We start from the raw sequence: 230,686 nt of genomic DNA on the forward strand, positions 1-230,686 counted from the left end.
ATTGCAATTGCTGAATACGAAGGTCCTGTTTACTTACGTTTTGGTAGACCAGTAGTTCCAATTTACATGCCTAAATATACTGATACTGCTCACGAAAATAAATTCGAAATTGGTAAAGGTATTCAAATGACAGAAGGAACTGATGTAACCATCATTGCTACAGGTCACTTGGTATGGGAATCTTTACAAGCTGCTGAAGAATTAGAAGCTAAAGGAATTAGTGCTGAAGTAATCAACATTCACACTATTAAACCATTAGACGAAGAAATTATCTTAAAATCTGTTGCTAAAACAGGATGTGTAGTTACTGCAGAAGAGCATAATTTCTTAGGAGGTTTAGGAGAAAGTGTTGCTAGAACATTGGCATTAAACACTCCTGCACCACAAGAGTTTGTTGCTACTAATGATACTTTTGGAGAATCTGGTACACCTGCTCAATTAATGGACAAATACGGATTAAACGCTGCTGCTGTTGTAGAAGCTGCTCAAAAAGCAATTCAGAGAAAAGGGTAACAAAACCTATTTACTCTTAGTTATAATATATCAAAGCTGTGATTTTTATCACAGCTTTTTTTATGACATAGAAAATAGTACACCATAAAAAAACCTCGCTAATTGCGAGGTTTCTTATTTTATATAAAATTTACTCTATCTAAACGATTGCTCGTCTAAACACATAAACTTATTATTAATATCTGTAATACTCTGGCTTAAATGGACCTTCTACAGTAACACCAATATATTTAGCCTGGTCTTCTGATAAAACATCTAATTCTACACCAATTTTAGCCAAGTGTAAACGAGCCACTTTTTCATCTAAATGCTTAGGCAATGTATAAACATCATTTCCATAAGCCTCAGAATTATTCCATAATTCTAACTGAGCCAAAGTTTGGTTTGTAAACGAGTTAGACATTACAAAACTTGGATGTCCTGTTGCACATCCTAAGTTTACCAAACGTCCTTCTGCCAACACTAAAAACTCTTTCCCATCAATTGTGTATTGATCTACTTGTGGTTTAATTTCAACTTTGGTATCTCCATAGTTTTCATTTAACCATGCCATATCAATCTCATTATCAAAGTGACCAATATTACAAACAATTGCCTTGTCTTTTAACGATTTAAAATGACGATCTACAATAATATCTTTATTACCAGTTGTTGTAATAACAATATCTGCACGCTTAATAGCATCGTCCATTTTCTTAACCTCAAAACCGTCCATTGCAGCTTGTAAAGCACAAATTGGATCTATTTCGGTAACAATAACTCTAGCTCCAGCTCCTTGTAAAGATGCAGCAGAACCTTTACCTACATCACCATAACCAGCAACAACAGCTACTTTACCTGCCATCATTACATCTGTTGCTCTACGAATTGCATCTACTGCAGATTCTTTACAACCATATTTGTTATCAAACTTAGATTTTGTAACAGAATCGTTCACATTAATCGCAGGCATTGGTAAAGTTCCAGCTTTAACACGTTCTATTAAACGGTGAACTCCAGTAGTCGTTTCTTCAGACAAACCTTTAATTCCAGCAACTAACTCAGGATATTTATCCAACACCATATTTGTTAAATCTCCACCATCATCTAAGATTAAGTTCAATGGTTTTCTATCCTCTCCAAAAAAGATAGTTTGCTCTATACACCAATCAAACTCTTCTTCGTTTAATCCTTTCCATGCATACACAGGAATACCAGCAGCAGCAATTGCAGCAGCAGCCTGATCTTGTGTAGAAAAAATATTACAAGAAGACCAAGTAACCTCAGCTCCTAAATCCACTAAAGTCTCTATTAAAACAGCTGTCTGAATTGTCATGTGTAAACACCCTGCAATTCTAGCACCTGCTAAAGGCTTTTGCCCTTTGTACTCTTCTCTAATACTCATTAACCCTGGCATTTCAGCCTCAGCTAAATGGATTTCTTTTCTACCCCATTCTGCCAAAGAAATATCTTTTACTTTGTAAGGAACGTATGTTGTCTCTAAACTCATATTATTAGTATCTTTGTGTATTGTAACTATTAGACTGCAAATTTACGAAATCCTTACTATTATAAATGCCTTTATTTAAAACAATAGAAATCACTCAAAACACCACCATTTTTGTGTGGAAAATAACCGAGAGTCTAGATTTCTTAAAGGATGTTTACTTATCTAAAAACAGTCTAGATAGATTAAACTCGATGAAATCTATCCCACATCAAAAAGGTTTCTTGAGTATTCGTCATCTTTTAAAGCAAATCAACCTAACAGACAATGATCTTTATTACAACGAGTGTGGAAAACCCTTGCTAAAAAACAACCAGAATATTTCTATTACCCACTCTTTTGATTTTTCTGCAATTGTAATTTCTAACTGTCAAGTAGGAATTGATATTGAAAAAAACAGACCTAAAATAAATGTCATAAAACATCGGTTTACTGATTTTATTCAAAAAGACTTGGCCGAAAAAGAGTTCATTCAACAATTAACACATATTTGGGCAGCCAAGGAATCCATGTTTAAAATTCACCCTTGTGGCGGAATGAGCTTTAAAAATGACTTAAAAATTCTGTCTAGAAATCCGAATATAGGAAAAGGTAGAATTGAGACTCCGGAATTAAAATTAGATTGCAATTTGTTCTTTTTTCAGCTAGAAGACTACTCTATGTCTATAGCCACTGAATAAACACCAACATTTGTTTATTCTTTTTTACCTACCAGTAGTTAACATTTTCTTATCATTACATGTTAAAAGTTTTACAAAAACATAGTTTTTAACAGGTGGTTATTCCTCTAAGAATGATTAATATTGTTGTTGTGTTTGTTTATTCGATCCCCAAATAAGCATAACATTAGAAAAAATGTTATTAACAAATATTAAAAAAAGGATGAGGTTAGAACCAAAACTGAGAGAAGAAATTGACAAAAGAGGAATTACTAAGGAGATGTTAGCTCAACAAATGTTGGCTTTTGTTAAAGGTACCCCTACAATAGAGTTAGACAGAATAGCAACCGTTGGTGATGGGATTGTAGAAATCAACAGCTATGACAGAAGTAAGTTTATGAATATCTATAACTTAAAACAATCTGAAATAGAAATTCACAAGTTTACACCAGCCTCAGGATTAGCTTCTAGAATGTTTAAAGGTTTGGCAGAGTTTTACCACACTAAAACTTTAAACCCAATGGCCAAGTACTTTTTTAATAACTTACACAAGTTTCCTTTTTACAAAGACATTATCATTGAGTTCAATCAAGCTCATCCAGAAATAAAAAAACTTGACAACTTAACAAACAAGTTAACTTTCTTGTATTTTATTTTAAGTGAAAAGGGATTAAACTTTCAGAAAACTCCTAAAGGATTAATTAAATTTCACCAATACGACATAGATAATAAGTCTGCTTTAGAAGAACAAATAGACGAAGGGTATTACTATGCTATCAGCAAAAATCAAAGTGTAAATATTCACTTTACAGTTAGTCCAGATTTTCTTGAAAAATTTAAAAAAGATGCAGAAGACTATGTAGCTTCTAACTACGCAGATTCTGGAATTACTTTTAACTTAACATATTCTATTCAAAAGCCAAGTACAGATACTATTGCCTTAAACTACGACAATACTCCATTTAAAGACGAAGATGGTAACTATTTGTTTAGAGCCGGAGGACATGGTGCTTTAATAGAAAACTTAAATGAGATTGATGCTGATTTGATCTTTGTAAAAAACATAGACAATGTTAGTCATCAAAATCATATGGAGGAAACCATTAAGTACAAACAAGTATTAGGTGGTAAGTTGTTATTCTTACAAGAAAAAATATTTGGATACTTAAAGAGTTTAAAAGAAACTCCAGAAGAAGCAGACTTGCAAGAAATACGTTTCTTTTTAATGGAGAACTTCTTTATTGATTTAAACGAAGAATGCGGAATTGACTGCTTAATAACTTTCTTAAATAGACCTTTACGTGTTTGTGGAATGATTAAAAACCAAGGGGATGCCGGAGGTGGTCCTTTCTGGATTCAGACAAACGAAGAAGGAGCAATTGCTAAAACTTCTCTGCAAATTATAGAGAGTGCACAGATAGATAAAGAAGATCCTAAACAAAAAGAGATTATGTACAATGCTACACACTTTAACCCTGTAGATATTGTATGCTCTGTTAGAGACTTTGAAGGAAATAAATTTGATCTAACACAATATGTAAACCACGATGCGGTATTTATTACCGACAAGACCGTGAAAGGTGTAGGTGTTAAAGGGTTAGAATTACCTGGTTTATGGAACGGTGCTATGCACGATTGGTTGTCTGTTTTTGTAGAAGTACCTATCGAAACTTTTAACCCTGTAAAATCTGTTACGGATTTATTATCTCCAATGCACCAAGCTTAAGCATTGGTTTGACCAATATAATTAGACAGGTCTTGTTGCCTGTCTAGTTTACCTGTTTTAAAATAGGTAACACCATCATGATTGTTGATAAAGAACTTTTCAAAGCCAACTTTATCAACAATTTTGCTTTTAGAAAGCATATCTCTCACAGGCCCTTTTACATTCGAAAAGAACACATCTATTTCTTTGTCTTCATAAAAATCGGTAACAGACTCTAACATTTGAATTGCGGTACTATCCACACCATTTACACATTCAAAATCTAAGAGAATCAATTTTAACGTTTCTCCTTTCTTTTGAGCCTCTGTCTGAACCACATCCCTAAAATAATCAGAATTCGCAAAATATATTCGCGCATCAAATCGTAAGATTAAAATCTCATCATCTACCTCTACTGCATCAAACCTATCTATATTCCTAAATATTTTAGTAGCTGGAATTCTACCTAAAACTGCTACATGAGGTCTCGATGTTCTAGCAATCAACATCACCAATGAAAGCACGACTCCGATAACAATTCCTTCTTTAATTCCTAAAAACAAAGTTCCAGAGAAAGTAGCTACTAGCATCCAGAAATCACTTTTATTTAATTTCCACAATCGGATAGCTTCTTTATAATTAACCAACTTAATTACCGAAACAATAATGATTCCTGCCAATACAGCCTTAGGCAAATAATAAAAATAAGGAGTTAAAAAAAGTAGCACTAATACCAAAACCAACATAGAAAATAATGCTGCCAAACCGGTTCTAGATCCTGCATCATCATTTACTGCAGATCTTGAAAAACTGGCAGTTGTTGGGTACGATTTAAATAGAGCTCCAAACATATTCATCATCCCTAAAGCAATTAATTCTTTGTTGGGAGATATCAAGACATCGTCTGTGTTTTTCTCCAATGCTTTTCCAATAGAGATTGTCTCTAAAAAACCTATAATTGCCAAAGTCAATGCAATAGGAAATAAATCCGATATAGTCTTTAGTGTAATAACAGGAAACTGAAAAGAAGGCAAACCAGAGGGAATGTCTTGTAACACTTCAACATTTGGCAAAAAAGCATGAAAAAAGTGCAAACCTAAAATTCCGACAACTACAACAAATAAAGGCCCTGGTAATTTAGATTTTGTGAGTTTAATTGCAAACAGAATAGCCACTGTCACCAATCCAATACACAAAGTTTGAAACTCTACTTTGTCTATTTGCTGTACCAACGAAAAGAGAATTTCTTGCAAACGATTGCTCCTTGGAATTGGAATTCCAGACAAATTTTTAAACTGGTTGATTCCGATTACAATAGCCGCGGCAGAACTAAATCCGCTAATTACTGGTTTGGATAAAAAATTGACGATAAAACCTAGCTTACCTACTCCCAATAAAAACTGAATAATCCCTACACAAAAGGCCAACAAAATGGCCAAAGTTACATAAGCATCTGTTCCTCCTAAAGCCAAGGTAGACACACCAGCAGCTACAATTAAAGAATCCATTGCTACAGGCCCTACTGCTACTCTCTGCGAAGTACCAAACAGCAAATACATAAACTGTGGTAACAATGCACTATACAACCCATATATTGGTGGCAATCCAGCAATTAACGCATAGGCAATTCCTTGAGGTATTAGAACAACTCCCACTGTAATTCCTCCTACAATATCCGCTTTTAAGTTCTGCTTAACATTGTACTTAGGCAACCATTCTAAAATAGGAATCCATGTTTTCATAGGCTAAAATAATTCTCCTTGACTGGTAGGTTTTGAAATATCTAAATGTTTATATGCCAACTCTGTTACTTCCCTACCTCTTGGAGTTCTAATAATAAAACCTTGTTGAATTAAAAAAGGTTCATAAACCTCCTCTATCGTCTCAGCATTCTCGCTAACAGCTGTAGCCAAAGTACTAATTCCAACAGGTCCTCCTTTAAATTTTTCTATAATAGTAGTTAGAATTTTATTATCCATCTCATCCAAACCAAAAGCATCTACATTTAATGCTTTTAATCCAAACCTGGCTATTTCTACGGTAATGCTACCATTTCCTTTTATCTGAGCAAAATCTCTTACCCTTCTTAATAAGGCATTGGCAATACGAGGAGTACCACGACTACGTCCTGCAATTTCTATTGCAGCTTCCATAGTAATAGGTGTATTTAAAATTTTAGCACTTCGTTGTACAATAGTACTTAGCAACTCTGTGTCATAATATTGTAATCTACTAGAGATACCAAAACGAGCACGCATTGGTGCCGTTAATAAACCTGAACGTGTAGTTGCTCCAATTAAAGTAAACGGCTCTAAGTTGATTTGAACCGTACGTGCATTAGGTCCCGACTCGATCATGATATCAATCTTAAAATCTTCCATAGCAGAGTACAAGTACTCTTCTACAATAGGACTTAGTCTATGAATTTCATCAATAAACAAAACATCACGCTCGTCTAACCCTGTTAACAAACCTGCCAAATCTCCTGGCTTATCTAACACAGGCCCCGAAGTAACTTTAATACCTGCATTTAACTCATTTGCTAAAATATGAGCCAACGTTGTTTTTCCTAATCCGGGAGGTCCATGGAACAAGGTATGATCCAAAGCTTCTCCTCTTAAATTAGCAGCCTCTACAAATATTTTTAAATTTTCTATGGCTTGTTCCTGACCTGTAAAATCATCAAAAGATAGTGGACGTAGTTTTTTTTCTACATCTATCTCATCATTAGAAAAATTAGTGTTATCTGGGTTTAAGTTTTCGTTCATCGGTAAGTCGTTCTACCTACAAATATAAGCTATATACATAAAAAAAGAGGAGCTAAATTAGCCCCTCTTTATCTTTTATATTTTGATTAAAACTGGAATTTATACCCTACATCTGGGAAAAAACCGATTTGATTCACCTGATTCACCTCATTTGTGATTCGATTGTAACGTCTGGCAAAAATATTCTCGTTAGCAGTTACGTTTTGCAAATCGAAATAAAACTGATGCGATTGTTTCTTTGTTTTGCTATTTAATTTCATACCAAATTTTAAATCCCAACGAAAGTAATCTTTGTTTTGCAAACTAAAAGCCTCATCATCTATGGTTTGTTCAAAACCAGCGGCTTGCGATGCTGCTAAATCAATAGGGGTATAAAATCTACCTCCTGCGTACGTTACTTTTGTATCTGCAAACAATATTTTTCTTCCATCTTTTCCTATTTTAAACTCTTTCCCTCCTAATAAATTTAGGACTCGTTGATTGTTAAAAGGTGTATTCCTTTCAATTCCATCGCTCCCTTTATACTTACTTTCAAAGAACGAAGCTGTAAACAAAGCATAATACCCTTTGGTGAAAAACTTCTCAACTGTGATTTCAACTCCCTTGTTGGTTCCTGTTCCTTCACTTACTAAAGAAGTTCTATCGCCTGAGAAACCAAAGCCTGTCCCTTCTGTTAAAGTAGAATAACTCGATGAATTTTGCTCTACACCTGCTTTTTGTATACTTTGATAATATAATTCTAATTTTGCTCTCCAACTATTTCTCAATCGCACATCGTACCCCAATACATAATGATGGCTACGTACAAAATCTAAATCCTTATTCGTTTGTACTAACTCCCCATCAACATCTTCGTTTACTAATAAAAGAGGTAAAGCTATGGGTTGGTGATGCAGTCCGTACCCCGCACTAAACTGATGTCTTCCTAATTTATAATTCGCTCCTACTCTAGGCTCCACAACAAACTGATTGCTTAAGCTACTATGTTGTGCATGAATTCCAGTATTTAGAGTCAAGTGCTCCGTTAATCTTATCCTTGACTGGATAAAAGGTTGCGTTATATAAACATCTTCATCTGTATCTCTATACGTAAATAAATCAGGATTTCCATCTCCGTTAGTATCATCCTGCTCATACCTATCTTTATTTACTAATCTTATTTTGTAATTTTCTACAACCACACCAGCTCTTAGAGTCACTTTTTTACTCAACTTAGAATTCACCAAAGTAGACAGCGTATATCTTGTTTCCTTATCGTTAAAATCTGAGTATCGAATTTTGTTATCCAAATCACTCATATCAACTGCTCTGTCTGCGATGAATGTATTTTTATTGTAAGTGTTCGCCACAATAGTTCTTAAGAAAGTAGACTCAGTTAAATTAATTTGATGTTTGATTCCTATAACCCCAAAACCAGAAGTCACAAATGAATCTTCATCAGTAGCAGCAAATAAATCATCTTCATTTATTTCATCTCCTAAAAAGGTAATGTCTGAGTCTGCCAAAATTCCAAACAACTGGAAATTTCCAAATTTGCTCTTACCAAAATCAATATTAAAAGAAAGATCTTTATAATTAGGTGTTGCAGAAGTTCCTCCTGCTCCTACTCCCAACAAGCCAACTAAAGAATACCTAGCTGCAACTAAAAACGAGCCCTTATTTTTCCCAAACGGTCCTTCTGCCATGGCTTCAAGTCCTGTAAAAGCTCCTATCTGACCTGTAAACTCATACTTGTCCTTATTTCCTTTTCTCAATCCTAAATCGAAAACACCTCCCAACGCATTCCCATATTCCGATGGAAAAGCAGAAGTTAAAAAGTCTGAACTTCGTAACATATTTGAATTCAGTGCAGAAACGGGACCTCCTGTTGTTCCTGTAGTAGAATAATGATTAGGGCTTGGAATTGGAATTCCTTCTAATCGCCACAAAAGTCCTGTAGGAGAATTTCCTCTTACTACAATATCGTTTCTACTATCGTCTGGAGAGGAAACTCCGGCAAAGTTAGCTGCCAAACGCCCCACATCGCTTCTACCTCCAGAAAAACGAGTTACCTCATCTACACTAAATTGTCTTGCAGAAATAGAAGCCATCTGGTTCAATGCTTTTGCTTTGTTCTTTTTAGCCACTAAAACAACTCCTTCTAAACTTTCAAAGGCTTCTTGTAAATGTATATTTAAGGAAACATCTTTACCCGATGTAACCTCTATCGTTGGCAAAGTAAAACTTTCGTAACCTATAAACGAAATTTTTAACGCATGTCTTCCCACAGGTATGTTCTCTAGGGCAAAAAAACCATCCTCGTCTGTTAAAGTTCCTTTTGTAGCATCATCTAACAACTGGACAGAAGCTCCCATTAAAGACATTTCAGATTGTTTGTCTTTTACAACACCTCTTATAGTTCCTGTTTGTGCCAACACACTAAAACCCATCAATAGAAACAGGAACTTAACTGTTTTTTTCATTTTAAATTATTTTTTTAATTCACAGCAAAAATGCGCATATGCCCTTTTTGTTTCTAACGCAAAATGCTAGAACGTCGTTTTACCATCTCTAATGTCATATCTTACAACTCTAACAAAAGACCCCACGCACCAAAACTAAAAAACAATTCAGACTCTGTTTTATACAATTGACAAATTAGTTTTACATTTCAATATTTTCTAATGGAACGCCCCAATACTTTTTACTAATTTTAAATTTCTCAATGGCTTTATCATGAAAAAAAGCACTTCATATCTAAAAAAATTCCTACTACGACTTACGGTTGTAGTTTTTGTTTTTTACATGGTTAAATTCACCATGGATCCAGATGGAGAACCTCTTGCTATAAATAGAATTTCTATGTTCTATTTTATCAGTGCTTTTTTCCTTTTTATGTTTACTTGGGAATCTAATGATTGGTTTATTAGGAAGTCCTTTAAGAACAATTGCGAGGAACTAAACATAAATACTGCTCTAAAAACTTTAGGCTTAAACATGCTTCTTTTAGTTCCAGTAGCCGCAACTGTATACTATATTTCTCTTTTTGTTTTTGACCTACATTGCCTAGGAAAAGATGCAGATCTATGGTTACAATTTAGAAAAGACTTTTTTAGAGCAATCTTACTCGGGTTTTGTGTAATTGTCTTTAATCTTTTATATTTTTTCTTAAATCAGAAAAAGGAGTTGGATCTTAAAATGGCTCAATTAAAAAAAGAATTAATGGCCTCTCAATACCAATCCCTAAAAGACCAGATAAGTCCTCACTTTTTGTTTAACAGTCTAAACACATTGACTTCTCTTATGTATCAAGACAGAGATTTGGCAGCAGATTTTGTAAGTAGGCTAGCCTCTTGTTATCGATATATTTTGGACCATCAAGAAAAAGATGTAATAGCCCTGGCACAAGAACTTTCTTTCTTAGATTCTTTTATTTTTATGATGACCATTAGACATTCCGAAGCGCTTAGAATAAACATAAACATTGATCCAAAAAATCATCATTATAAAATACCTACACTAAGTCTACAAATGTTATTAGAAAACGCATTAAAACACAATGTGTATTCGCCACAAAAACCTTTACATATAGAGATTACCTCTAATGATAACAAAACGATAAGCATAAAAAACAACATTCAGCTTAGAGAACATAAAGAAAAAACTACCTGCATGGGCATAGAAAATATTAAGAAGCGATACTCCTTTCATACCAGTGAACAAGTTATTGTAGCTGTTGATGAAAATTTCTACTCCATACAAATCCCTTTAATACATTAAAAATGAATGCTATTATAATAGAAGATGAAAAAATTGCAGCCGAGAGATTGGCTAGCCTTATTTCTCAACTAGCTCCTGAGATTCATATTTTAGCGCATCTAAATTCGGTTGAACAAGGAAAAGAATGGTTCTCTAAAAATAAAATGCCTGACTTAATATTCCTAGACATTCAGCTAAACGATGGTTATGGCTTTGACATCATTGACGATTTTGAGGAACATTGCCCTATTATATTTACCACAGCTTATAACGAATATGCCATTAGAGGATTTAAATACAATGGTGTTGATTATTTACTAAAACCTATTGACAAAAGCGATTTGCAAAAAGCTTTAAAAAAGTTTCAAAAAAACGTCGCTCAACCTCAAACCACATCAGAAAATGTAAAGTCTTTATTTAAAAAAGAATACAAACGTAGGTTTATGATTAAAATTGGAAATCAATATTCTGTTTTAAAAATTGACGACATTGCCTATTTTGAATCTAACGAAGGAAGTATTTTTTTGGTTACCAACGAAAACAAAAAGTACCCTATTGAATACACCCTAGATCAATTAGATGAAATTTTAGACCCTATTGATTTTTATCGAATCAATAGAAAATTTATAGTGAGTGTAAGAGCTGTAAAAGAAATTCATAGTTATTTTAACAGTAGACTTTTATTAAAACTGGTTCCAAAAACTGAAGAACAAGTTATTGTGGCTAGAGAAAGAACTACAAAATTTAAAAAATGGTTGGATTTGTAACCTACTGTATTTTTAGTTTATACCCTTTTTTCAAAGCTTTTGTTTGATATTTTGATAGTTTCTTTTGATATATTTTTTCCCACAAAGATTTCGCTTTTTTATAGGAACCAATTCCTATTTTTTTAACCGACTGCCCCCAAAGAAGAATAGCATAACTTTCAACACTATAAGCCACTCCATCAAATGCTATTAATGTATTTGCCTTGCCATCAGCCTCTAAAACCTTTTTAAAATCTAATTTCCCTCCTATCGATTCTTCAATTATGTATTTTTCAACAGAACTAACCTCTTGAGCCAATAAAGTTCCTGATACTGAGACTAATAAAATCAACACTAAAATTATTTTTCTCATCATTTCAATTTTATAAAGTAGATTATTACAATAGTAAATAACCTACATATGCTATGGTTAATATATACTTAAACAACTCTAATTTTAACACTGGTTGCTTCTCCATCATTCTACCCAACGTTACTAATGTCGTTAAAATAAAAATGGTTGTAATTTCTAGGCCAAACGTGGTAAAAGAAGTAATGTATGCAGACATAAAACCAAGGACTACAATCGTTAAAATTAAACTACCTACAATGTAGTATTTCTCTGGCTTAGTATACTCTTTATATTGATAAGTTCCTTTATCTACATATAACGGCAAGTGCTCTAACTCTCCTGTTACTGGCACCCAATCGGGTCCTTTAAACAAGACATTCATCTTCCCTGTAAAAGTTGGCATTTGCTTCATTAAGTAAATCAAGTTCCCATAATAATGAAACACTCCTGTTAAAAAACCTCTTGAGTTGATGTCTTTTGTGATTCCATAGCTAACAGCCTCGTCTTCTCTCTGAAAAGTTCCAAACAAACGATCCCAAATAATTAAAACCCCTCCGTAATTTTTATCTAAATATTTTTCGTTACTACCATGATGCACTCTATGATGAGAAGGTGTAACCATAAATTCTTCTAATACCCCTAGCTTAGGAATTAAAGGGCTATGTAACAAAAACTGATACAGTCCTATTACTAAATGTGTTTTTAGAACCGTCTCTGCACTAAACCCTAAAATTGGCATTACAGACCAGAACATGACACGCACAAAAACCTGAAACGGAGTTAGATTAAAAGCTACTGTGTAATTGTAATCTTCACTTTGATGATGTATAATATGAGCTCCCCAAAACAAATTTATCCTATGCCCCGATTTATGATAGAAATACCAAGTAAAATCGGAACAAAGTACGGCTACCAAAAACCAAGAAGTTGTTTCTGGAATCGAGAAAACAGCAAAATTCTCATATAGAAAATGGAAATAATAGAAGATAATTGGCACCATAAAGACTCCTGCTATTCTATCAAAAATCCCCATAGAAATATTAGCTATGGTATTTTCAAACCTAAAAATCTTCTTTCCTTTTCTTCTGGCTGCCATATACTCCAACCCCAACACAAACATAACAATCGATATTGCAATAAATAATCCTGCATTATCATCTTTAGGCATTAAAGAAATTTCTTCCTTCATCGTCTTAAAATTTTATTGAACAAAGTTAACAAATACTATACCACCTTAAATGACGTAAATCATAAGTTTACATTGCATTATTGTTACACTTAAACACCCAACACAAAACTAAAACACTAATATACAAACAACTAAAAACAAAAAAACCTGCAAGATTTCTCCTACAGGTTACACAATTCATGTTAAACTTAAAATAAACTAAACACTTACATAAACATGATTGTCAGTTAACAACGAAATAAACTATTCAAACTCTTTATCGTAATACGTTTTTGCATCAGCAAGCAGCATATCAATCACCTCTCTTTCACGAGCAATTCTACGCTCATCCCAATCCAAATACTTTATAAAATCTCTTAATGCTATTTCTAAAAACTCTTCTACACTAGGAATGTTAAAATACATACGTCCGGTTCTTCTTACAAAGAAGTCTGCCAATCCATTTGCCATTTCAAAATTTACTGCATACCAAAGCTCAGCTCTTATTAAATTCTCTACAGGATTCTTTCCAATAAAGAAATCCATTTTTTCTATGATATCATTCGCTTTCTTACCATAGGTAGTACACAAATACCAAGCATGGTAATCATTCTCTATGCCCTTACTCTTTAAATCCTCTGTTAATTTTTGCTGATAGGCTTCTACTTCTTCAGACGAACTTAACATTGGAGTTACCAAAGGAATTTTATCAGTAAAAGAAGATTGCAATTGTTCCTTTGTGCTTTCTGATACATTCTTTAAAACAGCATCTATTACTCGATGAGCCATTCTTCTATACCCTGTTAATTTACCTCCTGCTATAGAAATTAAACCAGAGTCGGAAATAAACAACTCGTCTTTTCTAGACAATTCTGATGGATCTTTTTCCTCTTCGTGAATTAACGGTCTTAGACCTGCCCAGTTAGATTCTATATCGTCTATAGTTAAATCTACTCCTGGGAACGTATGATTGGTTGCTTTTAACAAATACTCTGCATCCTCTTGTGTTGCCACTACTCTATCTAAACTTCCATAATAATTGGTATCTGTTGTTCCTACGTACGTGCACCTTCCTCTCGGAATCGCAAAGACCATTCTTCCATCCTCTACATCAAAATATACTGACTGATTAATCGGTAATTTTTCGTAAGGAAAAACAATATGAACCCCTTTGGTTAAATGCAAATGTTTGTTATTCATAGATTCGTCTTTTCTACGAAGTACATCTACCCAAGGTCCAGTAGCCGAAACATAATTCCTGGCACAAATATTAATTTTCTTTCCTGTGTTATGATCTACACAGTTTAAACTTTCAATTTTTCCATCGCTACCATATAAGAACGATTCCATCTCGCAATAATTCAGAATAGTAGCTCCGTATTCAGCCGCTCTTTTAATAATTTCAATCGTTAAACGAGCATCATCGGTTCTATACTCTGCATAGTATCCACTTCCTAAAACCGTACTTTCATCTAACATAGGTTCTTTTTCCATGGTAGACTCCTTATCTAACATTCTACGTCTATCATCTCCATCCACATTGGCCAACATATCGTAGACTTTTAACCCAATAGAAGTCATCATTTTACCATAGGTTCCCCCTTCAATTAAAGGCAATAACATTTTTTCTGGTAAAACCAAATGCGGGGCTAGCTTGTGCACAATGGCTCTTTCTGATCCTGATTCTCTTACCAAACCAATCTCTAGTTGTTTTAGATACCTTAGTCCTCCATGAATCAACTTGGTAGACTTATTACTTGTTCCCGATGCAAAATCATTTTTCTCTATCAAACACACATCCAAACCTCTAGAAGCAGCATCTAGTACAATACCAGCCCCTGTAACTCCACCTCCAATAACAATTAAATCGAACCTTTTATTTACAGCCTTTTTTAATTGCTTTTTTCTATCTAACACCGAAAAACGGACTGTTTTGTCTTTGTTTTTCTTCTTCTTTTGTGTCATGGTTTTTTCTACTGCTTTTACCCAGCCCGCGTACTTTACCTTTCTTAAACCTGTCTCCATCTTAGGTTTAAATACAGTATCTACTTCGCGTATAATATCTACATCTCTTCTGTCCCAAACTCCTGCTTTTATTCCCGCTAAATAAGCTGCTCCAAAAGCAGTTACTTCAATATTTTTTGGACGATCCACCTCAACATCTAAAATATCCGACTGAAATTGCATTAAGTAATTATTCGCACTCGCACCTCCATCTACTTTTAACGTAATAATTTCTTTACCACTATCTTCAATCATGGCATCTATCACATCTTTTGTTTGATAAGCCAAGGCATCTACAGTTGCTTTTATCAATTCTTTCCTTCCTGTATCTAAGGTCATTCCATAAATACTTCCTTTGGCCTTTCCATCCCAATAAGGAGCTCCCAAACCAGCAAAGGCAGGAACAACATAAATATCTTTTAATGGTGGAATGCTATTGCATATTTCCTCGGTTTCTTGAGCACTGTTAATTAACTTCATTTGATCTCTTAACCACTGAACCGAAGCTCCTCCCACAAAAATACTTCCTTCTAAAGCATAGTTTACAGGCTCTGAATCTAAAGAACAAGTTAATGTGGTTAACAATCCTTTTTTAGAGACCACCTGATTTTCTCCAATATTCAACAACATAAAACATCCTGTTCCATAGGTATTTTTAGCAATTCCAGATTTAAAACCTCCTTGCCCAAACAATGCAGCTTGCTGATCTCCTGCTACTCCATAAATTGGAATTTCAGTTCCATTAAATTCAATATTTCCAAAATCCGAAGAAGAACTTTGTACACTTGGCAACATAGATTTTGGAATCCCTAATTGCTCCAGCATAATATCGTCCCACTCCAATCTGTTGATATTATAGATTAAGGTTCTAGATGCATTGGTATAATCTGTTACATGTTTTTTACCGTTGGTTAATTTGTAAATCAACCAAGAATCTATGGTTCCAAAACACAAATCTCCATTCTTAGCCTTCTCTTTTGCTCCTTCTACATTGTCTAAAATCCATTTAATTTTAGTTCCAGAAAAATAAGCATCCAACACCAAACCTGTATTTTCCTTTACATAATCGGACAAGCCCATTAGCTTGAATTCTTCACAGATATCTGCTGTACGTTTATCTAACCAAACAATGGCATTGTAAATAGGCTCTCCAGTAGCTCTATCCCAAACAACGGTAGTTTCTCTCTGGTTGGTAATCCCTACAGAAATAATCTCTTCTGGCTGAATTCCCAAATCATTCATTGCTTGCTCAAAAGTTTCCAACTGATCCCTATAAATATCCATTGGATTGTGCTCTACCCATCCAGATTGCGGATAGTGTTGCGTTAATTCCTTTTGCGCTATTGCTTGTATTTTTCCTTGCAAATCAAAAACCACAGTTCTTGTACTGGTTGTTCCTTGATCGAAGGCTAGTATATATTTTTTTTCCATTTCCTTAAACTTTTAAATGTTTAACGTTGTATGAATTCTATTTCTTAAAAAATCAAATAAGTACTTAGTACTAAAATTGTGATTACTAAACCGACTACTTTAGCATATTTCCAAGGGATGATTTCTATTTCATCTGTAACCTTTGGCTGATACATCTTTTTATTAGGATATAGTTTTCCCATTACCAACATAAAGCCTACATTTAAAACAAATAGAATTCCCATAACATGTAAAAAGTGTGGATACGCTTTTGCTTTTATAATGCTCAACTCTTTAGCGTTTGTAATTCCATTTACTGCAGCTTCAGATAGTGCTGTTTCTATAAAGTAAGGACTCAATACAAACTGACTCACCAAATACAATAACACCCCTATAGTTAATACTAATTTTGCTGCTAAAGCAGGCACTTTTTTGGTGGCCATACCCACGGTTACTACAGCCAAAATTGGCACACTTAAACTTCCTAAAGACTCTTGAATGTAGGAAAACAATCCATCTGGAGCATTGGCAATAAAGGGTGCAATACTCATAGATACAATGGCTAAAAACATTCCAAATACTTTACCCGCTTTTACCATTTGTAGTTCAGAGGCGTTCTTGTTAAAGTATTGTCTGTATAAATCCACACCAAATAATGTAGAACTACTGTTTAACAAACTATTAAAAGAACTCAATACCGCTCCAAACAATACGGCTGCAAAAAAACCTAGAAAGGCTGCCGGTAATACTTTTTTAACCAAAGCAGGATAGGCTTGATCTGGATTTGCCAAATCATTTCCGAAAATATGCCAAGCTATTACTCCTGGAAGTACGACTATAATTGGTATTAAAAACTTTACAAACCCGGCTAAAATCATCCCCTTTTGTCCTTCGGCTAAACTTTTTGCACCAAAGACACGTTGTAAAATGGATTGATTGGTTCCCCAATAATACATTTGGGCAATCATCATACCTGTAAAGATGGTACCAAAAGGTATAAAAGAATCAACCTCTCCTTTGGCATTGAACTTTTCTGGGTTTGCTGTCCATAGTTCATCCAATCCGTTAGAAACACTTCCGTCTCCAATAAGCATTAATCCAAATATTGGAATTAATAATCCTCCTATTAACAAACCAATAGCATTTACTAAATCTGATACTGCTACTGCTTTTAATCCTCCAAAAATGGCATATATAGAACCAATGGTACCTATAGATAACACACAAATCCATATAACTGAAGATTGTGACATTCCTAAAGCTTCAGGCAAATCGAACATGGTACTAAATGCTAAAGAACCAGAATATAAAATGGTTGGTAATAGCACGACTCCAAAAGCTACTAAAAACAAAATCGATAAAATAGATTTTGAAGTAGCATCAAAACGTTCATGAATAAATTGAGGTATGGTTGTAATACCCGATCGCATGTATTTGGGTAACAAATAAATTGCCGTTACTATCATAGAAATAGCCGCTAAAGTCTCCCAGGCCATTACCAAAATACCTTGCGCAAAAGATTGACCGTTTAACCCCACTATTTGCTCTGCAGATAAGTTGGTTAGTAACAATGACCCTGCAATAGTAATTGCCCCTAAACTTCTTCCTCCTAGATAATAACCATCGGCAGATTTTTCATCTGTTTTTCTTGTAGCATACCACGCTATAAAAGCTACTAATGCAGTAAACCCTACAAACGATACGATAGATAATACATCCATAATTTTATTATTTTTTAGTTAATCTAATCAAACCACAAGCAGGAACATCAATACTACATACTCCTTGTGCTAATTTGTAATCGTCCTCTTTAACTATCCTTCCTTCACAATCGTAAACGATACCTGAATACGTTCCAAAATCCTCACCAAGTTCTAAAATCAACTTGTTCGTTAATTTTCCGTTTAATATATCTAATGAGTCTACTTTGTGTTTTACAGGTGCTAATGAATCATCAAAAACTCCTAACAACATTTTGTTAGACTTTACAACTTGCTTAATTGGGTAATTCGCTAATGGATTAAAAGCGGTTAGATTTCCTGTAGTAATCAACGCTCTATTCTCGTTCCAATACTGTGTATAAAAACGTACCATATTGATATGATCCTGAGGATAATCTTTTAACAAGATAGAGATTTGAGGCACTCCAAACAAGGTATTTACCATTTGCAATGCTGCTACTTCAACCGTCTCTTCTTTATGCCAAGTAATCATATCTGAATGTACTGCTGTGTTTCCTGCTAACATCTTAATATCTGCAATACGAATTCGATTCATAACTGCATCTCCTGGACAATCAAAAGCACGAAACATGTTTCCATACTTTCGCATGGCTGGCCCCGTATACTTTTGCCTAAACTCTATAAACACATCTGGATTGATGGCTCTTAACGTAGTAATTACATCCGTTAATAAACGATCAACAGCTTCGTTAATGGATTCATAATCCATTTCATCTGATTTTTCTGCTTTGGTTTGTGGGTAAAACCTGAAATCATCAATAAAATCTAGCTTAAAACCATCTAAACCCCATTCCACCAAAGCAGATTTATAGATATCAATCAAATATTGTCTTACTTCTGGATATCGTGGATCAAAAACAGGAGCCCATCTGTGGTCGTCTGTTAAGAGTTTATCTTTAAACTTAGGATAAGCTTCTGATTTTTTTCCACAAAAAGGTACCGAGTACCAAAAACCTACTTTCATTCCCGTTGCATGCACGGCATCAACGAATTCTTTGGTTTTGTTTAGTCTTTCGGGTTTCCAGTCACCAGTAAAATCATATCCACGGTTGTCATCTTTTGTCTGCCAACCATCGTCTATAATAATAGCTCTGTACCCTAAGTCATAAGCCAATTTGCACTCTTCTATCAATGATTCTTCATCTAAATTCTGATGAAAATTATACCAAGTAGAATACAATGGCATTGTTGCAATTTCGGGAACTGGAGTAGGTTTTAGTTCCTCAAATGTTTCCCACCAAGAGGCTACTTCTTTTATAGACTCTGAAAAGTGGATATCTCTAGTATCTATGCGCAATTGCATAGAAAAATCTTTCTCTAACTCTGTTGGTTCCGTAAACAAGGTTACAAAACAATAGTACATATCATTCTCCTCACGAATTCTTGCATTTAACTCCAACTTATTAATAGCATTAGAACAAGCAAAAGTCATTCTATTACTATCATCATGCCCAAACAAACTAACAACAGGAGCATCAATAGAAATTCTAGACTCCATATGGTCCAACTCCCAATCGGCCATAATTCTCTTGGCAAAATCCGTAGTTGGTTTCCAAGTTCCTTTTACGTTGTATGCTGGTACCTTCCACTGTAAAGTCAATGGTTTTACTTCTTGTGACTTTATATGAATATCAAAAACAGAAACCGATTCTACTTGAAAAAGGGGGGTAATTGTAACCTTTTTTCCTTCTCCTCCACCAATGATTTCTATATCGTTCTCTAAAATATGTATGGTATCTTTAATCATTCTCTTCTCTTTTAAATTCTAAAAAATGGTTGCTTATTGATTATTTCTTAATGCTTTTATTTCTTAATTGATTTGTTACTGATTATACGACTCTTTTAGCAAGAGTAATGGCCACCTAATACAACAGAAGTAATTCTGTGGTTTTTGTATTTTTTAGTGTTTTGGTTTAAAATGATCTTTGTAAGGAAAGATCTGAATGATGTTGATTAGCGTTTTAAAATACCAAGGCCAAGTTCTTATACCTGACCTTGGTAAAACATTTATGAAACTAACTCAAATTAATATCCTGGGTTCTGATCTAAATTTGGATTTGCATCTCTTTCCGAATTCGGAATCCAAATAAGCTCGTCTCTGTTAGAAGTAAAAGCACCTCCACTTAAAGATTTTGGATGATTTGTTTGTGCTCCTCCACTAACGTGTAATGATGTTGCTCCCAAGTAGTCATCTGCTAACCCCCAACGAACCAAATCAAAGAAACGATGTCCTTCTCCTGCCAACTCCATAGCACGCTCCTCAATAATTGCCTGTCTTACATCTGTCTGAGAAGTTGCTGTTGTAGCCGCTATTCCTGCTCTTGTTCTCACTTGGTTGATATACGGAATTGCATTTCCTGTTTGGTTGTCTTCATTTAAAGCTTCTGCCAACATTAACAACACATCTGCGTAACGAATAATTCGCCAATTGTTCCCAACATTTTCTCCTAGTAAAGCTACATTTGACCTTGTTCCAATATCCATTCCTGAATATTTTTTAGAGAAAATTGGCTCTACACCAGCATCGGTAGCAGCAGTAATATCTCCTGCAAAATCTGTTGTATAATTTGTTCCTCCATACCCTGTAGAACCTACATAATCATATGCCAATGTTGCATTTCTTCTAAACACATCTCCGTTATCCTCAAACAACTTCTTTAACCAAGGATTAACAACATGACTCTTATCAGGTGACTTTGTTGGTGGAGCATAATCAATATGGTAGTTCCCCATAGTTCCTGCTAAAGGAATATCAGTTCCCCATACAAAAGTTGACTGTCCTAAGAATTGTAATTCAAAAACGGACTCACTGTTGTTCTCATTTGTAATTCCAAAGTTCTGTCCGTAATCAGCTCCAGACAACAAAGTATACTTACCAACTAGTGTAGCCAAAGCTTCGTGTGCTTCTTTCCATTTTTGTTGGTACAAATAACTCTTCCCTTTTAACGCTGTTGCAGCTCCACTTGTTACCCTACCAACGTCTTCTCCAGACCAAGATTCTGGTAACATGGTTTCTGCTTTCTCTAAATCGCTTATAACTTGGTTCCACACATCCTCTTTAGCTGCTTGATCTACCAATAAATTATTTAAATCTGGCATCTCTGTTACCAAGGGCACATTTCCATATAAGTTTAATAAATACCAATAATCAAAAGCTCTTAAGAAGTATGCTTGTCCTACCAACTTATTATAATCGTCTGTAGACAATGCTGTTTCTGATGTATTGATAATAATGTTGTTACATCTAAAAATAGACTTGTATAATTCTTGCCAAGGCTCTGTTGCCCATCTGTCTCCAGGAGCTCCCAAGAAAGTAGACATTGCCGTGTTACTACCAAATGGAAACACATTAAACTCGTCCGATCTTAACAAAGCACCTGTGTGAATAATTCTACCCCAGAAAAAAGTTCCTGTAATTGGGTGAAAAGCTCCACTTACTGCCTCTTTAACTTGCGCAGCAGAAGTTCCAAAGTTTGCAGTAGACACTGCATTATTATTTACCTGATCTAAAGCATCTTCTGAACATCCGGTAGATAATGTTAGCACCGAAAGTAAGGCAATACCTATAGATTTTATGTTTTTATATTTTCTCATGACTTTACTTTTTAAAAGGTTGCTTTAATTCCTAAACTAAACGTACGTGCATTTGGATATGCTCTTAAATCTAACCCTCTTGTTAATAATGGGTTTACTGCACCTCTAATACCAGGAACTCCCGAGTTTACATTAGAACGTCCTCCACTTGCAGAAGCCACATCAGGATCATAACCACTGTAATCTGTTAAAACAAATACGTTTTGCACGTTTACAGAAACTCTTAAATCATCTATCCAGTTTAACTTTTCAATTTGATCTTTAAAGTTGTATCCTAATTCAATATTCTTTAATCTTAAGTAAGAACCATCTTCTACAAAGAATGATGACGGAGCTCTATTCCCTCCTGCATCTGTAATGGTTGCTTTTGGAATATTGGTATTTGTGTTGGTTGGTGTCCAAGAATTTAATACATCAGACAACTTACCTCCATCTTGCCAGAAAATGTTGTAGTAACGTCCTACATTGTAAATTTCATTTCCGTAAACCCCATTAAAGTTTAAGGCTAAATCAAAGTTTTTGTATTCTCCTTTTAAGTTTAAACCGTAAGTAAAATCTGGTGTAGGATCTCCAATCATAGTAATGTCATTCTCATCAACATTTCCATCTCCGTTTGTATCTACTCTTACAAAATCTCCCGTTGCAGGATCTACTCTATCCTCTACTACGTATCCGTAGAATGCACCTACTGGAGCGTTTGCTTCTGTTCTGTTTACTACACGTAAATCTTCGTCAATACCAGGTCCTAAGATGGTTGCTGGAATATCTCCTGCTTCCATTTTTAAGTTGAATGAGAAGTTTGTCCCAATAGAGTATTTAAAATCACCTTCTGATTTTTTATAACTCAATTCAAATTCAAAACCGTTATTTACAATCGTACCTGCGTTTCTTACTACTGGTAAACTCACCCCAGATGTAGATGGCAAATTAATTGGTACAATGGCATCATCAATATTCTTAGTATAGTAATCTGCTGTAAATTTTAATGCATTGTCAAACATGGCAATGTCTACCCCTACATCAAACGTCTTTGTAGTTTCCCAAACCAAATTAGGATCTGCTAAAGCCAACTGAGCAATACCTCTTGAGTTTATTCCTCCAAAACTTGTTGCTGATTGATTTCCAAAAACTCCTTGCGTTGGATAGAACGTTGTAGGATAAGATCCTAATTCTCCATAAGAAACTCTTAACTTTAAGAAATCTACTACTTCAGAATCAAAAAACTCTTCGCTAGAAATGTTCCAAGCTCCAGAAACTGCTGGGAAATACCCCACTCTGTTTTCTTTCGCAAATCTTGATGAAGCATCACGTCTTACGGTTGCAGAGAATAAATACTTTTCATCATAAGAATAGTTCAATCTAGTAAAGTACGACATTAATACTGCTGTATTATCTACACCCAATGCACGTACAACCTCTCTAATGTTGTTTGCAACTTTTACATCGTTAGAAGGAGTTCCTTCTCCGTACAATCCACTTCCGTTTTGTGTTTCTACAAATCGGGTATGTCCTAATACTGCGGATATCTGATGCTTCTCTGCAAATGTTTTGTCATACGAAATTGTAGGCTCGAATAATAAGTTGATATTCTCTTGCGTATAATTTGTTAAATCATTGGCCACATTTAAGTTTCTAATAGGGTCAATGGCATTGTCTGGATCTGTTAACTGAAATGTAGGTGTAAACTGAAATACGTTTACATTTCTATAATCCACACCAAAATTACCAGACACCTTTAAATTCTCGTTTACCTCGTAATCTAATTTTAAAGTAGAAAATGCAGTTCTAGTAGTTTGCAAATTCTCCTCCATAGTTGCCAGTGCATATTGGTTTAAACCTCCTGGTCCATGAATAGGATCTACAATACTTCCAAATCCTGCTGCATTATTAGGATCGTTAAAAGCAACTGTTGGAGCAGTAACGGCATCGAAACCAAACCAATTATTGTTTTGCAACTTCCCTTCTGCCAACCCTAATGAGTGGGTAATTTTTACTTTATCTATTTGATGTTGAGAATTAAATCTTGCATTTAATCTTCTAAATCCAGAACCTATTAAGATACCATCTTGGTTAAAGTAATTAAAAGATCCATAGTAAGATGAATTTTCTCCTCCACCTGAAATAGACAATCCGTAATCTTCTACAATTCCGTTTTGTAACGATTTGTCTTGCCAGTCTGTGTTAACACCATTCCAAGTAACACTCTCCGTAGAACCATCGTTTACAAAACGCTGGTTTAAATAACTCGTATATTGTTCTCCATTGATAAAATCTAAACGATTACTTGGAGTATCAATACCAATTCTTGAGTTAAAAGTTACTTTTAAATCTTTGTTTTTAGTTCCGTGATTTGTTGTAATTAAAACCACCCCATTTGCGGCTCTAGATCCATAAATTGCGGCTGCAGCTGCATCTTTTAATACAGAAATATCTTTAATATCCTTAGGGTTTACGTAATCCATATTGTCTACGAATAAACCATCTACTACATACAACGGATTGGCATTACTTAAAGAACTAATACCACGAATAAATACGTTTGGAGATCCTCCTGGTTGTCCTCCCGGTGCCTCTACCTGAATACCTGACAACTTTCCTTGTAATGCATTTGTAGGGTTTGCTGCAATGGTATTCACAACATCCGATCCTTTAACAGTTGCTACCGCACTAGTTGCTGTTTTTTTACTAGTAGTACCATATCCCACTAACACTACAGCATCTAAAGCTTCTGCATCAGCCTCTAACTGTACGACTAATTTTTTTTGATTATTGAATGTAATCTCTTTCTTTTTAAAACCGATGTAATCAAAAACAATTACATCTCCTTTTTTTACTGAAGGAAGCTCAAAATTCCCATCGAAATCTGTGGTAACTCCTTGTGTAGTCCCTTTGATAATTACACTTACCCCTGGTAAAGGAAAATCAGTATCACTAACAGTACCTGTTACAGTAGTTTGTGCACTAACCCCAAATCCTACCAACAGTATAACTGCAAAAAGGAGTTGCTTGAGTATCTTGTTATCCATTTTAGTTAATTTTTAGTTAATAATTAGTTTTTTTTTGATAGCTGCTTCAAAATCGCAAACTGTGATACAGTGTGCTACTTTTACAAATATACACATAAATGTTATATTTTCAATACATTAGACATATATTGAATAAAACAAAATATAAACCTTGTAAAAAAACAGATATAATAATTAAAACAAACCTAGGAAAACACTACAATTGTAGCACACTGTATCACAGTTTGTTTTTTTCAAAAAAAAATAAAAAAAGGAGATTTTAGATCTAAAAAAAGGGATTTTACCGATCTAAATTGAGGTAAAAAAGAGGTGAAAAAATCTTAATTTGGAATAACACAAAGGATTTTGCTTTAAAGCGAGCTTCTTCTTTTAATTTCAGAAGGAATAATTTTTTGAATAATCTTACGATCCTTTACAAACTGAGCTGATTCAACTGCCATTTTTCTAAAATCTGCAGAAAAAGTAGTAATTCCACCAAAAATAACCTCTTTTAAGTCGTTATCATTGTGTGTTAGTACACCAATATCTTCGCCTATTTTGTAAGTAGCGTTGGTAGCATCTTTTAATAGCTGCCCCAGTCCAGTATCACTTATAAAGAAATACATTGCTCCTTTTTCTAAAATAGGAGTAGTATACTTTGTTGCAACAGAACCTACCAACCCCGTTTCTTTTATAAACTTATCAAAAGCTAATTTAATACCTAAAGGATAATCCTGATCTTCCCTGTAAAACAGTACTGTTTTCTTGTACTTTTTAATCTCTGGTAATAAGTTTTTTAAATGCTTATAAGTAGACTGTTCAAACTCTTGTGAAATATAAGAATACGCTACAGGTACATCAATAAATCTATCTACAATTAAAAGCTTATCAGCAGGTATTTTTTTAAGAATATCCGTAATCTCTTCATTTGGAATTGGAGCAATTACATACATACCATATTTGCCCTCTATAGTTTCTAAAGTACTTTTAAATACTTCTGTATTGTGGTGATGAAAGAAAATATCTATTTGATAATCCTCTCCTAATTCTTCTCTAAAAGTATTGTAGAAATCCTCCTGGAATGCTCGAAAAGAATACATTAACAAAGCTACCTTTAGTTTAGATTGTGTATTGGTACTTGCTATGTAAAATCCTTTAAAATTCTCGGATTCTACAATTCCTCTACTTTTTAGCTCGTCGTAAGCTCGTACAATTGTTTTTCTAGCAAAACCAACTCCGTTTACCATATTGTTAATGGAAGGTAATCGATCTCCTCTTTTTAACTTTCCATCATTAATGCAATTGATAACACCATTGACCAATTGATCTCTTTTTGATCTAACCCCTCTCTGTTGTAACTCCAATATCTCTTTGAACAAAAACTCCATAAAACTGCATTAATACTTCTAAAGTAGGGCTAAAATAGGATAAAATCAATAGACTTATGATAAAACCAAAACACCAGCCTTAACTAGCTGATGTTTTTAAAGTTATATTTGTCTACTCTTGAGTGTATAAAAACAACTCTTCTATAGATACTTGAAAAAGTTGAGACATTTTAAATGCCGTTGGCAAACTAGGATCAAATTTTTCCTTTTCTATCGCATTGATTGTTTGTCTAGAAACCCCAATAATTTCTGCCAAATCTTCTTGGGTAAGTTTACGAAGTTTTCTTAACTCTTGCACTCTATTCTTCATTAACTATATCTTCTTGTGTTCAAAAATACAGATATTGCGTAAGTTAATCCCATAAACATTACCAAGAATCCTATTTGAGCATCATGCTTAATTAAATTTACTTGATCCAAAAGGGAATACGTTAATCCCACAATTACTGTTAATCCCATTGTAAGTGCCATAGCTTCTAAAAAAATTTTCTTTTCTAATTCGTCATAATGATTTACTAAATTTCTGTTAGCCACAATCATCCAAACTCCGTTTGAAAAATTTACTAACACTGCAAATACCGTTAATACCGTATGATTGTCCCATATAAACTTTGGGCCAAAAGTAGCAATAGCTAGAGTAGCTACCCAACTCCATGTCCATAGCGCTAATTTTCTCAATAATTTTTTTCTTTGTTGTTTCATATCTTAAAATGTAAAGTTTACTTTACAAATATATAACTATTTTTAAAATGTAAACAAGACTTTACATTTTAATTTTTAAGTATAAAAAAGGCTCAATAATTTATCGTTATTAAGCCTAGTTGTTTACTTGCCTTAATTGACACAAATAAACTGGGGAGAATCATTATTTTTTATCACCAGTAAATACTGTTTATTCTTAATTGTAACAGAAGACATGTCTTTTACGTCTCCATCAATCATCAACCCTGAAGAAGTATTTGAAACTTCTTTAAAGCCACCTTTATCATCACCTTTTAAGAAAACTCCCATTCCAGCATCATTCCTAGGAGTCTCTATTTCTGAAGAAAACAAATTCCCTGTTAACACCAAATCTTTTACTCCGTCTTTATCTACATCTTTTGCAATAACCCTGTTTACCATAGAAAACTGAGCCACATTTGGTAACTTCCTTTTTCTAAACTTACCACCACCCAAATTCTCTATATATACCGATGCAAAATTTTTGGCTTTGTAATGGATCTCCGCTTTGTCCAGTTTTTCTTTACCATAAACTCCAGCTACATCAGAAGCTGCAAACGTGGTATAACTCTCAAATTTCTTTTTTAAGGATGGAATTTGCTGAGTAGAACAAGATTTTCCTCGCACCGGAAATAGTTTTCCAAAGTTGTAATAACTCAACACAATATCTTTCCGTTGGTTATTATCAAAGTCGTCTGCAAAAACCTCGAACGGCTCTGCTACAGAAGCCTGATATTTGTAATTTAATCCCAGATTACCCACTACATAATCTAAATCTCCATCATTATCAAAATCATCTGCTACAATGCTAGACCACCAGCCAGAGTTATCTACCAATCCCGTAGCTTCTGTAACATTTACAAATCCGTTTTCTGTATTGCTATAAAACTGTACCTCTGTCCATTCTCCAACAAGAATTAAATCTAAGCTTCCATTATTGTCAAAATCACTCCAAACAGCATCGGTAATCATCCCTATGTTTGTAAAATCGGGAGCTATTTTTTCTGTTACATCTGTAAAAACTCCACCATTGTTATTCAATACATAACTTTTACTAGGCCAAGGATACTGACCAGGAACCAATCTTCCTCCCACAAACAAATCTAAATCTCCATCCTTATCATAATCTCCTGCTACAACCCTAGAACCGCTTGAGGTAATTTTAGGCAAGCCCTTTTCACTTTTATTAAAATTCCCTGCTCCATCATTTACATACAATCGATCTTGAAAAATTTCGATCCCTTTTGTTTTATCATTTCCACCACTAACCACATACAAATCTTTATCTCCATCTCCGTCAACATCAAAAAACAAAGCCCCCATATCTTCTTTTTCCTTGTCTTTAGAAAACACCTCAACATTACTTTTATAGAATTTTCCTGATGTATTTTGAATGTATAACACTCCAGATTGACCAGAAGCACCACCTACATAAAAATCATCTAATGTATCGCTATTAACATCGGCAACCGTTACACCAGAACCTAGCATAGATGTTGAGTGTGGCAGCAAAGGCTCATGGTAATAATCGTTATAATCATCTTCTTGATGCACAAAATCAACTCCTAAAGAATCAGGGCTAACCGTTTTAAAAGTTTTATTTGCAATCCTACTGCTTGACTTACCTTGGACAGCTGTTTTATAGAAAATCTCTAAACTCTGATTCGTTTTTACCTCCTTCAACTGGGATACTTTTCCATCTGGCCAAAGAACTTTTACCTCATCGACTATTTTTTCTTTACCTGTTCCAAAATGAATTTTAGGACTTACAGACGACTGGAATCCTCTAGTTAATGTTAACTCTTGATATTGAGACAAACCATTAGTAGAAATATAAATTTTTGCTCCTAACCCGTTTCTGTTTTCTTTTGTCCCTTTTAACTCAATCTGTAAAAAGTTATTCTTAGCCGCATTGTTGTTCTCATAAACACTTACCTGCTGATCTATATTATTAATCACAAAATCTAAATCACCATCGTTGTCTAAGTCCGCATAAGCAGCTCCATTAGAAAAGGTTTTCTCTTCCCATCCCCAGTCTTTTACCTTGTTTTGAAATGTATAATCCCCATTATTCCTATACACATAATTTGATACTTTTTCTGATGGAATTTTATTCACCTCTTCGGCTGTTAATTTTACACTTCCAAAATGATTACGTTCTTTAAAACTTAAGAAATAATCTCTGTTATTGATGTCTCTTCGCGTTCCATTAGAAATGGTAATATCTTTCCATCCATCGTTATCTAGATCTGAAAATAAAATAGACCAACTCCAATCTGTAGTAGCAATTCCAGCAATTCTAGAAACCTCACTAAAAGCAGGATTCCCATTTGGTTGTACTCCTCTATTCAGCTGCAAACAATTTTGCATGTATTGGTAATGCAAACCTGCATCTACCATACTTGTAAAACTGTACGGATTCATACTCCCCATGTTCGCTTTAGAACGCATGTTATCTTCTGGAGTCATATCTACCTGCCCTATATCTAGCAAAGCATCGTTATTAAAATCGGCTATATCTACCCCCATTCCGTACTGAGCAGTATGCTTTATAGTCTCTTTTAAGACTTGCCTAAAAGTCCCATTACCATTATTTATATACACAAAGTCCGATGATTCAAAATCATTAGAAATATAAACATCTTTAAAACCATCATTATTAATATCTGCAACCGTAGCGCTTAAAGAAAGTCCAAAGTTTAGAACACCAGCTTCTACCGTGACATCACTAAAAGTACCATCTCCATTGTTTCTGTATAGAATATCAGAATCTTCCAGTACAGGATTATTCATTTTTTGTTGATATGTAGATACATGTGTATTGAAAGGAGTTGGGGGATAATTTGCCAAATACAAATCTAAGTCCCCATCGTTGTCATAATCAAAAAAAGTACTTTGTGTGGTATGCCCATTGTGGTTAATTCCATAGGCTGCTCCCTGTTCAGAAAAAGAAACATTTCCATTATCATCCAAACCTTTATTTACGTAGAGCAAATTATTTCTCTTTTCCCCTTTCCCAGAAACACTTACATAAATATCTAAAAATCCATCGTTATTGATATCTACCATGGTAGCACCTGTAAACCATCCTTCATCACCTTCTACATTCGCTTTTTTAGTAATATCTTCGAATCTTAAATCTCCTTTATTTAAATACAATGCATTGGGTTTCATATTTGCTGTAAAGAACAAATCTTCCAATCCATCATTATTTACATCTCCTACAGAAACCCCTCCTCCCATATACATATAAGGGTAGGTAAAATAGTTTAATTTATCGTTCTCTGTAATATCGTTAGAAAAAGTAATTCCTGTTTTATCCGAAGAAAGTAATGTAAACTGCTTTTTGTTTTCCTTTTTACAGGAAGCTAACAAACACACTACGACAAAAGAAAAACCTAAAATTCTCATCACACATCTCTTTTAAATTAAAAACACGCATAAAAAAGACTCTTTTTTTACACTTATCACAAATATAAACAAAAAAGAAAACAAAAGTAGCACACTGTATCATAGTTTTTTTCAAGAGTAATTATATATCTCGAAAACAGCTTCTATGTTAGCAATAAATTTAATTCGATCTATATTTTGTAATCAAAGTAAAAAAAATGATATTTATCTGTAAATACAGGTTATGAAATTGATCAACACTTTAGTCTTATATTTTAAAGACCAAAAATCTGATAAAGTTTACGAAGTAGATCTCTGCGAAGTTGATGACGATCTTTTTGTAGTAAACTTTAGGTATGGAAGACGAGGAAACAAATTAAGAGAAGGAACTAAAACTGTTTTTCCTGTAACCTCTGAAGAGGCTCAAAAAATATTTGATAAGTTAGTTTCAGAAAAAAAGAAAAAAGGCTATTCCGAAACAGAAGTAGAAACAATAGCTGAAACTGGTTCTTCTCAAAATCGTTCTATACGTGACGAAACCATATTAAAATATCTAGAAGAGGCTAAAAAAGGTATTTACAGTAGAGATTGGAAAGTATCTAAGATTATCTTAAGAGCTGGAGTCTTAAATTTAAGAGAAGCAGCCGATATTATTGCCTACTTTTTAAACTCCAAAAACGACTTTGAAGCATATGCTGCTGTAAAAGCACTTGCACAATTCGAAAACTATACTTATTCAAAAGAGATATACAATCTATTTAAAGAAAAAGGATTCCAGGATAAAACAGGTAGAATTGCCATCTCATATCTACTTAAAAATAAGGATTTAAAAGATGCTAACATTCCTAAGATTTTTCAAGAAGTACAGAATTTAATTCCTACCGTGTTAACACAATACTTGAATGATGTAGAGAAACTAAAATCTAAAATTTTTGAACTACACCTCTCTGGAAAAAAGTTAGCTCCCACGAGTCTATACTACCTATATCTTTATTCTTTTTATAATGAACACTTAAGAGTTCCAATATACGAAGTGTTGAAATCAATTCCATTGAAAGTAAATACTTTTAAATCTGTTCGCTATATCTATAGAACAGCCGAGGTTGTAGAAGACTATTCTTTTTTAGCGTTGTTATCAAAACAAATTTCTATTAAAGCTCCAGGATATCAAGGAGAGTACCAATATATTAATGGAGAATATATTCTTGCATCTCAAGCCATGAAAAAGGCCAATCCAGGTATAGCTTTTTCTAAAAAAACAAAGCGTTATTTCAATAATCAGACATACAAATCTATCCTTGATTTAAGCACCAAAAACGAGAAGTATTACATCAATTTTGCTAGTGAGATTTTATGCTCTTTGGATGATGACATCGATCAAGAAAAGGAAATAAACGAAGGAACTTACGTATACGACTATGATTCGGATAACTACAGTTTTATCAACCGTTTTTTCCCTCCTTACGCTAGTTTCTCCAGCTTAATGTTTATTTTGTATGGAAACTCAGAAAGATTTTCACGAACTCAGACAAAGTGGTACTATGAACAACCTTTAGATAGTAATAAAGAACTATACCAAGAAGCTACGTTATCCGAAGCTTGGAGTAAGTATCCTGAATCTATTATAAAAATCCTTATCAGGTCAAAAAGTAAAATTGGGTTGGATTTTGCTTTAAGTATAGTAAATGCAAATCCTGAATTACTAGAACATTTTTCATCAGAAAATTTACTAGACTTACTGCACCAAAAGGACAACCGTGTTATCAATCTTGCACTAACATGTTTAAAAGAACGATACTCTAATAAAACACCAGAAAAGAAAATTATACTGGCTTTATTAACAACCAATCATATAGAGGCAAGTACAATAGGATTAGATTGGCTAACAACTTACCAAGACGATTTATTAGATGACAAATCTTTTTTCATATCGCTAATAAACACAAAAAACAATGAGGTAATTTATTTCTTAAAAGAAATATTTAACGACTCTATAAAATACAAACATACACTAGAAATAGATGACCTTGAGAGAGTATTAAATTCAAAAAAACAGACCTCAGAAGAGTTTCTCATCATTTTTGCAGATTTAATAACGCAATCTAAATTTGGAGAATTATTTAAATCAATTGATCCTAAAAAGCTACAAGAGTTAATTCAACAACCTCTTTTTTCAAACAAGCTTATTGGAGCAGCCTTGAGTAAAGTTAATAAGACCTCTACAATTGAGATTATTGGAGACTTTATTTTAGAATACTTAAATTCTGAAAATAGTCATTTAAGAAAAATAGGAATAGACCTTTTAGAAACATTCCCCGAGAGTTATTTAATCGCTCATCAAAAAAACATTTTAGATTACTGTTTTTCATCTTTTGCAGAAGTAAGAACCGCTATACAACCTACCATTAAAAAACTTATTGAGAAGGATGAACTTTTTGGGAGAGGATTATTAAGTAAACTTTTACAAAATATATTAAATGAAGAGGAGTATGAAGGAATTCATGAAACTAGTTATCAAAATTTGATTATTAACTATAAAGAAGAACTTTCCTCATTAGCAGTAGAAGATATACTGCAATTAGTCCTTTCTAAATATGAGTTTGCTCAAAAACTAGGAACATCCTTATTCAAAGAAAAAATCACGCTAAAAGAACTAAGCATAGTTCAATTAATATCACTCTTAGATTCAGATGTTAAAGAAATTCGTGATCTTATTAAAATCTATTTCGAAAGTGACACCAAAAGAGCAAATTATGAAACTGAAGAATTCCTAAAAGTTTTTAATACTCAGTGGATAGATACGAAATCGTGGGCTTTTGATTTTATTGAAAAACACATTACGGCTAATAATTGGAGCTTAGATCTAATGCTCTTTTTATGCGACCATGTTGACGAAGAGGTTCAGTCTTTTGGAAGAAAAATTTTAGTAAAACATTTTAATTCTGAAGAGGGTGTAGACGTGTTACTAAAACTGCAAGAACACCCTTCTAAAACAATGCACTTTTTTGTAACCAATTACTTGGATACTTACGCAAAAAACAATCCTACAATTATTTTAGAATTAAAGCATTTCTTTAAAACGGTATTGTTTAGTTTAAACACCAATCGAGTAGCCAAATCTAGAGTTTATAATTTCTTAGAAGCAGAAGCCATCAAAGATACTCAAGTAGCAGAAATGACAATTGATCTGATGGATAGCATAATAGGTTCTAAAAGTATTACATACACAAGTAAATGTATTGATATCCTCTTGATAATAGGAGAAAAATATCCACACTTAGAAATTCCAATCACTATAAATCAAATTTCTCAACATGAGGTTCAATCATAAATATAAAGGTAGTAGCTCGGTGAGAAATGGCATTTCATCGACTTCGGTAGATTTTGTTCCAGATGTACTAAGAGACCCTACCTATTTTACAGGTACACTGCATAAAAAAATCCCATTTCGTGAAGCAATATCTGCACTTCATGATGTGGTTGTAGCAGACTATAATTTTCAGCCTAAGGACAATACAGAATATTTGGAATGGCTAAAAAACCAAGAAGAAATTTGGTTAGCAGAAGCTAATACCAGAAAACAAGGATTAAATTCAACTATTTCCAACTTACAAAATCAGTTAGTAGCACTTAGAAAAGAAAGAGATACTATTACCAAACCTTTTTACAAAGCACAAAGAGAGTATTTTAATTACTTATACAAAAGAGATTATGCTGCTTGGTTTGTTTTAGACCCTGTAATTACCGTGCATCCAGATCAGGTTTTCTTTGAATGTTTTAGCAAAGATGAATCTGTATATGGTAAACTCTCCTGTGGTTATGAGGTGTTTACAAACATTGAAGATTTTAAATGTGGTACTACAAATATTGATTATTCTGAAAAGCTATACAATGAATTTCAGAAAATTAGAACGTATAAGGAAACTGATTTTAAAATAGACCCCAAAGGATTTGATGTACAAACCACAGGTGAAGAAAATTACAAAGAATTAAAAATTGATCTTCCAGACAGTTGGGTTCGTGGCTTTTTACAAGTAAGCACTGCAATGACTTCTGAAAAAGTTTCTTTTGAGCTGGAGCCGGTTGATATCGCAAATTTTATTACAGTATTAAAAAGAAATAAGGAACGAAAAAGTCCAAGATCTATTCGATACATATTAAAACCTGGAGAACCAATTATAGCAATTTTCGAACCATGGAATATTGAAATCACATGTAAAAGATCTATCTATAAAGGAAATCAACCAGAAGAAATAAGAGTATGGGGAAGACGAAGAATCACTTTACTGGAAAGATTATTACCCATTACTCAAAAATTCACTGTTCACCTTTTAGGTAATGGGATGCCTTCTTTTTATACAGCACATTTATCTAACGAAATGTATTTTACACTTGGCCTTTCTGGTTGGACATCTAACGATTGGACACAAGCTAGTCAATTAGATTTATTAGCTCCTAAATCCAATTTAGACGGCAGTACTTTACAAACCATTTATTTAGAACTAAGAAAAGGATGGTATGCTAGTAAAGATCAGTTAGCCTCTAAGTTAAATATCGATCAGTCAGAAATTAGCAAGGCTATGCAACTATTTTCACAAGCTGGTAAAGTAATTTATGATCTAAAAAATAACGTTTATCGTGCCAGAGAATTAAAAAAGGAGGGTATAGATATTGAAAGCTTGCGTTTTTCTAGTGATATAGACCGAGAAGCTTACGAACTAGCTAATACACCTGATGGTGTAACTAAAATAACACACTCTGAAAAAGGAGACCATATCTATATTAAAGGATATATAAAATCTACTAAAAAAGTGGAAATTGTTTTAGATAAAGATTTAAGAATTATATCAGGAAAATGTTTTTCTGACGATTATAACAATAACAACATAACAAAAGGGCCTTCTAAATATATGTTAGCATTAAGGCTTGCTTTTGATAAGAAATAAATTATATTTATAACGGGTAGTTTAAAGATGAAAAAACCTTGCATTTTGATTGGTGGATCGCCAATCCTGCATACAGATACCAAACTCGTCACTGACTTGAACTTAACTTGTGAAATAGGTACTATATCGCCATTTCCGGTTATACTTCTACGAAGTGAAATAGCGATATAGTACCTATTTCACTGGAGTTGTTCAATCCAGTCTTTAGAAACGTACGAAGGGAATACCAAACATCTTTAACTACCCATTTTTTTTTAGTTTTTCATGCAAGACTCTCAATCAAGAAGACAAGAAATTTACGATAAAATTAAAGGTTCCTCTAAACAAGAGTACATCTTAAAAGAGATGATTCGCCTAGGTTTTTGGAACGATGGAAATGTAGACTTCGAAAAGGTAAACACTTATTTTAAGGAGGAAAGAGAACTCTCTAAAGAACTCAACGACCTTTTAAAAGAAAAACAGATTTTAGAAAATCCCGAGGCTTTTTTAGCAGCAAAACATAAGGAACGTAAACAAGCATCAAAGCAAAAACAAAAGGAAACCAAAGAGAAAAACGAAAAGCTTCGACAAGAAAAAGCTGAAAAGTGGAAACAGACCAAAGCTTCAGATATCATTTATCTGGGAGAAGGGTTTTCTCATCAACTAAATCAGAAAACTTCTGATGAAGCAAGATTACAAAAAAATGGATTTCCTATTATTCATAATGCAGAGCAATTAGCTGCTAAAATGAATATTTCTGTCAACGAACTTCGTTTTTTATCCTTTTCAAGAAAAAACTCTAAAGTTACTCATTATAATAGATTTCATATCGCTAAGAAATCAGGAGGAGTACGATTAATTTCGGCACCTAAGCCAAAATTAAAAAAAGCACAACATTGGATTTTAGAAGAAGTTTTAGACAAAGCCGATATTCACAATAAAGCACACGGTTGTATTAAAGGAAAATCTATAAAAACCAATGCAGCACCTCACGTTTCAAAAGCTATTGTAATTAATCAAGATCTCAAGAATTTTTTCCCAAGCATATCTTACAAACGTATAAAAGGAGTTTTTTCAAGCTTTGGATATTCAGATCAAGTAGCTACTATTTTAGCTCTACTTTGTTCTGAACCTAAAATATTAGACATTTCTGTTTTGGGAGAAAACTACTTTGCTCAACGAGGAGAACGTTTTTTACCACAAGGTTCTCCCTGTAGTCCTGCCATTTCAAATATTCTATGTAAGAGATTAGACTATAGATTAGAAGGAATAGCAAAGAAATATGGATTTGAATACACACGTTATGTAGATGATTTAACGTTTTCTACAAATGACAAAAAAACAACCGCTATTCCCAGTATTCTAAAGTATAGTAAAAAAATCGTTCAAGAAGAAAATCTAAACTTACACCCTGATAAGCTACGAATAATGCATACAGGTGTTCGACAAGAAGTTACAGGAGTTGTAGTGAATGAAAAATTGAATATTAACAAAGCAGCTTTAAAGAGGTTTAGAGCTCTATTGTTTCAAATTGAAAAAGATGGCATACAAGGTAAAGCATGGAATGGACGAGGGAATGTACTGGCACAAATCCATGGATATGCTAACTTTATCTATCAAATAGATCCCGAAAAAGGAACAAAATATAAAGAGCAAGTAAATCGTATCTTAGACAAATACGAATACAAAGAAAATCACTCAAAAAAATATAGAAAATCCAAACCTAAGAAAAAAGGGATTTTCAACTATATAGCATCACTATTTAAAAAGAAAAAGTAATAATGTTAACTACATTTTTAGACGGACTTTTTACCACTGGTCAACTCAAAGTAGAAAAGGAAATCCTAGTGTTTACAGATGAAGATATCAACAAAACACAAGAACTACTTCTAGCATATTTTGAAAGTTATCGTTTTACATTCCCCAACAGTAATACTATACATTTTGACACTAATGCTGGCATTTGGGCCACCCAATATTTATATAGACTATGTCAATCACTGCTGCTAAGAGAATTAAGTGAAGAAGAAGCAGTATCCATATTACCAAAATACAACGGAACTAAAACTAAAAATGAAATACTTTCTGTAGACCTTATTTTTAGATTTATCCCACAAATATTTAACATCTCAAAATCGCTAACTCCATCAGATATTTTAGTCAAAGAACTTCAAAATTTAGCTACAAATTGGAGTCTATCTCTTTTTGAAATAGCAGAAAATATCAAAACGGAAAGTATTGAAGCTAACAACACACTCCTTGAAATTTATTGTAATCGATTGATTGAACATAATTTCACAAAAGGAATAACATCTGAGATTATAAAACAACAAATTCTCATACAGTTAGGAGACTATCAAAATCATTTTTGGAAAAAATTAAAAGAACATGAGCTATGACTGAAAACTTTGACAAAATAAACCAATTACAGCAGGTTTTAAATCATGTAAAAGAAACCTTTGTAGGAAAAGACCATATAATTGATTTATTAGGTATTTGTCTAATTGCACAAGAAAATCTATTCCTATATGGACCTCCTGGAACAGCAAAAAGTGCCATTGTAAAGGAACTTTCTAAAACATTAAAAGGAAAAACTTTTGAATACCTATTGACAAAATTCACAGAGCCAAACGAGTTATTTGGTCCTTTTGATATCCGAAAACTAAAAGAAGGAGATTTGGTAACAAATACAGACGGAATGTTACCCGAAGCAACCTTAATATTTTTAGATGAATTATTTAACGCCAATAGTGCCATATTAAATAGTTTATTAATGGTGTTGAATGAAAAAGTATTCAAAAGAGGAAAAGAAGTAAAAAACATACCTGCGTTAATTTCGATTGGAGCAAGTAATAATCTCCCAGAAGACGAAGCTTTACAAGCCTTATTTGATCGTTTTTTAATTAGAGTAAAATGTGATAATGTAGCTCCTGATTACTTAAAAGAGGTATTAAATGCTGGATGGAAATTGCAACAAAACAAAGACAAAAAATTACCAACTATCGATGTTTCCATAATTAAAGAACTTCAATCAGATTTGTTATCCATAGATGTAGCTCCTATTCAAAAGGAATACATTGAAATGATTTCTAGGCTTAGAAATGCCGGTATTCAGGTATCAGATAGACGAGCTGTAAAACTACAAAAACTAGTAGCAGCAAGTGCATTGATTTGCAAACGTGACAAAGCAATTCTATCCGATCTTTGGGTATTTAGATATACTTGGGAAAACAATGAACAAAGAGAAATCCTAAACAATATAGTCGAATCTATAATAAAAGGAGATGTAGAAGAACAACAACATCCTAGAGCACTAGAAAATAATCTTCCTGATCCCGATGAAATATATAATGATGTTATGGATTTATTGAGTAAATGGAAAGATACCTCTATTTCCAAAACCGAAAAAGCCACTATTAAAGACAAACTACGAAATTTGACTGGAAGATGTGAGTGGATAAGTAATACCGATCAAAAAGAATATGTATTAAAACCTATAAACGAATTATGGGATTTAATTTTAAACAAAAGGGAAGCTGTTAATTAGTTATGTTGATTAAAACAGAAGTCATCTTAAGTATTGATAAAAAGTTTAAAAATTCGTTAGCGGATATTAGAAACTTAACATCCATAAAAGTAGCAGAACACGATGATCTACTTTGGATAAGGGTTCTCATTGAAAATGAAGAAACACTCAATAAACTATATAACGTACGATTTAAAGAGTTTTATTTTATTAAGGATAATTATTTATTTAAAAGAAATAAAATAACACCTGAAATGCTACTTTTTAACACAGATTGGACTCCTATAAATGAATATTTTACAGTCTCAATGCCAACGGTTGCATTTGGTGGCAAGATTGGCCAACTGGAAGTACATCCAAAATTAAGGGCACATTATCTAAAAGAAAAAACATTTGGAATTTTAGTAAATACTACTGATTTAGAGGAGTATCTTATACAAGCTCCTAGTTTTAGATTCAAGGTTCTACAATATGCTAAAAATGATAAACACCAAATATTTGTTTTTGGAACTCCTTTACTTCCCATTAAAGGAAAGTCGTATTGGAAGTATAAAGAGTTTTTACTTCCTAATGGATATATCTTAGACTCTAAAAGTCAACTAGACATATTAGCAAGAAAGATAGACAATAGCAACTATGTACTTATAAATGAAGACAACACCTATCAAATCATCCCTAAAGAAGCTATAAAACCTCTAACTAGAAAAGCAATTGTAGATTGAAACATAGCATTGAACATACAGCCGTAGATTACTTTACATCACATGTCAAGTATTTTTGGCAATGGGAAGATCAAGGAGAAATAATTACCTCATCATTTTCCAAAAAAACAATTACCTATAGAAAAGACCTTTTACTTCTTCTAAAGGATATATCTCCTACTATTTCACCAAGACTAGCTCAGGTGTTATTAATACTCTTAGCCTGTAACGATGATTATGAAACAAAAGAAATTTCATATGATAATACAACTCGACTCATATCCAATGCTCAAGATGATGAAACTGTTACAAAAGAAATTTTAGAGTATCATATTTTTAAGGCTTTTAAGCTTCTTAAACGTATTCATAGGCTTCCTAAAGAATTTAGAACAGGACAAAAGAGAGTTTTATTACTAACTACCATACTAGAGAAAAATGATATTTCGATTCCTAATTTTTCAGAAATTTTAAATGATTTTGAGTCCGGTAATTTTGATGACACCATTTTTTCCAACTCCGAAGCGAATACTTATGCACAGGTTCTTGCAGATTTCCATGTAATATCAAAAGCAGAAAATCTATATCCAAATGTAGAAATACTACAGGAAAAGCTAGAAACTAGCATAGTTGACTTAAAAGAAGTAGCCTTACCTCTTGAAGAAAAAGATGTTTTAAAGGAGTTATTACAACATAGAGATACCGCACCTTTAAGTGAATTGGCAACACACCTTATGGCAGGCTTAAAAATTCCCGTTTCTAATGACGAGCAAGGAGAGTTTTCTTTAGGAGGAATGAGTGATGTTACCAATAAAGGAGATTTTGACAAACTCCTTTTAAGTGAATTGGCCTATTCAGATGATGTATTTCTGTCAAGGTTAATCAATAATGAAGCTTTGTATATCAACAAGGAAATTGTAGCAGAAAATGTAGTAAAAAATAGAATTCTTCTCATGGATGCCACCATTAAAACTTGGGGTACTCCAAGAATTCTATCCTTAGCGTCAGCATTGGCATTTCGTTTTCACCCAAAATCAAAAAAGAAAACAAAGTTGATGTTGTTAGATGGACAATCTTATTCAGAACAAAATGTTGATGAAGAAAACCAAATAAAAGAAGCTTTAAAATTTTTATCACCTTATTTAGACTGTGCAGAGAGTTTGTTTGCCATATGTGGCTCTAATGAAATAGACAAAAAAGACGAGGTAATATTACTAATAGAAGAGTCCAATTTTAATAACGAGAAGGTTCAAAACATATTTAATGCTCATCGTCAACAATTCAATTTTTTAGTAACTGTAAATAGAAATGGTGAAATTAATTATTTCAGTAGTGTAAAAGGAGTTATCAAAAACTTAGGACACACTATTGTAGATCTAGAAAAAGTTGTAAACGCGAAAAGGACTTTTGGAAAAGAGGAAACGTTTAACAACGAATCTTCATCACTCCCTTTCCTTCCCGCTTTTTTTAAGAATGCTCCCAAATACCCTATTCTATGTACACTAACAAAACATGTAAAAGATGAAGAATTAGTCCATTTACCAAAAGGTGGTGTTATCGTTAAAAATAGATTCAATGAATTGGTTTATTATCCAAAAGGAAGTTCGCCTACCCGCAGAAAAGCAGGATATATCATTAAAAACAACATTGGAAATTATCGCTTTAAATTTGCACTTTGCCCATCACAGAATTATGTTTTTTTACTAACCTTCACAACTAAAAAGTTAGCAGGTTTTTCCATAATTCACTTAATAGATTTTTCTATTGAGTATTTTGATTTAAAAAGTACCGTATCACAGAACCTAAAAAACATAAACGAGGTATGTCCTTATCAAGGTAATTTTTACATTAAAAGCTCTAGTAACAAGGCATATCTTTTTAATCGAAAATCTTGTGATATCGAAGAAGTAAATCAAATAAAATCAGATGAAATAAAAGATTCTAAAAATACACTATCTTATAATTACATATACGTAGAATCTCCATTTGTAAACATTAACACAGTAAAAATAACCAGTGATTGTTTTATTCTTTTCAATGATAAATTACTCGAAAAACATAGCAATTTTAAAAGTAGTAACTTCTATTTAAGGGCTAATCCTAGAGTCTCAGAGAGCAAAACATCAACCTTAAATTATCCAGTTATAGAAAATGTAAAATTTCTTAAAAACCAACATCTTTTCGAGAACCCTAAGCTTAAGTTTAGACATGTAACTTTTAAAGATGGCAGCGAAATCATTTTTGATAACAAAGGTTTTGCTCACCTAATAAGCTCAAATGAAAACATTCCTGAATTAACCATAAAGATTCAATTAAATGGACCTGTTAGTTTTTTTGCTGCTGATAGAAATATTTGTGCTGAACCTTATTTAATTAATAATGAAATGATGTTAAATGAAATCAACACCAATGATATAGAAAATAATTACCTCAATCCGTTTATCGAAACTATTTTAGAAGCTTATCAATAATGGAACTTACACTTAAATATCATATAGAAACGAACCAAGAAATAGCTGCTTTTTACATTCCTTTGGCTACTCCTGAAGACTGGTTAGCTTTATTCGACAAAGTAAATATTTCTATTGATGATGTAACTTGTTATTTGGTTCCTACTTCTGTTTCAGACATCAAAGCATCAGGCTTATTCGTAGTACTAAAAGATAAATTAGAAGAAAATTTAGAAGACATTAAATACCCTTACTATAAAATAGCAAAAAGGATGTTTTTGCCTTTTAATTCTATAGTACACCCTCCTTTAACATCAGAAGAGTTTAATACAAAATTCTTGTATCATATTCAATGCTATCATCCCACAATTGGAATCATTGGCTGGGAAGAAAATGATTTCTTAGATTGGAGTCATATCAATTTTAAACTACCTAAAGAAATTGTCAACTGGAATTTAGCTACTTACGAACCTTTAATTTTCCCTGAAATCATCAATCTCTCTTTAATTGCTCCAGACAATGAAACTGAAGTAATAGAAAGTTTAGAAGAAGAAATTGAACAAAAAGATTTAGCAGACATCCCTATAGATGAGGAAGAAAATAACTCTAGTATTAAAAACGCTTTAGATAAAATAACAAAAGGTTTACTAAAAGTAAGCCTAACCATTACAGGTGTTTTTTTAGGAATAGGCATGCTTATAGGAAATCTAATAGGAGGACTGATTGGAGGTATAGGGGGAGCTAATTTTGAAAACACCTTAAAAGGTAAAAACACATCTAAAAAGTATAGTTCAGGAATGCTAAAGCAATTTCAAGAATGGTTAAAAAACAACCTAGACAAACTTGAAAAGCAACAAAACAAAGAACTAAACAAGCTTCTAAAAATGATGGATGACAATTTATCAGAAGCACTTAAATATGCAATACCACTAGGTGGAGGTGAATTGGGACGATCTTCTAATGACATACCATCTTTTAAACTAATGAAAGGAAGTACCTTATTTAATCTAAACAATTTAAATACTAGGGTATCTTCATATGGTTGGGATGTAAGTCATCATTATTTCGAATTAAGACAAAAATATATAAAAGCTGCTGAAGTTGAGATCCAAAACAAAAACTATAGAAAAGCTGCTTATATATATGCACACCTCTTAAAAGATTACAGTAATGCAGCCAATGTCTTGGAGCAAGGAGGTTTTTATGAGGAAGCTGCAATGTTGCATTTAGAAAAGCAAAAAAACAAAACTGCTGCGGCTGATTGTTATGAGAAGGGGATGTTGTATGAAAAAGCATTAAAAATTCATCAAGAATTAAAACACACAGAGAAAGTAGCAGACCTATACAGTCTACTAAAAAAAGAAGATTTATCTAAACAATACTTTAAAGAAGCTGTAGATGAGTGTGTAGACAGGAATGATTTTGTTAATGCAGCTCGAATTGAAAAAGATAAATTGCTTGATAAAGAATCCTCTAAAACGCTATTATTAAATGGATGGAAAAAATCCACAAAATCAGAAATATGTTTATCAAAATATTTAGAAGAAACTTTTGAAGTAACTCCTAAAGAAATGAGCACAGTTGTTCACACCATCTATAAAAAACACACATTAAATCATAAAAAAGGTCAACTTTTAAATGTTTTAAAAAACGTTTCTAATAAGGAAGAATACGGTATTAAAAAAGTATGCTCTAATATAGCTTACGAAATTATAAGTGAAGATCTCATAAAAAATGAAAGAAGTAATATTCATCGATTAAATGATTTTGTAGATGACCAATTATTATCAAAAGACATCAATCGTTTTGTAGGTAACAAACCAAGAGAGAAAGTATCTACCGCTAATCTTGAAATAAAATTGGATGATACTATTGAATGGACGAATGCTTTTAAACACAAGAGAGATATTCTTGTTACTGGAAATAATGCTACGCACTGGTTTATTGCCAGAGTAAATCAATATGATAATAAAGAATACTACACGTTAAAAAACCCCTTTAAAAAAGGGATAAACATTACATACCATAACAACTCATCTTACAGCAATGAAATATTGATTCAAATACTTAATGGAAGTAACTACACACCAATTAATGAAGAAGTTGTTATGTATAAAAACAAACACTTTGATACTGAACTAAAATTAAATCTCTTCAACCAATTTCAAGATTACAATACAAGTATAACGTTAAATCATGAACAATACTTTAAACTAGAAACTTCTGGAGAACCTCCAGAACTAGTAATTTTTGATAAGGATAGGAAATTAAAAAAGTCAATCTTGATCAAGCTTGATAAACAATTTTCATTGAGAGTTAATAATAAAACAATCTATTTACTAAGTTTTATCTTTACATTCTGTGATTCTATTTTCTATGCTATAGATACAGATACTGGAAAAACCTATATTCTAAATTTGGATACTGGCATCACTGGTTTTGATGCTCCGAGTGCAGGTAATATTCTTATCAAAACCTATAGTGGTCTTACCATTTATAGCTTTAAATACAATGGTTTTGTTTGTAAAACACCTTTTTTCTCCCAAGACTTTTTTGGCAGTAAAGCTTTCTTACTAGGAACAAGTAAAGTAATAGTCTATTCAGAAAATACGATTAAAGTTTTCGGCTTTAAAAATAACTTAGCAGAGGAACATATGACAGTTGAATATTCCGATAGTGATATTATTAGCTGCCTACCAGTTTCAAGAGATAAATATGCTGTATTAACAAAATCTAATACCATCCAATTTATCCATATCTAATTCTCTTTAAATAACGAATCTATTTTCACTAAGTAATCTCGATAAAAACATAAAATCAAAGCATAAAAAAAGCCATCACAAGTTGTGATGGCTTTTGCTCCCCCTCTAGCCCCGAAGCTTCGGGGGAACCTAGGACTTTCTGATTCAGCATAAACTAAAATTGCATGCATAAAAAAAGCGTCACTATTTCTAGTAACGCTTTTGCTCCCCCTCTAGGACTCGAACCTAGGACCCTCTGATTAACAGTCAGATGCTCTAACCAACTGAGCTAAGGAGGAGTTTGCTTCGAGAAATCTCGTTTAGCGAGTGCAAATATAGAGATAATTTTAAGTTAAACAACCAATCTTTTTTGATTTTTTTTCATAAAAATTAGTTCCGATCCGTAAATCAAAATCAATCAAGCAATTAGACAAAACAACTTTTTTTAACTTTTTTATTTATATCGAATATAAGCAAGTTGAAATCAATAATTCTACCTATTACCACTCCCTTTTTTACCTATATTTGTGGCACTTTTTTTGAGCCAAAAAGATAATTCTTATCCAAAACAATAATGAAACAGTTTTTATACGCTTTATTTGTATTACTTCTTATTAGCTGTAGTAAATCTTACGAAGAACCTGTAGTTGATTTGTCTTCTTATAAAGTTGAAAAAGGCTTTAAGTTAAAAGCCGTAGCTTCTGAACCTTTTATAGAAGCACCTGTTACCTTAAGTTTTGATGAGAAAGGACGAGCTTGGGTGGTAGAAATGAGAGGTTATATGCAAAACTTAGAAGGTACTGGCGAACATATGCCTAATGGTAGAATTGTAATACTGGAAGATTTAGACGACGACTCCGTTTGCGATAACGCAAAAGTATTCTTAGATAGTTTAATATTACCACGTGCCATTGCTCATGTATATGGTGGACTGCTATATGCCGAACCACCAAATTTATGGTTTGTAGAGATTGAAAATGACAAGCCTGTTAATAAAGTATTGGTAGACAACAAATATGTTACAGGAGGAAATGTAGAACATCAACCAAACGGATTGATGATGAATATAGACAACTGGATTTACAATGCTAAATCTAGCTTTCGTTACCAAAGAAAAAACGGAAAATGGATTAAAGAGCGAACGTATTTTAGAGGTCAATGGGGAATTACCCACGATAATTTTGGAAGACTCTATCACAATAACAACTCAGTCATCATAAAAGGAGATTTTGTACTTCCCAATACGTATACTAAAAACAAAAACTTTAAGAGTAAGGCTGCATTGGGAAGAAACCTTACTTCCAATCAAAGAGTATATCCTTTGCACGCTACATCGGTAAACCGAGGTTATATTAAAGGAAGATTAGACAAAGACAGTATATTGGTAAATGTAACTGCTAGTTGTGCACCCTTAATCTACAGAGGTGACCAGTTTCCAGATCCTTACCAACAAAATGCATTTATTTGTGCTCCAGAGGCAAATGTGGTTAAAAGAAATGTTCTAACATTTCATCCCAATAACATTAAAGCCACCCACCCTATCCCTAGAAAAGAATTTTTAGCTTCTACCGACGAGGGTTTTAGACCCGTAAATTTATTCAACAGTCCAGAGGGTAGCATTTATATAGTAGATATGCATCGTGGAATTCTTCAAGACAAAGCATTCCTTACTCCTTATTTAAAGAAACACTACCAAGACAAACAGTTAGATACTATTATTGGAATGGGAAGAATTTTAAAAGTAACCCGTTCAGATTATCAACCCAAAGAAATTATAGATTTAACAAAATGTAGATCTTCTAAATTAATATCTTATTTGCAGCACCCAAATGGATGGTATAGAGACAAAGCACAACAACTGTTAGTAAAAAGACAAGATTTTACAGTCTTACAAGATGTAAAAGATTTGATTTTTAAGAGTAACAAAGCAAGAACACAAATACACGCATTACATACCCTTAACGGTTACGACGCTCTGACCTTTACGTTTCTTTCCACACTTATTAACACGAATAATACTCCTACAGAAACGCTATGTCATGCAATTGTATTATTAGAACAAATTGCACATAAAAACCACATTTTAAAAGCCGAAAGCTTATTAAAAAAAATGGTTGCTAAAAAAGACATTGAACTAGATATTTATCTAGCATGCTCATTAGGAAAGTGGATCAATTTAGCTCCTGATAAATTTTATCCTTTGCTATTACAAATTTCAAATCAGCATAAAAACAATCAACTTATTCAGGAAGGAATTCTAAACAGTATCCCAAATAAAGAAGATCGTTTCTTAGCTTTTGCAAAACACTACAAAAACAACAGTCCTTTATTAATTGCTAATTTAAATGAATCCATTGCTAGCAAAAAACTACAATCAATTAGAAAGAATAAAAAAATAAAAGACAATCAAAGAGCAGCTATTAAAGCAGGTAAAAAGATTTTTAACAATATATGTGCTACTTGTCACGGAAATAAAGGACAAGGAATCGCAAGCTTAGCTCCTCCTTTTATCAATTCAGAATACATCTCAGAATCGTCAGAAAGACTTGCTGCAATTATACTCCATGGTCTTTCAGGACCATTACAAGTAAACGGAAAGTCTTACAATTTAAGCGCTACTATGCCTGGATTGGGCAACAATCCAGAATACAAAGATCAAGACATAAAAAACATAATTAGCTACTTACAGTACACTTTTGCGGATGATTCTAAACCAATATCTGTAAAAAAAATAAAGCAACTTAGGCTCTTAAAACCCAAAAAAGGAGTTTTTAATCAAGAGGAAATTTTAAAAATTAAATAAACCTTCCTAAAAGCGGCACACTTACATAAGACACTGAAATAAGAACACTTAAACTATAGAATTAACCGTTACTATTATCGGTTAATTTTCGGTTTCTAATCTTTCCTACGCTATCTCTCGGCTTGTAGTTATCTATATTTGACCGTTTTCAAATTATTTTTTGAAAGAATTTTAACATCTATGTGAATTTCTTATGATAATTTCGAAAACGAACCTTAAATAGCTAATTATACACAACAACACATGAAACGTATTCTACATCTTATAATGATGTTTGTATTTTGTTTAATTACTTCTTGTTCAGAAGAAAAAAAAGAAGTTGTACAAACAAAAAAGGAAAAAACAGTAAAAAAGAACCTCTTAAATCCATTTATAAAATTAGATTTAAAAGACTTATCTACTTTTAAACCAACTGGAGCAAACTGGAAAATAGTTGGAGACGTTGTTGTTGACAGAAACAAAAAGAAAACCATCAATTCAGAAGCAGGTTCTGGTATTTTATTAAACACAAATGACCAGAAAAGCAATAAAAACTTAGTTACTGCTTTTGATCATAAGGATATTGAATTGGAACTGGATGTAATGGTTCCTGTTAGATCTAATTCTGGAATTTACTTCCAAAGTCGCTATGAAGTACAAATATTTGATAGCTGGAATGTAAAAAAATTAAGACCTAAAGACATGGGGGCTATCTATGAAAGATGGGATAAAAATGCTCCAAAAGGAAAACAAGGTTACGAGGGACATCCACCTCGTATAAATGCTGCCAAAGCTCCTGGGCTATGGCAACATTTAAAAGTTATTTTCCACGCTCCTAGATTTGATGCTAAAGGAAACAAAATAAAAAACGCTTGGTTTGAAGAAGTGTGGCTAAATGGTGTCTTAGTTCAACAAAATGTAGAAGTAACAGGACCTACTCGAAGTAGATTTGAGGACGAAAAACCAAGAGCTCCATTATTAATTCAAGGAGATCATGGACCTGTAGCTTTTAAAAACATTCAATACAGGTTGTTCAACGGAAAAAGAATTAAACTAACGAACTTAATACGAAAAGAATACTCTGCTCAGGAAACTGTTAAAAACATTCACCAACAGAAGCCTCTAAAAGAAGAAAGCACACAAACCTTTTCTTTAATTGATGTTGCCACACAAAAAGCAAAAAAAACAGTTGCTTACTCTGGAACTTTAAATGTTTCTGAAGCCGGAAATTATCTGTTTGAAATTAGACCCGGAAAAGGAACCGTGGAGTTACACATAGATGGTCAGAAACCATATAAGCTAAAAACATCTCAAGCTTATCGTAACAAGTCTTTCAAATTAAAGAAAGGAACAACAAACTTTAAATTAATTTACAATCATACAAGGCCTAGAGTAAAATGGTTAAACAATTTTGGATTTTTAATTGAAGCTCCAAAGATGCAAAAGTATACCATTCAGGATGGAGTAGATAAAAATGTAGATAAGTTTGATCCCCTAAAAGGAATTATTATTGAGCCTGAAAACGGAATTAGAACGCAGCGTAGTTTTGTAACTCATAACGGAATTGCAAGAACACACTGTATTTCTGTAGGAAGTCCAGACGGCACACATTACTCGTACGATTTAGCTACTGGTTCTTTATTAAAAGTATGGGATGGCTCTTTTCTTAACACAACTCACATGTGGTTAACAAGAGGGTTAAAGCAATTAGGAGCACCTATAGGATTTAATATAGAAATGCATGGTGATTTGGAATTTGCAAGTCTTGAAAATGAACATGCAGCTTGGCCTAGCCCCGATCCAGAGAACAAAGGATTACAACAATTAGGGTATGAATTTAACGAAAAAAGAATCCCTACATTTTCATACAAAATAGGAAACACTACCATTTCTAATACTTTTTTAACCAACAAAAATAAACGAGAGATTAAAAAAGTAATTAATGTAAATGCAGACAAAGAAATATGGCACAAGTTAGCCAACGGAAAAGATATTAAAGAATTATCAAACCACACATACATTGTAAATAATGAAAGTTATTATATAGATTTTTCGGGCAATACATCTTTTAATCCTATTATAAGAACTAATAATGGAAAGCAAGAGTTACTGGTTAAAGTACCTGTTGGTGTGAATAAGATTGTCTACAAAATCATTTGGTAATAAAAAAATGCATAAAAAATAAACTAAACAACATCACATATGGATTTCAGCTCGTTATTAAAACGCTCTTAAACCTTAGTAAAACAGCTGTTTTTCAACAAAATAAGAATATATTACAAACACATAAGCATTAAAAAAACCAACAAAATTCACTTAGATTTGTTTTTAAACTACTAAAAAAACAATTAATTAAACCAATATTTAAAATAATATGAAACGTTTTTTTCATCTCTTTTTATTGCTTGCCCTCTATTTAGTTTCATCTTGTTCCAAAGAGAAACAAGTAGCGCAACAAACTAAAAAGAAACAAACCAAACAAGAACTCATCTACCCATTTACAAGGATAAATCTTAAAGATTTGTCTGCCTTTAAACCTACAGGGGCAAATTGGAAAACTGTTGGAGACGTTGTGGTAAATAGAAATAAAAAAAGAACCATTTCTAGCAAAGAGGGGGGTGGAATTTTAGTAAACACAAACGACCAAAAAAAGAACCAAAACCTTTTTACTGCATTTGAACACAAAGACATTGAACTAGAGTTAGATGTAATGATGCCTGTACAATCTAATTCTGGAATTTATTTCCAGAGTCGTTACGAAATTCAACTACTAGATAGCTGGAACGTAAAACAGCCTAAATCTGGAGACATTGGTGGAATTTACCAACGATGGGACAAAACAGCCGAAAAAGGAAAACAAGGTTATGAAGGTCATGCTCCAAGAATTAATGCTGCTAAGGCACCAGGATTATGGCAACATTTAAGAGTTATTTTCCATGCTCCTAGATTCGATGCAAATGGTAAAAAAATTAAAAACGCGTGGTTTGAAGAAGTATACTTAAACGGAGTACTGTTGCATAAAAATGTAGAAGTAACAGGACCTACAAGAGCTGGATTAAGCGGAGAAAAAGCCACTGCTCCTATTATGATTCAAGGCGATCATGGACCTGTAGCTTTTAAAAATATTAAATACAGATTGTTTAACGGCGGAAAAATAACCTTTTCGAATCTTGTTAGAAGAGAGTATACTGCTGTTAAAAACTTGGAGGAATTAAAATCTAAAACTCCAGTTTTAGAAGAGAAAACAGCTGTTTTTTATGTTGATAAAAATCCTAAAGAAAAAGTAAACAAAGTTATTACCTACACAGGAACCATTCATATTCCAGAAACAGGAAAATACCTTTTTGAAACGAAACCTGGAAAAGGGATTGTAGAAATACACATTGAAGGGCAAAAAACGTACAAACTGAATAAAAGCGGTAAAAGATATTTTAAGAAAGTATTCAACTTAAAGAAAGGAGCCAAAAAGTTTAAATTCATTTACAATCAAAACCAAGGTAAAAGAAACTGGCTAGGTTCTTTTAACGCCTATGTAGAAGGAACTAAAGTTCAGAGACAAGCATTACAAGACGGTGTAGATCCAAATGCAGAGAAATTCGATCCTTTAAAAGGAATTATTATACAACCAAAGGAACATGCCCTTACACAACGTAGTTTTATAACTCATAAAGGAATTGCCAGAACACATTGTATATCTGTTGGTACTACAGAAGGAACTCATTTTTCTTACGATTTAGCTACAGGTTCTTTATTAAAAGTTTGGAATGGTGATTTCTTAAACACAACTCACATGTGGTTAAGTAGAGGTACTAAACAACTAGGAGAACCTATTGGGTTTAGTGTTACAATGCACGGAGATTTAGAATTTGCAGCTCTAGAAAACGAAAACACTGCATGGCCTTTGCCTTTACCCGAAAACCAAAGCGTTAAACAATTAGGATATGAATTTGACATACATAGAATGCCAACTTTCACATATGAAACCGAAGGAGCTATTATCTCTAATTCTTTTGCAACTTCTAAAGTAAAAAGAGAAGTAAAAAGAAACATTGACATAGAAACCCCAAAAGAATTATGGCATAAAATAGCAGATGGAGAGAACATCAAAGAGCTCTCAAATCAAACATACATTATCAACACAGAAAGTTATTACATAGACTTTTCGGGTAATAAAGAGAACTTAAAACCAATTATTAGAACCAGTAACGGTAAACAAGAATTGTTGGTAAAAGTTCCAGTAGGTCAAAATAACATTAACTACACTATTATTTGGTAACCCTTAAATACAGAAAATGAAAAATAGTAATAAAACCATATTAGCATTAGGAGTCCTTTTATTTAGTCAAATAGGGTTTGGACAAAATGCAAAAAAAATATCTGAGTATTATAAAATAGTAGACGTTCCTATTCCTAATGAAGTAAAGTTAGAAGTAGGAGGTTTAGCACTAACAGACGATGATAAATTAGGAGTTTCCACAAGACGTGGAGAGGTTTGGTTAATCGACCAACCTTATAGCCCAAAACCTACTTACAAGTTATTTGCCCAAGGAATGCACGAGGCTTTAGGACTTGGATACAGAAACAATGGTTTTTATTTATCGCAACGTGGTGAATTAACAAGGTTAATTGATAAAAATGGTGACGATGTAGCTGATGTATATAAAACCGTATTCTCTTGGCCATTAAATGCAAACTACCACGGATACTCTTACGGACCAAAGTTTTTTGATAATGGAGACATGCTACTTACCTTAAACCTTACTTGGGAAGGTGGAGGAAAGAGTCCTGTTCGTTGGAGAGGATGGATGATAAAAGTACACCCAAACGGAGAAATGACACCTATTGCCACAGGATTAAGATCGCCGGCTGGTTATGCCATTAGTCCAGAAGGAGATATTTTTTACTCAGAAAACCAAGGAGACTGGGTAGGTTCTGGTAACGTAACACATATTGAAGTTGGTGATTTTGTAGGACACCCAGAAGGATTAAAATGGACCGATGATCCTAAATCGCCTTTAAAGTTAAAACCCGAAGATATTAAGGACAAATCTGGTTTAAGTATTTACGAATATGCTAAAAAAGTTCCTGAATTAAAGGCTCCTGCTGTGTGGTTACCACACACTGTATTAGGGGTTTCTACCTCTGATATTTTATACGATACTACAGGAGGAAAATTTGGACCTTTTGAAGGGCAACAATTTGTAGGAGACCAAGGACACAGTAAAATTTTCCGTGTAGCTATGGAAAAAGTAAACGGAGTATACCAAGGAGCTGTATTCCCTTTTGTCGATGGATTTTCTTCTGGAATTTTACGTATGATTTGGGGAAGCGACAACAGTATGTTTGTTGGTATGACTAGTCGTGGATGGGCTTCTACAGGTAAAAAGCCATACGGTCTACAACGTTTGGTATGGACAGGAAAAACTCCTTTCGAAATAAAGACAATGAAAGCTTTAGATGATGGTTTTGAATTAGAATTCACCAAACCAATTAACAAAGAACAAGCAGCAGATTTGTCTAAATACAAAGTAACTACTTTTACATACTTGTACCATAAAACATACGGAAGTCCTATTACAGACAAACAAAACGCAATGGTTCATAACGTAGTTGTTTCAGAAGATGGGTTAAAAGCAAAGTTAATAGTACACGGAATGCGTTTAGGATACATTCACCAATTGGTCATCTCTGGGTTAAATGCAGACAATGGTGAAAAGCTACTACACAATAAAGCATATTATACTTTAAACGAAGTTCCTTGTGGTTACATTAAAACTCCTAAAATGGAGATGAAAATGCCAACCAAAAAAATAGAGCAGCCTAAAAGAGTTACTATGATGCCACATGACTGGGGAGAAGAAGGTGCTGATGAAAAAATATCTATTGGAACCGTACCAGGTTTAAAGTACGACACTAAAGAAATTAGAATTAAAAGAAACAGCAAGGTTGAACTAACACTTAACAACAACGACGATATGATTCACAACGTTGTTGTAACCAAGCCAGGAGCCAATACACCATTAAAGGTTGGAGAAATGGCATTAAAACTAGGATTAGACGGACCAGACTTAAATTATGTTCCTTTTACAGGAATGGTTATTGCACACACAGGAGCTGTAGGGCCAGAAAGTTCTGAAACCGTATACTTTAACGCTCCTAACGAAACAGGAACATATTGGTTGGTTTGTACTTTCCCAGGACACTCTAACACCATGAGAGCAAAATTAATTGTAGAGTAGTTAAAACCTATGCTTTTATAGGAAGTCTAAACAAAAGACAATCGCTATTTTATATATTTATAAGTAACTTGTAAACTAAAATTTTAAGGTTCTAGAGTTTAATAATTCTAAGTCTTAAAATTTTAGTTTTTATATCATATCAGCCATAAAAAATGAGTAACACAATTTCTAAAACAAAAAAAATAGTCAACAGTATTTTAGGTATTATTTTTGTGCTTTTTGCTGTGGTTCAATTAAACGACCCTGATGGGGTTTTATGGTTTTCTATTTACTTGGCTGTAGCAATTATTTGCTCTATTAGTATTTTTAAGGAAATCCCAAAAATCATTCTTTGGATAACTATTGGTGGTTTGGTTAGTTACTCTATATTTCATTTTTCACTATTCTTAGATTATTTACAAACAGATCACAAAGAGGAAATATTTGGGAAAATGGTGTATGAAAAACCTTATTTAGAAGGAAGTAGAGAATTTATGGGATTACTGATAGCTGCTCTAGGGGTAGCTTATCAACTAAAGAAAAGTAACAAATAATGTTAAAAGAAATCATCTATAAAAAACTTTCTAACGATGAGGTTCATTGGCTAGATCAAAAAATAGCAGCCATTAAAGAGGACCAATCGGGGAAACAATTTATTTTAACCTATAGTTTGATATTTCGTTTTATCACAAACGAAGTACTTACTTGGAACGATGACGAAATAGACTATATACAAAGTATATATCCATCTTTTGATAAAGAAACTTGGAACAAGCATGGATTGTGTCGTGTTTTAATTATGCAACAACTTTCTACAACAAGTAACAATAGTATTTTACAACTATTAATTACAACAGCTAGCTTTAAAGAACAAATAGACCTATATAAAAGTTTGTTCTTTTTAGAAAACGCTAAAGAACTTACTTTTTTAATGGAAGATGGTATTAGAACAAACGCTACAGATGTATTGGAAGCGATTGCCTTAAACAATCCTTTTGGAGCTACGTTTTTAACAGAGGATGCATGGAATCAATTAGTCTTAAAAGCCATTTTTACAGAAAGGCCTTTGTACAAAATATACGGGCTAAACGAAAGAAAAAATGAGAAGCTGGCTTTAATTTTAAATGATTTCATTCACGAAAGATGGTCGGCAGGAAGAGACATTTCTCCCGAAGTTTGGCAATTATTACGAGGATACAATAATAAATTGATTTTAGGTACTGCCCAAAAAGCCTTATCAACAGCTACAGAATTAGAAAAAAAAGCAGTAAAAACAATCACAGAAGAAACATCTCTAAATGAAGAAGAAAGTAAAACTTTCTGGATGGAAATTGGGATGGAGTTCAACAAATAAAAAACAAATGCATTATATAGACCCACATATACATATGGTTGCCAGAACAACCGACGATTACGAAGCAATGAGAGCCGCAGGAATTGTAGCTATTATTGAACCTGCATTCTGGATGGGGCAACCAAGATCTTCAGTAGGTTCTTTTCAGGATTACTTTAGTACTTTGATAAACTGGGAAAGATTCCGAGCATCGCAATTCGGAATTAAACACTACTGTACCATAGGCCTAAACTCAAAAGAAGCGAACAACGAAGCTTTATCAGAGCAAGTAATGGAAATTTTACCTCTATATGCTTCTAAAGAAGGAGTAGTTGCTATTGGTGAAATAGGTTACGACGATCAAACTGCATTAGAAGACAAATACTTTAGAGCACAGATAGAATTGGCCAAAGAACTAAAGTTGCCAATTATGGTACACACACCTCATCGTGATAAGAAGAACGGTACTATTAAAAGTATGGATGTAATAGAAGAACACGGTGTAGATCCATCTATGGTTGTTATTGACCATAACAACGAAGAAACTGTAAAAGATGTACTAGATCGCGGTTACTGGGCTGCCTTTACCATTTATCCAAATACAAAAATGGGGAACGAAAGAATGGTAGAAGTTGTAAGACAATACGGTCCAGAAAGAATTATTGTTGATAGTTCTGCAGACTGGGGAGTTAGTGATCCGTTGGCAGTACCTAAAACAGGTTCTCTAATGTTAGAAAGAGGACTTTCTAAAGAAGACGTACATCTTACATGCTATAAAAATGCTTTAGATATTTATAGCAAGAGTGGACAATTTAACGAGTCGGATTGGATGACGGAATTAAAAATTGAAGAACACGAATTACTAAATGGAAATTCAGTTTTAAGAGGACAAGAATTCCAAAAGAAAACCTACTCTAATATTATAAAAAACTAATAGAATGATTGGTGCTTTGCTAAGACTGGCAAGACCTGCAAACATACTAACCGCTATTTCGGATATTATTGCTGGAATGGCTATAACAGGTGCTTTAGCTTCTCTTTTTTCAGACAACAACGTTGCCCCATTATTGCTTATTGTATCAACAATTGGCTTGTATGGAGGTGGAATTGTTTTTAACGATATTTTTGATTTTGAGGATGATAAAATCAATAGACCTGAAAGGGTTTTACCCTCTGGAAAGGTATCTCTAAAGACAGCTATTTTGTTTGGCTCTTTTTTATTCCTAACCGGAATTGTAGCAGCTTTCACTGTTTCAATAATCAGTGGACTCATAGCTATTGCCATTACTGCACTTGCTTTATCATACGACAAGTTTGCCAAACATCATGCTTTTTTAGGCCCTATTAATATGGGACTCTGCAGATCTGGAAATTTGTTATTAGGAATGAGCATTATTCCTGCAACCATTCAACAATTTTGGTTTACAGGTTTTGTGCCTTTGGCTTTTATTGGAGCCATTACCTTAGTAGGTCAGAAAGAAGCACATGGAAATAACCAAAGTTCAGTATTAAAAGCTATACTTTTAGATATTTTGGTATTTCTATTTTTTCCTTTTTTAATGTTTAAAGGATACATAACAACCATAGCTGTATTTCCTTTTTTGGCTTTTTGGTTTGGAATTAACTTTGCGGCAAAAACAAAAGCTTTTGTAAAGAACGAACCTAAAAACATTATGAAAGCAGTAAAAACAGGAGTATTATCTTTAATTCCCCTAAATGCTATTTATGTTGCCGGTTTTTCGGAATGGTACTACGCATTGTTGCTTATATGTTTGTTACCTTTATCTATAGCCATTGCTAAATATTACGCAGTAACTTAATCATGAATAAAAACATACAACAGAACTTTCAAGTTCAGTTCAACTATAATATTTCATTCACGGAGCATGTGTTTGGTCTAAACAATCACCTTTTGGCTGATTTGTTAACCACCACACATAAAAACATGACTCCTAAAATTGCTGTGGTCATTGACAAAGGTATGTTCTTACATCATCCTAATTTAATTGATGAGATTAAGGCTTACTTTACAAAACATTGTCTAAAAGCAGAACTACAAGGAGACCCCCTATTGGTTAAAAGTGGAGAAGCAATTAAAAACGACTGGAATTCGGTAGACCAAATCTTAAATTTGCTAAACGAACAAAAAATAGATCGTCATTCCTACACCTTGGCAATTGGCGGAGGTGCTGTTTTAGACACAGTTGGCTTTGCTTGTGCAATTGCACACAGAGGAGTACGCTTAATTCGAATTCCAACCACAGTTTTATCTCAAAACGATTCTGGTGTAGGTGTAAAAAACTCGGTAAATTATTTCGATAAGAAAAATTTCCTAGGAACCTTTCAACCACCCTTTGCCGTAATTAATGATCTTACTTTTTTAGAAACATTATCCAATCGTGATTATCGTTCTGGAATTTCAGAGGCCATTAAAGTTGCCTTAATTAAAGATCCTGTTTTTTTTAATTGGATAGAAACCAACTTAAATGCATTAAACAACAGGGAAGCAAAAGCAATGGAGCATTTAATCTTTAGATGTGCCGAATTGCATACAGACCACATAGCAAGTGGAGATCCTTTTGAAATGGGTTCTTCAAGACCTTTGGATTTTGGACACTGGGCCGCTCATAAACTAGAATACCTTACACAGTATAAAGTAACACACGGAGAAGCTGTTGCCATCGGAATTGTGTTAGATGCTTGTTATTCCTATAAAATTGGTTATTTGTCAGAAAATGAATTGTTAAGAATTTTAAATTGTTTTAAAATATTAGGATTCGATTTGACACACCCCCTACTCTACAACATCGCTAAGAAAGAAATGAATCCTGAATTAATTCGTGGATTGGAAGAATTCAGAGAGCATTTAGGAGGGGTTCTAACCATTATGCTGCTAACCAAAATTGGAAAAGGAGAAGAAGTTCACGAAATAAATGTTGCTTTATTAAATGAAGCTGCTCAATATACCATCGATTTTTTAAACACATAGGAAAATGAGAATTGGAACCTCTGGTCATCTAAGCTATTGTACCAATATTCACGCTGGTGAATCTTGGGAAGCTACTTTTAAAAACATACAAAAATATGTACTGGGCGTAAAACAAAACATTGTTCCAGAAGAAGCTTTTGGAATTGGATTGCGTTTGTCTAATGAAGCTTCTATAGAATTAAATCAAGCAGAAAAGATTGAGGAGTTTAAAGAATGGCTGTTGGAAAACAATATGTACGTGTTTACCATGAATGGATTTCCATACGGGAATTTTCATCAAGAGGAAATTAAAGACCAAGTTCATGCTCCTGATTGGACTACCCAAGATAGAAAAAACTATACCATTCGTTTGTTTGATATATTAGCAGAGGTAATCCCCGTTAATGTTACTGGAGGAATTTCTACCTCTCCTATTTCTTACAAGTTTTGGCATCTAACAGATGAGAAATTAGAAGAAACAAAAAACAAGGCTTGTGAATATTTAATTAACGTGGTAGCACACCTCATCGATATTAAAAAAGAGACTGGAAAGAGTTTACATTTAGATATTGAACCAGAACCTGATGGAGTAATTGAAGATACAGAAGAATTTATAGCCTACTACAACAACTACTTAATTGCAAAAGGTGTTGATATTCTAGCTCAGAAAAATAAAATCACAAAAAAAGAAGCAGAACAAGCCATTAGAGAGCACATTCAGTTATGCTTTGACATTTGCCATTCTGCTGTGGAATATGAGAATATTGCTGAGGTAGTCACTACAGTAAAAGCACAAAACATTCAAATTGGAAAAATTCAATTAAGTGCAGCTTTAAAATGTCAATTGAATAAAAATGAAAGTATAGAGGTTCTAAAAAACAATCTGAAACCATTCCACGAACCTAGTTATTTACATCAGGCAGTGATTAAAAGCAAAGATGGAAAATTAACCAAATATGCTGATTTAGATGTTGCCATAGACGATATAACTACTGACGAATTCGAGGAAATCAGAACGCATTTTCATGTGCCAATTTTCCTAGCAGCATATCAAAATTTACAATCTACACAAGACGATTTAATAAGCTCTCTGCAGTTGTGGAAAGAGAACGAATATTCTGAGCATTTGGAAATAGAAACCTATACATGGGATGTATTACCCAACCAAATGCAAACCAATATTACCGATGCAGTAACAAGAGAAGTAAACTGGGTGTTAGAACAAATTAAATAATTCCAAAATGCAACAAACAGTAGTCATAAACGTAGTAGGATTAACATCTAAAATACTAGAAAATCAGAGTTTATTTATCTCTAAGTGGTGTAGAGAGAACAAACAATTAGCGACTATTGAACCGGTTTTACCCGCAGTTACTTGTAGTGCGCAAACTACCTACTTAACCGGAAAATGGCCATCAGAACATGGAATTATAGGAAATGGTTGGTACAATAAAGAACAATCGGAAGTACAGTTTTGGAAACAGTCGAATAAACTAGTACAAGCTCTTAATATTTGGGATGAAGCTAAAAAACATAATCCCGATTTTACCTGTGCGAATATGTTTTGGTGGTATAATATGTATTCAACTGCGGATTATTCGGTAACACCAAGACCGCAATATTGGGCCAATGGATTAAAAAAACCTGATTGTTATAGCAACCCTAGTGAACTACGTGATGAATTACAAAATACATTAGGAATATTTCCTTTGTTCGATTTTTGGGGTCCTAAAACAACGATCAAATCGAGTCAATGGATTGCCGATGCTTCTAAATATGTATCGGATAAACACGAACCTACCTTACAGCTTATATATATTCCACATTTAGATTATTGTTTTCAAAAGTTCGATGCAGATTCTGAAGAAGTTAAAAAAGACATTCAAGACTTAGATGTATTACTACAAGATTTAATTCAGTTCTACGAACAAAAAAACATCACTCCTATTGTATTGTCTGAATATGGAATTTCAAAAGTTTCTAAACCAATACACCTAAACAGAATTCTTAGAACACACAACCTTCTAAATATTAGGATAGAAAATAATCGAGAGTTATTAGATGCAGGAGCAAGTGATGCTTTTGCAGTTGCAGATCATCAAGTAGCACATGTATATTGCAAGCCTGAATTGGAAGAAAAAGTACAATCTATTCTAGAGAATACAGAGGGCATTGAAGAGGTTTTAGATGTTGCCTCTCAAAAAGAAAGAAATGTCTGGCACGAACGCTCTGGAAACTTTATGGTAATTGCCAAAGAAGAAGCTTGGTTTACCTACTATTACTGGTTAGACAATAACAAAGCTCCTGATTTTGCAAGAACAGTAGACATTCACAAAAAGCCAGGTTACGACCCTGTAGAAATGTTCTTAAACAAAAAGAAAAAAGGAATCATGTTGCGATTGGTAGGAAAATTATTGCTGAAAAAATTAGGCTTTAGAGTCCTTTTCAATTTTATCCCTTTAGATGCCAATCTTATCAAAGGTTCTCATGGAAGAACAAACGTAGACACTATGGAAAAACCTGTAATTATTGCAGCCAGTAATACTAAAAAAGAAATCACAGGAGTAGAAGTAAAGGATATTATTATGAAAAATATTTTTCAATAAAATCCTATTTTGTTCTTAACCAGTATTGAGTTCTGCCTAATAAACTAAAACCAATATAACCTCTAACTTTAAGCTTGTTATTACTTTCTAATTCTAAATAACACTTATATACTTTTCCAGATTCTGGATCTGTAATAGTACCACCTGTATACAGTCCATCTTCCAGGCTTAAATTTTCTATAATCTCTAAACCTATTAGAGGTTTGTTACGCTTTGCCCCTTCACATTTAGTGCATATGGTATTATTAGAATTCGTTAATTTCTTTACAATCTTACCATAAATCTTTCCTCCTCTAGAAAATATTTCTACAATAGACTTTTTCTCTCCTGTCTTATCATCGTAAGTAGTCCACTTTCCTTCTACAGACTGAGAAAACACTGATATACCATATAAAAAAACAATCCCAAAAAACACTTTTTTCATTGTAATTACCATTTAAAACATAGGTGTAATTTAATCAAAAAAAATACAGCAACTTATTTAAGCTACTGTATTCCTTCTCTTTTCTGCAATTTTTTCTTTTTCTTTCTTAACTCTTTTTTCTTACTTTTTTTCGATTAATACTTTTCTAAAATATAAAAACAACTTAAACTTTCAATATTATTAATGATTGGTCAAATTAACATGTATGGTACTTACTAGAAGGTCATCTAATTTGGTAAATAACTTTGCAAAATACGTTGGCTGTTCAACCATATCCAATTGCCCCTCCATTTCTCTTTCTTTGGCTGCTGCTTTTTCCGCAACTACGCTAGGTAAATAATCTAATTGTGTAGCTAAAATAATTCTAGCTTTGTTATAATTACACTTATCTACATATAGTTGAAATACTCCTTCTACCCTAACCATCTCTACTCCTAAAAAAGTAACTCTCTGAATCACATTCTTAAGGAAACAGGCATCATGCCTCGTAACACAAGTAAATAGGGTAGTAGGATTTTTCATAGCAATTTTGGGTATACCTAAAATTACAAAACTTGTATAATGAAACAAAAAAATATTACCTGTGTAATCACGTAGTTTTTAGTTTTTTACAGAAATCAATTGCTAAATAAAAGTCAAAAAACAAGCTATCCCCTAGATCAATTAAAAGATTCAAAGTCTTTTTCTTCATTTTTAGTATTGCTTTTTTAAGTATCAATTTTAGTAATGATGGTGGAATTGATAAAACATTACAAATGCTTTTTTTCTCGGAATAAAAGTAACTTACAAACAAAAACACTCCATAGATATATCGATCAACTTAGATCCTATAGATTACAATCTAAAAGGAACACACCATACCTCATAGTAAAGAAAACGTAGCATATAATACCTATTCTAATTTTTATAAAAGTGATGAATACAAAACCTTGTACCCTCCCAATATTAAGGAAGGAACAGAAACCAATAGAAAGTTTATTATTAAAGAAGTTCTTGATACAAGAATAACTGGTAATTTTCATTTCATTGCTTACACGCAAGATGAATCTTAATCCATTAAATTAGTTGGAACTTTTAACAATATTTAGGCAATACTATCTTTTAATTAAAAAAAGCCTAAATACAATTGTACTAGGCTTTGTCATGAATTAAAAAGTAACATTTTTACTAATTAAGTAAATCGTAATACTTGTTCTTTTTTATCACCAAATCAAGCTTTTGTAACATTTTGCCTAAATTAGATCTAAAAATAAAATCTCCTCCGTTTTCTTCTTTCATCATACCAGATAACCTAGTTAATTTGTTTTTTTTGGACAAAACACTAGGCAAATATTTTTGCTGGGTAGCAATTATAATTTTGGCTTTGTAATAATTACTTTCACTTGTTACCAAATGTAAAAGATCATTCTCTTTTACTATTTCTACTGGAATAACAGAAGTACGTTGAATCGCGTTTTTTAAATAGCAGGCATCATGTCTAGATACACAACTATACAGGGTAGTGGGTTTAATCATAGGGGTACTTTTTCTTAGCACTCCTAAGATAGAATAATTAAATGGCTACTGCAACAGCTATAAAACTTTTTTTAAACTTTTATTTACACAACCCCCTTGTTTCCAAGACCTTTATTTCTAAAACACGCCATTTCTGTGTATAAAAAAGTATGTTTTTTGACTAAATCAATAAAACACTAGTGCTATCTCCTCTTACATTTTATTATTTTAAAAGTAAGCACAAAAAAAAATACAGAAGCGAAGCCTCTGTATTTTTTCTTTTTTCTTTTTCAGCAATTTTACTTTTTCTTTTTCCGTTTTTTCTTTTAATCAAAATTAAGGAACATGTATGATATGTCAAAAAAAAACTACCTGTGTAATTACGCAGTTTTCTATTTTAACACTATAAATCAGCATTTTATTTTTCTAAAACTCAGCTTTTGTTGTAGCTCCACTTCCCTTTACCTAAGATTTCCTGCAAAACAGAAGTATTGGTAACAACCACACTTCACAAATTTGGTTTTACCCATAAATATATCTTAATACTCTATGATGAAATAAAATGTAAAATTAAGGCATAAAAAAAGCGTCACTATTTCTAGTAACGCTTTTGCTCCCCCTCTAGCCCCGAAGCTTCGGGGGAACCTAGGACTTTCTGATTCAGCACGAACTAAAATTGCATGCATAAAAAAAGCGTCACTATTTCTAGTAACGCTTTTGCTCCCCCTCTAGGACTCGAACCTAGGACCCTCTGATTAACAGTCAGATGCTCTAACCAACTGAGCTAAGGAGGAGTTTGCTTCGAGAAATCTCGTTTAGCGAGTGCAAATATATATCTTTTTTGAAATGCAACATAATTTTTTTCAAAAAAAACAAAAAAAATCAATCTGTTATAAATTATAGAAATTCATAGAATATGGAGTACAAACAGGTTGTTAGTACGATAAATACACTAATTTTGGAGATTATACACAGAACAACAATATAAAAGTCAATATATTATAATGGATAAATTTTCATTCTTGAATGCTGTTCATGCTGGTTTTATAGATACCATGTACGAGCAATATCAGATAAATCCAGACAGCGTTGAACCTAGTTGGAAAAGTTTTTTTCAAGGGTACGATTTAGCTATTGAATCATACGGAGAAGAAGATGCTGCTAACGTTGAAGTACCTCAGGAAGTTAAGAAAGAATTCTTAGTTCTTGATTTGATTAACGGATACAGAACTAGAGGGCATTTATTTACAAAAACCAATCCTGTTAGAGATCGTAGAACGTATCACCCTAACTTAGATATTCAAAACTTTGGTTTAAATCAAGCTGATTTACAAACAGTTTTTAATGCTGGAGATATTATTGGAATTGGTGCTGCTACTTTGCAAACAATTATTGACAGATTAAAACAAATTTACTGTGACTCTATTGGGGTTGAGTATATGTACATCCGTCAACCTGATGAAATTAAATGGTGGCAAAGTAAGCTAAATGCAAATGGAAATCATCCTACCTACGCACCAGAGCAAAAGAAATATATTCTTAAAAAGTTAACGCAAGCTGTAGGTTTCGAAAACTTTTTACAAACCAAATATGTAGGACAAAAGCGTTTCTCTGTAGAAGGAGGTGAAACTTTAATTCCTGCATTGGCAACTGCTTTAAAAACAGCTTCTGAAAAACATGGAGTTAAAGAATCTGTAATAGGTATGGCTCACCGTGGTCGTTTAAATACCTTAACAAATATCTTTAAAAAACCTGTTAGAGACTTGTTCTCTGAATTTGAAGGAAAAGATTTTGAAGAAGAAAACATAGATGGAGACGTTAAGTACCACATGGGATTAACGCGTAGCAAGACCTACCAAGGTGGTTCAGAAATGAAAATGAACTTGTTACCAAACCCATCGCACTTAGAAACTGTTGGACCGGTTGCACAAGGAGTTGCTAGAGCAAAAATTGACAACGATTACGGCGGTAACGAAGAAGCTATCTTACCTATTATTATTCACGGAGATGCTGCTGTAGCAGGTCAGGGAGTAGTATACGAGGTAATTCAGATGAGTAAGTTAAATGGTTACAAAACTGGAGGTACATTACACTTGGTAGTAAACAACCAGGTAGGATTTACCACAAACTATTTAGATGCGCGTTCTTCTACTTACTGTACAGATGTTGCCAAAGTAACTTTATCGCCAGTATTACACGTAAATGCAGACGACGTAGAAGCGGTTTGTCATGCTATTGAATTGGCTTTAGAATTTAGAATGAAATTTAAGCGTGATATCTTTATTGACTTGTTAGGTTACCGTAAGTACGGACACAACGAAGGAGATGAACCAAGATTTACGCAACCTCAATTGTACAAAAACATCTCTAAGCACAAGAACCCTAGAGATATTTATATTGATAAATTAACTGCTGAAAACAATATTACTGCTGATGAGGCGAAAGCTTTACAAGTAGAATACAAAAACTTGTTAGAAGACAAATTCCAGCAGGCTAAAACCGACGAAACTTCTAGAGTAATTCCTTTTATGGAAGAAATCTGGAAAGACTTTGTTCGCGAGGGATTAGAAGAAATGTTAGCTCCTGTAGATACAACTTATCCGCAAGAGAAATTAGAAGATATTACCAAAGTAATCTCTCAAAACCCTGAAGGAGTTAAATTTGTTCGTAAAGCACAAAGAATCATAGAAGCAAGAGCTAAAATGGTCTTTGAAGACAACAAATTAGACTGGGGTACTGCAGAAATTTTAGCTTACGGATCTTTAATGGAAGAAGGATTTAATGTTCGTATTTCTGGACAAGATGTGGAGCGTGGAACGTTTAGCCACCGTCATGCTATTTTAAGAGACGAAATTTCAGAAGAACGTATCAACTTGTTGAATACAAATCCGAATAAGAAAGGTGAAATGACCATTTATAACTCTTTATTATCAGAATACGGAGTAATAGGTTTTGACTACGGATATGCAATGGCTCATCCAAATACCTTAACAATTTGGGAAGCACAGTTTGGAGACTTTGGTAACGGAGCTCAAATTATGTTTGACCAATACATCTCTTCTGCAGAAGATAAGTGGAAATTACAAAACGGTATAGTAGTCTTATTACCTCACGGATACGAAGGACAAGGACCTGAGCATTCATCTGCAAGAATTGAAAGATACTTACAGCTGTGTGGTAACGACAACATGACTGTTGCCAACTGTTCTAATCCGGCAAACATGTATCACTTGTTACGTCGTCACATGAAACGTAACCACCGTAAACCATTAATTGTATTTACACCTAAGAGTTTATTACGTCACCCTAAAGCGGTAAATACCATTCAGGAATTGGCAGGTGGAACTTTCCAAGAAGTAATAGACGATGTTACTGTTGACAAGAGTAAAGTAAAAAAGATTGTTTTCTGTATGGGTAAATTCTACTACGATTTACTAGAAGAAAAAGAAAAACTACAAAACGAAACTGTTGCTTTGGTACGTATAGAACAATTGTTCCCATTACACAAAGAAAAGATACAAGCAATTATAGATTCGTATCCATCGGATGCAGAATGTGTATGGGCACAAGAAGAACCAGAAAACATGGGAGCTTGGTCTTACATGTTACAACGTTTCCAAGTAGCACCATTAAGCGTAGCTTCTCGTAAATTCTATTCAAGTCCTGCTGCTGGTTCTAGCGCAAGATTTAAGAAGAGACATCAAGCAGTAATAGATAAAGTATTTCAAGAATAGTACTCTTTACTAAAAAAACGAACACACTAAATAAACAAAATAACATAATATTATTATATCATGGTTTTAGAAATGAAAGTCCCGTCTCCGGGGGAATCAATCACAGAAGTAGAAATCGCAACTTGGTTAGTTGAAGATGGTGACTACGTAGAAAAAGACCAACCTATTGCAGAAGTAGATTCAGACAAAGCAACATTAGAATTACCTGCAGAAGAAAGTGGAATTATTACATTAAAAGCAGAAGAAGGTGATGCTGTAGAAGTAGGTGCTGTAGTATGTCTTATAGACATGGGTGCTGCAAAACCAGACGGAGCTAGTGCTCCTGCTCCAGCAACCGAGGAGAAAAAAGAAGAAGCTGCACCAGTACAAGCAGCAGCTCCTGTGACTGCACCAGTAGCAGATGCTACTTATGCAACAGGATCTGCATCGCCAGCAGCTAAGAAAATATTAGACGAAAAGGGAATTGATGCAGGTAGCATTCAAGGAACTGGGAAAGACGGACGTGTAACCAAAGAAGATGCTATTAATGCAGTACCTGCAATGGGATCTACTACAGGAAGCCGTGCTACAGAAAAGAAAAAAATGTCTATGTTACGTAGAAAAGTAGCACAGCGTTTGGTTTCTGTTAAGAACGAAACAGCAATGTTAACTACGTTTAACGAAGTAAACATGCAACCTGTTTTCGACTTACGTAAGCAGTACAAAGAAGAATTTAAAGCAAAACACGGAGTAGGATTAGGATTTATGTCTTTCTTTACTTTAGCAGTTACTAGAGCTTTAGAATTGTACCCAGATGTAAACTCTATGATTGATGGAGATTACCAAATTAAAAATGAATTTGCTGATATTTCTATCGCAGTATCAGGACCAAAAGGATTAATGGTACCAGTTATCCGTAACGCAGAAAACTTAACATTTAGAGGTGTAGAAGCTGAAGTTAAGCGTTTGGCTTTAAGAGCTCGTGACGGTCAAATTACTGTAGATGAAATGACTGGAGGAACATTTACAATCACAAACGGAGGAGTATTTGGTTCTATGTTATCTACACCAATTATCAACCCACCTCAATCTGCTATTTTAGGAATGCACAACATTGTTGAGAGACCAATGGCAGTAAACGGACAAGTGGTTATTCAACCAATTATGTACGTTGCTTTGTCTTACGATCACAGAATTGTAGATGGTCGTGAGTCTGTAGGATTCTTAGTTGCTATTAAAGAAGCTATTGAAAACCCAATTGAATTGTTAATGAACAACAACCCTAAGAAAGCTTTAGAACTTTAATAGGACAGTCACTTCGAGTGCAAAGCATATCGAGAAGTAAACAACAAATAAACATTAAAAAAAGGATGATTACTTTATAGTAGTCATCCTTTTTTGTTTTGTTCCATCCAAACAAGAAGCTGTTCGAGCAGCCTGTGCAGAGTGAAAATCAAATAAAGTCGAAAACTTAATAATCTTACTATAACTAGAGTTAATCAAGTATAGTACATCTCTCAAAGTTGGGAAACTTGACGAGCGATTTTGATAAGTTTTAAATGAAAATAAAAAGGTGTTAAAATTACAATCTAGAATTAAAAATTCTTTAGGTTAATTACCTCTTGGGCAGTTAAATTTCTATAGTGACCTCTAGGTAAATCTTTCTTAGTAAGTCCTGCAAAAATAACTCTGTCTAATTTTACCACTTTGTAACCAAAGTGTGCAAAAATTTTACGAACAATTCTATTCCTTCCAGAGTGAATTTCTATACCTACTTCGTTTTTAGATTGACCTTGTACATAAGCAACATCGTCTACCCAAACTTTCTTTCCTTCAATTTCTGGACTTTCGGCAATAGACTGTAAATCTTTTAGAGTTACTTTTTTATCTAAAGTTGCATGATATAACTTTCTCTTATTGTGTTTTGGATGTGTTAATTGTTTTGCCAATTCACCATCATTTGTAAACAATAACAAACCTGTTGTATCTCTATCCAATCTTCCAACCGGATAAATTCTTTCTTTACAAGCACTAGAAACAATATCCATTACCGTTTTTCTACCACGCTCATCCTCCATGGTTGTAATGTAGTTCTTTGGCTTATTTAACAATACATAACGTTTTGTTTCAGGATTGATTAACACCCCATCAAATCGCACTTCATCATTAGGCTGTACTCTATAGCCCATTTCTGTAACTATCTTACCATTTACAGAAGCACTTCCTGTTTCTATATACATATCTGCATCTCTACGAGAACAAATTCCCGCATTAGAAATATATTTATTTAAACGTATACCAGACTGACTAGAAGTTGCCGGACTTTTAGGCTTGCTAGCTTTTTTTACTGGATTCGTGTTTGTAAAGGTTTTCTTTTTAGAAAATTGCTTTTCTCCATTTGCCGAAGTAGGTTTCTTCTTTCCTCCGTTTTGTGGTCGTCTTCCCGACGAGTTTTGATTTCTATTCATCTTTATGATTTTGGAAATGCAAATTTACGAAAGAATATCAAATAAAATCACAATCCAATGCCTTTTAGTAGATTGATTTTCAACACAGAAGTATCTATTAAACACAAGCTAAAAACTCCTATTACTAAAACAACTCTTATTAGATTATGAATTAGTAAGTAATCTTTATTCTTTTTAGCTCTCTTTAATAAAAATATCACCACCGGAATCCAGAGGAAACTAAAGTAAAAATAGTATTTCATCTTCCCTATTTCTGGAAAACTTAGCAATTTATAAGCTGGTAAAATAAGCATACACAAAAACAAATACATACTCCCTTTAACCAACTGTTCTCCGTGTTTTAAAACCAAGGTCTGTCTATTCAGCAAAATTGCCCCTTTGGCTCTTTCAAAATCTTTGATTAACTCTTTTATAACGATTATAATATACAAATACAAACCGTGTGTAAGAATCAACCAGGACATGTTTTCATAAAAAACAAAAACAACAAAAAAGGGTAAAATATCTAAAATGGTCACAAAAAAAACTCTTACATCGGGGTGTTTTTGGAGCTTGTGCGAATACAACCAAATTAAAAAAATATAGGATGAAAAGAACAACGCTGCTTTCCAGGATATAAAACTACTCAATAAAAAAGCAATCAGGTTTAAAGCAAAATAACCTTGTAATTTAATTTTCTGACTGAGCCAATTCCCCATTTTTGTTTTAACAGGTCTGTTAACTGCATCTATTTTAGCATCGTAAAAGTCGTTAATTATATAACCTGCAGAAACCACACAAACAGTAGAAAGCACCACCAAATGCAGATGCCAATTAAAAAAGGTTTCCATTAAGGTAGCTCCTACATCAAAAACAAAAATAGCAGATAGGTATTGCGCAAAGGTTAACATTATAATGTTATTTCCTCTTACCACAGAAAAGAGCCCTACTATTTTTCGTTTCTTATTTTTTACCATCGATAGATTTAGAATCTGTAAACCAACTCTAAATCGTGCCCAGCTAAAGATGTTTTGGCTTTTTCAAAATCTGGAGCAAAACCTAAAATATAACCTCCACCACCAGAACCACAAAGTTTTAAATAATATTCATTAGAATCGATTCCTTTTTTCCAAAGTGTGTGAAACTGATTTGGAATCATTGGCTTAAAGTTCTCTAACACTACTTTAGACAACTCTTTTACATTCCCAAACAAAGATTTAGCATCTCCTTTTAGAAAATTTTCTATACAAGCATCTGTATGGGTTACAAACTCATTACTAAGCATTTTACGGAAACCTTCGTTCTTCATTTTTTCCATAAAAATATTCACCATCGGTTGTGTTTCCCCAATCATTTTAGAATCTAACAAGAAAACAGCTCCTTTACCATTTTGTTGATAAGGAATTCCTACAGACTCCACATCATTTTTAGACTGTATTAATATTGGCAGACTTAAATAACTATTTAGAGGATCTAAACCAGAACTGGTTCCGTGGAAGTAAGATTCCATCAATCCAAAAACAGCTTTTAATTTTAATAGTTTCTCTTTTGTTAAATTCTCAAGTACCGTAATTTTATCAAAAGCATATTTATCATACACAGCTGCAACAATAGCTCCTGAACTTCCTACTCCGTATCCTTGTGGAATACTAGAGTCAAAATACATTCCGTTAGCAATGTCGCTTTCTAATTGCTCCAAATCAAAACGAACAATAGTTGTATCTAATGACTGTAAGTAGTTAAAGTAGTCTTTTAAATATCCGTTAGATTTTAAAGCTTCTCCTTCTAAAACATCTGCTTGTTTAAAAGCACCTTTGTAAGAATTGTATGGTATTGCGAGTCCTTTGGAATCTTTAATAATTCCATATTCCCCAAACAGTAAAATTTTAGCGTAAAATAAAGGTCCTTTCATGTGTTGGTTATCTTGAGACACAGCAAATATAAAAATATTAAAGGTTGTTATCTAATAATTTAGCTCCCATTCCCACCTTATCGTGGATAAACTCACCATTTTTACAAAAAACAGCCAATTGGCTAGAAATAAACTCCTGAACTGCTTCTTTTTCTTGTTCCGGATACAACAAATGCACATTAGCTCCTGCATCTAAAGTAAAACACAATTTACTACCTGTTTCCTTTCTATACTCCCAAATTTTATTGATAACCTCTAACGTATTAGGCTTCATTAAAATAAAATAAGGATTGCTAGTCATCATCATGGCATGCAGCGTTAATGCTTCGCTCTCCACCAAACTGATAAATGCATCTATATCTCCTTTGGCAAAAACTTCTTTTATCTTAGAGATATTTTCCTGTGCTTGGGCAAAACGTTGTATAGCAAATGGGTGTCCGTGCATTAACCCATGCCCAACGGTACTACTCACTTGCTTTTCTCCTTTGTCTACCAACAAAATGGTATCTTGATAATTCTTGAAAATTGGAGCGACAGCATCGGCAAACTCAACTCCGTACAAATCGGAACTACCTGCTATATCTGAATGTGCTCCCCAAACTACCATTTCTCCTTTTACACTTCTACAGGCACTTCCAGATCCTAAACGAGCTAAAAAAGAGGCTTTTTTATAAAACACCTCATCTGTTAGATTTGGATTTAGCTCTTTTTCCAAACTCATTAAACACAAAGCAATGGCACTCATACCACTTGCAGAAGAAGCAATTCCACTACTATGCGGAAAAGAATTGGAAGATTCAATTACAAACTCATAGTCTTTTAAGAAAGGTAAATACGTTGCTACTCTTTTGAAAAAAGTTTCAATTTTTGGCTTAAAGGCTTCTTTCTTTTCTCCTTCAAAAATTACGTCAAAAACATAATGATCGTTTGGAGTTGCTTTCTTAGTATAGCTTAACGACGTAGTGGTGTGGCAATTAGACAAGGTAAAACTAACAGACGTATTCTCTGGCAATTGAGGATCTCTTTTCCCCCAATATTTTACCAATGCAATATTACTTGGGGTTTGCCAAGTAACTTTTCCTGATGTCACAGAAGTTTTAATTTTTGTACTCATAAAATTATCTACCTACAATTTTTAAATTAGGGGATAAAGATAAGGTTTCGACTTAAGGTTTTATGTATTGTTATTAAGAAATAATTACCATACAAAATGTTATGTTTTCGTTATTTATTAAACAATAGTACTTTAGTACTACTAAATAAAACATTAATTATATACTTTAGTAAATTGAAATATTTTTAATAGCTATGAAAAATATACTTATTGCATTCTTATGCATGTTTTCTTTATCATTTTACTCTCAGATTAACCCTTGGAGCTCTAGTAGTTTTAACAATGCTAGCCTACAACACTCCAAAGATTACAATCAAATAAAGACATACGAGCTAAATAAAAACTTGTTACAAAACATAGGCTCCCTCGAAATAATTTCTTTTCCTGATGACAAGGGAAATATTAAAACATTTAGAGTCTTAAAAAAATCCGTTTTTTCCGAAGAACTTGCACAGAAATATCCTGAGATTAAGACCTATTATGGTACTAATATTAATAATCAAAAAGAAACTATAAGATTTAATTATAATAAAAGTATTGGAATTTCAGGAATAATACATAGACCCAATAAAGAGTCTCTTATTATTAAGCCTGAAAAAAATGCGACAACTCACCATTTTTACAAATTCAGCAACGAATCTTATCAAGATAAATTAGAATGTGAAACCATCCAAGAAGTAAAAACGAAATCTTTTAAGCAAAATAGTACTGCCTCTACAAGTTTTTCTAATGGATTAAGAAAATATAGATTAGCTGTTGCTGCCTCTGGAGAGTACTCTAATTTCTTTTTAGATGGAACAGAAACAACTGATCATGAAAGAAAAATAAAAGTTTTAACAGCAATTACAAACTCCCTTATTCGATTAAACGAAATTTTTGAAAGAGATTTTGGAATAACTATGGAGTTAGTTGGTAATAACGATGACATTATCTACTTAGACTCAAATTCAGACCCTTTTATTAAAGGTACACAAAGCTACAACAGTCAGTTACAAACCGTACTTGACTCTAAAATTAAAAATCCTAATTATGATATAGGACATTTATTTCATCACGAAAATAGTAGGTATGGAAACGCAGGTTGTATTGCATGTACTTGTACAACTGGAAAAAAAGGAAGTGGTTTCTCAGTTCATCAAGACCCAGCAAGTGATGACATGAACCTACTAATTGCCCATGAAATGGGGCATCAATTTGGAAGCTATCATGTTCAGGGTAGTAGGGTATGTAGAAGTGGTTTAAATAGTGAGGTTGAACCCGGAAGTGGAAGCACAATAATGAGTTATGCGGGGATTTGCTCTGATAATGTACAAGATCATTGGGATGATTATTTTAATTATGTTGATATTCGAGATGTAAAAGAATGGATAATAAACGGAAGTAGTTGTGCTACTATTGAAAGCACAAATAACCAACGACCAACAGTAGATGCAGGAAAAGATTATTTTATACCCAAGTCCACTCCTTTTGTTTTAGAAGCTATAGCTAATGATACAGATTCCTCTAACCTAACTTATTGTTGGGAGCAAAATGATCCTGAGAACCCTAATAGTTCTGCCCCATATTCTAGTCAAACAGTAGGACCTTTATTTAGGTCTTTTTTACCAACACAGTCTTCTAGTAGATATTTTCCAGAATTAAACAGTATAGTAAACAACATAAACTCTAAATGGGAAGTTTTACCTAGTGTAGCAAGGGAAATGGAATTTGTAATTACAGTTAGAGATAATAATCTAGCCGGTGGAGAAACAGCAAGTGATGCTGTAAGTTTAACTGTTGCTAACAATTCAAGTTCTTTCTTCGTAAAATCTCTAAACACTAACCAAAAAATTAAAACTGGATCTCCTTTTAAACTAGAATGGAATGTTGGAAATACAGATCAATTACCAATTAATGTTTCAGAGGTAGAAGTATATATCTCAACTGATGGTGGAATTAGCTTTCCTCATTTTATTACTAAAGTTCCTAATACAGGTTCTGCAACTATTAGCTTACCATTTATACCAGAGACAAGTAATGCTCGTTTAATGATTAAAGCAGTAGATAATATCTTTTTTAACATAAATAAATCCAACTTTACAATTGAAACAGGTGAGATAGCTTTATTCTCACAACAAAACAATTATGAAGTATGTGCAGGAGATCAAATCGAAATCCCTTTCACATACCAAACATTTGCTGCCTATTCTGGAAACACTGAGCTTAGTATTGTAAATAAATCTAATTTCTTAGATATTCAATTATCTCAAAACAGTATTTCAGGTATTTATACAAACGGGATTAAATTAAATGCCATTGTAAACACTAGTAATAATACTCAAACAAATTTCTACAACTTTACCATTAAAGCTAAAACTGATTTAACCGAAGTTTTGTTTCCTGTAAAAGTTTTAGTAAAAGCAACAAAACCTGCTAAAACAACACTTACAACACCTAATAATAATATAGAAATACCAACAATAGGCTACAACTTTACCTGGTCTAAAGACCTTTTTCTAGACTATTACAGTATTGAAATTGCTTTGGATAGTAGTTTTAATAATATTATTGAATCAAATAAAAGTCATACCTCTTCGTACTCTCCTAAGAAACTGAATTACAACAGCACCTACTATTGGAGAGTTGGGAAGAAGAATAGCTGCTCCAATATTGTATACTCAGACACTAGAAGTTTTACAACCTCTAGTTGTTATAATATTACTAATATCAAATATCAAGACCATGCACATAATTTTATCAAGTTCAACTGGGATGATCCTGTTTCTTATGCTTGGGAAATTAAATATGCTCCTGTTGGATATTTAACATCTAACAAAATTACTGTAAAAGAACCATCAGCTTTAATTAAAAATTTAAAACCGGGTACAAATTATAATTTTAGCGTAGCTCCTTTATGTAATAATAGTAAAGCAACGCAACAAGTTTTCTCTACTGACCATTGTACTACCATTAATTACTTAAACGGTCACAGTATAACAAACAATAGCATCTCCTTACAATGGATTTCTTCAGATATTAAAACTGATTGGATTATAGAATATGGACCTTCAGGTTTTAGTATAGGAAAAGGTACAAAAATCAAAACCTCAGATAGAAAAGTACAAATAGATGAGCTAGAAGAAAACACTTCTTATGATTTTTATATAACACCAACTTGTGACCCAACAAAAATCAGTAGAAAATTCACTTATAAAACAGAATATTGTGAAACTGTTAGTTATCCTTATTTTTCAGATGTTAAAACCAATAGTTTAAAATTATCATGGGGCTCAAATAATGCAATATCTTGGACTATTGAATACGGTAAAAGTGGCTTCAAGTTAGGAGATGGTAACATTCTAAATTCAAAAAACAACACTATAGCTTTAAATGGTCTTGAAGAAGACACAACTTATGATTTTTATATTACTAGTCACTGTAATTTATACGGAACTAGCAATACAAGTAAAAAGTACAGTACAAAAACAAGAAAATGTGGATCAATTACTACAATAAGATCCAGTAACTTAACAAAAAATAGTGTAGACCTATCTTGGTCCACAAGTTCTTTAGGAACATCATGGACTATAGAATATGGAGTGAGCGGTTTTAAAATAGGTTATGGAATAATCATTGAGACAAACAACACGAGTCAACCTATTAGTAATTTAGAAGAAGACACAAATTACGATTTCTACATCACTAGCCATTGTAGCCCATATTCAAATAGTGAAACAATTAAGCACGTAATTAAAACATTGAAAGACTACAAATGTGGAGACTATTTTTACGACACAGGAGGTGAAAAAGGCAACTACTTAAACAATGAAAGTTATGTTATTACTATTTATCCTAGTGAAGAAGGAAAAATGGTAAGCTTAGATTTTGACCTTTTTGACCTTACTGGTTCTGATTATTTTGAAGTATTTGATGGTACTTCTACTAATGGCTATAGAAAAGGTTATTACTCTAATTATTATAAACCACAAAAAATCACATCTTCTCATAATGAGTCTGGAGCACTAACCATAAAGTTTTACTCCTACTCTTACAGTACACCTGGTAAAGGTTGGAAAGCCCTTGTAAGTTGTGTAGAATCTTTAAGTTGTGGAGACTATTTTTACGACACAGGAGGTGAAAAAGAAGACTACTTTAACAGTGAAAGTTATGTTACTACTATTTATCCTAGTGAAGAAGGGAAAATGGTTAGTGTAAATTTTGAAGAACTTGAATTAAATACTTATGATTATTTGGATGTATTTGATGGTGATTCAGTTAATGGAAATTTAAAAGCAGGTTTAAATAGTGCATCATCAAAAAAAACAATAACATCAACCAACAATAAAACAGGAGCTCTAACTTTTAGATTTAGATCTAACTATTCTGGACAAGCAAGCGGTTGGAAGGGTTTAATAAGCTGTGTTGACCCTATTGGCTGTGGTGATTATTTTTACGATACAGGTGGAGCATCTGAAAACTATCAACAAAACGAAAATTACACAATTACTATTCACCCAAGTGAAAAAGGCAAAAGGGTAAGTCTTGATTTTGAAGACTTTGACTTAGGCAACAATTCATATTTTTATATCTACAATGGAACCTCAACTTCAGGGTCTAGTGTTAGATATTCAAACAGCAACATACCAACTGAAAAGATTGTTTCTACTGATAGTGACTCTGGTGCATTAACCGTAAGATTCTATTCGTACTCCTACAGTACAACTGGAAAAGGATGGAAAGCACTCGTTGGTTGTGAAGACCCAATTACATATACTTGCGGGGAATACTTCTATGACACTGGTGGAGAAAATGGTAACTATTCAAATAATGAAAACTACACTGTAACCGTATACCCTAACACTCCAGGAAAAATGGTAAGTGTAAACTTTGAAGATTTTAATTTAGGTTCTTATGCTTACTTGTATGTGTACGATGGAACATCTGCTAATGGAAACTCTAAAGGTATATATAACAATTATACAAAGCCAACTAAAATTACATCCTCAGACAACACTACGGGAGCACTTACATTTAAGTTTATCTCTAACTCTTACAGTTCCCCTTTAAGTGGTTGGAAAGCTTTAATTAGTTGCGTAGAGCCTATTGGTTGTGGAGACTATTTCTACGATACTGGCGGAGAAAACGGGGATTATCAATACAATGAAGATTATACTATTACTATTTTCCCAGAGCAGAAAGACAAAATGGTAAATCTAAACTTTGAAAGTTTTGATTTAGGCTCAAATGATTACTTGTACATATACAATGGAACCTCTACTTCTAATTTAATTGGATCATACAACCGCTCCTCTAAACCTAGTCAAATTACTTCTTCCGATCTAGATTCAGGAGCACTTACTATAAGATTTGACTCTAATTCCTATAGTACAGCTACTGGATGGAAAGCACTAATTAGCTGCGTAGCTCCCCTAAAATGTGGGAATTACTTTTATGACACTGGTGGAGAAAACAACAACTATTCTAAGAATGAAAACTACACTGTCACCATTTACCCAGACTCTCAGGATAAAATGGTAAATGTAGACTTTGAAGAATTTGATTTAGAAGATTATGCTTACTTATATGTATATGACGGAACAAGTACTAGTGGAAATTATAAAGATATATACACTAAATTTAACAAACCCACTACAATTACATCGTCAGATTCGACAACTGGAGCACTTACATTTAGGTTTATCTCTAGCTCTTATTACTCTCCATCAAAAGGATGGAAAGCATTAATTAATTGTGTAGAGCCTATTAAATGTGGGGATTATTTTTATGACACTGGAGGAGAAACAGGAAATTACGACAATGATGAAAATTACAAAATTACACTGTTCCCTGAAACTTTAGGAAGTAAGGTTACCTTAGATTTTGAATCTTTAGACTTGGGCGTTAATGACTATCTTCACATTTATAACGGGAAAAGCACTTCTACTTACAATAAAATTGCTTCATTCACAAACGGTAGCTCCAACCCTGGAATTATAACTCCTACAGATTATTCCGGTGCTATAACTATACAATTTATATCTAATTCAGATGAAAATCATAAGGGTTGGAAAGCCCTGGTAGGTTGTATTGATCCTTCAACTTTACCAAAACCCAAAAATAAGTATCAATGTGGCGACTACTTCTATGACACAGGAGGAAACACTAATAATTATTACAACAATGAAAGTTACACAGTAACCTTCTATCCAGATACTCCAGGAGACATGGCTAGCTTAGATTTTGAATCTTTTGAGCTACAAGGTACTGATGTACTTTCTATTTATAATGGTTCTTCTACTCAGAGTACTCTTATAGGAAGTTACAAAGAAAATAATTCTCCAAAAAAAGTAACATCTAATGATCCAACGGGAGCATTAACAGTAAGATTTAAATCTAATTCTTTTACAACAAGTAAAGGTTGGAAAGCATTATTTTCTTGTATAACTCCTTCAACTTGTACACCAATAAACATAGACGAAATAACAACTACTAATGGGAATAATACTTTACAAATAAAATGGCCTAGCGAAAACGGAATTTCTTGGCAAATTGAATATGGAATTTCAGGATTTACATTTGGAGAGGGAACTATTGTAAACACAAATGTGCCTAATTACAATTTTAATGATTTAAAAAACAATACTGTTTACGATTTCTACTTCACCAATAAGTGTAGATTCTCTAATAGTACCGTTAGTAATAAAATAACCATAAATTCAGATGGGATAATTAACCCTATTGACTTAGAATGTGGAGAATACTTCTACGATACCGGTGGAGAAAACGGCATGTATAAAACCTCTGAAAACTATATCCAAACATTTTACCCTCAGGATGAAGACAAAGCTGTTAAACTTAACTTTGAATCTTTTAAACTAGGTCGTTATAGTTTCTTACAAATATACAATGGAGATTCTACATCATCTGAACTTATTGAAGTTTATGAGCAGTCGAAAGTTCCTTCAAGTGTTATTTCTACAGATGATTCAGGTGCATTAACTATTAAATTCTTAAGTTACTCATTCTCAACAGTAGATGATGGTTGGAAAGCTTTAATTGAATGCGTAGAAAAACCATGTAAAATATTTTACACTATTGATGATATAGTAACAACAAACCTATCACCTACTAAGATAAAGTTAGAGTGGAACAACAGTAATGAAATAGATTATTGGAAAATTGAATATGGAAAAAAAGGCTTTGTCCCAGCACAAGGGAATGGTACCGTTTTTAACACTAGAGAAAACAGTTTTACAGCAAACAATCTATTAGAAAACACTGAATATGATTTCTATATAACCCCGTATTGTCATTCGAATAATTCTGGAGAAATAAAAAAACATGAAGTAAGTACAACCTATAACTTCTGTAATCAATCTATTTATGACACAGGAGGTGAAAACGGGAATTATAGTAACAATGAGAATTATAAAATAACAATTCTTCCGCTAAATGAAAATGAAAAAGCCTCTATTACTTTTGAAGAATTTGATTTAGAAACTAATTTTGACTTTTTATATGTCTACAATGGAAAAGCAATACCTAATAATTTAATAGAAGCATACACTGGTAATACAATACCAAAAACTATTGTATCTAGTCATCAACACGGTGTATTAACGCTTGTGTTTACTTCAGATGAGTTTAATACTTCAACAGGATGGAAAGCAAATATAAATTGTAATGCAGAAATTATTGGTTGCGTTATTGAAAAGACTGAAAACTACATTCAAAACGGAAGTTTTGAATGTAATACAGAAGATACTATTGATAATTGGACTACAAATGAGGATGGAATATTTAAACCACACTTTAACTCATCTACATTAGAGAGTAATACATTTATAAAAAATCTTTACCCCACAGACTTAAACAAAGGTTTATTCTTATCGTTTGATAGTAAAAGAGATAATACAAACTATACTATAGAGCAAAAGCTTAAGATACCTGAAGCACATAGAATAATCTCTTCTTCTTTTGAATTTGATTTTAATGTAAATTATGACATGTCTGTATACGGAGCTACTAAAAACCGATCTTTAGAAGTTAATTTGTATAATCTAAATGGAGATTTTATTACCAATATCGAAAAGATTGATTTCGGATTAGAAAAAAAGAGTAATAAGCTAAAAAACCATTCAATCAAAGACATAACAAATAGTTTAAGAGATCTTAAAAATATTGATGTTATCCTTAAAATTGAAGCTATTATCCCAGAAGAAAGTACTGGACCTGCCAAAGCAATGATTGACAATGTAAAACTTAACATTACTTCTGTAAGTGAAAACTCATCTAGTAATATTTACATCACCCCAAATCCAGCAGTTAATATGATTAAGATAATGTCTTTACAACAAAATGAAACTATTTCTGATTTCTTCATTTATCATCTTAATGGAAGTATAGTAAAAAACGAAAAATTTCTAAATAATAGTTTAACCGAACAAGTTATTAATCTTGAGTTACTTTCAAATGGAGTATATTATTTAAAAGTAATTACCAATAAGAACAGCTATGTAAAACAATTAATTATTAGTAAATAATAATTAAAATATTCTGTTACGTCCTAAAAAACCGTTACAGTTTTATAAAAGATTAAATTTATTAAATATCATCACAAATCATGATTTGTGATGATATTTTTCTTTTTATAGGACTTTATCTTTATTGTGTCCTGTTTATGCATTTGTTCAGGAGTCTTCATCAAACAGGATAAATGAGGTCTTTGACATTAACCTAATATTCAGTTTTGAAGTATTAATTAGGAACTCTTGTTTTAAAATACCATTCACTCTTTCTGCTATTGCATTTTGATAAGGATCATAGGACTCAGTCATACTACATTTGATTTTTGCTTTCTTAAGTATTTCTTGATACCTATTGCTGCAATATTGCAGCCCTCTATCGGAATGATGAATTAATTGATTTTTGGGGTATACTCTATTTTTGACAGCCTTTTTCAATGCTTTAATACTAGCATTTACTTCAAGGGTATTATCGAGAGAATAGCCCATGATCTTCTTGGAATAAGCATCTGTTGTTAGTGATAAATACATCGGATTTTGTCTATTTCCCACATAAGTAATATCAGATACCCATACCTGCTCTGGTCTTGTAATACTCAGATGCTCAATCAAATTCTTGTGCTGTCTAAATCGATGATGAGAGTTAGTGGTTATATGATAACTTCGTTTGGGTTTGATTAATAGATGATTTGCTTTGAGAATCTTAAACAACCTATCTCTACCCACTCCTAATTCCCGTAAAGGCTGTTGTAAAATATGATACAATTTCCTTGTGCCAATACGAGGTTGATTCCCACGAATAGAAACAACTAAATCAACTACTTGTTGAGCTATTTCTTTCTTTTTTTTCTTTGATTGTACCGCTCTATAATATACCTGTCTGCTCACCCCAAGTAACTCACAGGTAGCGGAGATACTTTGCTGATAATCTATTCTAAACATATCGATTACTTGGGTTTGGAGTTTTTTCTGATAGGAATATTATACTCCTTTTCAGCCAGATCAATCATCATATCAAATAAGATAGATTTCTTATCGGATTGCTCTAATTGTTTTTCTAAATGTGCCTTTTGTTTTTCTAATAATCGAACCTTTTGTTCAAGTTCCATTAATTTTTGTTCGGGAGTCTTGGGCATATTGGAAGGAGTTTGATTTTCCCAATCAAAGTTACCATATTTTCGTAACCAACTTACAACAGTACTTCTTGCTTGGATACCATATTTACGTTGAGCAGCGGTTGTGGAGAGTTCACCTCGCTCAATCTCTGATACTACTTGAAGTTTAAAGGACATAGTGTAGTCCTTTTGAGTACGCTTTACATAATTTTTATTCATTGCTGAAAAATTAGTGTAACGCTATTTCAGGACGGGACAACAATGTATAATTAAAAAGAGCTTTGTAAACACTCACAAAGCTCTTTTTTTACTTTTTATTAGTTAAGATCTCCTAGTTTGTAGTAATCCCAAAACTTCCTGTATGAATTTTTCCATTGGCCAAAGTTACATACCAACCAAAAGCAGGAACGTTTAACCCTTCTTTAGTTTTTTGAGCTACAGGTCCCATATTAACTATTACTTCTGTTCCCGAAGCAAATGTAGACTTCTGTAACTTAAAGTCGGCACTTAAATATGTGTGGCTTGTTAACTCAGCAAAGAATGTTTCTCTGTTTACCGGACTAACAACCTTGTTTGCTACTTTAATCATCTCCTTCATTCCATCAAACTCATAAGGAGAAAAGAAAATAGTAGTTCCTAATCCGTACAACATATTTCTTAAGGACTTTACTCTAAAGTCTCCATTGCTAGAAATTTGGTTGTCTGGATCTTGAATTTTACCAAAAATTGCAATTGCATCATGGTACACTAAGTTGAATAAAGGTGCTCTATGAGAAAATTGTCCTAATGGATGTGTTGGCAAATAAGTCAATCCTTCAAACATATCAAAATATGGAATAAACTGTTGCTGACCATGCTCTGTACCGTTCACCAAATTCAGAGAATCTATATATTTTGCCAAGTTGTACAATCCTATGTTCTTTTCTGGCTTATCAGATAATCTAGCAAAAGAAATATCTGTAATATCTGCTTCTAGACCTAGTGCTGCAATTTCTTTGTGTAAGCTCTTCTTAGCCAACCCTAACTGTTTATCAGGATCTATGTTAGCCCATCTACTTCCAGTGTTTATTAACTTTCCGTCTTTAGTAGTATCAAATAACCCTGTATTAAATTCAGGATCGTTTTCCAAAGTTGCAGAGTATGCATGGTAAGAAGAATATAAATACCCATACTTCTTAGTTAAATCTACCGCTTCTTTTAAGCCTTTAACACCTCCTAAATTTTCGTTAATTGGCCAACAATTAGGAACAAAGTTTGAGAAAACTCCCCAAGCATGGAAAAAAGCATTGTCTACCCCTAAGTCATCGTGTGTTGTTTTAATAATGTTGGTTAAATCTTTAAAAGTAAAGGCCATTCCTGGCATTTCTACATAATGAGGGTAACCTCCATATACTCCCATATAAATAGCTCCTTGTAACTTATTTACGTCTGGGTCTCTTTTTGCTTTGTCTTTTAAAGAGACAAAATATCCATCTTTAATAGCTTCATTTCTATAAGCTTTGGCCATTTCTACATGTGTACCTCCTGGAATAAACTCGTAGGTAATTAATTTAGTTTCGTTGTTTCTATTTAAATTCCAAGCCGGATCTAAAAACTCAATTCTCTTATAAGGAGACATTTTACCTACACTGTTAAACAAATACTGTCCGTTATTGTTAATGTTGTAAAACATTTTTGGCAAAGCAGACTTGTGAACAATTCCTACAACCGCAGATTTTTCGTTATGAGTTCCCCACCAAGGCATGGTTAAACCAGTACCATTGTTAAAGAAAGGTAGTTTACCACTTGTCTTAGAGTAGTAAGTTGCATCGTCCCACATACAAAAAGAACCTCCATTCATTGGGAATATATATGATGGGCAAATAACTCCTTGTTTTTGTGGAATTACAGCTGCTCCTTTATCTACATCTGTTTCTAAGCTAAAAGCCCTAGAAGGGTATCTTAACTCTATTAAATTATAACCTGCTTTTTTAACAGACACCACTTCTACCTCTAATTTAGCTGCTGCCTTTTTTAATCGTAACTCAGTTTGTATTGCGACTCCTGTAGCGACTTTACCATTGCTAAAAACTGGATTTTTAAAAGAAATAGCTACACTATAATTTCCTTTTTTAGTAACAGTAATATTTTTACTTAGCGATATGTTTAAATCTTCTGCTTTTCCTTTATTCCTTACCGTTAACAAACCTGCAGCATTTACCCAAGGATCCGATTTCCATAATTGTTTGGTTTTCTTTTCTAACACTGTAAAAGTTCCATTTTGCTTGTCAACAGTTACCTTTACAAAACTGTTTTCTAATATTGCACTTTCCGCAGGTGGGTTGAATGCAAATGATACAAATACTACTAAAACAGCAATTACTGCTTTGGTAATTTTTAAAAATTGATTCGATTTTTCGAACCTTAAGAATCTTTTCATAAGATGATTTAATTATAAAAAATGTATGATGTTAAGTAACATTACAAATTCCCATTTTTTTTAAAACAAAACAAACCCTATTTTGACTTTAAACAGCATTATACACTACTCTATTTTTAAGAATTCTTGGACAATTCATCCTCATAATCTCTACAATAACTTCTCACATAGCCTTCATAAAGGATCCCTATAAACATGAAAAAGCATTCGTAGTTAAACGAATGCTTTTTTTAATCGCCGTTAAAAACGACTTACAAACCAAAATTAAATATAACTCCTTATTTAGCAATCAACTTTTTACTTTCTTCCGATAATTCCAGACGTATTGCATCTATCATATGGTGTTTAGATCGTCCACTTATTTGTAATGTAAACTCTCCTGGCTCATCAAATTCTACAAAAACAGCATGCGCATCATTATCACTGGTAGCACATCCCCATGTCCAATCTAAGGTGTTAGAACTATACACTTTAAACCATCCTTTTTTTCCTGCTCCTTCAGGATTCGGTAATTTTCCGGTTTCTTTAGGATACACCCTATGCAATTTATTCCCCACCTCTTTTTCTCCATAAAAATTTGCGGCATTGGGAAAACGCAACCAAGTATCATTACACTCTGTTGGGTTGTCTCCCTCTCCTACTTTACTTCTCCATTTAAATTGATATTTTCCCTCTTGCTCAATCTTCAACGTAATTTCTGTTAGACCAAAACCAGGATCCTGAAACTGGTTTTCTCCCGTCCAAGTAATATATCCCTTTCCAGTAAATTCTCTATCTTTAGTTTCTACAGACCATCCTTTTCCAAGTGGTACATCTTCTATCTGAATCTCTATAACACCATTCATCTCTTCAAATAAAATTCTATTTTCAGTAGCATTATCCTTTTTACGAATGTATACAATCCAGTCTGCAGCTGGATCTCCAGGAGGTCTACCTATAGATTGATTTCCTATTCCCGACAAAATCTTTTTTGTACCATTCTGTAAAGCCCCTCCACTTACAGGATCAAACCATTTAATTTCATAGGTTTGTTCCTCTTCTAAGTAAATATTTGCAAAAGTTGCCCCATCTAACTGAACAACATACACTTCATTTTCTTTTGCCAAACAACGTCCGTTGTCTACCAAATCATTTCTGTTTTCCATTTCCCAAAACGGAATGTGGTTGTCATGAAAAAAATCTATAGCTGTCTTGGTAATCTTAAATAATTTCTCTCTCAAAGTAAAATCTTCGCAGTACAAATCATTCTGACGATGTTTGTAACCATAGTACCAAGAAACACCACCTCCTCCGGCCATTAACGTTCCCCATATTCCTTCTCTTCTAGGCAATACATGTGTTGGATCGTCTTTATCTGTTTTTGCTCCATATTGTGCAGAAACACATTCATCAAAAAAGACTCCCCACGGATGCCCTCTTCTTTTAGCTTCATTCAATCGATACAAAACTTTTGAATGTACCTGAGACCAATTATCTGCACTTGCATGCAATGCAAAATAAGTATACTCTGGAACGTCTTTATAATCTAATCCATTAATAACTCCGTTATGCAAACCTGTGGAATGTTTATAAGGGTCTATACCGTTTAAATATTGAATTCTTTGTGCATTGTACGCTGGTGGAAACTTATGATACAAACGTGTTTCTTCACTAATTACCCAATTTATTCCCAACAGATGAGAAAAACGAGCAATCATTTCTCTGTAATACAACTTACGCTCTAAACCAACTGCGGCTCCATTGTCTAACATTTGCTCATTTTCAGACTCAAACAAGAATGCACTCAACAACAACCCTTTCTGATTCATATAAGTAAACACTTTATTCCATTGCTCTAATTTAGAACAGTCAAAACGTGTATAATCATTAGGATTAGCCCACGGCCATGAATCCCAACCATCACCTTTTAAAGTAGTTAAAATCACATATTGACTATTAACTCCTTGTTCAGATAAATAATTGATCGCACCCAGTATATTTTTCCCTTTTCCATTTTGCCAGGTAAACTCCTTTCCATCTTCATTAAAATGTGCTCCATGGACTTGGTATTGATGTAAAAATTTTCCTTTTAAATCCTTTACATCGTCAAACTCATAATATCCCAAAAAGTTTTCTGGAGATCCTTGCCCCGCTTTTAAATAATGTTTGTTACTCCCTTGAAATTTTAAATACCTGTTTCCATCGAACAATAACATACCATTTTCTGGGCTACGGAAATCAATTCCTGTTTTAGTAGAAGCAACTATGGTAAAACTACCTGTACGACCATCTACTTTAGAAGCTTTTTTACCCGCTTTGGAATTTTCTTGGTAAGATATTGCAGCTATATTCTCTCCTTTTCTAAAAGACACTTTATACGTCCATTTACCAATTTCTGTAGGTGTAAATAATACTCGCCATTTATTTCCAGAAGTAGCTCTTGTATTAGCAGCATTTCCATCTGCAGCAAAATATCCTGGAACTATATATTTGGTTCCTTTTTCACTTTTAAAAACAATGTCTAAACGATAATCTGTAAAAGGATTTACTGCTGCATTTTCACTTGTTTTGGGTCCTTTTATGGTAAAAGCAACTTTATGCCATTGTTGTAACTCTCCATCAACTTTAACAATTTGTCCGTTTGCAAATAACAATGAACAACACCAAAAACTGAATACAATTCTAAAACTCATTTAATCTTCTTTCAATCAATTATAAATCAATCCTAAATATATAATTAATGAAAAAGAAACTTCTAAATAACGACTTTACAATAGCTATACTACAGACTTAAACTACTGATACAATGAAAGATAAAAACAGCTAAAACAATTTACCAATATTAGAGGTAAACAATTTAACCGCAATAGCTAATAATATAATCCCAAAAACTTTTCTTAACACATTTAGTCCAACACCACCTAAAGCACGTTCTATTTTCTTAGATGCCTTTAAAACAACATAGACAAATATGCTATTGATTAAAATAGCTACAATAATATTCTCTACATGGTATTCTGCACGTAACGACAATAAACTTGTCATAGAACCTGCACCTGCAATTAAAGGAAACGCTAAAGGGACTATAGAGGTAGACTGAGTAACTTCCTCTTTAAATAATGTAATTCCGAGAATCATCTCCATAGCCAAAAACAAAATAATAAAAGACCCTGCAACGGCAAACGAATTAACATCAATACCTATCAAACTTAAAATTTCATCTCCCAAGAATAAAAAAAGAATCATAATTACTCCAGCCACAATCGTAGCTTTTTCAGATTCTATATGTCCCGTTTTTTTTCTTAAATCTACTATAATAGGAATACTCCCTAGTATATCTATAACCGCAAATAAAACCATAGTTGCGGTTACAATTTCTTTTACATCAAAAGATAAATTCATAGTAACTAGCTTTGTAACAAAGGTAGCAATTCAAAGATTTTTACAATTGCTTTACAGTAGTAATAAAACCTTATTAACAGCGGATTATGAATAAACAAAATCGCCCCACACTACCCCTAATGCGGAACGATTTCTAAGATAAAACCTACCCCTTAGTTTTACCTCTTCTTTTTATTCTTACGAACCTGAAAAGCTCTGGAAATATTAAATCCTAAATGAATATCTCCGTCAAAAAAACGATCTGTGTTTTCGGTTATAAATCCTTTTTCTACCATGGTAATAGAATTGGATAGTATGATTTGAAACACATGTCCCCCCGTTTCAATATCTACCCCAAAAGCAAGAGAATTGGTAGCGTTTATAGACTCCAAAGGGTTAAAAGTATGATGATACTCTACATTTACAGACATTCTTTTTGTTAATTTCACCCTACTTCCAAAACCTAGCGCATAAATATCGTGCGGATCGTTTAAGTGTTGTACTGTATTATTATGTATATAACTAGGCATAATTTGCAGAGAAAAACCTGAACTAAATTTCCTAGCCAGTAATAACTGAGCTACGTAGGTTAATTTTTGATTGTTGCTAAGTTCCTTTCCTGGCTCAAAATCTTTTAAAGTTCTATAAGCAGCACTACCAAAAGCCGACACAGTAATAGGCATTCCCTGTTCTTTTTGTTTTAACAGTTTGTATTTAAAGAAACCATCGTAGGTTTTCTCAAAACTACTCCTACCAACTCCCAACATCAAATCGTCCGTTACTCCATATTCAAAAGCAAAACGAATGTTAGATTGATCCAAGCCATACAACTCATCCAATCCTAGATTTACACGCCCAAAACGATGTGCTATTACAAACTCTAACACTCCTTTTTTTCTATTCTCTACAGAATGCCCGTTTAAAATTCGGGTTCCCTTAAATGTAGCTGTAGTATAAGTATCTTCCTTAGGCATTTCTTGCTCTAAAAGTGTATCTATATCCTGAGCCCATGTTGTTAAACAAACAAAGATAAAGCAGCTATTAATTAATACTTTTTTCATTTTTTTGTTTTGAAAGGTTCATGATTCAGTTCAAAAGAAACAACAACTTCCTTGGCGATGTTATTTTGTACTACCGATGGAATTTTAATGTTAAAATCTGCTGGTTTTACCGCAAAATTTCCTTTTAACAAAATACCCTTAGTGTCTTTTGTTATATAAGCAGATGTTACAGTAATTGGTTTAGTTACCCCATGCAGGTTTAAACTTCCTTTAATAATAGCCTCTTTTGCTCCTGTTAAAACAGCGTTTAAATTGGTAATATCTCCTTTAAAAATAGCTTTAGGGTACTTATCAGATTCCACATAATTCTCATTAAAATGTTCTTGCATTAAAGACTTATCAAACAAAAAAGATTTCATTAAAATAGCAATGGCTACTTTCCCATTAGTAGTGTCTACAATACTTAATACTTGCTTATTATCTGCTTGAATATCTTCTACAGGTGTGCTGGAGAAAAAAGAGATATGTCCGCTTTTAGTTATATATTTTTCTTGGCTATAGCCACACATTATACCTGTAAACAATAACAGGCCTGTAAGTAGTTTTTTAAATTTCATAATCGTTTATTTTTAGTTCATTATAAAACACTTAATTAGTACTACATCCATTAGATAACCTGTACATACTCCCTTAATAGATAAGCCTGCTCCTCTTTTAATTTCTTTCAGTTTTAAAAGTTCCTCTTCTGCTAAATGACATGTAATTCCAAACATTGCTCCTTCTTCTCCTAAGGTGATAATACCTTCCTCTTCATTTAAAAGAATTACAGTTCCTTTTACCTCCAAAATTTCTTCTAAATAATTGGTATTGGCTTTTGCTTCATCTTCCTCAAACTGATTCATTAATTGTACTGCAGTTACTAAAAACGCTGGTTTTGTTGCAAATACATCTAAAGCAGGTTTGTTGTATAAGTACAATGCAAAACTTATTGCTATAGTCATCAATATGGCTAATAAGTAACCTAATTTTCGTGTGTTATTTTTCATGATATTAGAGTTTAGTTATCCTGAGCTCCATTGTCTACCCAACAACGAATTGCATCTATTTGCTCTGTAGTTAAAGAACCTCCCAAAGGCATTCTTCTAGACACTACTGCTGCTTTTATACTTGCTGCGTTGATCTGAATTCTACTACTAGAAGTTAAATTTGGAGGTTGTGAACCATTATGACAACTAACACATCTTGTTTGTATAATAGGTGTAATATCTGTAGCTAATGAAACAGCTGGATTGCAATCTACAACTACGAGTGTTGTGGTATCATCATTAATTACATGTTCTTCACAAGCGGCAAACAACAATAAGAATACACAGCTCAGGGAAAATAGTTTTATTGGGTGCTTTTTATAATTCATAAGTGTAGAGTTTTTTTAAAAGAGAAAGCAAACAACCATTCACTTTCTCTTTTAACAGAAATGCTTAATAAGTATAAGTATCGTCGTCAGAAGAAGTGTCATCATCAGAAGATGTATCGTCTGTAGTTGTATCTGTAGTTGTAATTAAACTTGTAGTTTCTGCGTTAGCAATTGGCCAAACACCACTTACCCCTTTTGCATCACCTCTGTTGGTATCATTTCCAAAGTAGTACAACGGTCTTCCTTTGTAAGTTACTTGTGCATTTCCAAAAACAGTAATAGTTCCAAAATCATTAATGTCTAATATACTTGGTACCTTAGTTACATCTAAAGTAATAATTGGCCATGCTGCATTGTTAGCAAGTCCTGCTTGTGTATAATTGTTTGTATTTTCGGTATCATTTGCAAAAAGATAAATGGTTCTTCCAGTAGCATTCGTTATATAAAAGCTAGCAGTATCAGATCCTGATAAGTTGGCTTGTGCATACATTAACGAATAGTCTGGCTTGGCTACAAACCAATTATTTCCTGCTCCGTCTCCATTCACATCTCCTGCCTTGGTATCATTTGCAAAATAATACAGAGGCCATCCTTTGTAAGTTGTTTGTTTTTTACCATCTGCTCTTGTAATTTCTCCAAAGTAGGCTGCTTCTAAACCAGTTCCTAAAGAAATATTTTCTTTATAAAATAAAGGCCAAGCTGCCAAACATCCATCCTTACACTCAGATACTCCTTTTACATCTTTAGAGAAAAAATACAAGGTGTTTCCATCTGCATCGGTTAAAATAGAACCAAACCCTGTTGTACTGGTTAATTTAATATCTACATTTTCTACTACTGGATTTTCACTCCCTGTGTCCGTAATTGAATCGTCGTTACTACAGCTAAAGCATAAGATTGTTGTTGCTAACATTAATAAAGCTAATTTTTTCATCGTTTAATTGTTTTTAAATTATTACTGCTGCAAAGATGCGTAACAACCTTATTTCCAAACTAAAACAACTACGTAAGAGGGAAAAACTAACCTTAAAAGGGAAAAATAAAGGGGTGAAAAATCTACGACTTGGTACAAAAAGGAAAAATGAGGCTTCTAGAAGGTCATGAAACAATCAACCAGACAAAAAAAGATTTGGAATGAATTAACTATGCTATATTGACTACAAATTTGATAACAAATTCCTTAGATCAACAATTAAACGCATCTACAGATCAACACTAAATATTTAACCACTGTCTAAATTCTGATGCTTTATTTTTACTAATAATAATTTCAGCATCAGCATCCGTTACCAAAATTTTAAGCTGACTGTTTCCGTACTTAATAATTTTCTGAATAGACGTAATACTAATAATAAACTGTCTATTGGCTCTAAAAAACAAAGAAGTATCTAAACTAGCATACAAATCGTCCAAACTTGCATTTGTCGTAGATTTTTTTCCATCAAACGTCACCACATAGGTAATGGTATTTTCTGTATAAATAAACGAAATTTTATGAATTGGAATAGGAACCAACTCATTTCTAATATAGGTTAGAATTCTCTTTTTACTTTGATCATTCTTAGCTTCTTTACGAGAATCTTCTTCCTCTTGGCTTTTTTCTACTTTTTGTTGATAGGCTACTAAATCTGTATTTAGTTTAGACAAATTCAATATTTCTGACTCTAAACTACTGTTCTTTTGTTCCAATCGTTTTTCGTAAAAGCTACCTATAATTCTAACCACTAAAAAAGAAGATAAAATAATCAAACCTCCCATCAACATAAAAATAGTGTAGAAACTCTTTTTTAATTTTCCAATCTCTAAACGCACCTGGCTAAGATTCATATGCGCTGCTACAATTAAATCCGAATTGCTTACTGCTGCTATATGTACAATCTCCACACTTCCCTTTGGATTATTTTTAGATACTTCTTTTACCCCCATTAACAAATCATATAACTTATCAGAAGCATCTTCTTCCTTTAACGAATTTAAAAGAGACTGGTTAGAGCTTACTGCTTGTCCTACTTTTGTTATATTAGGATGACATACCTGTTTTCCAGACCAATCAAAAGCACTTAAAAACGAAATTTCTTCTTTAGAATTTTGTATGGTTTGTTGCATAGAAGCCACTGCTTTTTCTTTAGAAATACCTTGTTCTAACTGATAATATAACAGCTTAGAAACTTCATTACATTCTCTTACACTAGAACTTAATTGAAGTTCTATTAACTGATTGGCACTTTCTTTTATAAAGTATTTAACGGCAAAAGAGGCTATTACTAAAAAAACCAAAGCAATAGAAATAAACGTTAAAAAATACAACCTATCTTTCTTCATAATGTAAGCAAGCTACTTTTCGCAAGCTAAAATTAGACAATATGTACCATTAGTAAGGAACATTTCACACCCATATTTTCCTTTTTAACTATTTTTTTTCACTTTCGCTCCTTTTTATTTTACAGAAAAAACTATTTCTTGTTTATTTGTTCGTATCATGAGTCGGTTTAAACTATTAATATTCATTTCAATATCTATCATTGCCATAGTGCTATTTGTATTATGGATAAACAAACCGTATCCTAACATGCAAATGGCAAAAACAGAGGCTACGGTAAGTGCTAAAATAGTTACCAACGAATACCTAAAGAACGAGAACATTGCTAATGCCAAGTACAGAAATAAAGTAATAGAAGTAGTCGGTGTTGTTAAAAACATCAATCTGCTAAACAATAGAAATACCATTATTTTAAAAGGCATAAACAAAGACATTAATATTCTGTGCGACATGCAAAAACAAACAAAGTTGTCTCTTAAAACAAACGATCAAATAAAAGTAAAAGGGCTTTGCAAAGGCTTTCTAAAAGATATTGTGCTTTTAAACTGTATACTTATTAACACCAATAACCATGAAGAAAATTAGTACCCTAATTTTTCTGTTTATTTGTTTGGTTTCCTTTAACTCAGAACCCAAACAAATTATTACTAGGCAAGGACAAGTTTCATTCTTTTCTTACACAACTGTAGAAAATATAGAAGCCAAAAACAACCAAGTACTTAGCATTATAGATTTATCTACCAACGAAATTGCTGTTAGCATGCTAATGAATGCCTTTGTTTTTAAAAAATCCTTAATGCACGAACATTTTAATGAGAGTTATATAGAATCAGATCTATATCCCAAAGCTACCTTCCAGGGCAAAATATTAGATTTCAATTCCAACAAGAAAGCTTCACAAACAAGAATTGTAAAAGGAGACTTAACCATTAGAGACATTACCAAACCCGTAGAAATAAAAACCACCATTAACTACTTTAACGGTAAGTATACACTTAATGGAGAGTTTCAAGTAGCAGTTAAAGATTTTGATATTAAGATACCCGCAATTGTAGAACCAAACATTGCTAAAATAATTACGGTAAAATTTAGATTTGAATACGAGCCTTATGAAAAATAACATCACACTTTTCTTGATCGCTTTCATAAGCATCAACCAACTACAGTCGCAAAGTCTATTAGACAAACTAAACAAAGAATACAAAAACACACCACAGCACCAAACTGCTACTTTTAAAGGAACACGTTTAGCTATAGGTCACTCTATCGAGAATAGAAAACAAGGTGTTTTACAACTCCAATTTATCAATAGGTATTGGAATCTTCCTAACAACGAAACAGCTCAAAGTTTTATTGCAGATAGATGGACTGCTCGTTTAGGTGCAGACTATGCTATTACAGATAACTTAACACTAGGTGCTGGTTGGTCTACATTAGAAAACATATACGATGGTTATGCCAAATACAACCTATTAAGACAAAGCATAAACAATAAAAGTAAATTCTTAAGCCTTACGCTGGTACAAGGTTTTGCATACAACCACAAAGACCTGCCCATCTTAAACAATTTTTCTAACAGATGGACATATAATTCGCAGCTATTAATCGCGCGTAAATTCACACCAGAATTCTCTTTGCAAATTGCACCAACATACATACACAGCACCTATGCAAATCAACAAGATCCCAAAAATTACTTTGCATTGGGTTTTGGAGGGCGATATAAAGTAAAAAAACACGTATCTCTTGTTGCAGAGTACTACCACAATAGCAACAAGCTTAGATCTAAAGATACTTACGGAGCATTTGCATTAGGAGTTAATTGGGATGTGCGCTATCTCTTACTACAATTCCAAATGACCAATGCCAGAACTTATTCAGAACACAGCTATATCGTAAATACACCTAAAAACTTCAATTCACAAGATGGTAATTTTGTGTTTGGTTTCAATGCCATTTTTACCATACACACAAAAGATGAACTAAAGTAACTGTTCCATTTTATCTATTTGGGCATTTCTCCAGTACCAACTGGAGCCGTGCTTTCGTTACTCGCTTTTTGTTTTTTTAGAATTAAGAACAAAGAATATAGTATATAAGAATAAGTATGCCTAAATACTAAGGTTTTTGAATTCTAAAAACAAAAGAGCTCAAACATGCCACTCAATCACTAATGCATATAGTCTTTATATACAAGCTTCATCAAATCATTATCTAATAATATAATAACCAATAAAAAGTTTTAACCCAGTATCAAGTCTTTTTTAAAAGCATCAAGCTCTTAATCGTGTTCAATCGGAATCGAGAATCCCAAACCAAAAAGCCTGATTCTTACTTCTTAACTCCTTTACCCCTCAATTCCTCAACTTCTTCACTCCTTTACTCCTCAACTCCCCAACTCCTCAACTCCCCAACTCCCCAACTCCTAATTATATCCAGTAAAAAAGTATCTAAAACAAAAAATCCTTCACTACTAATGTAATGAAGGATTGTTATAAAATAAAAAACCCTGAACTAGGTTCAGGGTTTACAAATCCTGAATTTATTTCAGGATAAAAAAAAGGCGATGACATACTCTCCCACCAGTGGTAGTACCATCTGCGCTAATAGGCTTAACTTCTCTGTTCGGGATGGGAAGAGGTGAGCCCTATTGCAATAATCACCTTAAGGTTGTCAATTACGAATTACGATTTAGTAAATTACGAATTATAGAATGCATTCGTAATTCCTAATTAATCATTTCGTAATTAATTATGTTGTACATATTGATAACTAATATCTAAGATTTTATGTCTATTTTTTCTTGAGTTTCTTTGTACTATGTACTTAATACTTTGTACTAAAATTTAAATCATAATTATTAAAGCCCGCAAGGTACATAAGCCTATGGGTTATTAGTAATACTCGGCTATGATGTTACCACCTTTACACCTGTATCCTATCAAGGTCGTGATCTACAACCACCCTTTAAAGAAATCTCATCTTGTGGTGGGTTTCGCGCTTATATGCTTTCAGCGCTTATCCCTTCCCAACGTAGCTACTCAGCAATGCTCCTGGCGGAACAACTGATACACCAGAGGTTAGTTCAACTCGGTCCTCTCGTACTAGAGTCAAATCCACGCAAATTTCTAACGCCCGCTACAGATAGAGACCGAACTGTCTCACGACGTTCTGAACCCAGCTCGCGTGCCACTTTAATGGGCGAACAGCCCAACCCTTGGGACCTTCTCCAGCCCCAGGATGTGACGAGCCGACATCGAGGTGCCAAACCCCCCCGTCGATGTGAGCTCTTGGGGGAGATCAGCCTGTTATCCCCGGAGTACCTTTTATCCTTTGAGCGATGGCCCTTCCATGCGGAACCACCGGATCACTATGCTCTTGTTTCCAACCTGATCGACTTGTAAGTCTCGCAGTCAAGCACCCTTATGCCATTGCACTCTACGTACGGTTACCAAGCGTACTGAGGGTACCTTTAGAAGCCTCCGTTACTCTTTTGGAGGCGACCACCCCAGTCAAACTACCCACCAAGCACTGTCCCCATCGCTGGGTTAGACTCTAGATAAGCAAAGGGTGGTATTTCAACAATGACTCACACACGCCTAGCGACGCATGATCGAAGTCTCCCACCTATCCTACACATTACTTATCCAAAGCCAATACTAAGCTATAGTAAAGGTTCACGGGGTCTTTTCGTCCCGTAGCGGGTAATCGGCATCTTCACCGATACTACAATTTCACCGAGCTCATGGCTGAGACAGTGTCCAGATCGTTGCACCATTCGTGCAGGTCGGAACTTACCCGACAAGGAATTTCGCTACCTTAGGACCGTTATAGTTACGGCCGCCGTTTACTGGGGCTTCATTTCAGATCGTCGCCGAAGCTAAACCCTCCACTTAACCTTCCAGCACCGGGCAGGTGTCAGGCCCTATACATCAACTTTCGTTTTAGCAGAGCCCTGTGTTTTTGATAAACAGTCGCCTGGACCTTTTAACTGCGGCCCATCCGAAGATGGGCGACCCTTCTCCCGAAGTTACGGGTCGATTTTGCCTAGTTCCTTAGCCATGAATCACTCGAGCTCCTTAGAATACTCATCCCAACTACCTGTGTCGGTTTACGGTACAGGCTGCATCCCTCGCTTTTCTTGGAACCTCTTACTTACTTTCGCTTCGACCGAAGTCTAGGCTCAGCGTACATTTCCGTCAGTACGCAAGCATCTGGGAGATCCGTCACTTTTAACGGGTGCAGGTACAGGAATATTAACCTGTTGTCCATCGACTACCCCATTCGGGTTCGCCTTAGGCCCTGACTAACCCTCAGCTGATTAGCATCGCTGAGGAAACCTTAGTTTTTCGGAGGGCGGGTTTCTCACCCGCCTTATCGTTACTTATGCCTACATTTTCTTTTCTAGCCGTTCCAGCATACCTTACGATACACCTTCAACACAACTAGAATGCTCCCCTACCACTTTCGTCCATAGCTTCGGTAATATACTTATGCCCGATTATTATCCATGCTCGACCGCTCGACTAGTGAGCTGTTACGCACTCTTTAAATGAATGGCTGCTTCCAAGCCAACATCCTAGCTGTCTGGGCAGTCAAACCTCGTTTATTCAACTTAGTATATATTTGGGGACCTTAGCTGATGGTCTGGGTTCTTTCCCTCTCGGACATGGACCTTAGCACCCATGCCCTCACTGCTGTGTATATTATATAGCATTCGGAGTTTGTCAGGAATTGGTAGGCGGTGAAGCCCCCGCATCCAATCAGTAGCTCTACCTCTATATAACTAACCACAACGCTGCACCTAAATGCATTTCGGGGAGTACGAGCTATTTCCTGGTTTGATTGGCCTTTCACCCCTACCCACAGGTCATCCCAAGACTTTTCAACGTCAACGGGTTCGGTCCTCCACTCTGTGTTACCAGAGCTTCAACCTGCCCATGGGTAGATCACCAGGTTTCGCGTCTACTCAACCTAACTAAAACGCCCTATTAAGACTCGCTTTCGCTACGGCTCCTGTACTGAATACATTAACCTTGCTAGATAAAGTAACTCGTAGGCTCATTATGCAAAAGGCACGCCGTCACCCCATAGGGCTCCGACCGCTTGTAGGTGTACGGTTTCAGGATCTATTTCACTCCCTTACTTAGGGTTCTTTTCACCTTTCCCTCACGGTACTAGTTCACTATCGGTCTCTCAGGAGTATTTAGCCTTACCGGATGGTCCCGGCAGATTCAGACAGGGTTCCACGTGCCCCGCCCTACTCAGGAATCTGATACAATAACTTCTCTTACCTATACGGGGCTATCACCCTTATCGCTCCACTTTCCAGAGGATTCTAGTTCAATTGTGTCTTGATGACTCAGTCCTACAACCCCTATTTTGCCGTAACAAAATAGGTTTGGGCTAATTCGCGTTCGCTCGCCACTACTAACGAAATCATTATTATTTTCTCTTCCTATGGTTACTTAGATGTTTCAGTTCACCACGTTTGCTCCTCTCGGTAGTATATCTTCAATATACTGGGTTGCCCCATTCGGAAATCTTCGGGTAAAGTTATGTGCACCTAACCGAAGCTTATCGCAGCTTATCACGTCCTTCATCGCCTCTGAGAGCCTAGGCATCCGCCATACACCCTTAATTAGCTTATTGTACCTATTTGCGTCTTTAATTTATTACAGTTAAACTGTAATTATTTTATAATTCTTGTAATTAATACTTTGTACTATGTACTCTATACTAATTACTAAATTTGTATGTCTACTCAAGTAAAATATTTTTCTCTTAAATATTTTTTATCAATATGTCAATGAACTTTAATCGCTGTAAGCTTTATGCTATACGCATTAGGCTTGGCAGCTTATAGCATAAGGCATAGAGCCTATAGCTATTATTGTGGAGAATATCGGAGTCGAACCGATGACCTCTTGCGTGCAAGGCAAGCGCTCTAGCCAGCTGAGCTAATCCCCCTTATACTAGTGTTAGTAATTAGTAGTTAGTCATTAGTAATTACTAATTCGTAATTTGTAATTATCTGCTTCTAGAATTTCCTTTTTTAATATAATCTAACAACTAAGTTGTCTTTTTTTATCTCTACCTGTCTTACTAGACAAGCTTCGCTTGTTGTAGTCTCGGGCAGACTCGAACTGCCGACCTCTACATTATCAGTGTAGCGCTCTAACCAGCTGAGCTACGAGACTCTATGTGATTGTATTATATATCATTAAAAATTAACAGCAATTAAAAAGTAAACCTAACTTCTTTAAACACCTTTTTTTCTCTAGAAAGGAGGTGTTCCAGCCGCACCTTCCGGTACGGCTACCTTGTTACGACTTAGCCCTAGTTACCAGTTTTACCCTAGGCGGCTCCTTGCGGTGACCGACTTCAGGCACTCCCAGCTTCCATGGCTTGACGGGCGGTGTGTACAAGGCCCGGGAACGTATTCACCGCATCATGGCTGATATGCGATTACTAGCGATTCCAGCTTCATGGAGTCGAGTTGCAGACTCCAATCCGAACTGTGACAATGTTTATAGATTCGCTCCTCATCGCTGAGTGGCTGCTCGCTGTCATTGCCATTGTAGCACGTGTGTAGCCCAGGACGTAAGGGCCGTGATGATTTGACGTCATCCCCACCTTCCTCGCGGTTTGCACCGGCAGTCTCACTAGAGTCCACAGCTTTACCTGTTTGCAACTAACGATAGGGGTTGCGCTCGTTATAGGACTTAACCTGACACCTCACGGCACGAGCTGACGACAACCATGCAGCACCTTGTAAGAAGTCCGAAGAAATATCTATCTCTAAATAATGCATCCTACATTTAAGCCCTGGTAAGGTTCCTCGCGTATCATCGAATTAAACCACATGCTCCACCGCTTGTGCGGGCCCCCGTCAATTCCTTTGAGTTTCAATCTTGCGACCGTACTCCCCAGGTGGGACACTTATCACTTTCGCTTAGTCACTGAAGAATTCCAACAACTAGTGTCCAACGTTTACGGCGTGGACTACCGGGGTATCTAATCCCGTTCGCTCCCCACGCTTTCGTTCATCAGCGTCAGTACATACGTAGTGGACTGCCTTCGCAATCGGTATTCTATGTAATATCTATGCATTTCACCGCTACACTACATATTCTATCCACTTCCATATGACTCAAGACTAACAGTATCAAAGGCAGTGCCATAGTTGAGCTATGGGATTTCACCTCTGACTGATCAGCCCGCCTACGAACCCTTTAAACCCAATGATTCCGGATAACGCTTGCACCCTCCGTATTACCGCGGCTGCTGGCACGGAGTTAGCCGGTGCTTATTCGTAGAGTACCGTCAAACAAATACACGTATCTGCGTTTCTTCCTCTATAAAAGAAGTTTACAACCCATAGGGCAGTCATCCTTCACGCGGCATGGCTGGTTCAGAGTTGCCTCCATTGACCAATATTCCTCACTGCTGCCTCCCGTAGGAGTCTGGTCCGTGTCTCAGTACCAGTGTGGGGGATCTCCCTCTCAGGACCCCTACTTATCGTTGCCATGGTAAGCCGTTACCTTACCATCTAGCTAATAAGACGCATAGCCATCTTAAACCAATAAATCTTTAATTATCAAATTATGCAATTCAATAACACTATGGAGTATTAATCTTCGTTTCCAAAGGGTATTCTCCAGTTTAAGGTAGGTTCTATACGCGTTACGCACCCGTGCGCCGGTCGTCAGCAAATAGCAAGCTATCCCTGTTACCCCTCGACTTGCATGTGTTAAGCCTGCCGCTAGCGTTCATCCTGAGCCAGGATCAAACTCTTCATCGTTATATTTTTATATTTCGATGCTCAAAAAAATCTATGGTGACACTGAAACAAGTTCAGCAATCTTCCATGCGATCTACTCTTTAATTCGCGCTGTCAATTTCAAATTTCTCAATGAACTTAACCACTTAGTGGTTTTTGTTACTCCGCCGAAGCGGGCTGCAAATGTAAGAATCTTTTCTTTCTTAAAACAAACTTTTTTCAAGTTTTTTTTAAGAAAATTTTAAGCCTTAATTAACACCTTAATCAAACAACTAAAACCAGTTATTCTAATGATAATCTGTAACTTAAAAACTCCTACACTGCTAATGAACTTTGCTAACTCAGCTCGTTTGCCTTACTGCGTTTGCGGGTGCAAAGATACACAACTATTTCCCTTAAACAAGCAAAAAACTGTAAAAAATCAGAAAAAATGTTTAAAGAACTTAAAACAAGACTTTTACACTATTAAATAAAAACACCATTTAACATTCTATGGTAAGGAACCAACAAAACCGTTACCTATTTTGAAGAAACGGAACGGTAATGCGATCTACAAAGTAATTTATAGATCTGAACCTAATTTATTCGTTCTACTTAGAAGCACTACCTTGTATTGCTCGTACGGATTTAGATATTTTTGAAACATTACTCAAATTGATATCCCCCGTAATATGAATTAGCATATTGTCTTCTCCTCCACCCAACATTAAAAACTCAACTATCTTTCCATTCTTTTTCTTAACCATCATCTTTAATTGTTGGTCTTTTTCTTTAATCGACATTAACGTAGTATATCCTTCAAAAGAAAACTGGCCTTCTATCTCTTTAAAAAAGTTTAATGACTTATTCAATTTTTCATCCTCTACCGTTAAAATTCTAATTGACTTTAATCCGTCTAAAGCTTTTTTTACATCTTTATCTCCGTCCTCTTTATTATCCTTATCCATAAATAGCGTAAGCATATCCTGAGAAATTAAAACTGTAGAAAAACCATCCTTGTCTGCATACTTATTAAACAGTTTATCTAAGCTTTCCTGTTGGGCTGAAGCTGTACTTATAGTAAAGAGTGCTATTATTACTAATAATATTGTTTTCATTATTTATTCTTTTAAATGAGTATCTATTCTATCTAAATAACTTAATGGGGTTAAATGTTGTTCCATTTTATCTAAGCTTGAAACTTTTTCTAGTTGTGAATTCATCACTTTAGAAACATAAAATAAAGTTTCTTTGGTAGTATTGTAAGCCTCTTGTTCTTTATTAAAGATTTCAGCAAACAGTAAAGTTTCTTTCTCGGGTTGTTTATAAAACATTATAAATAACAACCAACTTGCTGCTATTGCTGTTGGAATCCATAATAGTTTTCTTATTTTGACTTTTTTATCAGGTTGTTCGTTAATTGCATTTAGAATATCTGTTTCTAAAGAAGATGGTATCATTAACTCTTCCTTCTGCTGATTGTATGAAGAAAACATTTCTTTTTCTAGTTCGAATTTAGAACCTTTAGGTAAGGTCAACAAAAGCTCTTTCAGCTTTTTCTCTTCCTCTAAAGAAGTTTCTCCTAGATAATACTTTTCTAGTAAAGACTCTATTTGTTCATTATAATCCATAACTATAAATTTTCTTTAATTCTTCTCTTACTTTCTTTCTAGCAATAGATAGTGACACTCTTATAGTATTCTGAGGCAAATCTAAGGCTTTAGATATTTCATCAAAACTAAAACCATCGACATCTCTTAGCTGTATTACCTTTCTTTGTTTGTCTGGTAATGTTGCTATCACTTTTTTAACCAACATTACTTTTTCTGAAGACTCGTGATACTGCTCTGTAACTTTATGATGCTGTTGTACTTCTGTCTGAGTTTTTTTTAATCTTATCTTATCCAAACAAGCATTCTTAGTTATTCTTATAACGTAAGCTTCTTTATTAAGAATTTTTTTCAGCTTATCCTTATCCTCCCATAACTTACAGTATACAGTTTGAACTATATCTTTAGCCAAATCCACATCATTTAACAACCTATAAGAAAGCCTGTACATCTTTTCGTTTAAAGGAAGTAACTCTTTTATAAATTGTTTTTTTGTCATTTGATCTATTTGCTAGTAGCTACAGAACTGCTGTTTATCTTTAAACCTTCTAGAACTTTCCCAAAATTTCCAAAGTTTAAATCTCCTTCAATATAAACCATTGTATTCTCATCTCCTCCGGTAATAATTAAAAACTCTGGTTTTCCTTTATTCTTTTTCTTTTTAGCTATCAACACCTGCGTATCTTCTCCTTCTACATTTATTAGTTTATCATACTTTTTAAGACTCAGCTTAGATACTACTTCTTTGTAAAAATTCACACCGTTATTTAGTTTATCATCCTCTACAGTTAAAACTTTTATATTCCCAATGTTTAAATCCTTTATATCCTTATCATCAGAGAAAGCCTGAATCATATCTCCGGAAACATTCACCGTGGTAAATCCATCTTGGTCTGCATATTTTTCGAAAATCTTATCAAAACTTTTATTTTGAGCAAATCCAATAGTTGTAAATAAAATAAAGATTGAAATGTTTAATACGTTTTTCATGATTACTAATTTTTAATGGTTGTTATTTGTTTATATCTAGAAGACGAACAACTATTCATTTTGTTAAATCAGAAAGTCACTTTTTTTTAAAAAAAAGAAGGAATCCTTATAAACACAGAGAATTTAAGGCATAAAAAAACAGAGTTTATATAATTATAAACTCTGTTAGGAAATATTTCAGCTCTATTTAGCTACAATTTTATTCTTGTTTAATAATCTTGACAACCTTAGGTTCACCATAGTTTATTTTCACAAAATAAACTCCGATGGCAAATTGAGACAGATTTATATTGATTTGATTTCTATTGTACATTTTTCTAAGCAACAATGTAGATTGCATATTGTACAGCTCTACTCCAACTTGATCTAAACTAGAATCTGGTAAAGAAATCGTAATATTTCCTTTGGTTATGGTTGGGTAAACAACTACATTATCTGTTAACAATACTCTTTTATTTAGCTCTCCTTCACAATCTTTATCTGAAACAACTTCTACTTGATCTCCGTGATTGGCACTGACAACAAACGAAGAAGCTTCTGTTTGAAGTACTTCTTTATTATTAACTAATACATGATAAGGTGTTGTCCCACCATCAACATTAACTTCAATAAGTCCATTAGCAGCTATTCTTGTACTACCAGAAATAGCTATACTTTCTGGTACTGCAACTTCAAAACAACTATCATCAGCTAATTCTGGTGCTGTTATACAAAAGGTATATGTTTTGGGTTCTAAATCTGAAATCTCCAATTCGTTGCTAAAAGAATAACTTTCTCCGTTTATTAGTACACTGTAAGATAAAGGCTCTTTGGCTGTTATTTTAATTTTTCCATTATTTGTATTTGGACAAGTTTCTCCAACTGTCTGAATAGAAATATTATCGTTTCCATAATCTAGCTTGTCTAAACCAAAGAATGAATTGGTTGTTAAATTAGACCCTGCATTTAAAACCCTATTCTTAGCTTCGTCTGTATTTCCCTCCCATGCTCCTATAGCCGGGCTTGTTTCTGATGTAATACCATCTACTACTGTTCCCCCACTATTAAAAGTAGAACTAGGCTGTAATCTAAAATTGTTATTATCTATATCTTGAAAATGAACACTTGGACTTGATATAGACTTATTTGTAGTATCTGTAATCTCGTAATTAAAAGGAGCCAATGCTGCTTTTTGAACAAAAGTTGTCAAATTACCTTCATCTATATTGTTACCTCCAAAAGAGGTTGTGTTAATTTTACCAGACATATAAACATTATTTATCATCTCTAGGTTTTTAACTACCGTTGTTGCTGTTTTATGCCAAAAGGTTAAAAATTTATCGTAATTCCAAAAAGTATTATTGTAATACCCCATTGTTTTATCAATTGTTTTTCCTCTTGGCCCTAGGTATAATATTTTACCATCGCTTTGTGCATTAAAGGAAGCTCCTCTTTTACTTGTATATGTATTCCCCTTAATATTATATACCAAATTGTGATGTACTTTGTAATTATGCACGTCTTCTAGATAAAAAGCAGTAACTGTTTGTCTTTTATATATAGGAGTAGTATCAAAAGCAGGAATTCCATGAAGGTCGTGCAATTTGTTGTAGGCAATTTCTGTTTCTTGCATATCCATTGCGCTACTCCTACCTGTACTTGTAAACATAATTGCTCCTGCATCTTCTCCCATAGCCATAGCTTCTCCAAAATCATTATCGGTTATTTTGGCATAGACTTCTTCTGTAGTTCTAATATGAAAACGTGATGCTCTTCCAAAAGTATTATTGGTAATAGTGGTATTCTTACCATTGTTCCATGCAGAGACCATAAACTGTCCCATCCAACCAATTTGCTCTATGGTACAATTATTAATTACTGTATTTTCACAATTATCATCAATAATAATTCCTCCCGTCCAAGTATGTCCAACATAGCAACTCTCAAAAGTAGCATTGTCTGCATTGTCTAAAACAATTCCTTCCTTTAGCACTCCATAAGTTCTTCTGTAATGATATGGATATAAATAAGTAAACGTACAGTTTTGTGCTTTAAAATTTCTTGCGTTCTTTACATCCATTGCAGCTGCTTGAACATGTATATTTTCTAACGTTACATTATTTGCTCTAATCTCTAAACCTAATTCTCTTTTTTTAACCTCAAATGTTTTACCGTCTATAGTTCCACCTTGTGGTTTGTAGTACAAGGTATTTTCTGTCCTTTTAAAAAACCATTCTCCTTCGGCATCTAACACAGACAAGTCCATTATATAACCAAAACCTTCTGGCTGTGAATAAGCTGCATCTTTACCCCATGAGTTTCCTTGCGTGTTTAAAGATTTAAAAGTTACCAATCTGCTTCCGGCTCTAGTAACTTGTCCTCCATCCTGAGAATATGAAAATATATTATTCCTTAATTTCCCTATAAAACCTCTAATAATTGCTTCGTTTGTAAAAGTTACATTTGGTATTTCTGGAATTCCTTCGTGAGATGAGAACGTAACATTCCCTGTTTGATTAGCCCCTTCTGGTTTACTGGCATTTAATAAAATGGCAAATCCACTTTTTGGATTTATGGGATCCATCATTTCTTTGTGTTGCCCTATTAAATAACTTTTTACGGGTGTGGTGTTATTTGGATATCTTGCTATTTGCTGATGAATTCCATTTACAAACAACTGAGTAAAATCTGTCTCTACTTGATTTCTATTTAAAAAAGTTTTAAAAACACCTGGTCTACTAGCATCAGCTTGCCAGTTAGAACTAGCAATAAGATCTGTTCCTGAAATAACTACCTTTTCTTCTGCAAAAGGTTTTATTGTAATATTAGCTACATTTACGGTTACTGTTTCTCTATATACACCTTCGTGAACCACTATTACATCTCCAGAATCTACTAAGTTTTGATCGAATATATATTTAATAGATTGATAAGGGCTTGTGACACTACCTCTTCCTGACAAAGCATTTACTCCGTCTTTTGCTACGTGAATTTCTGCTGAGAAAACAGTATTAGCCAAGAGTAGTAAAAGAAAACAAAAACACTTTTTAAATAAACAATTCATTATTGATAGAATTAGAACTTGGGTTAGTTGAATAAAATTACATAAAGACAACAAACTATTACGTTTCATATGTTTAATTCATTAAAACAGAACAAACCTGCATATTCACTAAGAAAACAATCGGTTTCTTATTTATTGTCCAGTCCAAATCTATAATAAAAAAGTCCAATAGCAGAACTATTGGACTTTACAATAACTAGTGATTTTATAGAATTACTTGATTATTTTCTTAACAATTCTACCTCCATCATAAATAATCTCTAATAAATAAACTCCAGAGCCAAGAGAACTTGTATTTATAGTCGTTTGTTTTTTGGCTATAAATTGATTTAAAACTCTTACACCATTAACACTATAAATACTAACATTGGTAGCTCCTGTAATGTCGTCACCTAAAGAAATATTTAACTGGTTGCTAAAAGGATTAGGAAATACATATGTGCTTTCAACTAGGTTTTCAAATTCATCAATACTTAAATCATCAATAGAATTGGTTGCGCTATTAAATGAAGAACTTACTAAATCTGATCCTGCATTAAAAACTCTTTCTTTCCACCAATTGCTATCTCCTTCCCATGCTCCAACTGCCGGATCTGTAGCGCTTGTAATTCCCGTAAGTACCAAACCACCTGTATTGTACGAAGAACTAGATATCAATCGTAAGTCTCCATTGGCTGCATCTACAAAATGATCCGATGCTGTGGTAACAAACTTGTTTCTTGCTGTAATAATGTTATAACCATAAGTAGCTGCTGCAGCCTGTGTGAAGTTAAATAGATTAGAATCAGATATAGTTCCCACTAAACTCGGTTTTCCTGTCATAAAAAGATTGTTTTTTAATTTCAAATCATTCACATCTCCATCCTCTGTTCTTTGCCAGAAGGTTAACAAGTAATCATAATTCCAACAAGTATTATTGTAGTAATCCATCTTTCTAGTTAAGTTCCTGTCTCTAGGTCCTAAGTACATAATATCACCCTTTCCTTCTGTTTCTACTGGAGTAACACCATCACTTTGAAGCCTTTTACTTGTATATGTATCTCCTTTAATATTGTAAATTAAATTATGATGTACTGTATAATTATCTACATCTTCCAAGTACAAGGCAACCACCTTCTGTCTGCTGTATACTGGAGTGGTATCGTAAGCTGGAATACCATTAATATCATGAATTTTATTCCAAGCGATTAGAGTTCCACTCATATTTAACTGCTCTGTTTTACCTGTACTTGTAAACATAATAGAACCTGCATCTTCTCCCATTGACATTGCTCCATAAAAATCGTTATCTACAATTTTAGCGTATACGGATTCCGTAGTTCTGATATGGAAACGAGAAGCGCTACCAAAATTATTTTTGGTTATTTGTGTATTGTTCCCATTGTTTTCAACAGAAACAGTAAACTGTCCCATCCAACCAATGTCTTCTATGTAACAATTATTGATCTTAGTATTATCAGAACCTGTTAAAATAATAACACCACTTCCCCAAGTATGAGCAATGTAACAACTTTCGAAAGTAGTATTGTCTGCATTTGTTAATAGGATACCTTGTCTAAATACACCATAAGTCCTTCTGTATTGATAAGGAGATAAATAAGTAAAAGTACATTTTGTAAAGGTTGTGGTATTCGCATTTGTTAGTTCTACTTCTCCTACCTTAAAGTCAATACCTTCAACAGTAACATTATTAGCTTGTACTTTTAATACATGTTTTCTTCTTTGAATTTCGAAGTTCTTACCTGTAACAGTTCCTCCTACTGGTTTGTAGTACATTTTATTTTCTGTTTTTTTCCAAAACCATTCTCCTTCATAATCTAACACCGATAAATCCATAACATATCCAAAACCTTCTGGCTGAGAATAAGCATCTGTTTTTCCCCATGAATTTCCTTGTTCGTTAAAAGACTTAAACGTTACCATTCTATCATTATTCCCACTCGCTCTTGTTACCTCTCCACCATCTTGAGAATATGAAAAAATATTATTTCTCAGTTTACCTATAAAACCTCTCATGATAGCTTCGTCTGTAAAAGTTACATTGGGTAACTTTGGGGTTCCTCCATGCCAAGAAAAAGTTACTTGCCCTGTTTGATTTGTACCCGCTGGTTTACTTGCATTTAATAGAACTGCAAAACCTGTGCTTTGATTTGTAGGATCCATCATTTCTCTATTACTCCCAGAAATATAGCTTTGGTAAGCAGAGGTATTGTCTGGAAACCTAGCGATTTGTTTGTGTTGACCATTTACCAGTAGCTGTGTAAAGTCTGTCTCCACTTGACTTGTATTTAAAGCCAACTCGTAAATTCCATCACCATCGGTATCACTCCAACTATTAGCTCCGTACCAATTGGCACCAGAAATAGTAACATCATCTCCTGTCTTGGGCCTAATAGTAATGTTATTAACATTTACTACCACCGTTTCTCTATAGACTCCAGCATGTAACACCAACTGATCTCCTGAACTAATAAGTCCATTATTAAATACATAAGTAATGGTTTGGTATGGTGCAGATGAAGTACCTCTTCCTGTTAATGCATTTGTTCCGTCTTTAGCTACATGAATTTCTGCTGCCAAAATTGATGCAGTACTTAAAAGTAAAATTGAGGATAACCCCAACCTTAACTTTCTCATTAAATTTACTTTTTTCATTTTTAAAAGTGTAGTTTTTAGTTAGTGGACTAAAATTATTACACATCATACTAAAGTATTAGATACATATGATTCAAATATAAAGTACAATAGTTACTTTTTTACAAACTCAGTAAAAACAAGGTATTTATAAGTATCTAATCAAGTCATTTTTATGGTATGTTCAGTATAAATCACAAATTCAAAAACACTTTGTATTAAAAACACATTTTCATTTGTTAATAACTAATCTTTTACTAGAAACATTGTATAATTAACATATTTACTTATAAAGTTTTATCGATTCTTTATTTACCAAAACAATATTTTGTTTTAAAAAAAACGCGAACCAAATTTGGTTCGCGTTTACATTAATAGCTATGGTAAAACTATACTTACTTTATAATCTTTTTAACAACTTTTCCTTCTGTATGTTGTATCTCTAGATAATAAATTCCAGGTGTTAAATTAGCTGTGTTTAGTGATATTTCTTTTTTATTAGCTAATTGATAAAAAACTCTAACTCCGCCAATAGTATAAATACTAATCATTGTATTCCCTGTAATTTCCTTCCCTAGAGAAATATTTAATTCAGAGCCAAACGGGTTTGGATACACCCTTGTAGCATTTAAATCCTCATAAATTAAATCTGCATCTAAACTCACTTCATTTGCAACACTATTAAATGTAGAACTCGTAATATTTGCTCCAGCATTAAACACTCTTTCTTTTTGCCAATTAGCAGCTCCTTCCCAAGCCCCAATAGCAGGGTTTGTTTCTGTGGTTACACCAGAAATTACCAACCCTCCTGTATTAAATGAAGAGCTCGATTTTAATCTAAGATCTCCACTAGTAGCATTCACAAAATGATCAGATGCTGTTGTAACAAACTTATTGGTTGATGAAACAATGTTATAATCATAAGTAGCAGCAGCAGATTGAGTGAAGTTGTATAAGTTTGCATCGGATATAGTACCCACCAAACTTGGCTTTCCTGTCATGAAAAGATTATTTTTCAACTTCATATCGTTTACATCTCCATCTACTGTTCTTTGCCAAAAGGTTAATAAGTAGTCATAATTCCAACAGGTATTGTTATAATAATCTATCTTTCTATCTAAACTCCTATTCCTTGGTCCTAAATACATAATATCTCCTTTACCCTCTGTTGCTACAGGTGTAACTCCATCACTTTGTAGTCTTTTACTTGTATATGTATCGCCTTTTATGTTGTAAATTAAATTATGATGAACGGTATAGTTGTCTACATCTTCTAAATATAAGGCTACTACTTTTTGTCTGCTATATATTGGAGTAGTATCGTAAGCAGGAATTCCATAAATATCGTGAATTTTATTCCAAGCAATTAATGTATTATTCATATTTAGTTCGGCAGTTTTACCTGTACTTGTAAACATTATAGAACCTGCATCTTCTCCCATAGACATTGCTCCGTAAAAATCATTATCAACTATTTTAGCATATACAGACTCTGTTGTTCTGATATGAAAACGAGATGCTTTTCCAAAGGTATTATTTGAAATAATGGTATTATTTCCATTATTTTCCACAGAAACCGTAAACTGCCCCATCCAACCAATATCTTCTATAAGACAATTATTAATTTTAGTATTATCGGACCCTTTTAAGATAATAATACCACTTCCCCAAGTATGTCCTAGGTAACAACTTTCAAATGTTGTATTGTCTGCATTTGTTAGTAGTACTCCTTGTCTAAACACCCCGTAAGTCCTTCTATATTGATATGGGGATAAATTAGTAAAAGTACATCTGGTAAAATTAGTTGTATTTGCATTTGTAAGATCAACTTCTCCAACTTTAAAATTAATATCTTCAACAGTAACATTGTTTGCTTGTACTTTCAGCACATGTTTTCTTCTTTGAATTTCGAAATTTTTACCTGCAACAGTTCCCCCTACTGGCTTATAGTACATTTTATTCTCTGTTTTTTTCCAAAACCATTCCCCTTCGTAATCTAATACTGATAAATCCATTACATAACCAAACCCTTCTGGTTGAGAATAGGCATCTGTTTTTCCCCATGAACTCCCTTGTGTATTAAATGACTTAAAAGTTACCAAACGATTACCTGCTCTTGTTACCTGACCACCATCTTGAGAATATGAAAAGATATTATTTCTTAATTTCCCTATAAAACCTCTTACAATAGCTTCGTTAGAAAAAGGAGTTGTAGGCAATTGAGGGGTTCCATCATGCCATGAAAATGTTACTTGCCCTGTTTGATTTGTCCCAGCTGGTTTACTTGCATTTAATAAAACAGCAAAACCTGTAGTTTGATCTGTAGGGTTCATCATTTCTCTATTGCTTCCCGAAATATAACTCTCATAAGCAGAAGTATTATTAGGGAATCTTGCGATTTGCTTGTGTTGACCATTTACAAATAATTGAGTAAAATCCGTTTCAACCTGACTTGTATTTAGGGTTAGTTCAAAAATCCCATCACTATTAGTATCGTTCCAGCTATTCGCTCCATACCAATTTGCTCCAGAGATTGTAACATTATCTCCGGTTTGGGGTCTTATGGTAACATTATTTACATTTACAACTACAGTCTCTCTATAGACACCTGCATGTAATACTAAATGATCTCCCGGACTTATTAAGCCATTAGTCAAGACATAACTAATAGTTTGGTAAGGAGCTGAAGATGTCCCCCTACCTGTTAATGCATTTACACCACTTTTTGCGACATGTATGTTTGCAGCGAAAACATAAATAGTACTAAAAAGTAAAATTGATAGGAACATCAATTTCTGAAATGATTGAGATAAATAATTTTTCATAACAATGATAGATTTTAATTAGTCCTTTAAAACTAATACCTAAAAAACACATACTTAGCAAGATATGTTTAACCCTTCAACAAAATAACATTTATCAAGTAGACTAGCGTTAAATACAAAAGGGTTTCATTGAAATAGTAAAGTCATTTTTTTTATCAGTAAATGTAAAGTTCAGGAATATACTTTAACAGGAAAAGTCTTGATTTTATTGTTAAATACAAAAATAAACTGGACATAAAAAAATCAACACCCCATACACACTACCGTTACAAACAAAAAAAAGCGTTAACAATACTGTTAACGCTTTTTTATTTGTTTTTTTATTTTATTCGTATTTACACAAATATGAAGTTTGTCCTACAGCTTTAACTTTAAAACTTGAATCTCCTGGTACATCAAAAGATTGACCTGCCTTAAAAGAAATCCACTCTGTAGCTCCTGGTAATAATGCTATTAATTCTCCTTCTATTACAGTCATTACTTCTGCTGCTCCTGTTCCAAATTCGTAGTCTCCTGGTTCCATAACACCTACGGTAGATTTTCCGTCGTTTTCATATCCTAAAGACTTCACGGTAGCATCAAAATATTCATTTGCTGATATCATCTTGTTATTGTTTTAATTAAGCTGCAAAAATAAAAAAAGAATACTATTTCTTTTGCCAAATACTTAGTTAATCTATAAAGGCACTAAAATTTATAAAAATATCATTCTTATGTATCTTTAAATATTACATGATTAGCAATCTACGAGATGTTACTTAATCTACCTTTTTAAGACATAAAAATCTTTATGTAATTTATCTTAAAGCCGATAATGAAGTGACATTCTTATTCTAATGAAAAACAAAAAACTCGGTTCCGTAAGTAACGAAACCGAGTTTTTTGTTTTATGGTGAGAGTTCTTAAGACTCTTGTTCTCCTTCTTTTAAAGGTACAGTTTGTAAGATATAATCTTCTCCAAAAATGTACTCTCCATTTTCATCAACTTTACTGTAGTCGTATGGCCAACGGTGTACTTCTGGAATTTCTCCAGGCCAGTTTCCGTGTACATGTTCTACTGGTGTAGTCCACTCTAAAGTTGTAGCTCTCCATGGGTTTTGTGAAGCAACTTTTCCTTTGTAAATACTCATAAAGAAGTTTACTAAGAAAACAATTTGTGCAACCCCTCCAATTAAAGCAAAGATTGTCATTACTTGGTTTACATTAGCTAAATCATCAAATAATGGGAAGTTCGTGTTTGTATAGTATCTACGTGGTAAACCAGCCAATCCAATAAAGTGCATTGGGAAGAATACTCCGTAAGCAGCTATAGCAGTAATCCAGAAGTGAACATATCCTAAAGTCTTGTTCATCATTCTTCCGTACATCTTAGGGAACCAGTGGTAAATACCAGCATACATTCCGTAGATAGCAGATACACCCATTACTAAGTGGAAGTGAGCTACTACAAAGTACGTATCGTGAACGTTGATATCTAATGCAGAATCTCCTAATACAATACCTGTTAAACCTCCTGTAATAAAAGTAGAAACTAATCCAATAGAGAATAACATTGCAGGGTTAAACTGTAAGTTACCTTTCCATAAAGTAGTGATATAGTTAAATGCTTTTACAGCAGATGGTATTGCAATTAATAATGTTGTGAATGTAAACACAGATCCTAAGAATGGGTTCATTCCAGAAATAAACATGTGGTGTCCCCAAACAATTGTAGATAAGAATGCAATTGCCATGATAGATCCGATCATTGCACGGTATCCAAAAATTGGTTTACGTGAGTTTGTAGAAATAATCTCAGAAGTTAAACCTAAAGCTGGTAATAATACAATGTATACCTCAGGGTGACCTAAGAACCAGAATAAGTGCTCAAATAATACTGGAGAACCTCCTTGGTAATTTAATACCTCTCCTCCAATAAAAATATCTGATAAGTAGAACGATGTTCCAAAACTTCTATCAAAAATTAATAACAATGCTGCAGATAATAAAACTGGGAAAGATACAACCCCAATAATTGCAGTAATTAAGAAAGCCCACATAGTTAAAGGCAATCTTGTCATTTTCATTCCTTTTGTTCTTAAGTTGAATACAGTAACAATATAGTTTAATGATCCAATTAAAGAAGAAGCAACGAAAATAGCCATAGAAACTAACCATAATGTCATTCCTAATCCAGAACCAGGAATAGCCTGTGGTAAAGCAGATAATGGTGGGTAAATTGTCCATCCAGCAGAAGCAGGTCCTGCTTGTACAAACAATGAAACTACCATAATAACACTAGAGATAAAGAACAACCAGTAAGATACACAGTTCATGAATCCTGATGCCATATCACGTGCTCCAATTTGTAATGGAATTAACAAGTTAGAAAAAGTACCACTTAATCCTGCTGTTAATACAAAGAATACCATAATGGTACCGTGAATTGTAACTAAAGCTAAATAAATATCTGGCTTCATTACTCCAGCCTCAGACTGGAAACGTTCTGGTAAAAATGCTTCTATAATTGAGAAAGAGTGCTCTGGCCATGCTATTTGTAATCTAAATAACAAAGACATTAATACTCCAATAACTCCCATGATCATACCAGTTACTAAAAACTGTTTAGAGATCATTTTGTGGTCAAAACTAAATATATATTTAGTTACGAAAGTTTCTTTATGATGATGTTCTGCTGACATAATAAATTTCTTTTTTTGATTCTAAAACAGTTTAAAATAATTCTTTAGCTGTCTTTTGTTGATTCAACCAAGTTAAATAGTCCTTTTCTGATTCAACAATAATTTTCATTTGCATATTGTAGTGAGAAGGTCCACAAATTTTGTTACATAATAATAAGTAATCAAATTCGTATGGCTCATCACCATTTTCTGCACGTACAGCGTTTACACTTGCTACTTTTTTCATTACATCCTTACGTTGTCTCATTTCCTCGGTAGTATACTTTGGCGTAAATCCAAATTCTGTAACCATACCAGGAACACAGTTCATTTGAGCTGTAAAGTGAGGCATGTAAGCTGAGTGTAATACATCTTGAGAACGGAATTTAAAAACTACTTTTTTACCTACTGGTAAGTGTAATTCTCTTACTGGTATATCATCTCCTGCATGTGCATCTGACATATCAATACCCATACTGTTAGCTCCACCAATAAAACGAACATTTCCACGTCCTAATTCATTGTCTCTACCAGCGTATCTTGCTTCCCAAGCAAACTGCTTAGCATAAACTTCAATTAATACTACATCTTCCTCATCGCTTAAATCTGTTACATCGTTCCAAATAGATAATCCGTATAAGATTAACACTGCTAATACAACAGTTGGAATAGTTGTCCAGATTAACTCTAATTTATGAGAGTCTGCAAAGAAAGTTGCCTTTCTTCCTTTAATACCTCTGTACTTGTAAGAGAAGAAGTATAATAAGGCCTGAGTAATAAATTGTACAATACCAATTAATACAAAAGATATAGTGTATAAGTTATCGTAATCTTCACCTTCTACAGATGCAGATCCTGGTAACATAATATCATGTAAGAAAATTAAACAGTAAGCCATTAATAAGTAGAAACCTACTAAGAATGCTAAAAATAATTTTCCTTGAATATCGTTGTCTTTCTCTGTTGCTAGAGGATTGTCATACTCGTCTAAATTACTTACTGTTTTTCCCGCTTTGATATCTTTAATTAAAGCAGTGTAAGAAAGTAGTTTGTTTACTTGCCAAATTCCAATGGCAAAAGCAACAGCTACGAAAAAATAAAATAAAGCTAACATAATTGTGTTTTAAATATTTTGCAAATGTAACGATTAATGATATTCGAAATGTTCACTCTCGTGTAAGAATGGATTTCCTTTAGCTATTAATGGAGCTTTACTTAAAGTAGTAAATACTGCATAAATAAATAATCCTAAGAAGAATAAAATACTTCCAATCTCAGTCCATCCGAATCCCCATTGGTCTCCAACTGTAGCTGGCATAACTAATACGAATACATCAATGTAATGACCAATTAAGATAACTGTTCCAGCACCTAATACAATCTGAGGAATACGCTTTAAATTACTGTTTACTAAGAACAATACAGGTAAAATAAAGTTGATTGGAATCATTCCTAAGAATAAGTACTTATAGTCTTCAAAACGTTGAATATAGTAAACTGTTTCTTCTGGCATATCTGCATACCAGATTAACATAAACTGAGCGAACCATAAATACGTCCAGAAAATAGAGAATCCAAACATAAATTTCCCTAAATCGTGTAAGTGACTATCGTTAACAATTTCTAAGTGTCCTTTAGACTTTAAGTATAAAGTAACCATTGCAATTAAAGTAATTGCAGCTGCTAAGAAAGTAGCAAATACATACCATCCAAATAAAGTAGAGAACCAGTGTGGATCTAATCCCATAATCCAGTCCCAAACAGACATAGAAGAAGTAAAAATGAAGAAAGCTAAGAAACCAACTCCTAATTTATAGTTCTTGTTGTAGTTTACTAAATCTGAAGCATTGTCTTGTGCTAAAGAGAATTTTCTATTAAAGAATCTAAATAAGTTCCATCCTACTAAGTAGATTAAACTAAAGATTAACCATCTTGGTACGTTTAACCACCCAGATTTGTTTGCGATCAACTGATCGAAGTTTGCTGATTCAGGATCAGTAACTCCTTCTCCCATCCACATAAATAAGTGGTTACCGTGGAAAGCTGTAATAATAATAAATACTACAAAAATTGCTGAAACATATGGTAAGAATCCTGAAATTCCTTCCATTACTCTAAACAATACAATTGACCAACCTGCTTGTGCTACTCTGTTTATGTTTAAGAAAGCAAAAACAACTACAGTAATAAAAGTAAAGAAGAATAATGCTACAAAAAATGCTGCCCAAGGTCTGTTTTGCAACTGGTGTAAAACGTGTGTCAAGTGGTGATCGTGACCGTGTTCTTCAGCATGTGCTTCGTGACCGTGTGCTTCTTTGTGAGCCTCTTCTTTATGAGCTGCATGTGCATCGTGTGCGTGAGCTTCTTCTTTGTGTGCATGTCCATGAGCATCTTCGTGCTTAGCCTCAACTTTGTGAGTATCGTGAGCATGTGCTTCTTCTGTATGTGCAGCAGCATGTTCTACATGGTGCGTTTTTTCTTCGTGATGATTAGCTTCTGCATGTCCATGAGAACCATGTGCAGCTTGATGAGCTAATATTTCTTTAACTTCCTCCACAGAACTAGGAGCAGAAGCAAATCCAATAACAATACCTATTAAACCGATTACCATTAAGGCAATTGCCGATATTTTTAATTTACTTGAAATTTGATACATAATCTATCTAATGTTTGGTAATTATTTTAACAAGTTGTTTCTTAGTTCTTGAACGTATCCTACAACTAACCAACGTTCTTCTTCGGTTAATTGAGAAGCGTGAGATCCCATCATGTTTTTACCGTGCATAATTACGTGGTAAATACTTCCTTCTGTAATATCTCTATCCTTATAGTTTGGTATACCTAAGAATTTTTCTCTTTTCACTAAAGTTCCTTGTCCATCACCTTTTTTACCATGACATACTGAACAGTAAATAGTATATAACTCTTTTGCTTTTTTACTATCTAAATCTTCAGCTGTTAATGGAGATTTTAAATTCGCTTTTGCTGCTTCGTAACCTTCGTTAGTATTGTCATATTCATAAGGAAGGTGTCCTCTAGAAATAGAACCTGCTACCGGCTTTTGAGCTTCAGCTTCGTTGTTAAATACAACAGATTCTGCATATGGCTCTCCTGCTACTGATCTATACATGTCTGGCATGTATTGTAAGTTACGTTTTCTCTTATCACATGAAGTAAACACTAAGCTTACTACTGCTAAAACTGTCGTAATTTTAAATAATCTACTCATGGTGGTTAGTGCTTTTCAATTACTTTAATCTCAACAGCGTTCGTTGTGTTTAACAATGCTGTTAATTCTTCTTCGTTTTCGTGTACTGGAATTTCCATTAAGAAAATATCATCAGTAGTTCTTGGATCTGGGTTCTCTGCTTCTTTAAATGGCCAAATTCTACTTCTCATGTAAAAAGTAATTACCATTAAGTGAGCTGCAAAGAAAATTGTTAATTCAAACAAAATAGGCACAAAAGCTGGCATGTTTAAAACCCATGCAAAGTTTGGCTTACCTCCAATATCTTGTGGCCAGTCTTCAATCATCATGTAGTTTGTCATCCAAACTGCAAAAGACAATCCAACTAAACCATATAAGAAAGCACATACACCTAAACGGCTACGCTCTAATCCTAATAATTTATCTAAACCGTGAACTGGAAACGGTGTAAAAACTTCTTCGATATGATGATCTGCGTTTTTTACTGTTTTAACGGCATCCATTAAAACATCGTCATCATTGTATAATGCGTGTATAACTTTATTAGTGCTCATTGTTTCCGTCTCTTAATTTTTTATAATTCTCTCCTGATGATTTTAAAATCGTTTTTACTTCTGCCTGTGCAATTACAGGGAAAGTTCTAGCATATAATAAGAACAATACAAAGAAGAATCCGATAGTACCTACAAACACCCCAACGTCCACAAAAGTAGGTTCAAAACGAGTCCATGTAGATGGTAAGTGACCTTTACTTAATACAATTGCAATAATGTCGAAACGCTCGAACCACATTCCAATGTTAATTGCAATAGAAACTAAGAAAGATACAATAAAGCTTCTTCTAAATTTCTTAATCCATAATACTTGAGGGATTAAGATATTGAATAAGATTAATGACCAGAATGCCCATCCGTAAGGTCCTGTTGCAGCACCAATAGACATGTATGTGTAGTTTTCATAAGGAGAACCTGTGTACCAAGCAATAAAGAACTCAGAAGCATAAGCCACAGCTACAATACCTCCCGTTACGATGATTACAATATTCATGTACTCTACGTGTAAACGAGTAATGTAGTTTTCTAAGTTGGTTACCTTTCTCATAACTCCTAATAACGTTTGTACCATTGCGAATCCTGAGAAGATTGCTCCAGCTACGAAATATGGAGGGAAGATAGTCGAGTGCCATCCTGGGTTGATAGAGGTTGCGAAGTCAAAAGATACAATAGTATGTACAGAAAGTACTAATGGAGTAGCTAAACCTGCTAATACTAATGATACCTCTTCAAAACGTTGCCAATCTTTAGCTCTACCAGACCATCCGAAAGATAATAAAGCGTAAATCTTCTTTTGGAAAGGCTTTACAGCTCTATCACGAATCATAGCGAAATCTGGAAGTAAACCTGTCCACCAGAAAACTAATGATACTGATAAGTATGTTGAGATTGCGAATACATCCCATAATAACGGAGAGTTAAAGTTTACCCATAACGATCCAAATTGGTTTGGAATAGGTAATACCCAGTATCCGTTCCAAGGACGTCCCATGTGAATAATTGGGAATAATCCTGCTTGGAATACCGCAAAAATTGTCATTGCTTCTGCAGAACGGTTAATGGCCATTCTCCATTTTTGACGGAATAATAATAGTACTGCAGAAATTAAGGTTCCTGCGTGACCAATACCTACCCACCATACGAAGTTTGTAATATCCCAAGCCCATCCAATGTTCTTGCTCAATCCCCAAACTCCAATTCCTGTTCCTACAGTATATAAGATACATCCAATACCCCACATAAATGCAATTAATGCAACTGTGAATGCTATGTACCAGTTTTTATTTGCCTTACCTTCTATAGGTTGCACAATATCCATTGTGATATCGTGGTAACTCTTATCCCCTAAAACTAAAGGTTCTCTAATGGGTGCTTCGTAATGAGACGACATATAATTTAATTTAAATTTTAGTGATTCTTAATTAAGCTTCTTCTGTGTTTCTAATCTTAGTTTGGTAAACTACATTGTTATCTGTTCCAATAAACTCTAACAATCTGTATGCGCGTTTATCTTCACGTAATGCAGTTACTTCGTCCTCTGGATTGTTAATGTCTCCAAACTTGATAGAACCTGTAGCACAAGCACTAGAACAAGCTGTTGAGAATTCATTAGCATCTACTGGTCTACCCTCTTTCTTAGCTTCTAAAATAGTAGCTTGAGTCATTTGGATACACATAGAACATTTTTCCATAACTCCTCTAGAACGAACTACAACATCTGGGTTTAATACCATCTTACCAAAGTCATCGTTCATGTTGAAGTCAAACTCATCGTTGTTGTTGTATTTAAACCAGTTGAAACGACGTACTCTATAAGGACAGTTGTTAGCACAGTAACGAGTACCAACACATCTGTTATAAGCCATTTGGTTTTGACCCTGACGACCGTGAGATGTTGCAGCAACTGGACAAACTGTTTCACATGGTGCGTGGTTACAGTGTTGACACATTACTGGTTGGAAAGCTACCTGAGGATTTACGGTCTCTGGAGTCTCCAATGCTTGGTATAAACTTGCTGAATCTTTAGTAGATGCAGAATTCGTTTTCTTGTTTTCTGTTTCTGTTAAATCTCCTTCAGAAGTATAGTATCTATCAATACGCAACCAGTGCATATCTCTACCTACACGTACTTCGTGCTTACCAACAACAGGTACGTTGTTTTCTGCATGACATGCAATAACACAAGATCCACATCCTGTACAAGAAGTTAAATCTATAGATAAGTTAAAGTGATGACCTACAGATCTGTCGTGATCATCCCATAAATCTACTTTATTAACATCTGTAGCGTTGTGCTTTAAAGAAACTTCTGGTCTTGGGTTCCACTCTTTAACATCTACATTTTCAAAGTTAGCAAAACTTGTTTCTCTTAAGATATCGTGACGACCTGCAATAGTGTGTTGTAATTGCTCACAAGCGAATAAATGATCACCTCCTGTATTTTCTATAGAAGCAACTAAAGCACCTCCAAAGTTTACAGCGTAAGCATTAACTCCTACTAACATTTCGTCTTTCATTGCTTTTGTCTTTCCGTATCCGTAAGACAATCCTAATGTTCCTTTAGCCTGACCTGGTTGAATTAACACAGGTACATTTTCGATAGCTACTCCGTTTACAGTTACTTTCGCATACTGTCCGTTAATAGCACCGTTATCTTTTACTGGGTTAGAGAATCCTAATTCATCTGCATCTGCCTGAGATATTAATAAGTAGTTATCCCATGCAGCTCTTGTTAATGGATCTGGTAATTCTTGTAACCAAGGGTTGTTTGCTTGTTGACCATCTCCTAATGCAACAGAAGAGTATAACGTCAATTCAAAAGCTCCAGTCTTAACACTTCCTTTTAATGCACTTGCAGCAGCAGCAGCATTAATTTCTTTAGCAGCGAATTCAGATGCAGCAATTGGTGCAAAACCATCGTGTAACGTTTGGTTCCAAGAAGCAGCTCCTAATACAGACTTAGCGTATGCTGCTAAGTAATCGTAGTAAGATACTGTTTGACCTGTCCAAGCTAATAAACAATCTTGAAATTGTTTTGTATCAAACAATGGCTTGATAGTTGGTTGCGTTAAACTGTATTGGTTTGCAGTAATCTTAACATCTCCCCAAGCTTCTAAATAACTAGGAGTTGGTAAAGCGTATTGCATTTCGCTTAACGTTTCGTCTTCTTTAGAAGAGAAACCAACTGTTAATTTTGTTTTTTGTAATCCTGCTTTAAAATCAGCAGCATTTGCTAATGTATAAACTGGGTTTGTGTTGTAAGTAATTAAAGCTCCAACTTTTCCAGCTTTTAACTCAGCTACTAAACTAGCAACTTCTGCATCGTTTCCTCCTCTTACATACTTAACGTTTGTAGTATCTAAGATTTCTGAGTGTAATGCTTTGTTAATTGCTAAAGCGATTAACTGAGCGTTTTTATCTTGAATTCCAGTAACAACAACTGCTTTGCTTCCTGCTTTCTTTAATTGAGCCGCAGCTTTCTTAATATCAGCATCAGCAGGAGTCTTTTTAGACCCTAAGCTTTGTCCTGTAATTTCGTTGTATAAGTTGATTAAAGCATAAACTTGTTCAGATGGCTTTAATACAATTCTCTTATCAGCGTTTGCTCCTGTTAAAGAGTAGTTTGCTTCTATTTGAATGTGTCTTGAAAACTTTCCAGCTTTGGCATCTCTACCAGCAGCGTATCCAGCTTCAAATCCTCCACCTTGCCAATCTCCTAAGAAATCTGCTCCTATAGAAACAATTGTCTTAGCATCTTCTAACTTGTAGTTTGGTAAAGCTCTTTCACCGTATACTTCTTCAAAAGCGTCTAAAGCAGCAGATTCAGAAACTGCATCGTATACTACATGAGATACATTTTTGTATTTCGCAGTAAACTCAGCAATTAAAGCCTCTGTAGAAGGACTTGCCAAAGTTCCTGTTAATACTACTATTTTTTCTCCTGCTGCAGAAAGAGCTTCTAATTGAGATGCAATCTTAGCGTTTACATCTGACCAAGAAGTTGTATTCCCTTTTGCTTTAGGTCCTTTTAATCTTAAACTATCATATAATGATAATACAGAAGCATTTACACGAGCGTTTGTAGTACCCTTTGCTTCTTTGTTTGGTAAAATAAAGATAGGTCTCCCTTCTTTAGTCTTTACCAATACGTTTGCAAAATCAAAACCATCTGCAATTGTAGATGCATAGAAATTTGCAATACCTGGAGTTACATCCTCTGGCTTTACAACGTAAGGAATAGATTTAACTACTGGTCCTTCACAAGCAGCTACTGTTGCAGCTGCAGTTGTAAATCCAACATATTTTAAGAAATCACGTCTTGTTGTAGAAGACGACTCTAAAGTTTCTTTATCACCTAAAAACGACTCCGAAGTTTCCACTTCGTTAAATTCGTTTTGTTCAAGCGAAGCAACAATCGAACTATTTTCATTTAGTTCTTCAACACTTTTCCAGTATTTTTTGTTTGATGCCATGTTAATTTGTTTTTCTATAGTTGATGCTAACTTTAAAAACTTAGCTTAAAATTTCGTTAATCTTAGTAGTGACACTTACCACATTCTTTACCTCCTAATTGTGCGATTGTAACTTTTTCTACACCGTACTTTTTAGAAAGCTGATCGTGGATTTTCTTATAGTATCCGTTACCTTCAATATTCACCTCAGTCTCTTTGTGACAGTCAATACACCATCCCATAGTTAAAGGAGAGTATTGGTATAACTCTTCCATTTCTTCAACTGGTCCATGACATTTTTGACACTTTTGACCTGCAACTGTTACGTGTTGAGAGTGGTTAAAGTAAGCAAAATCTGGTAAATTATGAATACGCACCCACTTGATTGGCTTTGTTTCTCCTGTATACTTTAAGTTATCTGCATCCCATCCGGCTGCATCGTAAACCTTTTGAATTTCTTTATCCAACTCAGCCTTACCTAAAGTTCTATCTTCAAACTTAACAACTGTCTCATCAGCTACTTCAGAAATGTTTTTATGACAGTTCATACAAACATTTACAGAAGGAATTCCTGAAGTTTTAGAATGCTTAGCAGAAGAGTGACAGTACTGACAGTCAATCTTGTTATCACCTGCGTGAATTTTATGAGAAAATGCAATTGGTTGTACTGGTTGGTATCCTTCGTCTACACCAACATCCATTAATGCTCCAAATCCGAAGTAAACCCCAATAAACACTAAAATTATTACAGAGAATATTTTTAAGAAACCGTTTTCGCTCTTTAAGAAAACCCATCCTCCTAATGCCAATAGTACTAAAATTACAACTATCGTAGCAATTTTTGGTAACACTTCACTTGGTGTGTCTGCTACTACATCAGCTCCTACATTTGTTACAGATCCTCCTGCTGGTTTGGGATCTCCTAAAGTAGTATAAGCAATAATGTCTTCAATTTGCTTATCCGATAAGAATTCGAAAACACTCATCGCTACTCCTCCGTACTCTGCATAGATAGCTTTTGCATCTGCATCTCCAGACGCTCTTAACTTGTTGTTGTTTTTAATCCATGCTTTTAACCAATCCATCTCTCTACGTTCTGCAACGTTTGCCAATGCAGGACCAGTAGATTTCTTGTTTAATTTGTGACAAGATGCACAATGCATGTTAAACAATGCTTTTCCTGCTTTAGCCTGTTCTTCTGTAGGCCCTTGTGCCGATAAACTCAAAGAAAAAGAGAAGAAAAGTACTAGACTCAACTTTAAAACACTAGATAATTTTCTGTGTAATTTCACAATTTTCATACAGTTGTATAATAAGTTTTAAATATGTTTTAACAGTATAAAATGTTCTAAAATAAGCTCAGAAACTTTTTTATACGTTGGCACAAAAGTAATATTATGGTTTCAAATGGAGAATACTTATATATCCGAAAATTTAATTTATAAGAATTCTAAATAAGTATTTCTTCTCAATACTTTTTATACATTTGCTAGACAACAAATCAACCTGAATTTTATGTTTTCTAAAGTTACTTTTACGTTAATTTTTAGTTTTATAGCTTTTTCAAGTCAACCTAGCTATTCTCAGCAAACAAAGGATGAACAGCTTTCTAACTTTATAGAAAAGAAGAAAAACCACAACACCAAAATTAAAAACGGGTACAGCGTTATATTGTATAGTGGTAAAGAAGAAAAAGCACGAGAAACCTATTTTGAATTTAAATCTGAATTTGAAGACATCGAAATTCAACTAACTTATGTTAGTCCAGATTGGAAAGTAGCAACAATTGCTTACCCATCTAAAATTGAAGCAGAGCGCAAACTTATCATCATAAAAGAAAAGTTCCCGTTTGCAAAACCATTGTAAGCAAGTTTATCACAATTAAGGATCCTTTTTTAAGTCACATCCTGTTATAAATAACCAACCAAAAAACATCCGCCAATTGGCGGATGTTTTTTTATTGATTTAATAGAGAAATAAACTTATCTAATTAATTTCTTATACTTAATTCTCTTAGGCATTGTATCACCTCCTAAACGTTTCTTTTTATTCTCTTCGTATTCAGAGAAAGAACCTTCAAAGAAATACACTTGACTCTCCCCTTCAAACGCTAAAATGTGTGTACAAATTCTGTCTAAGAACCAACGGTCGTGAGAAATAACTACTGCACATCCTGCAAAACTTTCTAAACCTTCTTCTAAAGCTCTTAATGTATTTACATCTAAATCGTTGGTAGGCTCATCTAACAACAATACGTTCCCTTCTTCTCTTAAAGTCATTGCTAAGTGCAAACGGTTACGTTCTCCTCCAGACAACAAATTAACCTTTTTGTTTTGCTCTGAACCAGAAAAATTAAAACGAGATAGGTAAGCTCTAGAATTTACCATTCTTCCTCCCATCATAATTTGCTCTTGCCCCTCTGCAAAATTGTCCCAAATAGATTTTTCTGGATCTATATCTGAGTGACTTTGATCTACATAAGCAATTTTAGCAGTCTCACCTACAACAAACTCTCCATTGTCTGGAGTTTGTTCTCCCATAATCATTCTAAAAATAGTAGATTTACCAGCACCGTTAGGCCCAATAATTCCTACAATACCGTTTTGAGGCAGATTAAACTCTAAATTATCGTACAATAATTTTTCTCCAAACGCTTTTGCTACTCCTTTTGCTTCTATCACATTAGTACCCAAACGAGGTCCATTAGGAATGTATATTTCTAATTTTTCCTCTATTTGCTTTTGGTCTTGGTTCATTAACTTGTCGTAGTTCTTTAAACGAGCTTTGGATTTTGCCTGACGACCTTTTGCTCCTTGACGTACCCAATCTAATTCTCTTTCTAAAGTTTTTTGACGTTTAGAAGCTGTCTTTTCTTCTTGTGCTAAACGCTTTCCTTTTTGCTCTAACCAAGAAGAATAGTTTCCTTTCCAAGGAATTCCTTCTCCTCTATCTAATTCTAAAATCCAACCTGCAACATTATCTAAGAAATATCTATCGTGCGTAATTGCAATTACAGTTCCTTTGTACTGCTGTAAGTGATGTTCTAACCAATGTACAGATTCTGCATCTAAGTGGTTGGTAGGTTCATCTAACAATAAGATATCTGGCTCTTGTAATAACAGTCTACACAATGCAACTCTTCTTCTTTCTCCTCCAGATAAGTTTTTAATAGGAGTATCACCTTCTGGAGTACGCAATGCATCCATAGCAATCTCTAACTTTGTATCTAACTCCCAAGCATTAGAAGCATCTATTTGGTCTTGTAATTCTGCCTGACGTGCCATTAATTGATCCATCTTATCGGCATCGGAATACACCTCTTCTAGACCAAACATATCGTTAATCTTATTGTACTCTTCTAAAACAGCTACAGTTTCTGCCGCTCCTTCTTTTACAATATCCATTACGGTTTTGTCGTCGTCTAACTGAGGTTCTTGCTCTAAATACCCTACCGAGTAACCATCTAAAAATGTAATATCTCCTTGGTAATTCTTTTCTACTCCAGCTATAATTTTTAACAAAGTAGATTTACCCGAACCGTTTAAACCTAAGATTCCAATTTTAGCTCCATAAAAAAAGCTTAAATGGATATTTTTTAATACTTGCTTTCCAGTAGATTGATAGGTTTTACTCAACCCTTGCATGGAAAATATTATCTTTTCTGCATCTGACATAGTATGATCTTTTAAAACAAGTTGCAAGATAGTACATTACTAGCATTAATGTGGATTTTTTTACCTTCGCATTGGTATAATTGAATCATAAAACACAGAACCGATGAAAAACATTTTAATGGTAGCAATTGTAGCTTTTGGATTAACAACTGTAAGCTGCGATAAAAAAGACAAAAAAGTAATTAAAGTTGATGCGCATGGAGCAATTGATAAAAGCAAGGATGCTTTAAAAGATGCGGGAGACTTCTTAAAAAAGAAATCTAAAGATGCAGTTGATGCTGTAAAAGAAAAGACCGAATAAAGAACCAAACAATGTATAATTAAAAAGCCTTCTCTAACGGAGGCTACTGAAAAAGTATATTTATAAAAAAGAGGAATAGAATTATTAAATTCTATTCTTCTTTTTTTGTATTTTTCTTTATGCTGAATCAACAACAAACTTTAGGTCTAAGTGAATATAGTTCACTTTACGATTTGATAGTTCCCCAAGATAATTTATTAAGAAAAATCAATGACTTAATAGATTTTAGTTTTATTTATGAAGAACTTTTAGATAAATACTCCATAGATCAAGGTAGGACAGCTGAATGCCCTGTAAAACTTTTCAAGTACCTATTATTAAAAGTGATTTACACTTTATCAGATGTTGATGTGGTAGATCGTTCTCGTTATGACATGTCTTTTAAGTATTTTTTAGAAATGCTACCTGAGCAGGGAGTAATCAATCCAAGTACCTTAACAAAATTCCGTAGGCAACGTCTTAAAGACACCAATTTACTAGATTTATTAATTAACAAAACCGTAAGTATTGCTGTCGAAAAAGGAATCATCCGTTCGGGTTCTATCATTGTTGATGCTACGCATACTTTATCCAAATCTAATCCATCTTCAGCTATTGATATCTTGCGAGAAAGATCAAAACAACTTCGAAAAGCTGTTTATACCTACAAGGAAGATTGGAAACATAAAATGCCTACTAAAAACGATTGTAATGATTTAGAAAAAGAAATGACCTATAGTAAAAAGTTAGAAACTTTACTTGAAGCTTCCCCAACAATTAGCGAAGTACCTTTTGTAAAAGAAAAATTGAACCTATTAAAAGAATCTATCGATGATATAGAACAACACCAACAAGAAGTTGTATCTAAAGATATGGATGCTAAAATAGGACACAAGTCATCAGATAGTTCCTTTTTTGGATTTAAAAGTCATCTGGCCATGACACAAGAAAGAATTATCACAGGAGCCGTTGTTACTTCAGGCGAAAAAGGAGATGGACCTATTTTGCCAGAACTTATAGCGCAAAGTCAAAAAAATGGAATAGCTGTAGATACAGTTATTGGGGATGCAGCTTATTCAGGCAAGAAAAATTTAGAATTAGCCAAAGAAAAAAACATTCAAATAGTAGCAAAGTTAAATCCTGCGATTAGTCAAGGATTCAGAAAAAAAGAAAATGAATTTGATTATAATAAAGATGCAGATATGTTTGTTTGTCCTGCTGGACATCTAGCAACAAAAAAAGCAATTCAAGGCAAGAAGAATACTCAGAAAAATCAAGTAATCACCTATTATTTTAATGTCGAAAAATGTAAAAACTGCCCTTTAAGAAAAGGATGTTATAAAGAAGGAGCTAAGTCAAAAACATATTCGATATCCATAAAATCAAAAATACACCAAGAGCAAATTGATTTTGAAAAAACAGACTATTTTAAAGAAAAATCAAAGCATCGCTATAAGATAGAAGCTAAAAATGGTGAACTAAAAAATGTTCATGGTTATGGAAGAGCTACCTCGTATGGTATTGAAAATATGCAAATGCAAGGTGCTTTGACCATTTTTGCTGTAAATCTTAAAAGAATTTTGAAATTAAGCTAAGAACGAATAGTTCTAAAACTAAAGCCTATAAAAAGGCTATAAACAACCTCTTCAAACTCTTTTAAAGTCTCAAAAATTAACCCAAAAAAGTATTGAAATAAAAAAAGAGATTCAACATTTACATGTCAAATCTCTTTTTGAAAAACCTTTTTTACAAAATAAGCATACTTTGTCAGTAGCCTCCTCTAACGAGAAGGCTTTTTTAAAAATAGACTACCCCTAATCTATTTTTCTCTTGCTATGAATTGAATAATCTCAAAACGTTTGATAGACTACCCCTAATCTACCGCACTGATTGTTTCAATCCTATATTAGGACACACAATAAATTGATAAGTCACCCAAAAGTTCTATTTTTTTTTAAAAAAAATAAATAATTATCATTTCCTTCACCCTACAACAAAAAAAATCGTCTTAATTAGTAAATAGGCAATTATAAAAAAAGCCTTCTCTAACGAGAAGGCTTTGTAAAATAGACTACCCCTAATCTATTTTTCTCTTGCTATGAGTTGAATAATCATTAAATTGTTCGCTAGACTACCCCTAATCTATCTCACTGATACTTTCAACTATACTTTTGACACATGTTAACTTAAAAAGTCACCATTTATTTTAAAATTTTTATATTTTTTTCTGAAATAAATTTCACAGGATACACAACACTTTCATTTTCAGAACTTACCGTAACATAAATATTATCTATAGATTCTATTACACCAACCTGTCCGTCTATTTCTACTTTGTCTCCAACAGCAAAAGACTTCTTTGTATAGAACCCTAACAACAATTTTGTTACTATATCTTTAGACCCCAACCCAAAAGAAATGGTAAAAGTGATTAAAACCGATCCAAAAATTAAAGTAATATTACTTGTTATAATATCTGTATTAATACCTATTTGCTCTAAAGCGGTAACAGATACAAAAACTACAATTACATAAAAAATAACCGTTGCAACAATACTTGCAATTCCGTCTCCTAAAGATTTTATTACTGTTCTTATGGTAGTTCGTACCAAACTAGCCAAGTAAATACCTATTACAAAAATAAGAACACCACTAAATACTTTTGGTAGAATACTAATTACATTAGAAATACCCTGAGAAACAATTTCTAATTGAAGCAACTCTGCTCCAATAATAATAAAGATTAAGATTACAAACCACTTAACAATTGGCAAACAAAACTTAACCAAGTCAACCTCTATTTTCTTTTTCCCAAACGCCTCGGACTCGTTTAACTTGTCTATTACTTTGTCTGGATTTATTTTCTTAAGTATTTTTTCTACTACATACAGCGTTAATTTTAAAACAATGTAGGCCAATAATAGAAAACCAAGTATTTTCCCAGCTCCAACAAAAAAGTTGATCATTACTTTATACAATTCGCTTAATTCTCCAGTTTCAAAATTCATTTTTATTTCTTTTTATTTTCTTTTGTAAACAATGCTGTTAATACCTTTGGTTGTTGAATCAAGAAAAGATCGGCTAAATCTAAAGCTAGATTTAAGCGATCTAAATCTCCCAAGACTCGATTTCTCAAATCTTTGGAGGGCTTTTCATTGCCTTGTATATCTTTAAAGGGATTATTCATAGTTACTCTAACAAAGCTTTAGATATTTCCAAAGCCTTCTTTTTAGCTCTGTTTATTCTCATTTTCACAGCACTCTCTCCTATTTCTAAAAGCAACGACATGTCTTTTATAGACATATCATCTTGATACTTCATTAATAGAATCATTTTATCTTCTGGATTTAATGCATCCAAAACTTTTTTCAACTTGGCCGCTTTTATTTCAAACAATATAGCATCTTCTACCTCTTCTATATTAGAATAAGTTTGTTCAATAGAATCACTTACCTTCTCCTTATTGTTATATTGATTTCTTTGGATATAATTTACACAAAAATTATATGTAAAACTGTATAGCCAAGTAGAAAACTTAGCTTCCCCTTTATAAGTCTTAATTTTTACAAATAGTTGTACAAAAAGATCATGAGTTAAATCTTCTGCTGTAGCCTCACATTTTACAAAAGACAAACACTTATTATATATAACAGTAGCATACCTGTCATACAACACTGCAAATAATTGCGTGTTATTGTGTTTTACTATCTTTTCTATTAGTTCGTTATCAGTCAACTATCTTTTTTTGAAGACCGCAAAATTAATATTTATCGCAAAAACTATATTAATATTTCAAAAAAATACATTATTTAGCACAAAAAATACAAGTATTTAGTTAATTCAATCTTAAATTTTCAATACTACTTTAACTAAATCAACAAAAAATAAACAAAGGTTAAAACTTAATTATTTCTACCAATTATTTAAAAGTAAAATATGTCTCTTCATTATTTTTTTATTGGAAGTTATACAGAAATGTTATCTCCTACACTGGGAGGTACTGGAAAAGGAATTTACACTGTTTCTTTAAACAATTATACTGGAGAATTAAAAGTATTACATACTCAAAAAATCACCAATCCAAGTTACTTAGTTAAACACAAAGATAAATTATATAGCGTAGTAGAAGTTGTAAAAAAAGACAAACCAAAAATTGCAACATTTACCATTAAAAAAGACAACTCATTAGAGCTTATTGATGAAAAATTCATAAATGGATGCTTACCTTGCCATATAAACCACGATAGCAATTCTCTTTTTATTGCTTGTTATGGAAGCGGAAATATTATACAATACCCCATTGATACAAATGGTTCTCCTTTAGACAATGAAACCAATTATTACCACCCAGGCAATAGTATCAATCCACAAAGGCAAGAATCAGCACATGCGCATCAAGTATACATACATCCCGATAAAAAACACGTCCTTGTACCTGACCTTGGTATAGACACTATTAAAGTTTACCAACTGGAGCATCAAACACTTTTGCCGCAAAAAGACAAAGACATAAAAATCCATGATGGTAATGGACCTAGACACTTAGTTTTTAATGCATCGGGAAGTATTGGATATTTATTAAACGAATTATCAGGAGAAATAACGATTATCTCTAAAGAAAATAATTCTTTTAAACTGCTAAGACATGTTCCTTCTTTGCCCAATTCTTATAAAGAAACTCCTAGTGCCTCTGCAATTAGATTACACCCTAACCTTCCGTACTTATATATAGCTAACAGAGTACTAGAAGCTATTACTATTTTTAAGACAGATGGAGAAGAGATACTATTTAAAGACTACTACTTCCTAAACGGAAAAACAATTCGTGAGTTTAATATTAGCCCTAATGGCAAGTGGCTTATAGCGTGTATGCAAGATTCTAATGACACCTATGTCCTAAGAATACTACAAAATGGCTTACTAGAAGAAGTTTATCACACCAAAGAAATTGTTTCGCCTGTTTGTATTTGCTTTTAAAAAACAGCATTTACATGTTTTCTTTTAAAATCCCTTTATAATAAAGACCACATACACCTATCCGTTGTTAGTAAAGACCGTCGTAAAAACCATACGTCTCTTTTATAAAAAACATTTCTGCTCTTAAAAGGGAATAAAGCTCCTTTTAAAAAAACATAGTTTTCTTTTACAAAACCATAACTCACACATGATCAACTATTAAGAAAGTAATTTTGAGATTATAAAACAATAAACCATTTTATTATGACTAAAAAATTACTTAAAAACGTAGTATTAGGAGCAACTATTCTTACTACTTCTTTTCTAAATGCACAAACGGTAACTATTACACCTGCAACCACAAATATTCTTACTTCGGGAGAATTACAAGACCCTATAGTAGTAACCATAGATAACATTCCAGACGGAACAGACAACACTAAAATAACGTCTATAGCAATGCGTTTGTTTAATGATGGAGATCTGCTAACTAGTGGAGACCAACAAGCTTCTTCTGCAGAAACTAAGAACTATATTGAAAAAGATGTAGACAACACATCTAGTACCGTTTACAATACAGAAACCCAAACAGCTACTTTAGGAGCAGGGTACTATAAAAAGGTGATTACCTACTATAGCTACAATAATGTTACAGGAACTCTTACGCTTGGAAACGACATGACTGCTGCTATTAGATTTGTTACTTCTAACAGTACGGGGTTAGCAGGATTGTCTCCTTCTATTGTATTTACAAATTCTGATGCCTTAACCAACCCAACTACCTCTGCTGGAAAAAGAGCTCATTTTTATGGAACTACAGTAACGGTTGTTGCTACTTTAAGTTCTAGCGCTTCAAAAAAAATTGAAGGAGCAATTGTAAACGCAGAAAACGGATCTATTTCTGTTTCTGGTGCTACACTGGATGCTATTTACACCATTACAGGACAAAAAGTAACGGCTACAAACTTAGCCAGTGGTGTTTATCTTGTAAAAATCTCTAAAGGAAATAAACAAGAAACAGTTAAGGTTATTTTGTAAGTAAAAAAAATAAATACTAAAAAGGATGGTTAAGATATGTCTTAGCCATCTTTTTTTATGCTATAAATTTAATACTAACTCGTTATACTTGTACTAAGCATAATCTAAGTAAACTCTTTAACGATAAAGCCATTCGCACAATACAAGCACCAGATTACGTAGGTATACGAGGACTAGAGAATACCTACCTCTTAAAGGTATTAGAAGAAATTTTCACACCAAAGAGATTATTTTCATGTTTGTATTCATTTTTAAACTTCAATCATTCAAAGCACCGACTACTCTCATGTTTGTAGTAAATCTCTCCTTCACTTAATACACTCTCAGGAACATCCCCCTCTTCTAAACCAATCACACCAACAGAGTTCCCCATGCAATCTTTCACTTCAAGAGTTGATTTTTTAACAGAATTACAATTCACCACAATATAAACTACTTCTCCTTGATAAACAGAAGTAACAATATAGTCATACTTTTGCTTTTCTTCATCTAAACTAATTCTTACTCTCTCTCTTAAGAACTGTTTTGAACAACCTAAATCTTCCTCTTTTCTTACTGCCTTTTTTTCCTCTGAGTCATCCTCATTACAAGACGTGAAGATTAAAAACCAACAAATAAAAAAAAATCTATAATTCATAACAATTAAATTCACAGTATAAAGATGCAACATTTATTAAATCCTACATCATTAATTTCAAATCAATCCAACACCCCCATCTTCCCGGCCTGAAAATCCATAAAAGCTTCGTAAATTTCTTTTCTAGAATTCATTACAAAAGGACCTTCCATCGCTACAGGCTCGTCAATAGGTTCACCAGACAAAATCAACAGTTTAGAAGTTTCATTGGCTTTTACCGTGAATCCTTCTCCATCATTATTAAAAGTAACCATTACTTTTTTCCCGTAGGTTAAAGCTGTATTTTCATTTACCTCAACATCACCTTTAATCAAATAAGCTAAACTGTCATGAGAAGCAGGAATTACTACTTCATGTGTTCCATTTGCTTCTATATCTAACCAAAAAGCATTGATCGGTGTTTGGGTTTTTATGACTCCAGTCTTACCCGATTGCTCTCCAGCAATTACTGTTAAAACCGATTTATCTCCCGTTACCTTTTGCATCTCTTCCACATCCGCTTGCTGATAGTTAGGCTCCATCATCTTTTTGGATCTAGGCAAGTTTAACCACAACTGGATTCCTTCTAACTCTCCTCCTTTTTCTACAAATTCAGGAGTAGGTCCTTCGGCATGTAAAATTCCCTTCCCCGAAGTTATCCATTGTACTCCACCACTTTTTATCGTTTGTACATTCCCAAGTGAATCTCTGTGTTTTTGCTCTCCTTGAATCAAGAAAGTAATGGGCTCGAAACCTCTATGTGGATGTGCTCCTAAATCAAAAGGGTTGGAATCTTTGTTAATTGGATAAGGTCCGTAATGGTGTAATAATAAAAACGGATCTACATTCATTACTTTTTGAGACGGAATTGGCTGTCTCAATTCTATAGGCCCCATCATGGTAAATGGGGAATTGGTGATTGCTTTTATACTATTTAATTTCATGACTTTTCTTCTTTAACCTCTTAGTTTGTCTAAGAGACTGTTTAATACTTTGTACTCATCTTCATTCAGATTTTCCATCAATTCATCTAAACTATCAAAAGAGATTTCTTGCAATACATCCAAACCTTTTTGAGTAATGGAAACATACACCGCTCTTCGGTCCTTATCGCATCTAACTCTTTCTATCAACTCTTTTTCACAGAGTTTATCCGCCAATCTTGTTGCATTAGGTGATTTTTCTATCATTCGCTCCTTTACTACATTCATAGTAATTGGTTTCTTAGCTCCTCTTAATATTCTTAGAATATTGTACTGAGCATTAGATATACCGTGAGGCTTTAGAACACTATCTCCTAAAGAGGATAAAAAATTTGCTGTATAACGAATGTTTAACATTGTTTTTACCCCTTCCGATGGAAATGTAGAATTTACTTCTTTTGAAAAATCTCCCATATGCTATTCCTTATCTATTGTAAAGCATCTTGTAATTTAGACACCTCAACTGTTAATTCATCTTTTAATTTTCCATTACCAACACCTCCACTAAAATTGTCATAAAAAGATGGCAAAGCAAAATCACCCACAACTTTAGCTCCCATATATGGAAAACCAGCCTTTGCAGTTTCTAAAACAGTAGCTCCTCCTCTTGCTCCAGGAGAAGTTGCTAATAACAAAACAGGCTTATCTCCCCATACTTTCTGATTGATTCTTGAAGCCCAATCGTATGCATTTTTAAAAGCGGCACTGTAAGAACCATTGTGTTCTGCCAAAGATATAATATAAGCATCTGCTGTTTGTAAATCATCATTAAACTTTGTAGCCTCTGGATGAATTCCCTCTTCTGTTTCTATGTCTATACTGTAAATTGGCAATGCATAGTCATTTAAGTCTAATACTTTTACCTCAACATCACTTAATAAAGAACTTGCATAAGTTCCAAACTGTTTGTTTATGGAGTTTTTACTATTACTTCCTCCCAATACGATTACTTTTTTCATGATTTATGCTTTTTGATTGAATAATTTTTTTCCTAAGAAATAAGACGATAACAACAGAATCATTGCCATAATTGCTCCACCTTGCTGTCCATCTCCAATATTTACATGTGCTCCAAATGCTAATAAGATGTTAAAGAACATCGCAGAATACACCCATTCTTTAATTGCTGACTTCTTTTGGGTAAATAACACAATGACTCCGGCTAATTTTACCCCTGCTAAAGGATAGATAATAAAGGTTGGGAATCCCATATTTGTAAACAATCCTGCTATTTGCTCGTTATTAAAAACATACATGCTTGCAGACATTAAATACATTGCTGATAACAAACCTGTAATAACCCAGTAAGAAATTTTAATCGCTTTCATTTTTAAATATTTTCTATTTTGATACTACAAAGATAGAAATATTTCTCAATTATTTACCACGGTAAATAAAAACATGGTAAATATTTTAATTCCAAATAAGAAACAAGCTATTTATATAGTATGTTTTCCAAGTGTTATTTGTATTTTTGACCCCTGTTAAATGAAAAGCAATGGACATTAAATTCAATAAAAACGAGGACTTTAATAAACTTTCTGTTTCCGAATTGAGAAAGAAATTAGTTAAAGTAAGTCTGGGAGGAGGAGAAAAAAGAATTGCCAAGTTGCACAGTCAAGGAAAAATGACAGCACGAGAGCGTATTGATTTTTTATTTGATAAAAATGCGAAGAGTATTGAAATTGGTGCTTTTGTAGGTGAAGGCATGTACAAGGAACACGGTGGTTGTCCTTCTGGAGGTGTTATTGTAAAAATAGGATACATTGAAGGAAAACAATGCATTGTGGTTGCCAACGATGCAACCGTAAAAGCGGGAGCATGGTTTCCTATAACAGCAAAAAAGAATTTAAGAGCTCAAGAAATAGCTATAGAGAATAAACTTCCTATAATCTATCTAGTAGATAGTGCCGGAGTTTACCTTCCATTGCAAGACGAAGTTTTTCCAGACAAAGAACATTTTGGACGTATTTTTAGAAACAATGCCAAAATGAGTAGCATGGGAATTACGCAAATTGCTGCCGTAATGGGAAGTTGTGTTGCAGGAGGTGCTTACCTACCTATTATGAGTGATGAAGCACTAATTGTAAACAAAACAGGAAGTATTTTCTTAGCAGGTAGCTACCTAGTAAAGGCTGCTATTGGAGAAGATATTGACAACGAAACTCTAGGAGGTGCTACTACACATTGCGAAATATCTGGAGTTACAGATTACAAATCTGAAGACGATAAAGACTGTTTAACAACCATTAGAAACATTGTAGACAAAATTGGAACCCCTCAAAAGGCTGGATATAGTAAAAAAGGTGCTGTTCCTCCAAAAGAAGATCCAGAAGAGATCTACGGAATCTTACCTAAATCTCGTACCGATCAATACGACATGAACGAGATCATTAAAAGATTGGTAGATAATTCTGAATTTGAAGCCTATAAAGATGGCTACGGAGAAAGTATTATTTGCGGATATGCACGTATTGAAGGATGGGCAGTAGGAATTGTAGCCAATCAGAGAAAGGTAATAAAAAGTAAAAAAGGAGAAATGCAGTTTGGTGGAGTTATTTATTCCGACTCTGCAGACAAAGCCACTCGTTTTATTGCCAACTGTAATCAAAAGAAAATTCCACTGGTCTTTTTACAAGATGTTACCGGATTTATGGTAGGGAGTAAAAGTGAACATGGAGGAATTATTAAAGACGGAGCAAAATTGGTAAATGCAGTAGCCAACTCTGTAGTTCCAAAATTTACAGTAGTTGTTGGAAACTCTTACGGAGCAGGTAACTATGCTATGTGTGGTAAAGCGTTTGACCCTAGGCTAATTTTTGCTTGGCCATCTGCTAGATTAGCTGTAATGGGTGGTTCGCAGGCTGCAAAAGTACTGGCTCAAATAGAAGAAGCTACTTTAAAACGTAAAGGAGAAGAGATTACACCAGAAAGACATGCCGAAATTTTATCTAAAATAGAAGCTAGTTACGACGAACAAACCTCTCCTTATTATGCTGCTTCTAGGCTATGGACCGATGGGGTTATAGACCCATTAGATACCAGAAAATGGATAGATTTAGGAATAGAAGCTGCCAATCAAGCTCCTATTGAGACTCCTTTTAACCTTGGTGTAATTCAAGTTTAACAAAACACTTGTAGTACTTTAGAAAAAATAATATTTTTACGACACTTTAATAATATCATATTTAGAAATGGGTAGAGCATTTGAATTTAGAAAAGCGAGAAAAATGAAACGTTGGTCTGCAATGGCTAAAACGTTTACAAGAATTGGGAAAGACATTGTAATGGCGGTTAAAGAAGGTGGACCAAATCCTGATACAAACTCTCGTTTACGTGCCGTAATTCAGAATGCTAAGGCAGCCAACATGCCTAAGGATAATGTAGAAAGAGCCATTAAAAAAGCATCAGACAAAGATACGGCCAACTACAAAGAGACTTTATTCGAAGGATATGCACCACATGGGGTTGCTATATTGGTAGAAACTGCTACAGACAACAATAACAGAACAGTAGCAAATGTTCGTGCTGCGTTTAATAAATGTAACGGAAACTTAGGAACTTCTGGTTCTGTATCTTTTATGTTTGACCACACCTGTAACTTTAGAGTAAATACAGAAACCGTAAAAGTTGATTTAGAAGAACTAGAATTGGAATTATTAGACTTTGAAGTAGAAGAAGTTTTTCAAGACGAAGACGGAATTCTAATTTATGGTGAGTTTGGTCAGTTTGGAAACATTCAAAAATACTTAGAAGAGAACGAAATAGAAATTTTATCTTCTGGTTTTGAAAGAATCCCTACTACCACTACAGCATTAAACGAAGAGCAGCAAGCAGAAGTAGAAAAGTTATTAGAAAAATTAGAAGATGACGATGATGTACAAAACGTATATCACTCAATGGCTTAATTTTTTTAAAAAATTAAATAGTACTACATACTTCTCCTAATAACCAGGAGAAGTTTTTTTTTGCAAAAAACTATTAAGACCTTTGCTATCCTCTTTCACATATTAAACACTATAGAAAGGAACTCCACAGACTTTAAAAACAAATAACTTACATGACTGTACAAGAATTTAGAGAGCAATACATTTTAGGTTTTGGATACGATAAAAACACTCAAACCAAAAGATTTCGTTTGATGGCTTTTAAACGTGATAGCATGCAAGTAATAAATGAGGTGTTAGAAAACGAAAACAATAGTTGTTTTAAACAGTTTTTGGCTGGAAAAGACCTTAACAAAGCTATTTTAAAATTTAAGATTGATGCTATCGAAGAAATTCTACAAATACATAATGTAGAAAACAGTAATTTATCAGAAAACGAACTCAACAAATATTTTGAGTAATTTAAACAACCGAACTACAAAGAAAGGTCGAAAGTTTAAAACACGATTATATATCATTACTCATATCACTATATGGCATAGATGAAAGCTATAATTTTACTGACAAGCCTCTCAAATGTACTGAGAGGCTTTTTTGGCTTTAAACGCTACTTATAAAATCAGGTCTTAACAATAGAATAAAACCAAAACACATAACTGATTTATGAGAAAATCATTATTATTAATACTATTACTGAGTCCTTTTATCCTATTGGCTCAAAACAAAAGTACACAACCTAAAAACGTTCTTTTTATTACGATTGATGATATGAACGATTGGGCAAAACCCTTTGGTGGAAACATACAAGCTATCACTCCCAATATGGAAAAAATTGCTAGCAGATCTACTATTTTTAAAAATGCTTACTGCAACTTTCCATTATGTGGACCTTCTAGAGCCAGCCTTATGACTGGTTTAAGACCTAGCACTACGGGTGTTTATGATAATTCTGGAAAATTCCGTGAGAAAAGTACGGTTAAAAACCTAGTTACCATGCCTCAATACTTTATGAAAAACGGATACGAGGCTATTTCATCTGGAAAGATTTTCCATCATGCTAGAGGAAGAGCAGCTGAGCCAGATGCAGGTAGTGATCCTATTTCTTGGAACTTACAAAGAAAAGGGAAACTAGGAGCACCTTATCCTCCTAAAAAAGATAAGAATCCTTTAAAAATTAATTTTAAGATCGTAAAATCATCTTTCGATTATTTCCCACTAACAGTAGATAATAAAGGAAAAAAAGTAACCACAGAAAGTACCGAAGATTTTAAAAATGCTGATTACATAGTTAAATACTTAAACAAAAAACACGACAAACCTTTCTTTGCGGCTTGTGGTATTTACAGACCTCATTTGCCTTTATATGCTCCTAAGAAATATTTTGATATGTATCCTCTAGAAGACATCAAGCTTCCTTATGTAGGAGAAGATATAAAAGGATTTAGAGATTTAGACGATATGGAAGTTCCTAGCTACCATAGTAAGTTTCATAACGAAATTCTAAGAGTAAACGGATGGAAGCAATATGTAAGAGCCTACTTAGCCAATTTAACCTTTGCAGATGATGTATTAGGACATTTATTAGACGGATTAGAAAACAGTCAATATAAAGACAATACTATTATTGTTATTATGGGAGATCATGGTTGGTCTTTAGGAGAAAAAGAAGTATGGAAAAAACATAAATTATGGGAAGAAGCAACTAGAACACCATTGTTGATATACGATCCTTCTATTGCTGGTAAAGGAAAAGTATCTACCAGAGTAGTTTCTTTAGTTGACGTATACCCTACATTACTTTCATTAACAGGATTACCTAAAAAGAACGATCTAGATGGAGCTGATATTAGCCCGCTATTAAAACAACCAAACAAAGAATGGAAGAATATTGCATTAACTAGTAATGGAGCTGATAAGCATGCTTTAAGAGACGAAAATTATAGATACATTCAAAGAGCAGACAAGAAAGGCTTAGTAGAAGAATTGTACGATCATAAAAAAGACCCAAACGAATTCTATAACTTGGCTAAGAAAAAAGAGTACAGCAAAGTAATTAAAAGCTATAGAGAGAAATTAAAAGAGTTTCTAAAATAGAATTCTGTTAATAACTTCAATTTATTAAACACTAAAACCCTCTAGAAAATTCTAAGAGGGTTTTATTTTTACTTTAAAAAAACACCATGGCTAATAAAACTAAAAACAAATTTTACTCATTTCTAACTTTTGTGATTTTACTTATTGGTTTGTATTTAAAATATCAAACTGAGATTCATCAAATCATCAATATAAAACCAAAAGACGTTCAAACAGAACAGGTAGAAGAAACAAAGCACGCTCCATCTTCTACAGAAAGCACCAATGTTAACACTACTTACAACTATAAAAGTTTTTTTCCTACTTCCTCTTCACAAGTATACAATCATACATACTACTCTATAGACTACAACGAGGAACACGAGCAACCAAACTGGGTATATTACTTACTAACCAAAGCATCTATTAAAGGTAGTGCTAAACGTAAAGACGATTTTAGAACAGACCCAGACATTATTACCAAATCTGCAACATTAAGTGACTATAAAAAAAGTGGATATGACCGTGGACACTTGTGCCCGGCAGCAGATATGAAGCTAAACAAAGAAGCCATGTCCGAAACTTTCTATTTATCTAACATGTCACCTCAGCTCCCTGGATTTAATCGTGGAGAATGGAAAAGATTAGAAGCTCAGGTTAGAGAATGGGCTGTAGAAGAAGACTCTCTGCTTGTTGTAACAGGTCCTATATTTAAAGACAATATTGAACAAATAGGTAAAGAAGAAGTAACTGTTCCAGGTTACTATTACAAAGTTATCTACGACATTACCCCACCCCAGAAAATGACGGCGTTTATAATGCCGCATATAAAGAAACCTGCTAAATATTTTTCTTACCAAACTAGTGTAGATGAAGTAGAAAAAATGACTGGAATTGACTTTTTCTCTGTCCTTAAAGATATTAAAGAAGAAAAACTTGAGAGATTACGTAACTGGGAATAATCGCAGTTTACAAAAACAAATGTATCTATTAATTTAGCTCCTATAAGTATCTAACAAATGTAAAATCGTTTTTTTAGGTTGTAAACAACTAGTTCTATTTTTTTTATTACATTAGAAGTGTGAAAAATTGCTAATATCACTTCCTTCAGTTTTTAATTAAAATTCGAAAGTTTGAGTAATCACAACCACCATCATGATGATGAAATCATGACGATTGAAGAGTACAACAAAACAAATTTGATGCTCTTTAATATTAAAGATTTAAAAACGACCGATACTGTACTATGTACATTAACGTCTATAGATCGATTTAATTTTTTACCAAATGGTATTGAACATCACGAGTGTAAGCGTTCAGAATTAAATGATCATTTTATAGAGGTAATTAAAAGAAATCTAATTTTAGCTTTCTTTGACAAAATTGAGATTGAGGAATTTGATGTTTTAGATGTGAACACAGACATCGACTTTTTATTTGAATAACTAAAAACTAGGAGCTATGGAAATTAAAGACTTTAACAAAAACTATTTATTAAATTTTGTTGTTGATGAAAACAAAAAGACAAAAGTAGAATTTGAATTAGAAACTATTGACAGAACGACTTTACAGCCTACTTTAAGCTATAAAAAGGTAAAAACGGAAACCCCTATAGATTGGTTACAAGAAAGAATAGGAGAAGAAATTTTGGCTGGAAGACACCCAGAACCATTTATTAATAGTTTTTACGACAATGTAAAAAGAAAACTAATCAATACGCATTTGATTAAGTACAATATCAAAGGGCTCGATGCAATGAATGCACAACAAAGCTTAGATTTTCTTTTTCAGTAAAAGACATCCTATAAATTAAAAACAAAAAGAACCTTTAATAGAAAACTATTAAAGGTTCTTTTTTGTAACCAAGTGTTCTTTCTAAAAATGAATTTTCACCCCGGTTCTTAAGACCTGAGTTTCATAATAATTTTCATAAAGTGCTGTAAAATCACTACCATTAATATGTTGTTTTATTCCATATTGATTTAAGATATCTGTAAAAGCAAAGAAGTATTCTGCTTTACCACTCCAAAATTTCTTCTGAACTCCCAAGTCTAAAGAACTTCTACGAAACTGTCTTCCTTGTGCAATATTCTTTGGTGCCATATATAAATAGCTTAATTGTACATTCCAATTATTCTTTAACTCCAAGGTAGAATTTACTTTTGCATCCCATGTAAACTCTTTTCTATCTTCTATAGTAAAATTCTGTCTTATGGGAAACAACACCTCTCCTGTATATCCATCAATACTATTCTGATAACCATTGAAATTTGCAGCAATTTTTAAATAATCCAAAACTTGCCAATCGTAAATTACTTCTAACCCAGCATTACTACCACTTCCTGTATTGGCATAACTCTTTACAATTACATCGTAATTGGCATTCTGAGCATCTACATATACTCTTGTGTAAGGATTGTCTATATGCTTGTAATAAGCAGCTAAGAACAACGAACTTTTACTCCACCTTACCTTGTAAGCTGCTTCTCCAGAATTTACAAACTGAGGCCTTAAATATGGGTTTCCAACTTTTAGCAATTCATGATCATCCGATTTTGCAAACATTCTTAATTGCGGTTCTCCCGGCCTATCTATTCTTCTGTTGTAAAACAAAGACAATTTTTGTTTATTGGTTAGCTTGTAACTAAATCTAATATTTGGAAACAGTTCAAAATAATCATAAGCATCTTCTTTCCTATCAAAGTAAACATTGTTTTCGTCTACCCTATAAGTAACATACGTTTGCTCTGTTCTTATTCCTCCTTCAATATCATAGGTTGGTTTCTCGTAGATTAAGTTGGCATAGGCTGCATAGATCGTTTCTTCCCAATTAGACTCATTCCCCATGTTTGGATAAATGATAGAATTATTTGCATCAGGAGTTACCGTATAATCTACCGGTAAATCTCTGTATTGCACCTTAGCTCCAGTTTCTAACAAACCGTTGCTAAAAGGTTTGGAATAATCTACGCTTCCCACATAAATATGTTCTGTTGCTAAAATATTAGTAATGTCTCTACTTGGTGTATTGTTTACACTGTCATTAATATAATAGGTTTCGTCTTCCCAACCTCTTACATACTGTAACCTTGCATTTAAACGATGACCTGGTTCCATAAATTTATGTTCATAATCCGCAGCAATATTAAAATATCCTGTGATTTCTTCTTCGTTCCAATTGGTATACCTGTATCGTTTGTTCGTGTCTAAATTAATGTATGGAACTTGGGCGGTATCTGTATGTTTTTCCCAATCGTATACTGATGAGATTTTGATTTTATTCTGTTTGTCCAATTCAAAGTCTGCTCCTCCTTTAAAAATGTAGTGAATCTGTTCTCTGTTTTCTGGTACTTGAGAAATGGTATTTCTTCCATCGTCGTAATTACGAGTTGTAAACTCATTATTTGGCAACTTCTCTAACATCAATACTTCCGATTGTAAAAAGATATTTACTTTCTTCTTTTGATAATTTAAATCTAAGCTAGGAATGTATTTAGGAGTAAAATCGTAACTACCTAATTGGGTTGGTAAATCTTCTTTTCTTTTAGACAACACTCCCAATCCATAGGTAAAACCAGCAGTACCATTTAATCCTTCTTTCTTTTCTTTTTTGTAGATGATATTAATTGCCCCTGCCATTCCGCTAGCATCATACTTAGCAGATGGATTGTTAATGATTTCTATTTTTTGAATGTTACTTGCTGGAATGTTATCCAATCCTTTTTGATTTCCAAAACCTGTTAAACTCGATTGTTGCCCATCTATTAGAATCAAAACCTTATCACTTCCTCTTAGCAACACTTTTCCTTCTTGATCTACTGCAATTCCTGGCATTCCTTTTAAAGCATCTAAAATAGTCCCTCCTCCTTGCGAAATAATCTTATCTGCATCGTAGGTCTTTTTCTCCAAACCTTTACTCAACTCCGATTTATTTGCTTTGATATTTACAGCATCTAACTGAGCGACATCTTCTTCTAACACAATAGATCCAACATTTATATACGGACTAATTCCTCCTACAAAAACTTCTTGAATAGCTTTTTTAAATCCTAAAGAAGAAACTATTAACTCATAGTTTCCTGCACCTACATCTTTAAACAAGAAAGCCCCCTCTTCGTTGGTAAGTCCTTGCTTTTGTTGATTTGTGTCTTTTATTTTCAAAGTAACAGATACATAAGACAACGGTTCATTCTTAGCTGTTTTTACAACTCCTGACACGGTTGTTTTTTGTCCAAATCCTACAGTAATGGTAAGTAGAAATAATAATTGAATAAATAGTTTCATCTTTTTGATAGTCTAATTAGATAGCAATGGTAAAATACTGCTATCGCAATGCGGTTTTTAGCTGATTAAATTGATTGTTTTTTGTCTTTGTATTTTTTGTGTTTCCGTTAATGCAAATTTCTCAACAAAAAACACCTCTTTTGGTACTTCGTACTTGGACAATTCCAAAGATGAAAAGTTTAATGCTGTTTTGGCTCCTTCAATAATTAAAATCAATTTCTCTCCTAATACTTCATCAGGCTGACCAGCAACAAAGAATCGTTGAGAAATAATTTTTGATAGTTCTTTTTCTATTTGCTCTGGGTGCAATTTCACCCCTCCTGAATTGATGACATTATCAAAACGCCCCAACCACTCAAACTCGGTTTCTGAAAGAATCTTAACAATATCGTTGGTGATTACTTTCTCATCGCTTAATAAAGGAGCATCTATAACCAAACAGTCTCGTTCATCTTGGGAGATGGTAATATTGGGTAGTAATTTATAGTTGCTTGTCGGGTTCTCGACACGATGTTTCGTCTCCTCAACATCACTCGAACTGACAAGATTCAATTTTTTAACAGCAATATGCGTAACGGTTTCCGTCATTCCATAGGTTGCATAACACTCGGTAATTACTTCTTGTAACTGTGCTTGTAATCCTACAGACACTACTCCCCCACCAATGATTAGTTTTTTCACCAAATGTAGATCCCACAAACTCGCTTTTACCTGCATTGGTACCATGGCACAAAAATCATAGGTATCAAAAGAGTTTTCTAACGGATTGCTTACTGGAGCTACTACATCTAACTGCCAACCTAATTCCAATGCTCTTACCACCATCATTTTCCCGGCAATGTATTCTGTAGACAAACAACACAATGCTTTGGTTTCCGCTGCTAATTCAAAAAAAGCTCCCGTTGCTTTGGCGGAATTGCGCATGTATTCTTTTTTAATAGCTATTAACTTGGGAGTACCTGTAGATCCCGAAGTTTTTACAATAAGCGTTTCCGAATCTGAAAACCATTCTTGTAAAAACCAATACAAATCATCCGATACTTCTTCTGAAAATGAAATCAATTCTAACTGAGATTCAAAACTCTCTCCGTTTAATTGAAATGAGGGATGCATATTAAAATTTGACATGAAGTTCTTTTTCTAGTTCGTTTTGTTTCACAGCTAATTTCTGTAAAAATTTTTGATGCGATTGAGATTCTGCATGAAAAGGTTTGTGCAATTTACTTTGTTGAACAGAAGCAATTCTTTTAAAATAAGATTGTGCTTTTTCTGTTATCCAGACACTTGTAAATTGCTCCCAGATATAATCAATCGCTACTTGATTCGGGTGAATTAAATCTGCTTCATAGAATCGATAATCCCTTAAATCATCCATCATAATTTCATAACTCCCATAGTAAGACACATCGTGTCCATTTTTTACTATGGTAGCCACAGAAGACAGTAGATGTGCTTTGCTCAAAGAATTCTCTACCAACCCATCTTTGGTATGCCTTACAGGACTTACCGTAAAAATAATTTGAGTCGATGGATTTACTGAGTTAATCAAAGAAACAATATTCTCTAACGAAGCGGTAACCTCATCAACAGAGAGTATTCGTTTGGAAAACTCTGTTTGTGGAATTTTATGACAATTGGCAACCAATTTCTTCGTTTTTACATACTCGTACACCCAACTTGTGCCTAAGGTGATAATCACATGGGAAGCTTCTTTTAAAAAACTCAAACAACTTTCTTGTGCTTGATGAATATTCATTAGCACTTCATTAGCACTTAAAGCAGATAAGTCTGAATGATGATGTAACGAATGAAATACTTCTCCATTTTGAACGATATCAGCTTCTATATATTCCTTTTTTGAAATGGCATCAAAAAGCACTTTTTCAATCGCCGTTGGACTAAACAAAACTCCAAAAGGATTAATGTGTGTGCTGAATTTAAAGTAATCTAATTTCTTTCCAATATTCTCAGAAAAACAAGATCCCAACAAGAGAATCTTAGACGTATGGTCTATTTGATTTTCCTGTTGGGATTTGAATTTTATTTTAGTTCGTAGTTCCATTATATGGGCTTTAAGCTTTAGGCAATATGCTGTAGGCCTTTTTTATTCCCATGACTAATGCTTATAGCATAAAGCCTATTGCATATGGCCTACAAATATTCCTGTACTTTCTCTATCGCTTCAGACAATCCTGCTGGGTTTTTACCTCCTGCAGTTGCAAAGAACTTTTGTCCTCCACCACCTCCTTGGATGTATTTACCTAATTCGCGAACAATTTTACCAGCATCATATCCTTTTTCTTCTACTAAGTTTTTAGCAATATAAGTTGTTAAAGTTGCCTTACCATCGTTCTCTGCTCCTGCAAAGAAAAACAAGTTTTCAACTTCACCACCTAACTCATGTGCAATATCCTTAATAGCTCCAGGATTCATATCTATTTTAGTAGCTAAGAAGTTAATTCCGTTTACTTCTTTAATAGCAGACTTTAAAGATCCTTTTACATTCTTTGCTTTTTCCTTTAATAAAGCTTCTACTTGTTTCTTTAACACTGAATTTTCGTCTTGTAAAGAAGTAATTGCTTTTACAGGATCCTTTGCATTCTTTAACGACTGTCTTACATCGTCTAAAACTCTATCCTGTTGCGTATAATATTCTTTAGCAGCAGTACCTGTAATTGCTTCAATTCTACGAACTCCAGCAGCTACAGCACTTTCTGCTTTAATTTTAAAATGCCATATATTGTTTGTATTGGTAACATGAGTACCTCCACACAATTCTTTAGAATTTCCAAACTGAATCATACGAACCGTATCTCCGTATTTCTCACCAAATAAGGCCATTGCTCCTTTGTCAATAGCTTCTTGCATTGGAATTTTTCTAAACTCTTGCAAATCTAATTTTTCACGAATACGTTGGTTTACAAACGCTTCTACTTCTTCTAACTCATCTGCCGTTACTTTCGCAAAGTGAGAAAAGTCAAAACGTAAATATTTAGAGTTTACCAACGATCCTTTTTGTTGCACATGTGTCCCTAACACCGTTCTTAACGCTTGGTGTAATAAGTGTGTTGCAGAGTGGTTGTTATTAGAAGATTCTCTGTTTTTAACATCTACTACCGCTTTAAAACTATCTGTAGGATTAATTGGCAAATGCTTTGTAATGTGCATTATTAAGTTGTTCTCCTTCTTAGTATCTAAAATATGAACAACGTTACCATTACTTGCTTCTAAAAACCCTCTATCTCCAACTTGTCCTCCTCCTTCTGGATAGAAAGGAGTAATGTTAAACACCAATTGGAACAACTCACCATCTTTTTTAGAAGTGATTTTTCTATATCTGGTAATTCTTACTGGAGATTCTAAATAATCATAACCAATAAATTCCTCGTCGGCATCTTCTTTTAAAATCACCCAGTCATCCATATCCATTTCCGCAGCAGCTCTAGATCTACTTTTTTGCTTTTCCAAAGCAGTATCAAACTCTGTTTCGTTTAATGAATACCCTTTTTCGCTTAAAATTAATGCGGTTAAATCAATAGGAAAACCAAAAGTATCGTACAATTCAAAAGCTTTGTCTCCAGATACCTCTTTCCCTTTGGTATTATTAATTACCTCATCTAACAAACCTAAACCTTGTCCTAATGTTCTTAAGAAAGAAGCTTCTTCTTCTTTCATTACATTTCTTACCAACTGTTTTTGGTTTACAATCTCTGGGAAATAATCTCCCATTTGATGAGCCAATACATCTACCAATTGGTAAATAAAAGGTTCTTTCTGATTTAAGAACGTAAATCCGTAACGGATGGCACGTCTTAAAATTCTACGGATTACATACCCTGCTCCAGTGCTCGATGGCAATTGTCCATCTGCAATAGCAAAAGCAACCGCTCTTACATGATCTGAAATTACACGGATGGCAATGTCTATCTCTTCAGATTTACCATACGTAAATCCTGTTTTAGATTCTAATTCGTGAATTAATGGCGTAAATACATCTGTGTCGTAGTTAGAAGTTACTCCTTGTAACGCCATACACAAACGCTCAAATCCCATTCCGGTATCAATATGCTTGTTCGGTAAGTTTTCTAAAGAGCCATCCGCTTTACGGTTGAACTGCATAAATACCAAGTTCCATATTTCTACCACTTGTGGGTGATCCATGTTTACCAAAGTAGCTCCATCAACCTTGGCTCTTTCTTCTTTAGAACGAATATCTACATGAATTTCTGAACAAGGTCCACAAGGTCCTTGCGCTCCCATTTCCCAGAAATTATCCTTTTTGTTCCCAAGTAAAATTCTATCTGCTGCTATGTGTTCTTTCCATAGATCATAAGCTTCGGTATCTTTTTCTAGACCTTCAGAAGCATCACCTTCAAAAATAGTAACGTATAGTTGATCTTTTTCTAGCTTGTATACTTCTGTTAACAATTCCCAAGCCCAAGCAATTGCTTCTTTTTTAAAGTAATCTCCAAAAGACCAGTTCCCCAACATTTCGAACAAGGTGTGGTGATAGGTATCAATACCAACCTCTTCTAAATCATTGTGCTTACCAGAAACTCTCAAACATTTTTGCGAATCTGTAACTCTAGCATCTACCACTTTCTTTTGTCCTAAAAAATACTCTTTAAAAGGAGCCATTCCAGAGTTTACAAACATTAAAGTTGGATCGTCTTTTAACACCATCGGTGCCGAAGGGACTATTTTATGTTGTTTAGATTCAAAAAACTCTAAAAACTTTTTTCTAACGTCTTGAGACTTCATAAGATAATTGTAGGTTAACAATTTTAGACTTTCCTAAGTTCACAAAACATTTTGTACTTTTGTTCGTTAGATAATTCTAAATTGTTGTTTTTAATATAATCGGTCACAAAAATAGTTAAATTAGTTTCATGGCGAAAGCAAAATTTTATTACGATCCAGAGACACTATCTTATCAACCCATAAAAAGAGATACTAAGAAAACTCTTAGGAATACATTATTGTATAGTTTGGCTGTTTTATTAATAGGACTTATTGGATTTGTAACGTTTAGTACCATTATAAAATCTCCTTCGGAACGTGCTACACTAAGAGAATTAAACAACTTACAATTTAATTATCAGCTTTTAGAAAAGAAAATGGCAGAGTCTAGTGCTATTTTAGAAGAAATTCAACAACGAGATAACAATATTTACCGAATTATATTCGAAGCCAAACCAATTTCTAATGAAGAAAGAAATGCTGGTTTTGGTGGAGTTAACCGATATAAAAGCTTAGGGGATTACAAAAACAGTGAGCTAATAATAGAAGCCACTAAAAACATGGACATCTTACAAAAGCGTTTAGTAGTACAGTCTAAATCTTTAGATGAAATTGTAAAGCTGGCTAAAAACAAGGCCGAAATGCTTGCCTCTATTCCTGCAATACAACCTGTAGCTAATAAAGATTTAAAACGTATGGCTTCTGGGTACGGAATGAGAATTCACCCTATCTACAAAACAAAGCGTATGCACTGGGGAATGGACTTTTCTTCTCCACAAGGAACGCATATTTATGCAACGGGTAATGGTGTTGTTAAATTGGCAAAAAAATCGAGAAAAGGATTTGGACACCACATTATTATAGACCACGGTTTTGGTTACGAGACCCTATATGCTCATATGAGTAAGTTTAATGTAAGACGAGGTCAGAAAGTAAAACGTGGTGACCTAATTGGTTTTGTTGGTTCTACGGGTTCTTCTACTGCCCCTCACTTGCACTATGAAGTTAAAAAAGGGAACAAAAAAATGAACCCTGTTTATTTTTATCACAACGATTTAACTCCAGAAGAGTACGAAACCATGTTAATGCTTTCTACACAAGAAAACCAATCTTTGGATTAAATATTCGTTTCATTTTTCTAAAAGATTCTCCTAGCAAATTTGTAAATTTAATTTACTTAAGAATTATAATTGCTATTGATAAGTTACAATTGTATGCATATAGAACTGCCTAAAAAACGTTATTATAAAATTGGAGAAGTTGCCGATGCTTTTGGTGTGCCCTCTTCTATGATACGTTACTGGGAGCAGGAGTTTGATATGATTAAGCCTAAAAAAAATAGCAAAGGAGACCGAATGTTTACCGATACAGATATTGAAAAATTAAAATTGGTATATCATTTAGCCAAAGAACAAGGATACTCCTTAGAAGGTGTTCGTAAAAAACTGCGTGAACAACCTAAAAAAACAGTCACCAAAGTCGATATCATTAGCAGATTAGAAGCAATTAAGGTGGAACTACAAAAAATTAAAAATCAGCTATAAAGACATTCTGTCATTGCATTAGTTTGGTACAGTTTGTGTAATTTTATAGTTGTATTAAAATAAATTATTATGAACCCTTTTTCTATTGAAACTACAAGCAGCAAAGAAGCTGTTTTTATGAATAAAGTGTATGCTTGGATGAGTGGTGCACTTTTAATAACCGCCTTGGTATCTTACTGGGCAGCTACAACACCTGCCTTTTTAGAATTATTATTCCCGCCAGAAGGAGGAATGAATAGATTGTTATTTTATGGTTTAATTGGAGCTGAAATAGGTTTAGTCCTTTGGATATCGGCAGGAATTAACCGTATGACGTCTGAAAGAGCAAGCTTGTTATTTATTATCTATGCCATTTTAAACGGACTAACGCTCTCCGTTGTTTTTATAGCCTACACTTCTGCTTCTATAGCCTCTACATTTTTTGTAACCGCAGGTACTTTTGGAGCTATGAGTTTGTATGGATACACTACTAAAAAAGATTTAACCAGCTGGGGAAGTTTATTGTACATGGCTTTGACAGGGATTATCATTTCTTCTGTTGTAAATGTTTTCTTTATAAAATCTGGAACTTTCTACTGGATTATTAACGTAATTGGAGTGTTAGTTTTTGTAGGTTTAACAGCTTATGACACACAAAAAATAAAGCAAATGGCAAGTACAATGCAATCTGAAGAACAAGCTAAAAAAGGAGCTGTTTTAGGTGCTTTGTCTTTGTATTTGGACTTTATCAACTTATTTATCTACCTATTACGTTTCTTAGGAGATAGAAGATAGTTAATGGTTAATTAAAAATATGCAAAAAGCGGTGATCTCTTAAAATCACCGCTTTTTTTATATCTACTATTTAATATCTAATATCCCTATAGATATTGATCTACATTTCCCCATGGTCCCCCGTTAATGATGTCTACACCATGTTGCTTTAAGAAATCTGTTGCTTGCTGACTTCTTGCTCCACTTCTACAAACAGCTATTACTTGCTTCTCGTATCCTTTTACTACTGCTACCTTAGATGGTAATGTTTGTAAAATAATGTGTTCAGAACCTGCTACGTGCCCAGCATCGTACTCCTCGTTAGTTCTTACATCTAAAACTACCGCTCCGTTCTTTAAATATTCTTGAATTTTCTCGTTATCGAATTGACTCATATCTTTTGTTTTTACTTAGGAACAAATTTAACAATTGTTTTAGTATAACAAACTTATGATTGCTTACAATAATTCTTTCTATTATACTCTTTCTCAATTCATACAGGAATGACTATCTTTGCAGACCAATCTAAAGTCATGACACACAAAGCAGGTTTTGTAAATATTATAGGAAATCCCAATGTTGGGAAATCAACATTAATGAATGCTTTTATAGGTGAAAAGCTTTCTATTATCACCAATAAAGCCCAAACTACAAGACATAGAATTCTAGGAATAGTAAACGATGAAAATCATCAGATTTTATTTTCTGACACTCCTGGAATAATTAAACCAGCCTACGAAATGCAAGAATCCATGATGGATTTTGTAAAGTCTGCTTTTGAAGATGCCGATGTATTAATATACATGGTAGAGATTGGAGAAAAAGAATTAAAAGACGAGGCTTTCTTCGAAAAAATTAAGAGTTCTAAAGTTCCTGTATTATTATTAATCAACAAGATTGATACTTCTAACCAAGAACAAATTGAAGAAAAAATGGTCTACTGGCAAGAAAAAGTACCCAATGCCAATGTCTATTTAATCTCTGCTTTGGAAAAGTTCAACATAGAACCTGTTTTCGAAAAAATAAAAGAGTTAATCCCTGTTTCTCCTCCTTTTTATCCTAAAGATCAATTAACAGATAAGCCCGAACGTTTCTTTGTAAACGAAGCCATTCGAGAAAAAATCTTAGAAAACTACAAAAAGGAAATTCCTTATGCTGTAGAAATTGTAACCGAAGAGTTTTTTGAAGAAGACGACATCATTCGTATTCGTGCCATTATTATGGTAGAACGTGAAACACAAAAGGGAATTATCATAGGTCATAAAGGTGCTGCTTTAAAAAAGGTTGGAATGGCAGCTCGTAAAGATTTAGAAACTTTCTTTGGAAAGAAAATCTTTTTGGACTTATACGTAAAAGTGAACAAAAACTGGCGTTCTAACGATAGACAGTTAAAACGTTTTGGGTATAAGGATTAAACTTTGGACTAGCCCCCAAAAGTTGGACGGTTAAAAATTACTTATAGAACTGAGCTCGATATTTTATCGGGCTCATTCCATTTAAAATCGATGAGATTCTCTCCTCATTATAATAGCTAATATATTCTTTAATTTCCTTTTCTAGTTGATTAATTGAGTTCCATTTTTTAAGGTAAAATAGTTCTGATTTCAAAGTTCCAAAGAAGTTCTCAATAATAGCATTATCTAAACAATTTCCTTTTCTAGACATACTTTGAATGATATTGTTTTTTTTCAATAAAGTCTGATATCTCTTCATTTGATATTGCCACCCTTGGTCAGAATGCAGTAAGGTTTTATTAAGCTTATGCTTTTTAAAAGCTTTGTCAAGCATGGTTGTTATTTGTTTGAAGTTAGGGCTTCTAGAGATATGATAACTTATAATTTCTCTGTTATATAAGTCTATAATTGGTGATAAATATAGTTTTTCACCCAGAACTTTAAATTCTGTAATATCTGTAGCCCACTTTTGATTAGGTTTTAATACCTTAAAATTTCGTTGGAGAATATTAGGAGCTATTTTTCCCTGACTCCCTCTATAAGAACGATATTTTTTTATTCTGACTAGAGACTTTAACTTCATAGATTTCATTAGTCTAAATACTGTCTTATGATTGATCATTATTCCTTGATTGTTTAACTCTAAGGTGATCCTTCTATAACCATATCTTCCTTTGTTTTGATGATAAATCTGAGTAATTAACTTTTTAATAAGTTCATATTTGTCAGGCTCTCTACTTTTTTGCAAATGATAATAAAAGCTACTTCTAGCCATATTCGCATGCTTTAACAATAGTGATAAATCATGTTTATGCCTTAACCCATCTATGGCTATTGCTTTTTCTCTCTGGTTTGAGCTAAGGCATGTAACTTTTTTAGCAAATCAAGTTCTGCTTTTAAAGATTGATTCTCTTTTAAAAGTTCTTCTTCTTTAGTTAATGGTTTAGATTTACTTCTTGTATGTTTAGTCTTCATACCAATAGGTCTACCTTTAGGTTTATCTTTTAGACCATCCAAACCTAAAGAATTATAGCGTACCCTCCAATTATGTATTACAGAATCTCCTCCGATATTAAAAATTAAACTAGCTTCAGCCATAGAGAGATTGTCTCTATCTATAGTCTGTAATACATTTAGTTTAAAAGATGGAGAGTAATGCTTTGTTTGTTTTGGTAATAATCCTTGTAGACCATCTTTCTCATACTGCTGACACCAACGGTAAACAATAGAATGATGAAGCTTTAATTCTTTACAAATACTAATAACCGATTGATGTTCTTTAAAAAACAACAAAACACATTTACGTTTAAATTCAAATGTGTACTTTACTTTTCTAGACATAAAAATACCCCCAAATTGTGTCTAACATTTTGGGGGCACTCTATATATCTAGTAGCTCTTTCTATTTATACACATATATAGCACTTATTTCTAATCTAAATATCGTTCCTGTAAAACTCCTACATGATGAGCTGCATGCCCTATACACACCAAGCCTAAGGCTAGTGGAGTCATTTTAATATTGGAACAGATTCCAACATTCAATAAAACCTCATCTGGAAAGCTTTGGAATAAAATAATTGTCGCTTGTCTTACTACTTTAAATTCCTCTAACAAACTCTCCATAGTTCTTAAATTCGCGTTACAGTTAGCCGCATAGTCATCTTGCTCGTAACCTGGCAATGGTGTTTGTTCTCCTCTTGCCAAAGCCATCGCTCTGTAAGACATTACACGCTCGTTGTCTATTAGGTGCTGAACCACTTCTTTACAAGTCCATTTTCCTTCTTGGTAACGATAATCCTGTAACTTGATTAATTCTTCTTTAAAATCTTCTAAAACTGTTTGCGATGCTATCAATCCATCTATCAAATCTACATCTGCCAAAGTGTAGTTGATATAACGATCGTAGAACTCTGGAATAAAAGGTAAATCGGTTCTTTTCATAACTAGCTTATTCTTTTCACTTGATTATTTTCTAATTGATATTTCTGTTGGGTTTCTGGGCACAAAGCAATCCCATCTGCATCAAACTCTAAACGATGTCCGTATTCGCTTACCCAACCTATTTGCTTGGATGGGTTCCCAACCACTAAAGCATACGAAGGAATTTCTTTGGTAACTACCGCTCCTGCACCTATCAATGCAAATTCTCCAATGGTATTCCCACAAATAACCGTTGCATTGGCTCCTATGCTTGCTCCTTTCTTCACCAAAGTTTGCTTGTATTCATCTCTTCGGATTACCGCACTTCTTGGGTTAACAATATTGGTAAACACCATAGAGGGACCTAAAAACACATCGTCCTCACAAACAACTCCAGTGTATACAGATACGTTGTTTTGCACTTTTACATTTTCTCCCAACACTACTTCTGGAGATATGACAACATTCTGTCCTAAATTGCATCGTTTTCCAAGCACCGAATTTGGCATTACATGCGAAAAGTGCCAAATTTTAGTCCCTTCTCCAATGATTGCTCCTTCGTCTATAACTGCTGTCTCGTGTGCAAAATAATCCTGACTCATACTTTTTGTTTTCTTTCTAAATTTAAATCAATTTTTCTTTCCAATGCTGCCAATTGTATTTTTTTGCGAATACTATTAGTAGTAAAGGATATAGAACTAACATAACTCCTAACTCCATAGACAAACTAGGTTCTGATGTATCTTTAAAAACCGCGTAGGTTTGGAAAGCAGTCCAATCTGTAGTTACCAACAAAGCTGTCATTAAATTATGAGCTGCATGAAAACCTAACGATAGTTCCATTCCCTCATCCATTAATGTAGTTATCCCTAGTAAAAATCCTGTACCAATATAAAAAGTCATAATTCCATAGCCTAATTTCCCTACTTCTGGATTCCCAAAATGCATCAGGCCAAACATTACAGAAGTAATTAGTAAAGGAAACCAGTTTGTTTTAGAAGCAACTCCCAAACCTTGCATTAAATAGCCTCTAAATACGTACTCTTCTAAGCTCGTTTGTATTGGAATCATAACCATAGCTATCACAAAGAGTATGGCAAACTTTTCTGCATTAAAATTCCAAACAATTGTATCGGGGCTCATATATACACTCAGCAATATCAACACTACATTCACTCCTCCCCATAAACCAAAAGAGAAGAATACACGTTTAAAATCTATTTTAGAGCGGCTAGTCGTTAAAAACTTTAAACTCAATTTATGAATTTTAACAACTGAAAAAAACAAAAATAAAAGTCCTCCCAAAAAAGGGAGTGTAATGAATAGTAAACCTAGATTACTATCAAACAAAGACAACACATAGCTAGTGTCTTTAATTTTAGATATATCAGCCAAACCAGCATCTATTTTTTCTACAACTGCACTTCTTAATGGCATGATAAACAAAACATAGCCAAGCACTATTAAAGCAATACCAGCCAAATAATAAAAAGGACCTACTTTCCCTTTATTCGCTTGAACTATATATTTATTTTCCATTCTTTTTCGCTATTGTATTTAATATTTCCTTTTTCAACCTCTAACGGACTTTCTATATTATTGGTAAACAAACTTCCTGTTCCTAGCCCTTGTGGTAAATCAGAGTTCAGTGTATAAGTATATTGACTAATCGCATTCAACCCAATATTACTTTCTAAAGCAGATGTAATCCAGTATGGTATTTTATTTTTCTCTGCTATTTGAATCCACTCATTACTCCCTTTAATTCCACCTACCAAACTAGGTTTTAAAATAATATATTGCGGTTGAATTTCTTCTATAATTTGTTGTTTCTCTTCCTGCTTAAAAACACCTATCAACTCCTCGTCTAAGGCAATAGGCACAGGTGTTTTCTTACACAAGGCACTCATTTCTTTAATTTGTCCCTGACGAATAGGTTGCTCAATGGAATGGATATCAAACTTGGCTAAGCTCTCTAACTTTTCCATTGCATTTTTTGGAGTAAAAGCACCGTTAGCATCCACACGTAACGTAATTTTATCTGCTGAATAATTGCTTCGAATAGAAGCCAACAATTTTAACTCGGTATCAAAATCTATGGCTCCAATTTTCATTTTTATGGTATGGAATCCAGCCTCTAATTTTGTTTGAATTTGCTCTTGCATAAAAGCTTCGTCTCCCATCCAAACCAAACCGTTAATAGGAATAGTAGCTTCCCCTTTGGAGAAATCAGAAGGAAATAAATCAAACCCGGTTTTACTTACCAATGATAAAAATGCTTGTTCCAACCCAAACTGTATCGATGGAAACTCTATCAGCTGACTCAATAGCTCTTCTAGACCTAAATGAATATGGTTACAAGCCCAAGCTAATTGCTCTTCATAATCCGTTCTATCATCTGCACTTAGACCTCTAAACAAACCTGTTTCTCCATAGCCTACTTTACCATCTTCTTCTAGAATGATAAAGTAGGTTTCTTTGGTTCTTAAAACTCCTCTAGACGTTCCAGATGCTTGTTTAAAGTTTAAAATATATTTTTTGAAAGTAGCTTTCATGAATGTTGATTCGTTTTTTTAGTATTAGTTCTCGACTCTACTTCGACTATGCTCAGGACAGGCTGATCGAACACCTAAACCATTTTGGTTAAGACTTAAAACAAAAATAGAAAGTAAAAGTCAAATTTTACTTTGTCTCTTACTTTCTACCTTATCTAGAATCTAATATCTCAGTACTAGAATTTATTTCTCTAAAATCGTTTTTGCATCTGCCAAACCTTTTTCAAAATCAGGACCTAATACTTTTTCCATATCCATGAATAACATAAATACGCTTTCAACAAACCCTAAATCTCCCGTATAACCCCAAGTTACTTCGGTACCCTTGGCAACAGGCTGAAATTTAAAATATCCAGTAGATGTAGACTCAAAAGGTTTTTCGAATCGTAACTCCGAAACAACTTCCTTGTTTGGTGTAATTGATTTTATTTCTTGCTCTCCAACACCAACCTCATCCACATCAGATTCCCATCTGTGTACAGATCCTACAGTATTTCCAACTCCAGTATACACATGCGTTGCATTAGGATCTTTAGCTTGCCATGGAGAATACTCCACCATGTTTTTTAAAGAAACCAAATACGTAAAAACTTCTTCTACAGGTTTCTCAATAACTATCTTTCTCTCTACTGTTTTAGATTTAGGAGCAAAAACTCCCGTAACAATAATCGCTAAAACAGCTGCACCAAATATGTACCAAATTTTTTTCATGACTTGTTTTATTTTAATTTCAAATTGTGGTCTAAAAGTATCAAATAATCAATCCTAATCCAAAAAGGATTGCAAACAGAAAAGTACTCAACGCTACCTTTTTTAATTCAGGGTCTAATAACACGGCTTCTTTGTTTTTTACTACTGTAATAAAGTGTTTTGTTAAAGGAATAAAGGCTATTAAATAAATTAACTCAAAATCTATTCTTGGACTAGCAAAACATTCACAAAAAACTCCTTCTGGACATTTTACAAAATGAGGAGCTAAAAAAGTATAACTTAAAACAGATAACATTCCTACAATCAACAAACCATAGTGATAAACTTTAGCCTTTACTGCTCCCAATTTTACAACCAAAGTATTTTTGTTTGACAAAATATCCGATGCTCTATCACGCATATTATTCAAGTTCAACACCGCTGCACTAAACAAACCAATACTAACCGCTGGTAAGAAAGATAGTATATCAACTTCCTGCGTATACAAAAACTCAGACCCCACTACTGCTAACAAACCAAAAAACAGAAATACAAAAACATCTCCCAAACCAGAATAACCATATGCATTTTTTCCCATGGTATATTTTATAGCGGCAGCTATAGAAGCCAACCCTAAAAAGAAGAAAATAAGAGATAATACAAAATTTTCACTCCCAAAAGACACGTATATTAAAGCAATAGCAACCATTAAGGTAATTACAACAGTTATATAAATTCCTTTTAGCATTTGTTTTGGACTAATAGCTCCACTTTGTAAAGCTCTTTCTGGCCCTACTCTATTTTCGTTATCCGTTCCTTTAACACCATCTCCATAATCGTTCGCGAAATTAGACAGCACCTGAAACCCAATAGTGGTGCACAAAGCTAACACACATATATCCCACTGAAAAACTCCTTTAGAAGCTGCTAAAAAACTTCCAACTATAATTCCCGATAATGATAATGGCAAGGTTCTTAGTCTTGCAGCTTGAATCCAATGTTTCATTCTATTTAAAAAAAAGAAGATTCAAAACAGCTGTTTTGAATCTTAATACTTTACTAGTTTCTAGTTTTATAATTTCAATGCTTCAGCAATCAGCTCCGCTACATCTTTTACTTCAATCTCTCCTTCTTTTTCTTCATTTTTAACACCATCAGTCATCATGGTATTACAAAAAGGACATCCTGTAGCAATTACATCAGGCTTGGTTAACAAAGCATCTTTGGTACGTAACACATTTACATCCATAAATCCTTTTTCTGGCTCTTTAAACATTTGAGCCCCACCGGCACCACAACACAAAGACTTATTCTTAGCTCGGTGCATCTCTACCAAATTAACTCCTAAAGATTTTAACAATGCTCTTGGAGAATCGTATTCGTTGTTGGCTCTTCCTAAGTAACAAGGGTCGTGAAAAGTAACTCTATCAATACTTAATGTAGCTCCTGTTAAATCTAAAGAACCATTATCTGCTAACTGCTTTAAAAACTGAGTGTGATGATATACTTCATACTTACCTCCCAATTCTGGATATTCGTTCTTTAGCGTATTGTAAGAGTGCGGACATGCAGTTACAATCTTTTTTACATTGTACATGTTCATCACCTCTATATTAGTGATCGCTTGCATTTGGAATAAAAATTCATTTCCAGACCTTTTTGCAGCATCACCACTTGAACTTTCTTCTGTACCCAACACCGCAAAATTTACATTTGCTTTGTTTAATATTTTTACAAAAGCTCTCGTTATTTTTTTGGCTCTATCATCAAAACTACCAGCAGATCCTACCCAAAATAAGATATCTGGTTCTTTTCCCTCGGCAAATAAATCTGCCATTACCGGCACTTTCAACATAATCTTTTATTTAATGGTTAGTTATTAACTGTTAATTGTTAATGACTATTGTTACGCATATTCTCTTTTGTTGTTTTAAGAATACTTGTAAGTAATTTTATAATTTCAATCGCATCATTATGAATGCTTAAAAACTCCTCTTCTTTTATATAGCCTGTCTCTTTCAATAACTCAATCCAATAAATAGTTTCATTTATTTCCTTTTGAGCAATCGCCATTTTATGAATAAAATCCTTCTTCGTTTCAGAATGTTCAGCCTCTCTTATCATAGCCCCAACAGAAGTTCCACTTCTTAAAAGCTGTTTACTCAAGACAAACTCATTCTTTTCAGACAGAAATTGATAAACTTTAACGATTCTTATGGCAAATTTAAAGCTCTTATCTTTTACAACATTACTCATTAACCACTTACCATTAATCATTAAAAACTATTCCTCATCAACCCAATTCAATCGATCCATTTGGCTGTACTGCCATGGAGCACCATTGTTTTCTACATTGGTCATCATTGTATTCAATTCTTGTGGTGCAGCCGACTGTTCCATCACTAAATACTGTCTCATATCCATAATAATAGATAACGGATCAATATTAACAGGACATTCTTCTACACACGCATTACAAGTAGTACAAGCCCATATTTCTTCTTGAGTAATGTAATCATCTCCTAAAAGCTGTTTTCCATCATACTCAAATACTCCTTTATTCTCGTCTATATTCTTTCCTATCTCCTCTATTCTATCACGAGTTTTCATCATAATAGCTCTTGGAGACAATTCTTTCCCTGTTTGATTTGCAGGACAAACAGAAGTACATCTACCACACTCTGTACAAGTATAAGCATTCATTAACTGCACCCAGTTTAAATCGGTAGCATCGCTCGCTCCAAACTTTTCTGGTTCCTCTTCTCCTTCAGCAGGTGCTGCATATGGATCAGCATTCGGGTCCATCATCATCTGAACCTCCTTAGTTACTGTTTTATTATTAGAGAATTGTCCTTTAGATTTTAAGTTTGCATAGAAAGTATTAGGAAAAGCTAATAAAATGTGCAAGTGCTTAGAATAGTACAAGTAGTTTAAGAAAATTAAAATTCCAACCACATGAATCCACCAAGTAGAACGCTCTATAACATGTAAAGTATCAGCAGATAAATTTGAGAATATTGGATATATAAATTGACTTACAATGTTCCCAACACCTATTTCTTGAAAATGAGTATCTGTAGCATTCATTACCAAGAACAAAGTCATTAATACCATCTCAAAATACAAAATGTTATTACCATCGTTCTTTGGCCACTTGGTCATTTCTTTACTTAAGAAACGAGCAATCTCTATTACGTTTCTTCGTATCCAAAAGATAGTTACGGCAACAAAAACTAGTACTGCTAAGATTTCGAACGTTCCAATTAAGAAACCATATACGCTTTCTCCTAAAAATGGTAAAAACAAACGATGTGTTCCAAACAAACCGTCTAAAATAATTTCTACTACTTCTATGTTAATAATAATAAAACCTAAATACACAACAATGTGTAAAATTCCCGACACTGGTCTTGTTACCATTTTTGATTGCCCTAAAGCAATCATTGCCATATTTTTCCAACGTTCAGACTTATTATCCGATCGATCTATGTCTTTTCCAAGTTTTATGTTACGAACTAATTTTTTAACATTTCTAACAAAGAAATATATCCCCGCAAACAAAACAACCGCAAAGAGTATATTTGGTATCCACTGCATATGTATTAATTTTCTTTTGGTTCCTTATAAGATTTTTCCTTTTTCCCAAACAAAGAGAAATGTACAAACCTCTTTGGATGTTCTTTAACATCTCTTAACAACTCCTCTAACTCTTTAGTAGCTGCTTCTAGATTATTATAAAGTTTTTCATCTTTCGCAAGCAATCCAATGGTTCCTTTACCATTCTGAATATCAGAAGTAATACTATTTAAATCTGAAAGTGTTTGATTTAATTTATTTGAAATTTCAACTACCTGAACTTTCTTTAAAGAATCTGAAAACTGGTTTAAGTTTGCTGTAGACTCTTTCACATTCGTCATAATGTCATCCATATCACCATCTACTTTAGATGTGATACTTTTAACACTCTTCATGGTTTCGTTCAAATTGTTTAAAGATTCTTTCAAACCATCTGTCATCTTAGTATCTAACAAACTATTTAATTTAACCAATACAGAATCTAAATGAGTAGTTACGCTACCTATCTGAGCTTGTAATGGGTTTAGTTTTCCTGTAATATTTGTAATTAAAGTAGGCTCTACCTTTCCCGTTAAATAATCTCCAGATTCGGCGGTTGCTCCTTTATACGAAGGGACTACTACCAAATAGCTACCTCCCATGATATTACTCTGTATCTTAACTAAACTATTTTTAGAAAACTGTATATCGTCTTTAACTGTAAAGGCTACAATTATTTTTCCTTTTTCACTCGGTTCAGTACTAAATACTGTACTACTTACGCTCCCAACAGTCATTCCGCTAACAATAACAGGGCTAGATGGCTTTAATCCATTTACGTTTTTATAAACTGCGTAGTAGGTACTTACACCTCCATCGAATAAGTTCCTACCTTTCATAAAGCTGAACCCCCAATAAAACAAAGCTAAAATTACCAAGGTAGCTACACCAGCTTTTAATTCTTTTGAAATCTTAATCATGGGACGAAAATACGAAATATTTAATTTGTTTGATGTGCTAAGGCTTCTTTTAGCGTGATTCTTTTATTATTTAAAATAGCTACTAAGAACGCTGATTTGTATTTTTTATCCTTTGCTTTTTTTAGATATGCTTTGGCCTCTTTAAAATCTGTTGTTTTACCTAAGTAATACTTATAATACCCTCCAACTTTAACCGCTTCTACTTCTTTTAAACCTTTAAAATTCTTGGGTGCAGTACTTATTTTGTTTGCAGACGATGCTATCTGTACTTTAAAGATTACCTCTTTTTTAATGTTGACACGTTCTTGCTTAGCAGGTACCGTAACATTGGCAGACACAATCGTATCATCGTTGTTAAATGCAACAATAAAGGCTGACGGATACCCTTTCTTTTTTGCACTGGTCAAAGCCAGCTTGGCCTTATCTACAGTTAAATACTTACTTAAATAGTACTTATAGCCTCCATCTACAGCAATTCTTTCTACATTTTTAAATCCATTAAAATTATACGAAGACGGACTTATTCTTCTTTTACCAGAAGCTAATTGCACCTTGTAATACTTGTTTTGCTCCGTTGGTTTTGGTGTAGAAACAACTGTTGCAACTTCCTCTTTCTGAATCTCTTTAACAGTCTCTTTTGGAGGGACTACTTTTTTAATTTCTTTTTTACCATTAAAAATGGTCCCATCTGCATTAAATGCAACAACAAAAGCAGAAGCATAGCCTTTTTTCTTTGCCAACTGAAGTGCTAAATTAGCCTGAGATCTAGATAAATATTTACTTAAGTAATACTTATAACCACCATCTACTTTAATTCGTTCTACATTCTTTAGCCCTTTAAAATTACGCGAGAACGTTTTTACTTTCTTCTTACCTGATGCTAACTGTACTTTAAAATAATTATTATCATCTTCTCCAACATAAACCTCTTCTACAATATCATTGGCAGGAGCACTTTCTATAGCAATCGTTTTATTTTCTATTAAAAAATCTGAATCTGCAACGTTTAATTGCTGAACCTTGTAATAATCCTGAATAGAATTCGCAATGGCTTTAGACATTTGTTCTTGCCCTTGCTTAGAATATAGATACTTCCCTTCTATTCTATTGGTTAAAAATCCTGTTTCAATCAATACACTTGGCATATATGTTTGATACAAGACCACAAATCCGGCCTGTTTTACTCCTCTATTTACTCTCTTTAATTTTTTTTCGAATTCTTCCTGAATTAAACTAGCCAACAACAAACTCTGGTCTAAATACTCCTCTTGTTCTAACGACAATCCAATAACCGATGTTGGCGACTTAGGATCAAAACCCTGGTAGCGTTCTTTGTGACCTTCTTCTTGTAAAATCACTTCGTTTTCTGCTTTAGCAACTCTAAAATTACGTTCGTTTGCATGTACACCTAACACCCATGTTTCGGATCCAATTGCCTGACTAGTATGGGCATTACAATGCACCGAAACAAATAAATCTGCATCTGCTTCGTTGGCAATATCTCCTCGTTTCCATAAATTCACAAAGACATCTCTTTTTCTGGTGTACATTACTTTTACACCTGGAATTTTCTCTAAGATTTTTCCTGTTTTTAAAACAATATTTAAGGCTACATCTTTTTCCTTTGCTCCTTTGTATCCTATTTTCCCAGGATCTTTACCTCCATGACCTGCATCTAAGACCACTAAAAAAGGTTTATTTTGGGCATAAGCCTCTAAGGAGCACAAACTTATACTGCAAAAAATCAAGACATTGCATAGTAATAAGTAAAACTTGGTATATTTAGGGAAGTGAATGATTTTCATCTACAAAATTTAGTTATTTTTGGGCACTAAAACTGGCACTCATTTTGTTACCAGTTATGTGACTATACAAAAATAGGACTAAAAGCATTGCAAACAAATAGACTACAGATTCTTTTCATCGCTTTCTTGGCATTCGCAAGCCCATTCTTTTCTTTTTCTCAAGTAAAAGACAGCATTGTTAATAGTCCAACTATTACAAACGATTCCATAGTTGCAACAGACAGTATAGCTCCTGTTAAAAAAGAAGCCATTCAATTTATTATAGATCACTCTGCCGAAGACTACATTCACGAAGATGTTATTAATAAGAAAGTAAAGTTATACAACCAAGCTCATGTAATCTATGATGAATACGACATTACCGCAGGGCAAATGTTAATTGATTACAATACCAACACTGTAATAGCCAAAGGAATTCCAGACGAGGAGGGAGCTTATTCTCAATTACCTGTTTTTAAAACAAATACCAACCAAACCACCCAGGATTCTTTAATATTTAACTACAAAACAAAAAAGGCAGTTATTTATGGTTTAGAAACAGAACAAGATGGTATTAATACACTGGGAGAGAAAACCAAAAGAGTAAACGACTCTACTATTTTTGTACGAAATATTATTTTTACGACTTCGGATCCTAGAAACCCTGATTACTACATAAGAACCAACAAAGCAAAAGTAGTTCCTGGTAAAAAAATAATTACAGGACCAAGTAACTTGGTAATAGCAGACGTACCTACACCATTGGTATTTCCTTTTGCATATTTTCCACTGACCAAGAAAAGAACTTCTGGAGTTATTTTCCCTACATATGGAGAGTCTTTTAACCAAGGATTCTTTTTACAAAACGGTGGATATTATTTAGCGATTAGCGATTATGTAGACTTAAGATTAACAGGAGACATATACTCTAATAGTAGTTGGGGATTTAATGCTGCCTCTACCTATAAAGTACGTTATAAGTTTAGTGGGAATTTTAGTTTTAATTACGACAATTTAGTTACAGGGCAAGAAGGCTTTAGTAATTTTAGCAAGCAAAAAAACTTTAACTTACGTTGGTCTCACAACCAAGACACCAAGGCTTCTCCTAACAATAGATTCTCTGCATCGGTAAATTTAGGTAGTAGTCAATATTTTAGACAATCTGTTAACGAGTCTAATACAGGTAGAGGGCTTCAAAACACATTGAGTTCTTCTATTACCTATTACAAAAAGTTTGTAGGAACTCCTTTTAACATGACTGTGAGTGCCAACCACAACCAAAACACCAATACCGGAATTGTAAGTGCAACTCTGCCTTCTTTACAATTGAATATGAACCGATTAAACCCTTTTGCTCCTAAGAGTGGTAGTGCCAAAAACGCGTTGCAAAAAATAGGTTTAAACTATTCTTTTAAAGCAGAAAATAGAGTTTCAGCTCACGAAGATGTTTTCTTTAGTGATCAGTTATTTAAAACTGCCAGAAACGGTGCTCAACACAATTTAGGTTTAAGCACCAATATGAAAGTCCTTAAATACTTTACTTTATCGCCTAGTGTAAACTACCGCGAAGTTTGGTACACTAAAAAGATAGACAAAGAATTTGATGCAAATGCTAATGAAGTAGTAATAGATACTATAGGTGGATTTAATGCCTTTAGAGACTATAGCACTTCTGCTTCTTTAAGCACCACCGTATATGGTATGTATGCCTTTAAAGGAAAAAGGTTAAAAGCAATTAGACATACCATACGTCCATCTTTAAGTTATAGTTACAGGCCCGACTTTGGTTTTTATTACGATGAAGTACAAAAGAATTTAGAAGGAGAAGTAGAAACCTACTCGCAATACGAAGGAGGAATTTACGGACAGCCAACTAGAGGAATTAGCAACTCTTTGGGAATAAGTATTGCAAACTCTATTGAAGCCAAAGTTGCAGATAAAGATGATCTGGAAGGAAAAGATAAAAAAGTTAATATTTTAAACTCTTTAAATTTAAGCACTTCTTATAATTTTGCCGCAGAGGAATTTAAACTTTCCCCCATAAGTTTAACTACTGGTACCACATTATTTAAGAAAATGAACTTGAATTTTGGAACTACTTTTGATCCTTACGATTTAGATGTTAACGGAAAAAGAATAGATCGTTTCAGTATAAAAAATGGTGGGCCTTTAATTAGAATGACCAATGCAAGATTTAGTACCGGCTATTCATTCTCTAGCAAAGATTTAGAAAAAACGAAGAACGGAGAAAAACAACAAGAAGAAGACACCAATACGGCTCACGATCAAGACTTGTTTAATCAGAACCAACCTAACTCTAACGACTTTCAACACGAAGAGCCTAAAGAAGGAGAAAAGAAAGAGAAGAAAGACATTCCACAATACATAGCTTCTATGCCATGGAACATTCGTTTTTCGTACTCTACCAACTACTCTAACTCTACTGGTGACGGAAAGATAACCTCTAACTCTTTAATGGTATCTGGAGACATAGAATTAAGTCCTGGATGGAAAGTTGGAGCTTCTTCTGGTTACGACTTTGTAAACAATGGTATTACATATACCAATATTAGATTTAGTAGAGACTTAAATAGCTGGAGTATGAACTTTAACTGGGTACCTTTAGGAAACAACAGTTCGTACTATTTCTTTATTGGAGTAAAATCTTCTGTCTTAAGTGATTTAAAATGGGATAAACGTAACGTAAATAGAGATTTCTAACTTAGATACATTCTTATTTTTTCTTGTAATTCGTTTAACGATTTATACAATTTAAACTCACCATCTACAACAAAAGAAATATCTCCAGACTCTTCAGAAACAATAATACACATTGCATCTGTTCTTTCTGTAACTCCAACTGCAGCTCTGTGTCTTAACCCAAAACGCATTGGCAATGATTTTTCCGATAACGGCAACACTACCCTCGTTGCAATAATGGTGTTTTCTCTAACCACAATGGCACCATCGTGCAAAGGGCTATTTTTATAAAAGATACTTTCTAAAATAGGCTCATTTACCTCTATCTTCATAGAGTCTCCTCTTTCTTGTAAAAAATCTAAACTATTACTTCTTTCAATCACAATTAAAGCCCCTGTACGACTTTTACTAAACTTATCACAAGTATGCAGCAAAGCTTCTATATCTAAATCAATTGTTATTTCTGCTTTTAAAAACTTTAACTGTTTCATAAAGCTTTTACGTCCTTTTAAATTTGCAGACCCTAACATTAATAAGAATTTTCGTATCTCGGGATGGAAAATAATAATCAGAGCAATGGCACCACCACTTATTAAGGCCCCTAGCAAGGAGCTCAACATTTTCATTTCTAAAACCTCTGTTGTTTTATAGATTAAAAAAACAATTGCAATTCCCAAAAAAATGTTAATAGCCACAGTACCCTTTAACAGTTTGTACACGTTAAAAAGCAAAAAAGCAACCAAAAGAATGTCTAAAAAATCAATAAAGCGGAACTCTAAAAAATCTAACACAGAAAATTAAGTATTAATGTTTCTTAAAAGTAAAACATTTTTCTAGAAAGTCTTATTTTGACAAGAGAAAACTAACATTTATATTCGTTGAAACTTTTAATTGAACAATGGAAGATATCATAGAAATTCTAAAATTCACCATCCCCTCATTAATTACAGGAGCGGTAGCTGCTTATTTCTTAAAACAAATGATAGCGAGCGAGAACAGCAAAAGAAAGTTCGATGCTTTTAAAGAAAAGAAAAAACAAAGCTTACCCATTCGCCTACAGGCATATGAACGCATGGCTTTATTTTTAGAAAGGATTAGAATTACCTCTCTTTGTTCTAGAGTACTACCAGAACAAACCAACAGGATTGAATACGGTAAATCTTTAATTGCACATATTAATGCCGAATTTGAGCACAATTTAGTCCAACAAATTTATGTAAGTAAGGAATGTTGGGAGGTTATTAACACCACAAAAACTTCTCTAATGAACCAAATTACAGCATTAAGCATGAGAGAAGACATTAATACGGGTATCGATTTATACAACCTTTTGATAAAAGATGCCAAAACAATGGAAGCTGTCTGCAAAGAAGCTTTAGATTACATACAAGAAGAAACACATCAATTGTTCTAAAACAAAACAGCCTTTGTAATTTTACAAAGGCTGTTTCTTAGGGTATAAAGGGGTAATCTTATATAATTATTCTACAAAATATACTTTAGAAGCACCTAAAGCTACTTTCGTTTTATACAACTCAGCCTTTGTAGCCAAGTCATATACATAATAATCACTTTGTGCTGAAAAACTTGCATTTACTCCATGCAACTCCCCATCTTTTACAACCATACCATATAATGATTGAGACAAAACCTCAGTTGTTGGTAATACAGTAGCATCAGCATCCGTTTCAAAAACTTTTCCTGATACATAGTAGTATATTTTCCCACTATCATAGCTCATTAAACTTGGGTGCTCTCCATCTACTAATTCTAAAGATTTAGACACTGTATTGGTAGCAACATCAATTATATGAATAGCTCCTTTTGTTTCACTCTCAATTGTAGGCCAAGGATTGTATACAATATTCCCTTGTGAAAGAACAATTAAATTACCAGCTTCATTAAAGAACATTTCGTCCGGCTTATCATTTACAGTAATTGTAGTAATAGCCTCTGTAGCAACATCAATAACAGAAACAATATTATTTACACCAAAAGCTCCTTTATGAGAAACGTATAATTTCCCTTCTTTCGCCAATATCTGCTCTGGTCCGTTTGCTACAGCAATTGTTTTTTCTACTGTATTCGTAGCTAAATCAATTACCGCTACAAAATCATCATCTGAACTAGAAGTAGAACCCCAGTTAGTAGCATATCCTTTTCCATTAGCAATTGCCATGTATCTTGGAGTAATCAAACCAGTTGTAATTGCTGCTTCCTTTACAAAAGTTTGCTTATCTACAACAGTAATTGTATTTGCATTATCTACTATTATGTAAGCTCTTTCATCTGAAAAAGAAATAGACTGTAAAAAAGTACCTAGTTCCTGTCCGTTAGCTGTTAAGTACACAAATGGAAACTTAGCTGATTTATCTGAAGGTACAAAAGTTACAGAACCAGTACCTGCTCCCGAACCTTCTCCACTTATCAACACTCCGTCCGTATATTCTCTTTCTACTTTTACAATTTCCTCATCCTGACATCCTACAAATAGAATGGCTAAAAAGAATAATGCTAATAATTGTTTTGTTGTTTTCATTTTTAGTTAAAATTTATAATTGATATTTATGTTATAGTTTCTTCCTGGCATAGGTCTCAAGTTTGAGAAATAATACACTTGATTAAATACATTTTTACATCCTAATCCTATAGTTAACTTAGCACCATCGTTTTTATATAGTCTCCTTTTAAATCCAATATCGAATATGCTAAAGCCTTCTAAATATGTTGCCAGACTTTTAAGATTATCTGCAGTAGTAAAAACACCACTTTGTGTTAAATTCTTTATATAAACCGTAAAATCCTTATAACCGGTATTTAACACCATATTAAAAAGGTGTTTCGGTACAAAAATCAGTTCTTTATTTGTTGTTTCATCTTTAGCAATTGTATAGATGTAATTTCCTTGAGCTGAAAAATTTAACCCTAGCCATTCCTTTTTAACTTTTCCATAAAGTTCTAACCCCGAGTGTGACGTTTTAGATAAATTAATCGGCACCCAAACTCCCGGTCTATTTTCATCTCCGTTTGGAGTCCACACAATCTTGTCATCTACATTGATGAAAAACAGGGTTGTTTTAACCAGTAAGTTTGAATAAGAAAGCTGATACCCTATATCTACTTGTTTAGAAGTCTCTGGCACTAAATCAGAATTTCCCTGTCCTGGCCAAAACAAATCGTTATAAGTTGGTACTCTGTAGTTATTAGAAATATTTAACAACAAACGATGTTCTTTATTAATTTTAAATTCATTCCCTAAAGAAAAAACGAAAGGCACATTATAATCTGAATTAAACTCCTGCTTAAATTCTAAATTCGTTTCTAACTTTTCTACCAATTCTGTTTTTACTCCTAGAGTAATGGCAGCTTGTTTTCTATTCTTAATAGAGATACTGTTTGTTTGCCCATAAATATCTTGAAGATCTACAAACAAGTTTAAACTGGTTTGAGGTTGAATCTTATATCGTAAATCGTAATTAAACAAGTAGGTTTCAGATTTACCAAAATCATAACTAACAGACGTTTTATCGTCAAAATATCGATACTCCTGAGACAAGTAAGCTCCTTTAAATACATGATTCAGTAATCCTTTTTTATAATCCCAAACCAACAAATTTCGCTGATTGAAATCTAAATACTTATCATTTGCAGCAATTGGATTAGGCAACTCCCCAGACAACAATCGATCTCCATAATAACCTGTTGAATAAAAACTTAATTTATTATATGACGAGATTTTATACCCTATAGCAAAATTAATTCCGTAGTTTTTATAGGCTCCATTTTCATTTTTTGTCCCTGGGTATCTAGTATCTATAAATTCATAATCGTTATCTGATTGATTATAAGTAGATGCTAATTTAAGAGCCCATTTTTTTGTCCCTGTATGAATGGAGACCAAATTCGAACGGGTATTAAAGCTACTATATTCAATATAAATGCTTCCAGACACATGATTCTTAAACACCAATTGATCGTTTAAATGTATAGACCCACCAATAGCTCCAGAGCCATATTTTACAGAACCTCCTCCGCTTTTAATTTCAATTTCATCAGAAATACCAATAGAAAGGCTATTTAAATCTGTTTGTCCATTCCCTACAGAATTGATATTAACTCCATTCCAAAGCACTGCTGTATTAGATGCACTTGTACCTCTAAACCTTGCAGAACTTGTACCTCCATTCCCATAATCCCTAATTGCAATAGGGCTATTAAAACGAAGCATTTCTGTTGCATTCGTGCTATTTCTTTTGATACTCTCTTTGGTGATAGAAATAATTTTCTGACCTACGACTTCTTTCTTTAGGTATTTATCTGCAATCAACTGAACTGCTTCCAAACGATTGATAGAATCATTTTGAGCAATAGTCGTAGCACACCAAAGCATGCATCCAAAAAAGAATGTTTTACATAGTTTCATTAATAAATTTCTTTTGCTCCCGAAAGAATTTATAAAAAAATGACACTTGGCAGGTCTCCTGACTTGCGTCTTGCTACTACCTTCCCGTTTTTAACAGTGGTTTTAAGTAATGTAACAAGCACCTAATGGCTAAGCTTACAGTTGCGGGTACAGCTCTTGATTTTCACAAGATTCCCTTTTAATTTTAGATGCTTCATTTAGAAATCATCTAAAAACCAAAATCGGGGCAAAACTACGACCTATTTTCGAAATACAACTATTTCTAAGAATAATATTTTATGTATTTGTGCTCCAAACCTATTTCCTCTGTAAACACCTCAGGGTGAAATAGTTTAGACAACACTTTTATTCCGTCTACCAGCGTGCTAGCAGAAGATTGGGTAAACAAATCAAAGTCTGCAAGGTATACTTGTTGGTTCTTTACCGCTTTTAAATGAGTCCATTCTGGCTTTTCTTCTAAGAAACACATATCTTGCTTGGTTCTCTCAATAGTATACCCGCATGGAGCAATTACCAACACTTCTGGATTGTATTTTACAATTTTATCCCAATCAATAACAATACTATCTCCAGAAGGATGAGACAACAAATCAATTCCACCTGCATATCCTATTTGATGAGGAATCCAATGTCCACAATTAAACAAAGGATCTATCCACTCTAATAACATTACACTTTTAGGGGCTACTAAATTCTCCCTTTGCTTATCCACAATGCTACGAATCTCATTTTTTAAACCTGCAACATATTTTTCTCCTATTTCTGAAAAGCCCATTTCTCTTGCAATGGTAAGGGCATCTGTAAAAACATCATCTAAAGACTGTGGAGTAATAGAAACAGTCTTTGGCATTACTTCCAATTTAGACAGCGACTGTTCTGCACATTCGGTATCAATCTGGCAAACGTCACAAACATCTTGTGTAAAGACCAAATTCGGAGCTATGCTATGCATTACTTCTTCGTTTACATAATACAAACTCTTCCCTGTTCGTTTGCTTTCAGAAAACAGTTCGTTAATTTCCTGACTTGAGTACTCCTTATCTTCCAACACACATCGAACCAAAACTTCTTTTTCATCCAAAGCTATTTTGGGGCACTCAAAAGTAATTCCGTTGAGTAGATGTTGTAAACCCATATCGTAAATCATTTGGGTAACGGCAGGCATCATAGAAGAAACAATCATGGTATAAACTTTTTCTGCAAAACTAGTCTTTTTTCATCTTGTGTTGTTTTTGTCATCAAAATTGAGCAATCTTTGCAAAAACAGAAATCATGATTTATTATATCACAGGTGGAGAACGTTCCGGAAAAAGTAGCTACGCGCAAAAACTGGCCGAAGAACTATCTCCTAACCCATACTACCTAGCTACTTCTAGAATTTGGGATGCTGATTTTAAAACCCGAGTAGATAGACATGTTTCTGATAGAGACGAACGATGGACCACTTTAGAAGAAGAAAAGCATTTAAGCACTGTAATTCCTGAAAAATCAGTGGTACTCATCGACTGTGTTACCTTATGGCTAACAAACTTTTATACGGATGAAAAATACGATGTAGAAAAATGTTTAGAGGCTGTAAAACAAGAAATTGAGTTATTAAAAAACACCAACGCAACTCTGATTATTATCTCCAATGAGATTGGAATGGGAGTACATGCTGAAACGCAAATAGGACGAAAGTTTACAGAACTGCAAGGTTGGGTAAATCAAGAAATTGCCAAAATTAGTAACAAAGCAACCTTTATGGTTTCTGGGCTCCCTATGACTTTAAAATAACACACATGACTTCTATACAAGACCAATTAACTCATAAAATAAACACCAAAACAAAACCCTTAGGATCTTTGGGTATTTTAGAGCAAATTGCTTTAAAAATCGGGACGATTCAAAACACTACCAGTCCAAAATTGTCTAAACCAACTATCTTGGTTTTTGCAGGAGATCATGGTATTGTAAACAACCATCCCGTGAGCCCTTTTCCGCAAGTAGTTACTTCGCAAATGGTGTTTAATTTCCTACAAGGTGGTGCCGCTATCAACGTCTTTTGCAAACAGCACAACATTAAACTAAGTGTTGTAGATGCTGGTGTAAATTACGATTTTGGAGCTACTCCCAATTTAGTTCACGCTAAAATAGGATTCGGAACAAAGGACTATTCAGAAAGTCCTGCAATGAGCATTGAAGCGTGTAACAAAGCTATTGAGAAAGGAAAAGAAATCGTTACCAAACAATTTGCAGAAGGAACCAATATTATTGGATTTGGAGAAATGGGAATTGGGAATACTTCTTCTGCTGCTTTATTGATGAGTATTTTTACCAACACTCCAATAGTCGAATGTGTAGGAAAAGGAACAGGATTAGATACTGATGGAGTAGGACAAAAAACAGCTATTTTAAAGTCTGTTTTAGAGAAACACAAAAATGTAGCTACCCCATTAGAAAATTTAGCCACTTTTGGTGGTTATGAAATTGCAATGATGACAGGAGCTTTTTTACAAGCTGCAGCACTAAACATGACCATTTTAGTAGATGGATTTATTGTTACCTCTGCATTATTAGCAGCACATGCTATGAATCCACCCGTTTTAAACAACTGCATTTTTTCTCACTGTTCTAACGAACAAGGTCATCTAAAAATGTTAGTGTTTTTAAATGCCGATACCGTTTTAAATTTAGGATTACGATTGGGAGAAGGTACCGGAGCTGCTTTGTCTTACCCTTTGGTACAATCTGCTGTGAATTTCCTGAATGAAATGGCTAGTTTTGAGGATGCTGGGGTGAGTGAGAAGAGTAGTTAGTAGTTAGTAGTTAGTAGTTAGTAGTTAGTAGTTAGTAGTTAGTAGTTAGTAAAAATCATACTTTCACTCTAGGCAACAAAACACAAAATAAAAAACATTCAATTTTCACCCAAAACCAAATACCTGATACCTGATACCTGATACCTGATACCTGATACCTGATATTATGAAAAAAGAACTACACATATTCCTTACAGCCATTATGTTTTTTACAAGAATCCCTTGTCCTAAAAACATAGATCACTCTCCAGAAATTTTAACTAAGAGCAGTCGTTACTTTTCTTTAGTCGGGATTATTATAGGCCTTTGGGGTGCGTTAATTTACTTTCTTTCCCAATTCATTTTTAACGATTCTATTTCAGTTTTGTTAAGCATTGCAAGTACCATCTGGATTACAGGTGCTTTTCATGAAGATGGTTTTGCAGATGTTTGTGATGGTTTTGGAGGAGGATGGACTAAAGAAAAAATACTTACAATTATGAAAGATTCTCGTGTGGGAACCTATGGAATTGTAGGTTTAGGACTCTTACTAGCCATTAAACATCAGGCATTGGTTGAATTTGAGCTACACACTTGTATTCTTGCAATTATTACAGGACACTCCGTAAGTCGTTTTGCTGCAACCACGTTGATTTATTCTGAACCTTATATACAAGACATTGATAAAAGTAAAGTAAAACCGTCCGCTGTAGGCATCGCTTTTTCAGATGTAGTAATCAGTGGCCTTTTTGCCATCATCTCATTAAGTTTATTCCTAAACCCATGGGTTTTTCTTACCTTAATTCCCGTTCTAATAACGAAACACCTATTGGCTCGTTATTTTAGAAAATGGATTGGAGGACATACAGGAGATTGCGCAGGAGCTACCCAGCAACTTACCGAAGTTATTTTTTATTTAAGCCTAATTATTCTGCTATGATCGTTTATTTTGTTAGACACACCACACCTAATATAGAGAAGGGAATTTGTTATGGACAAGCAGACATCGACCTTTCGGACACTTTTGAAGATGAATCTAATTTCTTACTTCAAAAGCTATCACATGTAACCCCAAGCAATGTAATTAGCAGCCCTTTACAACGTTGTACACAACTAGCAAAAAAACTAAGCGCAAACTTTAGCACAGACCCCAATATTAAAGAATTAGATTTTGGTAAATGGGAACTAAAAGCATGGAACGATATTCCTACGGATGAAATAGATCCTTGGATGGAGGATTTTGTAAATGTTGCTGTACCTAAAGGGGAAAGTTACTTAGATTTATACGCTAGAAGTATTGCTTTTTACAATACACTAAAGACAGAAAACACCGTAATAGTAAGTCACGCAGGAGTTTTAAGAAGTGTATTAGCCCATATTACTAAGACCGATTTGCAGGATTCATTTAATTTTAAACTTCCTTATGGGACCATTGTAAAAATTGATACGAATACCAACGAATACGAAATTCTGTAGTTGTATACCTTACAATAACAGTTAATAGTGCTATTTTTATTCATAATTTCCACAATAAAAAGTTCTCGACTCCACTCGAACACCATTTACACCTAAATAGGGTCATCGAGCGGAGTCGAGATGCAAAAACATCATTCTATGAAAAATATTGTTTTAGCATTGCTACCCTTTCTTTTACTTTCTTGCAATTCGAGCTCGAAACAAAAAGAGGTTAAAAGTGTCGAATCTATCACTCCAAAATATGCCAAAGGATTTAGTTACGAAAAACACCCTAAGTACACCAAAATAACCGTTCATCAACCTTTTAAAGGAGCAACTAGCCCTTTTGAATACTTTTTAATCCAAGGAGACACCCTAATTAAGCCTCAAAACGAAAATCAGGTAGTGGTTACAACACCTATACATAAACTGGTCGCGACTTCTACTACTCAAATCCCCGTTTTAGAAGCTCTAAAAAGCGAGCACCTATTAAAAGGCTATCCAAACACCAATTTTATTTCTTCTAAAAAAACAAGAACCTTAATTGATGAGGGGAGCGTAATAGATGTTGGACACGAAGAACACATGAACACAGAACTTGTTCTACAATTACAACCCGATGTCCTTTTTGCTTTTGCGGTTAACAACCTAAACAAAAATCACAGAACATTAAAAAAAGCAGGAATTCCAATTGTAATAGATGCTAGCTGGTTAGAAGAATCTCCTTTAGGAAGAGCGGAGTGGATTACCTTTTTCGCTTTGTTTTTAAATAAAGAAAAAGAGGCACAAGAATTCTTTAAAAACATAGAAAAAAACTACTTAGAGGCTTTAGAGTTGACAAAAAAAATAAAAAGCCAACCAAAAATATTATACGGAAGTATGTTTCAAGGAATTTGGTACGCACCAGCAGGTGAAAGTTTTATAGCTGAAATCTTAAAAGATGCTCAAACTGATTATTTATGGAAAAACACTAATGGAACAGGTAGTTTATCTCTACAATTTGAAGAAGTATTCTTACAAGCTCAAGAAGCTGATTTTTGGTTTTCTCCAGGAATGGCTAAAACAAAAAAAGGCGTAGGAGAATCTAACCCTCACTACCAGCAAATCCCACCTTTTAAAAACAACCAACTATATAGTTATGCCAACTCAGTAGGCCCAACGGGAGGTTTAGTATTCTTTGAATTAGGTGCTTTACGACCCGATCTTATTTTAAAGGATATCATCAAGGCTTGTCATCCAAATACTCTACCTGATTATGAAGCTACATTTTTTAAGCAACTAGAATAAAGACAAAGCACTTTTTAATAAATCCCATAAAAAAAGCTCAGGCATAACCTGAGCTTTTAATTTATTTAAAACAACGTAGGTTGCTCTCCATTTTCATCCTCTTTCTGTGGTTCTTCTTCCACAGGTTCTTCGTAAGGTGAAGGCTCCAAACGATTGATTTGTTTAATTCTCTCCTCCGTTAACAAGTTCCCTAAAGCTTTAATCCCTTTTACAGCAATAAAGTCTTCTACGTCTATTACCAAATTTTCTAAACTACGTTTGCTAAACTGCACCTCTACATTGGGTCTGTAATCGGTAACTAAAATCTTTAACTGCGTTTTTTCGTGCTCACTCACAAAAGTCTCTTCTTTATCAGTTTGCTCAATTACAAAACGCTTTACATAGGTACGCTCCTTTTCTCCTTCAAAATAAATAGCTGATATTGGTTTATTTGGAATCCATTTTTCCAATACAATCATGTCCGAATCAAAGTGCATAGACAACTCTGGTTTTACAGCTTTTATCTTTCCTGCCTGTGTAGCTATCAACAACTTGTCTTCTGCGCTAAACTCTCCTAACAACTCCCCTCTACCATCAACATTTAAACGATTCACCACATCGTCAAACCAAATTTTTCTTGGCTTTAACGTAGAAGTACCAGCACTCTTAAAAGCTATTCTTTTAATCGCATATTTGGTTACCAAATTCCCTCTTACTGCTCTTCCTTTAATGGCTAGTTCAGACAAGTCTAAATCCCATTTTAATTTCTTAATAGAGCCTACTTGCTTAATTTCTATACTTAGCACCTCGGCTTCTCCGTTAGGATTGGCTGTAAAATACCAAACAACAGAACCTTTATTCCCCGATGTTAAATCGTATACACGATCGCGAGTTATGGCACTAACATTAAAACGTTTCATATAGGTTGGCCCTTTGGCACCGTCTCTATACAACATATTATAAGTAGTACGCTTATCTCCTTTTTTAAATACTGCTACATGAATAATATCTTTTCCAACAAAGGTTTTCTGAGCAATTTTGCTCACCACCATAGAACCGTCTTTTCTAAAGACAATTACATCATCAATATCAGCACACTCAGAAACAAACTCATCTTTTTTAAGCGAGGTACCTACAAAACCTTCAGCTCTGTTTACATATAACTTTTCATTACGCATAACAACCTTGGTTGCTTCAATATCATCAAAGGTTTTAATTTCTGTTAAACGCTCTTTTCCTTTTCCGTATTTTTCTTTTAAGTTTTTAAAGTAATCAACCGCAAAGTCTATCAAGTTATCTAAATGATATTTTACTCCTGCTATTTTATCTTCTAAACTTTCTATCAACTGATTTGCTTTATCAGAATCGAATTTAGAAATACGCTTGATTTTTATTTCTGTTAAGCGAACAATATCTTCTTCTGTAACGGCTCTTTTTAAATGACCAATATGCGGCTTTAGTCCTTTATCAATAGCACTAATTACTCCTTCCCAAGTTTCTTCTTCTTCTATGTCTCTATAGATTTTATTCTCTATAAAAATTTGTTCCAAAGAGGCAAAATGCCACTGCTCTTGCAATTCTCCTAACTGAATTTCCAACTCACGTTTTAATAAATGCAACGTGTTGTTTGTAGAGATTTTTAAAATATCCGAAACTCCTAAGAATACGGGTTTATGTTCTTCGATAACACAACATAATGGAGAAATAGAAACCTCACAATTGGTAAATGCATACAATGCATCTATGGTCTTATCTGGAGAAACAGCAGGTGGTAAATGAATTAGAATTTCTACATTTTTTGCCGTATTGTCCTCTATTTTTTTAACCTTAATCTTCCCTTTGTCGTTTGCTTTAATAATGGATTCTATTAAAGTAGTAGTTGTAGTACTAAAAGGAATCTCGGTAATTACTAAAGTCTTTTTATCTTGTTGACTAATTTTTGCTCTAACTCTAACTTTTCCTCCTCGTTTACCATCGCTATAGCTGGTAACATCTACCTCTCCTCCTGTTAAAAAATCTGGATAAATAGTAAAACTTCTTCCTTTTAATATTTTGATAGAAGCATCTATCAACTCATTAAAATTATGAGGTAAAATTTTAGTAGACAAACCAACAGCAATCCCTTCTCCTCCCTGAGCCAATAACATAGGAAACTTTACAGGTAAATGTATTGGTTCTTTTCTACGTCCATCATACGATGCTTGCCAATTGGTGGTTTTAGGGTTAAAAACAACATCTAACGCAAACTTAGACAAACGTGCCTCTATATAACGTGAAGCTGCTGCACGGTCTCCGGTAAGTATATTACCCCAGTTTCCCTGCATATCTATCAACAACTCTTTCTGACCAATTTGCACCATGGCATCAGAAATAGAAGCATCTCCATGGGGGTGATACTGCATACAATGCCCCACTAGATTGGCTACCTTATTGTAACGTCCATCATCCAAATCTTTCATAGATTGCATAATACGTCTCTGCACCGGCTTAAACCCATCGGCAATGGCAGGAACTGCACGTTCTAGAATTACATACGATGCATAATCTAAAAACCATTCCTTGTACATTCCCGTTACTTTGGTAATGGTCTCTTGATTCCCTTCCCCTTGAGTTTCCTCAAATTGATTTTCTTCTAAGTTGTTGTTATCGTCTTGCATATATTCTAATATATCTACTCTTTAAACTTTTCTCTTTTATGGTTTGGCTGTTACTTTTGCCCACTCTGGCATGGTATGAAAATCTAATTCATACACAAAGGTCAACCAAAAAACAGCAACAAACACAATAACCGCTATTGCTATTATATTTAAAACAACACCAATCCTCAACATATCTAACATCTTTACTCTCCCAGTACTAAACACCAATGCATTGGGCACTGTGGCAACCGGAAACATAAATGCCATAGAAGCTGCAATGGTCACCGAAATCATTAGCAACAACGGATTTAATTGGATGCTCGTTGCTACACTAGAAATAACAGGCAACATTATCTCGGTAGTAGCCGTATTAGAAGTAAACTCTGTTAAACTAATAATAAACACTACCATTCCTGTTAAAATTCCAGTATCGGACATATCTGCCAAATGAGTTAATTGATTCCCCAAATACACAGACAACCCCGATGCAACAAATGCTTTGGCAATGGCAAAACCTCCTCCTAATAAAAACACCATATCCCAAGGTATTTTTTTGGTTAGTTCCCAAGTTACCAATGCTTCGTTTTTTTTAGATGATGGCATTACAAATAATAAAAAAGCGATAAATATAGCTACTGTACCATCGTTTATATACTTTGCTTTTGGAAACAACATACTCCAACCAGGAACATGAAGTTCTCCAATAACCAATTCTTTTCTAAACATCCACAAGAAAATTAACAACACAAAAACGCCCAATACTCTTTTTTGCTCTAGCGATGTTTTTCCTAATTCTTTGTATTGTTTTTTAAAAACATTCTGATCTAATTTTAAGCCCTTTTTCGGTTTCCCTGTTAGGTATAAAAACACCAAAGTACACAACAGCATAATTATTGTTACCGGCAACGCTCCAATCATCCATTTGGCAAAAGAAATTTCTGGTATTTCTGGATAGAGAATTTCTGATATTCTTACAAAAGATAAATTAGGAGGTGTTCCAACCAAGGTAGCTATTCCTCCAATAGAACACGCATACGCAATTCCTAAAAACAACCTAGCATTGTATTTATACAACTGATCTTCTCCAAATTTCTTATTTAAAACAGAGGTAATAGACATTCCTATAGGAATCATCATCATGGCCGATGCTGTATTGGATATCCACATAGATAAAAATGCAGAACACAACATAAAACCAAACATAATTTTAAAAAAGCTATTCCCAAATTTAGACAGTACTCCTAAAGCAATACGTTTATGAACTTCCCATTTTTCTAAAGCCAATGCCATAATAAAACCTCCTATAAACAAAAAGATAATATAGTTTACATAAGCTGCAGAAACCTGTTTCCCATCTAACACTCCAAATACTGGAAACAATACAATTGGTAGTAGTGAAGTAATTCCCAAAGGCAATGCTTCTGACAACCACCAAAAAGCAATTAAAACTGTAATTCCTAGCGTGTAAACCATTTCGGAATTCCCTCCAAAATCTGCAAATAAAACCACTCCAAAAAATAGGAGGATACCTAGTAGGAGTTTTTTGTAGTTTATATTTTCTTTGGATACATTCATCTTAAAGGGAAAATAGACGTATAAGGTTACTTATTTAAATATTAATAGGTTTCTTTCTAAGCTTAAACTCATTTGGTACTTTCTCCATTTGATAATATTTTACCTCATTATAACCATACAATTGTAACTCCTTGATTTTATTTTCTATCTTTTCTATCGGAATTTTCATACCGAAATAAATTTCTTTAACCATTTTAGGATTAAAAGACAATATCTCCTTTTCAGGATGTTTAAAATTCAAAAACCTTATTTCTTTTTCGTATTCCCAATCAATACTTTTAGTTCCAGCAAGTTTTTCTATAATTTTTAAAGAATCTCCTTTCTCAGAAAAACTTAACTTCAAAGGTTTAAATTCTATTTCATAGTCTACTCTTAAAAAAGATTTCATATTATCTTTCGTTGAAAAGCCAATACAAACACCTGTATGTTTTAAACCATAATGAGACCACATAAGTATATTTGATTTTCTTTCACTAAAACAAGCTATGAAATTTTCATCTAGTATCCCTTTAAAAGAATCATTTATATCTTGATGAGACTTTTCTTGTATATTTTTTCGATTAGGTTCTTTCTTTAATAATTCTCTATTTACCTGGCTGAGATTTTTAAGAACTGGTCTTTCTTCAATAAATTTATCTAAATCGACTTCAATTAACCTTAAATCAAACTCAAAAGGATCGTTTAAACTATTAGCCTTAGAAATTTTAAGAGTATTTTTTTTTAAAATCTTTTCAATCCCTACTTCTAAACTCGTATAATGGTAAACGACATTTGGAATATCCTCTCCTAACCTTCCCATATCTACTCCTCTATTACATCTAACTCAACCTTTAAGTTGTCAATTATAAACTCTTGTCTGGTAGGGGTGTTTTTCCCCATATAGAACTCTAACATCTTTTCTACCGACTGTTCCTTGTCTAACATTACAGGATCTAAACGAATGTTTTCTCCAATAAAATGGGCAAATTCATCTGGAGAAATTTCCCCCAATCCCTTAAATCGGGTAATCTCTGGTTTTCCCTTTAACTTAGCCATGGCCTGTTGTTTTTCCTCTTCGGAATAACAATAAATGGTTTCTTTTTTATTACGAACTCTAAACAATGGAGTTTCTAAAATATACAAGTGTCCTTCTTTAATTACCTCTGGGAAGAATTGCAAAAAGAATGTAATTAACAACAAACGAATGTGCATACCATCCACATCGGCATCGGTTGCAATAATAATGTTGTTGTAACGTAAATTCTCTATACCATCTTCTATATTTAAAGCAGCTTGTAACAGGTTGAATTCCTCGTTTTCGTATACAATCTTTTTACTAAGGCCGTAACTATTTAAAGGTTTTCCTTTTAAACTAAACACCGCTTGTGTGTTTACGTTTCTAGACTTGGTAATAGATCCACTTGCAGAATCTCCCTCTGTTATAAACAAAGAAGTTTCTAGATGCCCTTCTTTTTTAGAATCTGCTAAATGTATTCTACAATCGCGCAATTTTTTGTTGTGTAAACTTGCTTTCTTTGCACGTTCTCTCGCAATTTTTCTAATTCCAGATAGTTCTTTACGCTCCTTTTCTGCCTGCATTACTTTTCTATGAATCGCATCGGCAGTTTCTACATTTTTATGTAAAAAGTTATCTAGGTGTTTTTTAACAAAGTCGTTGATGTAAGTTCTCACTGTAGGCAAATCTCCCCCCATTTCCGTAGACCCCAACTTAGTTTTGGTCTGACTCTCAAAAACAGGTTCCATCACCTTAATAGAAACCGCAGAAACAATAGACTTACGAACATCCGAAGCATCGAAGCTCTTTCCAAAGAATTCTCGTACGGTTTTTACCACAGCTTCTCTAAATGCATTTTGATGCGTACCTCCCTGTGTGGTATGCTGACCGTTTACAAAAGAATGATACTCCTCGCTATATTGTGTTTTACTATGTGTAATAGCAACCTCTATATCATCCCCCTTTAAGTGAATGATAGGATATGCCATGGTATCTTCGTGAATGTTCTCTTCTAGTAAATCTTTTAATCCGTTTTTAGAAATGTATTTTTCTCCGTTAAAAACAATGGTCAACCCAGGATTTAGGTACACATAGTTTTTAATCATTTTAATGATATACTCGTTTCTAAACTTATAGTTTACAAAGATACTTGGATCTGGATGAAAAAGTACTTGGGTTCCTCTCCTAGCAGAAGTCTCTTCTAAAGGAGTCTGGCTCAATAGCTCTCCTTTTTCAAACGCTGCTTTGGTGGTCTGTCCATCTCTATAAGACTGAATAGAAAAACTATCAGACAAAGCATTTACGGCTTTGGTACCCACACCATTTAAACCTACCGATTTTTTAAAGGCTTTAGAATCGTACTTACCTCCGGTATTCATTTTAGAAACTACATCTACCACCTTTCCTAGCGGTACTCCACGACCGTAATCACGAATACGAACTATCTCATTCTTAACAGAAATTTCAATAGTTTTACCCGCTCCCATTACAAACTCATCAATAGAGTTGTCTAAAACTTCTTTTATTAAAATATAAATACCATCATCTTGAGAAGAACCATCTCCTAACTTCCCGATATACATACCAGGTCGCATACGAATGTGTTCTTTCCAGTCTAACGAACGAATATTATCTTCGGTATACTTTGTTTCTTGAGCCATGTGGGGATTTAGTTTTACTGAACTTAAAAATAGAATATTATAGCCAGTGTTCTACACGAGCTTCTAACTAATTTTCAACAGTTTTTTAACCATTTCATAATCAAACAACTATTCTATATAAAACGCTCGTAAAAAGCACAAAATAAGTCACCTAAAATATTATGTGTTATTAGAATGCACTAATCACTGCTCTTTTTCTCCTTTTTAGACACAATACTTACCGCTACAATAACAATAGCAACACCAATTGTTTGAACCACCGTTAATTTCTCTCCCAACGTAATTATTGCTAAAAAAATAGTAAACACAGGCCCTACACTACTAATAATAGAAAATTTAGAAGCACCTAGCCTTACAATGGCATACGACACCATATACGACGGTAATACTGTACAAAAGAAAGCCATTGTTAAGGCATAGCCATACACCTTTGCTGGATATTCTAACACCGAAGTTCTATCCGTAAGTAAATAATGAATTGTTACTGTACAACATGCCACAATCATTGCCAAAGAAGTAAACCTTACTGCCCCAAATTTGGGAATTAACCAATTACTCCCTACCAAATAACAAGCATAGGTAAAAGCACTCATAAAAATTAAAACCGCCCCTAATACTAAATGATTTTGATCTTTAATGTTTAATTCAGAAGCAAACGTTAAAAACACTCCTACATAAGCAACCAAAATAGCCACAACTTGTACTCTCGTAATTTTTGTTTTTAAGAAAATAGCACTTAAAACAACTACTATAGTTGGATACACAAACAAAATAATGCGTTCCAAACTAGCTGTTAAATATTTTAAGCCATAAAAATCTAAAATACTAGCACCATAATACCCCATTACTCCAAAAAGAATTAACCACAGAAAGTGCTGTTTTTTTAAAATAAAGTCTGAATCTCTCTTTTTTGTAAAAACAATAAACAAATAGAACGGTAATGCTAGTAACATTCTTAATAAAAGTACATGCACCGTAGGAACCTCCATTTGATACATTAATTTTACAATAACCGCTTTAGAAGAAAACAAAAAAATTGCAAGTATTGCTGTTATTACTCCTAGTGTATACTGAGATACTGATTTCATTTTAATTTGTTTTCTATAAAGAGTAAATATGGGCATTCTTAATTTAATACAAAAGGGTTCTCCTCTTTTGTTTTAAAGGGGTTCCACAGCCCTCCCAAACCCCAAATGTTCACATAAAATCAAACCTAGACATTAATCATTTGTGCTAAACTTTTCATGATATGGATTAGAAAACGACTTTAAAAAAAAGTCTTTGAGGTAGCGATTAATCCCTCCGAATTACAAAACTAAAGAGGAAGCCGCTAGCTTTGAAACCATATCAAACCAAACAAATTTCATATGATGAAAAAATTACTTTTAAGTGTTGCTTTTATGGCTTCACAATTCATTTTTGCACAATCAACAACTATTAACTCTGCACCTACTTCTGCAGAAATAGGAGAAACAATTACTATTGAAATTGCATACGATACTGGTACTGCAGATTTAGCTACAGAAGTTTATTATGAACTTAGAGATGTAACCGGAGGTGGAGCGGTATGGAAATATTCGCAATTAATTGCTTTAAACACTCCTGCTAGTTCTGGTACACATACTACAACTACATTTACAATTCCAGGAACAGTTGACCATAGTGCTGACTACAATTTAATTGTAAACTATAAAATTGGTGCTGCATGGGGATCTGGGAACACTCAGGCAATAGATATTACACCAGGAGACTCTTGGGTTTTTGGCGATAACTTAGAATTTTTAGCTGGTACTACTATGGATGTACCCATTAAATATACTTCTGACATGGACATTGCTGCTGGTGGAATTAAATTTATTTTCTGGACAGAAACAAGAGGAACAGTAAGTGGTACTAATTTATTCTCTGATATCTGGTTCGGTGCTTTTACAAACAGCTCTGTTTTACCTGCAGGTACAGATGTGGAAACTACTATTACAGTTAACGTTCCTAGTGGAGCTATCAATCCTTCAACTAGTAAATGTTATTTAAGCTCAGATTTAGGACCTAACTGGGATCCTAATGCAGGAGATACAGGTAACAATTATGTAGATCATGCAACTACACCTGCACCTACTTACACGTTCCAATTTAGAACTGCTGTAGGTACAGATACTAACTTTACAGTACACCCAGGAACTTCTGACTTTACAGTTGTAGAGACATTAAGTGCAACTAATTATGAAAAATTAGATGCAACGGTTTTTCCAAACCCAACTACAGGTCTTTTAAACATATCTGATGTTAGTGATATAGATTCTATCTCAATCTTAAGCTTAACAGGTCAACTTGTTAAAACCTTTAATGCAAGTAACACAATTGACATTTCTAACTTATCCTCAGGTATTTACATATTACTTACAGATACTGGAAAATATCTAAAAGTGGTAAAAAAATAACCCTTTCCCTCTAAAAAAACCAGGCGATCGTTAACGATCGCCTTTTTTGTTTTTAACGGATATTCACATTAAAAAAAACATATGTTTTAGTCCATCGGATTCTAACTTCATACTTTTATATTCAAAATTTTTAAACATGAATACAAGATCCTTGTTATTAGGTTTGGCAACCTTTCTAATGCTGATGAGCTTTCAACAAAAAGCAAACGCTCAGAAAAAACCAAATATTTTATACATCATGTCTGATGACCATACTTCACAGGCATTTGGAATTTACAACAGTAGATTGTCGAGTTTAAACCCGACTCCTACTTTAGACAAAATTGCAAACGAAGGAATTATTTTTGACAACTGTTTTGTAACCAATTCAATTTGTACACCATCACGTGCTACAATAATTACAGGTCAATACAGTCAAGCCAACGGAGTACTAGATCTAGAAGGGCATGTAGAAACAGAACGTCATTATTTACCTCAAGAAATAAAAAAACAAGGGTACCAAACAGCATTGGTTGGTAAATGGCACTTGGAAAACAAACCTAATTTTGATTATTACAATATTTTCACGGAACATCATCAACAAGGTTCTTATTTTGATCCTAATTTAACCGAGTCTGGAATGAATTATGCAAAATATGGTACTAAAGGTTACGAGGGAAAAAGATACAAAGGACATAGTTCTGATGTAATTACTGACATTACCTTAGATTGGTTAGAAAACAAAAGAGATAAGAAAAAGCCTTTCTTTTTAATGCACCAATTTAAAGCTCCACACGATGACTTTGAATTTGCACCACGTTACAAAGATTACTTAGAAGATACTTTTATTCCAGAACCTGCAAGTTTATACAACAACGGGAACAATGGTTCTATTGCAACACGCGGAGAAAACGATGCTTTAATTCATGACATTGGTTCTTCTGTTTCTAAAAGAAACACCATTAGACATATGGGAATGCGCATGTGGAGTAATAAATACACAAAGAAAAACAACCCTAAGTTTAATGTTGACCAAGCAAAATGGTTAGAAGGAAACGAATACATTAGTGCATCGTACCAAGAATACTTAAAAAGATATTTACGTTGTGTTAAAGGAGTAGATGACAACGTTGCTCGTATTGTTAAGTACCTAAAAGACAACGATCTTTACGACAACACTATTATTATTTATACTGGAGACCAAGGTTTTATGCTAGGTGAGCATGATTATATAGACAAGCGTTGGATGTACGACGAGTCTATGAGAATGCCTTTCTTTATTCGTTATCCTAAGAAAATAAAAGCTGGAACTAGAACAGATGCCATCATCAACAATACTGACTTTGCTCCTACGATGATTGAATTAGCAGGAGGAAAAGTACCAGCTAAAATGCAAGGACACAGTTTTAAGAAAATATTAAAGAAAGGACAAGAGCCAAAAGGGTGGCAACAGTCTACTTACTACCGTTACTGGATGCACATGGCACACGCACACGCAAACCCTGCTCACTTTGGTATTAGAACTAAGAATTATAAATTGATTTTCTTCTACGGAAAATACTGGGTAGATGTAAATAAGCCTGGAGCAGAATGGAATAAAAAGAGCTGGGGAAATCGTTTTACAATGGACACTCCTGTAGCTTGGGAATTCTATGATTTAACCGTAGACCCTAAAGAAATGAACAACGCTTACAGCAATCCTAAATACAAAGAAATTATTTGGGATTTAAAGAACCAATTATTAGCTAAGCGTAAAGAGTTAAACGAAGAAGATGGGGAAAAGTTCCCACACATTCAAAAAGTTATAGATGCACACTGGAATGATTAATTTCAGAATACTAGAAACCGACGAAAAGAGCCCATTTTTAATGGGCTCTTTTTTATTGGAGTTAACTTTTTTCTAATAATCATAAACATGTTCTATTTCTACTCCCTCTGCATGGGTCTGTTTTAAAAAAGCTAACAACTCTTTTACACGTATCAACACTACAGTTCTTTTCTTTAAAGGCTTAGTTACTAAACTAGAATCGTAAAGTTTTAATGCTCCTACAAAACTTAAGTCTTTCTTTTTATCTAATAAGACAGAAACTACAATCTCATCATTCCCAGAAACATCTTGTATCTTTATATTCTTGTCTTTTAAAACAAGTAATGCTTTTGTAAAAGCACCCCAACGAGTAATTCCTAATATTTTAGAAGTTCCTTTCTCTCCTACCACAGTTACATCCTTAATTCCAGACAAATTCTCTGCGGTAGTAACCTCTAAATAAATACTTGTTACTGGTGTTTCGTAACTTGCCTTTGCAGCCCATTCTATTAATTGCGCATAAAAAGCTTTAAAAGAAAACTCCATAGTAAAAAAACAAACTCTTTCCCATCTTCTTATAAAATTGGCACCGTTAGAACCAGAAGCTTTCCACACTTTTTGTATCCAAGAAGCAAACTCAAACTCGTACCAAGCGGTATGATAAATAAAATCACTATAAGCTCTATGTGCTGCTCTTATTGCTTTATCGCTTTCGGCTTCTTTTCCATTAGCAAACCAACTAAAAAATCGACCAACAGTTTTCTCGTAAAGCATTTTACCAGCATATTCCATGGTAACACTAACTCCTATTACTTGTAGCATTGTATTATATTCCTCGTTCTTAGGATAAGCTTTAGAAACCAAAGATTTAGAACGATCGTATAATTTCCAATACTCATCGACCGAAGCATAAAAAGGAAAATCGGATGGATTGTTTCCTACATCTAAAAAATCTGCATATTCCTTAGGATTAAACACCAAATACCACTCAGGAACAGTTAACACAGACTGTCCTTCGTCTCTATAGTACCCCTCTATTTTCTCCTTTTCTTTTTCTAAAGTACTCGCTATATAAGGATTGTATTTATCTAATAATTTGTTATTAAACCTATGCTTGGGATCTAAGCTATTTTTTACAGCAAAGTACTTATCCGATTGATGAAACGCTTGCTGAAACTGTTCTTTTGTAGCATGGGGCTGATAAGGTAAATACCATTTTCCCTTTTCACTAAGAATTGCATCCGTCATTTCTTGAGTCCACCTTTCTACTTCTTTTTTAGATGCAGTATCCGTTCCTTGTTTGTAGTAGATAACAAAAGCAAAAACCTCTTCGTCTGCCCAAGACAAATAAGACTCTTTATCTGGATAGGCATGTCGTAATGAAACATTAATAACATTTACATTGTACTTCTCATAGACCGCTTTCATTTTAGGAATAAAAGATTCAATATTATTTACTGGTATAAAATACTCTTGCAATACATAGGTGTTTTTTTCTCTAGATGCAGGTTCCAACTCGGCTACATCGTAACTGGCCTCGTTATTTCTCCAAACAACTTTTTCGTTGCGATAATACAAAGGTTCTATAATACTTCTTCTTACCCATTTCCCAAAATCACCCCAAGAAACAAACTCAACCAACTTTGGTTCCAACCAATATGTCTGACCTTCGGGAGTTACTCTAACGGTGTCTGTTAATTTTTTATCGGTAGTTCTCCAAGAAACATTATTTACCACATTGTAATGTGGTGGATACAAATCTCCATTCTGAAAAATAACGGTAGAATCGTTTTGAATGTTATTTCTAAAAAAAGAATTGTATTCAGCTACCTTTACCTTATCTGTACTCCTCTCTACCTTTTTATTCTCTTCTAATTGTAAAGTTACCTCTGTAATAACTCCTATTCCACCATAACCACCAACGGCTGCTTTAAAAACCTCAGCATTCTCTTTTCTATTGGCTTTAATAATTTCTCCCGAAGCCGTTATAATTTCAAGACCAACAACCGAAGAAATAATAGGTCCATGTCCTATATATCTTCCGTGACAATTTACAGACACAGATCCTCCAACCGTAAAATTAGCATAGGTTTGCATTATTTTTACCGACAAATTCTCTTTATCTATTACCTTTTGTAAATCTCTCCAAACAATACCAGACTGTACTGTAACTTGTTTCTTGTCCTTATCAAGATTTAAAATTTTATTAAAGCTACGCATATCAAAATGCAAACTATTATTAAAACCTATTTGACCTCCCATACTATACCTTCCTCCCCCAATAGAAATAGCCCCACTGGTTTCTTGTATTGCTTTTACAATCTCTTCTTTGGAATGTGGCCTTATCTCTTTTGCAATCTGAATTGGATTGAGCTGTGTAATATCATTAACACTCTTATTGGTTAATGTATTTTTAAATTCTTTGTCTCCAGAAACCTGAATCAATATACACACAAACAAAATGTAAGCTAGAAAACCATAAAAAGGAATGGCATATCGTTTTTTGCTATTTACAAATCGTACAAAAGCAAGTATTAATTTTAATAGCATTCTCCCCAGTTTTACCAACAGCAACACTAGGAACCTAAAAATCTTTTTCATAAAGTAATTCTTAAATTTTTGTAAATAACATCAACGCATTCTTGGTAGGATCGCCCTTTTGAAACAATGTTTTTTTGTGAAATTTAAAACCTACATTCTCCACAAAATCACAAATAAAATCCAACGTGTAAAAGTTCCTAATTTCTTTATTGTTGTATTCCCATGTTTCATTAGTCCCCATATTAAAAACATCATGAGCCAAAGCCACCAAAGTTCGTTCATCTTCATTGGTACAATCGTGATCTCTTAATATTAACTTTCCACCAACCTTTAAAGTATCTCTAATTGATGAAATAAAACTAGTTCTTAAATGTAATGGACAATGATGAAAACCAATGTATACCGTTACCAAATCTAAACTTTCGTTCTTAATGTATTTTTGATAATTGGTCTTATAATCCTCCATAGGAATATAAGTTGCTCCTACAGGAATTTGTCCTCTGTCTACCATTTCCGATATGGAATACCCTGGCTTTTTCCAATCGGCATAATACACATCTCCAGCTATTTTTATTTTATCTTCTAAATAATCCAAGTATCGACCAGAAGAACCAACCTCCATGTAACCATTTAACTCTTTCACCTCCGGCTTTAACAATTGAAATGTTTGCTTTGCCATTTCTTCTTTTTGTTTGCTAAGTGCTGGTAACTTATAGCTAAAAGTAGAAAAGTAAGGCGTTATCTGGCTTAATTTAGACTGTGTGGCTATGTAAATTTCTTTATCAGTATTCTTCTCTTTACTCGTTTTATCAATAAGTTCGTGAAAGTCGTTTTCTGGAAACAGATGAAATACATTCTTTAAGAAGTCTAAAAACTTATTTTTCAACAGCTTATTTGAATACACATATTTAAAATTGCTAAAAACCCCCTTAAGTGGTTTTAGCAAACCACTAGAAAAAGCAAGGGTAGAGGTAACAACTGCTCCTAGAGACAGCATAAATTTTTTCCTATCCATAGACTGTATTGTTTAAAATCTATAAAACGCTAAAAAATCTAATTTCTTATACCGTTTTATTCGACACAAGAACTAAAGTAGTTACTAAAAAACTAAAAACGAGTGTTTTACATTTTTTATTTAGAGTTTTCTAAAAAACTTTTAAACACTGCTCTCTCTTTATGAGAGATAAAAAGACAATTGGCAGCGATCTTAACCTTAGCTATTTCTTTTTCTTTGGCAAATCGTTGTTTAAATAAATCATGAACCGACAAATTGTTTTCTGGTCGTTCTAATAAAACAAATTCATCGCCTGTTTTTACGTTTCCTTCTTTAAGTATACTTAAATAAGTACCAGGATACCCATGTTTTATAAATTGCTTTAACACCTTTTGACTTCCAAACTTATATCCTAATTTAAAACAAGGCTCTCTGTATTGCGCTACCTGAACCAAAGCTTCTCCTACTTTGTATATATCACCTACACATACCTCTTTTTCATGAAACCCTTCTACTGTTAAATTCTCACCAAACATACCCCACGTCCATTCTAAATTAGGATATAACTCTTTCCAGTAAGAATAATGCTCGGCAGAAAATATATAACATGCTTTGTAGTGTCCTCCATGATGAATTCTATCCGAAATCTCATCTTTAACCACGTAATCCTTGGTTAAAAAAAGAGGCTGGCTTGTTGGTTGTTTATAGATTCCTGTAGTCACCTGCTCATCATTCCAAAGAAAAGTAACAGGCTTGGCTATGTTTGTCGCAATTATCTTCACATCTGTTGATTTGAATACCAAAATCGAAGTTTTATTTGAAACGACAAAGGATCCTTAAAACTATTTATTTCTACTTTTTTAACATATTTGTTTTTCTTTTTCTTTTGATACTGCTTAATTTAGAAGACTGACCAACCTTCTACAAAAATGAAAAAGAGCACATTACTATTTTCTATCATTATTTCGGCTTTATGTATTACTTGCAGCAGTAATGAAGTGAATAAAACCAAAGAAGTTAAAGAAACTCCCCAAGAGGAAACCAAAGAAGAAACAACCCCTGTAGATATAGAAGGATTGGCCATAGACAAAACAGATTATACACTCGTCTTTAAGGAAAGTTTTGATAGTGATTTATCAAACTGGAGAGTTTGGAATGGAGGGGCATTTAACCAAGAAATACAACTATACAGATCCGAAGAATTAAAAATTGCAAAAGGAATTCTTACCATCAATACCAAAAGACAAGCTATAACAGGAAACGAAACTCCTTGGAGTATTCAGCAAAAAAACTTTGAATATGTTTCGGGTAGAATTGAATCTAACACCTTTTTTGGTCCTTCTGCTACTTCTGGTGAAAACACCTACATTATTTCGGCTAGAATGCAACTTCCAACCGGACATGGTATGTGGCCTGCATTTTGGTTGTATGCTGATCCTTGGCCAACCATGGGAGAACTAGATATTCTTGAAGCTAGAGGAAGTGCTGGAAAACAATTTCAATTTAATATGTTTTACGGAATACAAGCCAACAAACCTATTGGACAAAATAGCAAAAGAACCTATAATGGGTCTATAGACTTAAGAAACGATTTCCATAATTACGAATTAATTTGGCAGGAAAACAAAGTACAAGTGGCATTAGACGGACAAGTAGTAATTACTGTAGATGCAAACAACAATAACTTAAAAGATATTTTTGGCAATCAATTACGCATTGTATTAAACACAGCTGTAGGTGGTGTTTTCTTTTCTGATACAAATAGCAGCAACTTTGCCAACCAAGCTGCAATGAAAGTAGATTGGGTTAGGGTGTATAAAAAGTAAAGCTCTTAATCTACATAGGCGAATAAGCAAAGAAGTGGACTAATTACCAATTATTCTTAAAACCCTTCTACTTGTATACCTCTTATTTGTTTCCAAACCGTAATATTACCAGCATGAATGGCTAAATGAGTAATTAAATGATGCGCAAACCAAGCATCTATATTGGAATAAATACCAGAAAACAACTTGCTTGGATGTTCTTCTTTACGAACTGCATCGTCTAACTCTAAGTATGCGTTCATTAAAAAATCATAGCGATCTGTAAACACACGAATTAACAATTCTTTACTTGGCAACTCCTTTAATGACCTGCCCTCCCAGTTTTCACCTCCTTTAAAAGTATCAATCCAATTGACAGCTATCGGCTCTAGCTCCAACTTTAAATACTTAATAATATCCTCCACTTCTACTATTAAATGTCCCAATATCCAACCAGGAGAATTCACTCCATTTTCTTGTCCGGCATACAAATCTTCTTCCGAAATATTAGCCACTATTTTTTGTACATAGAGTTTTTGTAAACTATAAAGCTCTCTAAATGTATTTATCATGGATATTGTTTTGGGTACTGCTTTTTTCATATTTACGTAAAGCAATATTACTTTAATTAAAGATATCAAATAAACGAAAAAGTAATGACAGAAAGCTATGCTTCATTTTTAGATATATATCTATTTTAACGATTGTATATTCCCTAGGCAGCACACATTCTAACCTTGTTAACGGTAAACAAGCCTCTATTTATTTTTTCGCTCTTGTTTTATAATCTGTCTTTTTTTCGCTTCAGAAACACTGCCTGTTTCAGCATAAATTTTTAGCTCATCCTGTACAATTCTCACTTGTTTTCTCATTTGTTTGGTTATTATACCCCCTAAAAAAAAGCCAGAAATTTGTTTCATATGCATTGTTACATTCATCACTATTTTAGATTGATTCTCTCCTACCTTTACTACTTGCCAATGATTACTTGCTAGTGTAATAAAACCTGGAACTCCTTGGATAAGGTTGTAAGCCAACTCTCTTTTCTCATCACTAAACATCGTAAGTTTCTCAACCACTGTAGATCCTTTTCCTATATTGGTTTCACACGTTCTGTAAGAACAAACCGCACCTTGATATTCTGACTCCCCAGATCCATAAGAATGATTTAATGTAGAAGTCCATACAGCTGTTTTGTCAAACGCTCTGCAAATGCTCCAAAGTGAATCTGCAGAAACATTAATAACCTGGCTTGTTATTGTTTCTTGTACAATTTTCATTTTCTTATCCATTTTCATTTTTTTCAGTCTTTCTATTCTAGCCTTTTTTGTTGGTGACACCGCACCAGACTCTGCATAATGTTTTATGTCGTAGCATACATCTTTAGCATTTTTACGAATGGCCTTAAGCATTGGTTTTTTCAAAAAGAAAGCATAAAAACCTTTCACTTTCATAATTGTAGTCAACTCTAATACAGATTGATGTTCTCCTATTTTAATAACCCTCCAATGGGTTTGGTTAGCGTAGATAAAACTGGGTAATTTAGTTGATGTAAATTTTATTTCACCTTTGGATGGATTGTACTCAAAAAGCGTTTCATGAGACTCATGGTGTCCTTTAGCATTTACAATACTAATTCGTTTACTCCATGGCACTCCTTTAAAAACTTCCTCTCCAAAATAATTGGTGCTATCTAGCAGTGTAGACCAAAGAGAAATATCTGGATGACTAACTATTTCCCAAAGCGAATTAGAAGAAACGTTAATAGTTGTACTAGTCGTAAGTGTTCTAAGCTCTTTATACTTCTTTTTTTCTTGTGCCATTGTCTCTGTTTTAAAAACCACCATTAATACAGCTAAAAGCAATACTAATTTTATGTTTTGTACTTTCATTGTTTGTTTATTAGTACAACAAAAGTATAAGAGTTAAAAAGCACTCGTTTGTCTAAAAAGTCTTACTATTTATCTAAGAGGTTTAATCTATATTCTGAAGGAGAAACACCGTATTTAACTTTAAACACTCTAGACATATGCGCAAGTGTTTTAAACTGGCAATCATACGCGATATTACTTAGAGTGTCATTAGACACCACTAACAATTGAGCTACTTTCTCTATACGTTTTCCAATTAAATAATTATTTGGAGTATCGTTAAAAACCTGCTTAAATGTTTTCTTAAAAGAAGATAAACTCTGATTGGTTAACTGAGCCAATTCTTCTATACCTAAAGAAGAACAAATATGTGCATTTACAACCTCTTTAAATTCGAATATTTTCTTTTCGTAGAGATGGGTTAAAATCCCTAATACCTCAGGAGAACTATCAGAACTTAATAGGTGAATAATTAGCTCATTTAGCTTTAACACAAGAAGTTCTTCCGAAACCATTTCTGGATGTTCAAAAAGAGAAACAAGGCCAGCAACATATTGTTCTAACAAAATATTGCTTTTAATTCGTGTTGAATTCACAACTAACTCATGCGACTTTATTTTACTAAAAGGTAACGGAGCAATACTACTTAACTTTTCTAACACCTCTTTATGGAATTTAACAACAATAGCTTTGTATTCCGTTTTTCCTTCTATCGCTATGGTACTAAATGTACTATTTCCACACTTGGCAAGTACCGCCTGATCCTTAGTTAATGTTAACTCTTCTACCTCGGTATAATTAATACAGCCACCTTTTAGAACATATACAAACCCAGCCTCATTTTCGGGCATTAAAGTAGGCAGCTTTATAGGATAGGATATAGTGACTAAATTAAATAATGATTTACCTAACAACTGTATTTCTTTTACTTCCATAATACTACAAATTTACAAGGGTAATTTGGTTTAGGTTTGTCTGAGAGGTTTCTATTTACCTAAAACAAACTACAGGCAAAAAACAACTTAAAAACTCCACAATACTGTCTATCAAAACTCTTTTAAATATTTTTTATGTATATTCATGAAAAATTTAGAAAAACAAAAAGTTTTTTTTTATAATTAAAATCGCACCCACAATACCCTAAGAAAGAGAAAATGTATGATGCTAAGGCTGTGGCCAAAGAAAGAGTAAACTTAGACAAATTGTCTAAAATTAATTCTAGACAATGTACGTTGACTCAAGGAGACTGTTCTGTTGTTTTATTGCAGATTCGTTAAGCGAGGGAAAAATTGTGCAGGTAGATAAGTTGGGTGCTTTTAAATAAGGAGTAAATCTACCCCACTCCTATTTCTTTAGGAACAAAATTAAAAAACAAACGAAAGCATTCTATTTAACGTTTTTTACATCTCTTTATTCTTAAAGTTCTATTCCTACAAATAATCTAATTGTACGTTTATACCATTTTAACGCTTCATTTTCCGTACAAACATTAGACAAATAATCTTCTTTACTAAAGTGCTCTGCTTCTCTTAGTATTTGTTTACTTTTGCCATCAAACTTTAGACACTTGTTAAGTTATACTACACACATACATTCTAGTTCTAAGCAATGGGTAACTTTTATTCATGGTGCAGGTGGAAGTACCTCTATTTGGTTTAAACAAATACGTGCTTTTAAAGAGCATTTTAATTTATTGCTGGTAGATTTACGTGGACACGGTAATAGCAAAGAACAAGCAACCAACGAGAAATATACATTTGACATTGTAAGCGAGGATGTTGTAGAAGTACTAGATGCACTAAAAATTGAGACTTCTCATTTTATTGGAATTTCTTTAGGAACGATTTTAATTAGAAATTTAGCTAAAAACCATCCTAACAGAATACAGTCTATGGTGTTGGCAGGAGCTATTTTTAAGTTAGATTTCCGTTCGCAAGTATTAATGAAATCTGGAGTACTACTAAAAAGTATTATACCTTATATACTCTTATATAAGTTCTTTGCATTCATCATAATGCCTAAAAAAAACCATGCACAGTCTAGAAAACTCTTTGTAAAAGAAGCTAAAAAGCTACAACAGAACGAGTTTATAAAATGGTTTCGATTGGCATCAGAAATCAATCCGTTACTTAAACACTTTAGAGCTACTGATACCGGTATAGAAACTTTATTTGTAATGGGATCGGAAGATCATTTATTCCTTAAACCTATTCAACAATTAGTCGCTAAACACAGTTCGGCTAGTTTAATTACTGTAAAAGATTCTGGACATGTAGTAAACGTTGAGAAGCCTATTATTTTTAACGATGAAGTAACTTCATACATCAAACAGTTTAGTTGATTATTGTGGGTTGATTGTTTACAGCCCATTGAAAAACCAACAACCAGCAACTAAATACTAATAGCTTTCTTTAAATTCTTTGGCGACAGAAAAGTCTATTAAATTCATAAAGTTATCGTGCACCCCTAAATCCACCCCAATATTAAGCTCTTTCATTACCTTTTTAATACGATTGGCTTTGTATTGTAAATCTGGAATGGCTACATATTTTTCGAACAAACCTCCAATAGTTTTGTAATACAACTGTTCAAAACTGTTTAAGTTTTCTGGTTTTTCTGATACGTATTCGTAGTTTTTTATTCCAAAAGCTTCTAAAACCTGTCCTACATACACACTGTGTAAAATAGGCCTAGGGTTTACAATATTTAACTCTTTTATATTGGGCTTTAAAAAAGCATGTACCACACTTTTAGCAACAAAATCTACAGGAACTATATTCAACCCACTCTTATGATCAATCCAAATTCTAAAATTCTCGCTACTCTTTTTAGCATAACGTTGTAAAAAGATTGGCCATGAATAAAAAACATCAAACTTTGGAGTCTCAAAGAAAGGTTTGTTAATTAAACGCCCACAAATAATACTAGGCCTTAAAATCTGAGAAGCAATTCCTAACTCCTCACATTTTTTCTTTACCAACAATTCACTTTCGTGTTTAGATTCTTCGTAGGGATTCCTAAATGTTTTAGCTGGATAATCACCAATTTCATCGTCTACTTGTCCTTTTTGTATTCCAAAAGAATAAGCTGTACTTATGTAGATAAAACGATTTACACTAGTGGGTAAGTTATTTAGAATTTGTTCTGTAACTAAATAATTTTGCGCATGTACCTCGCTCTTTACCTGTGGATTGTTTTGTAAGTTGGTAGAACCTGCACAATGAATAACAGTATTTACACCATATGCCTCTAGAGTCTCGGCATTAAAAGAGCTTAAATCCTGAGAAACTACTTCTAGCTTTTCAAGACATTCTTCTATGGTAAAATTATTTAAATACGCTGGTTTAGACGGACTGCTTAACACCTCTAACAATCGTTCTTTGGCTGTTTTCTGAGTCTCTCTAATTACCACATATAATCTATCTACCTCCTTTTCTACAATAGCTTTATGCAACCACTCAAAAATAATATGGCTCCCTAAAATCCCAGTCCCTCCTGTTAGTAAACAATTCATACAAAAACTCTTAACCCTTAGAGGCTGCAAGCTATCACATTATTCTGAATTACGAATTGCTTTCTGTTAAAAAATGTACTATTTGGAATCTTTATTACCCTAAGTTAAGTAGCATTATTTTTTATTAACCTTAAACACTCCTTAAAAAAACAACTGTAAGCCCAATACAATCATTACTATACCACTCGCTCTAGAAATAGCTATTTGTACCCGTTTATTTTTTTGAATGTATAGCCCAACACTCCCAGAAAAATAAGCCAAAAACACAAACCAAGACACAGCCAATAGAGTTAGCGTAATCCCCAAAAGCAGTAAATCTCTTACCGGATTTAATGCCACTGGATGTACAAACTGAGGTAAATAAGCTAAAAAAACAACAATCGTTTTAGGATTCATTAAATTGGTAAGAATACCTTGTTTCAATGCATGCTTTTGTTTTTTTTAGCAAATGTTACAGCCTCTGTCTTTTTTAATAATACAATCGTTTTTATCCCTAAATAGATTAAATAAATTGCACCTGTTACTTTTACCAAGTTGTACAACCACTCAGAAGTTTTTACAACTGCAGATAAACCCAAAGCGGCAAAACAGGTATGCACCAATAATCCTATTCCAATTCCTAACGCAGAAAGCACCCCAGCCTTTTTACCCTCTGCCACTCCTCTGGTTAACACGTAGACAAAGTCCAAACCAGGAGAAATAATCAACAGGATAGAAGAAACAATAAAATAAGGATAATTAATAATTCCAGTCATAATACTACCGTCAAATTTAGGCTTTTGGCAGATTATTTGATAGTTAACTTTTTGTAAATTAGGGAAACAAAATATCGAAATCGGATATGAAAAAAACACTTTTTGCACTATTTATTATATGCACAACCAGCATGTTTTCGCAGGTTAAAAACTACACTTCTTTTAGTGACTTTAACAAAGACTACCTTAAAGACACTAAAAATGATTCTGTTCTGATAGTTAATTTCTGGGCTACATGGTGTGCTCCTTGCGTTAAAGAACTGCCTTTTTTTGAAAAACTTCCTAAAACCATTGCTGGTAAAAAAGTAGAAGTGGTGTTGGTTAGCTTAGACTTTAAAAGTCAAATTCAAAAAAGGTTAATTCCTTTTATCAATAAAAGAAAACTAAAAAACAAAGTAGTAGTACTAACCGATGGTAATGCAAATAGTTGGATTAACAAAGTGGACTCCAAATGGTCTGGTGCCATTCCAGCCACCCTTATTTTACACAAAAACAAAAAAGCTTTCTACGAAAAATCTTACCACAGTCAGAAGGAATTAGAAAAAGACATAAAAACACTTATTACACAACCATAAACACTAATACTCATGAAACTTTTAAAAATCTCTTCCTTATTACTCCTAACACTTACTTTCTTTAGTTTTGGTCTCTTGTCTAAAGAGAAAACACCTAATTATGCTAAAGGTTATAAAATTGGAGACATCGCTACCGATTTTTCATTACAGAACATAGATAATAAATATGTATCATTAAAAGACTTTAAAGAGACCAAAGGATTTATTGTCGTCTTTACTTGCAACCACTGCCCTTTTGCAGTTGCTTATGAAGACCGAATTATTGCTTTGGATAAAAAGTATAAAAAACAGGGGTATCCTGTAATTGCTATCAACCCTAACAATCCTAATGTTTATGAAATTGACAATTTTGAGAACATGAAAATTAGAGCTAAGGATAAAGGTTTTACGTTTCCTTATTTAGTAGATAAAGGACAAAAAATATACCCTCAGTATGGTGCTACAAAAACCCCTCATGTATATGTATTACAGAAAACAGCTAAAGGAAATGTTGTTGAGTATATTGGTGCAATTGATGACAACTATGGAGATCCAGAAGATGTAAAAGAAAAATATGTAGAAGAGGCTGTAAATGCTTTACTAGCTAACAAAAAGCCTAAAATTACAGAGACCAAAGCTATTGGTTGCTCTATAAAGGATTAAATAAAATATCCGCAGACTAAAATTTAAACGTTTTTGGTTTGCGGATTTTCTTTTATCAGATCCTTTACCAACTCTAGTTTATGTAAAACCTCCACAGCATTACAACTAGCTCTCATTTTTGTTCTTATTTCAGTAGCTTCTTCTGGTAACTTAGCACCCGCACTATTAAATGTTTCTTCATCTGGCCATTGTGCATAGGCAATATAAATATTCTCCTCTGCTTTGTGTAATCTAGACCCTAAACTACCTCCATACTGATAAAACAACAAGGTTAGTTTTTCCCAAGCATCTTCAAAAGCATCTGCCTTATCTTCTATTACACTGAATTTGTATATGATACTTAACATGTTTTTATCTTTCTAAACATTAATACTCTAATGCTTTCATATCTTAATAAGACAGAAGACATCTTACTTTTTATAACCTGTAGCAAATAAATTCCTTGCTCCTTTAATTCCACATTTTTGATATTTATGATAAGCTTGTGCCGCTCTCTCATCTATTTGTTTTCCGGACTCATTAAGCATCCAACCATCCAATGCAGCTTTTAGTGTATAAGCTTCGGGAGCCATTAAATGTGTTGTCCACAACAGAGGATTTGCATTTGCTTTCCATATTTCTCTAGCAAAAAAATCTCTACTATAACAAGCTAATATAATTACATCACGTCGCTTTTTTGATGTTTCTTATATTCAATAGCAACCGAGAAATCCATTAAACCATTATGTCCCACATAAGAAACCAAATCTGCTCCTCCACCAAACACTAACTCTTTATCCCCTTCTTTTAAAGTAAATTCATTTTGGGTATTAGAAGCCTTCAGGAAATCTTCTACACATGTTTTTATATGCTCTCCATCGTAGGCATCGGCTAACAAATACACATCTTTTTTTACATGTTTAAACAAAATTCTTTCCAGAATCAAGGGGTTTTTAGATTGGTATTGCTTTACCAATTTCCAATCTTTTGTTTTTAATTTAAAGAAAGATTTTACTCCATAACCTGCCCCCCAATACAAATTTAGTCTTGGATTCTTTCCGTTTCCTATTTTCTCTGGAACAGGGACTATCCCCTGATGTTCATTATCACAAAGGGCCACAAAAACATGCACTGTTTTAGTTTGAGTGTATGCTTTTATGCAAAATAAAGAGATAAGGATTAGTGTAAGTATCTTTTTCATAAACAAGTACCTTTATTAGGAGATAGAACCTCAAAATCCATTCCAGATTTACAAACATATTAGCATTGTATATTTCAATAATGCTCCTATCTAAATCAACAAAAAAATAAAGCAAATAACTTTAGGTAATAGCTAAAACTAGACAAAAAGAACTACTACGCTTTTTTAGAATTTAAAAGTTCATTTTAATTCATAAGAGTCATCACCTAAAATTAATCATTCTAGTTAAACAATAACCATATCCCCTTAACACATTCGTCTTTTAACAGTAATTTTATATTGCTTCGGCACAATAATTGTTTAAATGAACGAACCAAAAATACGAACTATTAAAAACCTTAAAAATGATCAAATTTAAATTACTTAGCGCTATTACCTTATGTAGTCTATTAGCCTGTAATACACCTAAAGAAGAAAAGACAGAAACAATTACCACAAACTCATCTATAAAAGTGGTAAAAAGCTCAGAAATTGTATGGGAACAATTAAATCCGGCAAGAGGAGACCAAAGCCCGTTAGCAGGAACTGTTTGGGGAGACAGAAAAGCAAATGTACCCACAGGATTCTTAGCTAAATTTGTAGATGGTTTTTCTTCTCCACCGCACATACACAATGTTACTTATAGAGCCATGGTAGTAAGTGGACTAGTACACAACGACGATCCTGCTGCTGAAAAAATGTGGATGCCTGCTGGTTCTTTCTGGACTCAACCTGCTGGTGAAGCTCATATAACCGCTGTTAAAGGAAAAGAGAACATTGCTTATGTAGAAATTGACCAAGGACCTTATTTAGTAAAACCTACCAACAAAGCTTTTGATGCTGGAGAAAAACCTGTAAATATTACTAAAAACAATATGGTATGGCAAGACAGCTCATTAAGTAAATTAATTGAAGTAAATGGTCAGACTCCATTAGAGCAACAAGCAAAAATTACTTTGTTGTGGGACAACAAAAACTTAAATGGTAGATTGATAAAATTACCCGCAAACTTTAAAGGGAGTATTGTAAGTGATAACGAAACTTTTTACGCTGTAGTAATTACTGGTGAAGCTAATTATGAATTGAAAAAAGGAGAAACTCCTATAACACTAGATCCTGGAAGTTATTTTAGTTCGGAAAACAAAGCGACTCATACCATTACCACAGGTACTGCTCCAGAAACTTTAATCTACATAAGATCTAACGGAAATTTTGTAGTAAAACAACATTAAAACTTCTTTTAAACTTTTAAAGCTCAATTAAGACAATGTTTTAATTGAGCTTTTTTTGTTAGTCTTCTTTATCGTTAGAATTTCCTTGACTCATAGAAATACCAATAGCGACACCTATGGATATTCCTACACTTATCCAAAGGCCTAAGTTATCTGTTACAACTCCTATAGAAGTCCCCAAAGCAACCCCCATAGCAATTCCAAAACCTATTTTATTTTCGTTTTTCATAGCAGTTTAAAACCTTATTTAGACAACTCTTTTAATCGTTGTTTTTCTCTAGTAGATAAGTTTTCATATCCTTTCTTATGAATTTTCTCTAACAATAGATCTAACTCCTTCTCTTTCGATTTTTTTTCGATGTTGTATTTATCTTCCTTTGTTAAATTTCTAGGGTCATGATCCTTATTGGAACTCCCTAAAAAACCAGGCTTTTTATAAATTAAATAGACAACTAAAACTAATATAATAATATATAAAACATTCATCTTCTTAAATTATTCAATAAACTTTTACCGTGTAGGTTATCATTACAATTAACATACCAGCTTAGATACGCTAATTTAATAGTTTGAACTTTTTTATCACTGCATAAAAACAGTTCTTTTAACAAAAGACCATTCACTTTTTAATATGCTATAATAAACTGTATCTCTTCTAAAACCATCAGACATAACGGTATGACTTCTCAGAGTTCCTTCGTAAACCCCTCCAATTCTTTCTATGGCTTTTTGAGACTGAAGATTTCTTTTATCCGTTTTTAACTCAATCCTTTCATACTCTAGCTCCTCAAAAGCATACTGCAACAACAAATATTTACAATGATGATTTAAACCCGTTCGTTGATAATCTTTTCCTATCCAAGTAGAACCTATTTCTAACCTTAAATCTTTATTGGAAATATTCATATAACTAGTAGAGCCTGCATAGCTTTGAGTCTTCTTGTCAAAAATAGCAAAGGGATACTTTAACTCTTCATCTCTTAGTATTATATTATTCTGAATATAGGACAATAAGAATTCTTTCGTTCCAAATTTTGGTGGAGAATACTTTAATAAATCAGGGTTCTTTATAGCAATTGGAGTTAAAAATTCTAAATGCTTTAATTCCATAGGTTCTATTCTAACTCTATGGTTTTCTAAAACAATGGACTCTTTAAATTGTATTTCCATAATCTAGACTATTTTTCTAAAAGGAAGTTATCTCCCTACTATAAAAACTAAACTTATCTATTCTAAACAAGTAGTTGATGTTTTTGTGGTTAACGTATTATGTGACTCAATGTAAATTTAATCCTTTGGCCGACAAAATCAAAAGTTTAAATAGAACGTTAGTCCATACCTATGTATGAATTAGCGTTTTTCATCTAACAAAAAACTTTTTGATGTACTTTCTACAATCCTTAACATTATTCATCTCTTTTATAAATAGCGTTCTTCTAAATTTGTAATTAAAAGAATGAATCAAATACTACAAATAACTGTCATTGGTATTGGAGCCACTATAATTATGGATATATATGCATACATCCTAAAGCTATTTAAAATAACTTCTTTAGACTATTGTATTGTTGGTAGATGGATAGGCTATATGACTAAGGGAAAATTTACACACACACTTATTATAAAAACAGCTCCTTATCCCTACGAAAAAACAATAGGCTGGACAGCACATTATAGTATAGGAATAATCTTTAGTTTTTTACTAATAGGATTGTTTGGTAGAACATGGCTAAGCACACCAACCATGTTACCTTCATTAATTATTGGGCTTTCTACTACCATAGCTCCTTTTTTGATAATGCAACCTGCTTTTGGTTTTGGTATAGCTGGTTCTAAATTTCCTAAACCAGGTATTATAAGACTTAAAAGCATCATTGCGCATTTAGTATATGGACTAGGCTTATACATAACAGCCACAATACTCGTATAAAACAAAAGGCGAGCTGTATAGCTCGCCTTTGTTTTAGCACAATATTTTACTCCTTTATTTTTGTACGCTTATTTCTGTAATTACTTTGATATTTCTATAATCATTAATTCTAGCATCAAAAAAGTCTTCTGTTTTATAGAACACTGTTACTTTCTTACCAACCAACGTTTCATAATCGGACATTATATCTATGTTTGATTTTACAAACGTTAACCAATAAAATTTATCTTGTCTAGAGTTATCTGCTCTTAAAGAAAAAACAACAAACTGTCCGTTTTCAACTTTTGTTATAGTTCCTGATACCTCTTCTGCTGCTACCGCTGCTTCCGTTTTGATATTTTCCTCTTCTTCCTTTTCATCGTCTCCAACCATATCTACCATTTTCATTAATAAGGTAGGACAGGTACCGGCCATTTTCAAAGCTATCTGGGTTCCTAATTTTTCAGCACCATCGTCTTCAAATAAATCAATATCAAAATCTTTTTTTAATTGTTTCTGATAAGGTCCTGCAGACTCTATCATACACAAACCTAAAGATGTAGTTGCTTCTTCGTTGGTAGCTCCTGCTGGAATTTTCTCTATACATTCACAGCTTTTTTTAGCTATTTTCTCCATATATTTCTGAGAAAAAGATTGATTTACAATCAAAATAAAAATTGAGAAAAGAATTGTTTTTTTAGAAATCATAGTTTGTTATTTTCTTTTGTTATGTAATTTATTTTAAATAAGAAATTAGTCCTTTACAACCAATTCCTTTATCACTTTTATCTTTCTGTATTCGTTAATTTTCACATCAAAATACTCTTGTATTTCGTACTTTACAGCTACTTTTTTAGCAACCAAATCCATATAATCAGAAACTATAGGATAGGAAGTAATAATATAGGAGAACCAATACAATTTCTCTCTTTTCTGATTTTTTGATTCTAAAACAAAAGCAATCATATTACTCTTTTCCACTTTTCTAATGATACCGTTCGCTGCTTTTAATACCTCCGTTTTTGGTTTTAACTTATCTGCACTTTTTGCATCTTTTTTAGCCTCTAAATACAGTTGACCAACTTTCATCATTACATCCGGACAATAAGGAACCATTTTAAGCCCTAGTACCCTCCCTAGTTTTCTACCATCTTTTGTACCATTATCTTCAATAGAAATCCCTAAGTCCTTTTTAAGTTTTTTAGCATAAGGCTGAGAAGCGTTTAATAAACAAAAACCAAATTTTATGGTGGCTTCTTCTTTACTAAGATCTTTGGGTAATTTTTCTACACATCCGCAACTTTCCTCTGCTATTTTCTCTATATACTTCTGAGAAAATGTAGTTGTAACAACAAGGAATAAAGACAAAATAGACAATACCTTTTTAATTTTCATAGCCACAAATTTTAACTTCAAATATACTATTCATCATTTAAATTAAAAGTGCTGTTCTCGCTATTTTTCAAAAGCATCTATTACCAACAAAAAAAGAGAGCTATATAGCTCTCTTTCTGTATTCTTATTTTTGTATAAAAATTTGATTAAACATTAAATCTAAAGTTCATCATATCTCCATCTTGTACAATATATTCTTTACCTTCTACAGATAACTTTCCAGCTTCTTTTACTTTTGCTTCGCTTCCTAATGTAACGTAATCGTCGTACTTAATTACCTCTGCACGAATAAATCCTTTCTCAAAATCTGTATGAATTACTCCAGCTGCCTGAGGAGCTGTATCTCCAATATTAATGGTCCAAGCTCTTACCTCTTTAACTCCAGCTGTAAAATAAGTTTGTAAGTTTAACAACTGATATGCAGAACGAATTAACTTAGCTGCTCCGGGTTCTTCCAAACCTGCATCTGCTAAGAACATCTGTCTTTCTTCATAATCTTCTAACTCGTTAATATCTGCTTCTGTTCCAACCGCTAATACCAATACCTCAGCATTCTCGTTAGCCACTGTTTCTCTAACCTTTTCTACAAAATCGTTACCAGATACTGCAGAACCTTCGTCTACGTTACATACGTACAATACAGGCTTAATAGTAATTAACTGTAAAGGCTTTACAAACTCTATTTCTTTTTCTCCAAACTCTAGAGAACGAACAGATTTCCCTTCTTCTAAAGCGGTTTTAATAGCATCTAAAACATCAAATTCAGCCTGAGCAGCTTTGTCTCCAGTTCTAGCAGCCTTTTTTACACGCTCTAAACGTTTCTCAACCGTTTCTAAATCTTTTAACTGTAATTCTATATCTATCGTTTCCTTGTCTCTAATAGGGTCTACAGAACCGTCTACGTGTACAATGTTATCGTCTTCAAAACAACGCAATACATGTAAAATAGCATCTGTCTCACGAATGTTTGCTAAGAATTGATTTCCCAATCCTTCTCCTTTACTTGCTCCTTTTACCAATCCAGCAATATCTACAATTTCTACAGTAGCAGGAACCACTTTTTCTGGATTTACCAAAGACTCTAATTTTTCTAATCTTGGATCTGGTACATTTACCACGCCAATATTAGGCTCAATAGTACAGAACGGAAAATTCGCACTCTGTGCCTTGGCATTAGACAAACAATTAAACAACGTCGATTTCCCTACATTTGGTAATCCTACAATACCTGCTTTCATGGTTATAATTTTTAGCGAGCCAAAGATACAAATAACAATGATTAATTGTGAATTAAGTTGAAAGTTAAAAGTTTGAAAATTTATAACGTTTTTTTGAATACTTTAGAACTTTAAAACCTTCGACTTTACAAACCTAAAACAGGTTAAAAGTGTAACTTTATAAACCTATAACTTTCTAACCTTATAAACTTGTAAAAGTTATGAACTTAACCATGAACATTCCTGCTTTGTTATTCCCAGCAATTTCTCTAACCATGCTTGCTTACAATGCACGTTATTTAGCCATTGCTGTCTTAATTAGACAGTTACACAAAGAGTATCAAACCTCTCATGAAAAGAATGTTGGAATTCAGATTAAAATTTTAAGCAAACGTTTAAACTTAATTAGAGCCACACAAGGATCTGCTATCTTAAGTTTTTTAGGAAGTGTATTTACTATGTTTATGCTCTATTTAGAAGCAAAAGCCGTAGCCAACGTAGTATTTATCATTAGTCTTTCTTGCATGATGCTCTCTTTGATTCTTTTGTTTATAGAAATTCAGATATCTACCAGAGCTTTACAAGTGCAATTGAAGGATATGGAGGTGTAAGTTGATTAAAAAATTAAATGATTGACTTAGTGTTGAGCTTAGTAGAAATATTTTGAAGCTACATTCTAAACAGAAAAATAAGCCACTACATTACTAACATTTATCACAACTATGTTAACAACTTTCAGAAAATTTGGATTCCATTAATATATTACTAGCTAATTTTATGAAGATCAATCATAAAATAAAAAACAATGAAACAGGAATTAGATATATTATTGAATACTGATAATCGTGCTGAACTATATATTAAAGAAGTAATAAGCCCCCTATTACCAAATGCAGAACTAGAAAACTGGCTAACAGCTGGAATCTCTAACTATTCAGACATCGAAATAGGATTATCAAATTTGGATATTTGCAAAGGAAGTAACTATGAGTTTAATTTTGATGGTTCTGATTCTGTAGAACTAATTCATTTTACATCAATTAACAACCTCTTTTCCATACTAAGAAGTAAATCTCTATGGATGAGAGACCTAAACTCAATGGAAGATGAAAATGAATTCATATTTGCCAACAAATTTCTACCACAACATGACGATGTTCAAAAACTAAAGAAAAAAATTATGTCTTTATCTTTTTTACTTTTTTCTGAAGACCAAGTAAAAAATGAATATATGTGGAAAAAATACGGTGACGATCATAAAGGAGTATGTATCAAGTTTAAATTAAAAAAGCTAAATTCAGCTCAAATGTTCATGAACCCATATCACATCTCTAAAATCAAATATCGTTGTATAGAAAAAGAAATAAGTGAACTTAAACTTTTAAAAGAAAGACATAATGCTTTTTTAGAAAATTATGGCTATGCCGCAAATAATATAAACGAAATTCTATTGGTCCTTTCCGCATCATACAAAAACAAAAAAGAATTCCATAAAGAACAAGAAATTAGAATATTAAAATACATTAAAAATTTAATTCCTGAGTTCACTTATGACAGTAAAAGTAAAAAAACAAGTCGTTTTGTAGAATTCCCAATAAATAGTATTAAAACAAGAAAAAATCATCCAATTTTAAATATCCAAGAATTTATTTTTGGGAAAAATGTTGATATGGAAACTATTCCTTTAATAACAGATAGTGCTTCTTACTCTCTTAAAACATATATAAACTGGAGAATACTTAGACAAAAAACGAATTAACAATTTGAAACTCGTAATTGTTAATTCGTTTTTTGTTTTGGCATAAAGCCTATAGCTTAGAGCCTAAAGCTCCAATTACTTCCCAAACAATCCTGGTAAGAACATACTAATTCCCGGTATAAAAGTTACAAGTAACAATACAAATACCATTACGCCTAAGAAAGGTAACAAAGGTTTAATTACTTTACTCACCTCAACACCTGCTACACCACTACCAATAAATAATAAAGTTCCTACAGGCGGTGTACACAAACCAATACATAAGTTCAGTACCATTACAATTCCAAAGTGTACAGGATCCATTCCTATTTCTGTTACAATGGGTAAGAAAATAGGAGTAAAGATTAACACTGCAGGAGTCATATCCATAAAAGTACCTACAATTAATAAAGTAATGTTAATTGCTAATAACATTAAAATAGGGCTATCAAAACTAGACAACATAAAACCTGAAATCATTTGTGGAATTTCGTTGTATGCAAACAACCAAGACAAGGCCATAGAAGTACTAATTAAGAACATAACCACAGCTACTGTTTTAGAACTCTTTACAATAACAGCCCCCAAATCTTTTACCTTAATCTCTTTATAAACAAGACTTAATACCAATGCATATATTACAGCAATTACTGCTCCTTCTGTTGCCGTAAACACACCAAAAACAATTCCTCCAACCACTACAATAATCATTAAAATACTTAGAATTGCTTTTCTAAAATCGTCTAATAAATGCTTTAATGGAACGCGTTCTTCTTTTGGAAACTTGTTTTTAACCGCTACCATAGCAGCCCAAACAATAAAAGCCAATCCTAATAAAATACCAGGTAAATATCCCGCTAAGAACAATGCTTCTACAGATGCAGTTCCGGCACTTGCCAATGCAAATACAATTAAAACATTACTTGGTGGAATAATTAATCCTACTGTAGAAGAAGTAATATTTAACGAGGCACTAAATGGTTTTGGATAGTTTTCCTTTTCCATACGCTTGGCTAAAATTCCTCCAATAGCAGATGCAGATGCTGCAGCAGAACCAGAAACAGCTCCAAAGAACATTGCCGAAATAATATTTACATACAATAAACCTCCTGGAAAACTCCCTACCAAAGATTTAGAAAAATTAACCAGTCTATTAGCAATACCTCCACTGTTCATTATATCTCCTGCGAGTATAAAAAACGGTATTGCCAACAACGCAAAACTATCTATACCTGTAGTCATTTGCTGCATAATAGTAGTTACAGCTGGCAACCAAGGCAAACTAATCAATAACGTAATAGTGGTTGCAATTCCCACACTATAAGAAACGGGTACTTTTAATAAAAGTAGACCAAATAAAATCACAAAAAGTGTTATAACTCCAATAACTGCTACACTCATAATTAAACTGTTTTATTTGTAGAGATAACTTTTTTATAATCTCTTATGTAATTGATAATGTGATACGAACTAAAAAACAAAATGATGATTCCACAAACAGGAACAATACTATATACGTAGCCTACCGGAAACCCTAAAGATGGTGATAATTGCCCTAACTTTAATGTAATAGAAACCAAGTTGATTCCTCCAATTACCATAACAGCTAATGCAAACCCCATAATACTTAACTCTATAAACAAGCTAAGAATGTGCTTCCCTTTTGTGCTAAATTTCTCGTAAAAGAAATCAATCGCCATTTGCCCTTTGTAACTTCTAGAATAAGCCGTAGCTAAGACCGCTAACCAAATCAATAAAAATCTAGACAACTCTTCTGTAAATCCAGAACTAATTTTTGCATAACGTGCAATTACTTGCCACACTACATCTACTACCAACACTACAAAAATTACTATCAATAATAATTCTAATAGTTTTTTAACACCTTTAAATAACTGCTCCATATTACTTAGTATTTTGAATTGCCTCGACTATATCTGCAAACGATTTCTTCTTAAAAGCTGCTATAATCGATTTTGTTTTCTCTCTAAAAGGTGCTTTGTCGGGTCTGTAAATGTTTACTCCTGCCTCCTTTAAAACCTTTAACCCTTCGTTCACAGATTCCTCCCAAAATTGCTTCTGAGCTTGGGCAGATATATTAGCTGCACCATATACCCATTGTTTTTCCTCATCAGTCAACCTGTCTAAAGTTTTTGTTCCCATAATCAACACATCTGGTATGTAGGTATGTTGATCAAAACTATAGTGTTTACACACCTCAAAGTGACGAGATGTAACAAAAGATGGAATGTTATTTTCTGCTCCATCTACCACACCTTGTTGTAAAGCTGTGTACAACTCTCCATAAGCCATTGGTGTAGGAGAACCGTCTAGAGCACTTACCATTTTTACTGCTGTAGGGTCGTTCATTACACGAATCTTTAACCCCTGTACATCGTTTGCAGATTCTACGGGTTTATTTACTGTATAAAAACTACGAGCACCTGCATCGTAAAAACACAATCCTCTTAACCATCTATCGTCTCCTTTTTGCAATAGCTCTCTCCCTATCTCACCTTCTAATACTTTAAAACAATGTTCTTTATCTCTAAAAATATAAGGAATACTAACGGCTCCATATTCTGGCACAAAATTGGCCATAGTTGCAGCACTTACTTTTGTCATGGAAATACTTCCTATTTGAAGTAGCTCTAAAGCTTCACGTTCACCACCTAATTGTCCGTCAGGATAAATCTTTACTTTTAACTTTCCTCCCGATGCTTTTTCTAACTCTTGTTGAAAAACCACAATTCCCTTGTGAACTGGGTGCGAAATAGGCAAACTGTGTGCTAAGGTCAACGTTTTCGTTTCCTTTAGCTCCGAACAGGAAGCTACTAGCAACGCACAAATCAAATAAAAATACACTCTCATAATTCTGTTTTAAAAAGCTACACTAGGCAACCATTGAATACTCTTTATAATTAAAATTTAAAATAGTTTACAGCATTATTATAGCAGATATCCTCTACCATTTTCCCTAAGAACTCAACGTCATTTGGAATTTCTCCATTTTCTACATCTTGTCCTAAAAGGTTACACAAAATTCTACGGAAATATTCATGTCTAGAAAAAGACAAGAAACTTCTACTATCCGTTAGCATTCCCACAAATCGGCTTAACAAACCAATGTCTGACAATACTTGCAATTGTTTTTCCATTCCATTCTTCTGATCCATAAACCACCAAGCAGAACCCCATTGCATTTTCCCAGGCACTTCACTGTTTTGAAAGTTCCCCATCATGGTAGCAAACACCTCGTTGTGTGCTGGGTTTAAATTGTAAGTAATGGTCTTAGCTAATTTATTTTCTTGATCTAATCGATCGAAGAATTTAGACAATTGAGTTGCAAAATTGTAATCTCCAATAGAATCACAACCTGCATCTGCTCCAAAAGAAGCAATCAATCTTGAATTGTTATTTCTGATAGGTCCTAAATGGAATTGTTGAGCCCAATCTTTGTCTGCATACATTACAGACAAACTATATAAGATACAAGAGCGATATTGCTCGTTTTCTTCTATTGATAAGCTTTCTCCTTTGATTCTTTTTGAAATAGCCGTATCTACAACATCTTCATCAAAATCATCAAATATCAATGGACCAGTTAAACCAAAATCTGATAATCGGCAACCTACCTCAGCAAAAAAGTCAACTCTTTGTTGTAGAGCCGCTTTTAAAGAAGCTAAATCTTGAACCTCAACTCCAGATACTTCCGCTAATTTTTGAATATAAGCTACAAATCCATCTCCTTCAATATTCACCACATTATCGGCTCTAAAGGTTGGCAACACCTTGGTATCAAAATCATTTTCTGCTATGTAGATATGCCATTTTAAATCGTCTGTAGGATCATCTGTAGTACATACCACTTTTACATCCGCCTGATTTAATAAACCTTGAGGAGTTGTGTTTTGTAATTTTTCTGATGTTTGCTCGTAAATTTCTTTACAAGTAGACGGTTGTAAAATATCCGTAATTCCAAAGTATTTTTTTAACTCTAAATGAGTCCAGTGGAACAAAGGGTTTCTAACTGTATAAGGAACCGTTTCTGCCCATTTTTCAAACTTTTCGTAAGAAGTAGCATCACCAGTAATGTACTTTTCATCAATACCATTGGCACGCATTCCTCTCCACTTATAGTGATCTTCTGCCAACCAAGCTTCTGTAATATCTGCAAAACCCTGATTCTTAGCAATTAATTCTGCAGACAAGTGATTGTGATAATCTACAATTGGCATTTTAGCCGCATACTGATGATACAAGATTTTTGCTGTTTCGTTTTGCAGCAAAAAATCTGGGTTCATGTAGTTGGAATCGTTTTTAATTGCACTCATCTTACAAACTTCTTTTAATTCCTAACTCCAATCCTCTTAACTCTGCCAAACCTTTTAATCTACCCAAAGCAGTGTAACCACAATAGGCATTATCATTGGTCAAATCATCTATAATCTGATGTCCGTGATCCGGTCTCATCACCAACTCAACACCTCTTTTTGCCTCTACTTTAGCAACGGCCTTTACCACCTCGTACATATCGCTAGATCCACCCAAGTGTTCATCTTCAAAGAAACTTCCATCAGCTTCTCTACGAACATTTCTTAAATGTAAAAAGTGAATTCTATCTGCAAACTTCTCTATCATTTTAGGTAAATCATTTGCCGGATTTGCTCCTAGTGACCCTGTACAAAACGTAATTCCGTTAGATGGGCTATCTACAAAACCAACCAAATCATCCAAATCAGCTTCTGATTTTATGATTCTTGGCAATCCCAAAATATCCATTGGTGGATCGTCTGGGTGAATAGCCATTACGACTCCATTTGCTTCTGCAACCGGAACCACTTCATTTAAAAAGAATGATAAATTACTTTTTAAATCTTCGTGAGAATATCCATCGTACTGAGCAATCATCGCTTTGAATTCCTCCATAGTTAAATCATCCACCGTACCTGGCAATCCTTTTAAAATACAGTCTGACAAACGTTCTTTTTCCTCTGCAGACATTTGCTCAAAAGCAACTTTTGCTTTTGCTAAAACTTCAGCTGTATAATCATTCTCGGCACCTTCACGCTCCATTAAATACACTTCAAAAACGGCCATTTCTACCTTATCGAAACGCAAAGCCGTAGCTCCATTTTGCAAAGGCCAAAACAACTGCGTACGTGTCCAGTCTAATACAGGCATAAAGTTGTAACAGATATTTTTAACACCACAAGCAGCTACATTCTTAATACTCTGCTTATAGTTTTCTATACGTTCTAAATAATCTCCTTTTTGTAGTTTGATATTTTCATGAATAGGAATACTTTCTATAAAAGACCATTCTAAACCAGCCTCTTCTATCATCGTTTTCACTTTCATGATTTCTTCTACTTCCCAAACTTCACCATTCTGAATATGGTGTAAAGCAGTAACTACACCTGTTGCTCCTGCTTGTGCTATATGCGATAACTGAACTGAATCAGTTACTCCAAACCATCTAAATGTTTGTATCATTTTTAATCTCTTTTTAAATCTTTTAATTTAACCAATGCTAGTAACTCTGTAACCTTTTTAGGATGTTGAGCAATTATATTCTTTGTTTCGTATGGATCTGTCTTATGGTTATACAACTCAATAGCTTTACCTCCTTTTAAAGTCAACCTATAGGTATCTGTTCTAATACTTCTGGTATTATTTTTATACGCATAGGCTACATGACCTTCTTTTTTTACGTTTCTCAACATCGGTTTCAAAGACACTCCATCTGCAAAAGCAGGAATTGGCAAATCTGTCAAATCACATAAGGTTGGAAAAATATCTACCGTTTCTACAATAGCATCCGTTCCTTTTCCTTTCTTACGGATCGATTTATCGACAATTATTAAAGGTGAATGCAAAGCTTCATCAAACAAGCTATGCTTTCCCCAAATGGCATGCTCCCCTAAACTCCAACCATGATCTCCCCACAATACAATGACTGTGTTCTTATCTAATCCTGTTTCCTTTAACTTATCTAACACTTTACCCACCTGTGCATCTGCATAAGTAACACAAGCAGCGTAGTGTTTTTTAACCTCGTTGGCAAATTTTTTATCCTTTCTAGGATCCTTATCCAATCGATTGTATTTCATGAATTCACCTGAGGCATGCCACGTAGAATTCCAAAATGGTTTTTCAGGAAATGGAGCATCGGGAATCTCAACTCCGCTGTAAATATCGTAATATTTTTTGGGTGCACCAAAAGGTAAATGAGGTCTTATAAAACCTACCGCAAAAAAGAATGGTTTGTCCCCCTTGCTAAATTCTTCTAATTGTGTAATAGCTGCATTGGCTATATGACCATCCGGATAAATAGTATCAGCTCCTGTTTCTGCTTGAAAAACAGCCATTTCACCTGCTTTTTTTCTAATTTCTCCGTGAGCCAAACCATGCATGGCACCTTTTGGACTTTTCCAATCTGCAAAAGGAATCCAACTCTTATCCCAAGCACCAGGCATTTCAACTTCATTGGGATCGTTCCAATCTTTTCCTCCTCTACCTCCAGGATGATGAGAAACTTTACCTAATGAAACCGTTGTATAGCCATGTTTTTTAAACCAATCTGGCATACTAGGTAAAACAGCATTTGGATTTTCTTTCATCCTTTTCTGTCTTCTAAATAAAGCTGCATTGGAATTTTTATGATATCCTGCTTCTTCGTATAAACCTGTTAACATGGTATATCTTGATGGACCACAACTGGGAGCATTTACATAGTGATTGTAAAAGGCTCTACCTTTTTTTGCCAAAGCATCGATATTTGGAGAAACAATATAGTCTGCACCAAAAGATTTTAGCTCTGGACGTAAATCATCCACACAAATTAACAATACATTCTTTTTATGTTGAGCAGAAGCTCCCCAAAAAAAAGATGCAATTAAGAATACAATAACTATCCTAAAATATTTCATTTTAATTAAAATTAAACTCCGCTAAAAGCGCTAAACCCTCCATCAATTGGCACTACAATACCTGTAACAAAGCTTGCAGCATCGCTTAATAACCATTGTACAGTCCCGTTTAACTCTTCAGATTCTCCAAAACGTTTCATAGGTGTGTTCTGAATAATTGTGTTACCTCTATCTGTGTAAGAACCATCTTCGTTAGTTAACAATCGTAAATTTTGTTTACCAATAAAAAAACCTGGAGCAATTGCATTTACTCTTAACTTGTCTCCAAACTTTAACGCAAATTCAGTAGCCAACCATTTGGTAAAACTATCTATTGCTGCTTTAGATGCAGAATATCCAACTACTCTTGTAATTGCTTGGGCTGCTGCCATAGAAGAAACATTAATAACACTTCCTTTACCATTGGCTACAATCTCTTTTCCAAAAACCATAGAAGGTAAAACGGTACCATCTAAATTTAATTCAGATACTTTTCTAAAATCGTCCATTTGCAAATCGAACACATTTTTATCTGGTCCAATAGTTGCTCCTGGCATATTTCCACCAGCTGCGTTAATTAAACTGTCAATCTTACCCCACTTTGCAATAATTTGATCTTTTACTTCTACCAAAGAAGCTTCGTTTAAAACATCGCAAGCAAATCCTAAAACCTCACTATTAATCTCTTTTAAAACCGCTAATTTATCAGCAACGGTACTTTCGCTTCTACTAATAATTACCACCTTAGCTCCTTCTCTTAATAAATGTTCTGCAATGCTTCCTCCTAAAACACCTGCTCCTCCGGTTACAATAATTACCTGATTTTGAATACTAAATAACTCCGACATATGAATACTTTTATAATTACGTGTGCGAACACGAAATTACACAAAAAAACACACAAAATAAATATTTACTAATTTTTTTCCTTTATTTTGTCTTACTAACTAATAACAAACCTTCTAACCATAAATAATTTGAATAGGATTAAAGACATAGCCAAAAAGGCAAATGTATCTGCTGGAACAGTAGACAGAGTAATTCACAATCGTGGTGGAGTTTCAGAAAAAACTAGAAAGAAGATTCTTAAAATTATAGATGAAAGCAACTATACGGTAAATCCTGTTGCCAGTATTTTAGCTTCTAAAAAAAAGTTTTCTATTGCTACATTACTTCCGCTTCCTATTTCATCTAACGATTTTTGGCAAACACCCAAGAAGGGAATTTTAGATGCAGCCAAAGAAATACAAAGTTTAGGTTTTGAAATAGTCAATTACGAATTCGATCAATTTGACCCAAAGTCTTACCACGAGTCTTTTAATAGAATGTTAGCCGAAGAACCCAATGCTGTTTTACTTGCTCCCATTCTTCAAAAAGAAACGCTAGAAACTATTAAACAACTAGACGAGAATAACATTCCTTACGTTACTATTAATGCAGAAACAGAAGGATTAAACAACATCTCTTTTATTGGTCAGAACTCTTATAAAGCAGGTTATCTAGCAGGTAAATTATTCAACTGGGTACTACCTAATGACTCTTATGTATTGAGTATAGAAATAAGAAGAGATTTAGCCAATCACAAGGTAATAAACGATAGAATAAGAGGTTTTGAAGACTATCTAACGACTAGCTCTAAAACAATTTTACCAAAAACCATTGTTATTGATATTGATAAATTAAACAACGAAACCTTACTAAGTAGTGTCTTAAAAAAAGAGTTGGAAGATTTTCCTAACATCAAAGGAATTTTTGTTCCATCTAGTAAGTCTTACACTATTGCAAAAAGCATTTCGAAGATTAATAGAAAAGACATTGAAATTGGAGGTTTTGATACCACGCCAAAAAATGTAGCTTACCTAAAGGACGATACGATTAATTTCCTAATTAGTCAAAAACCCTATCAACAAGGTTACGACGGTATTAAACTCCTTTTTAATTATTTAATCAATAAAAAAACACCTCAAAAAAACTTCTACTCTCCTATTGAAGTAATTTTTAAAGAGAATGTAGATTATTTATAGAGGCTTTGCTATCGAACGTTTTATGCCATAAGTTGTAAGCTTAAATCCTATAAAAATGTTAAAAAGCTTACTACATATAGCAATAAAAAATGCTTTATATTTGCCCGATTACTTTTAGATAACAAATAATTATATGAATACTATAGAAGAATTTAAAGCTTACGTAGCGCAAGTAGAAGCTACAGAGGGATATACAAAACCTTTAGCATTTGGATTAGGAATCCGTCGTTCTAAAGGAGAAAAAGTTTTAGATGTAAATTTCCCATCTATTAACTGGGATACTGCTTTTGGAACTGCAGCTTTATTACAAGATGTTGTAGGTTTTAAAGGAGGAGAAAATGGTTATGTAACAGTTTCTAAAGAACAATTACAAAAAGGATTTGACAATTTTGCTGCTTTTCACGGAGAAATAGAAAAACACCCAAACATTGTTTTAATTCAACAATTATTAGAAAACTACAACGTACCAACAAACACATACCAAGATATTGATGTTGTTGCCTATTTCTTATTTGATAAAGACCAACCTGTTGCAGATGCAGTAGAAGGATACTTTAAATTACAATGCTTATCGCAACTACACGTATTGCCTCACGGATTGTCTTTAGAGGGGGTGTTTGGTAAATTAAACAATATTGCATGGACCAATCATGGACCAATTTTGCCAGAAGATATTTCTGCAGAAAGAATTAAAGCAACTTTTAAAGGAGAAAACATTGTAGTTTCTCACGTAGATAAATTCCCTTACATGGTAAACTACCACGTACCAAATGGAGTTCGTATTGCTAGCGGATCTCAGGTTCGTTTAGGAGCTCATTGTGCTGTTGGAACTACTGTAATGCCTGCAGGGTATGTAAACTTTAATGCCGGAACTAAAGGTAATGCAATGATAGAAGGTCGTGTTTCTGCAGGAGTAGTTGTTGGTCATGACTCTGATTTAGGAGGAGGTGTTTCTATTATGGGAACATTGTCTGGAGGTAACAAAAATGTAATCTCTATTGGTGATAAATGTTTATTAGGAGCTAACTCTGGTACTGGAATCTCTTTAGGATTTGGATGTACTATTGCCGCTGGTGTATATGTTACTGCTGCTGCTAAAGTTTGGTTATACGATGCTAACAAACAACCTGTAGATATTAACGGAAACGTAGTTGCAGAAGGAGAAAACATTGTAAAAGGTGCCGAGTTAAACGGAAAAGACAAATTGTTATTCTTGTTAAACTCTACCAACGGTCACTTAGAATGTAAGCCTAACCCAAAAACAATTGAGTTAAACGAAGCATTACACGTTAAGAATTAAAAAGAACAACTTTTTATAATAAACAACAACCACCTGTAAGTAACAGGTGGTTGTTTTATTATAAAATATGACCATTCAAAAATTATATATTACTACTTTTACAGTAGAACATTAAAACTTATACACTTTATGGATTTTTTAATAGACCTAGCTTTTTGTGCTGCAGCAGGTTTGGCAGCAAGCTTTTTGTTTAGCGGTAGCAGATTTGGAATACTTGGTTACATAGTAATTGGAGCAATTGGAGGATTTATAGGACAATTTATTTTTGGTTATTTTCAAATTAACATAGTAGGTGGCTATTTAGGTAAATTCTTATATGCCTTTGCTGGTGCATTAATTTTATTATTTGTCTTAAGCCTTTTTAGAAGTAAAAGAAAAGACAAAGAATAAACATTACTTACATTGGTAAATAACTTCTAATAACAACAGTTTATTTATTAGTTATTAAAATTGATAAAAATTAGATGCTATGAAATTATTAATTGAATTTGCTGCCGTTCTCCTCTCTGGATGGATAGCGTATTATTACTTTGCAAAAGTAGAAAGAGGATTTATTGGGCTAATGATTATTGGTATTATAGGAAGTGTACTAGGACATTATACTATAGAAGCTTTTATTAGAGACTACACAAGACCTGTAATTGCTAAATTCATTGCTTATATTATTGGAGCTATTGTTTTTCAGCTAGCTTATAACTTTGTCATGAAAAAATTCATACTTAAAGAAGAAAGCCAAGAAACTGAATCAAAAAAATAACATTAAGAAATAGTTAAAAACACTACATTCTTAAAGAACTTAAAAGCGAGAAATACTAAAGTATTTCTCGCTTTTTTATCATTTGTTAATTACACAAATTTTAACAACATAAAATACGTATAAAAAATAAACTTAATTCTTTTTTTTGTTAAACAATAACATTCATCACTATTTTTAAGATATCATATGTTAATCAATTCAACTTGTTTATTATCTTCGGACGGCAATTATTAACTAAAAAACAACAATTATTTAACTAACAAAAAAAATGAGCTTATTAATAGACCTGACCATTGCAGCATTCGCTGGATGGTTGACAAATTATTTTTTAGGAAAAAGTGAACATGGAATTTTAGGATACTTAGGTATCGGAATTATTGGAAGTATTATAGGGATTGTACTTCTAGAAGCTATAGTAAGTCCTTATACACACCCCATTGTAAGTAAACTAGTTACAACTTTATTAGGTGCGATAATCTTTCAGGTTAGTCTTAACTTATTTAGAAGAGAGAAAAAAGAACATGAAGAGTCAGAGAAACAAACTAAACTAACATAAAATCAAAACTTTACGAAAGTAAAAAACTAAAACTAAACCCTAAAAGCTAGCTAATTTTTAATAATTAGCTAGCTTTTTACTTTTACACAATTACGGACTCTATTCTAAGCTAGAAAAACCTAAAATAACAGCTTCATAAGTTTAACATTTGTTTAAAAAGATAACTTACATCAATCAAAAGCAGACATCTAATGTTAACTAAATATCATTCTTAACTATCTTCGCGCGCGGTAAAATAAACTAAAAACAATATTTATTTAATATAGAAATGGACTTAATATTAAATCTAACTTTCGCTGTTTTTTCTGGATGGTTAACGAATTCTTATTTGGGAAAAAATAACAATGGCTTTTTAGGATACTTTGTTACAGGTGTTATAGGAAGTATCTTAGGTGTAATTTTATTTAAATCATTAATTATTGGTTTTATACATCCAATTTTAGTGAAACTAATTACAACTTTACTAGGTACAGTACTATTCCAAATTGGACTAAACTTAATCACCCGAGAAAGAAAAGAACAAGAAGACACAAAAAAACAGACAAAACTTACTTAAAACCAATGTTTTAACCAATTTTAAGTTAAAAACTTCCACTTAAAAACAGATGAATTCTTAAAAATTCATCTGTTTTTTTTTGTAACATACAGCACTATAACACTTTTTTTACTAATAAACTAAAAAGAATAACAAATATCAATCCATCGGTATTTTTACGTAACTTTATGACTATCAACACATAATATATATTAAATGAAAAAATTATGGATTTCGTTATTACAGTTTTGTTGGCCGGTCTATCGGGGTGGCTTGTCAACTTTCTATTCAAAAATTCGGATTTAGCCCCGATTGTCTACTTTTTTATTGGGTTACTTGGAGGTACATTGGTTAGTTTTATTTTCCAAAGTTTTAAAATCCCATTCTTAAGCGGACATTTAGGAACCTTCTGTTTTTCCCTAATTGGTTCTATTATAATTTACAGCCTACTAGAAATAAGATCTAGATTTAAGAGTACGGCAAAGTAAACTTGACCTAAATACCTTCCCTAAATTTTATAGACTCCTCTCCTCTATAAAAACTCTCATTTACAATACTTTAATACTATTTTTAGCGTTCTAATATTTGACTAAATCATCTTTTTTTCGTAAATTATCGTGGGTCATTTAATTAAAACTAAAAATGTATAAATCATGGATTTCATTATCACAGTGCTACTTGCCGGATTCGCGGGCTGGTTAGCAAACTTTTTATTCAAAAACATGGACCTAGGTCCAATGGTTTATTTTTTTGTTGGTATTGTGGGTGGTACAGTAATCAGTTTTATTTTTAAAACATTTAACATTCCTTTTTTAGGTGGACATTTAGGAACTTTTGGCTTTGCTCTTATTGGTTCCATAACAATTTACCTTACTATAACCGCCATTACCTTTTTTAAAAAAACAGAAAATTAAACCACTTTTACTACCCCACTTTTTTAATTAGCAATTCATAACTATCTTTAAATAGATTACTTTTGCCATATGGTAAAAGAGATTCAATTACGTATTAAACTACAGGAAGAAAATAAGGAAAATATCCTTACTATAAAAGCTGCCCAATGGTTAGATATCAATAGAAAAGACATTAACAGTGTAAAAGTGCTTAGAAAATCTATTGATGCACGAAAGCCTCAAATTTACTTTAATTACAAAGTTGCAGTGTATATAAAAGAACCTGCTCCACAAAACTCTGAATATCAATTTAACTACCAAGATGTTGCCAACAAACCTGAAATACATATTGTTGGTTTTGGACCTGCTGGTATGTATGCAGCACTACGTTGTATAGAACTAGGATACAAACCTATCGTTTTAGAACGTGGTAAAAATGTGCAAGACAGACGTAGAGATTTACGTCAGATTAACCAATTCCATAACGTAAACGAAGACTCTAACTACTGTTTTGGAGAAGGTGGTGCAGGTACATACTCCGATGGAAAATTATACACGCGTAGTTTAAAGCGTGGTGATGTTCGTAGAATTTTTGAAAACCTAGTATACCATGGTGCAACCGAACAAATTTTAATTGATGCACATCCACATATTGGAACCAATAAGCTTCCTAAAATTATTGCCAAGATTCGTGAGAACATCATTCACTACGGTGGAAAAGTACATTTTGAATCTAGAGTGGTAGATATTACTACTAAAAACAACAAAGTACAAGCTATTCAGCTCCAAGATGGTAGAGAAATGGATTGTAAAGCATTAATTCTTGCTACGGGTCACTCGGCACGTGATGTGTACGAATTATTACATCAAAAAGAAATAGCATTACAAGCAAAATCTTTTGCTATGGGAGTTCGTGTAGAACACCCTCAAGAAATAATAGATAGTATTCAATACCATTGCGAAGGTAAAAGACACGAATTACTACCTGCAGCTGCCTATGGTTGGGTAGAACAAGTAAGAGAACGCGGAGTATATTCTTTTTGTATGTGTCCTGGTGGATTTATAGTTCCTGCTGCTACAGCAAATGGTGAAGTAGTCGTAAATGGAATGTCTCCATCTAAACGAAACAATGTCTTTGCCAATTCTGGAATTGTGGTAGAAATTAACGCTCAAAAAGATTTGCAAAAATACGAACAGTATGGAGCACTAAAAGGCCTACAGTACCAAAAAGACTTAGAACGCTTGGCTTTTACAGCTGGTGGTAGAACACAAACTGCTCCTGCTCAAAGATTAACCGATTTTATTGATGGTAAGCTATCTCCAGAATTGAATCCAACTTCTTATCAACCTGGTTTAAAATCGTCTCCTTTACACTCTTTACTCCCCAAAGCCATTGGTGGTAGATTGCGTAAAGGTTTTGCTCAAATAGGTGCTAAAATGCACGGATACAATACCAACGAAGCCAATATCGTAGGAGTTGAATCTAGAACCTCATCGCCTGTAAACATCCCAAGAAAAGACAATTTAGAGCATCCAGAAATAGAAGGGCTATTCCCATGCGGAGAAGGTGGTGGTTATGCTGGTGGAATTATTTCTGCCGCTATGGATGGTGAAAGATGTGCAGAAGCTGCAATTAGCCAATTAAACAGATACTCTTAACATTATTTGTTACCTTTACCATAACACAAGGCTTTGTAGTTGCAAACACTAACAAAACTATAGTTAGACTCCATGAATGACTCAAAGTACTACAGCAAATTATCTAAAACACAGCTAACACTTGTAGACTTATTGAATTCTGAAGCTAACTTTTCAGAAGTTCCTAATACATGGCATGTGGTGGTGGTAGATGTTAAAAACTCAACTAAAGCAGTTGACAATGGCAAGCACCATCAAATTAATCTAACCGCTACAGGAGCTATTATTTCTGTCTTAAACACTATTAGAAAAGAAAAGCAACAAATAGAAATTCCATATTTTTTTGGAGGAGATGGAGCCACTTTTATCCTACCTGAATCTCTTTTAAAAAAAATTATAGTTACGCTCAATAACTATAGTGCGCATGTTAAAAAAAAGACCAATCTAATTCTTAGAGTTGGACATATCTCCGTAGCAATACTAAAAAATAAAAACACTTTTTTAAAGATCGCTAAACATAGCCTTACGAAAGAATTAGTTATTCCTATCGTTTTAGGAAATAGCCTTAAAATAGCTGAAGGGATTATTAAAAACACTTTTATAGAAAACAATTTCCAAACAGTAAAAAAAGAGCTTATTAATCTCGAGGGAATGGAGTGTAGATGGAAAGAAATACAACCTACACAAAATCAAAAAAAAGTAGTTTGTTTATTGATCGATTGTAAAGATGAAAAAAGTCAACGATTAATCTACCAAAATATTTTAAATCAAATGGATGTGTTTTTTGGAGATATTCATAAAAGACAACCGATCAAAACTAAAAATTTAAATCTAGACTTTAGCATTTCTAAAATTTGGAAAGAAATGAGAATTCGTAATGCAAACACAAGCTTTCTATATCTTATAAAAAATTGGTTAGTTACACAGTTGGGTCGTTTTTATTTTAATTTTTCTGATGATGGAAAACACTATTTAAAACAAATAGGTCAGCTTTCTCATACCCTAATGCTTGATGGAATGATTAATACAGTTTTCACTGGAAAACAAGACAAAATAAATACCTTTATAGAATATTTGGACAAATTAGAAAGGGAGCATAAAATAATTTATGGCATTCATGTAACTCATGCGGCAGTTATGTCTTGTTATGTCCTAGACAGAAAAACCAAACACTCGCATTTTGTAGATGGAACCGAAGGAGGTTACACTTCTGCTGCTAAAATGTTTAAAGCAAAATATCAAAAAATAAAGTAAAACCATCTTATTACAACAATGTCTACAACCTATAAAAACAAAGCTCATATTCTTGCCAAACTAGGAATTCAAGAACTAAATCCTATGCAAGTAGCAGCAGAAGAAGGAATTGCATCAAAAAAAGATGTTGTTTTATTATCTCCTACGGGTACAGGAAAAACCCTTGCTTTTCTGCTTCCATTAATAGAAAAATTAAATCCTAGCACTTCGGAATTACAAGCTGTAATTATTACACCTTCTAGAGAATTGGCCATACAAATAGAACAAGTTTTTAGAGAAATGGGAACAGGTTACAAAGTAAACTGTGTATACGGAGGTAGAGCCATGTCTAAAGACAAAATAGAATTGGCTCACACACCTAGTGTATTAATTGGTACTCCTGGTAGAATTGCAGATCATTTACGCAAAAATAGTTTTGATACTTTTGAGATTCGCACCCTTATTTTAGATGAATTTGACAAATCTTTAGAAGTTGGTTTTGAGGAAGAGATGAGTGAAATTGTACAACTTTTACCAGCTGTTCAACAAAAAATATTAACCTCGGCTACTCAAGAAATAGAACTCCCTAAGTTTATTGGAATTCTAAACCCACTTGAAATTAACTTTCTAAGTGAAAAGAAATCACAACTTATAATTAAAAAAGTGCTTTCGCCAGAGAAAGATAAACTAAAAACATTGGTAGATGTCTTATGCCACGTAGGAAACAAATCTGGAATTATCTTTTGCAATTTTAAAGACACTATTGCTAGAGTAAGTGATTATTTAAAAGAACACGACATTAGCCACGGTTGTTTTTATGGTGGATTGGAACAAAAAGACAGAGAACGTGCTCTAATAAAATTTAGAAACGGTACACACAAAATATTAATAGCAACAGATTTGGCTGCTCGTGGTATTGATGTGCCAGAAATTGACTTTTTAATCCACTACCAACTGCCTTTAAAGGTAGAAGAATTTACACACAGAAATGGTAGAACTGCCAGAATGCACAAGGAAGGAACTGCTTATGTGATACAGTGGAAAAAAGAGGAACTACCCACATTTATTAAAACCGATGAAGTAGAGCATTTACATGCCAATACTTTACTTGAACCTTCTGAATGGAAAACCTTATTTATTTCTGGAGGAAGAAAAGACAAAATTTCTAAAGGAGATATTGCTGGTTTACTAATCAAGAAAGGAAAATTATCGGGTAATCAAGTAGGTGTTATAGAACTAAAGCAAGACTGTGCTTTTGTATCGGTAAAAGTACAGAATACGCAATCTATTATCTCTTATGTGAATAATGAACGACTCAAAAAGAAAAAAATTAGAGTTACAGAAATTTAAATAATTCCTAATTCTATCAACATGAAAACCAATTTAAAACCAACCAACAAAAAAGAAAAATGGCTCTTGGTAGCTATGATTTTAAGCATGTGTACTTGGGGAACCAGTTGGAGCTGTGCAAAAGTACTGGGAACATATACCAGCTCTTTAAACTTATCTTTTTTACGTTTTATTTTGGTGCCTTTATCTCTAATTCCAATATCGTTTGTAACAAAAACAAAACTTACTATAAAAACCAACGGAAGCTTACATGTAATTGGAGCTTCTGTTTTTATATTGCTCTATACCTTATTTTTCTTTAAGGGAGTACACGAAGGTTTCCCGGGTGCTGGTGGAGTTTTGGTAACTACTATCAATCCCATTTTCGCCTATATCATTGGGCTTTTTATCAGTAAAATACTACCCAAAAAACAAGAATACATTGGACTCTCCTTGGGATTTATTGCAGGGATGATCCTTTTAAAAGTTTGGGAAAATGGAGGTGCTATATTTGAATTTGGAAATACCTATTTCTTATTAGCAGCATTGTCTTGGGCTGTTATGAGTAAATTTAGTTCTTATGCAAACAAATTTGGTAATGCTGTTGGTTTTAGTTTTTGGACACATTTGGCAACTCTTATCGTCCTGTTATTTATGATTAACTACGAAGAACTCTTTGATGATTTAGCCAAAGCTGATGCTATTTTTTGGGGTAACTTATTTTATTTTGGGGTGATTAACTCTGCTGTAGCCACCACATGTTTCTTATTTGTAACAGCACGAATTGGAGCCGAAAAAGCCAGTACTTTTATTTTTATAGTTCCAAGTACTGCTGTTTTAACTTCGTGGATAGTTACTGGCGAGAGTATTCTATGGAACACTATTGTAGGTGGAATATTAGGAATAATAGCAGTATTTATTATCAATGGAAAGTTTAGAAAAAATGTAAATAGAAATATTGCTAGGTAGTACGCTCTACAGTAACAATTAAATAGTATGAATACCAAAGAAGAAATCTACTTTAAAACAGATACTGAATGGCGTGAATGGTTAGCCAAGAACCATGACACATCTAAAGGAGCCTATTTAACCTTTTACAAACTAGAAACAAAAACACCTACCATGCGATGGGAAGAAGCTGTTAAAGTAGCTCTTTGTTATGGCTGGATAGACAGTACTGTAAAAAGTTTGGGCAATGGTAAACGCAAACAATATTTCTGTCCTAGAAAACCCAAAAGTATATGGAGCGCTCTAAATAAAAAATATATAGATGAATTAACCCAAAATGGTTTAATGCAAAAAAGCGGAATAGCAAGTGTTACAATCGCAAAAGAAAATGGTTCTTGGGCTTCTTTAGATAAAGTGGAAAGTTTAGTTATTCCAGAAAAACTCCAAAACGCTTTTGATCAGAACAAAATAGCATTTAACAACTACCTTAATTTTGCCCCTTCCTATAAAAAGCAATATTTGTATTGGTTTCATTCCGCTAAAAGAGAAGACACCCAACAAAAAAGAATCCTAGAGATTATAAGATTGTGTGAAGCCAATCTAAAAACTAGAAATTAAATTTTAGTCTGTAATAATCCCCAATCTTTTGGCTCTTTCTTCCCAACTTCGTCTTGCCAAGCTTCGTAAATCTTTTACCGTATCACTTTCATCCATAATTTCTAACCCCAATAAGGTTTCAATTACATCTTCTTGAGTAGCTACTCCCACTACAGAACCATATTCATCTACCACCAAGGCGATATGTTCATTTTTTTCAATAAACCTCTCAAACAACTTAGGAATGGCTAAATCTCTATTGGCCACAAGAATTTCTCTCTGAATGGTAGCCAACTCTTTGTCTCCATTACCATCTATAATAGCCCTCAGAAGTTGGTCTTTTAAAAAGTATCCTTTTATATTATCAGAATGATCGGTATAAATTGGAACTCTAGAAAATCGTAAATCCTTATTCTCATCAAAAAAAGATTGTATGGTTTGCGAAGCATCTGCTGTTTTTAGCACCGTTCTTGGAGTCATAATATGTCTTACGGCTACTTCTTTAAAACTTAACAAGCTTTTAATCATCTTACTTTCGCTTTCCTGAAAAACGCCCTCTTGCTCAGCAATATCTGCCATGGCAGAAAAGTCTTCTCTACTCAACACACTTTCTCCATGCCCCCCTTTTCCAAAGAATTTGGTAAACAATTGTAAAACCCAAAGAATTAAAGTGTATTTGCATATAAAGATTAAAATCCCCAATACTTTTGTTGTAAAGCCTGCCAAAGATTTCCAATAAGTAGCTCCAATCGTTTTTGGTATGATTTCCGATGCTACTAATATTAAAATAGTCATAATAGTAGATACAGTTCCTACCATTAAATCCTCAGTAAACGTTATTCCAAAAACAGTTCTCGAAGTATTTCCATACATTTCAACATAAGCAACCTTTGCTTGTACACCTACCAAAATAGCTCCTACAGTATGTGCAACGGTATTAATAGTTAGAATGGCAATTAAAGGCTTATCAACATCATTCTTAAGAACTTCTAGTTTTTCTGCATAAGATTTACCTTCTTGTTTTTTAACATTCACAAACGTAGGTGTAATACTCAACAAAACAGCTTCTAGAATAGAACACAAGAATGAGAAAAATATAGATAAGACAGCGAAAACGACTAATAGTGTCATGTTTAATTTTTATGTAAAAATATGGAAAATAAAAAACCTCAAGAAAAGACTTGAGGTTTTAAATATGAATATTAAGTTATATCTAATTTAGTACTAGATACTCTTTACAACTGCTTTTTTAGCTTCTTTCTTTTCTCCATCAAATCCTTCTACTCCATTTACTGTAGTATACTTCATTACATAACGCTTTCCAGGGTTAATAATGTTGTATGCATATTGTACTGCAATAGTTGCTTCGTGGAATCCACACAAGATTAGCTTTAATTTACCTGGGTATGTGTTAACATCTCCAATAGCAAAAATTCCAGGAATGTTTGTAGAGTAATCCAACGCGTTGTTTACTACAATTGCATTCTTCTCTATTTCTAATCCCCAATCTGCAATAGGTCCTAATTTAGGAGACAATCCAAATAATGGAATAAAGTGATCTGTTTCCTTAATAATTTCTCCCTCTGTTTTGTGCTTAATCATTACAGACTCAACTTTTCCATCTCCAGAAATTCCTTTTACCTCTGCATCTGTAATTAAGTTGATTTTTCCTTCTTTTGATAACTCAGCTACTTTTTCTACAGAATCTAAAGCTCCACGGAACTCATTTCTTCTGTGTACTAAAGAAACCTCACTAGCTACATCCGATAAGAAAATAGACCAGTCTAAAGCTGAATCTCCACCTCCAGAAATAACTACTTTTTTACCTCTATAGAATTCAGGATCACGAATGATATATTCTACTCCTTTATCTTCGTACTGAGCTAATTCTTTAATAGGTGGCTTACGTGGTTCAAAAGATCCTAAACCTCCAGCAATAAATACTGTTGGTGCAAAATGCTCTGTTCCTTTATTTGTAGTTACTTTAAAAGTACCATCTTCTAATTTCTCAATTGTTTGAGCTCTTTCTCCTAAAGTATAACCAGGCTCAAAAGGAGCAATTTGCTCAGCCAAATTATCAATTAAGTCTCCTGCTAACACCTCTGGATAAGCTGGAATATCGTAAATAGGTTTTTTAGGATAGATCTCCGAACATTGTCCTCCTGGTTGAGGCAATGCGTCAATTAAGTGACAACGTAATTTTAACAATCCTGCTTCGAATACCGCAAACATACCTACAGGTCCTGCTCCGATGATTAAGATATCTGTTTTAATCATTATCTTACTTTTTATTTATTATCATTTTAAATAAGCGACTGCAAAGATGCATATAATTATCTAATTAATCGCTGACTATTCGTCTTTTATCTTATTTTGAATATCCTTTACCAATCCCTTAGTAAATTCGTTCATCTTTTCTACTTTTTCTTCAAAGTCTCCTTTGATGGTATCTCTATACTTATTTAAGTAATCCGCTAAATCATCAATGTTTTCTGGCAATACCGTTTCAAAAAACTGACGTAAACGCTTCGCCATCGTTGGTGACTTTCCATTGGTAGAAATACCAATTTTCACATTTCCTTTGGTAACAATTCCACCCATATAAAAATCGCAATACGGAGGGTTGTCTGCCAAATTCACCAAAATAGCACGCTCTTTACAGTCGTTGTAAACTTTTAAGTTTACACTAGGAACATCTGTTGTAGCAATTACAATATGTTTTCCTTCTAGCATACTACTATCGTATTTTCCAACTACTCTACGTACATTGGCTGCACTGTCTGCTTTTTCAATAGTTTCGTCTCTATACATAGGAGAAATCATTGTAATTTTAGCATCTGGGCTAGATTTTAACATAAAAGAAATTTTCTCTAATGCTACATATCCACCACCAACAACCAATACATTTAAAGCAGTAACTTTTAAAAACACAGGATACAATTGATTCTTTTCCATCTTATATTGTTTTTCCTTTTTGTCTTAAAAACTGTTGATACAATACTTCGCTCTGCTTTACAGTTTCCCCAATTACAATAATAGAAGGGTTACTCATTCCTTTCTCATTAATAATTGACAAAATAGTATCTACTTTTCCTACTGCTAAACGTTCTTGTTCTCTAGTACCGTTTTCTATTACTGCTACTGGAATTTCATTTTTCCCTTTTGCGATAAAAGTGTTAATGATTTTTTCCAACTTGCTCATCCCCATTAAAACGACAATGGTAACGTTAGAGTTTGCTGCAGCTTCAACATCTTCACTTAACTCTTCATCAGAAGTAGTTCCGGTAATTACTCTAAAACTTTCATTTACTCCTCTTTGTGTTAATGATATTCCAAAACTTGCAGGTGCAGCAATGGCAGAAGTAACACCAGAAACAATTCCTATTTCTACTCCTCTCTCTACAACATATTTTAACTCCTCTGCACCACGTCCAAACACAAAAGGATCTCCTCCTTTTAATCTTACAACATGTTTTCCTTGGCTTGCATGTTCTACAATCAATTCATGGATTTTCTCCTGAATAAA

At 33.6% G+C, this 230,686-nt stretch carries 190 protein-coding genes, 4 tRNA genes, 3 rRNA genes and 1 riboswitch (2 of these 198 running past the window's edge); of the genes, 76 read left to right on the forward strand and 121 right to left on the reverse strand.

Features of this window, described 5'->3' with window-relative positions; genetic code table 11:
* A protein-coding gene (locus ACXHHC_RS07085) for a transketolase family protein (RefSeq protein WP_458228936.1) crosses the window boundary here: on the forward strand, positions 1-513 show its 3' portion. The gene continues 462 nt to the left of window position 1, outside the view; the window shows 513 of its 975 coding nt (coding positions 463-975); its start codon lies off the left edge, out of view; it ends in the stop codon at positions 511-513.
* A gap of 175 nt (positions 514-688) precedes the next feature.
* Here ACXHHC_RS07085 and ahcY read toward each other — a convergent pair whose 3' ends face one another.
* Entirely contained in the window at positions 689-2,002 is a 1,314-nt protein-coding gene (gene ahcY, locus ACXHHC_RS07090) for an adenosylhomocysteinase (RefSeq protein WP_458228937.1), read from the reverse strand.
* A 65-nt stretch (positions 2,003-2,067) separates the two neighbouring features.
* On the opposite strand from ahcY, the gene ACXHHC_RS07095 reads away from it, so the two are divergent.
* Positions 2,068-2,679, forward strand: coding sequence for a 4'-phosphopantetheinyl transferase family protein (locus ACXHHC_RS07095; protein WP_458228938.1), 612 nt, complete (start codon positions 2,068-2,070; stop codon positions 2,677-2,679).
* 202 nt (positions 2,680-2,881) lie between these two features.
* Entirely contained in the window at positions 2,882-4,384 is a 1,503-nt protein-coding gene (locus tag ACXHHC_RS07100) for a DUF4301 family protein (RefSeq protein ID WP_458228939.1), read from the forward strand.
* Here the strand turns inward: ACXHHC_RS07100 and ACXHHC_RS07105 are convergent.
* The 3 genes from ACXHHC_RS07105 to ACXHHC_RS07115 form a co-directional block, all read right to left on the reverse strand.
* On the reverse strand, positions 4,381-6,105 hold the full coding sequence (locus ACXHHC_RS07105) for a SulP family inorganic anion transporter (protein ID WP_458228940.1): 1,725 nt from the start codon (positions 6,103-6,105) through the stop codon (positions 4,381-4,383). The two genes, ACXHHC_RS07100 and ACXHHC_RS07105, sit on opposite strands and share 4 nt — an antisense overlap.
* Positions 6,106-6,108: 3 nt before the next feature.
* The gene (gene ruvB / locus ACXHHC_RS07110; protein WP_458228941.1) at positions 6,109-7,131 is read right to left on the reverse strand and encodes a Holliday junction branch migration DNA helicase RuvB; all 1,023 of its coding nucleotides are present in this window, start codon (positions 7,129-7,131) and stop codon (positions 6,109-6,111) included.
* Positions 7,132-7,217: 86 nt separating this feature from the next.
* Positions 7,218-9,593 (reverse strand): TonB-dependent receptor, encoded by a 2,376-nt coding sequence (locus ACXHHC_RS07115; RefSeq protein WP_458228942.1) that lies wholly within the window; start codon positions 9,591-9,593, stop codon positions 7,218-7,220.
* Between the two features lie 253 nt (positions 9,594-9,846).
* On the opposite strand from ACXHHC_RS07115, the gene ACXHHC_RS07120 reads away from it, so the two are divergent.
* A complete protein-coding gene (locus tag ACXHHC_RS07120; RefSeq protein WP_458228943.1) occupies positions 9,847-10,890 on the forward strand; it encodes a sensor histidine kinase in 1,044 nt (347 codons plus the stop codon).
* A 2-nt stretch (positions 10,891-10,892) separates the two neighbouring features.
* Positions 10,893-11,636: a LytR/AlgR family response regulator transcription factor gene (locus tag ACXHHC_RS07125; protein WP_458228944.1), complete on the forward strand. Its 744-nt coding sequence runs from the start codon at positions 10,893-10,895 to the stop codon at positions 11,634-11,636.
* A gap of 1 nt (position 11,637) precedes the next feature.
* Here ACXHHC_RS07125 and ACXHHC_RS07130 read toward each other — a convergent pair whose 3' ends face one another.
* The 11 genes from ACXHHC_RS07130 to ACXHHC_RS07180 form a co-directional block, all read right to left on the reverse strand.
* On the reverse strand, positions 11,638-11,988 hold the full coding sequence (locus tag ACXHHC_RS07130; protein WP_458228945.1) for a hypothetical protein: 351 nt from the start codon (positions 11,986-11,988) through the stop codon (positions 11,638-11,640).
* Between the two features lie 25 nt (positions 11,989-12,013).
* On the reverse strand, positions 12,014-13,156 hold the full coding sequence (locus ACXHHC_RS07135) for a sterol desaturase family protein (protein WP_458228946.1): 1,143 nt from the start codon (positions 13,154-13,156) through the stop codon (positions 12,014-12,016).
* A gap of 243 nt (positions 13,157-13,399) precedes the next feature.
* Entirely contained in the window at positions 13,400-16,570 is a 3,171-nt protein-coding gene (gene glpK, locus ACXHHC_RS07140) for a glycerol kinase GlpK (protein ID WP_458228947.1), read from the reverse strand.
* A gap of 44 nt (positions 16,571-16,614) precedes the next feature.
* Complete coding sequence (locus tag ACXHHC_RS07145; RefSeq protein WP_458228948.1) at positions 16,615-18,270, reverse strand: solute:sodium symporter family transporter; 1,656 nt, start codon at positions 18,268-18,270, stop codon at positions 16,615-16,617.
* 7 nt (positions 18,271-18,277) lie between these two features.
* Positions 18,278-20,038, reverse strand: coding sequence for a glycoside hydrolase family 36 protein (locus ACXHHC_RS07150; RefSeq protein ID WP_458228949.1), 1,761 nt, complete (start codon positions 20,036-20,038; stop codon positions 18,278-18,280).
* Positions 20,039-20,316: 278 nt separating this feature from the next.
* Entirely contained in the window at positions 20,317-21,885 is a 1,569-nt protein-coding gene (locus ACXHHC_RS07155; RefSeq protein WP_458228950.1) for a RagB/SusD family nutrient uptake outer membrane protein, read from the reverse strand.
* Positions 21,886-21,896: 11 nt separating this feature from the next.
* The gene (locus ACXHHC_RS07160) at positions 21,897-24,911 is read right to left on the reverse strand and encodes a SusC/RagA family TonB-linked outer membrane protein (RefSeq protein WP_458228951.1); all 3,015 of its coding nucleotides are present in this window, start codon (positions 24,909-24,911) and stop codon (positions 21,897-21,899) included.
* 350 nt (positions 24,912-25,261) lie between these two features.
* Positions 25,262-26,278: a GntR family transcriptional regulator gene (locus tag ACXHHC_RS07165; RefSeq protein ID WP_458228952.1), complete on the reverse strand. Its 1,017-nt coding sequence runs from the start codon at positions 26,276-26,278 to the stop codon at positions 25,262-25,264.
* A gap of 112 nt (positions 26,279-26,390) precedes the next feature.
* Entirely contained in the window at positions 26,391-26,588 is a 198-nt protein-coding gene (locus tag ACXHHC_RS07170; protein WP_458228953.1) for a helix-turn-helix transcriptional regulator, read from the reverse strand.
* A complete protein-coding gene (locus tag ACXHHC_RS07175) occupies positions 26,588-26,980 on the reverse strand; it encodes a hypothetical protein (RefSeq protein WP_458228954.1) in 393 nt (130 codons plus the stop codon). The genes ACXHHC_RS07170 and ACXHHC_RS07175 overlap by 1 nt, the downstream gene beginning before the upstream one ends.
* A gap of 132 nt (positions 26,981-27,112) precedes the next feature.
* Positions 27,113-30,409 carry a VCBS repeat-containing protein gene (locus tag ACXHHC_RS07180; protein WP_458229235.1) on the reverse strand — a complete coding sequence of 1,099 codons (3,297 nt, stop codon included), beginning with the start codon at positions 30,407-30,409 and terminating at the stop codon, positions 27,113-27,115.
* 223 nt (positions 30,410-30,632) lie between these two features.
* On the opposite strand from ACXHHC_RS07180, the gene ACXHHC_RS07185 reads away from it, so the two are divergent.
* From ACXHHC_RS07185 to ACXHHC_RS07220, 8 genes are all read left to right on the forward strand, one after another.
* A complete protein-coding gene (locus tag ACXHHC_RS07185; protein WP_458228955.1) occupies positions 30,633-33,719 on the forward strand; it encodes a WGR domain-containing protein in 3,087 nt (1,028 codons plus the stop codon).
* Positions 33,703-35,334, forward strand: coding sequence for an SWIM zinc finger family protein (locus ACXHHC_RS07190; RefSeq protein ID WP_458228956.1), 1,632 nt, complete (start codon positions 33,703-33,705; stop codon positions 35,332-35,334). Before ACXHHC_RS07185 ends, ACXHHC_RS07190 begins: the two co-directional genes overlap by 17 nt.
* 264 nt (positions 35,335-35,598) lie before the next feature.
* Entirely contained in the window at positions 35,599-37,092 is a 1,494-nt protein-coding gene (locus ACXHHC_RS07195; protein WP_458228957.1) for a reverse transcriptase family protein, read from the forward strand.
* A 2-nt stretch (positions 37,093-37,094) separates the two neighbouring features.
* Positions 37,095-37,712 carry a hypothetical protein gene (locus ACXHHC_RS07200; RefSeq protein WP_458228958.1) on the forward strand — a complete coding sequence of 206 codons (618 nt, stop codon included), beginning with the start codon at positions 37,095-37,097 and terminating at the stop codon, positions 37,710-37,712.
* Positions 37,709-38,860 (forward strand): AAA family ATPase, encoded by a 1,152-nt coding sequence (locus ACXHHC_RS07205; RefSeq protein WP_458228959.1) that lies wholly within the window; start codon positions 37,709-37,711, stop codon positions 38,858-38,860. Before ACXHHC_RS07200 ends, ACXHHC_RS07205 begins: the two co-directional genes overlap by 4 nt.
* A 2-nt stretch (positions 38,861-38,862) precedes the next feature.
* Entirely contained in the window at positions 38,863-39,561 is a 699-nt protein-coding gene (locus ACXHHC_RS07210) for a hypothetical protein (protein ID WP_458228960.1), read from the forward strand.
* Positions 39,558-42,008 (forward strand): hypothetical protein, encoded by a 2,451-nt coding sequence (locus ACXHHC_RS07215; protein WP_458228961.1) that lies wholly within the window; start codon positions 39,558-39,560, stop codon positions 42,006-42,008. Before ACXHHC_RS07210 ends, ACXHHC_RS07215 begins: the two co-directional genes overlap by 4 nt.
* The gene (locus ACXHHC_RS07220) at positions 42,008-44,749 is read left to right on the forward strand and encodes a hypothetical protein (protein ID WP_458228962.1); all 2,742 of its coding nucleotides are present in this window, start codon (positions 42,008-42,010) and stop codon (positions 44,747-44,749) included. The genes ACXHHC_RS07215 and ACXHHC_RS07220 overlap by 1 nt, the downstream gene beginning before the upstream one ends.
* 204 nt (positions 44,750-44,953) lie before the next feature.
* Here the strand turns inward: ACXHHC_RS07220 and ACXHHC_RS07225 are convergent.
* Positions 44,954-45,027: transfer RNA gene (locus ACXHHC_RS07225), tRNA-Asn, on the reverse strand.
* A 275-nt stretch (positions 45,028-45,302) separates the two neighbouring features.
* Here ACXHHC_RS07225 and ACXHHC_RS07230 point away from each other — a divergent pair.
* From ACXHHC_RS07230 to ACXHHC_RS07280, 11 genes are all read left to right on the forward strand, one after another.
* Positions 45,303-47,531: a DUF7133 domain-containing protein gene (locus ACXHHC_RS07230; RefSeq protein WP_458228963.1), complete on the forward strand. Its 2,229-nt coding sequence runs from the start codon at positions 45,303-45,305 to the stop codon at positions 47,529-47,531.
* A 243-nt stretch (positions 47,532-47,774) separates the two neighbouring features.
* Complete coding sequence (locus ACXHHC_RS07235; RefSeq protein ID WP_458228964.1) at positions 47,775-49,673, forward strand: 3-keto-disaccharide hydrolase; 1,899 nt, start codon at positions 47,775-47,777, stop codon at positions 49,671-49,673.
* 211 nt (positions 49,674-49,884) lie between these two features.
* Complete coding sequence (locus ACXHHC_RS07240) at positions 49,885-51,786, forward strand: family 16 glycoside hydrolase (RefSeq protein WP_458228965.1); 1,902 nt, start codon at positions 49,885-49,887, stop codon at positions 51,784-51,786.
* Positions 51,787-51,802: 16 nt separating this feature from the next.
* A complete protein-coding gene (locus tag ACXHHC_RS07245; RefSeq protein ID WP_458228966.1) occupies positions 51,803-53,749 on the forward strand; it encodes a plastocyanin/azurin family copper-binding protein in 1,947 nt (648 codons plus the stop codon).
* A 152-nt stretch (positions 53,750-53,901) separates the two neighbouring features.
* Positions 53,902-54,282 (forward strand): transmembrane 220 family protein, encoded by a 381-nt coding sequence (locus ACXHHC_RS07250; RefSeq protein WP_458228967.1) that lies wholly within the window; start codon positions 53,902-53,904, stop codon positions 54,280-54,282.
* Entirely contained in the window at positions 54,282-55,082 is an 801-nt protein-coding gene (locus ACXHHC_RS07255; protein ID WP_458228968.1) for an EboA domain-containing protein, read from the forward strand. The genes ACXHHC_RS07250 and ACXHHC_RS07255 overlap by 1 nt, the downstream gene beginning before the upstream one ends.
* The gene (locus tag ACXHHC_RS07260; RefSeq protein WP_458228969.1) at positions 55,027-55,995 is read left to right on the forward strand and encodes a TatD family hydrolase; all 969 of its coding nucleotides are present in this window, start codon (positions 55,027-55,029) and stop codon (positions 55,993-55,995) included. Before ACXHHC_RS07255 ends, ACXHHC_RS07260 begins: the two co-directional genes overlap by 56 nt.
* A gap of 4 nt (positions 55,996-55,999) precedes the next feature.
* Positions 56,000-56,881 carry a UbiA-like protein EboC gene (gene eboC, locus ACXHHC_RS07265; RefSeq protein WP_458228970.1) on the forward strand — a complete coding sequence of 294 codons (882 nt, stop codon included), beginning with the start codon at positions 56,000-56,002 and terminating at the stop codon, positions 56,879-56,881.
* Between the two features lie 2 nt (positions 56,882-56,883).
* Positions 56,884-58,050 (forward strand): 3-dehydroquinate synthase, encoded by a 1,167-nt coding sequence (locus ACXHHC_RS07270; RefSeq protein WP_458228971.1) that lies wholly within the window; start codon positions 56,884-56,886, stop codon positions 58,048-58,050.
* Positions 58,051-58,054: 4 nt separating this feature from the next.
* The gene (eboE, locus tag ACXHHC_RS07275; RefSeq protein WP_458228972.1) at positions 58,055-59,263 is read left to right on the forward strand and encodes a metabolite traffic protein EboE; all 1,209 of its coding nucleotides are present in this window, start codon (positions 58,055-58,057) and stop codon (positions 59,261-59,263) included.
* A gap of 7 nt (positions 59,264-59,270) precedes the next feature.
* Positions 59,271-60,635, forward strand: coding sequence for an alkaline phosphatase family protein (locus ACXHHC_RS07280; protein ID WP_458228973.1), 1,365 nt, complete (start codon positions 59,271-59,273; stop codon positions 60,633-60,635).
* Positions 60,636-60,639: 4 nt separating this feature from the next.
* On the opposite strand, the gene ACXHHC_RS07285 is transcribed toward ACXHHC_RS07280, so the two are convergent.
* From ACXHHC_RS07285 to ACXHHC_RS07300, 4 genes are all read right to left on the reverse strand, one after another.
* Positions 60,640-61,059, reverse strand: a complete 420-nt coding sequence (locus ACXHHC_RS07285) for a DUF2147 domain-containing protein (protein WP_458228974.1) — start codon at positions 61,057-61,059, stop codon at positions 60,640-60,642.
* A 180-nt stretch (positions 61,060-61,239) separates the two neighbouring features.
* Complete coding sequence (locus tag ACXHHC_RS07290; RefSeq protein WP_458228975.1) at positions 61,240-61,581, reverse strand: hypothetical protein; 342 nt, start codon at positions 61,579-61,581, stop codon at positions 61,240-61,242.
* A 645-nt stretch (positions 61,582-62,226) separates the two neighbouring features.
* The gene (locus ACXHHC_RS07295; RefSeq protein WP_458228976.1) at positions 62,227-62,574 is read right to left on the reverse strand and encodes a hypothetical protein; all 348 of its coding nucleotides are present in this window, start codon (positions 62,572-62,574) and stop codon (positions 62,227-62,229) included.
* A 699-nt stretch (positions 62,575-63,273) separates the two neighbouring features.
* Positions 63,274-63,347 (reverse strand) — tRNA-Asn (locus tag ACXHHC_RS07300).
* A gap of 210 nt (positions 63,348-63,557) precedes the next feature.
* Between ACXHHC_RS07300 and ACXHHC_RS07305 the strand changes: the two genes are divergently transcribed.
* Both ACXHHC_RS07305 and odhB read left to right on the forward strand, forming a co-directional pair.
* Positions 63,558-66,287 (forward strand): 2-oxoglutarate dehydrogenase E1 component, encoded by a 2,730-nt coding sequence (locus ACXHHC_RS07305; RefSeq protein ID WP_458228977.1) that lies wholly within the window; start codon positions 63,558-63,560, stop codon positions 66,285-66,287.
* Positions 66,288-66,347: 60 nt separating this feature from the next.
* Complete coding sequence (gene odhB, locus ACXHHC_RS07310; protein WP_458228978.1) at positions 66,348-67,571, forward strand: 2-oxoglutarate dehydrogenase complex dihydrolipoyllysine-residue succinyltransferase; 1,224 nt, start codon at positions 66,348-66,350, stop codon at positions 67,569-67,571.
* 290 nt (positions 67,572-67,861) lie between these two features.
* Here the strand turns inward: odhB and ACXHHC_RS07315 are convergent, their stop codons facing one another.
* The 4 genes from ACXHHC_RS07315 to ACXHHC_RS07330 are packed head-to-tail and all read right to left on the reverse strand — an operon-like array spanning position 67,862 to position 71,739.
* Positions 67,862-68,734: a pseudouridine synthase gene (locus tag ACXHHC_RS07315; RefSeq protein ID WP_458228979.1), complete on the reverse strand. Its 873-nt coding sequence runs from the start codon at positions 68,732-68,734 to the stop codon at positions 67,862-67,864.
* Positions 68,735-68,781: 47 nt separating this feature from the next.
* Entirely contained in the window at positions 68,782-69,690 is a 909-nt protein-coding gene (locus ACXHHC_RS07320; protein WP_458228980.1) for a geranylgeranylglycerol-phosphate geranylgeranyltransferase, read from the reverse strand.
* Positions 69,691-69,698: 8 nt separating this feature from the next.
* Positions 69,699-70,625 (reverse strand): mevalonate kinase family protein, encoded by a 927-nt coding sequence (locus ACXHHC_RS07325; RefSeq protein WP_458228981.1) that lies wholly within the window; start codon positions 70,623-70,625, stop codon positions 69,699-69,701.
* 37 nt (positions 70,626-70,662) lie between these two features.
* Positions 70,663-71,739 (reverse strand): diphosphomevalonate/mevalonate 3,5-bisphosphate decarboxylase family protein, encoded by a 1,077-nt coding sequence (locus tag ACXHHC_RS07330; protein WP_458228982.1) that lies wholly within the window; start codon positions 71,737-71,739, stop codon positions 70,663-70,665.
* A 194-nt stretch (positions 71,740-71,933) separates the two neighbouring features.
* Between ACXHHC_RS07330 and ACXHHC_RS07335 the strand changes: the two genes are divergently transcribed.
* Positions 71,934-80,261 carry a CUB domain-containing protein gene (locus ACXHHC_RS07335; protein WP_458228983.1) on the forward strand — a complete coding sequence of 2,776 codons (8,328 nt, stop codon included), beginning with the start codon at positions 71,934-71,936 and terminating at the stop codon, positions 80,259-80,261.
* 147 nt (positions 80,262-80,408) lie between these two features.
* Here ACXHHC_RS07335 and ACXHHC_RS07340 read toward each other — a convergent pair whose 3' ends face one another.
* The 11 genes from ACXHHC_RS07340 to ACXHHC_RS07390 all read right to left on the reverse strand — a co-directional run bounded on the left by ACXHHC_RS07340 (position 80,409) and on the right by ACXHHC_RS07390 (position 91,874).
* A complete protein-coding gene (locus ACXHHC_RS07340; protein WP_458228984.1) occupies positions 80,409-81,185 on the reverse strand; it encodes an IS3 family transposase in 777 nt (258 codons plus the stop codon).
* A 5-nt stretch (positions 81,186-81,190) separates the two neighbouring features.
* Positions 81,191-81,577 (reverse strand): transposase, encoded by a 387-nt coding sequence (locus tag ACXHHC_RS07345; protein ID WP_458227041.1) that lies wholly within the window; start codon positions 81,575-81,577, stop codon positions 81,191-81,193.
* Positions 81,578-81,689: 112 nt separating this feature from the next.
* Positions 81,690-83,777 carry a hypothetical protein gene (locus ACXHHC_RS07350; RefSeq protein ID WP_458228985.1) on the reverse strand — a complete coding sequence of 696 codons (2,088 nt, stop codon included), beginning with the start codon at positions 83,775-83,777 and terminating at the stop codon, positions 81,690-81,692.
* A 278-nt stretch (positions 83,778-84,055) separates the two neighbouring features.
* A complete protein-coding gene (locus tag ACXHHC_RS07355) occupies positions 84,056-86,449 on the reverse strand; it encodes a DUF5060 domain-containing protein (RefSeq protein ID WP_458228986.1) in 2,394 nt (797 codons plus the stop codon).
* 130 nt (positions 86,450-86,579) lie between these two features.
* Complete coding sequence (locus ACXHHC_RS07360; protein ID WP_458228987.1) at positions 86,580-87,158, reverse strand: MarC family protein; 579 nt, start codon at positions 87,156-87,158, stop codon at positions 86,580-86,582.
* A 158-nt stretch (positions 87,159-87,316) separates the two neighbouring features.
* A complete protein-coding gene (locus tag ACXHHC_RS07365; RefSeq protein WP_458228988.1) occupies positions 87,317-88,198 on the reverse strand; it encodes a DUF5777 family beta-barrel protein in 882 nt (293 codons plus the stop codon).
* Positions 88,195-88,755, reverse strand: coding sequence for a YceI family protein (locus ACXHHC_RS07370; RefSeq protein WP_458228989.1), 561 nt, complete (start codon positions 88,753-88,755; stop codon positions 88,195-88,197). Before ACXHHC_RS07370 ends, ACXHHC_RS07365 begins: the two co-directional genes overlap by 4 nt.
* A 12-nt stretch (positions 88,756-88,767) precedes the next feature.
* Positions 88,768-89,184, reverse strand: coding sequence for an OB-fold protein (locus ACXHHC_RS07375; protein ID WP_458228990.1), 417 nt, complete (start codon positions 89,182-89,184; stop codon positions 88,768-88,770).
* 11 nt (positions 89,185-89,195) lie between these two features.
* Complete coding sequence (locus ACXHHC_RS07380; protein WP_458228991.1) at positions 89,196-89,552, reverse strand: hypothetical protein; 357 nt, start codon at positions 89,550-89,552, stop codon at positions 89,196-89,198.
* Positions 89,553-89,616: 64 nt separating this feature from the next.
* Positions 89,617-90,486, reverse strand: a complete 870-nt coding sequence (locus ACXHHC_RS07385) for a COG4315 family predicted lipoprotein (RefSeq protein ID WP_458228992.1) — start codon at positions 90,484-90,486, stop codon at positions 89,617-89,619.
* A gap of 281 nt (positions 90,487-90,767) precedes the next feature.
* Complete coding sequence (locus tag ACXHHC_RS07390) at positions 90,768-91,874, reverse strand: LytR/AlgR family response regulator transcription factor (RefSeq protein ID WP_458228993.1); 1,107 nt, start codon at positions 91,872-91,874, stop codon at positions 90,768-90,770.
* Positions 91,875-92,031: 157 nt separating this feature from the next.
* Between ACXHHC_RS07390 and ACXHHC_RS07395 the strand changes: the two genes are divergently transcribed.
* From ACXHHC_RS07395 to ACXHHC_RS07405, 3 genes are read left to right on the forward strand one after another with little or no spacing between them, the layout of a single operon-like run.
* Positions 92,032-92,457, forward strand: coding sequence for an OB-fold protein (locus ACXHHC_RS07395; protein WP_458228994.1), 426 nt, complete (start codon positions 92,032-92,034; stop codon positions 92,455-92,457).
* Positions 92,444-92,992 carry a YceI family protein gene (locus tag ACXHHC_RS07400; RefSeq protein ID WP_458228995.1) on the forward strand — a complete coding sequence of 183 codons (549 nt, stop codon included), beginning with the start codon at positions 92,444-92,446 and terminating at the stop codon, positions 92,990-92,992. The genes ACXHHC_RS07395 and ACXHHC_RS07400 overlap by 14 nt, the downstream gene beginning before the upstream one ends.
* Positions 92,982-93,863 carry a DUF5777 family beta-barrel protein gene (locus ACXHHC_RS07405; RefSeq protein WP_458228996.1) on the forward strand — a complete coding sequence of 294 codons (882 nt, stop codon included), beginning with the start codon at positions 92,982-92,984 and terminating at the stop codon, positions 93,861-93,863. The genes ACXHHC_RS07400 and ACXHHC_RS07405 overlap by 11 nt, the downstream gene beginning before the upstream one ends.
* Before the next feature lie 567 nt (positions 93,864-94,430).
* Here the strand turns inward: ACXHHC_RS07405 and rrf are convergent.
* The 21 genes from rrf to ACXHHC_RS07510 all read right to left on the reverse strand — a co-directional run bounded on the left by rrf (position 94,431) and on the right by ACXHHC_RS07510 (position 122,910).
* A 5S ribosomal RNA gene (rrf, locus tag ACXHHC_RS07410) occupies positions 94,431-94,539 on the reverse strand.
* A gap of 207 nt (positions 94,540-94,746) precedes the next feature.
* Positions 94,747-97,524 (reverse strand): 23S ribosomal RNA (locus tag ACXHHC_RS07415).
* Positions 97,525-97,768: 244 nt separating this feature from the next.
* Positions 97,769-97,842, reverse strand: a tRNA-Ala gene (locus ACXHHC_RS07420).
* 156 nt (positions 97,843-97,998) lie between these two features.
* Positions 97,999-98,072 (reverse strand) — tRNA-Ile (locus tag ACXHHC_RS07425).
* A gap of 84 nt (positions 98,073-98,156) precedes the next feature.
* Positions 98,157-99,676, reverse strand: a 16S ribosomal RNA gene (locus ACXHHC_RS07430).
* Together the 16S, 23S and 5S rRNA genes with 2 tRNA genes alongside form the textbook arrangement of a ribosomal RNA operon.
* A 569-nt stretch (positions 99,677-100,245) precedes the next feature.
* Positions 100,246-100,752, reverse strand: a complete 507-nt coding sequence (locus tag ACXHHC_RS07435) for a DUF4252 domain-containing protein (RefSeq protein ID WP_458228997.1) — start codon at positions 100,750-100,752, stop codon at positions 100,246-100,248.
* A gap of 3 nt (positions 100,753-100,755) precedes the next feature.
* Entirely contained in the window at positions 100,756-101,265 is a 510-nt protein-coding gene (locus tag ACXHHC_RS07440) for a hypothetical protein (protein ID WP_458228998.1), read from the reverse strand.
* A complete protein-coding gene (locus ACXHHC_RS07445) occupies positions 101,255-101,743 on the reverse strand; it encodes an RNA polymerase sigma factor (protein ID WP_458228999.1) in 489 nt (162 codons plus the stop codon). The genes ACXHHC_RS07440 and ACXHHC_RS07445 overlap by 11 nt, the downstream gene beginning before the upstream one ends.
* A gap of 5 nt (positions 101,744-101,748) precedes the next feature.
* On the reverse strand, positions 101,749-102,234 hold the full coding sequence (locus ACXHHC_RS07450; RefSeq protein WP_458229000.1) for a DUF4252 domain-containing protein: 486 nt from the start codon (positions 102,232-102,234) through the stop codon (positions 101,749-101,751).
* A gap of 199 nt (positions 102,235-102,433) precedes the next feature.
* The gene (locus ACXHHC_RS07455; protein WP_458229001.1) at positions 102,434-105,277 is read right to left on the reverse strand and encodes a right-handed parallel beta-helix repeat-containing protein; all 2,844 of its coding nucleotides are present in this window, start codon (positions 105,275-105,277) and stop codon (positions 102,434-102,436) included.
* 213 nt (positions 105,278-105,490) lie between these two features.
* On the reverse strand, positions 105,491-107,932 hold the full coding sequence (locus ACXHHC_RS07460; RefSeq protein WP_458229002.1) for a T9SS type A sorting domain-containing protein: 2,442 nt from the start codon (positions 107,930-107,932) through the stop codon (positions 105,491-105,493).
* 374 nt (positions 107,933-108,306) lie between these two features.
* Entirely contained in the window at positions 108,307-110,736 is a 2,430-nt protein-coding gene (locus ACXHHC_RS07465) for a T9SS type A sorting domain-containing protein (RefSeq protein WP_458229003.1), read from the reverse strand.
* A gap of 325 nt (positions 110,737-111,061) precedes the next feature.
* Positions 111,062-111,340, reverse strand: a complete 279-nt coding sequence (ppnP, locus tag ACXHHC_RS07470) for a pyrimidine/purine nucleoside phosphorylase (protein WP_458229004.1) — start codon at positions 111,338-111,340, stop codon at positions 111,062-111,064.
* Between the two features lie 298 nt (positions 111,341-111,638).
* Positions 111,639-113,417 (reverse strand): cytochrome c oxidase subunit I, encoded by a 1,779-nt coding sequence (locus ACXHHC_RS07475; protein WP_458229005.1) that lies wholly within the window; start codon positions 113,415-113,417, stop codon positions 111,639-111,641.
* 31 nt (positions 113,418-113,448) lie between these two features.
* Complete coding sequence (locus ACXHHC_RS07480) at positions 113,449-114,510, reverse strand: cytochrome c oxidase subunit II (RefSeq protein ID WP_458229006.1); 1,062 nt, start codon at positions 114,508-114,510, stop codon at positions 113,449-113,451.
* 33 nt (positions 114,511-114,543) lie between these two features.
* A complete protein-coding gene (locus tag ACXHHC_RS07485) occupies positions 114,544-116,052 on the reverse strand; it encodes a quinol:cytochrome C oxidoreductase (RefSeq protein WP_458229007.1) in 1,509 nt (502 codons plus the stop codon).
* Between the two features lie 21 nt (positions 116,053-116,073).
* Positions 116,074-116,625 (reverse strand): c-type cytochrome, encoded by a 552-nt coding sequence (locus ACXHHC_RS07490; protein WP_458229008.1) that lies wholly within the window; start codon positions 116,623-116,625, stop codon positions 116,074-116,076.
* Between the two features lie 5 nt (positions 116,626-116,630).
* Positions 116,631-117,158 (reverse strand): DUF3341 domain-containing protein, encoded by a 528-nt coding sequence (locus tag ACXHHC_RS07495; protein ID WP_458229009.1) that lies wholly within the window; start codon positions 117,156-117,158, stop codon positions 116,631-116,633.
* Entirely contained in the window at positions 117,148-118,548 is a 1,401-nt protein-coding gene (gene nrfD / locus ACXHHC_RS07500; protein ID WP_458229010.1) for an NrfD/PsrC family molybdoenzyme membrane anchor subunit, read from the reverse strand. The genes ACXHHC_RS07495 and nrfD overlap by 11 nt, the downstream gene beginning before the upstream one ends.
* 31 nt (positions 118,549-118,579) lie before the next feature.
* Entirely contained in the window at positions 118,580-121,630 is a 3,051-nt protein-coding gene (locus ACXHHC_RS07505) for a TAT-variant-translocated molybdopterin oxidoreductase (protein ID WP_458229011.1), read from the reverse strand.
* A gap of 62 nt (positions 121,631-121,692) precedes the next feature.
* A complete protein-coding gene (locus ACXHHC_RS07510; protein WP_458229012.1) occupies positions 121,693-122,910 on the reverse strand; it encodes a c-type cytochrome in 1,218 nt (405 codons plus the stop codon).
* Positions 122,911-123,124: 214 nt separating this feature from the next.
* Here ACXHHC_RS07510 and ACXHHC_RS07515 point away from each other — a divergent pair, with 214 nt between their 5' ends.
* On the forward strand, positions 123,125-123,475 hold the full coding sequence (locus ACXHHC_RS07515) for a hypothetical protein (protein WP_458229013.1): 351 nt from the start codon (positions 123,125-123,127) through the stop codon (positions 123,473-123,475).
* Between the two features lie 116 nt (positions 123,476-123,591).
* Here ACXHHC_RS07515 and ettA read toward each other — a convergent pair whose 3' ends face one another.
* Complete coding sequence (ettA, locus tag ACXHHC_RS07520) at positions 123,592-125,283, reverse strand: energy-dependent translational throttle protein EttA (protein WP_458229014.1); 1,692 nt, start codon at positions 125,281-125,283, stop codon at positions 123,592-123,594.
* Positions 125,284-125,386: 103 nt separating this feature from the next.
* On the opposite strand from ettA, the gene ACXHHC_RS07525 reads away from it, so the two are divergent.
* Both ACXHHC_RS07525 and ACXHHC_RS07530 read left to right on the forward strand, forming a co-directional pair.
* Positions 125,387-125,584 (forward strand): hypothetical protein, encoded by a 198-nt coding sequence (locus ACXHHC_RS07525; RefSeq protein WP_458229015.1) that lies wholly within the window; start codon positions 125,387-125,389, stop codon positions 125,582-125,584.
* Positions 125,585-125,703: 119 nt separating this feature from the next.
* Positions 125,704-127,158 carry an IS1182 family transposase gene (locus tag ACXHHC_RS07530; RefSeq protein WP_458226392.1) on the forward strand — a complete coding sequence of 485 codons (1,455 nt, stop codon included), beginning with the start codon at positions 125,704-125,706 and terminating at the stop codon, positions 127,156-127,158.
* Positions 127,159-127,764: 606 nt separating this feature from the next.
* On the opposite strand, the gene ACXHHC_RS07535 is transcribed toward ACXHHC_RS07530, so the two are convergent.
* Genes ACXHHC_RS07535 through ACXHHC_RS07545 form a run of 3 tightly spaced genes read right to left on the reverse strand, consistent with a single transcriptional unit; the run spans position 127,765 to position 129,298 of the window.
* On the reverse strand, positions 127,765-128,571 hold the full coding sequence (locus tag ACXHHC_RS07535; protein WP_458229016.1) for a mechanosensitive ion channel family protein: 807 nt from the start codon (positions 128,569-128,571) through the stop codon (positions 127,765-127,767).
* 2 nt (positions 128,572-128,573) lie between these two features.
* Entirely contained in the window at positions 128,574-128,750 is a 177-nt protein-coding gene (locus ACXHHC_RS07540) for a hypothetical protein (RefSeq protein WP_458229017.1), read from the reverse strand.
* A gap of 2 nt (positions 128,751-128,752) precedes the next feature.
* The gene (locus ACXHHC_RS07545; protein ID WP_458229018.1) at positions 128,753-129,298 is read right to left on the reverse strand and encodes an RNA polymerase sigma factor; all 546 of its coding nucleotides are present in this window, start codon (positions 129,296-129,298) and stop codon (positions 128,753-128,755) included.
* Between the two features lie 201 nt (positions 129,299-129,499).
* Here ACXHHC_RS07545 and ACXHHC_RS07550 point away from each other — a divergent pair, with 201 nt between their 5' ends.
* Both ACXHHC_RS07550 and ACXHHC_RS07555 read left to right on the forward strand, forming a co-directional pair.
* Positions 129,500-130,540: a lactonase family protein gene (locus ACXHHC_RS07550; protein ID WP_458229019.1), complete on the forward strand. Its 1,041-nt coding sequence runs from the start codon at positions 129,500-129,502 to the stop codon at positions 130,538-130,540.
* Between the two features lie 243 nt (positions 130,541-130,783).
* The gene (locus ACXHHC_RS07555; RefSeq protein ID WP_458229020.1) at positions 130,784-131,557 is read left to right on the forward strand and encodes a T9SS type A sorting domain-containing protein; all 774 of its coding nucleotides are present in this window, start codon (positions 130,784-130,786) and stop codon (positions 131,555-131,557) included.
* A gap of 262 nt (positions 131,558-131,819) precedes the next feature.
* Here the strand turns inward: ACXHHC_RS07555 and ACXHHC_RS07560 are convergent, their stop codons facing one another.
* The 5 genes from ACXHHC_RS07560 to ACXHHC_RS07580 form a co-directional block, all read right to left on the reverse strand.
* A complete protein-coding gene (locus ACXHHC_RS07560; protein ID WP_458229021.1) occupies positions 131,820-132,194 on the reverse strand; it encodes a hypothetical protein in 375 nt (124 codons plus the stop codon).
* A 62-nt stretch (positions 132,195-132,256) separates the two neighbouring features.
* The gene (locus ACXHHC_RS07565; RefSeq protein WP_458229022.1) at positions 132,257-133,117 is read right to left on the reverse strand and encodes a pirin family protein; all 861 of its coding nucleotides are present in this window, start codon (positions 133,115-133,117) and stop codon (positions 132,257-132,259) included.
* 12 nt (positions 133,118-133,129) lie between these two features.
* Positions 133,130-133,570, reverse strand: coding sequence for a MarR family winged helix-turn-helix transcriptional regulator (locus tag ACXHHC_RS07570; protein WP_458229023.1), 441 nt, complete (start codon positions 133,568-133,570; stop codon positions 133,130-133,132).
* Between the two features lie 14 nt (positions 133,571-133,584).
* Positions 133,585-134,115, reverse strand: a complete 531-nt coding sequence (locus tag ACXHHC_RS07575; RefSeq protein ID WP_458229024.1) for an NADPH-dependent FMN reductase — start codon at positions 134,113-134,115, stop codon at positions 133,585-133,587.
* Positions 134,116-134,118: 3 nt separating this feature from the next.
* Positions 134,119-134,484 (reverse strand): DoxX family protein, encoded by a 366-nt coding sequence (locus ACXHHC_RS07580; RefSeq protein ID WP_458229025.1) that lies wholly within the window; start codon positions 134,482-134,484, stop codon positions 134,119-134,121.
* A gap of 170 nt (positions 134,485-134,654) precedes the next feature.
* Here ACXHHC_RS07580 and ACXHHC_RS07585 point away from each other — a divergent pair, with 170 nt between their 5' ends.
* The 7 genes from ACXHHC_RS07585 (at position 134,655) to ACXHHC_RS07615 (ending at position 140,910) form a co-directional block, all read left to right on the forward strand.
* Complete coding sequence (locus ACXHHC_RS07585) at positions 134,655-136,283, forward strand: acyl-CoA carboxylase subunit beta (protein ID WP_458229026.1); 1,629 nt, start codon at positions 134,655-134,657, stop codon at positions 136,281-136,283.
* Positions 136,284-136,350: 67 nt separating this feature from the next.
* Positions 136,351-137,064 (forward strand): YebC/PmpR family DNA-binding transcriptional regulator, encoded by a 714-nt coding sequence (locus ACXHHC_RS07590; protein WP_458229027.1) that lies wholly within the window; start codon positions 136,351-136,353, stop codon positions 137,062-137,064.
* Between the two features lie 152 nt (positions 137,065-137,216).
* The gene (locus ACXHHC_RS07595; RefSeq protein ID WP_458229028.1) at positions 137,217-137,504 is read left to right on the forward strand and encodes a hypothetical protein; all 288 of its coding nucleotides are present in this window, start codon (positions 137,217-137,219) and stop codon (positions 137,502-137,504) included.
* 202 nt (positions 137,505-137,706) lie between these two features.
* Positions 137,707-139,137, forward strand: a complete 1,431-nt coding sequence (locus ACXHHC_RS07600) for a sulfatase (protein WP_458229029.1) — start codon at positions 137,707-137,709, stop codon at positions 139,135-139,137.
* An 86-nt stretch (positions 139,138-139,223) separates the two neighbouring features.
* The gene (locus ACXHHC_RS07605; protein ID WP_458229030.1) at positions 139,224-140,078 is read left to right on the forward strand and encodes a DNA/RNA non-specific endonuclease; all 855 of its coding nucleotides are present in this window, start codon (positions 139,224-139,226) and stop codon (positions 140,076-140,078) included.
* A gap of 171 nt (positions 140,079-140,249) precedes the next feature.
* On the forward strand, positions 140,250-140,561 hold the full coding sequence (locus tag ACXHHC_RS07610; RefSeq protein ID WP_458229031.1) for a hypothetical protein: 312 nt from the start codon (positions 140,250-140,252) through the stop codon (positions 140,559-140,561).
* 16 nt (positions 140,562-140,577) lie between these two features.
* On the forward strand, positions 140,578-140,910 hold the full coding sequence (locus ACXHHC_RS07615; protein ID WP_458229032.1) for a hypothetical protein: 333 nt from the start codon (positions 140,578-140,580) through the stop codon (positions 140,908-140,910).
* Positions 140,911-140,991: 81 nt separating this feature from the next.
* Here ACXHHC_RS07615 and ACXHHC_RS07620 read toward each other — a convergent pair whose 3' ends face one another.
* From ACXHHC_RS07620 to alaS, 4 genes are all read right to left on the reverse strand, one after another.
* Positions 140,992-143,400 carry a TonB-dependent receptor domain-containing protein gene (locus tag ACXHHC_RS07620; protein WP_458229033.1) on the reverse strand — a complete coding sequence of 803 codons (2,409 nt, stop codon included), beginning with the start codon at positions 143,398-143,400 and terminating at the stop codon, positions 140,992-140,994.
* Between the two features lie 57 nt (positions 143,401-143,457).
* Positions 143,458-144,528, reverse strand: coding sequence for an AMP-binding protein (locus ACXHHC_RS07625; RefSeq protein ID WP_458229034.1), 1,071 nt, complete (start codon positions 144,526-144,528; stop codon positions 143,458-143,460).
* Positions 144,515-145,462, reverse strand: a complete 948-nt coding sequence (locus ACXHHC_RS07630) for a GSCFA domain-containing protein (protein WP_458229035.1) — start codon at positions 145,460-145,462, stop codon at positions 144,515-144,517. Before ACXHHC_RS07630 ends, ACXHHC_RS07625 begins: the two co-directional genes overlap by 14 nt.
* Positions 145,463-145,551: 89 nt before the next feature.
* On the reverse strand, positions 145,552-148,161 hold the full coding sequence (alaS, locus tag ACXHHC_RS07635; protein ID WP_458229036.1) for an alanine--tRNA ligase: 2,610 nt from the start codon (positions 148,159-148,161) through the stop codon (positions 145,552-145,554).
* A 128-nt stretch (positions 148,162-148,289) separates the two neighbouring features.
* Between alaS and ACXHHC_RS07640 the strand changes: the two genes are divergently transcribed.
* The 3 genes from ACXHHC_RS07640 (at position 148,290) to ACXHHC_RS07650 (ending at position 150,458) form a co-directional block, all read left to right on the forward strand.
* Positions 148,290-149,261, forward strand: a complete 972-nt coding sequence (locus tag ACXHHC_RS07640; protein ID WP_458229037.1) for a M23 family metallopeptidase — start codon at positions 148,290-148,292, stop codon at positions 149,259-149,261.
* A 93-nt stretch (positions 149,262-149,354) separates the two neighbouring features.
* Entirely contained in the window at positions 149,355-149,684 is a 330-nt protein-coding gene (locus ACXHHC_RS07645) for a MerR family transcriptional regulator (protein WP_458229038.1), read from the forward strand.
* 69 nt (positions 149,685-149,753) lie between these two features.
* On the forward strand, positions 149,754-150,458 hold the full coding sequence (locus ACXHHC_RS07650) for a Bax inhibitor-1/YccA family protein (RefSeq protein ID WP_458229039.1): 705 nt from the start codon (positions 149,754-149,756) through the stop codon (positions 150,456-150,458).
* A gap of 86 nt (positions 150,459-150,544) precedes the next feature.
* Here the strand turns inward: ACXHHC_RS07650 and ACXHHC_RS07655 are convergent, their stop codons facing one another.
* A complete protein-coding gene (locus tag ACXHHC_RS07655) occupies positions 150,545-150,832 on the reverse strand; it encodes a rhodanese-like domain-containing protein (protein ID WP_458229040.1) in 288 nt (95 codons plus the stop codon).
* 138 nt (positions 150,833-150,970) lie between these two features.
* Between ACXHHC_RS07655 and era the strand changes: the two genes are divergently transcribed.
* The gene (gene era / locus ACXHHC_RS07660) at positions 150,971-151,852 is read left to right on the forward strand and encodes a GTPase Era (protein ID WP_458229236.1); all 882 of its coding nucleotides are present in this window, start codon (positions 150,971-150,973) and stop codon (positions 151,850-151,852) included.
* A 37-nt stretch (positions 151,853-151,889) separates the two neighbouring features.
* Here the strand turns inward: era and ACXHHC_RS07665 are convergent, their stop codons facing one another.
* The 13 genes from ACXHHC_RS07665 to ACXHHC_RS07725 all read right to left on the reverse strand — a co-directional run bounded on the left by ACXHHC_RS07665 (position 151,890) and on the right by ACXHHC_RS07725 (position 163,399).
* A complete protein-coding gene (locus ACXHHC_RS07665) occupies positions 151,890-152,726 on the reverse strand; it encodes an IS3 family transposase (protein ID WP_458229237.1) in 837 nt (278 codons plus the stop codon).
* Positions 152,723-153,232, reverse strand: coding sequence for a transposase (locus tag ACXHHC_RS07670; RefSeq protein ID WP_458225989.1), 510 nt, complete (start codon positions 153,230-153,232; stop codon positions 152,723-152,725). The genes ACXHHC_RS07665 and ACXHHC_RS07670 overlap by 4 nt, the downstream gene beginning before the upstream one ends.
* Before the next feature lie 90 nt (positions 153,233-153,322).
* Positions 153,323-153,835: a DinB family protein gene (locus ACXHHC_RS07675; protein WP_458229041.1), complete on the reverse strand. Its 513-nt coding sequence runs from the start codon at positions 153,833-153,835 to the stop codon at positions 153,323-153,325.
* A gap of 2 nt (positions 153,836-153,837) precedes the next feature.
* Complete coding sequence (locus tag ACXHHC_RS07680) at positions 153,838-154,416, reverse strand: acyltransferase (RefSeq protein ID WP_458229042.1); 579 nt, start codon at positions 154,414-154,416, stop codon at positions 153,838-153,840.
* A 22-nt stretch (positions 154,417-154,438) separates the two neighbouring features.
* Positions 154,439-155,353, reverse strand: a complete 915-nt coding sequence (locus tag ACXHHC_RS07685; RefSeq protein ID WP_458229043.1) for a CPBP family intramembrane glutamic endopeptidase — start codon at positions 155,351-155,353, stop codon at positions 154,439-154,441.
* On the reverse strand, positions 155,335-156,369 hold the full coding sequence (locus tag ACXHHC_RS07690; protein WP_458229044.1) for an o-succinylbenzoate synthase: 1,035 nt from the start codon (positions 156,367-156,369) through the stop codon (positions 155,335-155,337). The genes ACXHHC_RS07685 and ACXHHC_RS07690 overlap by 19 nt, the downstream gene beginning before the upstream one ends.
* A 183-nt stretch (positions 156,370-156,552) precedes the next feature.
* On the reverse strand, positions 156,553-157,080 hold the full coding sequence (locus tag ACXHHC_RS07695; protein WP_458229045.1) for an SRPBCC family protein: 528 nt from the start codon (positions 157,078-157,080) through the stop codon (positions 156,553-156,555).
* Between the two features lie 40 nt (positions 157,081-157,120).
* Complete coding sequence (gene menA, locus ACXHHC_RS07700; RefSeq protein WP_458229046.1) at positions 157,121-158,065, reverse strand: 1,4-dihydroxy-2-naphthoate octaprenyltransferase; 945 nt, start codon at positions 158,063-158,065, stop codon at positions 157,121-157,123.
* Between the two features lie 66 nt (positions 158,066-158,131).
* Complete coding sequence (locus tag ACXHHC_RS07705; protein WP_458229047.1) at positions 158,132-158,914, reverse strand: (Fe-S)-binding protein; 783 nt, start codon at positions 158,912-158,914, stop codon at positions 158,132-158,134.
* 38 nt (positions 158,915-158,952) lie between these two features.
* Positions 158,953-159,315, reverse strand: a complete 363-nt coding sequence (locus ACXHHC_RS07710; protein WP_458229048.1) for a four helix bundle protein — start codon at positions 159,313-159,315, stop codon at positions 158,953-158,955.
* A 27-nt stretch (positions 159,316-159,342) separates the two neighbouring features.
* Complete coding sequence (locus ACXHHC_RS07715) at positions 159,343-160,656, reverse strand: 4Fe-4S dicluster domain-containing protein (protein ID WP_458229049.1); 1,314 nt, start codon at positions 160,654-160,656, stop codon at positions 159,343-159,345.
* A gap of 5 nt (positions 160,657-160,661) precedes the next feature.
* Positions 160,662-161,594 (reverse strand): MlaD family protein, encoded by a 933-nt coding sequence (locus ACXHHC_RS07720; RefSeq protein WP_458229050.1) that lies wholly within the window; start codon positions 161,592-161,594, stop codon positions 160,662-160,664.
* 20 nt (positions 161,595-161,614) lie between these two features.
* Complete coding sequence (locus tag ACXHHC_RS07725) at positions 161,615-163,399, reverse strand: N-acetylmuramoyl-L-alanine amidase family protein (protein WP_458229051.1); 1,785 nt, start codon at positions 163,397-163,399, stop codon at positions 161,615-161,617.
* 87 nt (positions 163,400-163,486) lie between these two features.
* Here ACXHHC_RS07725 and ACXHHC_RS07730 point away from each other — a divergent pair, with 87 nt between their 5' ends.
* Positions 163,487-166,099, forward strand: a complete 2,613-nt coding sequence (locus ACXHHC_RS07730) for a putative LPS assembly protein LptD (protein WP_458229052.1) — start codon at positions 163,487-163,489, stop codon at positions 166,097-166,099.
* Here ACXHHC_RS07730 and cdaA read toward each other — a convergent pair.
* Complete coding sequence (cdaA, locus tag ACXHHC_RS07735; protein WP_458229053.1) at positions 166,096-166,869, reverse strand: diadenylate cyclase CdaA; 774 nt, start codon at positions 166,867-166,869, stop codon at positions 166,096-166,098. The two genes, ACXHHC_RS07730 and cdaA, sit on opposite strands and share 4 nt — an antisense overlap.
* Positions 166,870-166,976: 107 nt before the next feature.
* Between cdaA and ACXHHC_RS07740 the strand changes: the two genes are divergently transcribed.
* Entirely contained in the window at positions 166,977-167,492 is a 516-nt protein-coding gene (locus tag ACXHHC_RS07740) for a DUF7935 family protein (RefSeq protein ID WP_458229054.1), read from the forward strand.
* Between the two features lie 66 nt (positions 167,493-167,558).
* Here the strand turns inward: ACXHHC_RS07740 and ACXHHC_RS07745 are convergent, their stop codons facing one another.
* From ACXHHC_RS07745 to ACXHHC_RS07755, 3 genes are all read right to left on the reverse strand, one after another.
* Positions 167,559-168,617 (reverse strand): YncE family protein, encoded by a 1,059-nt coding sequence (locus tag ACXHHC_RS07745; RefSeq protein ID WP_458229055.1) that lies wholly within the window; start codon positions 168,615-168,617, stop codon positions 167,559-167,561.
* 6 nt (positions 168,618-168,623) lie between these two features.
* Positions 168,624-170,501, reverse strand: coding sequence for a TonB-dependent receptor plug domain-containing protein (locus tag ACXHHC_RS07750; protein ID WP_458229056.1), 1,878 nt, complete (start codon positions 170,499-170,501; stop codon positions 168,624-168,626).
* A 31-nt stretch (positions 170,502-170,532) separates the two neighbouring features.
* Positions 170,533-170,736: riboswitch (cobalamin riboswitch) on the reverse strand.
* A gap of 27 nt (positions 170,737-170,763) precedes the next feature.
* Positions 170,764-171,684, reverse strand: a complete 921-nt coding sequence (locus ACXHHC_RS07755) for an ABC transporter substrate-binding protein (RefSeq protein ID WP_458229057.1) — start codon at positions 171,682-171,684, stop codon at positions 170,764-170,766.
* Between the two features lie 89 nt (positions 171,685-171,773).
* On the opposite strand from ACXHHC_RS07755, the gene cobU reads away from it, so the two are divergent.
* The 5 genes from cobU (at position 171,774) to ACXHHC_RS07780 (ending at position 176,020) form a co-directional block, all read left to right on the forward strand.
* Entirely contained in the window at positions 171,774-172,277 is a 504-nt protein-coding gene (gene cobU / locus ACXHHC_RS07760) for a bifunctional adenosylcobinamide kinase/adenosylcobinamide-phosphate guanylyltransferase (RefSeq protein WP_458229058.1), read from the forward strand.
* A gap of 5 nt (positions 172,278-172,282) precedes the next feature.
* Entirely contained in the window at positions 172,283-173,299 is a 1,017-nt protein-coding gene (gene cobT / locus ACXHHC_RS07765) for a nicotinate-nucleotide--dimethylbenzimidazole phosphoribosyltransferase (protein WP_458229059.1), read from the forward strand.
* A 166-nt stretch (positions 173,300-173,465) separates the two neighbouring features.
* Positions 173,466-174,218, forward strand: a complete 753-nt coding sequence (locus ACXHHC_RS07770) for an adenosylcobinamide-GDP ribazoletransferase (protein WP_458229060.1) — start codon at positions 173,466-173,468, stop codon at positions 174,216-174,218.
* Positions 174,215-174,754, forward strand: coding sequence for an alpha-ribazole phosphatase (gene cobC / locus ACXHHC_RS07775; protein WP_458229061.1), 540 nt, complete (start codon positions 174,215-174,217; stop codon positions 174,752-174,754). The genes ACXHHC_RS07770 and cobC overlap by 4 nt, the downstream gene beginning before the upstream one ends.
* A 138-nt stretch (positions 174,755-174,892) precedes the next feature.
* The gene (locus tag ACXHHC_RS07780) at positions 174,893-176,020 is read left to right on the forward strand and encodes an ABC transporter substrate-binding protein (RefSeq protein WP_458229062.1); all 1,128 of its coding nucleotides are present in this window, start codon (positions 174,893-174,895) and stop codon (positions 176,018-176,020) included.
* A 65-nt stretch (positions 176,021-176,085) separates the two neighbouring features.
* On the opposite strand, the gene ACXHHC_RS07785 is transcribed toward ACXHHC_RS07780, so the two are convergent.
* The 5 genes from ACXHHC_RS07785 to ACXHHC_RS07805 form a co-directional block, all read right to left on the reverse strand.
* A complete protein-coding gene (locus tag ACXHHC_RS07785) occupies positions 176,086-178,656 on the reverse strand; it encodes a DNA gyrase/topoisomerase IV subunit A (protein WP_458229063.1) in 2,571 nt (856 codons plus the stop codon).
* A 36-nt stretch (positions 178,657-178,692) separates the two neighbouring features.
* Complete coding sequence (locus ACXHHC_RS07790) at positions 178,693-180,213, reverse strand: SLC13 family permease (protein ID WP_458229064.1); 1,521 nt, start codon at positions 180,211-180,213, stop codon at positions 178,693-178,695.
* A 34-nt stretch (positions 180,214-180,247) separates the two neighbouring features.
* On the reverse strand, positions 180,248-181,012 hold the full coding sequence (locus tag ACXHHC_RS07795; RefSeq protein WP_458229065.1) for a DUF2971 domain-containing protein: 765 nt from the start codon (positions 181,010-181,012) through the stop codon (positions 180,248-180,250).
* Positions 181,013-181,014: 2 nt separating this feature from the next.
* Entirely contained in the window at positions 181,015-182,868 is a 1,854-nt protein-coding gene (locus tag ACXHHC_RS07800; protein WP_458229066.1) for a DNA topoisomerase IV subunit B, read from the reverse strand.
* Positions 182,869-183,047: 179 nt separating this feature from the next.
* A complete protein-coding gene (locus ACXHHC_RS07805) occupies positions 183,048-183,956 on the reverse strand; it encodes a DMT family transporter (RefSeq protein ID WP_458229067.1) in 909 nt (302 codons plus the stop codon).
* Between the two features lie 279 nt (positions 183,957-184,235).
* On the opposite strand from ACXHHC_RS07805, the gene ACXHHC_RS07810 reads away from it, so the two are divergent.
* Both ACXHHC_RS07810 and ACXHHC_RS07815 read left to right on the forward strand, forming a co-directional pair.
* Positions 184,236-185,306 (forward strand): T9SS type A sorting domain-containing protein, encoded by a 1,071-nt coding sequence (locus tag ACXHHC_RS07810; protein WP_458229068.1) that lies wholly within the window; start codon positions 184,236-184,238, stop codon positions 185,304-185,306.
* A gap of 136 nt (positions 185,307-185,442) precedes the next feature.
* Entirely contained in the window at positions 185,443-187,113 is a 1,671-nt protein-coding gene (locus ACXHHC_RS07815) for a sulfatase family protein (protein WP_458229069.1), read from the forward strand.
* A gap of 72 nt (positions 187,114-187,185) precedes the next feature.
* On the opposite strand, the gene ACXHHC_RS07820 is transcribed toward ACXHHC_RS07815, so the two are convergent.
* The 3 genes from ACXHHC_RS07820 to ACXHHC_RS07830 form a co-directional block, all read right to left on the reverse strand.
* Positions 187,186-189,693 carry an FAD-binding oxidoreductase gene (locus ACXHHC_RS07820; RefSeq protein WP_458229070.1) on the reverse strand — a complete coding sequence of 836 codons (2,508 nt, stop codon included), beginning with the start codon at positions 189,691-189,693 and terminating at the stop codon, positions 187,186-187,188.
* 10 nt (positions 189,694-189,703) lie between these two features.
* Positions 189,704-190,648, reverse strand: coding sequence for a hypothetical protein (locus tag ACXHHC_RS07825; protein ID WP_458229071.1), 945 nt, complete (start codon positions 190,646-190,648; stop codon positions 189,704-189,706).
* 116 nt (positions 190,649-190,764) lie between these two features.
* On the reverse strand, positions 190,765-191,409 hold the full coding sequence (locus ACXHHC_RS07830; RefSeq protein ID WP_458229072.1) for an MOSC domain-containing protein: 645 nt from the start codon (positions 191,407-191,409) through the stop codon (positions 190,765-190,767).
* 147 nt (positions 191,410-191,556) lie between these two features.
* On the opposite strand from ACXHHC_RS07830, the gene ACXHHC_RS07835 reads away from it, so the two are divergent.
* Positions 191,557-192,453, forward strand: coding sequence for a glycoside hydrolase family 16 protein (locus ACXHHC_RS07835; protein WP_458229073.1), 897 nt, complete (start codon positions 191,557-191,559; stop codon positions 192,451-192,453).
* Between the two features lie 56 nt (positions 192,454-192,509).
* On the opposite strand, the gene ACXHHC_RS07840 is transcribed toward ACXHHC_RS07835, so the two are convergent.
* The 3 genes from ACXHHC_RS07840 to ACXHHC_RS07850 form a co-directional block, all read right to left on the reverse strand.
* The gene (locus ACXHHC_RS07840; protein ID WP_458229074.1) at positions 192,510-193,004 is read right to left on the reverse strand and encodes a DinB family protein; all 495 of its coding nucleotides are present in this window, start codon (positions 193,002-193,004) and stop codon (positions 192,510-192,512) included.
* Positions 193,005-193,190: 186 nt separating this feature from the next.
* On the reverse strand, positions 193,191-194,324 hold the full coding sequence (locus ACXHHC_RS07845; RefSeq protein WP_458229075.1) for an SRPBCC family protein: 1,134 nt from the start codon (positions 194,322-194,324) through the stop codon (positions 193,191-193,193).
* Between the two features lie 65 nt (positions 194,325-194,389).
* Positions 194,390-195,238: a helix-turn-helix domain-containing protein gene (locus ACXHHC_RS07850; protein WP_458229076.1), complete on the reverse strand. Its 849-nt coding sequence runs from the start codon at positions 195,236-195,238 to the stop codon at positions 194,390-194,392.
* Positions 195,239-195,457: 219 nt separating this feature from the next.
* On the opposite strand from ACXHHC_RS07850, the gene ACXHHC_RS07855 reads away from it, so the two are divergent.
* Together ACXHHC_RS07855 and ACXHHC_RS07860 are read left to right on the forward strand one after the other, a co-directional pair.
* Entirely contained in the window at positions 195,458-195,580 is a 123-nt protein-coding gene (locus tag ACXHHC_RS07855; protein ID WP_458229077.1) for a hypothetical protein, read from the forward strand.
* A gap of 290 nt (positions 195,581-195,870) precedes the next feature.
* The gene (locus ACXHHC_RS07860; RefSeq protein ID WP_458229078.1) at positions 195,871-196,644 is read left to right on the forward strand and encodes an alpha/beta fold hydrolase; all 774 of its coding nucleotides are present in this window, start codon (positions 195,871-195,873) and stop codon (positions 196,642-196,644) included.
* Between the two features lie 57 nt (positions 196,645-196,701).
* On the opposite strand, the gene ACXHHC_RS07865 is transcribed toward ACXHHC_RS07860, so the two are convergent.
* The 3 genes from ACXHHC_RS07865 to ACXHHC_RS07875 form a co-directional block, all read right to left on the reverse strand.
* Positions 196,702-197,817, reverse strand: a complete 1,116-nt coding sequence (locus ACXHHC_RS07865; RefSeq protein ID WP_458229079.1) for an SDR family oxidoreductase — start codon at positions 197,815-197,817, stop codon at positions 196,702-196,704.
* Between the two features lie 141 nt (positions 197,818-197,958).
* Entirely contained in the window at positions 197,959-198,240 is a 282-nt protein-coding gene (locus tag ACXHHC_RS07870) for a LysE family translocator (RefSeq protein WP_458229080.1), read from the reverse strand.
* Positions 198,237-198,572, reverse strand: coding sequence for a LysE family translocator (locus ACXHHC_RS07875; RefSeq protein WP_458229081.1), 336 nt, complete (start codon positions 198,570-198,572; stop codon positions 198,237-198,239). Before ACXHHC_RS07875 ends, ACXHHC_RS07870 begins: the two co-directional genes overlap by 4 nt.
* An 86-nt stretch (positions 198,573-198,658) precedes the next feature.
* Between ACXHHC_RS07875 and ACXHHC_RS07880 the strand changes: the two genes are divergently transcribed.
* Positions 198,659-199,147: a redoxin domain-containing protein gene (locus ACXHHC_RS07880; RefSeq protein ID WP_458229082.1), complete on the forward strand. Its 489-nt coding sequence runs from the start codon at positions 198,659-198,661 to the stop codon at positions 199,145-199,147.
* Positions 199,148-199,159: 12 nt separating this feature from the next.
* A complete protein-coding gene (locus tag ACXHHC_RS07885) occupies positions 199,160-199,789 on the forward strand; it encodes a thioredoxin family protein (RefSeq protein WP_458229083.1) in 630 nt (209 codons plus the stop codon).
* A 23-nt stretch (positions 199,790-199,812) separates the two neighbouring features.
* Here the strand turns inward: ACXHHC_RS07885 and ACXHHC_RS07890 are convergent, their stop codons facing one another.
* The 3 genes from ACXHHC_RS07890 to ACXHHC_RS07900 form a co-directional block, all read right to left on the reverse strand.
* Complete coding sequence (locus tag ACXHHC_RS07890) at positions 199,813-200,136, reverse strand: antibiotic biosynthesis monooxygenase family protein (protein WP_458229084.1); 324 nt, start codon at positions 200,134-200,136, stop codon at positions 199,813-199,815.
* Between the two features lie 63 nt (positions 200,137-200,199).
* The gene (locus tag ACXHHC_RS07895; RefSeq protein WP_458229085.1) at positions 200,200-200,379 is read right to left on the reverse strand and encodes a hypothetical protein; all 180 of its coding nucleotides are present in this window, start codon (positions 200,377-200,379) and stop codon (positions 200,200-200,202) included.
* 68 nt (positions 200,380-200,447) lie between these two features.
* The gene (locus tag ACXHHC_RS07900) at positions 200,448-200,969 is read right to left on the reverse strand and encodes a hypothetical protein (RefSeq protein WP_458229086.1); all 522 of its coding nucleotides are present in this window, start codon (positions 200,967-200,969) and stop codon (positions 200,448-200,450) included.
* A 344-nt stretch (positions 200,970-201,313) separates the two neighbouring features.
* On the opposite strand from ACXHHC_RS07900, the gene ACXHHC_RS07905 reads away from it, so the two are divergent.
* Positions 201,314-202,180 carry a DUF4437 domain-containing protein gene (locus tag ACXHHC_RS07905; RefSeq protein ID WP_458229087.1) on the forward strand — a complete coding sequence of 289 codons (867 nt, stop codon included), beginning with the start codon at positions 201,314-201,316 and terminating at the stop codon, positions 202,178-202,180.
* 58 nt (positions 202,181-202,238) lie between these two features.
* On the opposite strand, the gene ACXHHC_RS07910 is transcribed toward ACXHHC_RS07905, so the two are convergent.
* The 3 genes from ACXHHC_RS07910 to ACXHHC_RS07920 form a co-directional block, all read right to left on the reverse strand.
* Positions 202,239-202,409 carry a hypothetical protein gene (locus ACXHHC_RS07910; RefSeq protein WP_458229088.1) on the reverse strand — a complete coding sequence of 57 codons (171 nt, stop codon included), beginning with the start codon at positions 202,407-202,409 and terminating at the stop codon, positions 202,239-202,241.
* Positions 202,410-202,423: 14 nt separating this feature from the next.
* Positions 202,424-202,666, reverse strand: a complete 243-nt coding sequence (locus ACXHHC_RS07915) for a DUF6576 domain-containing protein (RefSeq protein WP_458229089.1) — start codon at positions 202,664-202,666, stop codon at positions 202,424-202,426.
* A 96-nt stretch (positions 202,667-202,762) separates the two neighbouring features.
* Positions 202,763-203,350, reverse strand: a complete 588-nt coding sequence (locus tag ACXHHC_RS07920) for a GNAT family N-acetyltransferase (protein WP_458229090.1) — start codon at positions 203,348-203,350, stop codon at positions 202,763-202,765.
* Positions 203,351-203,636: 286 nt separating this feature from the next.
* Here ACXHHC_RS07920 and ACXHHC_RS07925 point away from each other — a divergent pair, with 286 nt between their 5' ends.
* Positions 203,637-204,110 carry a DUF2938 domain-containing protein gene (locus ACXHHC_RS07925; RefSeq protein ID WP_458229091.1) on the forward strand — a complete coding sequence of 158 codons (474 nt, stop codon included), beginning with the start codon at positions 203,637-203,639 and terminating at the stop codon, positions 204,108-204,110.
* Between the two features lie 54 nt (positions 204,111-204,164).
* On the opposite strand, the gene ACXHHC_RS07930 is transcribed toward ACXHHC_RS07925, so the two are convergent.
* The 3 genes from ACXHHC_RS07930 to ychF all read right to left on the reverse strand — a co-directional run bounded on the left by ACXHHC_RS07930 (position 204,165) and on the right by ychF (position 206,722).
* Positions 204,165-204,797, reverse strand: coding sequence for a hypothetical protein (locus ACXHHC_RS07930; RefSeq protein ID WP_458229092.1), 633 nt, complete (start codon positions 204,795-204,797; stop codon positions 204,165-204,167).
* Between the two features lie 45 nt (positions 204,798-204,842).
* Positions 204,843-205,484, reverse strand: a complete 642-nt coding sequence (locus tag ACXHHC_RS07935; protein WP_458229093.1) for a hypothetical protein — start codon at positions 205,482-205,484, stop codon at positions 204,843-204,845.
* Positions 205,485-205,630: 146 nt separating this feature from the next.
* Complete coding sequence (gene ychF, locus ACXHHC_RS07940; protein ID WP_458229094.1) at positions 205,631-206,722, reverse strand: redox-regulated ATPase YchF; 1,092 nt, start codon at positions 206,720-206,722, stop codon at positions 205,631-205,633.
* A 200-nt stretch (positions 206,723-206,922) separates the two neighbouring features.
* On the opposite strand from ychF, the gene ACXHHC_RS07945 reads away from it, so the two are divergent.
* Both ACXHHC_RS07945 and ACXHHC_RS07950 read left to right on the forward strand, forming a co-directional pair.
* The gene (locus tag ACXHHC_RS07945; protein WP_458229095.1) at positions 206,923-207,312 is read left to right on the forward strand and encodes a DUF2721 domain-containing protein; all 390 of its coding nucleotides are present in this window, start codon (positions 206,923-206,925) and stop codon (positions 207,310-207,312) included.
* 194 nt (positions 207,313-207,506) lie between these two features.
* Positions 207,507-208,460, forward strand: a complete 954-nt coding sequence (locus tag ACXHHC_RS07950; RefSeq protein WP_458229096.1) for a DUF2971 domain-containing protein — start codon at positions 207,507-207,509, stop codon at positions 208,458-208,460.
* A 75-nt stretch (positions 208,461-208,535) separates the two neighbouring features.
* Here ACXHHC_RS07950 and ACXHHC_RS07955 read toward each other — a convergent pair whose 3' ends face one another.
* Genes ACXHHC_RS07955 through ACXHHC_RS07985 form a run of 7 tightly spaced genes read right to left on the reverse strand, consistent with a single transcriptional unit; the run spans position 208,536 to position 216,198 of the window.
* A complete protein-coding gene (locus tag ACXHHC_RS07955) occupies positions 208,536-209,840 on the reverse strand; it encodes a TRAP transporter large permease (protein ID WP_458229097.1) in 1,305 nt (434 codons plus the stop codon).
* A gap of 2 nt (positions 209,841-209,842) precedes the next feature.
* A complete protein-coding gene (locus ACXHHC_RS07960) occupies positions 209,843-210,343 on the reverse strand; it encodes a TRAP transporter small permease (protein WP_458229098.1) in 501 nt (166 codons plus the stop codon).
* A 1-nt stretch (position 210,344) separates the two neighbouring features.
* Positions 210,345-211,310, reverse strand: coding sequence for a TRAP transporter substrate-binding protein (locus ACXHHC_RS07965; RefSeq protein WP_458229099.1), 966 nt, complete (start codon positions 211,308-211,310; stop codon positions 210,345-210,347).
* A 50-nt stretch (positions 211,311-211,360) separates the two neighbouring features.
* Entirely contained in the window at positions 211,361-212,773 is a 1,413-nt protein-coding gene (gene uxaC / locus ACXHHC_RS07970) for a glucuronate isomerase (protein WP_458229100.1), read from the reverse strand.
* 1 nt (position 212,774) lies between these two features.
* Complete coding sequence (uxuA, locus tag ACXHHC_RS07975; RefSeq protein WP_458229101.1) at positions 212,775-213,935, reverse strand: mannonate dehydratase; 1,161 nt, start codon at positions 213,933-213,935, stop codon at positions 212,775-212,777.
* Positions 213,936-213,937: 2 nt separating this feature from the next.
* On the reverse strand, positions 213,938-215,371 hold the full coding sequence (locus ACXHHC_RS07980; RefSeq protein ID WP_458229102.1) for a sulfatase: 1,434 nt from the start codon (positions 215,369-215,371) through the stop codon (positions 213,938-213,940).
* Between the two features lie 11 nt (positions 215,372-215,382).
* Positions 215,383-216,198, reverse strand: a complete 816-nt coding sequence (locus ACXHHC_RS07985) for an SDR family oxidoreductase (protein WP_458229103.1) — start codon at positions 216,196-216,198, stop codon at positions 215,383-215,385.
* A gap of 129 nt (positions 216,199-216,327) precedes the next feature.
* Between ACXHHC_RS07985 and ACXHHC_RS07990 the strand changes: the two genes are divergently transcribed.
* From ACXHHC_RS07990 to ACXHHC_RS08045, 12 genes are all read left to right on the forward strand, one after another.
* Positions 216,328-217,374 carry a substrate-binding domain-containing protein gene (locus ACXHHC_RS07990; protein WP_458229104.1) on the forward strand — a complete coding sequence of 349 codons (1,047 nt, stop codon included), beginning with the start codon at positions 216,328-216,330 and terminating at the stop codon, positions 217,372-217,374.
* A gap of 133 nt (positions 217,375-217,507) precedes the next feature.
* Complete coding sequence (locus tag ACXHHC_RS07995) at positions 217,508-218,674, forward strand: tetrahydrodipicolinate N-succinyltransferase N-terminal domain-containing protein (protein ID WP_458229105.1); 1,167 nt, start codon at positions 217,508-217,510, stop codon at positions 218,672-218,674.
* 129 nt (positions 218,675-218,803) lie between these two features.
* Positions 218,804-219,064: a GlsB/YeaQ/YmgE family stress response membrane protein gene (locus ACXHHC_RS08000; RefSeq protein WP_458229106.1), complete on the forward strand. Its 261-nt coding sequence runs from the start codon at positions 218,804-218,806 to the stop codon at positions 219,062-219,064.
* A 79-nt stretch (positions 219,065-219,143) separates the two neighbouring features.
* A complete protein-coding gene (locus ACXHHC_RS08005) occupies positions 219,144-219,431 on the forward strand; it encodes a GlsB/YeaQ/YmgE family stress response membrane protein (RefSeq protein WP_458229107.1) in 288 nt (95 codons plus the stop codon).
* Between the two features lie 268 nt (positions 219,432-219,699).
* Positions 219,700-219,987 (forward strand): hypothetical protein, encoded by a 288-nt coding sequence (locus ACXHHC_RS08010; protein WP_458229108.1) that lies wholly within the window; start codon positions 219,700-219,702, stop codon positions 219,985-219,987.
* 268 nt (positions 219,988-220,255) lie between these two features.
* Complete coding sequence (locus tag ACXHHC_RS08015) at positions 220,256-220,543, forward strand: hypothetical protein (RefSeq protein WP_458229109.1); 288 nt, start codon at positions 220,256-220,258, stop codon at positions 220,541-220,543.
* 632 nt (positions 220,544-221,175) lie between these two features.
* On the forward strand, positions 221,176-221,436 hold the full coding sequence (locus ACXHHC_RS08020) for a hypothetical protein (protein WP_458229110.1): 261 nt from the start codon (positions 221,176-221,178) through the stop codon (positions 221,434-221,436).
* A 69-nt stretch (positions 221,437-221,505) separates the two neighbouring features.
* Complete coding sequence (locus ACXHHC_RS08025) at positions 221,506-223,074, forward strand: NAD(P)/FAD-dependent oxidoreductase (RefSeq protein ID WP_458229111.1); 1,569 nt, start codon at positions 221,506-221,508, stop codon at positions 223,072-223,074.
* A 72-nt stretch (positions 223,075-223,146) separates the two neighbouring features.
* Complete coding sequence (locus tag ACXHHC_RS08030; RefSeq protein ID WP_458229112.1) at positions 223,147-224,307, forward strand: DUF3095 family protein; 1,161 nt, start codon at positions 223,147-223,149, stop codon at positions 224,305-224,307.
* A gap of 18 nt (positions 224,308-224,325) precedes the next feature.
* The gene (locus tag ACXHHC_RS08035; RefSeq protein WP_458229113.1) at positions 224,326-225,636 is read left to right on the forward strand and encodes a DEAD/DEAH box helicase; all 1,311 of its coding nucleotides are present in this window, start codon (positions 224,326-224,328) and stop codon (positions 225,634-225,636) included.
* A 21-nt stretch (positions 225,637-225,657) separates the two neighbouring features.
* The gene (locus ACXHHC_RS08040) at positions 225,658-226,584 is read left to right on the forward strand and encodes a DMT family transporter (protein WP_458229114.1); all 927 of its coding nucleotides are present in this window, start codon (positions 225,658-225,660) and stop codon (positions 226,582-226,584) included.
* Between the two features lie 27 nt (positions 226,585-226,611).
* Positions 226,612-227,181, forward strand: coding sequence for a YdeI/OmpD-associated family protein (locus ACXHHC_RS08045; protein WP_458229115.1), 570 nt, complete (start codon positions 226,612-226,614; stop codon positions 227,179-227,181).
* A gap of 3 nt (positions 227,182-227,184) precedes the next feature.
* Here the strand turns inward: ACXHHC_RS08045 and ACXHHC_RS08050 are convergent, their stop codons facing one another.
* The 4 genes from ACXHHC_RS08050 to cobA all read right to left on the reverse strand — a co-directional run.
* The gene (locus ACXHHC_RS08050; RefSeq protein WP_458229116.1) at positions 227,185-228,291 is read right to left on the reverse strand and encodes a CNNM domain-containing protein; all 1,107 of its coding nucleotides are present in this window, start codon (positions 228,289-228,291) and stop codon (positions 227,185-227,187) included.
* 93 nt (positions 228,292-228,384) lie between these two features.
* Positions 228,385-229,437, reverse strand: coding sequence for an NAD(P)/FAD-dependent oxidoreductase (locus tag ACXHHC_RS08055; protein WP_458229117.1), 1,053 nt, complete (start codon positions 229,435-229,437; stop codon positions 228,385-228,387).
* A gap of 75 nt (positions 229,438-229,512) precedes the next feature.
* The gene (locus tag ACXHHC_RS08060; RefSeq protein WP_458229118.1) at positions 229,513-230,115 is read right to left on the reverse strand and encodes a precorrin-2 dehydrogenase/sirohydrochlorin ferrochelatase family protein; all 603 of its coding nucleotides are present in this window, start codon (positions 230,113-230,115) and stop codon (positions 229,513-229,515) included.
* 1 nt (position 230,116) lies between these two features.
* Positions 230,117-230,686: the 3' portion of a uroporphyrinogen-III C-methyltransferase gene (cobA, locus tag ACXHHC_RS08065; protein ID WP_458229119.1), read on the reverse strand. The gene runs 189 nt beyond the window's last position; only the last 570 of its 759 coding nucleotides appear in the window; its start codon lies off the right edge, out of view — the gene reads right to left on this strand; the stop codon is at positions 230,117-230,119.

Source organism: Wenyingzhuangia sp. IMCC45574 (assembly GCF_054182685.1).

What these genes read in the sequence shown, in the direction of transcription:
- ahcY (WP_458228937.1), bottom strand. Translation starts at nt 2,002, where the DNA reads ATGAGTTTAGAGACAACATACGTTCCTTACAAAGTAAAAGATATTTCT.
- ACXHHC_RS07095 (WP_458228938.1), top strand. Translation starts at nt 2,068, where the DNA reads ATGCCTTTATTTAAAACAATAGAAATCACTCAAAACACCACCATTTTT.
- ACXHHC_RS07100 (WP_458228939.1), top strand. Translation starts at nt 2,882, where the DNA reads ATGAGGTTAGAACCAAAACTGAGAGAAGAAATTGACAAAAGAGGAATT.
- ACXHHC_RS07105 (WP_458228940.1), bottom strand. Translation starts at nt 6,105, where the DNA reads ATGAAAACATGGATTCCTATTTTAGAATGGTTGCCTAAGTACAATGTT.
- ruvB (WP_458228941.1), bottom strand. Translation starts at nt 7,131, where the DNA reads ATGAACGAAAACTTAAACCCAGATAACACTAATTTTTCTAATGATGAG.
- ACXHHC_RS07115 (WP_458228942.1), bottom strand. Translation starts at nt 9,593, where the DNA reads ATGAAAAAAACAGTTAAGTTCCTGTTTCTATTGATGGGTTTTAGTGTG.
- ACXHHC_RS07120 (WP_458228943.1), top strand. Translation starts at nt 9,847, where the DNA reads ATGAAAAAAAGCACTTCATATCTAAAAAAATTCCTACTACGACTTACG.
- ACXHHC_RS07125 (WP_458228944.1), top strand. Translation starts at nt 10,893, where the DNA reads ATGAATGCTATTATAATAGAAGATGAAAAAATTGCAGCCGAGAGATTG.
- ACXHHC_RS07130 (WP_458228945.1), bottom strand. Translation starts at nt 11,988, where the DNA reads ATGAGAAAAATAATTTTAGTGTTGATTTTATTAGTCTCAGTATCAGGA.
- ACXHHC_RS07135 (WP_458228946.1), bottom strand. Translation starts at nt 13,156, where the DNA reads ATGAAGGAAGAAATTTCTTTAATGCCTAAAGATGATAATGCAGGATTA.
- glpK (WP_458228947.1), bottom strand. Translation starts at nt 16,570, where the DNA reads ATGGAAAAAAAATATATACTAGCCTTCGATCAAGGAACAACCAGTACA.
- ACXHHC_RS07145 (WP_458228948.1), bottom strand. Translation starts at nt 18,270, where the DNA reads ATGGATGTATTATCTATCGTATCGTTTGTAGGGTTTACTGCATTAGTA.
- ACXHHC_RS07150 (WP_458228949.1), bottom strand. Translation starts at nt 20,038, where the DNA reads ATGATTAAAGATACCATACATATTTTAGAGAACGATATAGAAATCATT.
- ACXHHC_RS07155 (WP_458228950.1), bottom strand. Translation starts at nt 21,885, where the DNA reads ATGAGAAAATATAAAAACATAAAATCTATAGGTATTGCCTTACTTTCG.
- ACXHHC_RS07160 (WP_458228951.1), bottom strand. Translation starts at nt 24,911, where the DNA reads ATGGATAACAAGATACTCAAGCAACTCCTTTTTGCAGTTATACTGTTG.
- ACXHHC_RS07165 (WP_458228952.1), bottom strand. Translation starts at nt 26,278, where the DNA reads ATGGAGTTTTTGTTCAAAGAGATATTGGAGTTACAACAGAGAGGGGTT.
- ACXHHC_RS07170 (WP_458228953.1), bottom strand. Translation starts at nt 26,588, where the DNA reads ATGAAGAATAGAGTGCAAGAGTTAAGAAAACTTCGTAAACTTACCCAA.
- ACXHHC_RS07175 (WP_458228954.1), bottom strand. Translation starts at nt 26,980, where the DNA reads ATGAAACAACAAAGAAAAAAATTATTGAGAAAATTAGCGCTATGGACA.
- ACXHHC_RS07180 (WP_458229235.1), bottom strand. Translation starts at nt 30,409, where the DNA reads ATGAGAATTTTAGGTTTTTCTTTTGTCGTAGTGTGTTTGTTAGCTTCC.
- ACXHHC_RS07185 (WP_458228955.1), top strand. Translation starts at nt 30,633, where the DNA reads ATGAAATTGATCAACACTTTAGTCTTATATTTTAAAGACCAAAAATCT.
- ACXHHC_RS07190 (WP_458228956.1), top strand. Translation starts at nt 33,703, where the DNA reads ATGAGGTTCAATCATAAATATAAAGGTAGTAGCTCGGTGAGAAATGGC.
- ACXHHC_RS07195 (WP_458228957.1), top strand. Translation starts at nt 35,599, where the DNA reads ATGCAAGACTCTCAATCAAGAAGACAAGAAATTTACGATAAAATTAAA.
- ACXHHC_RS07200 (WP_458228958.1), top strand. Translation starts at nt 37,095, where the DNA reads ATGTTAACTACATTTTTAGACGGACTTTTTACCACTGGTCAACTCAAA.
- ACXHHC_RS07205 (WP_458228959.1), top strand. Translation starts at nt 37,709, where the DNA reads ATGACTGAAAACTTTGACAAAATAAACCAATTACAGCAGGTTTTAAAT.
- ACXHHC_RS07210 (WP_458228960.1), top strand. Translation starts at nt 38,863, where the DNA reads ATGTTGATTAAAACAGAAGTCATCTTAAGTATTGATAAAAAGTTTAAA.
- ACXHHC_RS07220 (WP_458228962.1), top strand. Translation starts at nt 42,008, where the DNA reads ATGGAACTTACACTTAAATATCATATAGAAACGAACCAAGAAATAGCT.
- ACXHHC_RS07230 (WP_458228963.1), top strand. Translation starts at nt 45,303, where the DNA reads ATGAAACAGTTTTTATACGCTTTATTTGTATTACTTCTTATTAGCTGT.
- ACXHHC_RS07235 (WP_458228964.1), top strand. Translation starts at nt 47,775, where the DNA reads ATGAAACGTATTCTACATCTTATAATGATGTTTGTATTTTGTTTAATT.
- ACXHHC_RS07240 (WP_458228965.1), top strand. Translation starts at nt 49,885, where the DNA reads ATGAAACGTTTTTTTCATCTCTTTTTATTGCTTGCCCTCTATTTAGTT.
- ACXHHC_RS07245 (WP_458228966.1), top strand. Translation starts at nt 51,803, where the DNA reads ATGAAAAATAGTAATAAAACCATATTAGCATTAGGAGTCCTTTTATTT.
- ACXHHC_RS07250 (WP_458228967.1), top strand. Translation starts at nt 53,902, where the DNA reads ATGAGTAACACAATTTCTAAAACAAAAAAAATAGTCAACAGTATTTTA.
- ACXHHC_RS07255 (WP_458228968.1), top strand. Translation starts at nt 54,282, where the DNA reads ATGTTAAAAGAAATCATCTATAAAAAACTTTCTAACGATGAGGTTCAT.
- ACXHHC_RS07260 (WP_458228969.1), top strand. Translation starts at nt 55,027, where the DNA reads ATGAAGAAGAAAGTAAAACTTTCTGGATGGAAATTGGGATGGAGTTCA.
- eboC (WP_458228970.1), top strand. Translation starts at nt 56,000, where the DNA reads ATGATTGGTGCTTTGCTAAGACTGGCAAGACCTGCAAACATACTAACC.
- ACXHHC_RS07270 (WP_458228971.1), top strand. Translation starts at nt 56,884, where the DNA reads ATGAATAAAAACATACAACAGAACTTTCAAGTTCAGTTCAACTATAAT.
- eboE (WP_458228972.1), top strand. Translation starts at nt 58,055, where the DNA reads ATGAGAATTGGAACCTCTGGTCATCTAAGCTATTGTACCAATATTCAC.
- ACXHHC_RS07280 (WP_458228973.1), top strand. Translation starts at nt 59,271, where the DNA reads ATGCAACAAACAGTAGTCATAAACGTAGTAGGATTAACATCTAAAATA.
- ACXHHC_RS07285 (WP_458228974.1), bottom strand. Translation starts at nt 61,059, where the DNA reads ATGAAAAAAGTGTTTTTTGGGATTGTTTTTTTATATGGTATATCAGTG.
- ACXHHC_RS07290 (WP_458228975.1), bottom strand. Translation starts at nt 61,581, where the DNA reads ATGAAAAATCCTACTACCCTATTTACTTGTGTTACGAGGCATGATGCC.
- ACXHHC_RS07295 (WP_458228976.1), bottom strand. Translation starts at nt 62,574, where the DNA reads ATGATTAAACCCACTACCCTGTATAGTTGTGTATCTAGACATGATGCC.
- ACXHHC_RS07305 (WP_458228977.1), top strand. Translation starts at nt 63,558, where the DNA reads ATGGATAAATTTTCATTCTTGAATGCTGTTCATGCTGGTTTTATAGAT.
- odhB (WP_458228978.1), top strand. Translation starts at nt 66,348, where the DNA reads ATGGTTTTAGAAATGAAAGTCCCGTCTCCGGGGGAATCAATCACAGAA.
- ACXHHC_RS07315 (WP_458228979.1), bottom strand. Translation starts at nt 68,734, where the DNA reads ATGAATAGAAATCAAAACTCGTCGGGAAGACGACCACAAAACGGAGGA.
- ACXHHC_RS07320 (WP_458228980.1), bottom strand. Translation starts at nt 69,690, where the DNA reads ATGGTAAAAAATAAGAAACGAAAAATAGTAGGGCTCTTTTCTGTGGTA.
- ACXHHC_RS07325 (WP_458228981.1), bottom strand. Translation starts at nt 70,625, where the DNA reads ATGAAAGGACCTTTATTTTACGCTAAAATTTTACTGTTTGGGGAATAT.
- ACXHHC_RS07330 (WP_458228982.1), bottom strand. Translation starts at nt 71,739, where the DNA reads ATGAGTACAAAAATTAAAACTTCTGTGACATCAGGAAAAGTTACTTGG.
- ACXHHC_RS07335 (WP_458228983.1), top strand. Translation starts at nt 71,934, where the DNA reads ATGAAAAATATACTTATTGCATTCTTATGCATGTTTTCTTTATCATTT.
- ACXHHC_RS07340 (WP_458228984.1), bottom strand. Translation starts at nt 81,185, where the DNA reads ATGTTTAGAATAGATTATCAGCAAAGTATCTCCGCTACCTGTGAGTTA.
- ACXHHC_RS07345 (WP_458227041.1), bottom strand. Translation starts at nt 81,577, where the DNA reads ATGAATAAAAATTATGTAAAGCGTACTCAAAAGGACTACACTATGTCC.
- ACXHHC_RS07350 (WP_458228985.1), bottom strand. Translation starts at nt 83,777, where the DNA reads ATGAAAAGATTCTTAAGGTTCGAAAAATCGAATCAATTTTTAAAAATT.
- ACXHHC_RS07355 (WP_458228986.1), bottom strand. Translation starts at nt 86,449, where the DNA reads ATGAGTTTTAGAATTGTATTCAGTTTTTGGTGTTGTTCATTGTTATTT.
- ACXHHC_RS07360 (WP_458228987.1), bottom strand. Translation starts at nt 87,158, where the DNA reads ATGAATTTATCTTTTGATGTAAAAGAAATTGTAACCGCAACTATGGTT.
- ACXHHC_RS07365 (WP_458228988.1), bottom strand. Translation starts at nt 88,198, where the DNA reads ATGAAAAAAGTATTAATTAATAGCTGCTTTATCTTTGTTTGTTTAACA.
- ACXHHC_RS07370 (WP_458228989.1), bottom strand. Translation starts at nt 88,755, where the DNA reads ATGAAATTTAAAAAACTACTTACAGGCCTGTTATTGTTTACAGGTATA.
- ACXHHC_RS07375 (WP_458228990.1), bottom strand. Translation starts at nt 89,184, where the DNA reads ATGAAAAATAACACACGAAAATTAGGTTACTTATTAGCCATATTGATG.
- ACXHHC_RS07380 (WP_458228991.1), bottom strand. Translation starts at nt 89,552, where the DNA reads ATGAATTATAAAAAGCACCCAATAAAACTATTTTCCCTGAGCTGTGTA.
- ACXHHC_RS07385 (WP_458228992.1), bottom strand. Translation starts at nt 90,486, where the DNA reads ATGAAAAAATTAGCTTTATTAATGTTAGCAACAACAATCTTATGCTTT.
- ACXHHC_RS07390 (WP_458228993.1), bottom strand. Translation starts at nt 91,874, where the DNA reads ATGAAGAAAGATAGGTTGTATTTTTTAACGTTTATTTCTATTGCTTTG.
- ACXHHC_RS07395 (WP_458228994.1), top strand. Translation starts at nt 92,032, where the DNA reads ATGAGTCGGTTTAAACTATTAATATTCATTTCAATATCTATCATTGCC.
- ACXHHC_RS07400 (WP_458228995.1), top strand. Translation starts at nt 92,444, where the DNA reads ATGAAGAAAATTAGTACCCTAATTTTTCTGTTTATTTGTTTGGTTTCC.
- ACXHHC_RS07405 (WP_458228996.1), top strand. Translation starts at nt 92,982, where the DNA reads ATGAAAAATAACATCACACTTTTCTTGATCGCTTTCATAAGCATCAAC.
- ACXHHC_RS07435 (WP_458228997.1), bottom strand. Translation starts at nt 100,752, where the DNA reads ATGAAAACAATATTATTAGTAATAATAGCACTCTTTACTATAAGTACA.
- ACXHHC_RS07440 (WP_458228998.1), bottom strand. Translation starts at nt 101,265, where the DNA reads ATGGATTATAATGAACAAATAGAGTCTTTACTAGAAAAGTATTATCTA.
- ACXHHC_RS07445 (WP_458228999.1), bottom strand. Translation starts at nt 101,743, where the DNA reads ATGACAAAAAAACAATTTATAAAAGAGTTACTTCCTTTAAACGAAAAG.
- ACXHHC_RS07450 (WP_458229000.1), bottom strand. Translation starts at nt 102,234, where the DNA reads ATGAAAAACGTATTAAACATTTCAATCTTTATTTTATTTACAACTATT.
- ACXHHC_RS07455 (WP_458229001.1), bottom strand. Translation starts at nt 105,277, where the DNA reads ATGAATTGTTTATTTAAAAAGTGTTTTTGTTTTCTTTTACTACTCTTG.
- ACXHHC_RS07460 (WP_458229002.1), bottom strand. Translation starts at nt 107,932, where the DNA reads ATGAAAAAAGTAAATTTAATGAGAAAGTTAAGGTTGGGGTTATCCTCA.
- ACXHHC_RS07465 (WP_458229003.1), bottom strand. Translation starts at nt 110,736, where the DNA reads ATGAAAAATTATTTATCTCAATCATTTCAGAAATTGATGTTCCTATCA.
- ppnP (WP_458229004.1), bottom strand. Translation starts at nt 111,340, where the DNA reads ATGATATCAGCAAATGAATATTTTGATGCTACCGTGAAGTCTTTAGGA.
- ACXHHC_RS07475 (WP_458229005.1), bottom strand. Translation starts at nt 113,417, where the DNA reads ATGTCAGCAGAACATCATCATAAAGAAACTTTCGTAACTAAATATATA.
- ACXHHC_RS07480 (WP_458229006.1), bottom strand. Translation starts at nt 114,510, where the DNA reads ATGTTAGCTTTATTTTATTTTTTCGTAGCTGTTGCTTTTGCCATTGGA.
- ACXHHC_RS07485 (WP_458229007.1), bottom strand. Translation starts at nt 116,052, where the DNA reads ATGTATCAAATTTCAAGTAAATTAAAAATATCGGCAATTGCCTTAATG.
- ACXHHC_RS07490 (WP_458229008.1), bottom strand. Translation starts at nt 116,625, where the DNA reads ATGAGTAGATTATTTAAAATTACGACAGTTTTAGCAGTAGTAAGCTTA.
- ACXHHC_RS07495 (WP_458229009.1), bottom strand. Translation starts at nt 117,158, where the DNA reads ATGAGCACTAATAAAGTTATACACGCATTATACAATGATGACGATGTT.
- nrfD (WP_458229010.1), bottom strand. Translation starts at nt 118,548, where the DNA reads ATGTCGTCTCATTACGAAGCACCCATTAGAGAACCTTTAGTTTTAGGG.
- ACXHHC_RS07505 (WP_458229011.1), bottom strand. Translation starts at nt 121,630, where the DNA reads ATGGCATCAAACAAAAAATACTGGAAAAGTGTTGAAGAACTAAATGAA.
- ACXHHC_RS07510 (WP_458229012.1), bottom strand. Translation starts at nt 122,910, where the DNA reads ATGAAAATTGTGAAATTACACAGAAAATTATCTAGTGTTTTAAAGTTG.
- ACXHHC_RS07515 (WP_458229013.1), top strand. Translation starts at nt 123,125, where the DNA reads ATGTTTTCTAAAGTTACTTTTACGTTAATTTTTAGTTTTATAGCTTTT.
- ettA (WP_458229014.1), bottom strand. Translation starts at nt 125,283, where the DNA reads ATGTCAGATGCAGAAAAGATAATATTTTCCATGCAAGGGTTGAGTAAA.
- ACXHHC_RS07525 (WP_458229015.1), top strand. Translation starts at nt 125,387, where the DNA reads ATGAAAAACATTTTAATGGTAGCAATTGTAGCTTTTGGATTAACAACT.
- ACXHHC_RS07530 (WP_458226392.1), top strand. Translation starts at nt 125,704, where the DNA reads ATGCTGAATCAACAACAAACTTTAGGTCTAAGTGAATATAGTTCACTT.
- ACXHHC_RS07535 (WP_458229016.1), bottom strand. Translation starts at nt 128,571, where the DNA reads ATGAATTTTGAAACTGGAGAATTAAGCGAATTGTATAAAGTAATGATC.
- ACXHHC_RS07540 (WP_458229017.1), bottom strand. Translation starts at nt 128,750, where the DNA reads ATGAATAATCCCTTTAAAGATATACAAGGCAATGAAAAGCCCTCCAAA.
- ACXHHC_RS07550 (WP_458229019.1), top strand. Translation starts at nt 129,500, where the DNA reads ATGTCTCTTCATTATTTTTTTATTGGAAGTTATACAGAAATGTTATCT.
- ACXHHC_RS07555 (WP_458229020.1), top strand. Translation starts at nt 130,784, where the DNA reads ATGACTAAAAAATTACTTAAAAACGTAGTATTAGGAGCAACTATTCTT.
- ACXHHC_RS07560 (WP_458229021.1), bottom strand. Translation starts at nt 132,194, where the DNA reads ATGAATTATAGATTTTTTTTTATTTGTTGGTTTTTAATCTTCACGTCT.
- ACXHHC_RS07565 (WP_458229022.1), bottom strand. Translation starts at nt 133,117, where the DNA reads ATGAAATTAAATAGTATAAAAGCAATCACCAATTCCCCATTTACCATG.
- ACXHHC_RS07570 (WP_458229023.1), bottom strand. Translation starts at nt 133,570, where the DNA reads ATGGGAGATTTTTCAAAAGAAGTAAATTCTACATTTCCATCGGAAGGG.
- ACXHHC_RS07575 (WP_458229024.1), bottom strand. Translation starts at nt 134,115, where the DNA reads ATGAAAAAAGTAATCGTATTGGGAGGAAGTAATAGTAAAAACTCCATA.
- ACXHHC_RS07580 (WP_458229025.1), bottom strand. Translation starts at nt 134,484, where the DNA reads ATGAAAGCGATTAAAATTTCTTACTGGGTTATTACAGGTTTGTTATCA.
- ACXHHC_RS07585 (WP_458229026.1), top strand. Translation starts at nt 134,655, where the DNA reads ATGGACATTAAATTCAATAAAAACGAGGACTTTAATAAACTTTCTGTT.
- ACXHHC_RS07590 (WP_458229027.1), top strand. Translation starts at nt 136,351, where the DNA reads ATGGGTAGAGCATTTGAATTTAGAAAAGCGAGAAAAATGAAACGTTGG.
- ACXHHC_RS07595 (WP_458229028.1), top strand. Translation starts at nt 137,217, where the DNA reads ATGACTGTACAAGAATTTAGAGAGCAATACATTTTAGGTTTTGGATAC.
- ACXHHC_RS07600 (WP_458229029.1), top strand. Translation starts at nt 137,707, where the DNA reads ATGAGAAAATCATTATTATTAATACTATTACTGAGTCCTTTTATCCTA.
- ACXHHC_RS07605 (WP_458229030.1), top strand. Translation starts at nt 139,224, where the DNA reads ATGGCTAATAAAACTAAAAACAAATTTTACTCATTTCTAACTTTTGTG.
- ACXHHC_RS07615 (WP_458229032.1), top strand. Translation starts at nt 140,578, where the DNA reads ATGGAAATTAAAGACTTTAACAAAAACTATTTATTAAATTTTGTTGTT.
- ACXHHC_RS07620 (WP_458229033.1), bottom strand. Translation starts at nt 143,400, where the DNA reads ATGAAACTATTTATTCAATTATTATTTCTACTTACCATTACTGTAGGA.
- ACXHHC_RS07625 (WP_458229034.1), bottom strand. Translation starts at nt 144,528, where the DNA reads ATGTCAAATTTTAATATGCATCCCTCATTTCAATTAAACGGAGAGAGT.
- ACXHHC_RS07630 (WP_458229035.1), bottom strand. Translation starts at nt 145,462, where the DNA reads ATGGAACTACGAACTAAAATAAAATTCAAATCCCAACAGGAAAATCAA.
- alaS (WP_458229036.1), bottom strand. Translation starts at nt 148,161, where the DNA reads ATGAAGTCTCAAGACGTTAGAAAAAAGTTTTTAGAGTTTTTTGAATCT.
- ACXHHC_RS07640 (WP_458229037.1), top strand. Translation starts at nt 148,290, where the DNA reads ATGGCGAAAGCAAAATTTTATTACGATCCAGAGACACTATCTTATCAA.
- ACXHHC_RS07645 (WP_458229038.1), top strand. Translation starts at nt 149,355, where the DNA reads ATGCATATAGAACTGCCTAAAAAACGTTATTATAAAATTGGAGAAGTT.
- ACXHHC_RS07650 (WP_458229039.1), top strand. Translation starts at nt 149,754, where the DNA reads ATGAACCCTTTTTCTATTGAAACTACAAGCAGCAAAGAAGCTGTTTTT.
- ACXHHC_RS07655 (WP_458229040.1), bottom strand. Translation starts at nt 150,832, where the DNA reads ATGAGTCAATTCGATAACGAGAAAATTCAAGAATATTTAAAGAACGGA.
- era (WP_458229236.1), top strand. Translation starts at nt 150,971, where the DNA reads ATGACACACAAAGCAGGTTTTGTAAATATTATAGGAAATCCCAATGTT.
- ACXHHC_RS07670 (WP_458225989.1), bottom strand. Translation starts at nt 153,232, where the DNA reads ATGTCTAGAAAAGTAAAGTACACATTTGAATTTAAACGTAAATGTGTT.
- ACXHHC_RS07675 (WP_458229041.1), bottom strand. Translation starts at nt 153,835, where the DNA reads ATGAAAAGAACCGATTTACCTTTTATTCCAGAGTTCTACGATCGTTAT.
- ACXHHC_RS07680 (WP_458229042.1), bottom strand. Translation starts at nt 154,416, where the DNA reads ATGAGTCAGGATTATTTTGCACACGAGACAGCAGTTATAGACGAAGGA.
- ACXHHC_RS07685 (WP_458229043.1), bottom strand. Translation starts at nt 155,353, where the DNA reads ATGGAAAATAAATATATAGTTCAAGCGAATAAAGGGAAAGTAGGTCCT.
- ACXHHC_RS07690 (WP_458229044.1), bottom strand. Translation starts at nt 156,369, where the DNA reads ATGAAAGCTACTTTCAAAAAATATATTTTAAACTTTAAACAAGCATCT.
- ACXHHC_RS07695 (WP_458229045.1), bottom strand. Translation starts at nt 157,080, where the DNA reads ATGAAAAAAATTTGGTACATATTTGGTGCAGCTGTTTTAGCGATTATT.
- menA (WP_458229046.1), bottom strand. Translation starts at nt 158,065, where the DNA reads ATGAAACATTGGATTCAAGCTGCAAGACTAAGAACCTTGCCATTATCA.
- ACXHHC_RS07705 (WP_458229047.1), bottom strand. Translation starts at nt 158,914, where the DNA reads ATGTTGAAAGTGCCGGTAATGGCAGATTTATTTGCCGAGGGAAAAGAA.
- ACXHHC_RS07710 (WP_458229048.1), bottom strand. Translation starts at nt 159,315, where the DNA reads ATGAGTAATGTTGTAAAAGATAAGAGCTTTAAATTTGCCATAAGAATC.
- ACXHHC_RS07715 (WP_458229049.1), bottom strand. Translation starts at nt 160,656, where the DNA reads ATGCAGTGGATACCAAATATACTCTTTGCGGTTGTTTTGTTTGCGGGG.
- ACXHHC_RS07720 (WP_458229050.1), bottom strand. Translation starts at nt 161,594, where the DNA reads ATGATTAAGATTTCAAAAGAATTAAAAGCTGGTGTAGCTACCTTGGTA.
- ACXHHC_RS07725 (WP_458229051.1), bottom strand. Translation starts at nt 163,399, where the DNA reads ATGAAAATCATTCACTTCCCTAAATATACCAAGTTTTACTTATTACTA.
- ACXHHC_RS07740 (WP_458229054.1), top strand. Translation starts at nt 166,977, where the DNA reads ATGGAAGATATCATAGAAATTCTAAAATTCACCATCCCCTCATTAATT.
- ACXHHC_RS07745 (WP_458229055.1), bottom strand. Translation starts at nt 168,617, where the DNA reads ATGAAAACAACAAAACAATTATTAGCATTATTCTTTTTAGCCATTCTA.
- ACXHHC_RS07750 (WP_458229056.1), bottom strand. Translation starts at nt 170,501, where the DNA reads ATGAAACTATGTAAAACATTCTTTTTTGGATGCATGCTTTGGTGTGCT.
- ACXHHC_RS07755 (WP_458229057.1), bottom strand. Translation starts at nt 171,684, where the DNA reads ATGATTGTTTCTTCTATGATGCCTGCCGTTACCCAAATGATTTACGAT.
- cobU (WP_458229058.1), top strand. Translation starts at nt 171,774, where the DNA reads ATGATTTATTATATCACAGGTGGAGAACGTTCCGGAAAAAGTAGCTAC.
- cobT (WP_458229059.1), top strand. Translation starts at nt 172,283, where the DNA reads ATGACTTCTATACAAGACCAATTAACTCATAAAATAAACACCAAAACA.
- ACXHHC_RS07770 (WP_458229060.1), top strand. Translation starts at nt 173,466, where the DNA reads ATGAAAAAAGAACTACACATATTCCTTACAGCCATTATGTTTTTTACA.
- cobC (WP_458229061.1), top strand. Translation starts at nt 174,215, where the DNA reads ATGATCGTTTATTTTGTTAGACACACCACACCTAATATAGAGAAGGGA.
- ACXHHC_RS07780 (WP_458229062.1), top strand. Translation starts at nt 174,893, where the DNA reads ATGAAAAATATTGTTTTAGCATTGCTACCCTTTCTTTTACTTTCTTGC.
- ACXHHC_RS07785 (WP_458229063.1), bottom strand. Translation starts at nt 178,656, where the DNA reads ATGCAAGACGATAACAACAACTTAGAAGAAAATCAATTTGAGGAAACT.
- ACXHHC_RS07790 (WP_458229064.1), bottom strand. Translation starts at nt 180,213, where the DNA reads ATGAATGTATCCAAAGAAAATATAAACTACAAAAAACTCCTACTAGGT.
- ACXHHC_RS07795 (WP_458229065.1), bottom strand. Translation starts at nt 181,012, where the DNA reads ATGGGAAGGTTAGGAGAGGATATTCCAAATGTCGTTTACCATTATACG.
- ACXHHC_RS07800 (WP_458229066.1), bottom strand. Translation starts at nt 182,868, where the DNA reads ATGGCTCAAGAAACAAAGTATACCGAAGATAATATTCGTTCGTTAGAC.
- ACXHHC_RS07805 (WP_458229067.1), bottom strand. Translation starts at nt 183,956, where the DNA reads ATGAAATCAGTATCTCAGTATACACTAGGAGTAATAACAGCAATACTT.
- ACXHHC_RS07810 (WP_458229068.1), top strand. Translation starts at nt 184,236, where the DNA reads ATGATGAAAAAATTACTTTTAAGTGTTGCTTTTATGGCTTCACAATTC.
- ACXHHC_RS07815 (WP_458229069.1), top strand. Translation starts at nt 185,443, where the DNA reads ATGAATACAAGATCCTTGTTATTAGGTTTGGCAACCTTTCTAATGCTG.
- ACXHHC_RS07820 (WP_458229070.1), bottom strand. Translation starts at nt 189,693, where the DNA reads ATGAAAAAGATTTTTAGGTTCCTAGTGTTGCTGTTGGTAAAACTGGGG.
- ACXHHC_RS07825 (WP_458229071.1), bottom strand. Translation starts at nt 190,648, where the DNA reads ATGGATAGGAAAAAATTTATGCTGTCTCTAGGAGCAGTTGTTACCTCT.
- ACXHHC_RS07835 (WP_458229073.1), top strand. Translation starts at nt 191,557, where the DNA reads ATGAAAAAGAGCACATTACTATTTTCTATCATTATTTCGGCTTTATGT.
- ACXHHC_RS07840 (WP_458229074.1), bottom strand. Translation starts at nt 193,004, where the DNA reads ATGATAAATACATTTAGAGAGCTTTATAGTTTACAAAAACTCTATGTA.
- ACXHHC_RS07845 (WP_458229075.1), bottom strand. Translation starts at nt 194,324, where the DNA reads ATGAAAGTACAAAACATAAAATTAGTATTGCTTTTAGCTGTATTAATG.
- ACXHHC_RS07850 (WP_458229076.1), bottom strand. Translation starts at nt 195,238, where the DNA reads ATGGAAGTAAAAGAAATACAGTTGTTAGGTAAATCATTATTTAATTTA.
- ACXHHC_RS07855 (WP_458229077.1), top strand. Translation starts at nt 195,458, where the DNA reads ATGTATGATGCTAAGGCTGTGGCCAAAGAAAGAGTAAACTTAGACAAA.
- ACXHHC_RS07865 (WP_458229079.1), bottom strand. Translation starts at nt 197,817, where the DNA reads ATGAATTGTTTACTAACAGGAGGGACTGGGATTTTAGGGAGCCATATT.
- ACXHHC_RS07875 (WP_458229081.1), bottom strand. Translation starts at nt 198,572, where the DNA reads ATGACTGGAATTATTAATTATCCTTATTTTATTGTTTCTTCTATCCTG.
- ACXHHC_RS07880 (WP_458229082.1), top strand. Translation starts at nt 198,659, where the DNA reads ATGAAAAAAACACTTTTTGCACTATTTATTATATGCACAACCAGCATG.
- ACXHHC_RS07885 (WP_458229083.1), top strand. Translation starts at nt 199,160, where the DNA reads ATGAAACTTTTAAAAATCTCTTCCTTATTACTCCTAACACTTACTTTC.
- ACXHHC_RS07890 (WP_458229084.1), bottom strand. Translation starts at nt 200,136, where the DNA reads ATGTTAAGTATCATATACAAATTCAGTGTAATAGAAGATAAGGCAGAT.
- ACXHHC_RS07900 (WP_458229086.1), bottom strand. Translation starts at nt 200,969, where the DNA reads ATGAAAAAGATACTTACACTAATCCTTATCTCTTTATTTTGCATAAAA.
- ACXHHC_RS07905 (WP_458229087.1), top strand. Translation starts at nt 201,314, where the DNA reads ATGATCAAATTTAAATTACTTAGCGCTATTACCTTATGTAGTCTATTA.
- ACXHHC_RS07910 (WP_458229088.1), bottom strand. Translation starts at nt 202,409, where the DNA reads ATGAAAAACGAAAATAAAATAGGTTTTGGAATTGCTATGGGGGTTGCT.
- ACXHHC_RS07915 (WP_458229089.1), bottom strand. Translation starts at nt 202,666, where the DNA reads ATGAATGTTTTATATATTATTATATTAGTTTTAGTTGTCTATTTAATT.
- ACXHHC_RS07920 (WP_458229090.1), bottom strand. Translation starts at nt 203,350, where the DNA reads ATGGAAATACAATTTAAAGAGTCCATTGTTTTAGAAAACCATAGAGTT.
- ACXHHC_RS07925 (WP_458229091.1), top strand. Translation starts at nt 203,637, where the DNA reads ATGAATCAAATACTACAAATAACTGTCATTGGTATTGGAGCCACTATA.
- ACXHHC_RS07930 (WP_458229092.1), bottom strand. Translation starts at nt 204,797, where the DNA reads ATGATTTCTAAAAAAACAATTCTTTTCTCAATTTTTATTTTGATTGTA.
- ACXHHC_RS07935 (WP_458229093.1), bottom strand. Translation starts at nt 205,484, where the DNA reads ATGAAAATTAAAAAGGTATTGTCTATTTTGTCTTTATTCCTTGTTGTT.
- ychF (WP_458229094.1), bottom strand. Translation starts at nt 206,722, where the DNA reads ATGAAAGCAGGTATTGTAGGATTACCAAATGTAGGGAAATCGACGTTG.
- ACXHHC_RS07945 (WP_458229095.1), top strand. Translation starts at nt 206,923, where the DNA reads ATGAACTTAACCATGAACATTCCTGCTTTGTTATTCCCAGCAATTTCT.
- ACXHHC_RS07950 (WP_458229096.1), top strand. Translation starts at nt 207,507, where the DNA reads ATGAAACAGGAATTAGATATATTATTGAATACTGATAATCGTGCTGAA.
- ACXHHC_RS07955 (WP_458229097.1), bottom strand. Translation starts at nt 209,840, where the DNA reads ATGAGTGTAGCAGTTATTGGAGTTATAACACTTTTTGTGATTTTATTT.
- ACXHHC_RS07960 (WP_458229098.1), bottom strand. Translation starts at nt 210,343, where the DNA reads ATGGAGCAGTTATTTAAAGGTGTTAAAAAACTATTAGAATTATTATTG.
- ACXHHC_RS07965 (WP_458229099.1), bottom strand. Translation starts at nt 211,310, where the DNA reads ATGAGAGTGTATTTTTATTTGATTTGTGCGTTGCTAGTAGCTTCCTGT.
- uxaC (WP_458229100.1), bottom strand. Translation starts at nt 212,773, where the DNA reads ATGAGTGCAATTAAAAACGATTCCAACTACATGAACCCAGATTTTTTG.
- uxuA (WP_458229101.1), bottom strand. Translation starts at nt 213,935, where the DNA reads ATGATACAAACATTTAGATGGTTTGGAGTAACTGATTCAGTTCAGTTA.
- ACXHHC_RS07980 (WP_458229102.1), bottom strand. Translation starts at nt 215,371, where the DNA reads ATGAAATATTTTAGGATAGTTATTGTATTCTTAATTGCATCTTTTTTT.
- ACXHHC_RS07985 (WP_458229103.1), bottom strand. Translation starts at nt 216,198, where the DNA reads ATGTCGGAGTTATTTAGTATTCAAAATCAGGTAATTATTGTAACCGGA.
- ACXHHC_RS07995 (WP_458229105.1), top strand. Translation starts at nt 217,508, where the DNA reads ATGAATACTATAGAAGAATTTAAAGCTTACGTAGCGCAAGTAGAAGCT.
- ACXHHC_RS08000 (WP_458229106.1), top strand. Translation starts at nt 218,804, where the DNA reads ATGGATTTTTTAATAGACCTAGCTTTTTGTGCTGCAGCAGGTTTGGCA.
- ACXHHC_RS08005 (WP_458229107.1), top strand. Translation starts at nt 219,144, where the DNA reads ATGAAATTATTAATTGAATTTGCTGCCGTTCTCCTCTCTGGATGGATA.
- ACXHHC_RS08010 (WP_458229108.1), top strand. Translation starts at nt 219,700, where the DNA reads ATGAGCTTATTAATAGACCTGACCATTGCAGCATTCGCTGGATGGTTG.
- ACXHHC_RS08015 (WP_458229109.1), top strand. Translation starts at nt 220,256, where the DNA reads ATGGACTTAATATTAAATCTAACTTTCGCTGTTTTTTCTGGATGGTTA.
- ACXHHC_RS08020 (WP_458229110.1), top strand. Translation starts at nt 221,176, where the DNA reads ATGGATTTCATTATCACAGTGCTACTTGCCGGATTCGCGGGCTGGTTA.
- ACXHHC_RS08025 (WP_458229111.1), top strand. Translation starts at nt 221,506, where the DNA reads ATGGTAAAAGAGATTCAATTACGTATTAAACTACAGGAAGAAAATAAG.
- ACXHHC_RS08030 (WP_458229112.1), top strand. Translation starts at nt 223,147, where the DNA reads ATGAATGACTCAAAGTACTACAGCAAATTATCTAAAACACAGCTAACA.
- ACXHHC_RS08035 (WP_458229113.1), top strand. Translation starts at nt 224,326, where the DNA reads ATGTCTACAACCTATAAAAACAAAGCTCATATTCTTGCCAAACTAGGA.
- ACXHHC_RS08040 (WP_458229114.1), top strand. Translation starts at nt 225,658, where the DNA reads ATGAAAACCAATTTAAAACCAACCAACAAAAAAGAAAAATGGCTCTTG.
- ACXHHC_RS08045 (WP_458229115.1), top strand. Translation starts at nt 226,612, where the DNA reads ATGAATACCAAAGAAGAAATCTACTTTAAAACAGATACTGAATGGCGT.
- ACXHHC_RS08050 (WP_458229116.1), bottom strand. Translation starts at nt 228,291, where the DNA reads ATGACACTATTAGTCGTTTTCGCTGTCTTATCTATATTTTTCTCATTC.
- ACXHHC_RS08055 (WP_458229117.1), bottom strand. Translation starts at nt 229,437, where the DNA reads ATGATTAAAACAGATATCTTAATCATCGGAGCAGGACCTGTAGGTATG.
- ACXHHC_RS08060 (WP_458229118.1), bottom strand. Translation starts at nt 230,115, where the DNA reads ATGGAAAAGAATCAATTGTATCCTGTGTTTTTAAAAGTTACTGCTTTA.